The sequence below is a fragment of the Paenibacillus sp. FSL F4-0243 genome, from assembly GCF_037963295.1.
Lineage (GTDB): Bacteria > Bacillota > Bacilli > Paenibacillales > Paenibacillaceae > Paenibacillus_AQ.
In genome coordinates this window covers 4,840,272-5,070,957 of the sequence record NZ_CP150151.1, presented here as the reverse complement: position 1 = coordinate 5,070,957, position 230,686 = coordinate 4,840,272, and the positions used below count along the sequence as shown (strand labels likewise).

Sequence of the window (230,686 nt, the reverse complement as noted above, 5' to 3'; positions counted from 1 at the left end):
GCCTACAATTTGAAGAAGCGGAGAAGCTTGCGATGGCGGAGAAGAAGAATCGCCTATATGTAGAGTACATCTCTAAGCTTGAGGAGTCGGAACTGCTTCCTGGGGTCAAAGAATACTTAACAGGACTGAGAACGCGCGGGATTGGAATTGCGTTAGGTTCAGCTAGTAAGAATGCAGAGTTTATTTTGAATAAGCTGAACATTACGGATCTGTTCGATGCCGTAGTTGACGGTAACAAAGTGTCACTTGCCAAGCCGGACCCGGAGGTATTCTTGATCGCTGGTCAGGAGCTAGGCTTACAGCCGGACGAATGTGTCGTGTTTGAGGATGCGGAAGCGGGCGTTCAAGCAGGTAAGGCTGCAGGTATGAAGGTAGTAGGCATAGGTAAGCCGGAAGTGCTGAAGGAAGCCGATATGGTTGTAAAAGGATTGTATGAGTTGTTGAGTTAAATAAAAAGGGGACCGACTCCAAAGTAGCTGATGCTACTGTGGGGTCGGTCTTTTTTTGCTTTAAATTCCTGTGCTCACGCTGTGTATTCAGCTATCAAGTACAACTGCGCACACCAAGTAGTAATGTCGCTCATTGGGTAATCCAATCGCTCATCCAAAGGCTCAACAAATGTGAAGCCCACAACAGTGTAAAACAGAGGCGAATAATACCTCTCATAGCCCCACGCAGTGGCCTTCACTCTCCCGCCCTATTTTTCTATTTTTGTTTTTTAAGAATTCCGGTGATGGAGTTGCGGAGTGGAGGTTTGGAGCTGGAGAAACGAAGTGGTCGCCTTTATCCTCAGATTTCTACCGCCAAGCGGTATAAAATCAGGAAATCTGAGGATAACAGCGATCGTAAGCCCAAACGCTCCACGCAGTGACGTCTATATCACATGCTCTTATAATCCGTACAACAGAAAAAAACTACATACAAATGACCATAAAAAACTTTAAAATGAACATATGTAAGCGTTTATCCCTTTGATATAGTTATTTAACCCGGAGGTGTGACTATAGTGTTGTCTAGGCTTATTAGATTGATTCGAAAGCTGAACGTCAAGCAGCAGCTCATCCTGCTATTTCTGATTATGATTTCTCCGATCTTCTTTTTGAACATATATGGGAATTTGAAGGCAGAGCAAATACTGAAGCGCCATGTTACGAATGCATATGTGGAATTGAACAAGCAGAACTTTACGATCATTAATCGGGATATCGATACAGTTAATAAAATCACTACCACCGTGATTCAAAATCCTCTGATTCAGCAAATGAATATGACTGGCTCGGATACCATACTGGAGCGGGTCAAACGATATGAGACAATAGAGAAGCTGTTGGTCAGTTACTCTCAGGGGGCTGAACGTGGTGATGGCATCTATTACTCCCTTTATATATACGATCCGAATGATTATTACTTTTTTGCTCCCAATTTTCCACAGGTTAAGAAGGCGGGAGTTTATTTCTTTTCTAAAGCCGAAGAGCCTTACTGGTTTGAGGAGGTTGTTCAGAAGAAAGGACGCGGCTCGCTGAAGTTCACGGAGAGGCTAAGCGCTCAAGCGGAGAATTTAAAGACACTTACTTACATGAGAGCTGTAAACAACATTTCCAGAAAAGCGGAGACTATAGGGGTTTTGGTCATCACCAAAATGGACTCTAAAATTGGAGAATCTCTCAAATCCATCTCTTTGCCTGACGGCGAAATTTATTTAACAGATTTAAACAATCGTGTTCTCGCCTCCACTACGAATAATACTGGAGAAGTGATTGAGCTGCCGGAGACGGTTGTTGCCGAGGATCTGGAAGGTACAGTGGATGTGATTACCTCCGATTTTATCTATGTGGTTAACAATAACCATGCGCTTGGACAAAAACTGGTCTACAAAGTTCCAGTGAAGGCGCTACTGCAGCAACAGAACGAAATGAAAAGTGTTATTCAATATATCACCGTGGCTTATGCAGTATTTGGACTAATTATGATTACGTACTTCTGGCGTTCATTAATGACTCCTTTGCAAAAGCTGGCTTTTTTCGTGCGAAAATACGAGCCGGGTAATCGAGTTCCAGAGACACCACGGAGGGGGAGTAACGATGAGGTCAGTGTGCTGATTGCTTCTACTTATGATATGGCCCGAAGGCTGAACGGATTAATCACATACAAATATCAGATGGAGCTTAAACAGAAGGAATCCCAGCTTCAACTTCTATATCAACAAATCAACCCTCATTTGCTTTACAACACCCTAGAGAGCATTTATTGGAAAAGCTCTTTAGAAGGAAATGTCGAATCCGCCGAGATGATCAAGGAATTGTCCAAATTAATGAAGATCAGTCTTAGTCGGGGAAGGGAGCTGATCAGCCTTGAAGAAGAGCTGGAGCATGCAACGGCCTATATCAAGCTACAGCAGCACCGTTATGATTATGTATTTCAAGTTGTGATGAATATTCACCCGGATACGAAAAGCAACCTAATTCCAAAAATCACGCTGCAGCCATTAATAGAAAATGCTATTATTCATGGGGTTAAAAATATGGGCGAGGATGGTGAGATCACCATCACAGCAGTGTGTGAGGATGAAACCGTTAGGATCTCTATTGAAGATAACGGCTATAAGTCTGTTGACTATGAAGCCATAGAAGCTGTATTGAATGATGAAAGCCCCAATCCCACTAGCGGTTATGGTATCCGCAATATTAACCAGCGTATTCATTTACATTTTGGCTCTGATTATGGCATCAGCTATACCCCTCGTACAGAAGGCGGAACGCTAGTAACAGTTAAGCTTCCGAAATCGGAGAATCAGGACTAAGGAAGGGGAGCATGCAGATATGTTCAATATATTGGTTGTGGATGACGAACCATTGATTTGTAAAGGATTGAGCAATTTATTAGCTTCATCCGGGCTGGATATTTCTAATATCTATACAGCTAATAGCGGATTTGAAGCACTAGACTGTATACGTATGGAGGAAATTGATCTGCTCGTTACGGACATACAGATGGGTGCGATGAGTGGAATTGATTTGATGCAGCATGCCAAACTAGCCAAACCATGGGTACAGACCATCGTGATTTCTGCTCATGAGACGTTTCAATATGCTCAAATGGCTGTTAGGCTCGGGGCAAAGGATTATTTAATCAAGCCTTTGAATAGTGAGCAGTTTTTGGATTCGGTCCGAAATGTACTCCTTAAGATGGGGAAGCCCTCACCAGAACTAGATGTCTTCATGTCTGGAATTAACGAAAGCTTTCGACTGGAAGAGCCGCTGCCGGAATATAGCAAGCTCTTGAACGAATTGCTCATTGACCCTGGAGTTGTACTAGCTGAAGGAGATAACCTGCTGAAGCTGGATAACCTGAAGCTACAAGGGCCGTATTTTTCCGTCTTAAAACTTAAGGTACCACTGACTGGAGTAAACCAGGAGAAGCAGTATACTATTCGGGACAGACGGCTTCTTTGTTATGCTGCGCTGAACATTGCCAAAGAATTAATGGATCAGGAATGGAACTCGATAGCCTTTTATGCGCCAGATGGAGAAATTACGATCATTATTCAATGGGATGAAAAAAGCTATGAGGATTCTTCTGCCGGCCAAATCAACAGGCTAGACATACTTGGTCGTAGTCTTCATTTTAATATCCATAAGTATTTACATCTGAATGTGGTCATTGGCATTAGCCAGATTTTAAAGGGGCTTTCGTTTATGGCCGTGTTGAACCGTCAGGCCTCTAATGCAATTCTCTGGAATAATGAGCATAGTGACCATTACGTGTTCTATTATGGGGATTTCAACTGGAACAGTTACACGAGTGATCCTTCTGTAGAAGAACTTCATACGCATAGCAATCTGATCGTACAAAAAGCAAAAGAATATATTGACGAGAACTATGCGCAAAAAGGACTGACGATTCACGATGTGGCTAAGAAAAATCATGTTAGCCCCAATTATTTGAGCTACCTATTTAAGAAAAATACAGGTTATAACCTGTGGGAATATGTAATTAAGCTCCGGATGGAAGAAAGTCGGGAGATGATTTTGAATACCGATCTTCGCAGATACGAAATTGCGGAACGTGTGGGTTATGAATCGCCCGAGCATTTTAGTAAAATTTTCAAAAAATATTATGGGATTAGCCCCAGTGAATTGAAGAAGTAAAAACACTCATGACTTCGGTAGATATAGACATGTTCAGTACAACCCTCATTTCCTACAATTTAAGGTAGGAAGCATTTTGCGAAAAATGCTGATAGAACAATGGAATGAGGGAGCCTGATGAATCAAACCGCAGTAGTAACCGAAAACCCGGCGACGCTGAAGGGGACACCGTACAAGCAAAACCGCTGGAAGAAAAACTTTTGGGGATATATGTTCCTCGTACCTGCCGTAATTGTTTTTATTATGTTCTTGTGGGTTCCAATTTTTAAAGGCTTACTGTACAGCTTCTACCATGTTGATTTTGTGAAAGGTAATAGCTTTGTAGGCTTTGAGAACTACAGTAGAGCACTTAGTGATCCAGATGTTTTGACCGCATTAAAGAACACTGGGTATTACATGTTTCTATGTCTTATTATCGGTTTTTGGGTTCCGATTGCTTTTGCCATCATGATCTCGGAGCTGAGAAAGTTTGGGGGCTTTGTACGTGTAGCGGCTTACCTTCCTTTCGTAATGCCTGGTGTGGTTCTCTATGGACTGTGGAGATGGCTTTATGATCCGGTGGGCCCGATTAATGCGTTACTAGGCACAATGGGTGTGGATCAGGTTGCCTTCTTAACAGATACAAGATGGTCGATGATTTCCCTTGTGTTTATGGAAACATGGCAGCAGTTCGGATCAGGGATGCTAATTTACTTAGCTGCTGTACTCAGCATTCCAAGAGATTGGTATGAAGCCGCTGAGATTGATGGAGCAGGTATATGGGCACGTATAAAGTACATCACATTGCCTTCACTGCGTAATTTAATCTTTTTGATGCTGATCCTGCAAATTATTGGTACTTCACAAGGATATCAGTCACAGATGGCGCTGCTTGATGGCGGTCCAAATAATACTACGCTTACCTATGCGCTGTTGATCGTGAAATATGCATTTACAAGACTCGATTATGGAACAGCTACTGCGCTTGGCATGTTAATGTTCATTGTCCTAGGTGGTTTGGGCATTTTACAGTTCAAGCTTAACAAGGAGGACTACTAAGATGAAGAGCGCAGATAGAGGAATTCTTTCAGAACACGATTTGAAAAAAACAAGTAATAAGATCGTTTATGGTTTGATGTGCGTCGTTATTTTGGTTATGGTTTTTAGCATGCTATACCCGATTTGTATGACGTTATTCAACGGGTTGAAGTCGAATCAAGAGGTGAATTCATTCCCGCCGCATTTTTTCCCTCAGGAATGGCACTTCAGTAATCTTAAAGATGCGATGAATTACATTGATCTACCCATGTTCCTTAGAAACACCATTTATATCTTTTTAGGGAATATGGTCGTGACGCTTGTCGTATTGGGAATGTCAGCTTTTAGTATTTCTCGTATGAATGTTCCTTACAAAAGAGCTATTTATTTCTTCTTCCTGATGACATTGTTTATTCCGGCGACCAGTTACATGATCCCGAACTTTGTCAATTTGAAAGAGCTCGGATTGCTGAATCAGTATGCGGCTTTCTGGTTGCCAGCGGGAGCGAACACGTTCTACTTTCTATTGTTAAAGAACTTTTTTGACGGGATTCATCCAGAAATCTTTGAAGCAGCACGAATTGATGGGGCCTCTGAGCCGAGAAGCTTTTTCTCCATTGCCGTGCCATTATCCATTCCGATTTTTGCTACATTAGCGATCTTTATCTTTTCTACTGCATGGAATGACTGGTTCTGGCCATCTCTGGTTATGCACAGTGAAGAGAAATATACGCTTGCGACAGCCATTTATAAATACGTTATTAATGTGAAGGCACTCAATACTAATATTAAATTTGCAATCCTGTTTATAGTATCCTTGCCTCCAATCATTGTCTTCTTAATTTTCCAGAAATTCATTATGCGTGGGGTTGCTTTGTCGGCAGTGAAAGGATAAGCAATTATCGACGAATTTATCCACGGATCGTAAACATGCACATGAAAGGAATATAAATGCACCTCGTTTGTAAACGGTTTCTAATTTATGATCGATATGTAAGATAATTATGAATTGAAAAGGGGAGTTTCAATGCGTAAGTACTCTAGCGTTCTACTAAGCGTACTTGTAGCCGGATCGTTGCTATCTGCTTGCAGCGGCAACAATAACGGAAACACAGCGGGGAACAAAGGCGGGGAAGCATCTGCTGCGCCAACAAATGCGGTAACGGATAATACAGCAACCGCTACGGATGCACCAGTGGATGACATTACTCAAAGAAAAGTGACGATCAAGATTCACTATCCAACACCTGACCTGACTGAAATAAGAGCACAGGAAGACGACAAAATCAAACGTTTCCAAGAGGTATATCCGAACGTAGAAATCGTTAAAGACGACTGGCAGTACAATGTAAGTGAAATAGGAATCAAAATGGCTGCGAATGAAGCACCAACCTTCTTTAATACTTTTGCTACAGAAGCTAAATTCCTGGTTGAAAAGGGCTGGGTTGCTGACATCACAGATCTGTGGAACAAATATGAATTTAAAGATCAAATTAACACCGTGCTTCAAAATCAATTTATTATCGACGGCAAAGTTTTCGGAGTAACACAAAAAGGTTATGTAACAACCACTATGATCAACAAAAAAATGCTGGATGAAAAAGGCGTAGCCATTCCACCTATGGATTGGACTTGGGATGATATGCTGAATACGGCTAAAGGTGTAGCCGATGCCAAAAAAGGGATTTCCGGTATTGCTCCAATGGGTAAGGGGAACGAATCAGGTTGGAACTGGACCAACTTCCTGTTTGAAGCTGGCGGAGAGATTCAAAAAATTGAAGACGGTAAGGTTATAGCTACATTTAATTCCGATGCTGGCGTTAAAGCACTGGATTTCTACAAGAAACTTAGATGGGAAGCTAACGCGATTCCACAGGACTGGGCACTTGGTTGGGGCGATGCTGTAGGTGCGTTCCAACAAAGTCGTACAGCAATGGTAATGGCCGGATCTGATGGCGTTATCGAGCAAGCGTTGAACCAAGGTGGACTGAAACCTGAGGATGTGCTTACGTATCCTATGCCAGCTATGGAAAAAGGCGGAAAACACACAGGGGTACTTGGTGGTGACTATCTAGTAATTAATCCAAATGCTACGCCAGATGAACAAGAAATGGCATTCCGCTACATTACTTTTGATTATTTCTCTGACAAAGGTTTGGAAGCACTGGATGCAATTCTTCAACAACGTACAACCGATGGCAAATACTTTATCCCGCCGCTCTTAGACTACTACTCAGCTGATTCTGAGTTTGGTAAGAAGACCAAAGCGGTTTATGACAAGTACACAAATGTATACCAATATAGCCCTGACATTATGGGACTTTTGGATGGTAAACCTGAAGCTCAATACAACACACAGGACTATTACGCAACCATGTCCAATGTTATTCAAGAGCTGTTTTCCAAAAAAGGAACGGATTCCAAGAGCCAGCTAGAAGCAGCAGCTAAAACAGTGCAAGAGAAATTCTTTGATACGATTAAAGCGGAATAGTCTAATGCAAAAACCGGCCCCTTTGGGGTCGGTTTTTTGTTGTGAAGATTTATAAATTTATAAATCTTCAGAAATAGTGATAATCAATTGGAAATTATTACAGTGTAGGGAAATCGTAATTGACTGTGATGAAGAGAATACGTTTTTGTGTACTGATTATAGATATATGGAATAAAAAGGAGCTGAAACTTTGCTTATTAAAGTATAATTCTAAGATTTAAAGGGTTTTATAGCACATAATATGGTAAAAAGACTATAATATGATCGAATGAAAGCGCTTTGAAAACAAATCAAAAAAACTTTATACTTTGTGAAAGATTTCACTATACAAGGTGGAAATCATGTGATAAGATAAATGTGTAGAGAAAAACAACTAAAAATTGACAGGAGGACGAGGGAGATGGCAGTTAAGAACGAAGTCGCCGCCCAAGTTAAACAAGTTACCGCTGAAGAGTATATTCAGAATTTAGTGGATAAAGCAAAAAAAGCGCATGAGGCGTTCATGGCGCTAGACCAAGAGCAAGTTGACACAATCGTTCATGCAATGGCGTTGGCTGGACTCGACAAACATATGTACCTCGCAAAATTAGCCGTAGAAGAAACTGGACGCGGCGTATACGAAGACAAAATTACGAAGAACATCTTCTCAACTGAATATATCTGGCACGGAATTAAATACGATAAAACAGTAGGCGTTATTGAAGACAACGCTTATGATAGCTTCCAAAAAATTGCTGAACCCGTCGGAATTGTTATGGGTATCACACCGGTAACCAACCCTACATCCACCACGATGTTTAAAGCGTTGATTTCGATTAAGACACGGAACCCTATTATATTCGGTTTCCACCCATCTGCGCAAGAGTGTAGTGCAGCTGCTGCAAAAATTCTTCATGATGCTGCCGTGAAAGCTGGCGCTCCTGAGAACTGTATCCAATGGATTGAAATGCCAACAATGGACAAGACAAACGCATTGATGAACAACCCAGACGTTGCTCTTATCTTGGCAACTGGTGGTTCTGCAATGGTAAAAGCAGCTTACAGCTGTGGTAAACCAGCACTTGGCGTAGGCCCTGGTAACGTACCTGCTTTCATTGAAAAGAGCGCGGATATTGATCAAGCCGTAACGGACATTATTCTTTCTAAAACATTTGATAATGGTATGATCTGTGCTTCCGAGCAAGCTGTTATTATCGAAGAACCAATCTTCGATCAAGTGAAGAAAAAGATGATTGCTAATGGCTGCTACTTTGTGAATAAAGAAGAAGCTGCCAAACTGACTAGTGGAGCAATGAATGTAGATAAATGTGCGGTTAACCCAGCAATCGTAGGTCAATCCGCAGTGAAGATTGCTGAAATGTGTGGCATTCAAGTCCCTGCCGGCACAAAGATTCTGGTAGCAGAACTTGAAGGTGTAGGCACTAAATATCCACTTTCCGCTGAAAAATTAAGCCCGGTTCTTGCTTGCTACAAAGTTAAGAATGCAGATCAAGGTATCGAACGCGCAGCTCAAATTGTTGAATTTGGTGGTATGGGACATAGCTCGGCTATCCACTCCAACAATGAAGAAGTAATCATGAAGTTCTCTAACCGTCTGCAAACAGGACGTATTCTCGTTAACTCGCCTTCCACACATGGTGCGATCGGCGATATCTACAACACTAATATCCCTTCGTTGACTCTGGGCTGCGGATCTTATGGTCGTAACTCCGTGTCGCAAAACGTTACAGCAATCAATTTGATCAACGTGAAAAGGGTGAATCGTCGTACCGTGAATATGCAATGGTTTAAAGTACCTGACAAGATATATTTCGAAAAAGGCGCTACTCAGTACCTGACCAAAATGCCTGATATCACACGTGTCGCAATTATCACTGACCCAATGATGGTTAAGCTTGGATATGTTGAAAGAGTTGAACATTACCTGCGTCAACGTCAAACTCCTGTAGCTATCGAAGTGTTCTCTGAAGTTGAACCAGATCCATCGACAACTACAGTTGAAAAAGGTACTGCAATGATGAACAGATTCCAACCGGACTGCATTATCGCACTTGGCGGCGGCTCCCCAATGGATGCTGCAAAAGGAATGTGGTTATTCTATGAACATCCAGACGCAGACTTTAATGGTCTGAAACAAAAATTCATGGATATCCGTAAACGGGTATACAAATTCCCTAAACTTGGTAACAAAGCTAAGTTTGTAGCGATTCCAACAACTTCGGGTACAGGTTCGGAAGTAACATCTTTCGCAGTTATTACCGATAAAACAACTGAACAGCACACTAAATATCCTTTGGCTGACTACGAGTTAACTCCAGATGTGGCTATCATTGATCCAGAGTTCGTATACAGCTTGCCAAAAACTGCTGTTGCTGATACAGGTATGGACGTATTGACACATGCTATCGAAGCTTATGTATCGGTTATGGCGAGTGACTATACTGATGGTCTAGCTATTAAAGCGATCCAACTGGTATTCCAATACCTTGAAAAATCGGCGCTGGAAGGCGACAGAGTAGCACGTGAGAAAATGCATAACGCATCAACACTTGCTGGTATGGCCTTTGCCAATGCATTCTTGGGTATTAACCACAGTTTGGCACATAAATGGGGCGGACAGTACCACACTGCTCACGGTCGTACTAACGCGATCCTTATGCCACACGTTATCCGCTACAATGCTAAAAAACCTACGAAGTTCGCTTCGTTCCCTAAATATTCGCACTTCGTAGCTGATGAGCGTTATGCTGAAATTGCCCGTATTCTGGGATTGCCAGCTCGCACAACTGAAGAAGGTGTAACTAGCCTGATCAATGCTATTCGCGATATGAATAAAAAATTGGGCATCGAAGAATCGTTCCAACAACTGGGCTTTGATCCTAAGGACTTCGAATCCCGCGTAGATTATTTGGCTGACCGTGCGTTTGAAGATCAATGTACAACTGCCAATCCTAAGCTGCCACTGGTTTCTGAGCTTGCTGATGTATACCGTAATGCGTTCTACGGAAGATTTGATAATTAATAAATGGTTAAATAGAGAATAGGATAGTTGTGGACTTAGATAAAGGTGACAAATATCACTCGAAAGGTGATATTTGTCACAGTGTTTTTATAGAAAATAAACTAGAATGTTTATATAAACAACGGTCCCACATATGAAATGTTGATTGTGAAATTTGGAACAACCACATCTTTTGGGGATCACGAGACACGGGATCAACCTTCAAGCCCGCGATCTCTACAAATATAATAAATATAGATGGAGGGATTTAGCATGTCGGTGATTGAAAAAGAAGTAAATGAAGTGAAATCCGGTTGGAGAAGCTTTACAAAAGGTAAATGGTCCAAGAAAGTTGACGTTAACAACTTTATCGCTAGTAACATTAAGCCTTATGAAGGTAACGAAGAGTTCCTCGTAGGTCCTACTAGTAACACAACTGAACTGTGGAAGATTATTTCCCAACTGAGCAAGGAAGAAAGAGAAAGAGGCGGCGTATGGGATGTTTCCCTAGATACTGTCTCCACAATCACTTCACATGCTCCAGGCTACATTGACAAGGACAAGGAACAAATTGTAGGCGTGCAGACTGATGCTCCTTTCAGACGTTCCATCCAGCCATTCGGCGGGATCAAGATGATGGTTGATGCTACGAAGGCTTATGGCTTCGAGCTTCCACAAAACATCGTTGACATGTTCACGAACATTCGCAAAACGCATAACCAAGGCGTATTTGATGCATATACACCAGACATGAGAGCAGTACGTAAATCCGGCGTTATCACAGGTCTTCCTGATGCTTACGGCCGTGGACGTATTATCGGCGACTACCGCCGCATAGCTCTGTACGGTATTGATTTCTTGATTAAAGACAAAAAGCAACAACTAGCTGAGCTTGAAGTTGATTCCATGACAGAAGAAGTAATTCGTTTACGTGAAGAACTGTCCGAGCAAATTCGTGCACTGGGCGAATTGAAAGAAATGGCAGCTGCTCACGGCATGGATATTTCCAAACCGGCGACGAACTTCAAAGAAGCTACTCAATGGGTATACTTTGGATATCTGGCAGCAGTTAAAGAACAAAATGGTGCAGCGATGTCCCTGGGACGTGTTTCTTCCTTCTTAGACATCTATGCAGAACGCGATATTGAAGAAGGTACTTTGACTGAAGAACAAGTACAAGAAATTGTCGATCATTTCGTAATGAAACTGCGTATCGTAAAATTCTTGCGTACACCTGACTATAATGACCTGTTCTCTGGAGACCCTACTTGGGTAACTGAATCCATCGGTGGTATGGCTGAAGATGGAACCACTCGTGTTACCAAGAACAGCTTCCGTTTCCTGAACACCCTGTACAACTTGGGTCCAGCTCCAGAACCAAACTTAACTGTACTTTGGTCCGAAAGATTGCCTGAAGGCTTCAAAAAATATTGTGCTAAGGTTTCTATCGAAACTAGTGCAATTCAGTATGAAAATGACGATCTAATGCGTCCATACTGGGGTGAAGATTATGCGATTGCATGCTGCGTATCTCCAATGCGTATCGGTAAACAAATGCAGTTCTTCGGCGCTCGTGCCAACCTGGCAAAAGCTTTGCTGTATGCTATTAATGGTGGTAAAGACGAAAAATCCGGAGCACAAGTTGGACCGGAATTCCCAGCTATCACTTCTGAATATCTAGATTATGACGAAGTAATGAAACGCTTCAAACCGATGATGGAGTGGTTGGCTAAGACTTATGTTAACACTTTGAACATCATTCACTATATGCATGACAAATATTCTTACGAACGTATCGAAATGGCACTGCATGATCGCGACATTCTGCGTACAATGGCTTGCGGTATCGCTGGTCTGTCCGTTGCAGCAGACTCACTGAGTGCGATTAAATACGCGAAGGTTAAACCAATCCGTAACGAACAAGGTATTGCAATTGACTTCGAAACTGAAGGCGAATTCCCTTGCTACGGTAACAATGACGATGCTGTAGACAACATCGCAGTAGAATTGGTTGAAACCTTCATGTCTATGATCCGTAAACACAAAACATATCGTGATGCTGTACCGACTCAATCGGTATTGACCATTACTTCGAATGTAGTGTACGGTAAGAAGACAGGTACAACACCTGACGGACGTAAAAAAGGCGAACCATTCGCACCAGGTGCTAACCCAATGCACGGACGCGACAAGAAAGGTGCTCTGGCTTCACTGAACTCTGTAGCCAAACTGCCTTACTCCGATGCACAAGATGGTATCTCCAATACGTTCTCTATCGTACCTAAGGCACTAGGTAAAGACGATGAATCCTGTAAGTCTAACCTGGTACACATGATGGACGGATACTTCCATAATAACGCTCAGCATTTGAACGTTAACGTATTTAACCGTGAACAGCTGATGGACGCTATGGATCACCCAGAGAACTATCCACAATTGACTATCCGCGTATCCGGTTATGCAGTTAACTTCATCAAGTTGACTCGCGAACAACAAATGGACGTAATTAACCGTACTTTCCACGGTTCAATGTAATTTGTTTATATTTATAAAGATCTTTCATTGAGATATGCACTAAAATATTTGCAAGGAATTACCGCTCTTGTTTCAAGGGCGGTAATATCTTGTTCAAGAATCATTAAAATTTTAAATTTTACGGTCGCGATTAAGGAGAACACAGTCTTAAGGGCAGGGATTCTTCTTCGTGAAAGATGGACTGTTAGTCAGTCCTGGAGAAAGGATGACATCCTATGATTAAAGGTCGCATACACTCCTTGGAAACCTTTGGAACCGTTGACGGACCTGGTATTCGATTTGTCTTATTTATGCAAGGGTGCTTGCTGAAATGCCAGTATTGCCATAACCCTGATACTTGGGCTTTAGATGAAGGTAAGGAAATGACTCTAGAAGAAGTGCTTTCGGAGATCGAGCCATATTTAAACTACTATCGTTCATCCGGTGGTGGGTTAACTGTATCCGGCGGAGAACCAACTTTGCAGGCACAATTTGTAAAACAGTTATTTACGGAAGTTAAGAAGCGTTGGAATCTGCACACCACATTAGATAGTAATGGTTATAACGAAGGTGACAAGATTAATGACTTATTGGATGTTACGGACTTGGTGATGCTCGATTTGAAGCATATTGATGAAGAAGCACACATTAAGTTAACTGGTAAATCTAATGATCGGACCTTGAAGCTTGCACGTTGGCTGTCAGATCATAACCGTAAAATGTGGATTAGACATGTATATGTTCCAGGTATTCATGACCGTGAAGAGGACCTTATCAATCTAGGTCGTTATATTGGAACCTTAAATGGCGTTGAGAAATTTGAAATCTTACCTTATCATCAAATGGGTATCTATAAATGGGAAATGCTCGGTAAGGCTTATGAATTGGATGGAGTGCCATCCCCTACGGATGAAGAAGTTCAGCGGGCGTACCGCTTAGTCGAAGAAGGTCGTAAGCAGACAGCATTGGTATAATTTATACCTACATTAAGTGGAGCCGTTCCTTCAGTGATTTACTGCTGAAGGAACGGCTTTTTTTGTTATGAGGGACGTCTGATGTCATTTAAAGGGGTAATTTTGTATTTTCGCTTTAAAAAAATGATATATTTACAGTTGTTAATTAACGAGTTGGAAATACGTTATGATATATATTGTATCATTACATTGAGTTTTTATGATTATTTTCAAAGTATATGTATGGTTAAATCACGCTATAAAGCTTTTAATCGTAATTATTACTGAAATTAAGTTATATTATATTACATATCGTGTAGTTGATTCCGCTTTCATTAGAGATTTTTATCCCTATAGTGGATGAATCTTAACCTTACGAGAATGGAATCTGTTTTCTATAATAAGAAGTGTAAAGCACAACATTATATGGGGGGTCACAAGAAATGAAAAAAGGTATGACTTTGCTATTGTCCCTGATTTTTGTATCATCAGCTTTACTGGCAGGTTGCGGAGGCAACAACAATGCATCTTCTAACAAAGGAGATGGAAACGCTACCGCGACGAATTCAGCGGATGCTACAAATGCTCCAGCAACTGAAGAACCGGTTAGTAGCGAGCCGTTCGAAATGACGATTCGTCACACTCAAATCGGTGCCGACAAACAGAAACGTTTAGCTATTCTGCAAGAAGTAGTGAAAAAGGTAGAAGGCGATGTACCGGGTCTGACCTTTAAGCTTGATGGAGTAGATTCAGATGTAAACCGTAAAGAAAAATTACGTGGTGAAATGGCTGCGGGTAATCCACCAGAGATCTTCGATCTTTTCGGAAGCCCTGACTCTAAGATCTATGCTAAAGAAGGTAAATTACTCGATCTGACTCCAATCCTAGAGGAACTTGGAATTAAGGATAAATTCTCAAATCTTGATCCTTTCACTTATGAAGGAAAAATTTACGGATTGCCTATCGGTGGATCTGGTGAAGGCTTCTTCTACAACAAAGAATACTACAATAGCAAGGGTTGGAAAGCTCCAACAACATTTGCTGAATTGGAACAACAATTGGCTGACATCAAGGCTGACGGCAAAGTACCTTTGGCTGGTGCATCTAAGGCTGGTTGGGTACCACTTATGCTAGCTAACCACTTGTGGTCACGTTATGCAGGTCCAGATGTAACTGCTAAGTTTGCAACAGGCGAAGCTAAATGGACTGATCCAAACGTTGTAAAAGGTTTTGCGAAGTACAAAGAATGGGTTGACAAAGGATACTTCAAAAAAGGCGAACTTGGTTTCGAGTATGCTGAATATACAACACAATTCACTAGTAGCGAAGCAATCCTCTTGTATGATGGTACTTGGAAATCTTCCGTATTTAAAGAAGGACAATCTGGCGAAGGGTTGATCGGTAAAGTTGGATTCTTCAATATTCCTCCAGTTGATGGTGGCGTAGGTGACCAAACTGCATTGATGCGTGATGTAAACAATGGCTACGGTTTCTCTGCTTCTGCTGAGAAAGATCCACGTCAATTGGCTGCTGTGAAATCTTTCATCAAAAACTTGTTTAACGAAGAAATGCAATTACGTGGTCTTGTTGAAGATGGCGTACTGCCAGCAATGAAAATTGATCAAAACGTGCTGAATGAAAATATTACGGATGATCTGATGAGCGAAATCGTAGGTGTACTTAATAACTCACAATCTTCGTTCCCAGCATTTGACTCACTTGTTCAAGCTGATGTAACTACAGAAATCAGTAACATTCAAATTCAAAAGCTAATTGGTGGTCAGACAACTCCAGAGAAAATGGGCGAAGCTTTACAGAAGGTACAAGAAGAAGCAAACGCAGCAGTTGAATAAGTAGCTGCAAATTGAATGTACCCTGGTGCCAGAACCAGGGTACATTTTTAAACTCAAAGAATTTATGTGTTTGCAAAGATCTAAAACATTCATTGTTCGCCAGATGTCAAAGCAACCGGAGGTAGTCATGAATAAAGCACTAAGAAATCCATTGGTATTTTTCCTTTTTATTCTTCCAGCACTGATCTTGTTCACGATGTTCTTCATCTATCCCATCTTTAGTTCAATCTATTACAGCTTTACTAGCTGGAATGGGGTATCTGACACAGTCAAGTCTGCCGGAATCAGTAATTTTGAGAAGGCATTAGGAGACGAACGATTCTGGATATCTGTCAAAAATAACGGTTTCTTCATTCTTTTCTCCTGTTTTGTACAGGTACCGTTAATCATATTCTTCTCGTTATTGATATCGAATGTAAAGAAGCTAAAAGGCTTGTATAAGACAGCGGTCTTCATGCCTTCTATTATGTCTACAGCAGTTATCGGTATTCTATGGGGCTTCATTTATGAGCCCAACATTGGACTTTTAAATAAGGTTCTAGGCTTAGTTGGTATTGATCCACTTTACTGGCTGTCGGATGAAAGATTCGCAATGTTATCCATCCTGATCACGAATGCTTGGCAATGGACCGGATTCTACATTGTAATGGTACTTGCAGCTATTCTGTCGATACCAGGTGAATTGGATGAAGCAGCTGCCATTGATGGCGCAACTGGATTCCAGCGTGCTACACGTATCACGCTTCCTTTAATCGTTCCGATCATTTCTGTTGTAATCATGTTGTCCATTGCTGGAGCAATGAAAGCGGCGGATATCGTCATTGTAATGACTAAGGGTGGACCTGCTGGTTCAACCGATGTAATGGCAACTTACATGATTAAATATGCTATCACTAACTTTAAGTACGGGTACGGTAATGCCATTGCAGTCCTGATCTTTGTATTTACATTGGTGGTTACAGCTATTTATCAGCTGCTGATAGCCCGACGCACAGAAAGGATTGAATACTGATGCCACGCGCCCTGAAAAAAAGTCTGCCACACGTCGCACTATTGTCCTATCTACTAGTTATTCTATTTCCTTTCCTGTTCGTGTTATTCTCCTCTGTGAAAAAGGATAACAATGCAATAGCACTTAACCCTTTTGGGATTCCAAAGGAGTTCGTCTTCAATAACTACGTTGAAGCTTGGGTAAATGCCAAGATCAGCACCTACTTTTTTAACAGTTTGTACATTTCCATATTGGCTTCTGTAGTATCTATCATTCTAGCGTCTATGTTTGCTTTTGCAGTTACTCGGATGCGCCAAGGCAAATGGAATACGATTTTGTTCACCTTAGTTATGGTGGGAATGCTCATTCCAAACAACGCATTGATGCTTCCTATTTATACGATTGTACGTAAGATGGGAATTCTGAATACGCACTGGGCATTGATTATCCCTTATATCGCGAATGCAATTCCGTTTACGATAATTATATTGGCTGCATTTATGCGCTCGTTGCCTAGAGAAATTGAAGAGGCAGCGGTCATGGATGGGTTGAAGGCACCAGGTATCTTTGCTAAAATTATTGTACCTCTAACCGTACCTGCCATGGTTACTGTATTCATTGTTAATTTCCTGGGCAATTGGAACGAATTCTTGCTGGCAAACTACTTCCTATCAAATGATGAACTACGTACGCTCCCAGTGGGTATGGTTCAATTCCGTGATCAATATCAGATGAACTATGCACAAATGTCAGCGGGTATCGTCTTCAGCGTTCTGCCAGTAATTGTGATTTATGCGATTTTACAGGAAAAAATTATTGAAGGCGTAACTGCGGGTGGCGTAAAAGGATAACTTTTTTTCTCAGTCAGGAGCACTAGCCGATGAATTTGCGCTATAAATTATTTACGGCATTTTTGGGCCTGATAATCATTCCCTTATTTATTCTAGGCATGCTTATGTTTTTCGTGACTTATAACTCTATTGAGAAGAAGTACAGTCAACAGTCGGAATACTCACTCAAAGCAATTAGTTACAGTATTTCAAATGTGTTAAAAGATATGGATAACGTTACAGACAACGGAATTGCTACCTCGGTTTTTCATATGGCACTTAGCGCAGAAGATCCTTCTAATCAAGATTTGACTGATGCTGAGCAACTCAATTTGAATGCAAGCCAGCGCAATTTCCGTAGTCTGTTGTTTAACCATCCATCGATTAGCTATGCTTTTTTATACAATTTTAACGGTAGAGGTAACTCTGAAATCGTGTCGCTTTTTAATAAGGAAAATTTCCGAACGCTACCCTATGATACTTTCAAAAAAAGTGATTTGTACCAGGAAGTAATGGATTTGAATGGCGTGCCAAAATGGCTGGCTCCTCATGAGTATCCCGAACTTACAGGAACTGAACCTGTGTTTACACAAATTCGACTCGTGAAGGAACTGAGCTTCTTTCAGAACATAGGTATCCTTGTTGTACAGATCAAAAATTGGGAGCTCGAATCGATATTTCGCAATTTAAAAATTGGGGATAGTAATCAGGATGTTTCGTTTATGCTAGTAAATGATGACGGAATGATTCTATTTGACCCAGATCAAAAGCTGGATGGGCAGGATATTCAGTCATTCGCGAATAAAGAGATTACCTTCAAAAAAGGGTTTCAGAGTTTTAAAACAGAGTATAACGGGGAGAAAAGTATTCTCTCCATGTATCATTTAAAAGATTATCCTTGGAGTCTAGTATCTGTAACCTCATGGGACTCTTTATCTCGAGAAGTTACAGTATTTGCACGCTGGTTTGTTGGGGTTATCTTCCTTTGCTTTTTGGCAGCAGTGATCTTCAATCTATTCTTTATGAATCGCATTACTGGTGCAATCGCCGTAATTGTTCGTTTTATGCGACGTGTTGAGGATGGAGATCTAACTTCGCGGGTAGAAGTGAAGGGGAATGATGAGTTAACGCTTCTTGGTAAGGGCTTTAATGATCTTATGGATAAAATTAACCGATTGTTTAACAGAATCCATTTGGAACAGCGTCGCAAGAATCAAGCTGAGATGCGTGTTCTACAGGCTCAGATTAAACCGCATTTTTTATTCAATACGTTAGAGTCGATTAATGTTCTGGCTATACAGAATGAAGGCAAGAAAGTCAGTGAGATGGTCTACCGACTGGCAAGTATTTTACGTATTAGCATTCAGGATCGAGAAGAAATTACACTGGATGAAGAGATTAAACATCTTCGCAATTATTTGGATATTCAAAAATTTAGATTTGAGGATTTATTTGAATACGATATTGATATCCCACAAGAATTGATGAGTTGCGGCATTTTAAAGCTTACTTTGCAACCGCTTGTAGAGAATAGCATTCAGCATGGATTTGAGGGTATTGATTACAAAGGTCAAGTTTCTGTGAAAGTTTGGGAGAAGCAAGGGGACTTAATTTTACGAATTGAAGATAACGGTATTGGAATTACACCATCTCAGTTGTCTATTTTCCAATATATTGTGAATGATCCTGTGGAGCAAGAGGTTGAAGTTGAACGGGAAAACCGGATGAATCTTGAACGTAGAGGCCTTGGCATTCGCAGTGTAGCGGATCGCATCCGCATTGAATACGGTGACAGATATGGAATATTTATTTGTTCCAGTCCAGGATATGGTACTATTATTCAATGTGTCATACCTAAATACGAGCAGGGGGAAGATCATTATGCTAAAAGTATTATTGGTAGATGACGAAGCCCCAATTCTGAATAATCTGAAGAGAGTGTTGCCATGGCAGGAGATGGGGATGGAGGTCGTCGGTATGGCGCGAAGCGGTATGGACGCCTTGCGCATTGCTGAAGAGGAGCAACCCGATCTTGTGTTGAGTGACATTCGTATGCCAGTGATGGACGGGTTAACTTTTGTAGGAAAGCTGCGGGAATTGGGATTGGATAGTGAGGTACTGCTTCTTACCGGGTATCAGGAATTTGACTATGCACGGGAAGCGATCCGGCTTGGGGTAAAAGAATACATTTGTAAGCCGATACATTATGAGGAGCTTGGCAATAAGGTACGTGAGATCGGAGCTAATATCCGTAGTAAACAGTTTAAGAATAAACTGTATAATAGTATCCCTTTGTTTCAGGAGATTCCTGAAGTTGACAATGGCAAAAAAACGCCGGATCAGCTAATGAACTTGGCCGCTCAATACATCACTGAACATCTTCATTCAGATATCGGGATTGAGGAAGTGGCGAATAAGATCGGCATTAGTGGCAGTTACTTCTGCCTCTTGTTTAAGAACCGTTTTGCAATGACTTTCGTGGAATACGTAACACAACAGCGAATTGAAGCTGCCAAGTTTATGCTTACTAACAGCGATAAGAGCATTACGGTGATTGGTTCCGGAGTCGGTTATCAGGAACGACGTTATTTCACGAAGGTATTTCAGAAGCAGACGGGGATGTCTCCTAAGGAGTATCGTGACCGGTGCCGGGCCGAAGTGTTATGAGGTCGGCGGCGTATGGTGATGTTTAGCGTCACTGCAAGGAATGTCTGTTACTCAGCATGGTGAGGTAAGCGTCACTACGGAGGAATGTTTGGACTTTCGGTCGCTGTTATCCTCGGATTTCTTGATTGGAAACCGCTGCTCGCGGTTGAAATCCGAGGATAGCATATGCTTCCGAGGTAGCTTTCCAAGGAAAGCTTTTAGGCGAACGCTCCGCTCCTACAGTTCCAAACTTCCTCTCCGCTCCTTCTCCCTCACCACACTTCGTTGTGGGTATGGGGTCGTCCCACTCCTGCGGTTGTGGGGACTCCTTAGGGGAAAGAAGAGATTATCGACCAGCCTGCGGCTGTGATAAAGGTACATAAGTTATAACCAATTTAATGATTTTAAACAGTAGAGATGATTATCCTTAGTTATTAAGGATAATCATCTCTTTTTTTATAGAAATATAATATGCTCCCTATACTCCCAAAATTTATCATATGTTTTAATTAGAGTGTAAGAAGGAAGTGCAAGGCGATAGCCAAGCAAGCGTGAAAAAGGCTCTAGATTAGGATGATGGGGAAATGGGGGAACAGAACATGAGTGTGACGAATCCTTCCGTCAGCTTATCAGAAGTAAAAAAACGCGGCAGGGGGAGAGTGCCGAATTTTCTGAGAGTGATGAAGAAATATTGGGTGTTCTATTTGATGATGCTCCCAGCCATTATTATTCTGATCATCAATAACTACATACCGATGTTAGGGACGGTAATTGCTTTTAAGGATATCAATTACCAGAAGGGCATTCTAGGCAGTGATTGGGTCGGGTTCTCGAACTTCAAATATTTATTCTCGACAGAGACGGCGTGGATCATTACAAGAAATACCCTATTGTACAACACTGCGTTTATTGTACTTACACTATTTTTTTCACTGGCTTTTGCGATTATGTTTAACGAAATGCGCAGCAGATGGCTATCAAAATTCCATCAGAGTGCGATGTTTCTCCCATATTTTCTCTCATGGGTCGTCGTCAGTTATTTAGTATACGGCTTTCTAAGTGCTGAGCACGGGTTCATGAACAAGACACTGCTTCCGTTCTTTGGGGTTGATCCAATTGAATGGTATTCGCAGTCGCAATATTGGCCGGGGATTCTAGTGATAGTAAAGCTGTGGAAAGAGATTGGCTATACGACGGTCATTTATATGGCTGCGATCATCGGCATAGATCACGAATATTATGAGGCTGCGCTGATTGACGGTGCTTCTAAATGGAAGCAGATTCGCAAAATCACGCTGCCGCTGATCAGTCCGGTTATCATCGTAATGACGCTACTGCAGATTGGTAGGATTTTTAACGCAGACTTCGGATTGTTCTTTCAGGTGACTAGAAACGCAGGAGCATTATACTCCACTACGCAAGTTATCGACACCTATGTATATCAGACCTTCCTGGCGATTGGTGATATTGGGATGTCCTCTGCCGCGGGTCTCGTTCAATCTATTGTAGGATTTCTACTGATATTCTTAGCAAATCTAGCAGTACGACGAATAAGTAAAGATGATGCGTTATTTTAGAGGGAGGTGGGCGTGTTGAGCCAGACAGAAACTGCAATCGGGCCGTCGGGTCGTACAGGAAAGAGAGCTAAACGGCAAAGACAACCCAATGAAATTTCTAATATCTCCAATTTGTTAATTAATATATTCTTCTGGATCTATACGGCGATTTGTGTGGTCCCACTGATCCTCGTGATTATCGTATCGTTCTCAGATGAACAATCGGTTGTACAGCACGGCTACAGCTTTTTCCCGAACAAGTGGGATATCTCGTCATATGAATTTCTGTTAAAAGATTATTGGCAAATCATAGATGCGGCTGCCGTTTCCTTATTTGTGACGGTGGTTGGAACGATTCTGAGTCTCGTAATTATGGCAATGTATGCCTATCCTATCTCGCGTGGGGATTTTCCACATCGTAATTTCTTTTCGTTCTTTATGTTTTTTACACTTTTGTTTAATGGAGGCTTAGTGCCCTGGTATCTAGTTTATACTCAAATGATGCATTTGAAAGATACGCTATGGATTCTGATTATGCCACTGCTGGTTTCAGCATTCTTTGTCATCATTTTACGAACCTTTTTTGCAAACACAATCCCGCCGGCACTGGTTGAGTCTGCTAAAATCGACGGGGCACCGGAGTTTCGGATCTTCGTTCAAATCATTCTGCCTTTATCGTTACCGGTGCTAGCTACAGTGGGATTATTTCAAACCTTGGCGTATTGGAATGACTGGTATCTAAGCTTGATCTTTATTTCACCCGAAGGGCATGTCAATCTGCAGTATCTAATGTATAAGACGATGTTGAACGTTCAGTTCCTGACTGCAAGCCCTCAAGCGATGGCTGCCTTAGCTGCACAAGGTGTAGAAATCAATCTGCCGACAGAGACAGTAAGAATGGCAATGGCTGTTATTGGGATCGGTCCTATCGTATTCGTTTACTCCTTCTTCCAAAAGTATTTTATCAAAGGACTTACCGTTGGTGCTGTTAAAGGCTAATGAGGATTGGAATGGCTTAATTCGGCGTTCCATGCAAGTGTGTGAACGTCCGATTCAGCATATATAAATATTTTGAGGGAGGTTATGGTGTACATGAAGGCTATTCGAACAAGCACACTTTTAACGCTGATGCTTATCGTAGTACTCAGTCTTAGCTTAGCTGGATGCGGAGGGAATAACGGGAATAATGAAGGATCCTCACCAGCGCCAAGTGAAAATGCAACCGCTACCAATGCTGCGGCAACAGATGAGCCCGCTGCAGATCCTACAGCTGAACCGGAGAAGATATTAGATCCTTATACTGTTAAGTTAATCTATGTCGGTGCCGTTCAAAAGGATGAGCAGGTTGTAGAAGACGCTATCAATAAGCTTCTGGAACCTAAAATTAACGCCAAATTGGATATTGCACCGATCGACTGGGGTCCATGGGACAATGATGTTAATCTGAAGATTGCCAGTCAGGAGAAATTCGATATTATTTTTACAGCCCAATGGAAAAATTATGTAACCAATTCAGCTAAAGGCGCTTACCTCCCACTTAATGATGATAACGGCAAGTATGGTAATCTATTGAACGAATATGGCCAAGGGATTCTTAAAAATCTCGACCCGCAATTCTTAAAAGGTTCTGCGATCAATGGTGTGAATTATGCCGTTCCTACGAATAAGGAGCTAGCAGCACAAGGCGGGATCGTTTATCGCTCCGATATTGCTGATGAACTGGGTATTGATATGACGAATGTAAAGACCATTCAAGATTTGGATGCCGTGCTCAAAGTCGTAAAGGAGAAGAGACCAGACCTAACCCCACTGTACTTCAAACAAGGAGAGACTTTTAACTCTCAGTACATGGCGCAGTACGATACGCTTGGTGATGCTTCAATTCCGGGCGTTCTGCTTAAGGATTCATCGGACACTAAAATTCAATCCATGATTGAACTGGATCGTTATAAAGAAATCATTAAACTTACTCGTGAATATATGAAGAAAGGTTATATTAACAAAGATGCGGCCGTGGCTACAAATTCTACGCAAGATGCAATGAAGGCCGGTAATGTCTTTATGACAGTACAATCACTTAAACCTGGTAAAGATAGTGAATTGGCTAATGCTACAGGTTTGGTCGGAAAACTGAAACAAATTGCTTTTAACGAACCGACGATTTCTACTAGTGATGCAGCAGGATCAATGTTAGCAATCTCCGCTTCCTCGGGTGATCCAGCTCGTGCCATGATGGTATTAGATCTTTTGCACACGGATAAAGAAATCAATAATCTGCTCGTATTTGGTGTAAAAGGTGTCCATTATGATGTCGTTAGCGGTGATACGATTAAAGCTACTGACAAAACGGGTGACTATAATACCGCTGCTGCCTGGATGCTTGGAAGCCAATTCCTGAATCCTGTATGGGAAAGTGAAGCTCCAGACAAATGGGAGCAATTCAAGGCCTTCAACTCCAAAGGTAAAGCTTCTGTTGCGCTCGGTTTTAACTTCGACGCATCCTCTATGAAGACTGAAATGGCAGCTTGTAAAGCTGTAATGGATGAATACGACATCAGTTTGGATACGGGTTCGGTTGATCCCGATACCGTATTGACTAAGTACGCCGACAAGCTGAAGAAAGCCGGACTTGATAAGATTATTGCGGAGAAACAAAAACAACTAGATGCTTTCTTGGCTGCTCAAAAATAAATACTTTAAATGAAACTAAAAGGCTATCTCTGGCATGATTAATGCGCTGGGGATAGCCTTTATTGTACGCTTGGTGAATAGGTTAGCGGAAAGAAGTATCTATTTTTTGCGCTACCTGAATGGCAAGTGACCAAGCCTGCTCGGGATCTAGCTTACCTTGCTCGGCTTTGGTTAAATACTCGAGCATATTTGTTTCTACATCGGCGTGGTGCGGACCGTAGTAGGTGGGAACTACTTCTTGTGCTGCTGTAGAGAGGACACGTCCAACCTCAGAATTAGGAAAATAGGGATCAGACAGGTTATGGATCTCGGGATCGTCATAAATTTCGGGCGTGGAGGGAAATGCCCCTTCTAACTTAAATGAAATTAGCTGTTGTGCGGGCTCGGTTAACCATTTGATAAGCGCGTATGACTCCTCTGGATGACTACCTGTTCTAGGCAAGGTAAGGACAGAACCTCCTCGATTAGCGCTATTTCCTGGGATGGTCGTTACATTCCATAATCCGCTGGCTGTTGGAGCACTACTCTTGATATGATCAATCATCCAAGCCGGACAGAGCATCACTGCAAAGTCGCCGTTTAGCAGACCTGCGCCCCAGCGCTGTGTATCTACAGCAATACCTGCGGATAAATTCAGCTTCAGAGCTTGAATTGCAAAGTCCCAAGCCCCTTTTACTGCTGGATTATTTCCTATGATCAGCTCTTGGGAAGTGGGGCTGTAATATTGAAGCTTGGACTGACGCAGAAGGGTTAGATAAAGATTCTCTAAGTCATTGACAAAGGCTTTGCCTGTTGCCTCATGGACTCTAGTGCCGGCCTTGAGGAATTGCTCCCAAGTTTGGATTCGCTTTGCTACTTCTTCAGGTTTGGTAGGGAGTCCAGATAACGCGAAGATGTCAGTCCGATACAACATAGCATAGGGACCAATATCAGTCGGTAATCCGAAGATAAAATCATTACCGAGCACCTCCTGCCATTTCCAACTCAGAAATTGATTCTTTAGATCATTCGCTCCAAATGTTGTTAGATTATGAAAATAATCGGGGAACTGCTTGAAACGATCCAAATAGCTAATATCAATGGCCGCCACATCAGGGGAACTATATCCTGCTGCGAATGAAGTTTGCAGCTTGGCGGGAAGCTGCGTGGAGGTTGAGGTCTGAATATGGATTTCTAGCTCGGGATGCTGCAATTGATACTCTGCTATAAGCGGCTCAAGACCTGATCCAGCCGTAAGCCAGATGTTCAGCTGGATCGGGTCTTGAAGGTCGATATCTTCCTTAGAAGGAGAGATCTGGCAACCGCTTGTATGAAGCAGCAATCCAAAGCTTAACAGGATAGTCAACAACTTAGCATTCACATGCAAGAGAACACACCTCGTCTTTATTTGTTGTGCTTCTGAAATTCCTGAGGAGTCATACCCATGTATTTCTTGAATATGAGGCTGAAGTACGCAGGATCTTTAAAGCCAACTAATTCGCTAACTTCGTAAACTTTGAGCGTAACATTATTTAGCAGTTCTATCGCTTTTTGAATACGAAGCTTGGTAAGAAAACTAGAGAAGCATTCTCCTACATCGTCTTTGAACAGACGGCCCAGATAGGTTGGATTCATGTATAATTCATCTGCAATCATTTTGAGAGAGAGGTTCTCTTGGAGTCGCGAATTCATAGCCTCAATCATCATAGAGATTACCCTGCGTGTAGCCTTCACCTGTAGTTGTTCCGTAAGCTGAGGAGAAGCTGAGCACATGGATACATCACTATAATAGATAACGGGTCGGGTACTATCCTTTTTGAGCTGTTGGCATGCCTGCAGGCTCTCATGATAAGCTGTTGCGAGGGCTCCAAGATCATAGTGAGGGTTGGAGACACCCGCGCTGAAAGGCGATTTCAAGAGGCTAGACAGCTTAATCATCATTTCCTGAGTTAGCGCCTCATCGATTCTTTCGGATTGTTCATAGGGATAAAACAACATGATTATCGCTTCTTGCTCCTCTTGAATGCCGACAACATTAGCGTAAAGCGAAAAACACTCTTCTAATATATTGATTACGGCTGCATACATCGCTTGTTCAGACCAGTACTGTGGCATAACATCACCTAGGTGATTTACAGTAATGATGACAAAAGAATGAAAGGGAGGTATGAGCTGTTCTTCAAAGTAGGGTAATGGAATGCCATAAAGTAGATCAGAAAGGCGTTTCTCCCGAAGATTCTTTTCTCGCAGCTGCGAGACTTGCCTGTGTTGCTTCTTCAATTCCAGACGTTCATACACACTTGTTACGACTTCGAGGATATTTTCAACTGAATTTGGCTTGACCAGATATTCTCGTACACCGTACCTTATGGCTTGGCTGGCATAGGAGAAATCCTGATAACCAGTGAGCAGTATCGTCTCGGTGTCAGGGTAACATTCATGGATATGCTTAGAAAGCTCGAGTCCATCCATGCCAGGCATACGTATGTCTGATATTACAAGGTCAATTGTCTGCTCCTTTAACAGTTGTATCGCTTCTAGTCCGTTCTCTACTGAACCAATGATGCTAAAATTATGGTTCGCACTTCCCAGCATTTCTGACAGGGATCGTCGGACAAAACTTTCGTCGTCAACAATTAACACTTTCATCACTTCGCCCCCTACCCTTGATCGAACTGTAATGGAACAGTGACTTTTACGAGTAAGCCTCCGAGCTCGCTGGTTGATAAATGAAGGCCAAATCCATGTCCATAGATTAGTTCTATACGATGATTCAGATTGGAGAGACCGATACCCGTGTGGAGCAGCTTCTCCGGATTAACCTCGCCGCTGATTAAGGCCTCTTCCATTCTTGCCTCGCTCATGCCTTCTCCGTTATCTTCTACTGTTAGCACAAGTGAGTTGCCTTCACTATAGGCCCGAATACGTATAAGCCATACTTCGCGTAGTGTAGGTTCAAGTCCATGCGTGATAGCATTCTCTACAAGGGGCTGAAGGGTTAGCTTCATAAGCTGCCTATTCATGACCTCAGGATTCACGTGCAGATCAACCTGTAGTTTGTCCTCGTAGCGTAGTTTTTGCAGGTAAATGAACCTTTCTAGTTGTTGTAAATCTTCCTCAACCGTAACAAATTCCGATCCACGATCAATGCTGTATCGAAGCAAATCGCTTAGTGCAATAACCATTTGTGACTCTTCTCGCATATGTTTATTAGCTAGTGACCAATAGATGGTGTTCAAAGTATTGTAGAGAAAATGAGGACGAAACTGTGCTTTAAGAGCTACGATCTGAGCTTGTTTTTCACTGATTTGTTTGCTTGAGAGGTCAGCAATCGTATGGTCTAGGTTTTGAAGCATGGAGTTATAGCTTGAGTATAGGATAGCCATTTCTTTATTCATGGTTGTTTTTACAAACGGTAGCGTGGTTCCGCGTTCAACGTTGCTTAGCTTGGTTGCGAGATTACGAAGCGGCTTAGACAGTGTCCACGAGAAAAAGAAGGTAAACAATAACGCTGCGGCCATCCCGAGCAGGCCAATTAAAATAATATTTCTGCGAATGCCATTTAAATCTTTAACAGCTTCTTTAGAATCAATGTAAGCAAAAATGCTCCACTCGCTGTAGGGGGAATAAGCGTAGGATACGAACATATTGCGGGAGTTTATGGTATTTGGGATGATTCGTGCTTTATGATTACTGAATTGACTTAGAATTCTATCATCCATATACAGACCTATCTCATCTGGATCGGTGGAATAAACAATGGTGTTGAAGGAATCAACAATTTGAATTTTCTCATTCTTACCAAGATGAAATTGACTGACAGCGTTATGGATAACCTCCACAGGAAGGACCAGAAATAGGGTTCCTAGCCGATTTAAATCATTCCAATCATTAATTTGCCTAGCTCCCATGACCACAGGGATCGTGCCGTTCTGCCATACATCTACACCAAACCAGAGCATACGGCCGTTATTCTGGGCTATAGCTGGAAACCAATAGGCGCCGCGGATTTCTCTCTCGCTGTCCCAGATTACTTTTAAGGAGCTGCTATTGGTATATACCTGATTATCTGAAAGTCCGAGCAGCTTGAACTGGATGTCATAATTGATGGAACGTGTCTGTTGATCGATGTAGCGGGTGATATCCATAGCGTCAGTAGGAGGTGTGCGGGATTCTGCTAAGTCTCCTAGTGTTTCTTGAATCAAGGGACTGAACATGATCGTAGAAGAGAGTTTGTCGTTATCTTGAAGAATAGCGTCCATTTTACCTTGAAGCTGTTTGACGGACTCCAGAATATATTGGTTCGACCGGTTAAGAACGGCTTGGGATGACGAACGGTAGGACAAAAAAATCGTAAAGGCTACGATAGTGAAAATGATCAGTGAGAAACCCATGATTAATTGAACGAGGATGGAGATTTTCTTGGACATGTCATCACCCGCATGAAAAGATATTCTTCCATACATTGTAACAAAAGCAAATGAAAGCGAATATACCTTGCCGTAAAATACACATATTTATATGGATAATCTCATATTTTTCGGGTAGCGGATGAAGGGTTGTTTTTGCTTGTTTTAATACTGGGTTAATCTTTCTTTACTTTAAAATGAAACTTTTTGCGGTCGGATGCGTCTAATACTATGTTTTGTTATAACGAACGTGGCAAAAAGCAATTCTTCCGCTCCGCTGAGAGCGGTTGCGTTTTTGCGGGGAATATAAGAGGAGTATGAAAAAGACAGAGACCTACTTATATTTACAAATAGGAGCAGAGGAGTCATATCATGGATTTGAAGAAATTAACGTTAGTTGCTGTTTTGGCCATATCTCAGGCCGCCTCGGCAGTGCCGGCTTTTGCTGAATCTGTCAATAGTACCTCAGGTAATACCAATGCAGTAGGAGCAGCTGCCACATCTGCGACGGATGTAATGCCAGAAGCTACTGACCCATTACCGCCAATGCCAACTGAGGTACCAGGGGGAGTCGTATCACCTACACCAACTCCAACTCCAATCCCTGGGGCAACAGCTGAACCGACGACAACAACTGAACCGACAACAACATCCGAACCTACAGCAACAACTGCACCAACTGCTACATCACTCCCAAGTGCAACACCTGAAACCACTACACAACCTACACCAACGGATGGTGTTCGTGCTGCAGCTAGTAATCAGCTTGTACTTATGATGAACAGCAACAAAATGTACCAAAACGGCGTTGAGTATTTGGCTAATCAGCCAATGGCCGTGAAGAATGGCGTCTCATACGTTTCGATCCGAGCTATGGTAGAACGCGTAGGTGTGAAATACATTTACGATTATAAAACGAAAGAGACCATTGTTACCAAAGGAAGCGACGTAATGCGCTTTAAAACGGACAGTAAGATCTATTCCGTTAATGGTAAAAATGTGACGATGAAAGGTCCAGCTTACCAAACTAATGGTACATTCATGGTTCCTTTGACGTCCATCACCGGGGCATTAGGCATTCCTTATACCGTTGATAATGTGCAAAAACGAGTAATTCTTACGTTGAACACGAAGCCAAAAGCTTCTTTTACAGTGCCAACTGAAATTTATGCTGGTGATCCTGTGAATTTTGTAACTTCCAGCTCTTCACCGAATGGTACGGCCATTGTCGATGAACGCTGGGAAGGAAATAAGCAAGATATCTATGATACACCAGGATTTTATGTAGTATCCTATTCCGTTATGGATGCGAATGGACAGTGGAGTGATCCTTACTCTGTGACCATCAACGTACTAAAACCAAATACACCGCCAGTCGCTAATTTCACGACAGACAAAGATTCTTACAAGATGGGTGAAATGATCACTTATTCGGATCTAAGCAGCGACCCAGACGGTGATCCAATTGAAGTGACTTGGACGAACAAAGCAGAAGCTTTCTTTACACCAGGTCCAGCAACAGTCGCTATTCAAGTCAAAGATTCACATGGCGCAATCAGCACTTTTGAGAAAACCATTAATATTTCAGATGAAATCTTGTACAGTAAAGAAGATTTCTATAGATTATTCGGTGCTCCGGGTAGCGTATTTAACATCGACGGATCGATGGTTCCAACTTGGCAGAAGGTAGCCTATAATCTTTCTTCTGAGCCATATAACCTTATTCGCAGTAATAGTCCAGAAACAGTGAATACGGAAGGAATCACATATAAAGAAACATCATTCGGCGGAACTCGCTTCTTGGTCCACCATAAGAATAATATGAATATTAAAACGAAGGTGTATGTGATTGCTAAGAATAACAATCTGTACCCTACGACAATTACAACAGAGTATGTAGGCTTTGGCGGTCCAAGTTCATTTCCAGAAGGCACTGGTAAAATGTCTGTGGAACGTTACTGGAAGTCTATGATTACTAGGGAACATTATAAGACAACGGTCCTTCAACCAGGAGAAAGCGTCTCGATTCTTACGGATCTAAACAAAATTGCAATGAAACCAGGCGAGATTGTATCCCTCCAAGCGGATTTGTTTAGCGATTATCCTATTGAATATAATGTCATGATGATCGAAGCGAATAAAGATCCTCTAACTACACTTCCTACACTTCCAATATTGGATCGTGATGGGGTGCATAACCGAGGAACTTATGCTGATTCTACACGCATCATCACGGTTACCGACGAAGTAGGAACAACTCCTGCGAGACTTCTTCTCGGTGACAATTCGAGTGATTTGAATTTGACCGGTGTAGACCCAATGAATGGTACTGAAGCATCCAATGCAGGTAACTTTGGTGTGTTATACAAAATCAAATTCGACCGTGTTGCACCTAATTCATTGATTACGTTTAATCCACGTGGCGGTAATTACATGGGACCAGTTATGGTTAATGGTCAAATCGTACAAATGCCGAATTCAGGAAGTCTCTCTAGTGCTGACATGAACAGTGTGATTTATCGTACTGGCGATTATGGCGGCTCCGTGGAGATTTTGTTCACAGCAGCTTCTGGTAGTAACTTGCCGGTGAATTTCCTGGTTACACCGCTGCCAGCGAAGAAATAACAAAATAGGTCCATCCTTTAAGTTATTTGGGATTCACCTGAAATAAAAGTCCGGCTGAATATTCCGCAAAGGAATACTCAGCTGGACTTTTTGTATTTAAATGTATGATTTTACTCTGATGAACGCTCATACACTTGGTTGTTTCATTGACGGGGCATTTATTTTGGGGCATTATTAAGAGAGTGAAGCATAAATGAAATGAACTGAAATGTAATGGGAGATGAGCGTATGCTGTCGACAGAACAAATATTAGAGGTCATGTCGGGGCAAGGTCTGCGAATCACCGACCAACGCAAAACGCTTGCCAAGTTATTCGGCGAGAATAAGGGTTATTTGTCAGCGAAGGATGTCTATGAGCATATGGGCCGCAAGTATAGCGGACTTAGCTTTGATACCGTGTACCGCAATCTGCGTGTAATGGAAGAGCTTGGTGTACTTGAACAAATCGTCTTTGAAGACGGCGTGAAATTCAAGGGAAGCTGCAATCATCAGGATCACCATCATCATATGATCTGCCTTCAATGCGAGAAAACCTACCCGATTAATTTCTGCCCGATGAATTTAACGGATACACCTGATCAATTCCGGGTAGTCAAGCATAAATTTGAGGTGTTCGGTTATTGCAAGGAATGTGAAGAGAACCGGGAAGAAGAACTAGTCGCAGCAGCTAATCGCAAAAAAGGGGTCTAAGGATGGCTACCCTTCGTAGAACGATTCAGGCTCCCATTCGGGTGTACCGCAAGTACATTTCCCCGATTAAGCCTGCCACTTGTCGCTTCTATCCAACCTGCTCTGCCTATGCACTAGAAGCTATTGAAGTCCATGGTCCACTTAAAGGTTCATGGCTTGCTGCCAAGCGGATTGCTAGATGCCATCCCTTCAATCCAGGGGGACTTGATCCGGTTCCGCCTCTTGAGGAACACCCTACGAAGAAGGATTCTGCTCGCGCGACTTGACACGAGCCCTTGCCATTGGGTATATTCACAGGTAATAGTATGAATTCCGAGGAACGGATGAGTAAATCGGTACGCCCATTACAGAGAGCCGGAACGAGCTGAAAGCCGGTATGGAGCGTTTGATTGAATATGGTCCGGGAGGAACTGTGTTCGAGCGGGAACTGCAATTGAGGTTCACGTAAGATAACGGCGTGTTCCAGCGTTAATGGACAGTTCCCGAGAGGGAACTGGCGAAGCCTGATCTCTGTGAAGAGACAGGAAATTTGGGTGGTATCGCGTGAGTTATACTCTCGCCCCATTAAAGGGGCGGGAGTTTTTTGTCTTTTTATGAAAGAAAGGATGATTAATCAATGAGCGAAAAGAAAACTTTTTACTTAACTACACCTATCTACTATCCGAGTGATAAGCTGCATATCGGACATGCTTATTCTACCGTAGCTGGAGATGCAATGGCCCGCTACAAACGTCTACGCGGCTATGATGTAAGGTATCTTACAGGTACAGACGAGCATGGTCAAAAGATTGAACGGAAGGCAGAGGAAGCAGGCAAAACCCCTCAGCAGTTCGTTGATGACATCGTTGTTGGCATTAAGGAATTATGGCGCAAGCTAGACATCTCCAATGATGACTTTATCCGCACAACGGAAGAACGTCATAAGAAGGTAGTTCAGGATATTTTTGATCGACTGCTCAAGCAAGGTGACATCTATAAAGGCGAATATGAAGGCTGGTACAGTATTCCGGATGAAACCTTCTATACAGAAACACAATTGGTCGATATCGTTCGAGATGACAATGGCGTAATCATTGGTGCAAAAAGCCCTGATAGCGGTCATCCGGTTGAACTTGTGAAGGAAGCGAGTTATTTCTTCCGGATGAGTAAATATGCAGATCGATTGCTGCAATTTTATGAGGAGAATCCGGAGTTTATTTTGCCGGAATCCCGTAAAAACGAAATGATTAACAACTTTATTAAGCCTGGTCTGGAGGATCTTGCGGTTTCCCGTACGACTTTCGATTGGGGTGTTAAGGTTAAAGGCGATGAAAAGCATGTAGTGTACGTATGGATCGATGCATTGACAAATTACATTACTGCTTTGGGTTACGGTTCCGAGGATCGCAGTCTGTATGATAATTTCTGGCCTGCTGATGTGCATATTGTCGGCAAAGAAATCGTCCGTTTCCATACGATTTACTGGCCGATCATTCTAATGGCGCTGGGTGAGCCTCTTCCGAAAAAGGTATTTGCTCATGGCTGGCTGCTCATGAAGGATGGCAAAATGTCAAAATCCAAAGGGAACGTTGTAGATCCAGTTACATTAATCGATCGTTACGGCCTGGATGCACTTCGTTATTATCTGCTACGAGAAGTACCATTTGGTTCGGATGGTACATTCACACCGGAAAGCTTTGTAGATCGGGTTAACTATGATCTTGCTAATGACCTTGGTAACCTGTTGAACCGGACAGGTGCGATGGTAGAGAAGTATTTCGGTGGAGAGCTTCCAGCGTATGAAGGAAATGTAACAGCATTTGATGGTGAGCTTCAAGCTGCGGCAGAGAATACTTATGCCAAAGTAGAAGAAGCGATGGAAAAAATGGAGTTCTCCGTAGCGCTAACAGCGATCGGGATCTTTATCAGCCGCACCAATAAATATATTGATGAGACACAGCCTTGGGTGCTTGCTAAGGATGAGAGCAGAACAGCTGAGTTGGCTTCCGTAATGAGACATCTTGTGGAAGGTCTTCGCACCGCTTCCATTCTACTGCAGCCGTTCTTGACGCAAACCCCAGCGAAGATTTGGGAACAGCTTGGCATCGAAGTTGGTGAATTAACGACATGGGACAGCGGCAAGACCTTTGGTCTGATTCCGGCAGGAACAAAGCTGGTGAAAGGCAATCCGATCTTCCCACGCCTGGATGTGGAGCAAGAGGTAGCTTATATCGCCGAAGCCATGGGCGCTGGTAAACCGGCTGCTGAAGCGACCGAAGCAGCACCTGCGGCTCCTGCGTTATCCGAGCCTGAGGAAGAGCATAAAGAAGAGATCGGCATCGACGATTTCGCCAAGGCTGAGCTTCGGGTAGCTCAGGTCATTGCAGCTGAGCCTGTGAAGAAAGCCGACAAGCTGCTGAAGCTGCAGCTGGATCTAGGTTATGAGCAGCGTCAAGTCGTTTCTGGTATCGCAAAGTTTTACACACCGGAAGAGCTGGTAGGCCAAAAAGTGATTTGTATTGTGAACCTGAAGCCAGTGAAACTGCGCGGAGAATTATCCCAAGGGATGATTTTAGCGGCTTCTAAAGGTGATCAGTTAACCATCGCTACAGTTCCAGACAGCATGCCAAATGGAGCTATTGTGAAGTGAGATTCGTTATGTAGAATCTATATATGTAATTGTTATATAAGAAAGGGAATGCTCCTTCAGCCAGCTAGGCTGTGGGAACATTCCTTTTTTCAACGTATAAGCAGGGATAAAATTCAGAATCATCTTAATAGGATTTATTGTTGACTTATCGTAATGATTACTATTATACTTCTAATAGTAAAGATTACGATTTGAGAGGGAGATCAATTTAATGGTTGCTATGAAGTCACGAATAAGTCTGCTTATACTTGCATTGGTGCTTGTATTTACACTCACTGCATGTGGACCTAAGAGCAGTGGAAGTATAGTTGAAGGGAAAGTAAATGTTGTAACTACTTTTTATCCTATTTATGAGTTTACTCGGGAAATTGGTGGAGATGATATAAATGCCATTAATCTTCTTCCGGTTGGTGTAGAGCCGCATGATTGGACACCACGCAGTCAGGATATTGTCAATACCTCCAAAGCGCAACTATTCTTGTACAATGGAGCAGGGCTTGAGGGATGGGTTCCTAATTTTCTAAAAGGACTTGATAGCAGCAGTAAAGTGGAAGCTGTTGAAGTAAGTAAAGGTGTTGATTTAATAATGACCGATGAAGATGACGGACATGATCATGGGGGAAGCGGCGAAGAGGATCATCACGAAGATGATGCTGATCATAATAGCCATTCTTCTGAGGATAGCCTTCATACGGACCCACATACCTGGGTAAGTCCGAAATCAGCGATCATCATGGCGCGCAATATAAAAGAAAGCCTTCAATCTGTGGACCCTGAGCATAAAGATGGTTATGAAGAGCGTTACAATAAGCTTGCTGAACGTTTACAGGCTTTGGATAGTAAATTTGAACAGGAGCTTACCAAGCTGCCTAACCACAAAATTGTAGTTTCACACCAAGCTTTTGCCTACCTTGCCCGTGACTATAAGCTTGAGCAGCATGCGATTATGGGATTATCCCCAGACGCTGAGCCGCGTGGACAGGATTTAGTAAACCTGGCGAAGATGGTTAAAGAGGAAAAAATTAAATACATCTTTTTTGAAGAGCTTGTCTCCGATAAACTGGCTAAGACGTTAGCGGCTGAAGCTGGTGTGTCTACTATGGTTCTTAATCCTGTAGAGGGTCTTACTGCGGAGCAAGAAAAGAACGGGGATAACTACTTCACCTTGATGGAGAAAAATTTGCAAAATCTGATTATGGCTTTACAATAAAAAGGAAAGTATAAGGAAAAGGCGGTGCTAAAGCATGCAATCGGTATCCTTGGACTGCCATCAGCATATCATCGATATACAGGATCTTTCTTTTTCATATGGTGAACAGAAGGTGATCTCAAATCTTAACTATAGTGTAAGAGAACGAGACTTCCTTGGTATCATTGGTTCTAATGGCGCTGGTAAAACAACACTGATGAAGATGATCGTCGGTTTGCTTCCGGCAAGCAGTGGTGAAATCAAATTATTTGGAACGCCTGTCCGCAAGTTTAAAGACTGGGAACGGATAGGTTATGTTCCACAAAAGAACGCCTTCAACCCGCTGTTTCCAGCAACGGTGCGTGAAGTAGTGCTATCTGGTTTGTACAACAACAAGAATCTTATTCGAAGAGTATCTAAGGCTCAGCATCGTCAGTGCGAAGATGCACTTGAAGTGATGCGGATACAGGATATTGCGGAGAAAAGAGTAGGCCAGCTGTCAGGCGGTCAGCAGCAACGTGTATTTCTAGCACGTGCGTTGATCAACCATCCGGATCTGCTGATTTTGGATGAGCCTACAGTCGGTATTGATGCTGAATCACAAGCAGGATTCTTTGAATTAATTACACATATGCATGCCCATCATCATATGACATTCCTAATGGTGTCGCATGATATTGACATGATTAAGAATTACTTAGGGAATGAACCTGTGCAAACGAACGGTAAGATTAACTTTTTCTCCCGTCATTCTCATGATTTGCAGAATTGTACAGAGGAGAACCTGCAGCACACGCTCTCTTAGGTCATAGTTAAACTCTGGTAGTAAAAGGGAACCCTCGATTATTGGGGGCGTACATAGAGCGTGGGAGCAGGGTTTCCCTCATCTTTAATCCTTTCCGTATCTAAATACCGCGACGCTGTAAGCGTGCCCCGTTAGGGGCGAAAGCGATCCTTCTTCGTCCTGACTATGTTCAGTAACCCCACCTCCTACGCCAGTTGCACTTGACGGGTGTACAGAGGGCAGAGCCCTTGGGGCCCTCCCTTAGGAGGGAGGGTTTGGGAGGAATCGAAAAAAGATTTTAATAAAAGCTTTTAAAAATGTTTCAATTGTTCTACGGAGGAGAGTTAAAGTTGGAAATTCTATTTAGCGATTTTTTTCAGCGAGCGCTTGCGGGCGGTCTTCTGATAGGCATTACAGCGCCGCTTATAGGCGTTTTTCTTGTGCTCAGACGTTTATCTATGATTGGGGATACGCTGGCTCATGTTACGATTGCCGGTGTGGCACTTGGTTTTTTGACAGGATTTTACCCGCTGGGAGCAGGTCTTATTTTTGCAGTGGTGGCTTCCTTCGCGATAGAGAAGCTGCGCAAGGCTTATAAGAGTTATGCAGAGCTCTCGATAGCCATAATTATGTCGGGCGGAGTGGCTTTAGCCTCACTCTTTTTCACTTTAGGAAAAGGTTATAATGCAGATGTTATGAGTTACTTGTTCGGTAGCATTTATACGTTAGACAATACCGATTTAATCGTAGTAGGGATCGTAACGATAGCAGTTGTAGTAGTAGTATCTCTGTTTTTTAAGGAGTTCTTCTTACTTAGCTTTGAAGAGGATGCTGCGAGTGTCAGCGGACTCCCAGTGAAGCTGCTTAACATGTTGATTACCATTCTGACGGCGCTTGTAATCAGTACTGCGATTAAAATTGTTGGATCTTTGCTAGTATCAGCTCTACTGACCATTCCGGTGGCCATCAGCTTATTGTTATCCCGAAGCTTTAAATCCTCAGTCATTCTATCCGTCATCATTTCGGAAATTGCTGTTGTAGGCGGATTAGTGGTTGCAGGAGTTTGGAATCTGGCCCCTGGTGCAACCATTGTGCTTTTACTCATATCACTATTAGTGTTGACTTTGATCGGTAAAAAGGGTTTGCCAGCATAAACAGCGAATAAAATATAGGGTATGCCCTGAAGTGATTCGAATGCTGGAAGGAGAGCCGCTACCTTGTCTAATATCAATGCAGGAATAGCCTTAGCAGCAGGGGTAGCATCATTTATATCACCCTGCTGCTTACCGCTTTATCCCTCTTATTTATCGTATATTACCGGATTATCCGTTCAGCAATTGAAGTCAGGTAGCAATACCAAAGAGGTCCGTATACGCACAATAACCCATACATTGGCATTTATTTTAGGTTTTTCAGCGGTTTTTTACACCTTAGGATTTGGTGCAGGACTATTTGGACAATTTTTTAATGGACAGCGTGATCTGATCCGGCAATTATCGGCGATTTTGATTATTGTGATGGGATTATTTTTGCTTGGGATCTTTCAGCCGCAATTTCTACTTCGCGAACGTAAGCTTGATTTAAAATGGAAGCCGGCGGGTTATGTGGGATCCTTTATTTTTGGTATCGGTTTTTCAGCGGGCTGGTCTCCATGTATTGGACCGATTCTGACTGCGATTATCGCACTTTCTGCAAGTGAGCCTGGCACGTGGTTTACGTTAATTACGGCTTATAGCATAGGGTTCGCATTGCCATTCTTTGTCTTAGCCTTCTTTCTTGGAGGAGCCAGACGCATCCTTAAATATTCAAATGTGCTGATGAAGATTGGTGGCGTTCTCATGGTATTTATGGGCGTTCTGCTCTTTACAGATCAAATGTTTCGGATCACAGTTTGGCTACAGGGAATCACACCAGATTGGCTCATTTTTTAAGTGAAATAATCAATTCCTGCTTCTGGAAAATGTTCGAATATCCGCTCTGTGATAAACTCTCGCAGGGCGGTTTGCTGTTCATCTGGATAGACATATTTATTTTGTCCCCAGCGTCCCCATTTCTTCTTACGCTTCTCCATGTCCATTTCTAGCTTGGATTTGGGGTAGCGCTTCTCTATAACCGTCTTAGCCGTTTTGGTGAATCGATGCTGAATCATTTCGAAGGTTAATCCTTTTCCGACTTCAGGGGGGAGGGTCTGGGCTAACTTGGCCAGTAGCTCAGCATAACCTTCTTGCCAGCCGTCATACCAAATAATTGGAGCAATGATAAAGCCAAGAGGATAACCCGCCCGTGCTACCTTTCCAGCGGCTTCAATACGCTCCTCAAAGCGGGAGGTAGCAGGCTCGAAATTTTTGATTACATAATCTGCGTTGACGCTGAAGCGAACTCGGGTATGTCCGTTATGCTCCAAAGCAAGCAGTGGTTCAACATGTTGGTATTTGGTCACAAAGCGCAGACGGCCAAGGGGTTCTTTTGCCATAAATGTAATCAGTTCTGCCAGAGAGCCGGTAATATGCTCAAGTCCTAAAGGATCAGATGTGCAGGCAGCTTCAAAAGTGGTGATTTCTGGATTGCGCTCCTCAATATATTTTTTGGCAGCATCTATAATGTCACCTGTGTTTACATATACGCGAATGTAGGGCTTTGCTCCTAAGGTAGTCTGCAAATAGCAATAATGGCAGTGCCCCATACAGCCGGTGGCAATGGGAATAGCATAATCAGCCGATGGCTTGGATTGGTCAAATTTCAAAGTTTTGCGTAGGCCGACAACAAGCGTTCTTTTGGCAATTTTATATTGCTCGACCTCAGTTTCACCAGGGAAATTCATAATACGATTATGTGATGTGGTCATACGATAAGGGATATTGTTAGCCTTTACCCATTCCATTATTTTTTCACCTTTAGGGTAATTTAAAGCATTCGGTTCGAAGAAAACAAGCTCTGGAAGAAAAAGTGCAGTAGGTTTTCTGGGTCTTTTTACAGTAGAGGGCTCTGGCGTCACTATAGTCATAAATTCACGCTCCTTTTGAATGACGAGTATGTTTATTATGTCTAACTCAGCCCAAATAGAAGCATGGCAAACATGTGCAACTCATCTGTAAGTTCCTTTGAAGGACTTGCCAAGGTGCGTTAGAAACATGTATCATTGTTAGAGCAAGGTTTGGCCCGGCGCCATGCTCATTATAGAAAAGAGGTAAAGTTTAATGCCAACACCCAGCATGGAGGATTATTTGGAGCGCATATACAAGCTCATAGATGAGAAAGGTTATGCGCGGGTCTCGGATATTGCCGAGGGACTGGAAGTACACCCCTCCTCTGTGACCAAGATGATCCAAAAACTGGATAAGGACGAATATCTCATCTATGAGAAATATCGTGGGCTTGTCCTAACCAACAAAGGGAAAAAAGTAGGAAAACGTCTGGTTGATCGCCATCAACTATTGGAGGAATTCCTCGGATTGATCGGAGTACAGCAGGAATACATTTATAATGATGTTGAAGGAATCGAGCATCACTTAAGTTGGGATTCGATTACGCGTATTGAAACATTGGTAGAATATTTCCGCCGCGACGAAGAACGTGTACAGACTTTATATGCGATTCACAACGAACTGACAAGCGATTCTTGAAATGTTTTTCCCGAAACGGATACTGTCCTAAAAGTTATGCGCAGCAAGGCTTTCGTGAGCATAATCAGTGGATAGTATAGCCGTTTCTATTTTGTTTAGTGCAACCTTTCCCAGTTTTTAGCGTCAAAACGGATACAGTCCTTTTAAAAATATAAGAGAGTATGAGTTTTATTCGGTACTTCTTATATTTTTTGCAGAGACAGATACCCCCTTTTTAGAAGGAGGCATTCTCTCATCTGCTTGAAGGATTTATCCGTTTTTTCTTATTTTTTGGATACATATTTTTTAGATTTGGGGAGGAATTATGAATTATCGTAAATGGATGTTGAGTTTGTTAGTACTTATGTTGTTTCTGCCTTTATGGTCTCCTGGTGCACGCGCGGCAGCGGTGCAAATTACGATTGAACTGGATGGAGAGGCGCTGGTTAGTGATGTGCCTCCGTATATCACAACTTCCAATGTAACGATGGTGCCAATAAGTGTGATCAGTAAAGGATTAAATGCCGGCGTAGTATGGAATCAAAATAGTAAGACTGTAACGATCACTCAAGGAGATACGGTTCTCAAGCTGACCAGTGGCCTGAAAAACGCATGGGTAAACGATACTTCGGTAGCGCTGGATACATCCGTGCAGATTAAGCAGGGACGGGTAATGGTACCCATTCGTTTTGTAAGTGAGCAATTGGGACTGCAGGTGTTATGGGATCAGGTTAATAAGCATATTTCCTTGATCTCCAACACTGAACCACCACAATCTGTCGATCCAGAAAAACCAACGACACCAACGACACCAACAGTGCCGACGTTACCGACTATCCCTGGTGGATCGACTGGTAAGGAGATGAAGGGGGCTTGGATCTCTACCGTATTCAACCTGGACTGGCCTTCAACGTCTTCGGCAGGAAATGAAGCGAAACAAAAGCAGGAGTTTGATAATTTGTTAGACAAGCTAAAGGCTGTTGGCTTTAATGCTGTATTTGTTCAGGTTAGACCTTCAGCAGATAGTCTGTATCCATCGACTTTAGTTCCTTGGTCTAAGGTATTGACGGGTACACAAGGAAAGAATCCGGGATATGATCCTCTAAGCTATATGGTCAGTGCTGCGCATTCCCGCGGTATGCAGTTTCATGCTTGGTTCAACCCATTCCGTGCAACGACGGATGCTTCCACCTCAGCGTTAGCAAGTAACCATGTGGCAAAAGCACATCCAGAATGGATTGTGAATGCCGATGGTAAGAAATACATTAATCCAGGTATTCCGGAGGCTCGCCAACATATCATCGACACGGTGATGGAAGTGGTTAAAGGTTACGATATCGATGGTGTCCATTTGGATGATTACTTTTATCCTTCAAATGTTACTTTTGCCGATGATGCTGCTTATTCTACCTATAATACGAAAAAGCTTTCTAAAGCTGATTGGCGCCGAGATAATATTAATGAATTTGTCCGTCAGTTGGGAGAACAGATTCATAAGGTGAAGCCAAAGGCTTCTTATGGAATCAGTCCTTTTGGAGTATGGCGAAATATTAAAAATGATAGTACAGGTTCGGACACGACTGCAGGGGTATCTGCTTATGACAGCATGTATGCGGATGTTCGGACATGGATTAAGCAGGGCTGGATTGATTATGTCGCTCCGCAAATTTATTGGAGTTTGTCCTTTAGCACAGCTCGTTATGACAAGTTAGTAGATTGGTGGGTAAAAGAAGTCGAGAATACGAATGTTAAACTCTACATCGGGTTAGCTGGTTATAAGGTCGGAGCCAGTGATCAAAAGGCTGAATGGCAAAGTGGAGATCAAATTATTAATCAGCTCAAATATAATGAGAAGTACGAAGAGGTTGCAGGTAGTATTATGTTTAGAGCGAATGACGTCGTAGTCCGCAATCCGTTCGGATTGTCGAGCTTACTGACCTTTTATTTTAAATCCTAATAGTTTAGCTGTTATTCATAAGGAGTCATGAATGTTCCCCTGTGCTCATAGATAAGCAATAGAATCTATGGGAAACGGGGGATTTTTGTGTATGGAGATTAACGCAGTATTTGAAGGAGGAGGCGTAAAGGGGATTTCTCTTGCAGGAGCAGTTGAAGCTACAGAAAGGGCAGGCTGGACTTTTAAAAGGGTAGCAGGAACCTCCTCGGGTTCGATTGTAGCCACTTTACTAGCAGCGGGCTATGAAGGGGAGGAAATGTGTCGGATAATCCAAGGAACATCCTTTTCATCGTTTCTGAAGCGAGGTCCCGTTTATAATACGGCTATCGTTGGTCCTGCGCTGCGAGTGTTATTGAAGAAAGGATTATATTCTGGAGAAGCCTTGGAATCCTGGATAAGAGCATTATTACTGAAAAAGGGGATCATCACCTTCCGTGATCTGCCTGCCGGTAAATTATCTATCATCGCATCCGATATCACAAATGGAAGGATATTGGTCTTGCCAGATGGCTTGGAGCAGTATGGGATCTCTCCGGAGCATTTTGAAGTGGCCAAGGCAGTGCGAATGAGCTGCAGCATTCCTTATTTTTTTGATCCTGTGATGTTAAGACTAAACGGGCAGGCAGCAAGAGGGAAATCCTTTGCCGAGCAGTTTGTGTATGTTGTAGATGGTGGGCTCTTGAGTAATTTTCCTTTGTGGCTATTTGACAGCAAGAATAATGGGAGCAAACAACTTGGGAGCAGAATTCCTACGGTAGGTTATCAAACGGTAGGTAAGACCGATCCACAGCCGCATAAAATTAGAGGGCCATTCAGTATGCTCCAAGCTATGGTAACCACCATGCTCTCTGCTCATGATGAGAAGTTTATTGAAGGGGATAAATTTGTTCGTACGGTAAAAATTCCTACGCTTGGGATTGGGACGACTCAATTTGAAATTACAAAAGCGCAAAGCGATGAAATGTATGCTGCTGGACTTAAAGCAGGAGAAGATTTCTTTAAGGAGTGGCGACCAAGATAACGAGCGGGGTATCCATATGAGAAAAAAGCATCCCGCACGTTACTTAAAACGTGGAGATGCTTTTTGGAGTTCTTATGAAGTTAGTGATACTTCGGAAGCTGATCGTCATTTTTCCCTTTACTTCCTTCGATCACTTGGAAAGGATAGCTTTTGCGTTTGCCTGGTGCATCTTGGGTCTTGCGAATTCCTGCTACCTTTGACATGGTCTTCTGGGAAGGCTTCACTTTAACCTTAGACCCACTGCTGCTACGAGCATATTTGCCTGGCCCCATTTTTTTGTAAGCATAATAAATGATTGCTAACAGTACTAAGGGGAGAATCAGCTTCGACAGTGTAAAGAAAGGCTCAGTTAAGACTCCAATCACAAAACCGAATATCGCAAGCGTAACCGTAATCCAAAAAATTAAAGCATGCCTGATCATAGATCACTCATCCTTTCGCAGGATCCAATATGCCGCCTGACACACTTGCCTCCGAATATCCTCTTGCTTCAATCTCCGCATCAAGCTCACGCATACGGTTGAAAGAGGCAATAGATACTTCTACCTGATCGTCTTTTGGCTCCTTGGTTGTAAGGAGTTGCAGCCACAATCCAGGGTAACCCAGATATTTAAGGCCTGGTACTTCTCTTACCGCATTGGTTCCCTTTAGAACTTCGAACGATACACCAATTACGACTGGCAACAAGATAATCCGCTGGATCACTCGTTCCCAAAGATTATCCCATGGGACTACGGAGTATATGATCACTCCAAGGATAATCGTCAGCATCATAAAGCTACTTCCACAGCGGTAATGCAGACGGCTGTATTTCTGAACGTTCTGAACAGTCAGTTCTTCGCCTGCTTCAAAAGCGCTGATGACTTTATGTTCGGCACCGTGATACTGGAATAGGCGCTTGATCACAGGTGTTTGAGAAATCGCCCATAAATAGACCAGCAAGAGAATCATTTTGATGCCGCCTTCTATGAGGTTGTGCAATACGTAGTTATCAAATACATTTTTAAATAAAAAATCCTCTACAAATACCGGAACAAGCGTAAAAATGAGCTTTCCGAACAAGAAGGAGAGAATACCCATTACAGCAACGCCAAAAATCATTCCAAGGCTCCAGCCCTCATCCTTTTTCTTCGGCTTCGCTTTTTCCTTCTCGAGATCTTCCGGTTCCAATTCATCTTCAGCGTAGGACTCGGCTGAATAGTTCAAGTGCTTAGAGCCTTTAGCGCTGGCATCTATAATACTGACAAGGCCGCGAAGCAGCGGAATCTTGCGCAGTTTCGTGACCCAGCTCTTATCGCTTTTTGGTACTTCTAAAAATGTGATTTCCTGATTCTTGCGTCGCACGGCTGTTACATTGATATGCTTACCGCCGAACATGACACCTTCAATGACGGCTTGGCCGCCGTAACTGGGAGTTTCCTGGGACAACCAATTCACCTTCTCGTATTTAATATGATTTATATAATACATTGTAACTAATTTTTGTAGACATTACTAGTTGGATCGCCTTTTGCTGTACATACTATCTTCAAGAGAGAGCGAGAGATAAATCGGCATTGAAAATAAAGAAAGCGAGGCAATTTCATGAGTAAATCTCATCAACAAAAATCGGGGCATACAAATATTTGGCTTTTTGCGCTTGAGTTAGGTTTTTTTTCAGGATTGATTTGGGGAGGGCTTCATTGGCTTGCCTATTGGTTCAGTTTTACCAAAGTCAGTCCTGGCTTTATCGCAGAGCCTTTTTTCAGACATGAGTTTTTATCAACTGCGTTAGGACATTTCGTGGGCTATATGATGTTTATTGTATTTTCGGTGATCGCCTCCATGCTGTATGTATTGCTTCTGCGCAAGCTGAAGGGACCTTGGCCAGGGCTAGTCTACGGCATTTTATGGTGGTCGGTAATATTTATTCCTGGTTCTCAGATGTTTCTTATGCAGCCCCCATTCAAGCTGCCGTGGAACACGGTCATTAGTGAGTTCTGTATTTTTTTACTATGGGGAATGTTCATTGGATATACAGCAGCGATCGAGTATACGGACGAACGGAAGCGTGAGCAAAGTACAGCGCTTGCCTAACGGCGCGAAAAAACTTCTCAAGGGGATATCCCTATGTTAAAATACAATGTGGCTATTTCGAGAGGAGAATGAAAATGGGTAACAAGCGTGTCTCCAAGCTGCGTAAGGTTTTGCAGGATCAAGGATTGGATGCAATGTTGATAACTAGCGGTTATAACCGCCGCTATTTAAGTGGATTTACCGGATCGTCCGGTTATGTACTGGTGACAAGTGATGATTGTTATCTGCTGACTGACTTCAGGTATATGACACAGGCCGCGGACCAAGCAATGGAGGTTAAAGTTGTAGAACATGCAACTAAGTTCATTGATACCGTTCGCGAGCTTTTGCCTTCTGGTAAAGAGGTGCGTATCGGTTTCGAACAGGATGATGTTTCATTCAGTGCGTACACCTCATATGCAGAAGCACTTAAGCCGGCAGTGTTAGTTCCAATTTCCAAAGCTGTGGAAGACCTTCGTATGTTCAAGGATGAGGAAGAGCTTGCCGTTATGCAACGTGCAGCAGATCTGGCCGATGCTACATTCAGTCATATTCTGAACGTGATCAAGCCGGGCATGACTGAGCGCGATGTTGATTTGGAAATGGAATTTTATATGCGTACCCATGGTGCAACTTCTTCATCGTTTGATACGATTGTTGCTTCAGGCGAACGTTCGTCCATGCCACACGGCGTAGCAAGCAGCCGTGTAATTCAAGGCAATGAATTCATTACCCTTGATTTCGGTGCATTACTTGATGGCTATTGCTCAGATGTGACAAGAACCATCGCACTCGGAGCACCGGATCCGAAGCTGAAAGAGATCTATGATATTGTGCTGGAAGCTCAGCTACATACTTTAGCACATATCAAGCCGGGTATGACTGGACGGGAATGTGATGCCTTGGCGCGTGATATCATTGCTAGTTACGGATATGGCGAACATTTTGGACACAGCACAGGTCATGGACTTGGAATGGAAGTTCATGAGTGGCCGCGTTTGTCCAAACTTAGTGACGATATTATGCAGCCGGGGATGGTCGTAACTGTGGAGCCGGGTATCTATTTGCCGGGAATTGGCGGAGTACGTATTGAAGACGACATTGTGATCACGGAGAGCGGAATATCGTTGCTGACCCATTCGTCTAAAGAATATACAGTACTGTAAGTAAGCGGGATTATTAGATTAATTATAAATTTTGGAGGGATTTTTAGTGATTTCAGTAAATGATTTTAAAACAGGTTTGACCGTAGAGGTAGAGGGAGATATTTTTACCGTTATTGATTTCCAACACGTTAAGCCAGGTAAAGGCGCAGCTTTTGTTCGTTCCAAGCTTAAGAACTTGCGTAACGGTAATACAGTAGAGCGTACATTCCGTGCAGGTGAAACGATTGGCCGTGCTATTATCGAAAACCGTGGTGTACAATATCTGTATGCAAGCGGATCGGACCATGTATTTATGGATAACGAAACTTATGACCAATTCGAATTGTCCGAAAAGCAATTGGAATGGGAATTGAATTTCCTTAAAGAGAACATGACTGTAAACATCGTTAGTTACAAAGGTGAGATTCTTGGGATCAACCTTCCTACCAGCGTAGAGTTGAAGGTTGTTGAAACTGAGCCTGGCGTTAAAGGTAACACGGCTCAAGGTGCTACGAAATCGGCCAAGCTTGAAACCGGACATAGTGTTCAGGTTCCATTGTTCATCAACGAGGAAGACATCTTGCTGGTTGATACTCGTGAAGGTAAATATATCTCCCGCGCGTAGGAAACAGAACAATAACCTGGATATTACCAGAAGAGCCTCCCCGTTTATACGGTGGAGGTTTTTTTATGAACAGTAACGGATAAAGATGCTATGGAAACCTACATTAAAATACTGGAAGTTGAGTAAAATAAGCACAGCTGAAGGGCAGATGCTGACCTTATCTTTTTTTTTCACAGCGGGGAAATTTAATAAATTTTTTATGAAACCATTAACGCAAGGCACTGTTTTCGTATTATACTGATTTAAAGCGGGAAACCGATTAGAAGCAACTACATAGACCGATATGGGGAGTGAATGGGACTTTGTCACTTTATGTTATGAAATTCGGAGGCAGCTCCGTCGGCGACACTGAACGAATGAAACGCGTCGCCAAGCGCATCGCAGACAAGCAAGATGAGGGACATCGCTGCGTTGTGGTTGTATCTGCAATGGGGGATACAACAGATGATTTGATCGATACGGCGAAGCAACTAAACGGGCAGCCGCCCGCACGTGAAATGGATATGTTGATGACGACAGGTGAACAAATCTCCGTCGCTCTATTGTCCATTGCCCTGCATGGGATCGGGCGGAATGCAGTTTCTTATACAGGATGGCAGGCTGGATTCCGAACAGACGAAACTCACGGCAGAGCTCGTATCAATGAAATTGACCCGCGTCGTGTATTAGCGTCTTTGGAGCGTGAACAGATCGTGATCGTTGCAGGCTTTCAGGGAATGACTGTGGACGGTGAGATCACCACATTAGGCCGCGGTGGTTCGGACACAACAGCCGTAGCATTGGCTGCTGCTATTCAAGCAGATGTATGCGAGATCTATACCGATGTAGATGGTATTTACTCCACAGACCCACGTATTGTGAAGACGGCACGTAAGCTGAAGGAAATCTCTTACGATGAAATGCTGGAGCTTGCCAATCTGGGAGCAGCTGTATTACATCCACGTGCAGTGGAGTACGCTAAGCGTCATCAAGTTAAGCTGGTCGTTAGATCGAGCTTTAATCATAATGAAGGTACTGTTGTGAAGGAGGAAACAAGCATGGAGCAGGGAATCGTAGTTAGTGGTATTGCATTTGATAAGAATGTAGCACGTGTCAGTATTCTTGGAGTTCCTGATGTACCAGGTGTACTCGCTCAGGTCTTCGGCAAGCTTGCTGAAGAGGGCGTTAACGTAGATATCATCGTACAAAGTGGTGTACAGAATGAGCAGGCTGACTTCTCATTTACAGTTTCTCTTGATGAGCTGGATCGGGCGAAGGAAGTAATTAAAGAAATTCATAAAACTTTGCCTTATCGTGAAGTTACCTCCGAGGATAACCTGGTGAAGGTATCCATCGTTGGTGCTGGTATGGTCAGCCATCCAGGGGTAGCGGCTCAAATGTTTGATGTACTCTCCCAAGAGGGTGTAAGCATCAAGATGGTCAGCACATCTGAGATCAAAGTATCTTGCGTCATTGAATCAGGCAATTTGCCATCAATCATACAGGCGCTTCATACCGCCTACAATCTCGATACAACAGAGCAGGCTTTTGTCGGAGGTCCTAAAGATCGCCGATAAGAGCTGCTGGGGAAATAAAAAGGGATGCTCTACAGCCATGTGGCTGCGGGGCATCCCTTTTTATTTATATAACAGCAAGGGAGGTAGGTCCCTGAATTTATCCTAATCGTTTGAACCGGCCCTGAATCTCTACAGTCTCCACAACGTTGACGAAGGAGCTTGGGTCTGCCTCAAGAATAGTTCTCCGCAGATTTGCAAGTTCATACCGAGTCGTTACAGTCATTAGCATGGTATTTCCCTCATGACTGTATCCACCCTCTGCATTGACGACAGTGATGCCATGAGGTAACTCTCTTAGACGGGTTAACATCATCTCCCGTTCTTTGGTAACGATAAAGCAGGTCAGCTTCACATGGCGAATATGGATCATATCGACTACTCTACTCTTTACAAAAATACAGAGCATAGCGTATAAGGCGGAATCCCAGCTTTTAAAGAAGCCTAAACTCAGAATAACTAATCCATCCATTAAGAACATGATATTCCCCATGGGAATATCCCGTTTACGTGAAATAATCGAGCCTAATATATCAAATCCCCCAGAAGAGCCCCCAGTACGGAGAGAAAAACCAACGCCCCCAGCAATAATTACTCCGCCGAAAATACTTGCAAGAATGGGGTCCTTGGTCATTTGCACCTCAGGAATAATGGTAATGAACCAGGTGGTGGCCACGACGGAAAGCAAGCTTAGTAAGATGTACTTTTTCCCCACTGCAATAAATCCCCAGACAATTAAAGGAAGGTTTATTACAAAATAAAGCTTAGAAATGTACTTCGGATCCGTTAAATAACCGACGACCGAAGCCACCCCTGCTACCCCACCGCTCAGAAGCTGATGAGGAATTAGAAACAATCGCATCCCGCTTGCAATTAAAAAGGCTGAAAAAATAATGATAGCTACTTCCTTGAGTGGTCTGACTACGGTCCGCATGTTTTGCGGTAACCCGTAACTTCGAACTTGCATGACACAAATCCCCTCTTTTTCTTATGTCTTTATAGTCTGCTCTTTTTGAAAATATAAACCCACTATATTTCCAATTAACAAGGATACCACAGATGGAAGTGTTCGTAAAAAATAATTTTATCGTACTGATTATATTTATTTATATAGGTGTGTACTATGAACTCTTTCACAGTTGGACTTGCAATTCTGTCATTTCTCCTTGTCTAAAGTGAGTAATTATCGCATATCCATGAATAAGAGAAGGACAAACAAGCCCTGAATATCATTCTGTATGAAATAGTAAAAGTTAGGAGTGGAGCGGATTGGACAAGTATGTAAGCTGGATGGCGACTCTTCGGCTGTTCTCGGGTAGTGCGGAGATTATAGCTGCACTGATTATGCTGCGGTTGAATCAGGTAGACAAGGCGCTTGCAGTCAATTCTGGACTAGCTTTGGTAGGCCCAACGATCTTGATATTGACGACAGCGATCGGACTTACAGGGATGGCTCAGCAGTTGTCCTGGAGCAAACTGGGCTGTGTCGGTTGCGGTGTAGCCTTTCTCTTAATCGGGATTCTAAAAAAATGATAGATGATAGGCATATTGAGCGCGTACAAGCATAAATATGGAATAAAGCAATTAGATAGAGGACAACTTGGGGGTACTTTGTATGGCAGATGATTGGTTGCAATTGTTTCCTGAAAAAGTAAGAGCACTATTAAAGTGCCTTCCCCTTCCGCTACTTGGAATGGTGGAAGAGATTCGGGTCCGTGAAGGTCGTCCGCTGGAGATTAACTATTCAGGTAAATATCACTTTCTTAGAGCAAATGGCAGCGTAACGCAAAGGCCGGAAGAAGCCTATAGGCCGGATCGGGAGGACACTCATAGACTGCTAGATCTGATCAGCAACCATTCACTATATACGATGGAAGAAGAGCTGAGAAAGGGATTTATTACGATTCCTGGCGGCCATCGAATAGGACTTGCTGGTCGGACGGTGCTGAGTGGTGGTGGTGTGGAGCATCTACGCGACATTACAAGCTTCAATGTCCGCATAGCCCGTGAGGTTCCCGGAGTCGCGGATAAAGTGCTACCTTATCTGCTGGACAAGGGGAGGCAGCGAATGATGCACACCTTGATCCTCTCGCCTCCACAGCACGGGAAGACAACTCTTCTTCGCGATATCGCAAGACAAATCTCCTTAGGAGATTTGGGGAAACGTGAAGGCGGAAGACCCGGTTTGAAGGTGGGGATTGTCGATGAACGTTCTGAGATTGCCGGAAGCAGACGCGGGATTCCCGCCTTTGATGTTGGTCCGCGCACAGATATCCTCGACGGCTGTCCCAAAGCTGAAGGCATGATGATGATGATTCGTTCCTTGTCACCGGATGTATTGATCGCTGATGAGATTGGTCGTCCTGAAGACGCTGAAGCAGTCACTGAAGCGCTGCATGCTGGAATATCAGTCGTTGCTTCGGCTCACGGTAAAGAAGTAATAGAACTGGCTCGTAGACCCGGGCTTGGCGGGCTATTGGAACAAAAGATGTTCGAAAGATACGTCATTCTGCATCGCTCAGAAGCAGGACTCTCCTTTCGTGTTCTGGATGGACAGAAACGCGGATTACTTCTTATCTCACCCGGGGATCGATTAGGTGGTGATTTACATGCTTAAGCTATTCGGTGCCGTTCTGATTGTGCTGGCTGGTACGTTAGCAGGGCTCCAATTTGCAAAACAATATGCAGACAGGCCAAGACATATCAGAGGCTTGATAGCAGCGCTACAGCGGCTGGAAACAGAAATTATGTACGGCTTTACCCCATTGCCTGAAGCTATGCGGCGCATTGGGATTCAGTCTAAGGAACCGCTCAAAACGTTGTTTATTAAAACAGCTGAGGAGATGAGCCCACCCCATGATCGAAGTGCCCAGGATGCCATTCAGAGGGCTATGGACTCGCATTGGAAGTCTACCGCATTGAAGGGGACAGAAAAAGAGATTCTCCGCCAGCTCAGTTGTACTCTCGGTACAAGCGATAGGTCCAATCAGAGCACTCATATCGCGTTAGCATTGCAGCAATTGAAGCAGGAGGAGTCGGTGGCCAGAGAGGATCAAGGCAAATATGAAAAATTGAGTAAAAGCCTGGGTCTGCTGCTTGGAGCATTGATCGTCATTTTGATCTTTTAGCGAGGTGCCAGGAATGAATATTGAAGTCAATGCGATTTTTCAAATTGCCGGCATTGGCATAATTATCGCCATGATACACACGGTGCTTAAACAGATGGGAAAAGAAGATTTCGCACATTGGGTTACCGTAATCGGGTTCGTCGTTGTGCTATTTATGGTTATTCGAATGCTGGACGGACTGTTGCAGGAAATAAAAACGATCTTTCTTTTTCAATAGGCGTGCTATGGAGATCATTCAAGTTGTTGGAATAGGGCTGATATCGACCATATTGATTCTCGTGCTGAAGGAACAAAAACCGATGTTTGCCTTTCTCCTCGCTACTGCCACAGGGATTCTGATCTTCCTGTTTCTAATCGGCAAGATTGGAATGATACTTTCCACACTGGAGCGGGTGGCAGAGTCATCGGGGATGGAAATGATCTATTTGAAGACCGTGTTCAAAATCATCGGAATTTCATATATCGCTGAATTTGGAGCACAGATTGTGCGTGATGCAGGGCAGGAATCGATTGCTTCCAAAATAGAGCTCGCTGGAAAAGTCCTCATTATGGTACTAGCTGTACCCATTATCAGCATCATTATTGAAACGGTCATGAAGCTGCTACCTGCTTAAAGCAATTGAAGGAAGCTAAGCAACGATTAGGGAGGAGAAGTTATGCAAAAGTGCAGTGTTTTTCGTCCTCCAAAATTAAAAATAATACTGCTGCTGCTCCCATGCTTCTTCATTCTATGGTTTGCAGGTACAGCTCAGGTGGCCATAGCTTCTCCAGCAACTCCAGCACCTGGATCGGGGAACTCCTCCCCAGTAGACCAGTGGGTCAAGGGTCAGGTGAACAATCTGCCAACAGATAAGGTGGAGTCGTACTGGGATCAACTGATGAAGGATTACGGAGGTTTTTTTCCAGACGGGGCAACACCATCACTTATGGACATGCTGCTTCCAGGGGATAAGGGACTCAGCTTACAAGGTGTATTATCCGGGCTTCTTGGATTTATGTGGCATGAGGTGCTGTACAACGGAAGGCTGCTGGTCACGATTGTCATGGTCAGTGTGCTCAGCATGATACTGGAGACGCTACAAACCGCTTTTGAGCGAAAAACGGTCAGCAAGGTGGCTTATACGCTCTGTTATATGGTAGTGCTCGTTATTGCCGTGAACAGCTTCAATATCGCTATAGGTTATGCGAAGGATGCTATCGACCGGATGATTGATTTTATGATGGCCATGATTCCGCTACTGTTCGCGTTACTAGCTTCCATGGGGAACATTGTTACCGTCTCGGTCACACATCCACTAATTGTTTTTATGATTCATACCGTTGGCACACTGATCCACACCATTGTCTTTCCACTATTATTCTTCTCGGCGGTGCTGCATCTCGTAAGTGCATTGTCGGAGAAATACAAGCTGACCCAGTTGGCGAATCTGCTAAGAAATATCGGAGCCGGATTACTAGGAGTACTGCTCACTGTGTTCCTCGGTGTGATTTCAGTCAGGGGAATTACGAGTTCAGTGACAGATGGTGTTACGATCCGGGCCGCTAAATATATTACAGGCAACTTTGTTCCGGTCATCGGAAAAATGTTCGCAGATGCAACAGACACAGTGATCTCAGCTTCACTCCTGGTGAAGAACGCTATTGGGCTATCCGGAGTGATCATCATTTTGTTCCTTTGCGCTTTTCCGGCGATCAAAATTCTGGTGCTTGCTCTGATCTACAATGTAGCTGCTGCTGTAATGCAGCCATTAGGAGAGACGCCGATTGTGGTCTGCCTCCAGACCATCGGAAAAAGCATGGTGTACGTATTCGCTGCTTTGGCAGCTGTATCGTTAATGTTTTTTATGGCCGTCACGATCATGCTAACCGCTGGCAATTTAACCGTCATGATGAGGTGAGCTTGAAGGCTATGCTAACAAAACTTAGCGGGTACTTACGAAGCTAGTTTTGTACGAAGAAATTCTCTGAAGGCTATGCTAACAAAACTTTTAGGAGGGAAACGATGAGCTGGTTGGGCGATTGGCTACGAGAGATCATACTTGTCGTGCTGCTAGCATCATTCGTTGAATTACTGCTCCCAAGCAAATCCATGGAGCGTTATGCAAGGCTGGTGCTGAGCCTCCTGATCTTGCTTACCATGCTTAGCCCGATCGTTTCTCTCCTTAAAGGTGACGCAATAGCCGAGCTGAGTATAGCCATGGGGCGTCAGGAGAAAGAGGGAGGCTTATTCACAGGAGGGGAAAGTGGAGATCCCTCTTTGGAAAAGATTCTGGCAGATGGTCAAAAGCTTGCACAAGGGCGACAGGATCAAAGCCTAAAGCTGGCCGCAGAAGAGGTTGCTGAGCAAATGAGGGAGCAGATCATCAGCGAGACCGGCAAACGCGGGGTTAATGTCACTGTAACGCTCGGTATGGGGAAATCCGGCGGCTCCGGTAATGAAGATATTCCTGTCATCTCTGCAGTGAAAGTCTCAATGTCCCAAGCAACAGCTAATTCCATAGGGGCTTCCGGTACTTCCAGCGCAGCTGCTGCTCCGCCGATTGCAATCGCTCCTGTAGAGCCTGTAGAAGTAAAGATCGGTACGAATCCAGAGAATGGATCAGCTTCTGCAGATGAGCCCAAAGCAGTGAACGGAAATGTAACAGAAAATAACACGCCTTCAAGTGAAACGGAGTCCATCGTAAAGCTATTGGAACAAAAATGGGATTTAGATCCCAAAGTAATCCAAGTAGATGGCGGCGTTGTGAATAACGTCAAGTTATGAGTCTGTAGCTTCTAAACTATCAATGTTAGGAGGGATAGGAGTGGGCAATTGGCTGAAAAAGCTGGAGCAATGGGCTGGGGGTGGGGCTGGCAGTCCGAAGAGAAGTCATACTTTCCGCTGGCTAATCATTCTGGGTCTGCTGGGCGCAGCGATTATGCTGTTTAATTCCTTCGTCAATGTGAAGAAGATTGATAACGAGAATACGGGGCGTGAGCCACCGCTGAATCAGTCCTCCCAAACGGCGCTGGTGCAGAGTGATCCTGGAGCGACTAACTCGTTCGAGAGTATTGAACAGACACTGGAGAACCGGACGAAGGAGATTTTGGAGAAAATCGTTGGTGTCGGTACCGTTGATATCATGGTCACTGTGGAATCCACGGAAGAAATTGTCGTGGTGCGAAATATGAACGACTCCCAGCAGCTTAGTGAGGAGACGGATGCCAGTGGTGGAAAACGTCACACGACACAATATACGAGGGATGGCGAAATCGTAACCTACTCGCAATCGGGTGATGAAACACCTATTGTGACGAAGCGGATTAAGCCTCAGGTACGCGGCGTACTGGTAGTTGCCAAAGGTGCAGAGAACAAAGTCGTTCGTGGACTTATCGAGCAGGCTATCGAAAAAGGCTTGAATGTCCCAATTCAGCGCATTTCAGTAGTACCACGCAAACAAGAGTAGCAGGAGAAAGTCAAGAAGTGAGTGCTTCCGAAGCAGCCACTAGATTAAATTTTAGGAGGAATTAAGAATGAACGGCAAAAGACAAACAATATGGTTGGTTTCTATGCTCAGTTTGATGGTTGTACTCTCGGCATACTATTTATTTACTGAAGATTCAGGTGCATCGGTTCCAAAAGACACAGCAGGAACTATGCAGGTAGACTCCTTGAAAAAAGATACAGCAAACGCAGCATTACCAACGGTTGGCGACAAAGGCATCGTTGTGAACGAAGTTGTCAATCAAGGAGATGTTGTTGCTGATGGAGGCGTTGTAGATAACGCTAGCGGCACTACAGCCACTGACGATAGTGCAGCCACTGCAACTACTGATGACAGTGCAACTACAGCGGTTAAGGATGATAGCAGTAAAGCAGCAGATAGCGGTAACTCTGAGAAAGCTTCTACGGACACTGCTGCAAAAGACTCCAGTAAAACTTCTGACACAGCAACTAAGGACACAGCAGCTAAGGATACAGTAACTAAGGATACGGCAGCTAAGGATACAGCGGCTACTACAACATCCAAAACCCCTGCTAAGAATGATAAAGAAATCCTGGATGAAGTAGCTTCACAAAGTGTATCGGCGAGCAGCATGTTCACTAACTACCTGTATGAACGTGAGCAAAAGAATCTAAAGAGCCAACAAGACTTACTGGCTTTGATTAACGATATGGAGAAGACGCCTGCTGATAACGCAGTTGCTCAAGAACAGCTCCTTAACCTTGAAGAAAAAGAATCTAAAATTACGGGCATCGAAGAACAGCTTCAACAAAAATATGGGGAAGCCATCGTGAAGGAAGAAGCTGGGGACAGCTATAAAGTAGTCGTCCTGAGTGACAAGCTGGATGTAAAACAAGCGGTTAGCATCGTTGATCTCGTAATGAAGGAACTGAGTGTGTCTCAGGATAAAGTTAGTGTTCAATACGTTTCCGAGAAATAATAAGACGTGAAATTATAGGAAAAATGACGAAAGAGCTCGGGTTCTCCCGGGCTCTTTCCATTTCTAGCGTTTATGATATAATACATAAAGTTATCTTGTCCGCTTAAGAAGTGGCTTCGAGAGAAAGCTGAAGGAGTGAACTAATGTATGTTCAAGTTGAGCGAAATTAAGGAATTAATTAAATTGCTGGACCAGACCTCCTCTGTACATGAGTTGGAGATCGAAAGCGAAGGAATGAAGCTTGCAATTCGCAAACCGGATCGCCCTGAAGCTGATGGAACAGCAGTACAGGCGACTCCTTATAATGCCTATCCCTTTACGCCTGCCCCGCAGCCGCAGAGCGTGCAGCAAGTGTCCTATCCAGTAATCAGTGAGGTTCCTCCAGCGCAGCAGCCACAAGCCGTCGCAGAAGGCAAACTACATAAAATTGTATCTCCAATGGTGGGAACATTTTATAGTGCCGCTTCTCCGGAAATGCCATCGTTTGTTAATGTTGGAGACCGTGTTGGTGAGAAAACAACGGTATGCATTATCGAAGCGATGAAGCTGATGAATGAGCTGGAAGCGGAGATTAAAGGTGAAATCGTGTCCGTACTGGCCGAGAATGGTCAGCTTGTAGAATACGGTCAACCACTATTCTTGGTTAAACCGGAATAAATACCGCAGATTACTTATGGAGCGGAAGCTTCGCAAAACTTTGGGAGGAAACGCATGAACATTCAAAAAGTGTTGATTGCCAACCGCGGCGAAATCGCGGTCCGCATTATTAGGGCCTGCCGAGAACTGGGCATTTCCACCGTCGCGGTCTATTCGGAACCCGACCGGGATTCACTGCATGTCCGGTTGGCTGATGAAGCTTACTGCATCGGTCCGATGCCGTCCAAGGACAGCTATCTGAACTTTACAAATATTATGAGTGTAGCCACCTTAACAGAATGTGATGCCATCCATCCTGGTTATGGATTTTTAGCTGAGAATGCAGATTTTGCAGAGATTTGTGAATCTTGCAATATTATCTTCATTGGGCCATCTCCAGATGCAATCAACCGTATGGGTGATAAAGCTGTGGCGAAGGAAACCATGAAGCTGGCTGGAGTTCCGATCATCCCGGGCTCAGATGGCCTTGTAGGTGATGTTGAGGAAGCCGTCATGCTGGGTCGTGATATCGGATACCCGATTATCATTAAGGCTACCGCAGGTGGCGGGGGTAAGGGCATTCGGATTGCTGAGGACGAGGAATCATTGGTGAAGCAGATTACTGCTGCACAACAGGAAGCGCAGAAGGCGTTCGGCAACGCTGGTGTATATTTGGAAAAGTACCTTACAGGTATGAAGCACGTAGAAATTCAAATTATTGCAGATAAGCATGGTAATGTAGTGCATTTAGGTGAACGCGACTGTTCCGTACAGCGTCGTCGCCAAAAGCTGATTGAAGAGGCACCTTGTTCTGTACTTACACCGGATATCCGTGAAGCGATGGGGAATGCAGCAGTTCGTGCAGCACTCGCTGTGAATTATTCGGGAGCGGGAACGCTTGAATTCTTGCTTGGACCGGATGGACAGTTCTACTTCATGGAGATGAATACTCGTATTCAGGTAGAGCATCCGGTAACGGAAATGGTTACGGGTGTGGATTTGATCAAGGAAATGATTTCGGTTGCAGAAGGAAATCCTTTGTCATTTACACAGGAAGATATCGTGATTAATGGCTGGTCGATTGAATGCCGTATCAATGCGGAAGATCCAGAACGTAATTTTATGCCTTCACCAGGTAAAATCGGCTTTTATTTGCCGCCTGGAGGTCTCGGTGTTCGTGTAGACAGCGCGGCGTACCCTGGGTATACGATTTCCCCTTTCTATGATTCTATGATTGCAAAGCTGATTGTATGGGCACCCACACGTCAGGAAGCGATTGCAAAGATGAAGCGTGCCTTGGCTGAATTTGCCGTGGAGGGAATCCATACTACGATCCCTTTCCATCAGAAACTGTTGGAGCATCCTGTATTTCTGGATGGTAATTTTGACATCAAGTTTCTGGAAGAGTATGAAATTTAGGACGACTTCGCTTTGTTTGTCATAAAGTTCGTCAAATGATATAGTATGTTTAATAAGAGACGTGCTTTACGCTTGAATTTATGAGAATCTTTGTTGAAAGGTGTGAAGTCTAAAATGAGTACATTGCCGACAGAATACGAACGGACAGAAATCGGTGAGATCCAGATTGCTCCTGAAGTGATCGAGGTGATCGCAGGTTTAGCGACCGTTGAGGTTAAAGGTGTAGCTGGCATGAGCGGTGGTTTCGCCGGTGGTATTGTTGAGCTTCTCGGACGTAAGAACTTGTCTAAAGGAGTTAAAGTAGAGGTTGGACAACGCGAAGCTGCAGTGGATGTTTCTGTAATCATTGAATATGGTAACCGTCTTCCTGAAGTGGCTGCTGAAATTCAGCGTAATGTTAAGCGTTCCATCGAGACTATGACTGGTCTGACTGTTGTGGAAGTGAATGTGCATATTCATGATGTACAATTCAAGAACAACAACACTGTAGACAAGAGCGAGGAAGCTGAAACGGTTCTTCGCGTGAAATAACAGTCGTCGTTCTTCCATAAACCCCCGACAGTAAAGTCGAGGGTTTACTCTAATTTAAGGAGGTTATGAGACTCGTGGCAAAAATTTTGGACAGACTTTTGCTGTTTGTCTACAGCTTAAGTATCGGAATATTATCTGTTATTGCCATCCTCCTCTTGAGCGGTGCTATTCCTAAAACTTTGGAGATTGAGAATGGACCAGCAGCTTATATTACTGCAATTGTAGTAGCAGTTGTCTTGTTCCTTCTGAGCATCCGATTTTTCTACATCTCTTTGCGTCGTGATCGCGCTTCTTTACCTTCTGTTGATCAGCGTACAGAGTATGGGGATATTCAGATTTCAGTGGAGACCATTGAGAATCTGAGTCTGAAGGCTGCCGGTAAAGTGAAGGGAATCAGAGATCTCAAATCGCGTATTCGCGTTTCTCAGGCGGGCCTTGAAATTACAATTCGCGCAGTAGTGGATGGTGAACATTCATTGCCGCTACTAACCACAGAAGTGCAACGTCAGGTGCATGATTTTGTGCAGGAGACAACCGGTATTCCGGTTGCTGATGTGTCTGTATACATTGCTAACCTCACGCAGTCTCCAAGCTTCAAAAGTCGAGTGGAATAGAGGTGAATTTCCCTTATGTCTTGGAAAGAAGTATGGGAAAGTCACGGGGGTAGAATCGCCGGAGTGACTTTCGGCATTGGTCTAGGTTTGATATATTTAATTTGCGGTTTTTGGGATATGTTGTTCTTTGCACTGGTAGTGTTCATCGGATATACGTTCGGCAAAAGAAAGGATAACGCAGAGGCTCCCCTGTTTCAGTGGCAGGAGCTGATTACGCGTCTATCCGGACGCTGGCGTCCCTTCAAGTGAACCGCGATAGTCTTTTTCCCGGAGCAGGAAGCCGTAAGTTTGTGTTGTCCAATGCCCCTGGAAGAAAGACTTTGCGGTTTTTTTAATTGTGAAAGATATCTTTAATGGACATCGGACAATAATCCTCTAAGGATTAGGGATAGAATTCGAAGGATTTGGGCTTAAAATAATTATAGGCGATGTCATTAAAGTCTGAATTATTATCACACTTGAGGTGTGAAGTTATATTTATGGTTGCCCGACGTTATAGAAGTTTGAGTAAAGATGTTAATGCGATATAAGATTTTAGGAGGAACACATGAAAAGACGTATAGCGAGAGAGATTATTGTCCAAAGCCTGTATCAGATGGAAATGAACGATGTAGAGAGCGCGGAAGCTGTGGAAATGCTGCTGGAGGAAGCTTCAGAGGAGAATGAAACAGAGCGTGTAATTACGGACGAAATTCAGCTTAAGCACTATGTGGTGGAGCATGTAAACGGTGTGTGGGAGCACAAGGTTGCAATTGACGATATGCTTGAGCATTACTTGAAAGGCTGGCAAATGAGCCGTCTGTCACGTGTGGATCGTCAAATTTTACGTCTTGCGGCGTATGAAATGGTGTTCGCGAATGATGTTCCTGCTAAGGTTGCTGTGAATGAGGCTATAGATTTGGCCAAGCATTTTGGAACGGATGATTCCGGTAAGTTTGTAAACGGTGTGCTTGGTAAGATGATCCAGGAGATAGATACAATTAAAGCTGACCATTCTTAATTTTTAAAAAATATAAGCAAGTATAAGTTATTCACCTATTCTTTATGTTTTATATTTCTCGCATAAACGCTTACCGTCCACATAAGGACGCCGAAGGCGTTTATGCTTGTACAATAGTAAAGTATATAAAAGGGGAGAGACTATCATGACAGCAGCAATCATCAGTGGTAAACAAGTATCTGAGGAAATTCGTATTGGTATTGCCCAGGAGGTTGCTGAACTGGCGAAACGTGGCGTGAAGCCCGGTCTGGCAGTAATTCTAGTAGGTGAAGATCCAGGATCACAAGTTTATGTTCGCAACAAGGAAAAATCTTGTATCAGCCTTGGTTTCCATTCGGAAGTGCATAAACTGGATGAGTCTACTACTCAAGAAGAATTGCTGGCTCTCGTAGCGCAGCTTAATGGACGCGATGATATTGATGGGATTCTAGTTCAACTTCCATTGCCTAAGCATATTGAGGAAAAAGCTGTTATTGATGCGATCTCCGTGGAGAAAGACGTTGACGGCTTCCACCCTGTAAATGTAGGTAATCTAGTGATTGGTGCTGACAGTCTGCTTCCTTGTACACCTGCAGGTGTAATTGAACTAATCAAACGTACAGGAACAGGAATGGCTGGTAAACATGCTGTGGTCATTGGCCGCAGTAATATTGTAGGTAAGCCAGTGTCTTTGTTATTGCAACGTGAGAATGCTACTGTGACGATGTGCCATTCCCGTACAGCTAATATGCAAGAGATTAGCCGTCAAGCAGATATTCTGGTTGTTGCGATCGGACGCGCGAATTTCATTGACGCTTCTTACGTGAAACCGGGTGCTGTTGTCATTGATGTGGGTATGAACCGTTTGGATAACGGTAAGCTTGCGGGTGACGTTGATTATGATAGTGCAAAAGAAGTTGCCGGATACATCACACCTGTTCCGGGTGGGGTTGGACCGATGACGATTACAATGCTGATGAGCAATACGCTGATTGCGGCTAAACGCCGTCACGGCTTGGAATAGGGGTAGGAATTCATGGCGGCAGAGCGGCAGGTCTATTCGATAAAAGAACTCAACCGTTACATCCGCATGAAGCTAGACTCGGATAATTTACTTTCGGATGTATGGATTCGCGGAGAGATTTCCAACTTTACGCATCATGGTAGCGGTCATATGTATTTCACGCTAAAGGATGAGAGCAGTCGGATCAAGGCGATTATGTTTGCTTCTCATAACCAGCGCCTGCCCTTTATTCCGAAGGAAGGTGCTCGGGTAATTGCTAGAGGTAATGTGACCGTATATGAACGGGACGGGCAGTATCAGTTCTATGCCACTCACATGCAGCCTGATGGAATTGGTAGTCTATATTTAGCCTATGAGCAGCTGAAGAGCAAGCTTGAGCAAGAGGGGCTGTTTGCAGAAGCGCGTAAACGCCCTTTGCCTCGCTTTCCAAAGTGCATTGGCGTGATTACTTCGCCAACGGGGGCAGCTGTGCGGGATATCGTGATTACTCTCCAGCGGCGGTTCCCGCAGGTGGCTATTGTAATCTATCCCGTACTGGTGCAAGGCAAAGGCGCCGCGCCTTCGATCGTGAAGGCGATTGGAGCGCTGAACCGCATGGGTGAGGCCGACGTGCTTATCGTCGGCCGCGGCGGCGGTTCGCTCGAGGAGCTGTGGGCGTTTAACGAGGAGGAAGTCGCGCGAGCGATATCGGCATCAAGGATTCCGGTCATCTCGGCCGTTGGCCACGAGACCGATTTCACGATTGCCGATTTCGCCGCCGATCTCCGCGCGGCTACGCCCACAGCGGCCGCGGAGCTGGCCGTGCCACACGCCGGCGAGCTAGCTGCGCAGCTTCGCCAGCAGCAACAGCGGCTCCGCCAAGCGCTGCAAAGACGCGCCCAGCGCGGACGCGAGCGTCACGCGGGGCTGGAACGCTCGCTGGCGCTGGCAGGCCCGCGCCGCTCGCTGATGCAGCACACGCAGCGGCTGGATCAGCTGCGTGAGCGGCTCCAGCGCTCAGCGGATGCACGGCTCAGCCGTTCCCGCGAGCGCAAAGCTGTGCTGCATCATAGTCTGCAGCGGTTCCATCCGCACGGCAGTGTTGCCGCTGCGCGTCAGCGCACCGAAAGCATGCGCCGTGAGCTGATGGGTGCTATGCAGGCCCGCCTGCAGGAGAAGCGAGCTCGCTATGTAGCGGAGATTCGTCATCTGGATGCACTGAGCCCTCTTAAAGTTATGTCGAGAGGCTACAGCTTAGTCTATGACGAAGCAGAAGAACATTTAATCAAATCGCTGACCGAAGTACAGCTTGGCGATCTTGTAGTGATAAAGATGAATGACGGACAGCTGAACTGCCAGGTATGGGGAATGAAGGAGGATGGCAAAGACGATGACGAAGGAAGCGGAACTTGATTTTGAAGGCGCCATGGACCGGCTGGAGGAAATCGTACGTGAGCTTGAACACGGCGACGTTCCCCTGGAGAAGGCCATCGATTTATTTCAGCAAGGTATGAAGTTATCTCAGCTTTGCGGCAGCAAGCTTGAGCAGGTAGAGCGTAAGATCGAAATGATTACCCTAGAGGACGGAGAACTGCGTAAGAAGCCGTTTGGTGCACGTCTGGAAGGGGACGCCGATGACTCGCTTTGAGCATGAGCTTGAGAGAAGCTCTGAAGGAGAAACAGTGCGTCAGCCACTGGAGGATTACATCGCGTCCTTAAGCGATCTAGTCTCACATGAACTAGAGGTTATTCTCCCCACACAATGGATGGTTCCAGAGAATTTGCAGCAAGCCATGAAGTATTCACTTATGGCTGGGGGCAAACGCCTCCGGCCACTGCTGGTGATTATCGCATGTGAAGCACTAGGAGGAAATCGAGAGGCTGCCCTGCCTGTCGCTGCTGCTATAGAGATGGTACATACCTACTCGTTAGTTCATGATGATTTGCCTGCCATGGATAATGATGATTATCGGCGCGGGAAGCTGACGAATCATAAAGTCTTTGGCGAAGCGACCGCTATTCTTGCGGGTGATGCCCTTCTGACCCATGCTTTCTACAGTGTGGTACAAGCCTCACGTAAATTTGGCGTCCCTGCGGAAAGTGTACTATCCATCGTGGAGGATTTGGCGGAAATGGCAGGCCCTCGTGGTATGGTTGGCGGTCAGATTGCAGATATGGAAGGCGAGCAGGGTCTAACCGATCTTGCACAGCTAAAGTACATTCATCTGCATAAGACAGGAGATTTGATTATCTTTTCGCTACTAGCTGGCGGTCGTATTGCAGGTGCTAACGAGCAGCAGCTTGAGGCTTTGCATAAATTTGGAACAGCCATTGGACTCGCTTTTCAAATCCAAGATGACATTCTAGATTTGGTTGGAGACGAAGGTAAACTTGGCAAAAAAACAGGCAGTGATGTTAAGCAGCATAAAGTAACCTATCCTTATTTTATCGGTCTCGAAGCATCGCGAGAAGAAGTGAAGCAGCTTACAGAAACAGCCCGAAATGCTGTTCTGAACGGTGGTTTTCATGACAGCCAGCGCCTGCTGGAAATTGCAGATTACTTAATGGCACGTGATCACTAATTATGAACTTTCGAAACGGCTGTATTTCGACAGCCGTTTCGTTTGTGTTATAATGGGTTTTATATAATTTACAACATCTAGGAAAGCGGGGAACTATACGTGCTGCTTCCACAAATAAATGATCCTAAGCAACTAAAATCATTGTCAGTCGATGAATTAACTACCTTAGCGGAGGAAATTCGTCGATTTCTGATTGAGAAGCTTACAGCAACTGGGGGGCACCTCGGATCCAATCTGGGAGTCGTGGAGCTCACTTTGGCTTTGCATTATTGTTATAACAGCCCTCGTGACAAAATGATTTACGACGTAGGGCACCAAGCTTACGTCCACAAGATTCTGACTGGTCGTCAAGATCGCTTCGATACCCTGCGTAAATATCAGGGCTTGTGCGGCTTCGTTAAGCGCTCCGAAAGTGAGCATGATGTGTGGGAAGCTGGACATAGCAGTACCTCATTATCGGCAGCAATGGGGATGGCGATGGCTCGCGATCTCAAGGGTGAAGACAATAAGGTTATTGCTGTGATTGGTGACGGTGCTCTTACTGGTGGAATGGCGTTTGAAGCACTTAACCATATTGGCCATGAGAAGCGTAAGCTGATGGTTATTTTGAACGATAATGAAATGTCAATTGCTCCTAATGTAGGGGCGATGCATAATTATCTAAGTAAAATACGTTCAGATCGCCACTATTTGCGTGCCAAAGACGAGGTCGAAGGGCTGCTTAAGAAGATTCCGGCCATCGGAGGACGATTAGCGAAGACTGCTGAACAGTTAAAGAATAGTCTCAAATATATGATGGTACCTGGAGTATTGTTTGAAGAGCTCGGGTTTACGTATCTCGGTCCTGTAGACGGACATGATCTGGAGAAGATGATTGATACCTTCCACCAAGCAGATAACGTGGCTGGACCTGTGTTGGTACATGTACTAACAACTAAAGGTAAGGGCTACAAACCGGCTGAGACCGATTTCTATAAATCACATGCCATTTCACCATACAAAATTGAGTCGGGTCAGGCGCTTAAAGCTGTGGGTCCTCCAATGTACACGGAAGTATTTGGCGAGACTCTGATCGAACTGGGTCGGGAAGATTCCCGTCTGATTGCTGTTACACCTGCGATGCCAGGAGGCTCGGGTTTATTTCCTTTTGCTAAGGAATTTCCCGATCGTATGATTGATGTCGGGATTGCCGAGCAACATGCGGCTACGCTTTGTGCAGCTTTGGCTATGGAAGGGATGAAGCCGGTATATGCGGTGTATTCTACCTTCATGCAGCGTGCCTATGATCAGATCGTCCATGATATTTGCCGACATAACGCGAATGTTATGTTCGCCATTGACCGCGCGGGGTTTGTAGGTGCGGATGGTGAGACTCATCAGGGTGTGTACGATGTTGCTTTTATGCGCCATATTCCGAATATGGTGATGATGATGCCAAAAGACGAAAATGAGCTGCGTCATATGATGAAGACGGCGCTTGAATATAATGACGGTCCGATTGCTTATCGCTATCCGCGTATTAACGGTACAGGTGTAGCAATGGATCCTGAGCTGCGTACTATTCCAATCGGATCATGGGAACGACTGCGTACAGGCGAAGGTTATGCTGTTGTAGCCTGTGGACCTATGGTTCAAGTGGCTGAAGAAGCCGCTGATTTACTGAAGCGGGAAGGGATTCAGGTAGGCGTCGTGAATGCGCGGTTCCTGAAGCCACTCGACAACTCCATGCTGCTTGATTTGGCTCACGCTGGAACCAACATGGTTGTTATTGAAGAGGCTTGCCAAGCGGGAAGCCTCGGCAGCTCGGTATTAGAATTCTACGCAGAGAATGAAATTTATGATGCTCGTGTACATCTGATGGGTGTACCTGACATCTTTGTGGAGCACGGCTCTATTAAAGAACAGCGCCAGGAAACAGGTCTTACTGTAGAAGCGCTATGTGCACGTATCAAGTCCATGATGGCTTTGAGTGCTTATAACTACAAAACAACTTCGTCTTCCTAAATGGAAGCCGGAAATTAGCAACCCTTTGAACGATCGGGAGATGACCATGGAACACCGTAAAGAACGGATAGATGTACTACTTGTTGAGCAAGGTTTTTATGAAAGCCGTGAGAAGGCTAAAGCAGCCATTATGGCAGGACTGGTGCTCGCGGATGAAGAACGCATTGAAAAGGCTGGTATGAAGGTGTCACGGGAGGCTACCCTTAAGGTTAAAGGCTCTGTGCATCCTTATGTCAGTCGTGGGGGCCTAAAGCTGGAGAAGGCTCTACGCCAATTTAATATTGATCTTACGGGACGGACCATGCTGGACATCGGTGCTTCTACTGGAGGCTTTACGGATTGTGCACTTCAGAATGGGGTAAGCCATGTGTACGCGATTGATGTTGGCTATAATCAGCTGGATTGGTCGCTGCGTAATGATGAACGCGTTAGTGTGATGGAACGAACGAATTTCCGATATATGACGCCTCAAGATTTGGTGGGTCCGAGTCCAGATTTTGCGAGTATTGATGTTTCATTTATCTCCTTAAAAATAATTCTTCCACCGCTCAAAGCTTTGCTTAAGCGCCCGGCGGATATTGCTGCGCTGATCAAGCCACAGTTTGAGGCAGGACGGGAGAAGGTTGGTAAATCAGGTGTAATTCGTGATTCTGCTGTTCATAAAGAGGTATTAATTAATGTACTGACCATGGCGGCAGAGCTGGGTTACCAGCTGCAGGGATTAACCTTTTCACCGATTACAGGTGGGGAGGGCAATATTGAGTTTCTTGCTCACTGGAGACTAACGCCTGAATTGGCGGAAGCTGAAGAAGGTACATTACAGCCTTCAGATGCTGTATCATCAGTCATTCCAGTGGAGGATTTTCCATCCCTAGCGGATGAAGTGATTAAGCAGGCTACGGGTACTTTTAATGTAAATTCGACTCATGGAAACTCATCGCGCCGGTGAGTTTCTTTTTCCATATTGAAAATAACAATTATTCGGAAAGCTTCTAAAAAGGCAGCTTAGAAGAAGGAATTGGCATGGCTTCACGCGAATAAATCACCGAGGTGATTGATAGTGGCGGGTAGCTCTGACAAGGTCGTCATGGCGTTTATTGGAGTAGCATTATCGATTTTTATAATTTATCGGATATATATGTGGCTGCAAAGTTCTCCGCGTTCTTTCATGAAGGATCAGATCCCGTTTAATAAAGTGATTATTCCTCACCCATCTATAGACATACTAGAGGATGAAGGGTACGAGGTCGTTGGAGGGAAGCTCAAAATCCCGTTGTCCTTCAACGTAAACGGGGCGCAGATGTATAGCCGGTTATTTATAGATTATGTGGCGACTAAAGAGGAAGGATCAATATATTTGGTTATCCTTTCTAGACCACGCAAACCTTTGGATTTCACAGGCAGTGGCTTACGAGATACCTTGCTTCCGTACTTGCTGATTTATCCGGAATGTAGCGGAGTTTTGTATGTTAATACTGCAGCAGGATCTATTCAAGTGATTAAGCTTGGCAGAGATGACGGAGAATCAAACTGAGTCCATATTTAACTAGGTGTATGCTTCCGAAGTAGTTTTGTCGAAGCAATTCGGGGAGCATCGCTTACAAAACTAAGTCCATGCTTCCGATGTAGTTTTGTCGCTGCTAATCTGGAAGTGTCGCTTACAAAACTTTTAGGAGGCAACAATGAAGGGTCAACGACATATTAAGATACGTGAGATTATTACGCAAAAGGATATCGAGACACAGGACGAGCTGGTAGAAGCCTTGCGTGAATCTGGTTTTCAGGTTACTCAAGCTACAGTATCTCGAGATATTAAAGAGCTATTGCTCATCAAGGTGCCTATGGATGATGGAAGATACAAATATTCGCTTCCAACTGACCAACGGTACAATCCAATACAGAAGCTGAAGCGCGTTTTGGTGGATAATTTTGTGCAGATCGATTCATCGGCTAATCTTGTGGTGATGAAATGCTTACCGGGGACGGCTAACTCAGTCGCTGCTTTGATTGATAATATTGACTGGCCACAAATTATGGGGACCATCTCTGGTGATGATACCATTCTAATTATTTGCCGCCAGCCTGAGGACAGTAAGACTGTAATTTCACAAATCATGGGTTACATTTCTTAAATTATAAGAAGGTATAAATTTCATTATATTCTTATCATCTTCTCGGAGGTGCTCTATTAGTGTTAGAAACCTTGTCTATCCGCAATCTAGCCGTCGTTGAGGCGGTAGATGTGCATTTTTATCCTGGCTTCCATGTGCTCACAGGGGAGACTGGGGCAGGTAAATCCATTATTATTGATGCGCTTGGACTGATTGCCGGAGGGCGCGGCTCCGCGGATTCTATTCGTTACGGTTGTGAAAAAGCAGAGATGGAAGCGCTCTTCAGCCTCCCAAGCGGTCATCCCGTCTGGGATACTTTAGAGCGTCTTGGCATTGAGGCTCAGCGTGAGGAGCATCTTATAATACGCCGTGAACTCACCTCTCAGGGTAAAAGTACATCACGTGTAAACGGACAGATGGTCAATCTTACTATGCTACGTGAAATTGGTGAGCAGCTGGTTAATATTCATGGACAGCATGAACACCAAAACTTATTGAAGGCAGAACGACATTTGGGACTGTTAGATACATACGGAGAACCCATTATCGGGCCGCTAAAAGCGGTATATCAGGAAAAGTATTCAGCCTTTGCGAAAGTGGAGAAAGAGCTCCGAGAGCTGCAGGAATCCAGCCAAAAGGCTTATCAAATGCTTGATTTGTACCGTTTTCAGTTAGAAGAAATTTCATCTGCAGCATTAAAACCGGGAGAAGATGAATTACTTGCCGAAGAACGGGTCAAACTATCCCACAGTGAGAAAATGATGGATTCCGTATCCGGTGCATATGAGCTTCTCTACGATAGACAAGGCTTAGAATCCATAGGTAATGTCATTTCCAGACTCGAGGATGCGGTTCGTTATGATGAAAAGGGTCTTAAATCCGTGCTTGAGCAGCTGCAATCTTCTTATTATCAACTAGAGGATGCTGCATTTCAGCTTCGTGATTACCGAGAAGAGATCGAATTCAATCCACAGCGACTCGAAGAAATCGAGAATCGTCTCGATTTAATTACCGGACTCCGCCGTAAATACGGAGATAGTGTAGAACAGATTTTGGCTTATTATGAACAAATCCATCGGGAAACCGATCTGCTTGAGAATAAAGATGAATATCTGGAGAAACTTACGACCAAACGCGATGCACTGCTTTCTGTACTGATGGATGCAGCTACTGAATTAAGTGAAGCACGGAAGCTGTGTGCGTCTGATTTAGCCACGCAAGTGGAGAGTGAGCTTAAAGATCTTCAGATGGAAAGAACCTCGCTACAGGTTAAATTAGACACGTTGGAGGACCCACGTGGAGTTGATTATAAGGGTCGGCGTATTCGTCTTACAAGACAAGGGATCGACAGTGCGGAATTTATGATTTCCCCTAACCCTGGCGAGCCGTTAAGACCTCTTGGCAAAATTGCCTCGGGTGGTGAGTTGTCGCGAATTATGTTGGCAATGAAGAGTATTTTTGCGCGTCATGATGCGATTCCAGTTCTGATTTTTGATGAGGTAGATACCGGTGTGAGTGGTCGGGCTGCTCAATCCATTGCAGATAAACTGTATAAGCTGTCCTCCACTTGTCAGGTGTTCTCCATTACGCACTTACCGCAGGTGGCTTGTATGGCTGATCATCAGTACTTAATCCGCAAAAAGGTTGAGGACGGAAGAACCATGACGGAAGTGGAATCACTCTCGAATGATGGACGTGTAATGGAGCTGGCCCGAATGCTGGGTGGGGTGGAAATTACCGAAAAAACATTGCACCATTCGCAGGAAATGCTTAATTTGGCCGAGGCAAGTAAGGCTGCAACAAGCTAAGCGGAACAATGATTGACAGTAATAAAAGCCTGGGGGCAAGGTTATCTTATAGGTACGCAATTGGCGACCACCTTTTTCGTCAAGCGAAAGAAGCAAAAGGGAGCGTGACAGCCATTGAAGCCTAACCTCAGGAAGTTAATGCCAGGCCTTTTATTTGCCTTCTTTCTTAGTTTATCGGGCATAACGGGAACCCACCAAAGTTTTGCCGCACCACTGAACAGTGAACCTGCCAAGGTGACTGCGCATGGAATGAAACCGGAACTGAAGGTGATCCCGGGAGGTCAAACGATCGGAGTAAAGGTGAAATCAGCAGGTGTTCTGGTTGTTGGACATCATCTGATTGAAGTATCCGAGAAATCCAAGCTTTCCCCAGGTGAGGTCAGCGGTTTGGTGCCAGGTGATTTGATGATCTCCATTGATGGAGAGAAGTTGGACGAGTTATCTAAGGTGGCCAAGCTTGTGGATCGTGCTGGAAAAGCGAATAATTCTCTGACGATTGTCTTTAAACGCGCTGGGAAAGAGCATACAGCCAAGCTGAAACCTGCGTATGATATTAATGACAAAGTCTGGAGGTTAGGCCTGTACATTCGAGATTCTGCAGCGGGTGTCGGCACGTTAACTTTTTATGCCCCGAAACAGGGGGTTTATGGAGCTTTAGGACATGTGATTACGGACATGAATACAGGAACACCAATTGTTGTTGGCAGCGGTCATATTGTTCAGTCCAGTGTAACTTCGATTTCTAAAAGCCAGGATGGCGATCCGGGTGAGAAACGAGCCCATTTCTTAAAAGAAAGCCAAGTGCTTGGTAATGTGGAGAGTAACACGGATTTTGGCATCTTCGGTAAAATGAGTCGTAATCCCGAGCATAGTCTTTATAAAGAACCTATTCCTGTGGCAATGAGCAATCAAGTCAAGGAAGGTCCAGCTGAAATTCTTACCGTTGTAGATGGGCAGCAGGTAGAACGATTTAAGGTTGAGATCATTCATGTGGCACATCAGCAGACGCCGGCGACAAAGGGTATGGTCATTCGTATCACAGATCCGCGACTGATCGATAAGACAGGTGGTATCGTTCAGGGGATGAGCGGAAGTCCAATCGTTCAAAATGGACGGCTCATCGGCGCTGTAACTCATGTGTTTGTAAATGATCCTAAGTCCGGTTACGGTTGCTTCATCGAATGGATGCTTAAGGATTCTGGTGTAACCCTACAGGAGAATAGGTATCCATTAAATCTTAAGGCGGTTTAGCCTTAAGATTTTTTTGTCGAAGGAATACGAAGATCATCGAACTTTGAAATAAAATATTTAATTATAATCCATGCCAGAAAAAAAATAAAGAAAAATAATTTTCGACAGAAGGGAATTCAATCTCCATGTCGAAAATGTTAAGAGACAAGAAAAAAATGTTATTTTCGAATAGCAGATATAATTAAGGAGGAAGCAGCCAGTGCAGAATATTGAAGTGTTGTTGGCCGATGATAACAGGGAGTTTACGAATTTGCTTTCCGAATACATTTCTGAACAAGAAGATATGACGGTAACGGGTATCGCCTACAATGGTGAAGAAGTGCTTCAAATGCTAAGCGAAGCACGCAAAGTTCCCGATGTCCTTATTCTTGATATCATCATGCCACATTTAGACGGTCTGGGTGTCTTGGAACGTCTGCGTGATATGGATCTGAATCCTCAACCGAAGATCATCATGCTGACCGCTTTTGGTCAGGAGAACATCACTCAAAGAGCTGTACAGCTTGGTGCATCCTATTATATTTTGAAACCGTTCGATATGGAGGTCCTGGCAAATCGTGTACGTCAGCTTGTAGGGGTCCAAGGCAGCATGAGCTCATCCTCTAACATGTACAACTATTCGTCGACGTCCAGATCGAATGTAGTGCCGCTTACGAAGGGCAAGAATCTTGATGCTAACATTACCTCGATCATCCATGAAATCGGTGTTCCAGCACATATCAAGGGCTATCAGTACCTGCGCGAAGCGATCACCATGGTATATAACAATATCGAGATCCTTGGTGCGATTACAAAAACACTCTATCCAGCCATAGCAGAGAAATTTAAGACCACGCCTTCACGCGTTGAACGTGCCATTCGCCATGCGATTGAAGTGGCTTGGACCCGTGGCAACATCGACTCCATCAGCCATTTATTCGGCTACACGATTAATATCTCCAAATCTAAGCCTACTAACTCGGAATTTATTGCCATGGTAGCAGACAAGCTGCGGATTGAGCATAAGGTTAGTTGAAAGGGTTAGGGGCAGTGCGTGGTAAGGGATTAAGGGTTGTTGGTAGGTGTTTAGGCTAAAACGATTTTGCCTATAAACTTCTTTTTGGGTAATTTAAAGCCAATCAATTTCTTATTTGTATATGTATAAATTTCACTCCTTTATTGGGTTGGTAAATCCAATGGAGGAGTGTTTGTTTATGACTGATTTTTAATTTCAGATTGATAATTTTATGTTGTACTGTACTTCGCAGGGAATATCTTATAACACATCTTGTGTAAAATGAATTAGAAGCAGATGAACAGTTAACTTTCTTCAATAGAGTTGATTATAGAGATTATCTAATGGAACAATTTAGCATCTGATAAAACAAATATTTTATCTAAAAGGAGACATATGAACTTGAAAAAATAGTGGGAGTGTGAAATATGAAAAAAATATTATTGGTTTGTATTATGATAATGTTGATGCTAACATCGGCTTGTGGAAATGTTGAAATGACATCAAATCCAAATACTTCTAGTGAGCCTAAACCTGAAACAGATGAGTCGATTATTCCAAAAAACACATCCGTATATTGTGCTCAAGAAAGTATAAATTTGAATAGTGAAACTGAAAAATATTTCTATGGAACTTGGAAAGTTGAGAAGCTTTTAGGATTTGCAAATTCATATAATGATGCTTCTGAATATCCAACAGGGCAAAAATTTATTGGAGATGAAATTATCATCAAAAAAGACTTTTTTTCATCAAAAGGACTTAAAAACTATAGTGTTTATCAATATGAACTAAAAAAACCATTATATGAGATTACAGCGACATGTTATAACTCTGACTCTTTTTATAGATTATATAAAATAGATATCCCAGACTTAAATATAAATGATGTAGTAAAAGTAATAAATATAAGTGACCCTTCTACAAACCTTGGAATACCTTTAAGTTTTTTTGTTGTTAATAACGATAGGCTTATCTTGTTATCAGAGGCAACTATTTTTGAGCTTAAAAAAATTACTGATTAAATGAATACGATTCTGAAAATGCCTGTTGATATAGAATGGCGTTTATTATTTGCGTTGTATTATAAATAGAGATCCCCAATAAATTTTTATGGAAAAAAATGTGTTGGGTAAGATTTTGATAAGTGAACCACTGTCCGCTTCAAGAGCTATCAACAAATCAATGCAGTAAAAAGACACTGAGATCTTATTCATCAGTGTCTTTTTTATAGACATTTTTCCACCAGAGGGTTGTAGTTTAAAGCAGCTTAATCAGCTCTTCTAGCTCGTCAACCATACCTTTTGCAAGTTCAAAATTATTGTCTTTTAAAGCTAATTCTATTTTCATTTCAACTGCTTTTTTATTTTGTTCATTTTCTAAATAATCTTTATCAAAATGACTGGCATAAATCATCTTTCTGAATTTTCGCATACTCATTTTTCTAATCGTCTTATCGTCAATGATTAATACATAATCCATACCATTTACTACAGAATAGAAATCATGAGAAATCATGAGAATCGCACCTTTATAGTCTTCAATGGCTTTCTCCAGTGCGATTTGTGTATAGGTGTCTAAATGGCTTGTCGGTTCATCAAGAAGCAATAAGTTTGCTTTGCTAGCAGAAACTTTTGCCAATTGCAGTATATTTTTTTCGCCACCAGATAAAGATTCTATCTTTTGATTAAGAATTTCTCCTTCAAAGCCATAGTTTGAAAGATGTGCTCTAATCTCGTCATAAGTTGCAAACCCAGCATCGATGAAGTCTTCTAGTATGGTATTAGAATCCTTTAGCACTTCGTCTTGAAGCTGAGAAAGATATGCCACTTTAATATCAGCATTTATTTCAATTGAATCATGATTATTTTTAAAGATATCTCGGAGTAAAGTCGTTTTCCCGGTACCGTTTGGACCGATAAGGGCTACTTTATCTGTAGGTTTCATCTCAAAGTTAACATTTTCTAAAATCAACTCATCAAAGGAAACACTATAATTATTCACATTTAAAACAGTGATATCTTCTTCAATTTCATTGTCCACACCAAAACTGATTTTCGGTTGCTTAATATCAACGAATGGCGCTTTAATTTTTCGCGCTTCCAATCTTTCTTGAAACTTAACCCTAGCTTTTAACGCTCTCCCTCTAGATGCTTCTGAATTATAGGTTGCGATCGCTCTAAGATTATCAATAATGTTATCGTATCTCTCTATTTCTTCTTGTTCAGCGACTGCGATTTCTTGTAACTCAATTTTCGTCTGAAGTAATGAGAAGTTATACTCAATATATCGCCCATCGAACTCTTGGATCTCCATGTTTTCAAGGTGTATAATTTTGTTAAAACAATGATTCAATAGATAACGGTTATGCGTAACAACTAGCAATATTCCTTTGTGAGCATTAATAAGATTTTTAAGTGCATTTAGGTTTTCAAAATCTAAAAATACATCGGGCTCATCCATAATCATTAAGTCTGGATTAGTCAGCATTTCCTTCATCACTTGAATAAGCTTGAATTCCCCACCACTTAGATCGGATACCCTAGCATCTTTTAGCTTCAAAAGGTTGGCTAAATTTAGTTTCTTATTAATATTGCTTTCAAAATCATTTCCATCCATTAAATCAAAGGCATCTAGAGCTAATTGATACTTTTCGAGTAATGAATCAATATCTGATGATGTTTCCATTTCAGTGAGAATAGCTGTTATTTCATTTTGTATCTTAATAAATTCTTCTCCTATATATTCAAAAACGGTTGTTTCTTTAGTTCTGTCTACTTGTGAGAACTGACTTACATATCCAATTTTGCAGGTTGGGTCAATTTCTAACTTGCCTTCGAACAAATATTTTTCTGGATCCATCAGTATATCGATCAGTGTACTTTTACCACTGCCACTTGTTCCTATAAAAGCGCAATGTTGTGCCTCTTCAAGCGTAAATGAAATGTTTTTATATAGCTCTTTTTGCGGGAATGCGAAGGATAAGTTATCAACTTTTATCATAGTGTTACCTTTCTTTATAACTAAAATAGTGACTACTAATAGAGGTATTGAGGAGCATAAGATTTTGAGTTTACCGTTGATAGAGTAACATTGTTTACAACTAACATCAATCATTTCGAAATAAAGTTGTTCGTGAAATCGAAAAACACAACTTAGAACAATAGGATCAAGCTTACTCAGATGGCTTCTTATAGCTAGATTACATATGGTCAGTAGTTGAGTTGGCTGTGGCAGAGTCTCTTAGTATATCTTTCATGTTATGAATTGATTGGTTATAATTGGAAGAATAATAAGCTCAGGAGGTTCGTAGATATGAAGAAGAAAATAGTAGGGATTGTAGCAGCGGCGTTGTTACTTGGTGGTTCAATAGGATTCGCAGCGAGCTCGTCTTTAATTGGCGCTAAAGTTTCCGGAATGTATACGATAAAACAAGACGGAAAGAAGATTGCAGATGCGATTGTAGTAAATAACTCGGCCTACGTACCTGTGCGCACGATGTCCGAAGCGACCGGAGCAGGGTTGACGGTTGAAGGAAAAACGATAATATTGGAGAGTAAGGAGACTGAGAAGGCAGCGCTAAAAGCAAGTATTGCAGCGGCTAAACTCCGGGAAAGATTAGCAGGAGCAGAATCAAGCGTTCAAGTTCTCAAAGAAGCCATCCAACTGGTGGAAACTACTGCGGCCGACCGAACAAGCGCAGCGGACCAAGAGGCTCGAAGAAACTATATCGCGGAGTTGAATAAACGTGTGGATTTCATGGAAACAGAAATTGCGCAGCTCAAGGAGCAACTCGGCGAATAATAAATGAATAATGATGAAGAGTCTCGCCATTACTGGTGCGGCACGTTCGACGATGAAATTGGCCGTGCACTTGCGGATTAACGCGCAGTGAAATGTCCGACATAGGCGTAGATAGTGGCTGAAACAGCAACAAGTAAATAAATTTTCTTAGCGATTCTTCAATGATCTGAAGAATCGTTTTTTTGTAATGACGGGAGAGTTTGTTTTCTTCGAACAAATGGATGATAATAAAGGAATAAGCTAGGCTAATCGCATGACATCGTTTTTATAAACTACATAACTTTATACCCTAAAAGCGAGGCGTAACGAAATGAATACATCTGAGTTTCAACAGTATGTGAAGAAGTTCAGTGAAACCAAAGGTTTTGACACGAGCTCCATTGAGCAGAGAATGCTGTACTTAATGACTGAAGTAGGGGAATTGTCCAAAGAGGTGCTATCCGTATCCTTCGACCCCGGTGCAGAGAAGAAAGAAAACTTGGGATTTGAGATGTACGACGTGGTGTGGAATATTTTTGATCTGGCCAATAAACTGGATATTGATCTAGAGCAGGCATTTAAACGTAAGCTGGAAATCAATGAACAGAGATCATGGGAGTAATACAAAAAAATCCAAGGACATCCCGCTCGGGAAGCCTTGGATTTTTTGATTTAAATTTTTTATTTAAATGAAGCATAACCTTCATCAGCCATTACAACACTACCGTTAATTGCACTAGCTTCTGGCAAGGAGAGTAAGTATACAGTGTCTGCAACTTGTTCAGGCAATGTTAATTTGTTACCCATTACTTTGCTCTTCATCTGGTCGACCATTCCTTGATCTTTATATCCTTGGATAATTGGCGTATCTACAGCGCCTGGAGCAACGGCAAGCACGCGGATGCCATGAACGGACATTTCAAGTGCTGCGGATTTAGTCATCATAATGACCGCACCTTTGGAAGCGTGATATGCGAATGTACCTGGGGAAGCTAGGAATCCAAATACAGAAGCTGTATTAATGATGACCCCTTTGATGCCGAGCTCACGCATTTTTTTACCTGCTGCGATAATACCGTGGGCAACACCATGCTGATTGACATTAATAACACTATGATAATCCTTAAGGTCTTGATCTAGTACAGGAGTGACGCGGCCGATCCCGGCATTGTTGAACATAACGTCAATTCTGCCATATGTGGCAACGGTTTTCTCAACCAGTGCTTCTACCTCTTCGTATTTTGAAACATCCGTTTTGACGAAAATAGCTTCGCCACCATCCTTGATAATCTGTGCGACCGTTTCTTCACCTAATTGTTGATTGAAATCGGCAACGACCACTTGATCACCTTTACTAGCAAATTTAATTGCGGTTTGTTTCCCGATTCCACTGGCTCCACCTGTAATTACGGCTACTCTTTTGTCTGTCATTTGGGACTCCTCCTCGAGAAATATAGTTATACTAGAAATATAGGTTCATAAGGTGAAAAGGTTATTTACTAACTTATTTACATTGTAGCACTTGTCTAAATTAATTAAAATTTAAGTAAATTTAATAGGTGTTAAGTAAATATTAACTTAGGGAGTGATTCAAATGAATTTAGAGCAATGCGAGAATATCGTAGAAGTCGCAAAGATTGGTTCACTAACCAAAGCTGCTCAGAATCGTCATATCACCCTGTCTGCCATAAGCCAGTCCATAACACTGCTGGAAGCGGAGCTTGGAGTTACTTTGTTCATTCGTTCGCGAGGCCAACGAGCAGTTCCCACAGCAGAGGGACAAGCCATTATCGGCAAAGCAAATGAAGTCTTGATGAAAGTAAATGAATTAAAAGCTGAAGCACAGATCTACAGCGATGCGCTTAGTGGTCATTTGAAGATTGCTACGATTCCGGGACCCATGCATCTAATCGTGAAGGTCATATCCGGTTTTAAAGCGGATTTTCCAAATGTGAAAATAGAGATTTTTGAAAAGGGACCTAAAGAAATTCTGGATAATGTGCTTCAGGATGAAATGGATATCGGACTGATGGTCTCGCCAGAGGGCTTATCAGAGAAACATAAAGGAGTCGTATTCGAGGAATTAATGGAAGGTAAGATTGTTGTAGGCGTACATCCTCAATCACCACTAGCTCTAAATACAATAATTACACCCGAACAGTTAGTAGGCCAGACGTTGGTTTTATACGATGATCATTACATACAGGACTTTGTGGAGCGTTTTTTACTGAAAGTTGGGCCGATGAATATTCTTTTTACAAGCAATAACACCCGTGCCATTGATAATGCAGTTGCGTCAGGACTCGCGATCACGATTGGGATGGATTATTCTTTTCTAAAAACATTTGAGGGTTCTCAGAAGATCATGAAGACGATCGAGCTACGATCACCAGATCGTAATACTCCGGGGTCCATTGTTTCAGCTTCTAAACAAGGATCGAAAACGGTCAGAAGATTCATCAACAGGTTGAAACATGAATTTGAGGAGGGGATTAGAAGAAGTTAACAGTATGCCTTGGTAAATTTTATCTAACCTTTACGCTTCCTAGTTATTATAACCCTATGATGTTGTCCAAGCTCAGATCGTTATTAGGACAGCCAAGTGGGGAGGATGTCAACACAGTGAGAAGGTATCTAAGGCAAATTAATGTGGCAGTTATTTTTATTTTGTTGATTTCGTTGTTGCAGCCGGGAGTATTTGTTCACGCTTCCATTTCTGATTTACCAGCAACAAACTACGGAACCGTTATTGATGTACGTCAAACAGAGCTCGCACCTGGGGCGATGTACACCTGGATGGATCTTCAGAATGAACGTGGTTTACAAAAGATTCATGCAGTGGAGTTCAACCCAGGGCAAGGCCATTTAGAACTGCAGGCAGGTACGAAGGATGGAAAGGTATACGGTATGAAGGGTGTTACAGAAATGGCCGCTTATGCGGATTCGCCTGGAAACCGGGTGATCGCAGGGATTAACGGTGATTTTTATGAAATCTCCGGTTTTGCTACGGGTGTTCCTAATGGATTATTTATGGATGATGGTGTAATCCTGAATAGTTCGATTTCTGCGTTTACTTTCGGTTTAAAAGAAGATGGCAGCTCGATTTATGGGGTGCCGAAGCTGACCAAGAACGTAACGATTAATGGAAAAACAACTAATTTAACCAGCATCAACCGTTATCGAAATACGAATGAGCTGGTTCTTTATACGGAAGATTATAATACAACTACAAAGTCGACCAATGAGGGTGACGAGGTTGTTCTAGATATTGTCGAGGGAGAAGTGAAGAGCGGTCAGACCTTGAAGCTGAAGGTATCTGAGATTCGCAACAATCAAGGCAATACGCCGCTTACCAAAGGAAAAGTAGTTTTGTCTGCTAACGGAACGTCTCGTGCTGTTCTGCAGGGGTTATCGGTTGGCGATAACGTTACTGCGACCTTTGCGCTTAGTGGAGAATGGAATGATGTGAAGGTAGCTATTGGCGGCGAAGGGCCGCTGGTAAAAGACGGAGTAGTTCAACAAGGTGTAGGGCCTTTAGGAATTCATCCACGTACAGCCATTGGGACAAAAGCGGACGGAAGTCTCGTTCTATTCGAAGTGGATGGAAGATCTCCAGGTTTTAGCGAAGGTGTAGATACGGATGAGCTTGGCTACATTCTGAAGGATATGGGCGTTGTGAACGCCATGAATCTGGATGGTGGCGGCTCTTCTACTTTTGTGGCCAGAATGCCGGGTGCATCTGGTGTCAAAATGATGAATCAGGGCTCTGATGGCTATGAACGTAAAACCGGCAACTGTTTGCTGGTCGTCAACACAGCCCCAGAGCAATCATCAGCTTCTAAGCTAGTTGTGCAACCGAATGCGGAACGTATTTTGCAAGGCTCCAGCTTTATGTTCAAAGCAGCAGGAATGGACGAGAACGGCCATCCGGCACCTTATTCGGGTACTTTGAATTGGCAGGTGGACGCTGACCTTGGTACTGTCGATGCGAACGGAGTCTTCACCGCAGGAACCACTGCCGGCACAGGAACGGTAAATGTAGAGGTGGGGGCAGTCAAAGGCAGTGGGGAAATCGAAGTCGTGGATAAGCTCACAGACCTTAGGTTTCCTGATGAGATCAAAACTTATTCTTCAGGTGCTGCTGCGCAATTAACTGTGAAGGCGCTACGTAATGGACAGGTAATTCAAGCCGACAACCATAGTTTTGAATGGCGGGTAGAGGGCGAGATCGGAACTGTAGATGAGAAAGGTCTGTTTCAAGCGACGAGTGAAAATGGGAAGAACGGGAAGATTTATGCTAAGTACGGGGACGCCCAGACCTCTTTTGAAGTAAATGTAGGGTTACCGCCTGTAATGCTGGAGGATTTTGAGAATGGCATTGATAAATATATTGCCTCCAGTGCAGCAGCTAACAGTGTGGCGATTCAGGAAGTGACTGATCAGGATTTTGTCCGTAATGGGGATAAAGCCTTAAAGCTGGAATATGATTTTGTTAATAAAACAGGCACATCGGGTGCTTATTTAGCCGCAAGCTCAACTGCCAATCGGATTCAGATTCCGGGGTATCCTGAGAAAATCAGTATGTGGATCTACGGAGATGGCAAAAAGCACTGGCTGCGGGGACAGATTCGTGATGGCAATAATGCGGCAGTGCCTGTGGATTTTACAGATCAGGTGAATGGAGTGAACTGGACGGGGTGGAAATACGTCGAAGTATCCGTTCCTAAGGGAAAAACCACCCCGTTAACGATGGATATGCCTGTCCGCTATATGGAGACAAGCAATCTTAACAAGAGCGCAGGTGCAATTTACGTTGATGATATTCGTGCCATTTATGGTCCGATAGAGGAGGATAGAACACCTCCTGTGCTTAAAGATGCCTATCCTGGCGTGAACGAGATTGTCAAAACAGCTACACCGACCCTTTCCGTCAATGGTGAGGATGATGGTTATGATCCAGTGGTGCATCCGGGAACGACCTTAATCGATCCGGACAAAACACGAGTATATGTGGACGATCAAATAGTGGAGCATGGCTTTTATCCTCCAAAAGGTCAGATCACTTATAAACCAAAGGTTCCACTTACAGAAGGCCGTCATAAAGTAAAAGTTGCCATTCGCGATTTGAGCGGTAACCAGACGATAAAAGAATGGTATTTTACAGTGAATTTGGGCTCTCCGTTCTATGTATACAAAACACCAGAAGTAGTATACGCCGGCAACACCTACACATTGGACGTAACGGCAGAGAAAGCGAGCAAGCTGAAGCAAGGAAATCTTACGTTTGCTTTTAATCCGGCTGCAGTTAAAGATTTGCAGGTAATTCGTGGGGATAAGGTATCAGAAACGCAAATGGAGTCAATCATTGATCCAGCCTTGGGCACTGTGTGTCTTAACCTAACGAATATCAATTCCTCCAATCTACGAGATACGGATTTCATCGGACAAATTCAATATACGGTTCGAAATGATTATGTGGGTCCCTTTACTCAGGAGCAGCTCGCTGGGGATACAAGCAAACCTTTTGTAATTGAAAATACATCCGGATCTGTAACTTCGACAGAAGGTACCGGGGTTCCTATTTCTTTTATTGGAGCGGCTGTTGAATCTGTTGTAAAGACACAGTTGATGCTCACTTGGAACCATTATGATCTTGCGAAGGGCTTTGATGCGTCTTTTGCGGTAAAAGATCTGAATGGAAGTGTTGTTGAAGGTGCGAAACTACTTTTCGACGGATTGGAGGTACAAGGCGCAACTTCAGAGGGAAGTGGGACACTTACTACTGGCCTTGTCACTTCAGCAGAAGGAACTTTTAAATTGCAGGCAGTAAAAGGAAATACCTATAGTCCTGTAATGACGTTCAAGGTTGCTCCATATGACGGTACTGCTGCCCCGCGTAATGTTAATGTTACGATGGGCCAGGATGCAGCGACTTCTCGCCAGTTTACTTGGCAGACAGAACCGCTAACCGTGAATACTGTAGTAGAACTTGTGGAAAAAGCAGAGTTCACAAGCTTTCAAGCCCTGAATGTAACAAAAATTACCGGCAACAGTTCAATTTACAATACCAACAATGATGGAACGATGCGAGTTCATAAAGCGGAAGCAGTAGGGCTTATCCCTGGAACCGAATATGTATATCGTGTGGGGGATGGGGAGTCAAATGTAAGTGAGCAAGGAACCTTCGTTACAAGCGGAGGGGAGAGCGCTTCTACAAAATTCCTATTTATCGGAGATTCTCAAGCAGATTCTAAAGCGGGATTTGGTCTTTGGGGCAATACGATAGAGGCTGCTTTTGCCTATATGCCGGATGCTGAAATGCTGGTCCACGCTGGAGATATGGTGGATAAAGGCTTTGAACAAGAGCAGTGGAACTGGTGGTTTGATGCAGCCCAAAAGCAGCTGATGAATACCACGCTTGTTCCGATTATTGGGAACCATGAAGTGATGGGAACCAATGGCGATGGGGATTACCTGGCGCAATTCAATAACCCGCAAAACGGTGCGGCGAGCGTAAAAGGTACGAATTATTCTTTTGACATTCAGGATACACATTTTGTGGTTATGAATACAGAGCATTCAGGTGCTCCGTTCACTGAACAGGCAGAGTGGCTGGATCAGGATCTATCCGCTACAGATAAAAAGTGGAAGGTGATTTTTTTCCATCAAGGGCCCTATGGCAGCATCTATTCGAATGAACAGGTGCAAGCAAAGTGGGTGCCGGTGTTTGATAAGCATAATGTGGATTTAGTGATGAACGGTCATGATCATATCTATTTGCGAACTTTTCCGATGAAGGATGGTAAACAGGTTGCAGAAGGCGAAGGCACACGATATGTTATCGGCGGTTCCTCCGGTCCTAAGTTCTATGCGCTGACGCCACGTTTTTGGCAGGAAAAAATATATGACGAAGATGAGCAAATCTATACGGCTGTTGAAATTGGGAAGAACGAGATTACGGTTACGGCAAGAACGGTAGACGGTGTAGAAATTGACCGTTTAGTGATCGGAAATTTTGTTCCAAAATCCATCACGCTGGATCAAACAGCTGTTGAGCTTGAGCCTGGTGCTAGTCTGCAATTGCAAGCTAAGGTAGTGCCGGATGAGGCTAATCATCTGACAAAACTTTGGTCCATCGTTCCTGAAAGGGCAGAATCAGTAGTTACCGTAGATGGAAATGGCTTGGTTACTGCGCTAAAACCAGGGACAGCTAAGGTGAGAGTCACAGTGGCAGGTTACCCGAATATTTTTGCGGAAAGTAAGATAACTGTAGATGCGCTGCAAGCGATTAAGCTTCAGGGCAAAGGACAACTTAAACCAGCAGAGGTCGACCAGACAGTCACCGAAGCAGTCTATGCATCCGGTAAACGAATCCCAATATTGGATGGACTTCATTATTCCAGCTCGAATGAGCATATTGCTACAATCAATGAACAGGGCTTGGTCGAGGCTCATCAGGAAGGCTCTACTGTGATCTCAGTAACCTACAGGGAGTTCGCCTCGGAGTATAGTCTCGTGGTAACAAATGATGAGGCTCCTATTCTTACAGAAATAACGATAAAAGGGCCGGATTCGCTGGAACAAGGAAATAAAGGCTCCGTTGTTGTTCAGGCGGTATATAGTGACGGAAGCAAGCAAGAATTGGTCGAGGGCGTAAGGTATGATACATCTGATCATTCCATTGCAATGATTAGTGAGAATGGGGAGCTTCACGCATTGAGTGCTGGTATAACAAAAGTCAGCGCTGTTTATAAGGGGTTCAGCACTGAATATATTTTGACAGTGACTGAGAGCACGCCAGGTACGACTCCGACACCAAGCCCAGAGCCAACACCGGAACCAACACCAAGCCCAGAGCCAACACCAACACCAGGAGGCTGGGTGCCGGGACCTGCGGTGACAGCAACGCCGACTGCTACACCGACTCCGTCGGCATCTGCACAAGCGGGTGTAGTAACCATAACAGCCTCTCAACTGTCAGAGAACAAGAATGCTCAAGGTGAAGTTGTGGTTTCTGTTGACGGAGCGGTTACGGAGTTGCTTTTACCAGGCAATGCTGCAGAGCTGCTTGGACGCGCACCGCTTAGAGTGGTTATGCAGGATTTATCCGTTACGCTTCCTGCTACAGTACTGGCTGAACTAAGTAAGCTAATCTCAGCTGAGGCTCTTGCCAAGAGTACGATTTCACTACGGTTGAACACGTTAGCTAGTAATACAGCCGTGGATCTGTTAGATCGTGCAGGTACACTAGCTGGAGCACAATTGAGAGCGAAAAGTGATCTGCGAGATTGGTCGCTCAGCATCCTCATAGAAAATGGCCAGTCCTTCTCATTAAGACAGTTTGCAGAGCCGATCACGATTTCATATAAGGTCGGTGCGACTGTAGAGCAAAGTTTATTGGGTATTTATTTTATGGATGATGCCGGTAAGTTGGAGTATATGAGCAGTACATGGATGAATGGTTATCTATCTGCTGCTGTCAGTCATTTTAGTAAATATGTTGTATTAGAATATGACAAAACATTCAATGATCTGAAGCCGGATCACTGGGCTTACCTTGCTGTGAAGCAGCTTGCGGCAAAACAGCTTGTACAGGGGGTAGCTGTGGATCGTTTTGATCCAAACCGTGCGGTTACACGTGCCGAGTTTACAGCGATGTTAGTCCGTGCGCTTGGCTTAAAAGGTCAAGCAGTAGCTGGTTTCACTGATGTACCTGCTGATAAATGGTATGCAGAAGCAGTAGGGTTAGCAAAACAAGCTGGAATTGTTAACGGTCAGACCGCTTTACTGTTTGAACCGGATGCCAAGATCTCTCGTCAAGAGATGGCAGCGATGCTGGCTCGTGCATATGCATACGCCAATAACAGCGTATCTGTAGCTAGTCTTAACGTTTCAGCATTTAATGATATTGGCACTGCACCACAATGGGCTCAAGAGGCTATCAGCGAGGTGTACAGACTTGGATTGATGCAGGGACGTGCTGTAGCGCAATTTGCTCCGAAGCAAAACGGCACACGTGCCGAAAGTGCACAGATGATCCTCAATCTGTTGAGTGTTTTGGAGTAACGATTATTGCCAGTTCCAGGTTGTTGGGACTGGCTTTTTTTTTAACAAATTGGATTAGCTGGAAGCACACAATGGTTTGCATACAGTAGATGGTTTGGGATCATTATGGACTGTATTGCAACGATTTCAACTTTTTGGTCACTTTTTCCAAGTTTTCGGACATCACAACTCTTATTGTCATATTTTTGCACCGAACCGTAGTATATTTTAATGAACAGTTGCATCTGAGTCCGATTGCTGAGCGAAATGGCATAAATCAGCTTAATAAGATCTCCTCGGTCCGATACGCTGTAATTCCCAACCAACGATTACAATCCAGAGCCTGGCAGATAAGTATCAAATCTTCTCCGATCTTTTGGAAATGTAGTATTATATTGGGTTTTTAGTACTGAGAATCACCCTTCAGAGGCAAGTAATTACTAGTATTAATTGTTATAAGCCAACACAAATTGTTATGTTGTGTTATGATAGTAGGGAGGTGACTCCCATGAATGATTTTGAGAACTATCCCGATGAGCTGGGTAATTTCATTCGGCACATCAGAAAGACGAGAGGGTTAACCTTAAGAGGACTGGAAGAAAAGAGCGGCATAAGTTACTCACAGCTTAGCAAGATCGAGCGTGGAGAGAGTATTCCGCTAAAAGACAATCTGGACAAGATCATCGAAGCACTTGGAACAGATCTGAAGAATCGGATGTATCATTTGGCAGACTATATGCCAGATATTGAATATATCAAGACCTTAAAGCATGGTTATGAGCTGCCACAGCTTAAACAGTCTCAGGACTACATTTATGAGACGGCATTTAACAAGCTTAAGGAATTCAGGGCAAAGGAAGGTAAAGAAACATCTTACGTTTCCTTTGATTCTAATGAAGTCATAGTTTATGAAACGGAATATGGGGCAGGAATGGTAATAGAGAAGATTGAGAAATACAATCTTACCGACGTCCTGAACGATAAGTTTGAGGGTTGCCTCGACTCCTTAAGAAAGAGCCCTCGGAAAGGGCGTCAAGCCTTTCTATTTGGCGAGTGGTTACGGGAGTGCGTTTATGAGCTGAAGGAAGAAGAACAGGATCAGGTCATACAAGCGCTCAAAGAATTTACGCAGTTTAAAGTACAACAGATAAAGGGTGCTTATAAATAATGTGTGTTTCATAAATGATCTCAAAAATGAATAATGTTGCCCTTTCTTGCAGCCATCTATTCATCTTGATCCATAAACTAACAACTAAAAATGGTTTGACAGAAAAGGGGATATTAATAATGAAAATTAACATGAAGTTTACCAGCAAGGGAAAAGTCGCTATAGAGAATTTTAATAACGAGGAATTGCTGGAGATCTTCGCACGATACATCAAGACATTATCCAAAAAGTATGATATCGAAGTTGATGTTCCTCTTGAAGAGAATCAAAATATTGTTGGTGATGGCGCTGTAATTGCGACTGCACAAAATGTGAAATGCGATGTAGAAACATTTTTCAAAGAGCTGGGTAGAGATATTAAAGTTCCTTTGAAGAAAAGACTTGGCGGAAAATTGGAAAATGTATTTAAAACGGAAATTACGGAGTAGAAGATTACTCTATTTCAGGGAGTAGTCCTTACTGAACATAAAGAAGGTAGGGCCTTCAGGAGGCTCTACCTTCTTTATGTTGATGATGTTAACATGAAGACAATCTAGAGAACACTCGCAGTGAAGCCATAGGAAGTTATGTAATTATGTCATAATTTGCGAATTAATTTGTGTATGGGGATGTTATGATTTTTCAGTTTGTATGAGATCTCTACTGTCTAAGATCTCTCTAACAATCTCTATGAAATCTGGTAAAGCTTGTGCCTCAAGCGCTAATTTATAGATGTTAAGTAATTCTTCATCAGATATTGATTCAAGAGATGAGGGGCGTGGTGAGGGATGAAAATAGTAATTCATTTGGTTCCTCCATCATATATTTGTTTTTATTACACATTTATATATATGGTATCATTTGGAATACAATCCGTCTCCTGTCATTCATCCTATGAATTTTTCTTTACATCTTAGGGGAATTATGGCATAATAGCTATTTTGTGTGATAATGGATTGGTTTACTTTGAATTTTAATAAACAAAAACAATCCCGACATGTACAGTACATGTCGGGATTGTTTTAATCAGAATCTTTCTTATGAGTAGATAAGTACTTCTTTAGGCGAGGTTCATTGGATTCCGAAACGGTAGTGAACTGCTTACCTTGATTAAAGCATACAATCTTGCGTCCGGGATCATAGCCTTCTATGTTGTTGATATTAACGACGTTGCTGCGGTCAAGGCGTTCGAATCCCTTACCCTCATACGCTACGGAAAGATCGGAAAGCGTGGTGGGGAGAATAAATTCGCCTTCTTTCGTATGGACGAATATTGTATTCTTATAATTGGAGAAATACAATATATCTTCCTCTAGAATATCACTAGAGGAACCGTCTTTCTGTAAGACACGCATCTTTTCCCCATCCTTGTTTGATTACTTGCGCAGTTCTTTTGGAATCTCAGGGCTGTTAGCAAGTGGTTTCAGAATTGTTGCAAAAACAACAGCAGAAATACCTAATAGGTTAGAAGCATAACGAGCTAAATTTTTCTTCATTTGATTGGCCTCCTTTGTAATGGAATTATAACTGTAAAGGATTGAACTAAAAATGCCAATCCAATGACAGACGAATGGATCCAAAAATTCAAAGAAACCAGAATTATGGAAATGATCTTTAAACCCAAATACCATTCTTTGGGGATTTGCGCATTAGCATCAGGATTTGGAGCACATAAGATCATTACAAGCAAAGAAAAAAGATTAATCCAAAGGATATGGTTATGTATTAGATAAGTGATATGAGGGATCAGTGAACAGATAAAGATAGATACAATATTGCAGGACCTTGCGGATTTTAAATGCACTCCACCAGAAGACATTCTTAGGAGCATGCAGCTAAATAAGGCTAAGAATGTTTCCTTTAGCTGTCCAGTGAGCCCGCCGATGCATAACGAAGTTATAATAATGAATAAAGTATTTAAAATAATGCTAAGGGCATAATGCATGATTTCAATGGAATGCGTTTGCTCTGGATTACTTTTCTTAATGAGCTCAACAATTTTAAAAGTTAAATGACTCATAGTTATTTCTATCCTTTTTGTGTGAGAAATATAGATATCCCCATAATAGTACTCCATAAAAAATTGGGATGAAGAAAGAGAAAAAAGATTCAAAAAAGTAGGTGAGTAAAGTAACGACAATTACTGTAGGAAGATTAAGAGCAAATAATAATTTTTCGCTAGTCGTTGGTTTAATTCTTACATCGGGTTTGTCAGGTACAAAGTCAAATCCAATACGTTTATGACCCACATACATACCAATGAGAACCGCGGCTAATGCTGATAATATCTGCATTGTCATTATGTTTTTTGTAATCGGTTCCGAAGTATTTAGAGGCATGTTGATTACAGAGTCTAATAGATACATAATTATGGTTTGAATCACCGAGTAAGCTTGATAAGCCATTCCGGTTAATATGGAAGCGTAGAAGGGATGAATCCGGAATAACATCCACATAAAACAAAACATTAGTGCATATTGTGAGAAAGTATCTAATGAAGCTATCCCATAGTTGATTCTAAGGGTATAAGAAAAAAAGCCCATAATAAAACTAGCAAACAACATCTCTTTATGATATAAGTCAATTTTGAAAATTTTGAAAGCCAGAAAGAACATTGCATAGGTCTCTAGTATTGAAAATATCATAAAAAGCATAAAATCTATCATGCCGACACTCCCGATGACTTCTAGTTTAACTAACCCTATTATTGCAAGTATCGTATAAAATGGACTAAAATACAACAACTACAGTATAATTTTCCTCCTATTTTTTCAAAAAAATTCAAAATGAGAGGGGTTTAGACATGGATCGACGTCCAGAAAGCAGTGAGTATCTTGAAGAATTATCAAAGTATGTCGATTTAGTGCCAGTTGAAGGGGACATTTGTACTGTTTTTAGAGCGCAGACGGATGAGATTTGTAGCTTTATTTCGAACCTTACGGAAGAACAAGGAGAGCATCGTTACGCTCCTGATAAATGGAGTATTAAGCAAATGGTTGGCCATCTAGCGGATACTGGAAGAATTATGTCTTATCGTTTGTTGCGCGTTGCAAGAGGAGATAAGATCCCGCTGGCGGGCTTTGATGAAAAGGACTATGTGCCTACCGCAAATTTTGAAGCACACACTCTAGAAAAACTACTGGCTCATTACAAGCTTGTCCGAGAGTCAACGCAAGCTCTGTTGGACACTTTGCCGGAAGATGCATGGACTCGTAAGGGAACGGTTAACAATGCAACCATCTCCGCGAGAGCAGTGGCGTGCGTATTGATTGGGCATGATCATCATCATTTGAATATCCTTAAAGAAAGATATCTGGTTTAATCGAGTTTTATTTTAAAAAAAGCATTCCTGAGGCCATTGCGGCTTCGGAATGCTTTTTTAGCTAAAGGTATATATTTTGGGCTCCCCCGCAATGTACCTGAGTAAGTATCGAAGCAAAGCCTCACTTTGTGGGTATATTTTATAGTGGAGGATTCTTGTGACATTTACGGCACACTGGATAGTAGGCTTCATTGCCGCCAATTTGGATTTGCTTGCCGCTGTATACAGGCTTACCATTTTCTACTCTTAGAGCCATTGTTGCTTTACGCTCGCAGAACCAGCAAATGGTCTTCATTTCCTCGATTTTATCAGCGTAAATCAGCATGTATTTGCTGCCTTCAAATAGCTGGTTCTGGAAATCATTTTTAAGTCCAAATGCCATAACGGGAATGCCTAGTTCATCCACAATCCGTACTAGCTGAAGAATGCAGTCCTTGCTTAGAAATTGACATTCATCAATTAGTACACAGTGGGGTTTGGGCTGGTTACTGCTGACGATATTATAAATATCGGTATTCTCGTCGACGGGTATGGCCTGTTTCCGCAGCCCAATACGGGAGGAGATAAAACCAACTTCGTCCCGATCGTCTATGGATGGAGTGAAAATGAGCACCGATTTCCCTTGCTCTTCATAATTATGCGCAACCTTGAGTATCTCAATAGATTTACCGCTGTTCATTGCTCCGTATTTGAAAAACAATTGTGCCACTTCCATCTATCCTTTCGTATAAGCCAATTATCTAATCTTAAAAATGCGACCTTATTAGAGTATCATATTCGTGTCAGCTGTATCCAGTGAAAACATTGCGATAGAATTGAATGTGGTATGATAAAAGGAATCATGTGATTGGAAAGGAAGTAATATGTGTGACTGAAAAAATAGACGAATACAAGGAACGGTTAGCTCTGATTCAGCAGAATGGAAATCTTTCTATCGAGGCTGAGGCTTTGCTGGAAGAGATGATGGCAGATTTGGTGGAATTGAATCGAAGCAATAAAGCGCTGCGGCGGGCAATAATGAAAACTGGGCAGGCTTCCACAATGTCGACTCGTTTAAGGGATGCACTGTACGAATAGAAAAAGAGGGTATGCGAATGGGTTTGATTTTCTCTTTTCTTAAAAAATATATAGTCGCTGCAATAGCTGCCCTAGTGATGATGCTTATTGAACTAGCGGTGGAATTGTCACAGCCTTTACTCATTTCCAAAATTATTGACCAGGGCATTAAAGAACAAAATTCCTCTGTAGTATGGCTCTGGGGCGGTGTATTGATCGGCAGCGCGGTAGTTGCGTTTATAGCTGGGGTATTAAGTTCTTTTTTTGCTGCCCATGCGAGTCAGAGCTTTGCGTTTGATCTTAGGGACAAGTTATATGAAAAGGTACAATCGTTTACATATGAAGTATTCAATCGGTTTGCCACCTCGTCGCTGATCACGCGTCTGACCGGCGATGTATCGCAGCTGCAGGACACTATATTTATGAGCCTCCGCTTTATGACACGGGTGCCACTGGTTGTGGTGGGCAGTGTGATTATGGCATTGGTTGTTCATGTGAAGCTGGGGTTATTTCTCACTGTAGCTCTACCTTTGTTGCTTCTCTTCCTTTACTTCATCATGAGAAAAGCTTCTTTGTTATTTCGCAACGTACAAAATCGGCTAGACGGTGTGAATGGTGTAATCCAGGAGAATTTAACGGGAATTCGCTTAATCCGTGTGTTCGTGCGCATGGGACATGAGATTGGACGTTTCACGGTCTTTAGCGGGAATTTGATGAAATCCACGGTATCTGCGCTACGTTTGACAGAGACAACGATGCCATTTGTTATGCTTATTGTGAATGCAGCGATTATGTCGATCCTATGGTTTGGACGGATTGAGATTGCAAATGGGGATGCTACTTTAGGAGAAACTGTTGCAGTTATTAACTACTCTTTACGAACCATAGGAGCGTTGTCAGCTATATCTGGACTTGTCGTTACAATTTCCCGAGCACGTGCCTCCTCACAGCGTATTACAGAAGTGATGTCAGCAGGCGCTGGAGTTAAGGAAGGCGGAGCCGCAAAGGGCGAACCAATACAGGGTCACGTCCGATTTGAAGGCATCAGCTTCAAGTATCCTGAGAGTGATATTTCGGTGCTAGAGGATATTACTTTTGAAGTTGCTGCTGGTGAGCGTGTAGCGATTATGGGAGCCACCGGATCAGGAAAGTCTTCTCTTGTCGGTCTAATCCCACGTTTATATGGAGAGACAGAAGGTACCATTCGTATTGATGGGCAAAAGAGCACCGATATCGATATTTCAAGATTGCGGCGATCGATCGGTTACGTTCCTCAAGAACTGCAGCTCTTCAGCGGATCGATTCGCGATAATATCGCTTGGGGCAATGAACATGCCACACAGGAACAAATCGAACACGCAGCAGCTGCCGCACAAATTCACGCAACAGTGATGGATCTGCCCAATGGCTATGATACAATGCTTGGTCAGCGAGGGGTAAATCTGTCTGGTGGACAAAAGCAACGCTTGACCATTGCTCGGGCGCTTGTGAGGAAACCTGCTATTTTGATCCTCGATGACAGTACGAGTGCGCTTGATGCTGTGACAGAAGGACTTTTGCTGGAGGCACTGAAAGAGATTTCATGTACAACCTTCCTGATTACTCAGAAGATCAGTTCTACTGCATCTGCAGATTTGATTCTGCTGTTGGATGAAGGACGCTTAATCGGTAAGGGAACACATGAGGAGCTTATGATAAGCTCTGCGCTGTACCGCAAGATTTATGAATCACAGGTAGAGGAGGCGAAGCAGCATGTTCAAAGCAATTCTTGAACCCTTTCGTCACCCAAAACCTGTCATTGAGCTTGGAGCAGGAAGAAGCCTTGGTTCAGCTGCTGGAGGGAAGCCAAAAGCAAAGGCGAAGGATTGGGGCGGCACGCTCATGCGGATTTGGAGCTACCTTGCCGAGCGTAAAGCTAAGCTTTTTCTCGTTCTCTTAATGGTAGTCTTCAGCTCGGCTTTAGCACTGCTCGGGCCTTATATGATTGGTAAAGCTGTGGATGATTATCTGGAAGGTACTGGCGGACGATCGTGGACGATTTTTCTGATCAGCTTAGCTAGTGTTTATATCTTCTATTCATTAACTTCTTGGCTGCAAAATATATGGATGATTGAAATTGCCCAGGAGACCGTATTTCGGATGCGCACGGAGTTGTTTTCCCATCTTCATCGGTTGCCCATCTCTTTTTTTAATCGGAGACAGCAGGGCGAAATTATGAGTCGCCTCACCAACGATATTGAGAATGTCAGCTCTACGCTGAATAGCTCAGCTATTCAGATCTTTTCTAGTGTTTTGACATTGCTCGGCACGGTGGGGGTAATGCTCTGGCTCAGTCCTCTATTGACGCTGCTCACGTTCCTGGTTGTGCCGTTAATGTTATTAGGCATGCGCTGGATTACTCGGCGTACGGGTCCGCTTTTTAAGGAACGTCAGCGCAATGTGGGTGAGTTAAACGGTTATATAGAAGAGACGTTATCCGGTCAACGGATTATCAAAGCTTTTTCACAAGAGGAACGGGTCATCGCTGGTTTTCATGAACGCAATGAGCGAATTATGCTCTCTGGATACTGGGCACAGTCGATTTCTGGCTTCATTCCTAAGCTGATGAATGGACTTAATAATTTGAGCTTCGCTATTGTGGCTGGAGTCGGTGGTTTGTTAGCGATTCGCGGAGCGATTACGGTCGGTGTGATTATTGTGTTTGTAGAATATACGCGTCAATTTACTCGCCCTCTTAATGACTTAGCGAATCAGTGGAATACACTACTGTCAGCGGTTGCGGGAGCGGAAAGAGTGTTTGAAGTGCTGGACGAAGAGACGGAAGCTAAAGATGAAGGTGCAGCCACTTCGCTGGTTAAAGTTGAAGGTGCAGTGAAGTTCGAAAAGGTATCTTTTTCATATGACGGAAGTTCTAACACACTGCATGATATTAGCTTTGAAGCGAAGCCTGGTGAGATGATTGCCTTAGTAGGACCTACCGGTGCCGGCAAAACAACACTTATCGGGCTGTTATCTCGTTTCTATGATCCTAATCAGGGTAAGATTACGCTGGATGGCTTAGATGTCACTTCGATTCGGCGTGAAAGCCTGAGGAGCCATATGGCGTTTGTATTGCAGGACTCCTTTTTATTCAAGGGCAGCATCCGCGATAATATTCGTTACGGTAGACTGGATGCTTCCGATGAAGAGGTCGAGGCGGCGGCCAAGCTGGCTAACGCTCATTCTTTTATTATCCGAATGCCGGAAGGTTATGATCGAATGCTCTCTGCAGATGGTAGCGGCATAAGCCAAGGACAGAAGCAATTGCTATCCATTGCAAGAGCCATTCTTGCCAATCCTTCGATGCTTGTTCTTGATGAAGCCACTAGCAGTATCGATACGGTGACCGAGATCAAGATTCAGGAAGGACTTCAGGCGCTAATGAAGGGACGGACTAGCTTCGTTATTGCCCATAGACTGGGCACCATCCGTGCAGCTGATCGAATTCTTGTTCTTCAAGGGGGCAGATTGCTGCAGCAGGGCTCCCATGAGGAGTTGTTGAAGCAAGGTGGCTTGTACAGCGAGTTGGTGCAAGGCGGTCGTAGAGAAGTACTTGATAAGGCTAGGCTTTAAGCTGTGCATAAAAAGGCGGGAGTTTTCAAGGAAGCGCAGGTCGCGTCCATGAAAACTCTCGCCTTTATGTAATGTGTGGATATTTATTATACATTGAAGTGAGTTGTCGGATGGTTTAATTGCAGAATGTGCAATAGATTTCGATTGTACAATGAGGGGATGATTATGCTGCTTATGAGATCGTTTCTTGCGCGGCAGCTTGTTTCGCTTTTTGTTTCTCCTTGAACCGAGGGCCAACATAATTACGTTTGCGGTCTCTTGCCAGAATCCAGCCGCCAAGGAAAGTCATACCTGCTGCAAAGAGCAGAAACCCTCCGCCGAAATGCAGCCAAGCGAAATCTGGAACAACGGAGTCATCGCCATGCATAGAGATATAATCAAAAATATCGTCCTTCATCATTAAGAAGCCCTTCATTGCGATTAAACCAGGAAACACAAGAATAAGGATGGCAATGAAGCGTGAAATTAATAGTTTCATAAGTGTCTCCTACCCCTCTTAGCCCATTAGATTCAACCATATGATAACGCTTTAGTAAGAAAAAGTCCATTTGGATATGACGTTTATAAGTTTTGTAATACGCTAAAAAGAGAGTACAATATACAATGTAAAATGAACTTACGTGTAATGACTGGAGGATACATATCATGACAATTTCATGTGACGTGGCCATACTTGGCGGAGGAACCGGGGGATATGTGGCAGCCATTCGCGCTGCACAGCTTGGAAAGTCCGTCGTCGTCATCGAAATGGACAAACTGGGAGGAACCTGCCTTCACCGTGGCTGCATCCCTAGCAAATCGCTGCTCAGAAGTGCAGAAGTATATGCTGAAATCAATGAGAGCGAGAGCTATGGCATTGAGACAAGCGGTGTACAGCTTGTATTCCCAAAAGTACAAAAGCGCAAGGAAGCGGTAGTTGAACAACTTCATCAGGGCGTACAATATTTGATGCGCAAAAATAAAATACAAGTTATTAAAGGCAAGGGGCGCGTGACGGGTCCCTCTATTTTTTCACCGCGTAGTGGTGCTGTTGCTGTGGAACTAGAAGATGGTGAAATGGAAACAGTGGTCTCTAACCATCTTATTATTGCTACAGGATCTCGTCCGCGTGTATTACCTGGTCTGGAACCAGACGGGAAAGTTATTCTTAGCAGTGATGAAGCGCTCACCCTCGACGAGTTACCCTCTTCCATCATTATTGTTGGAGGCGGAGTAATTGGGGTGGAATGGGCCTCTATGCTGATTGATTTCGGAGTACAGGTTACGGTAGTTGAAGCTGCTAGTCAGTTACTCCCTCAAGAGGATGAAGAAGTAGCTAAAGAACTGCAACGTTTACTTAAAAAACGTGGTGTTAAAGTACTGACTGAAACTACAGTGGATGCTGCAACCTGCAAGGTAACGGACGATGGAATTTCGATCGATGCCCGTAAGGGAGAGCAAACTCAAAGTCTATCTGCAGAAAAGTTGCTTGTATCCGTAGGTAGAGTAGCGAATGTAGAGAATATTGGTCTGGAAAATACAGATATTCGCTTTGATAAAGGAATTATCGCTGTAAATGCTAGTATGCAAACGGCTGAGCCGCATATTTATGCGATTGGCGACTGTATCGGTGGGCTACAATTAGCTCATGCCGCTAGCCATGAAGGTATCATGGCGGTAAATCATCTCTCCGGTGAGAAACTTCATCCTTATCAAACACATCTTGTACCGCGTTGTGTCTACACACGTCCTGAAGTTGCGAGTGTGGGTCACACTGAGAAGGAAGCTAAAGCATTGGGACATGATGTAGTAACTGGTAAATTCCCCTTCTCGGCCATTGGCAAGGCGATTGTGTACGGTCAGAAGGACGGGTTTGTTAAAGTTGTAGCGGACCGAAGCAGCGGAGATATTCTCGGTGTGCAGATGATAGGCCCGCATGTTACGGATCTAATCGGGGAAGCTGCATTGGCTCAACTGCTGGATGCAACACCTTGGGAGGTTGGGGAGGCTATTCATGCTCACCCTACACTTTCGGAGATCGTTGGAGAAGCGATGTTAGCTGTAGATGGAAGATCTATCGGGATTTAGCTTTTCTTTTTGGGTAGAAAGGGATTATAATAAACTCAAGCCAAGTCTTAGTACCAGGTTTTAAGATCAGGATACAATTGGTCTTAAATCCTGTAAGGCTCAGGCTTTATGAATAAGGAGGTATCTCTTTATGGAATCCCAAGATACTGTAGAAACGATTAACAGACATAAGCAGCTTGGACTAAGTGACGGCCAGGTCATCGATATGTACAGATATATGCTGCTCGCACGTAAATACGACGAGCGCAGTCTGCTGCTTCAGCGCGCTGGCAAGATTAACTTTCATGTCTCCGGCATTGGCCAGGAGGCGGGTCAGGTAGCAGCAGCATTTGCGCTGGACCGGCAGAATGATTATTTTTTACCTTATTACCGTGATTATGCTTTCGTACTCTCCGTGGGTATGACTACTCGTGAATTGATGCTGTCTGTGTTCGCAAAGGCAGAAGATCCAAACAGTGGTGGGCGGCAAATGCCAGGTCACTTTGGTAGTAAGCGTCTGCGTATTGTGACAGGCTCAAGTCCTGTAACCACGCAGGTCCCTCATGCGGTTGGTTTTGCTTTGGCAGCCAAAATGCAAAAGAAAAAATTCGTCTCATTTGTAACCTTCGGGGAAGGCTCTAGCAACCAAGGCGATTTTCATGAAGCTTGTAACTTTGCCGGAGTGAATAAGCTACCGGTTATTATCATGTGTCAGAATAATCAGTACGCGATCTCTATTCCTGCTCACAAACAGCTTGGCGGTAAGGTCAGCGACCGAGCTCTGGGTTATGGGTTTCCAGGTGTGCGTGTAGACGGCAATGATCCACTGGAAGTATATCGTGTCGTTAAGGAAGCTCGGGAAAGAGCACTTGCGGGTGAAGGTCCTACGTTGATCGAAGCCATGATGTACCGTTTATCTCCACACTCCACCTCGGATAATGATTTGGCTTATCGGACCAAAGAAGAGGTTGATGAGAATTGGAAGAAGGACGGCGTAGCAGGATTCCGAAATTACCTAATTGGTCTAGGACTTTGGAGTGACGAGCAAGAACAAGATCTTATAGCTGAATGCAATCTTGAGCTTAAAGCAGCTATCGAATATGCTGACAACGCTCCGTTTCCGAAACCGGAAGATACACTGCTGCATGTTTACAGTGATTCCGACCTGAAAGGAGGAGCATAAACCATGGCTATAATGGAATATATCGATGCCATTCGGCTCGCGATGAAGGAAGAAATGGAACGCGATGAATCCGTGTTTGTGCTTGGTGAGGACGTGGGTCTCAAAGGTGGCGTATTTACCACAACAAAAGGCCTGCAAGAACAGTTCGGTGAAGAGCGTGTACTAGATACACCGTTAGCGGAATCAGCTATAGCTGGTGTGGCGATTGGTGCAGCTATGTATGGTATGAAGCCGATTGCTGAAATGCAGTACTCTGACTTCATGCTTCCAGCAACGAATCAAATCATTAGCGAAGCGGCCAAAATCCGCTATCGTTCAAATAACGATTGGAATTGCCCGGTTGTCATACGTGCGCCTATCGGCGGCGGTGTATTCGGCGGTCTATACCATTCTCAGTGCCCGGAATCGATTTTCTTCGGTACACCAGGATTGAAGATTGTCGCACCTTACTCAGCTTACGATGCAAAGGGACTACTGAAGGCAGCCGTACGTGATCCTGATCCGGTTTTATTCTTCGAGAACAAAAAGTGCTATAAGCTGATCAAGGAAGAAGTGCCAGAAGGTGATTACACTGTTCCAATTGGCGAAGCTAATCTGCTGCGTAAGGGAACAGATATTACGGTTATTGGTTATAGTTTGCCATTGCATTTTGCGATGCAAGCAGCAGAAGAATTGGAGCGCGAAGAAGGTATTACAGCGCATATTTTGGATCTGCGGACCTTGCAGCCTCTTGACCGTGAGGCGATCATAGCTGCTGCTCGTGAGACAGGAAAGGTTCTTATTGTGCACGAGGACAATAAAACGGGCGGTATTGGTGGCGAAGTGGCGGCGATTATCGCTGAGCATTGTCTATTTGAACTAGACGCGCCGATCTTCCGTCTTTGTGGTCCCGATGTTCCAGCGATGCCAATCAGCCCGCCAATGGAGAAGTTTTTCATGCTTAGCAAAGAAAAAGTGAAGGCGGAAATGCTTCGACTGGCGCAATATTAAAATAGTTGAGTGGACGCGAAGCTTCGTACAACTTAAAGATTATGCTTACGATGCAAGTTTTACTGCGAAGTATTTCTAAGAAGCGAAGCTTCGTAAAACTTTTAAGATTATGCTTACGAAGTGAGTTTTACTTCGTAAAACATTTGAGGAGTGAAAAGATGTCTGACAACCAAAAGTTGACTGACGTGATCATGCCGCAGCTGGCGGAATCGCTAGTATCGGCGACGATCGGCAAATGGCTGAAGAAACCGGGCGATCCGGTAGAGCAATACGAACCAATATGTGAGCTTATTACAGATAAAGTAAATGCTGAATTGCCTTCAACAATAGATGGAGTTATGGGTGAACTATTGGCGGAAGAAGGTCAGGTTGTCAATGTCGGCGAAGTCATTTGTCGTATTGCCGTGCCTGTGACTGCATCTGCTGCTGCTGCTGCAAACGTGACTAACACTAACACAGTTGCAGCTAATTCCTCTAATAATGTTGCAGGACAAAGTGCGACTTCAACTGCTAACGATACGATGCGTGCACGCTATTCTCCTGCGGTACAGACTTTGGCGGGTGAGCATAACATCGACCTGACTTTAGTTATGGGTACTGGTATGGGTGGCCGAATTACCCGTAAGGATGTGCTGGCCTTCATCGAAAGTGGCGGAGCTACATCTCCAACTTCGATTTCTGCTAGTCAACCAACCCCAGTGGTGTCACAACCGCCTGCTCCACAGTTCGTTCAAGCCCAAGAGAAGAAGACGGAAGAGCCTCTTCGCCATTCGGGTCTACATTTGAGCGAATCTCCTCGTATTCCAACAATTGAAGTCGAGGGTGGCCGAGGCAGCAGTTCGGAATACCTGATTGATGTAACACCAATCCGGAATACAATCGCTACAAGAATGCGCCAAAGTGTCTCGGAGATTCCGCATGCTTGGACAATGATTGAGGTAGATGTGACTAATCTGGTCGCACTGCGCAATAAACATAAGGATGAGTTCAAGCGTAAGGAAGGTATCAATCTAACCTATCTGGCTTTCATGATGAAGGCTGTTGTGAGTGCGATTAAGGATTACCCGATTATGAACTCTGTCTGGGCTGTAGACAAAATTATTGTCAAACGTGATATCAATATCTCGTTAGCGGTAGGTACTGAAGATTCGGTTATCACTCCTGTAATTAAGAAGGCCGATCAGAAAAACGTTGCCGGGCTGGCACGTGAGATTGATGAATTGGCACAAAAAACCCGCGAAGGCAAACTGAGTCTGGAAGATTTGCAGGGAGGGACTTTCACTGTAAATAATACCGGCTCATTTGGCTCCATTCTTTCTTATCCAATCATTAACTATCCACAGGCAGCGATTTTAACGTTTGAATCGATTGTAAAAAGACCTGTGGTCATTAACGATATGATAGGTGTACGGTCAATGGCTAATATTTGTCTATCGCTGGATCATCGGATTCTGGACGGAGTGATTTGCGGTCGTTTCTTGCAACGCGTCAAGGATAACATTGAAGGGTATACCCCAGATACGAAACTTTACTAAAAAATAATAACGAGCCAAACTGTGCAGGCATGAGACTGAAAAAGGGGACCTGACGGTATGAATAATTCGGATATTCGTAAGCTGCAGATTTCATATGACCCTATTATGGAGTATGGGGAGGCTTGGGATCTGCAAAAGGAAAGTGTGCACGCCATTGATGCTGGTGAGCAGCCGGAACGATTGATTCTTTTGCAGCATCCGCCTACCTATACTATTGGTTCACAGAATCATCCCGAACATCTTCTTCTAGATGAAGAGCAGCTCAAAGAAAAAGGAATTGCGCTGTTTGAAATCGACCGGGGAGGAGATATTACATATCACGGACCGGGTCAGCTTGTAGGTTATCCGATCCTTATGCTCGGTGAAGAAGGTAAGGTAGATTTACGCGGGTACTTGCGCAGTCTGGAAGCAGTGATTATTGATTATTTGGCATCCTACGGAATTGTAGGGGAACGGAAGCCGGAGTATACAGGGGTATGGGTTGGCGACGAGAAGATCTGTGCCATTGGTGTCAAGTTTAACAAAAGCAAATTCCGAAGAGGGTTTGTTACTAGCCATGGTTTTGCTTTTAACATTTCCGAAGGAATATCTGGATACGGCTTTCAAGGAATTATTCCATGTGGTATCACTGAATTTGGAGTAACTTCCTTAGAAGAGTGTGCAGGTCGTCGTTTTGAACTTCAAGATGTGGCCAAAGAATTGGTCCCGTACTTTCTAAGACACTTTCCTTACGAAGAGCAGGATGAGTTCTTTGACACTATGGCTTAAGGTTAATTAACGAACTAACAGGCAAGCCAAATAGCGGCAAGGGAATCCTTAGCCGCTATTATCAATGTTCCTTGTGTAGATATTAACCTGCAAGGAAAGGCTCGATAACCATAAAGAGCGTAGAGGCAATCATGGCGAACAACATGACGTAGATGAAGATTTTGAACCACTTATTACGTTGCATGAGTAACTCCTTTAGATTTAGTTTAAGTTAATAGCATAAAGATGGTCTTTCTGTACAACCATTGTAACGTATTCACGAAAGAGAGGGAAGTCCAGTGATTTCACAAGACAGATTGATTCAAGAATTTATGGAGCTTGTCCAAGTTGATAGTGAAACAAGAAATGAACGGCAGATTGCCGATGTGCTCAAGAGCAAATTTAACGCTCTTGGCTTAGAAGTTACCGAAGATGATTCCCAGGAAAGAACTGGACATGGAGCGGGTAATCTGTTCATTACCTGGCCGGCTGAGAACGGTGGAACTGCACCAAAGCTTCTGTTCACTTGCCACATGGATACAGTTGTTCCTGGACAAAATATCAAGCCTACGCTCGGCGCAGATGGATGGATTACAAGTGACGGCACTACGATCCTTGGAGCAGATGACAAAGCTGGACTAGCTGCACTATTCGAAGCAATCAGAGTGATTCAAGAGCAAAAATTGCCACATGGTCAGATTCAGTTCGTAATTACTGCGGGTGAAGAATCTGGATTGCTAGGTGCACGTTCGATGGATCCGAGTAATTTGGATGCAGACTTCGGTTTCGCACTCGATTCCAATGGTGAAGTCGGTGCGATTGCAGTTGCAGCACCTACACAAGCAAAGATTACGATGCAAATCTTCGGGAAATCAGCTCATGCAGGTGTTAATCCAGAAGACGGCATCAGTGCGATTCAAGTAGCCAGCAAAGCGATTGCTGCCATGAAGCTTGGTCGGATCGACAACGAAACGACTGCGAATATCGGTAAATTCGCTGGCGGCGGACCTACGAATGTGGTGTGCGATCACGTTCAATTGGACGCAGAAGCACGTAGTATCGTGCAGGAAAAAGTTGGCGATCAAATCGCTTCGATGCGTGAGGCACTGGAGACCACTGTCCGCGAATACGGTGCAGAATGCGAATTCCGCAGTGAAATTATTTATCCAGCGTTCAGCTTTAATGAAAATGATCCAGTGGTACAGCTTGCACAGCGGGCTATCACTTCTATGGGTCTTACGCCGCGTCTGTTCCACTCTGGTGGAGGAAGTGACGCTAACGTATTCAATGGCTTAGATGTTCCGACCATTAATCTCGCAGTAGGATACGAGCATATCCATACCACTAAGGAACGGATTAAAGCCAAAGATATCGTTAAAGTGGCTGAGCTTGTAGTAAATATTGTTAAAGAGAGTGTGAAGGGCTAACCTAAAGTTCTTTTAATTAAATGAAGGAGCTGCCTCCAAGTTATTAAGCTTGGGAGCAGCTCCTTATATTTATAAAAGCATGTTTGATTAAGAATTCACCCTGCTTTGGTTGGAATGATCTTGGATTGATCCTTTAGGGAGAGAATGTATGAGAGAGGCATATCGGGCCCATACCGCTCTATCCACCTAGCTAAAATGGCCTTAATTTCTTCCGGTTTACCTACCATTGTAACTGCGGATGAGCTTGTACGGCTGAAGATTTCGTTCATCTGAAATTCCTTCTTTCCCTTTAAGTTTGCTATAATACACCGTATGCACAATAGAGAAAAAGGAGACCAAAAACTTTATGGGAGAACAACATTTGCACAGCAAACCCGAGCTTGATGAAGTGACATTATCTACACAGCCTGTTTTTGATGGGAAGATTATATCTTTACAGGTGGACACAGTGAGACTGCCTGATGGAAATACTGCGACACGTGAAGTTGTGAAGCATCCCGGCGCCGTAGCGGTGCTTGCTTTAAACAACAACAAAATGCTTGTTGTAGAGCAATACCGTCAGCCCATGCAACGCACTGAAGTAGAAATTCCGGCTGGGAAGCTGGATAAAGGTGAAGATCCATTAGTTGCGGCTGGTCGTGAACTTCAGGAAGAGACTGGATTTCACAGTGGAGATCTGAAATTGCTTAAATCCTTCTATACTTCTCCCGGCTTCGCCGATGAGATTATTCATTTGTATGTGACTACTAATGCAAAGCCAGGGGATATGTCCCTGGACGAGGACGAATTTCTAGAAGTTTCGGAGCTTACCCTGGAGGAAGCGTATCAATATATGGCTGATGGGCGCATCGCGGACGCGAAGACGATGATGGCAGTGTATGCTTGGCATCTATATACGCTGACAGGCCAATGGAATTAACAACTGAATTGAAGAGTTTCTATTGCGATCTGCATGTTCATATTGGACGAACGTCGGAAGGACAAGCGGTCAAAATCAGCGGCAGCCGCGAGCTTACCTTTGCGGGCATTGCCAAAGAGGCTGCAGAGCGCAAGGGACTAGAAATGATCGGTATTATTGATAGTCATTCACCAGGCGTTCTACGTGATATTCAGCGTTCCTTGGAATCTGGAGAGATGACGTTAGCTGAAGGTGGAGGGATTGCTTACCGAGGGACTACGATCATTCTGGGAACAGAGATTGAAATCCGCGAGCCTGGGCGAAAAGAGTGCCATGTGCTCGCCTACATGCCGGACGTGGAGCGCATGACCGATTTTAGTGCGTGGATGAGCCGCTATATGCGGAATGTGAATCTAAGTTCCCAGCGCCTGTATGCTCCGGCTAGAGAGCTTCAGGATGAGATTTATGGGCGGGGAGGCATTCTTATCCCTGCACATATATTCACACCTCACAAGGGCTTGTACGGCTGTGCAGCGGAGCGTATGGCAGACATCTTTGATCTGGATCGCATAGCAGCAGTTGAGCTAGGGCTGAGTGCAGATTCGGAAATGGCGGGTTATCTTTCTGAGCTGGATAACTTCACATTCCTAACGAACTCTGATGCGCATTCACTGGGCAAACTAGGTCGCGAGTATAATGTAATGGCGTTGGCACGACCTTCTTTTGCTGAACTACGACTCGCACTAGAACGTAAGGAAGGGCGGAAGGTAACAGCCAATTTCGGACTTAACCCCCGGCTGGGTAAATACCACCGAACCTACTGCGGAGGTTGTGGCAGTATTATTGACGAAGCTTATGTCACATCGGAACGCTGCCAGTATTGTGGCAGTCTTAAATTGGTGAGAGGTGTATTCGACCGGATCCTAGATATCGCAGACCGCAAGACGCCTCTAGTACCCGCAAACCGTCCGCCTTATCACTATCAGGTTCCACTTGAATTTATTCCAGGCCTCGGGAAAGCTAAGATGAACGCGTTACTGCAAGCTTTTGGCACGGAGATGAACATTTTACATGGTTGTGGTGAAGCGGAAATTGCTAGCGTAGTAGGAGTGGATTTGGCGGCTATGATCGTTCGGGCCCGCTCAGGCATATTGGAATTATCAGCAGGCGGTGGGGGAACATACGGTAAAGTCGTACAACCTGGAAAGTAGAGTTATTGTCCTAAGGACAAGTCATATCGCGGGACGTTTTCTCATATGGTGTAACATGTAACCGGAAAGGGGAACGTCTCGATGCGTAATTTAAGGCTGATGATGAAGGAACAGACGCCTCTGTATATTTTTGTCGGCGTATTATTTCTGGTAGGTGTTGTATTTGGAGCTCTTATCGTTAGTGCGCTTACGATGGATCAGCAACAGGAGCTGGGGGATTATCTAGGAAATTTCTTTGTAACGGTTGATCAGCAGGGTCTATCCGCAGCACCTGATTCGTACTGGAGTATAGCGGCCTTAAATCTGAAATGGATTGGGCTGATCTGGATCCTTGGATTATCAGTCATTGGGCTTCCGGGAATCTTGATTCTTGATTTTCTTAAAGGGGTATTGATCGGCTTTACGGTCGGTTGTCTAGTAAGTCAATATTCATGGCATGGAATGCTGTTCGCATTAGTCTCCGTGGCTCCGCACAATCTGGTACTGATTCCTGTGTTGTTAGTAAGTAGTGCAGCGGCGATCGCCTTTTCCTTACAGATGATTCGTAGCCGAGTGCTAGGACAACGTCGGACGCCAGTGACTCGACCTTTTACTATGTACACCATATTGTCACTTGTAATGGCACTGTTGATTCTGGGCATTTCTAGTTTTGAGACCTATGTTACGCCGATCATGATGCGCTGGGTTACGCCTTCACTTGTACAAGCAGTGACTACCTTGGGCTTGCAGTAAAAGCGTTTGACTTCTCAAAGCGACACCCCCTATAATGGAAGAAGTGGTTTGAAGACCGGTGAGGTTATTTTCCAAGGGGGAGGGAGACAATGGAAGCTCGGATAGACAAAATTAAGCAACAGTTACAATCCCAAGGATACAAGCTTACACCCCAACGGGAAGCGACCTTAAGAGTGCTGCTGGAGAATGAGGAAGACCATCTTAGCGCAGAAGATGTTTTTATGCTCGTGAAAGAGAAAGCTCCCGAGATCGGTCTTGCGACTGTATATCGTACCCTGGAACTTCTTAGCGAGCTTCACGTCGTAGAAAAGATTAACTTCGGTGACGGTGTCGCCCGTTATGATCTGCGAACAGATACTGCGAAGCACCATCATCATCATTTAATTTGTGTGCAATGCGGTAGTATGGATGAGATTCGCGAGGATTGGCTAGGTCCGCTAGAAGAGCGACTGGAGAAAGAATTTAATTTCACAGTGCTTGATCATAGACTTGATTTTCATGGGATATGCTATCGGTGTAGCGATAAGAATAATTCAAACGGAAATCCGTCCTAAGTCATCTTATAATGAAATTCACTTCATAAGCTCTCCCCGGTTTTTTTACCGGAGAGAGCTTTTTAAATGATTGGTCTATTGGAGGTATACATATCAGTCCGTTTTGGTGCATAAGGTGAAGGACGAGCAGATCTTAACTGTATGTTAGAGGGAGGCGTCCATATGATCGTTTCTGTGCCCAAAACAGTTCGAAAGCTGTATTTTATGATCATGTTTGTGGCTCTAAGCTATTTGCTCTACAGTGCTATGAGCTGGCTTGGTGAATGGATCAGTCCGATAGAGAATTATGGAATTCCTGAAGGCTCCGCTGTTCGGGCTTTTGATCATGCCGATCGTAGTGATGATGGTCTGGATACAAGACAGCGTTTGCGCTTCTATTACTGGTATGGAGAATGAAAGCTTCGCAGGAAGCAGGAACAAGCGAGAAGAATGTCGAAGAAAACAAGGTGGATTCATGCAGCGTATACTAAATGTACACATCTGCAGAACCCTCATGCTGAATGTGCTGCAGGAAGTCACTATGAGTAGCTGCGCCAGGACAGGAGCGTGAAATAATGAAGTCACACTTGCAGCCGTTTTTACATTATTTGTCCGGAGATAAAGGCTTGTCCCCGAATACACTGGAATCTTACGGTAGGGATGTATCGCAGTTTCTGGAGTTCGCTGAAGAGCGGGGGGCTAGTCAGCCTAATGAGATCCGAAGATCGCATGTGATATTATATCTCGGCTCATTACGCGGAGCTGGTCGAGCAACAGCAACGTTGAACAGGAGCGCAGTGTCCCTCCGTGCTTTTTTTCATTATTTGCTGAAGGAACGTTTGATTGAGCAGGATCCAACACTGGACATGGAGACCATGAAGCCTGATAAGAAACCTCCGATGGTGCTTACCATTTCGGAAATAGAGCAGTTATTGGCTGCGCCGGATGTAAGTACGCCACAAGGGATGCGCGATAAGGCTATGCTGGAATTACTCTATGCAACTGGCATTAAGGTCTCTGAATTAATCTCACTTAACGTGGATGATGTGCACACGGATATGAAATTTGCGCGTTGTACAGGAACTTCTGGCAAGGAGCGGGTAGTTCCCATTGGAACCCTTGCAGCTGAGAGTGTAGCGGCTTACACTTCACTTATGCGGGACAAGCTGCTTCGTGATCACCAGGAGGAACCAGCCATGTTCCTGAATAGTCTAGGCGGAAGATTAACCCGGCAAGGCTTTTGGAAAATCATAAAAAAATATGCACGGGAAGCAAACATTGAGCAGGATATTACCCCGCATACACTTAGGCATTCCTTCGCAGCCCATTTACTGGAAGGCGGAGCAGATTTGCGTTCCGTACAACAAATGCTGGGTCATGCCGATATTTCGACGACTCAGATTTATAACGGTATAGCCCGTAAGAATATGAAGGAAGTATATGAGAGCCACCATCCTAGAGCTCGATAATTCTGCTTTAAAGATGCTTTTTGTGAGTAAGATGGTTATGATGGAATCATACTGAAAGGATAGACTGGGGAATGATCCGCAGGTTATCTTTTAGCAGAAACGGATACCTGATAAGCGGTACATTGTATCGCTAGCTTCGGAAGCGTATGTCTTCTGGAAGACGGTACAGCCGTTTCTTCTTGTTGGTACGAAAGAATATCTACATTAAAAAAGGAGTGAAGACAACAATGTCCTCATTTAAACGAATTGGTTTTATTGTTCTAGATAGTGTTGGTATCGGTGAAGCGCCAGATGCTGCGAATTTCGGTGATGCTGGGTCTCACACGCTTGGTCATATATTGGATCGTGTTCCTGGTTTGAAGCTTCCTAATCTCCAGAAGCTCGGGTTAGCTAATATTGCTCCGCTGCCACCGCTAGAGCCTGTAGCTTCACCAACAGGTTACTACGGAAAAATGCAGGAAGTATCTGTAGGCAAGGATACGATGACCGGACACTGGGAGCTAATGGGGCTGAAGATTGAGGTTCCTTTCAATACGTATCCTGACGGTTTTCCAGCAGAATTGATTGAGAAGTTCGAAGCGGCAACTGGTCGTAAGGTAATCGGGAATAAACCGGCTTCCGGAACGGAGATTCTTGTTGAATACGGCGAAGAGCAAATGAAAACCGGTGCTTGGATTGTCTATACCTCTGCGGACAGCGTATTCCAGCTTGCTGCACATGAAGATATCATTCCACTCGAAGAGCTGTACAGCGCTTGTAAAATAGCCCGTGAGCTGACGATGGCTCCAGAATTCTCGGTTGGTCGCGTGATTGCTCGTCCATATGTTGGCGAACCAGGGAAATTCGTTCGGACGCCAAACCGGCATGACTATGCTGTGAAGCCGCCAGAACCAACGGTAATGAACGCGCTGACTGATATCGGTAAGGATGTTATCGCGGTTGGTAAGATCAACGATATCTTTACAGGAGAAGGAGTTACGGCTTCTTATCCAACGAAGAGCAATGAACATGGAATCGAAGTTACTATTGAGCAGCTTCGTCAACCGTTTGACGGTTTCCTGTTTACGAATCTGGTGGATTTTGATTCTTTGTATGGACATCGTCGTGACCCAGAAGGATACGGTCGTGCACTGGAAGTGTTCGATCAGGCCCTGCCTGAAATTCTATCTAAGCTCGGTGAAGATGATCTATTGATTATTTCTGCAGACCATGGTAACGATCCGATCCATAGTGGAACTGACCATACCCGTGAATATGTACCGCTCTTAATCTATAGCCCGCGGTTTAAACATCCAGAAAGTTTGGGCATTCGTGAAACCTTCTCTGATGTAGCTGCAACCATTGCTGATAACTTTGGTGCGAAGGCGCCGCAGTATGGGACAAGCTTTTTAGCGAAACTGCAATAAAAGGGTTGTGGGTTGCTCCACAACATCAATGAAGGAGGATCATCCATGAGCGCATTAACTCAAAAAGAAATTCAAGAAGCAGCCATTTATATAAAAGACAAATGTCCGGTGGCTCCGGAAATTGGATTGATCCTTGGTTCAGGCCTCGGTGTGCTTGCAGACCTTATTACTGATGGAGTAAGCATTCCATATGATGAGATTCCTCACTTTCCTGTTTCTACTGTAGAAGGACATGAGGGCGAGCTATTAATTGGTATGATCGAAGGCCGCCGAGTCGTGATGATGAAGGGCCGCTTTCATATGTATGAGGGTTATGGACCGGAGGTAACGGCATTCCCTGTACGAGTTATGAAAGAGCTTGGTATAGCCAGTTTACTAGTAACGAATGCAGCTGGTGGAGTGAACACTGATTTCACGCCGGGTGATCTTATGCTTCTTACGGATCATCTTAATATGACTGGAAGGAATCCTTTAATAGGACCTAATGATCCTGCACTTGGTGTGCGCTTCCCGGATATGTCGACCGCCTACAGTCGCCGCCTGATCCAGGTAGCGAAGGAAACGGCAGCTCAGCAGAATTTCGAGTTCAAAGAAGGCGTATATGCAGGTCTATTGGGACCTTGCTACGAAACGCCTGCTGAAATCGTAATGCTTCGTACGCTAGGTGCCGATGCTGTGGGCATGTCTACTGTATCGGAGACCATTGTTGCTCGTCATGCAGGTATCGAGGTATTGGGCATCTCCTGTATTACTAACATGGCCGCGGGAATCCTGGATCAACCTCTCAATCATGAAGAGGTGATGGAAACTGCAGAACGTGTGCGTGAACGTTTCTTGAAACTGGTCTTAGGCTTTATTCCGAAAATGTAATTTCGGGCACTGCATTTTGAATTACTGGGAGGTCATCTTTATGACACAAGTGATTAAATTTAAGCCATTGACGCATGAACAGGTAGTTAATGTAACTAAACCAAAATATATCGGATTTGCTCGCGCAAATGTCCGTGAAATGCAGGTGTAAAATGAGAGCTGTCGACATTATTCAGAAAAAAAGAGACGGTGGAGAGCTGAGCCGTGAGGAAATATCCTTTCTAATTCAAGGCTATAGTAAAGGTGAAGTTCCTGATTATCAACTTTCCGCTTGGGCTATGGCGGTTTATTTTCAAGGTATGAACGCACGGGAGACCGGCGATCTAACGATGGAAATGGCGATGTCTGGTGATCAAGTGGATCTGAGCCCAATCGCAGGCATTAAGGTTGATAAGCACTCCACAGGTGGAGTGGGAGATAAAACCACCGTGGTGCTTGCACCGTTGGTAGCCTCTGCTGGAGTACCGGTAGCGAAGATGTCCGGCCGCGGACTTGGGCATACAGGAGGTACACTTGATAAGCTGGAGTCGATCACTGGCTTTTCTATAGAGATGGATCGCGAGCGTTTCTTTGATCAAGTAGGGGAGATCGGAGCTGCCGTGATCGGCCAGTCGGGCAACATTACACCCGCTGACAAAAAGTTGTATGCCCTTCGGGATGTAACAGCAACTGTTGAATCCATCCCTCTTATTGCAAGCTCAGTGATGAGTAAGAAGATTGCAGCGGGTGCAGACGCCATTGTACTGGATGTCAAAACCGGCAGCGGCGCTTTTATGAAGACGCTTGATGATTCTATTGCGCTTGCCCAGGCTATGGTGGATATCGGCACCCATTTGGGTCGTAATACCGTTGCGATCATCAGTGATATGGATCAGCCACTGGGTTACGGGATCGGAAATGCGCTGGAAATTAAGGAAGGAATCGAGACCTTGAAGGGTCACGGTCCTAAAGATTTGCAGGAAGTCTGCCTTATTCTGGGCAGTCAGATGCTTGTTCTTGGCGGTAAAGCCAAGGATGAAGCGGAGGCTCGTTCGATTCTGATGACACATATTGAAGATGGCACAGCGCTGGAGAAATTCAAACAGATCGTGAGTGCGCAAGGCGGAGATGTTTCGCAAATCGATGATCCGGAGAAACTCCCTGCTGCTAAACGATTCATTGAAGTGAAAGCGAAGACTAAGGGTTACATTGAGGGGATTCAAGCAGAAGAAATCGGCATTGCTGCTATGCTGCTTGGTGCAGGACGTGAAACCAAGGAATCTGTAATAGATTTGGCTGTAGGTATTCAACTCTCTAAAAAAGTTGGAGATGCTGTAGAGATTGGGGATACACTTGCAGTATTGCATATCAATGATGCAAGTGATAAGAAAGTAGAGGAAGCTGAGGGCAAGGTGCTGGAAGCTTACCGTATTACTTCTGAATCGGTTCCACCATTGCCACTGGTATTCGCGCTTGTTACGAAGGATGGAGTAACACGGTACTAGCCAAGGAAATGTAATTATTTTCATGACAAAGACCTGAAATAGAGAGTAAAATAGCGAGCCTCCGTTAATAGGAGGCTCGCTGTTTTACGTTTTTGACGGAGCAGCTACAAATGCTTATCGATAAGATTGAAAATCTGAGAAGCCCCGCTGCTTGTATTACATAATACGACCACAGTCTCTCCACTAGCCGGATAGAAAGCCGATCGGAAGGAAACACCGGGATCGTAGCCCATAATGTGAAACTTGAACACTTTTTCTTCTCGGAGGGTGATCCATACACCATAACCATAATAGCCTTCACCATCCACATGTATGTGGGGAGTAAGCAACAATGAAGTGAGTACTGGACTCAAAAGGGTATGGTTCATTAGCCCGCTCCAGAATAACTGCATGTCGGGAGCGGTTACGAAAGCTCCACCGTCAGCGCCTCCTTTTACCGGGATTGAATAGATATTGCTTCTCCAGCGACCGTTCTCTTCCTCTATGTATCCTAGTGCACAGTTGGCTGGTAAGGCATCTAACGTAAAATAACCGGATTGCTCCATTCCGCAAGGCTTAAAGATGTGAAGCTCCACATAATCGGAAAAGGACATTCCACTCAATTCCTCCACCAGAAGACCTAGCACAATATATCCGGCATTGTTGTAGTGGAAACGTTCACCAGGGGTCCACATCATGGGGAGGTTTCGAAACATCGGTACAAATTCTTCCAGCTGCCGTAAAGTGTACATAGGTTGTGTCTTCCACAGATCTTCGAAGTCATCCATGATTGTTTCATCAAAATAATCAGGAATCCCAGAGCTATGCGTAAGCAACTGATGTATGGTGATTTCAGAACTAAAGAGAGGGAACTCTACCTTCTTCAGATAGTCTGATAATCTGCTTTCGAAAGAAATCAATCCCCTTTCGACCAGTTGACAGACGGCAATTGCTGTGAATATTTTACACCCGGAAGCGATCCCGAACCGAGTATGAATATTGTTTTCGCGCTTATCCGACTTATTGGCATAACCGTGACAGCTGCTGGCGATTTCTTTATCATATTGTTTTGCTAGTACTATGCCTGAGAAATCGTTCTGTTTTGCTTCTGTCTCAATATAAGTTTCAAGTGGGTTCATTCGTATATTCACTCCTCTGTAAGACAGTATAGGTTCTTAGTTAGCATTCGTGATAGTCTACGATTTACCTTTAAAATTCCTAAAATGAGAGCTAAAAAAATGGAAATACTTTAAATTTGAAATATTATTTAATCTCCCCTATAATAAAAATGCTCTGCAACTGCTGCTGGGCTTTTTTTAATTGATGACATCCTTAATTCTTGAGATAAATAATTGTTGTTATTTCCTTAAAAATGGAATAATTTTCACCCTTTCTGACGAAACTGGAACACAGTACCTGTGATATGAAGGTTAACGTTCAGGAGGGGAACCATTGTGAGAAAAATGCGTTTTGCTGTGCTTGTGCTCTGTATCGCTGTATCGGTTCTAGGACCTATGTCAGGCGCTTATGCAGAAGAAAAAACCAAGGACTCTGGCAGTAATGCTGCCGCTGTAGACCTCGCACCGGGAGCACGTTCTGCTATTTTGATGGACGCTGGTACCGGAACTGTTATTTATGAGAAGAACAGCCATGATAAGCTGCCTCCCGCAAGTATTACGAAGATTATGACAATGTTACTAACGGTGGAAGCGCTGGATGAAGGAAGGCTGCAGCTGACTGATAAGGTGCGAACAAGTGAATATGCGGCTTCTATGGGCGGATCGCAGATTTTTCTGGAGCCTGGTGAAGAAATGTCGGTAGACGATATGCTCAAAGGTATCGCTATGGCTTCTGGTAATGATGCTTCTGTGGCGATGGCGGAGAAAATTGCTGGTTCAGAGAGTGCGTTTGTCGATCTGATGAATAAACGTGCAGAGGAACTGGGTCTAAAAGATACCCATTTTGCCAACTGCAACGGTCTTCCAGCCGCCAATCACTATTCCTCAGCTTACGATATTGCGGTCATCAGTCGTGAGCTTTTGAAGCATGATCAAATTATCAAATATACCGGTTCCTATCAGGATTACTTACGTAAGGATTCAACCAAACCGTTCTGGTTGGTGAACACGAACAAGCTAGTGCGTTTCTACACTGGTGCTGATGGTTTGAAGACTGGTTATACTGCTGAGGCAAAATTCTGTCTGTCCGCTACTGCAGCAAGAGATGGTCTACGTGCTGTCGCTGTTGTGCTAGGCGAGCCGAACACAAAGACACGCAATAGCGAAGTGTCAGGCATGTTCGATTACCTGTTCTCGCAATATAAAGTACACACGATCCACAAAGAAGGGGATGCCATCGGCACCCTAAAGATTGAAAAGGGCGTAAAATCCGAGCTGCCGATAACGGCCAAAGAGACGTACAGTGTTCTTTTGAAAAAAGGTGTGACTCAAGAAGGCATCCGCCACGAACTAGTATTGCCGGAAAGCGTGAAGGCTCCAGTAGCTGAAGGTCAATCTGTGGGCAAGCTAGTGGTCTACCAAGGAACCCAAGTGATTAAGGAATATGAATTAAAAGCAGGGGAAGCTGTGCCGAAAGCAGGCTGGTGGAAGCTCTTTAAGCGCACAACAGGCTCGATGTTCGGCGTAGATTAAAAACAGTTTTTTTGTAGATTACCCCCATGTACTCTGTAGATTCATAGGGGTTTTCTTCTAGTTTTGTCGTGAGGCAGGATTCCTGATTTGCCGCGTAGAAAACCTTGTCCTTGAAGGGAATAGGTACTGTCTTTCAAGGTCAGTTTTCAAAGCAACGAAGAGGAGAGTGGCAAGCATGAATTCTCATGTGGAGATGGAGCATCACAGGGGTGTGTTGATTGTCCGTTTATCAGGGGAGTTGGATCATCACGCAGCCGATTTTGTAAGAATGGATATGGATGAAGCGATTATGCGTGGTCAGGTATCGCATTTGGTTCTTAGTCTTAAGCATCTGCAGTTTATGGACAGTTCAGGCCTAGGCGTGATTCTGGGAAGGTATAAACTGATCCACAGTAAAGGTGGAAAAATGGTTGTGTGTGATGCTACGGCACCTGTGAAGCGGCTGCTGGAAATGTCAGGCCTGTTCAAAATCATGCCCCTATATGACGACGAGAGTACTGCACTCTCGGATTTGGAGGTTGCGTTATGACAAATAGTAAGGCTGGTAACTTCATGAACGTGCAGTTCGCTGCACGCTCGGAGAACGAATCGTTCGCGCGTGTAGTCGTAGCAGCGTTCGTTTCCCGGCTTGATCCTACGATGGACGAGCTGAATGATCTGAAGACAGTCGTGTCGGAAGCGGTCACCAACTGTATTATTCATGGGTATGATAGTGATCCGGAAGGTATTGTGACCATTTCGGCATCGCTGGACAACGAAACGGTACATCTAACCATTGAGGATCAAGGACGGGGCATTGAGGATTTGGAGCTGGCGCAACAGCCGCTGTATACCTCTAAGCCAGAGCTGGAGCGGTCGGGCATGGGCTTTACTATTATGGAGAATTTCATGGATGAATTTGAAGTCACTAGTGAACCGGGACACGGTACTTCTATCTCAATGAAGAAAACCATCGTCTCGAAAAAAGCTTTATACAATTAGGGGTTGGAGCCATGGATGCAGAGTCAAAAAAAGCTCCGCCGACCTATTTGGACGATGCGGAGGTCAAACGTCTTATCGCGCTCAGTCAGGCCGGAGATAGTCTTGCCCGCGACACGCTTGTAAGCTGTAATATCCGACTGGTCTGGTCGGTAGTACAGCGGTTTATGAACCGCGGGTATGAGCCTGACGATTTGTTCCAGATCGGTTGCATTGGACTCCTGAAGTCCGTTGATAAATTTGACCTCAGCTATGAGGTCAAGTTCTCCACTTATGCGGTGCCGATGATTATCGGTGAAATTCAGCGTTTCCTTCGTGACGATGGCACCTTGAAGGTCAGTCGTTCCCTTAAGGAAATGGCTAATAAAGTTCGTAAGATGAAGGACGAAATGTCTAAAACGCTTGATCGTCTGCCTACGATTGGTGAAGTTGCGGAAGCGCTAGGGGTTACACCCGAAGAAGTGGTATTCGCTCAAGAAGCCAATAAACCACCGACCTCTATCCATGAGACGGTGTTTGAGAATGATGGAGATCCGATCACGCTGATTGATCAAATCGCTGACGAATCACAGGAGCGTTGGTTCGATAAGCTGGCATTAAATGAAGCTATTGGAGGCCTTAGTGAACGTGAACGTCTGATTGTCTATCTTCGCTACTATCGTGATCAAACGCAGTCGGAGGTCGCCAGTCGTCTAGGGATCTCTCAAGTGCAGGTATCCCGGCTGGAGAAGAAAATATTGCAGAATATCCGTGAGCAGATTGCTCAGTAGGATAAAGTTATTCATGTAATGACGCTTGTAAAATAGCGAATTAGAACAAAAAGCCGCCCCGAAAAGGGGGGGCTTTTTATGTGGAGGTGATCTCAATATGCATTCACTCGGCGACGAGAATGTGATCACATGGTCTATGGATATGGAAGGAAATCTACTGACGATGTCGAGAATTTTAGAGGAATGGGTTGGTTGTACAAGTAAGACTAAACAGCACAGCTCTAGTTTTTTACGGGAACTTGTGAATGTAGTGGATCGTGATCGATATGATGCCTACATGGAAAGATTAAATGCTGGTCATATCAGTAGTCTTGAGTATCGGATGCAACTACCTACTGAAGGACTGAAGTGGGTTCAAAATATCGGCACGCCTATCCTAAATAAGGAGAACAAGGTCTGCCGAATTGATGGGGTTATGCTGGACATTACTGAACAAAAAATGGCACAAATTCAATTAGAAAGCACATTTTCTTTGTATCAACAGATGTTCTCTAATCTAGATGTGGCGGTTTGGTCTTACGATTACGTATCTAAGAAAGTGTTATTTATATCGGATGCCATTATCAATATCACCGGTTATTCCGTTGAGCAGGCAAAAGAGGATGATTTTTGGCTTCGTATTGCTTATAAGGAAGAAAACCCCTTGATTCAAGAGATCATATCATCAGTTGGTCAAGGGATTCCACAACTTAGTGAATATCGAATCATCCACGCAAGTGGTGAGCCTCGATGGTTACAGGTCAGAATCATACCCAGTCTGGATGAATCCCAAGCGGTAGTTCGGCTTGATGGGATCTTGGCAGATATTACTGAAAGAAAGTTAATGAAGGAGGCTTTACTCAAAAGTGAACAGCGCTATAAATCCTTATTTGACTATAACTCAGACGTCGTATGTGAGGTGAATCTGCAAGGTAATATTTTGGCAATCAATTCTACGGCACAGCAAATTACTGGAGAAGCTTTAAGTATGGTCGGAGAGAATTTGTCCATCATGAATCTATTTGGAGCAGAGAATATGCCGAGGATGTTGGATTATTTCGGAAGAACAGTACGGGGATCTGCTCAGCACTATGTTGTGGCCTCTTCCCGTAAGGATGGATCAGTGAGCCATTGGTCTATGAAAAATATCCCGGTTTATGTGAATAGTCGTATAGTTGGGGCTTTTGTAGTTGCTAGAGATATAACATCAGCAGTAGAAGTAGAACTCAAGTTAGCACAGCGTGAAGCAGAGTATAGACTTATTATTAATAACATGAAGGATATGATGGGGGTTTTGGATCAAAAAGGTAATTTCATTGTAGCCTCGCCTTCCTGCGAAACCCTAATCGGTATTCCTGTAGGTTTAATCAAGGACACTACCATCCTAGAGTATATCGATCCAGATGAGCAAGAAAGCTTGCGTGAACAGATATCAAATATTTTTCGGACAAAAGCAAGCAAGATGTTTTACAATCGTTTTATTCACACAAAAGGTTATATCTTAAATTTAGAATGTCTTGCTACTCCTGTTCTAGGTGAGGATGGAGAAGTAATGAGTATCGTAATTGTAGCAAGAGACATTACTAAGAGAGTCCAGATGGAAAATGAATTAAGGGAAAGCGAGGAGTTCAATCAGCAGCTGATCAAGATGTCGCCTGAAGCGGTTGTTCTGCATAGCGATTATAAGTTTGTTTATGTAAATTTCTCTTGTCTTGGATTATTTGGAGTTAGCGATGAGAGTCAATTGATCGGTAAAAATATTTTCATTTGGGCGCACCCGGAGTATCTGCGGCTGTCGAAAGAACGCATGCGAGAGATCTATAAAGAACCCTATAAGATCTTAGCTCCTATTGAACAAAAGGTCGTACGTTCAGATGGAACGATTATCGATGTAGAGGTAACAGCTAGCTCCATTTTGTACAAAGGAAAAGTCGCATGTATCTCTATATTTAGGGATATTAGTGATCGAAAAAAAGCAGATGAGGACAGAGAACATACAGAGCAGATTATTCGAGAGAGTGAGGAACGGTATTTTCGCCTGCAAATGAGTCTCGATCAGTTCTCCCAAGATCTTTTTGGTGTGATGAAGATTAGTCATATGGAGCAGCGGTTACTTAGAGAAGTCAGAGAAACTCTGCAGATATCAAATATAAAATTTATCGCAGTTGAATCTAACCATGATAAATTATGTGAAATTATCGAGACTGAGCAAGGGTATTCACTCAAGATCGGGGAGTCCCGAGGAAAAAGCTACTTGCTATCGATTAACGAGAAGACGCTTTTACTAGAAATCGGCTCTATTCGAGTGTGGCTTGAGACGATTACCCGTTATGTCAGTGTTCTCTTTGATCATTTTTTGCTTATCGAAGATTTAACGAAGGATCTTGAGCTAGCAGCTTCCAAGCAAGTGGCTCCTACATGGCTTCTCCGATTTATGTTTAATTTGTCCGAGAATGAGCGAAAAAGACTTGCTCAGGACTTACACGACTCAGCGCTTCAAGAACAGATTATCTGGTATCGTAAGCTGGATTTTCTTTTAGGTGAAAGGTCCATTAATGGGGAACTTAGAGAACAACTAGAACAGATCTCAGAAGGTTTACTTGATGTTATTTATCAACTGCGGATTATTTGTAACGAGCTCCGACCTCCTGCATTAATCAATGAAGGTCTTATCTCCTCGCTGGAGACGTTGTTTGAATTTACGCAGCTACGTACCAACTATCAGATTTATTTCGAGTCTGAAGGGTTCACGCATAAGTTAGATGATGAAGTGCTTATAGGTCTGTACCGTATTGTGCAAGAGCTTTTAGCTAATGCAGCAAAGCACTCTTTTGCGACGGAAGTCCACATCACCTTAGCTAGTGAAGACAATCATATTCATTTGGATTATAAAGATAACGGAATCGGAATGAATTTATTTGGTGAGGATTCACTTACAAGTATGGGGATTTATGGGATGAAGGAAAGGGTTCGAAGTATGGATGGGTCAATAGTATTCCGATCGCCAGATAAAAAGGGATTAGCGGTCAATATATCTATACCTGCAGATTAATCATGCGGCATAACAATTGGATAGAGGGGTAGTCATAGGCATGATTCAAATATTGTTAGTGGATGATCATCCATCTGTGATGGAAGGGACTAAAATGATATTAGAGCAAGAGGGAGACATGAAGGTTACTCTAGCTAATTCAGCGAATGAAGTGCTTGAAATGGTGAGTAGTCATTCCTTTGACGTAATGTTATTTGATCTTCATATCGCGGATGTGAATGGGATTGATTTGGCGAAGCAAGTATTAACAATGAACGCGGATGCGATTATCTTAATCTACACCGGATATGAATTTACTAACAAATTTAACCTGATGATCGAATCGGGGATCTTTGGGTTTATCTCAAAAACAACCAATAGAGAGCAGTTGATTACAGCGGTACGATGTGCATTAAGAGGGGAAGTTATTCTGCCGCGGACCTTAGTCAAGCAGTTAAGAAAAGTACCACCTAAAGGATTAGAAATCAATGATGAACAAGCAACCTCCATGATTAGCAAAAGGGAACATGAAATGCTGACGGAAATCGCAAAAGGAAAAAGTAATAAGGAAATAGCGGAGATTGTGCTTATGAGTCAGCGGTCACTAGAATATAGTTTAACGAATTTGTTCCAAAAGCTAAATGTGAAATCTAGAATTGAAGCGGCTATAAAAGCTAAACGGCTCGGAATATTGAAGGAATCAGATTTTACTAATTCATTGTGAAAATAAGTAACAACCCTATAGATTGAAATCCCGATCACTAGATAGTGAGGCGGGATTTTTTGTTTTGCGCGTCATTGCGGAGGTACGCAATAATTTTGCGTGATCACGCCGTTTTTTTTCGGTTACCATATTCTGCTTACCGTTTATGATGAAATAGTTCCTAAGAATTACTAAAAATTGACTAACGTAATGAGGTGCAGAAGGATGAAATGGTTTTATAATTTGAGAACAGCAGTGAAGCTAATCTCAGCATTTGTGTTGGTATCAGTCATTTTATGCTTTGTAGGATTCTATGGAATAAGTAATTTGAGTAAGATGGATGAGTCCATCGAGGATATGTATAAAAATCGCTTAACACCGATTGCCTATCTCGGTGAAGCGAATGAACTTTTTTTAACGAATAGAATAAACATCCGGGATATAAATACGATGGCCCAAACCGAGGTGAAGAAAAAAGAATATCGGGATAAATTACATAAGAATGTCCAAAGCATTGAAGACATCATGAGTAAATATAGTAAGACAAGATTGAGAGAAGAAGAATTAGAGAAAATGAAGGATTATCCTGAGATCTGGCAACGCTATACCACCAGCGTGGATCATGCAATTGAATTGGATAAGAAGATCATTAGTAATGAAGAATATACGAATTATTTACTAACAGGAGATTTACAGCTGGCCACTACGGAGATGACGGATTTCTTGCAAGGTTTAATCGACATCAATATGAAGCAGGCACAGGAATCCAGTGATAACGCCAATGAATTATATCAATCCTCTCGGTTGATTACCTTTAGTGTTACTATCATTGCACTTTTAATCAGCGTGGGTTTTGGCTATCTAATCTCGCAAATTATAGCACGGCCTCTTAATCAAGTGATGCGCCTGCTAGGTAAAGTAGCCAATGGAGACTTAAGCGAAACTTCGAATCTAAATTCTAAGGATGAGATCGGAAAACTTGCGAATTCTGTGAATGAAATGGTTCTGAACTTAAGACATACTGTGGGGGGGATTTTATCCTCTGCGGAAAGTGTCTCGGCGGCAGCACAGCAAATATCAGCAAGTACTGAGGAAGTAGCTAGCGGCAGTATGAGTCAAGCCACTGCAGCGCAAACGATGAATGAGTTGTTCCGAGAATTGTCTGAAGCGATTAATTCAGTAGCTCAGAGTGCAGAGCAAGCCTCAGAACTGTCAGATCATACGATGCGTATTGCTCAGGATGGAGGTGCGGTGGTTACTGACTCCATTCAAGGGATGACGTTACTTAACAACCAAATGTCTAGACTAGAAGAAGGCTCAGATAAAATTGGCGAGATCATTGCGGTCATTGATGATATTGCAAAACAGACAAATCTGCTGGCTCTTAACGCAGCTATTGAAGCGGCTCGTGCAGGTGAACAGGGCCGAGGTTTTGCTGTTGTAGCGAATGAAGTAAGAAAGCTAGCAGAGCGGAGCAGTGAGGCTACTAAGCAAGTCACGGACATAATTAAAGAAATGCAAAAAAATACACACCAAAGTGTGAATGCGGTAGTCGAAGGCGTAGCTTTTTCACAAAAAAATGGGGAAGCCTTTGATCATATTCTCTCTATGGTGAACGATACCGCTCATAAAGTAACAGAAATCGCTGCTGCCAGTGAAGAACAGGCCGCCCAGTCATCAGAGGTGTTGTACTCGATCGAGAGCATATCGGCAGCAACGGAAGAAATGGCGGCAAGCAGTAGTGAAACGGCAACGACGGCTAATGCATTAGCACAGCTTGCGGAGGAACTAAATGCACTCGTATCTATTTTTAAAGTTAAATAAACAGTGTCATGGGGATCATCATTGATAGGAGAGGAGAAGTAGTGCAAAAGTTAAAGGTGCTCGTTGTAGCTACTTCAGTAATGATGCGTAAACAGATCTCGAACCTTATTGCGGAGGATTCAATTATCGAGGTCATTGGAGCAGCTCGAAATGCATCCGAAGCGGTTAACATGGTTCAAGAACTCAGGCCTGATGTCGTGACGATTGATATAGAAGTGCCGGAATTGAATAGTTTAGTAGCGCTCTCTAGTATTATGTCACAACGTCCAACCCCTATCCTTATCCTAAGCTCGGGGTCAAAGGATGGAATAACAGCAACCATCACAGGTCTACAGAACGGAGCAGTGGACTTTATATCCAAGCCCACTCAAATCCATGGACCTGATTTATCCCAAATAAAAGACGAGCTAATATTCAAAATTAAACAAGCTGCTCAAATTCCTTTGAGAACCCTTATCCTTAACAATATTACTGTTTCGAAAGTGATGACAGGACTACAGGCAGAAGACAATTCTAAGAACGGATATACGGATGAATTCGATCAAATCGTAGCCATAGGATGTGGAGTTGGTGGTCCGAAGGCGCTTGAAATCGTAATTAGCTCGCTCCCGGCAAACTTCCCATATCCTTTATTAATCGTTCAGCATATGCCACCCAAGTATACGAAAGTATTAGCAGAACGATTGAATCGATTCTCAAGTGTACGGGTGGTTGAGGCGAAAGATGATCAATTGGTACTTGGAGGAACGGCATATATAGCACCTGGTAATTGTCATATGACTGTAGTTCAGCAAGGGCAAGTATGTAGAATCAAACTTCACAAGAAAGCTCCATTGAACGGATACCGTCCATCCATTGATGTATTGTTCGAATCGATTTCTGGACTGAAAAGCTTGAAGCAGCATTTGATTCTAATGACGGGAAGGGGAAACGATGGCGCAAGAGGCATGCTGAATGCCAAACAAGCTGGCGCCCAATCTACCCTTGTAGAGTCGCAAGAGACTTCGATTGTAAATGAAATGCCTGAAGCGGCGGTTGAGCTCAAGTGCGTGGATTATGAAGTTCCTTCATTTTTGTTAGCCTCAAAGATTATGGAGGTTACGGGGATGTTGGACGAACAAATTTGATGAATAAATTATTACCATAGGCGTTGGTAGGAGGAAAATCCACCAACGCTTTTTTATGTAAACCTAGGGTTTCATCCCAAGTGGGGATAAAAATCCTATAGATTTATTCCATGTTGACACCTGCAAATGATAACGATTATCATTTGAGTTGTGAATGGCTTTATTTGTATTGGCGAAGAAGGAGAGGCTTTCGATGGCTTTAAAAATATTGAATTTGGAGATTCATGATCTTTTTGAACAATTTACAGAGCGGATAGAAGGGCATGTTGAGCACAACCAGTGGGAACAACGTCTTACCATACCCTCGCATATCGGTCAGGGAAGCATTACTCGTACGCGAATTCGTCCAGGTATGGAGATCATGTATACGGATATAACTTACGAACAAGATATGAAGCTCTACATTCAGGAAGCTTGTCCGTTGTTCGAACTAAGTTATAACGTGAGTGGAGAAATCTATTGCGAATGGAACGGCAAGGAAAGTCATACGGAGAAACAAACAGGCAATGTTCTTTTTTTAGAGGATGTTCAGGTGTATGAAGAGAAAAAAGCTGGGGTCTCCAATCAATTGTTAGAAATACGGCTAGCTCCTAGCGAACTGCTGTATTATGCCGGAGATCTAGCGGAGAAACAACAGATGGAGACCTGGCTTAAACATCATCGTGGAAATATTGACCGTTATCCTGACACTGCGGCGATTCGAAAATGTGTCTTTGAAATGATCCATTGTACATATCATGGAACATTGAGACGATTATATATGGAGAGCAAAGCGCTTGAATTTATCGCTTTATTTGGGGAGTCCGATGGTTACGGCTCTATGAGCGGGAGTATGACGTTCCGGCCTGATGATATTATAAATCTAAAGCGGGTACATGAGTTGGTGCAAATCCATTTCGAACAACCGCTGTCCATACGTGAGTTAGCCAAGCGGGTAGGCATCAATGAATTCAAGCTAAAAAAGGGTTTCCGTGAGTTATTTGGCATGACGATCTTCGAGCTTGTTCGTATAAAGCGGATGGAGAAGGCGCTTTGGTACATGGAGGTAGAAGGTTTGAATATAGGAAAAACAGCCGTTTCGGTCGGATATAGTAATGTCAGCAATTTCACGACAACCTTCCGTAAGCACTATGGCTGCAATCCAAGCGAGTACTTAAAACGTATCGAACAACAGACTTTGGAGCGAAATAGGATCTAGAAGGATTTGTACTTATAGATGGCTTCAAGCAGTAGAACATAGGGTTCGGAATCGAACACTATATTCTGCCTGCTTGAGTTTTTTTTGTGTTTGCTCCCTTATCAAGGAGTAAACCTCCCTTAACAGGTAGAGAAAAAGACTATTCTAATTGATAATCATTATCATAGATTTCATAAAGAGGTGGTAATACAATGCAAGGAGTTGATTCGCGACGTTGGTATGCGCTATGGGTTATTCTACTTCCAACTTTACTCATTTCATTGAATACTTATATGATTCAAGTCGCCCTTCCATTAATGCAAAATCGCTTGAATGCGAGCTTCTCTGAAGCACAGCTTATCGTCACCGGATTTTCGCTAGGATTAGCTGTGGCGTTGATCATTAGTGGGAAGCTTGGGGATATATACGGCAGAAAACGAATGCTGATTATCGGAGTGAGTGGATTTACGATTATGGCAGTGTTGGGTGGTTTGACCTCAGATCCGACACTTCTGATTGTTATTCGCATCGTACAAGGTATGGCAGCTGCGCTTGTCCAGCCTCAGGTTTTGTCTATACTTCAGGTCAGCTTTCTGCAAAAGGAAAAGGGGCTTGTTTTCGGTATTTATGGTGCAATGATTGGCATTGGATTCGCTTTCGGATTTATTCTCGGAGGCACTATTGTGAATTGGAATCCGTTCGATCTCGGTTGGCGAACGGTATTTTTTTTCAATGTGCCTTTCGGACTTCTCGTCTTGCTGTTAATGCCGATTGTTCCTGAAACACGGGCCGAGCAGACGCACAGTATTAATTGGACGGGAAGTATCCTTTTGCTGATGGGTTTGTTCCTGCTAATCTATCCGTTATCAGAGGGACAAAAACAAGGGTGGCCATTGTGGATCTCAGGCTGTCTAATTATAGCTTTATTCGTGTTGTTTACTTTTGTCTGGGTTGAAAATCGGAAAGGAAAGCAGGGGAATGGTCCATTAGTCGACCTATCTATTTTCAGACATAGAACATTTAGTATAGGTCTGGCGACCGTGCTTGTCCTTTATCTAGGCATGTTCTCCTTCTTTTTTGTTTTAAGCTACTATATGCAATTTGGCTTGCACTATAATGTTCAAGATACAAGTTTGGTTTTTTTGGCTATAGGTATAGGCTTTTTTCTGACTTCCCTGATATCGTCTCGAATGGTCAGAAGATGGGGGATGAGTGTACTTAAAATAGGAGCGTTGATGATGGGATGCTCTAGTTTATTGCTTATATGGGAGCTAAATGTGGATGCGACGCATCTACTGGGGGCACGAAATATTTTAATATTATTGATATATGGCTTCGGTCTCGGAATGGCTACTACACCATTAGTCAACGTCACGCTCAGTTCAGTACCAGCAAGGATTACGGGCACAGGATCAGGTCTGATCACTACATTTATGTATTTAGCAAACTCGTTAGGGGTGGCTCTAATCGGTATTTTGTTCTCCACTTCGTTGAAACATTCTCTTTTGGAAGCAGATTTATCGGATTATGTAAGGGCGTTTTCCTTCTCACTGGCAGCTATCGGAGGACTTGCTTTTACTGGTTTTGTTTGTCTTTGTTTCTTGCGAGAGCGGAAATGATAGAGGAGGAATCAAGTTTTCTTGTTCTGTGAGCAATCTAACAACCGTTCTCTTCACTTAGTTTTATAGTATTTACAGGAATAACATAATTCCATTTAATGTTAATCCGCCAAGCTATGAAGGGGACGGTGCGAGCATGCCTATTCTAGAGGTAGAGAATCTCTCAAAAGAATATAAAGGCAAGGGCAAAATGAATGTGTTTCGGGCGCTAAACGGCATAAGCCTGAGTGTGGATAGCGGAGAGCTTGTTGCGATTATGGGGCCTTCGGGGAGTGGTAAAACGACGCTGCTAAACATCCTTAGCGGGATCGACACGGAATATAGTGGGGTAGTCCGGATTGCAGAGACTAGTATAAGCGAGATGTCTAAGAATGAGCTTGCACTGTTTCGCCGGCAGCGAATGGGGTTCGTTTTTCAAGATTACAATCTGCTGGATAGCCTGACCCTACGGGAAAATATAATGGTGCCCATGGTTTTGGATGACCAAGAGGTAGACGACATCAATACCAAGACAGATGAGACGATATTGCTATTTGATCTGGGCGAGGTGAAGGATAAATATCCGTATATGGTTTCAGGAGGACAGCAACAACGAGCGGCGATTAGCAGAGCGATTATTAATGATCCGGAGGTGATCTTTGCGGATGAGCCGACGGGGAATTTGGATTCCAAATCCTCAAGTATAGTAATGAAGACCTTCGCCAAACTGAATGCTCTGAAAGGAGCAACAATTGTGATGGTCACGCATGATCCTTTTGCGGCCAGCTATTGTAATCGCGTGCTCTTTATCAAGGATGGGAAGGCTCTATTAGAGATTACTAGGGACAATAAAGAACGGAGAGCATTTTTTGATAGGATTCTGGAGAGTCTGGCCTTCATTGGAGGGGGAGAAGATGACCTTTAGGAGAATGGCTATTCAGATGTTTAAGGCGAACCTTAGAAGGTACTTGTTATTTTTCCTATGCAGCAGCTTTACGATTATGGTCTTTTTCGCCTTTTACTCCCTGTATATAAACCCTGATTTTAATGACCCCTATCAAGTGAATGGAATGGTGTCCGGTAATTTATATGCTCCTTTTTTGGTGATGAGAGTATTTGCTGTTCTATTTATTGTATATGCGCAAATGGCCTTTTTGAAATTTAGAAAAAGCGACTTTGGGCTGTTAATGGTTCTTGGAATGACGAGCCACAATATCCGTAAAATTATTTTGTTAGAAAATAGCTTGATTGCGTTAGCTTCGATTCTCACGGGTTTAGGTGCAGGGACGGTCTTCTCCGTTCTTTTCTTCTTCATCATCTCGTTGTTTGTTAATATAGGGGGCAGTTCTTTTTCACTTACGCTGGAAAGTTATCTGTATACCATTAAATTCTTCGGGATTATTTACATAGCTGTGATTGGAATCCAATTAATATTAACGCTGAGATACAACATTGTACGCCTTTTAAAAGAATCCAGAACCGCAGAACGTAGCCTTCTTCATGGTAAAATCACAGGGATCATCGGAGTCGTACTACTTGGGATCTCCGTTTATGATATGATTACTCATTACAGTCCTGATGATGCCCGTATGATGTTAATCAATCTGGGAGTAAGTATGGTGGGTGTCTATTTGCTGCTGTCAGGACTTGGGGACTGGATGAAACTTTTTATATCGCGATCAAGCAGAGCCTATCACAAGCATTTAATGTTTAGCTCCGATTTGAACTATACCCTTGGTCGCTCCAAAATAGTGCTTTCTCTTATCACCTTCCTCGTCTTCATAACAATTTCTCTAAGCGGTATTATCTTTTATATTACCTGGGATGCTGAGAATATTCCTGTGAAAAACAACCCTTATGATATTGCCTATGCAGAAGTATTCGGGAAAAATAGCCTTCCATCTGAGACACTCAGCGAAATCACGGATCATGGTGCTACACCGCTGATTTCACACCAAACGCTTGAATACATTGATTTGTTCAATTTCAAGGTATTTTTGGATCAAAACATCAACACATTAATCGGCAGTGATTATCATGTGGAGAAAGATCACTTTCTTAATCTTGCCTTAGTTGCTCGAGGAGAAGAATGGAAGAATCAAAGACCAGAGATGCTCACCTTCGAAATGAAGCTTTCTTCCGGGAATCATACGTTGTACTCACAAGGACTTATTTTTAAAATGCTATTTAACCCTGTGCCGAATCTTATGAATGGTCTTCATGTTATTGTAAACGAAGAGGACTATATGGCGCTGAAAGCGGAAAATAAAAAAGCGATCGGTAACCTTCAGCTCCTGAATTTTAAGGATTGGAAAAAAACTGTGGATATAGATGCTAAGTTAAATGCCGCTTTAGCCAAATATAACAAAGACAATACAGAGTCCTGGTATGGCAATGAACGGCACGAAGCTCTCGTATTTTCTACGAAGTCTAGAATAAGTGACTATCTACAGTTACAGGAGTCTGGCCGATTTGGAATCTTCGTAATTTCATTTGTTGGTTTAATATTTTTCGGCGCCTCCGGGATAGTGCTGCATTTCAGTATTCAGACCGATTTAGAGCGTGAGAGGATCAAATTCAGGAAGCTGAACAAGATTGGAATTACTTCTAAGGACGTGGCTCGCATTATAGGCGGCCCCTTAAAGGTGCTGTTTTTTCTCCCGTATGCATTAGGTATTGCATTGTCTTCTTTTTATGTTGTTAGTTCTTCCAGGGTTGAAATGTCTACAGCTCTGGAGCCGATGTGGTTTTGTTTGTTGGTAGGTGGAGCGTATCTTTTATTACAAGTCCTCATTTATCGTATATACACCAAAATATACACACGCAATATGCTAGCACATATCGAACTGCTTGATGTTCCCACAACGAATAATACAAGATGTAAATTTAATTCCAATTATGATAATATTAACAAATAAAACGTAGGGGGATTCCATTTGAAAAAGATTTTTTCCAGAATTGCAGTCGCATTAATGATCTTGACCCTTGTTGCGATAGTCACTTGCTTTTATATTGGTGAATTCACCTATGCGTATGGATTAATTTTGGTGCTGTTTTTCGTATTTGCTGGGATGGGGCAGCTCTATAAGCTTAAAAATGATGAGTATATGTACAAAAAATTAAATAACACCGATGAGTATAATGAATATACTAGATGATATAAAATTAACAGAAACTTCTTATGTATAACCAAAACACCCCACTTTAGGCGATGCCTAATAAGTGGGGTGTTTCTTTATGTGTCTATTCTTATTTCTTACCGTTGCGCTCAAGAATCATATCAACGAACAGATCGATTTGTGCGGTAATGGCAATAGGATCATAGCGATAGAAGGTATCAAAATCGTTGTAGAACAGATGGTCGTTCTTCGCAGCAGCAAGTCCGTTCCAAACGGGTGATTCCTTCAGCTCTTTCAGCTTATCACCTTTTTTATCAGGATCATAAGTAGTTAGGAACATGTAATCCGCTGCATATTCTGGCAATAGCTCCATGGATAGCTGAAGTGTTTGGTTGTCATTGCTGTTCTTAGTAGGCATTTTCAGCTTAAGTGCATTATATAGGGCTTGTCCACCACGGCCTGCATTGTTACCGAAGGTCCATAGCTCACCTTTGTCAGTCAGCTCATAAATTCCGAATGTATCATTTTCATTCACGACACCTTTAAGCTTTTCGCGGCCTTCAGCAGCCTTTTTCTCAAAGTCAGCAATGAATTGCTCAGCTTTATCAGGTGCTCCTACAATATCTCCAAACAGTTTTACGGTTTCATAGATGTTCGTAGCAGTTCCGTATGGTATATGAATGGTTGGAGCGATTTTGGATAAAGCATCATAGTTGTCGTCGTACATAACTACAATTAGATCAGGTGCAAGTTCTAATGCTTTCTCAGCGTTGACTGGAGCACCAACATCTTGTGTGTTTTTGAGCAGGTCTTTCAAGAAGGGGTTATCAAAAGTACTAGGTTCAACGCCTATGACGTTAGCTCCAACGGAGAGTAATTCCCCACCATAATAATCTGTAACGATCCGCTGAGGTCTAACTGGGATTTGAACAGTACCTTTAGTAGTTTCATAGCTGCGCATTTCGGCAGCGGAAGCATCAGGAACAGCTGTTGCCTCTGCACTCGGGGCTGTTGTTGTTTCAGTTGTCGCGCTTGGTGTATTAGATGAAGCATTGTTGTTTCCCCCGCAAGCCGTCACAAATACAGACAATAACATTACGAGTGCCAGGATGGGGAAAAGGGTCTTTCTTTTTAGCATGGTAAACCTCCCTAAGTATATGTACCAAATAATAATAATGAGAATCATTATCAATATTATTTTCAATTTGAACTGTATCAAAGCTTAGAATTTCTGTCAATGCAATAAATTAAATGGTTCCAATTAAATCTATCTATTGCCAAACCTAGGAAATGTAATTTACAATAGTCTAATGATAATGAGAATCAATTTCACAGAAATAGGGTGGCATTCATGAATCAACAGATAACTACCAGGATAGGAGCCGATAAAGGAGTAGTTAAACGAGAATTTCGTTCACGTCCTTGGGCGGCAACATTAATCTTGGTCGGCGGTCTGGCGCTATTATTATTAGGAATTGCTGTTTCCGTCTCCTTCGGTGCAGCAGATATTAAGCTGTCTGTGGTATGGTCAGCTGTGTTTCACTTTGATCCGGAGATCATGGATCATCAGATTATTAGAGAATTAAGATTACCTCGTGTACTTGGCGGGGCAATGATAGGGGCTAGCTTTGCAGTTGCTGGCGCCATTATGCAAGGGATGACGCGAAATCCATTGGCTGATTCAGGTCTGATGGGTATCAACTCAGGCGCAGGATTTGCGCTTGCACTATGTTTTGCTTTTTTTCCAAATTTATCGTTTATGTATTTGATTCTATATTCTTTCGTGGGTGCCGGCGTAGGCGCGGGCGTCGTATACGGAATTGGATCACTTGCTAAGGGAGGATTAACTCCTGCTCGTTTGGTGCTGGCCGGTGCTGCTTTTAGTGCGCTTTTGTCGGCACTGAGTGAAGGGGTAGCTTTATATTTTCACATCGGTCAAGATTTAGCTTTCTGGTATGCGGGAGGTGTGGCTGGAACGAAATGGATCCAACTCAAAATCATGTTCCCTTGGATAGGGGCCGCTTTAATTGGTGCAATGGTAATCTCTCGATCGATCACGATGCTCAGTTTAGGTGACGATGTTGCGAAAGGTCTAGGTCAGCGTACAGGGCTTGTGAAGTTAGCAGGTGCATTAATCGTATTGATTTTGGCTGGATCATCGGTTGCCGTAGTTGGTGCAGTTGGTTTCATTGGACTAATTATTCCGCATTTGACACGATTTTTTGTGGGTGTCGATTACAGATGGATTATTCCGTGTTCAGCGATCCTCGGCAGTTTACTTGCTGTATTTGCAGATTTAACTGCGCGGATGATTAATCCACCTAATGAAACGCCACTTGGCGCTATTATTGCACTGATTGGTGTACCTTTCTTCCTTTATCTTGCACGTAAAGAAAGGAGGGAGCTGTAATGATGGAAAAAACGACATTCGGTTCCTTCGAAGCCGCCAAAAACAAACGGGGCTTAATTATCATGATTTCGTTGGCTGTACTAATTGTGATTGCTTTTATTATTAGTATGAATACAGGTTACATACGTTTGACTCCTATGGAGTTGATTAATACATTGTTCGGTAAAGGAACCGACAAGCAGGAGTTAATCTTGTTTCAGTTTCGGCTGCCACGTATTGTGATTTCCGTTCTAATTGGGGCAGGTCTGGCTGTATCCGGTGCTGTGATGCAGGGCGTCTTTCGTAATGCGTTAGCGGACCCTGGTATCTTAGGGATTAATGCTGGTGCAGGAATTATGGTTATGCTGTTAATCTCTTTTTACCCTACGGCAACCGCGGCTCCGGTGTATCTGTTGCCAATGGTAGCGTTCGTCGGTGCGGGGCTTACAGCTGCCTTAATCTATGCTCTAGCTTATAAACGGCACCAAGGAATATCGCCTATGCGTCTACTGTTGACTGGTGTAGCTGTCGCAGCTGGGATGAGTGCAGCTATGATCGTGCTTACGCTAAGGCTTGATCCAGAAAAATACCAATTCGTCGCTACTTGGCTAGCAGGCAGCATTTGGGGAACAAGCTGGAAGTTTGTACTTTCACTCCTACCGTGGATTCTTATTCTGGTGCCTTATGTCATCTATAAGGCAAGGGTGATGAACGTACTGAATCTAGGGGAGCAGACCGCTGTGGGACTTGGTGCTGCAGTAACGAAGGAACAATTTCGGCTTCTTGCGGCTGCGGTAGGATTAGCAGCGGCGAGTGTCGCTGTCAGCGGTGGAATTGGCTTTGTGGGATTGGTCGGACCCCATTTGGCGAGACGGTTAGTTGGGCCGAAGCATCAACTCATGCTTCCGACTTCGGCACTGCTTGGGTCACTACTCGTTATTACAGCGGATACCATTGGACGCTGGATCCTCCAGCCGTCTGAGATTCCTACGGGTATCGTTGTAGCTGTAATTGGAGCACCATACTTTTTGTATTTGTTAGCCCGTACGAAATCTTGATGAAAGTAGGCTGATCTCTCACCAGAAGGAGCGAATTATTAACATGTTGCGTCGTTTTTTTGCTTACTATAGGCCCTATAAGGGATTGTTTATTCTTGATTTTTCTTGTGCTATTGCTGCTGCACTACTTGAACTGGTCTTTCCGTTAGCCGTTAACCGGGTAGTAGATGATCTGCTGCCAAGCGGCAATTGGAGATGGATACTCTATTCATGCCTCGGCTTGCTGGGGATATATATTGTCAGTGCCTTTATGCATTTTGTCGTCACTTACTGGGGGCATAAGCTGGGGATTAATATCGAATCGGATATGAGAAAAAAGCTTTTTGACCGAGTTCAGAAGTTATCTTTCAATTTCTTTGACAACAACAAGACCGGCCATCTAGTATCCCGGATGACAAATGATTTGATGGACATCGGTGAGATTGCCCACCACGGGCCAGAGGATCTCTTTATAGCAGTAATGACGCTGCTCGGTGTGTTTGGCATTATGCTCAGTATCAATTGGCAATTAGCTATTCTGACGTTTGTAATCGTTCCGCTTATGATTTATTTATCCATGTACTTCAGCCGGAAAATGTCTAAAGCCTTCCACATCATGTTCGCGGACATTGCTGACTATAACGCACGCGTGGAGAACAATGTAAGCGGGATCCGCGTTGTGCAAGCTTTTGCTAATGAGAATCATGAAATTTCCCGTTTTGCGGTCAATAACGAACGCTTCCGTATAACAAAGCTGATGACCTATCGAATTATGGCTTGGAATTCATCCTTTAGCTTTGTTCTCATGAAACTGGTCTCGTTATTTGTTCTCGTATGCGGAACATATTTTGTAATCCAGAAGCAAATGACCTACGGTGAATTTATTGCTTTTGTGATGTTGTCCAATGTATTTTTAGGACCATTACAACAGATTAACTCGGTCATTGAGACCTATCCCAAAGGCATTGCAGGTTTCAAACGTTATCTCGAACTGCTGGAGACGGAGCCGGATGTTGATGATGCGATTGACGCTAAGACAGTTCATGATCTTAAGGGGAATATAACCTTCCATGATGTGGCTTTCGCCTACAGCGATAAAGAGAACGTACTCCAAAATGTGAATCTGTCGATTCAAGCAGGAGAGACCGTTGCTCTGGTCGGTCCATCTGGTGCGGGTAAGACAACGCTTTGCAGTCTACTACCTCGCTTCTATGATGTAAGTGAGGGTAACATTAGCATTGATGGAATTGATATTCGTTCCATGAAGCTTGAATCTCTTCGTTCACACATCGGGATTGTACAGCAAGATGTATTTCTGTTTGACGGAACCATCCGTGAGAATATCGCTTACGGGCGGTTGGGTGCCTCCGATGAAGAAATCTGGGAGGCAGCACGGCGCGCCCAATTGGAAGAGCTGATCAAATCCCAGCCTGCTGGACTGGATACTATGATCGGGGAGCGGGGCGTTAAGCTCTCTGGAGGTCAGAAGCAGCGGCTGTCCATTGCCCGGATGTTCCTGAAGAATCCAACGATTCTCATTCTAGACGAAGCCACATCGGCGTTGGATACCGAGACGGAGTCCGCAATTCAGGAAGCACTTGCAGAGTTGTCACAAGGTCGTACGACGCTTGTTATTGCTCATCGATTGGCAACGATCAAGAATGCCGACCGTATTGTTGTTGTTGCGGAAGGTGGTATCGCTGAACAAGGCAGACATGAAGAACTGTTACAGACTACCGGAATTTACAGTCGACTACATGAGGCACAATTTGGAGCGTAAGAAGCTAAGGGCATCAATAGAATATACTTTTGGAGGGACATAATGAACAATCAACTGGAATTATACGATGTAACGATTATTGGCGGCGGACCTGCTGGGATGTATACAGCTTTTTATAGTGGAATGAGAGACCTCAAGACGAAGTTGATTGAAGCGAAGGATGAGCTCGGAGGAAGAATGCTTATTTATCCTGAAAAAATGATCTGGGACGTAGGTGGAGTAACGCCGACTCTCTGTCATCAGCTGATTGGGCAGCTCAAGGAGCAGGCGCAGACCTTTGAACCCACCATTGTGCTGGGACAGCAAATTATGAATCAAGAGAGACAAGAAGACGGGACATATATCTTAACCTCGTCTACCGGGGAACAACACTGGACACGAACCGTTATTCTGGCAATTGGTTACGGAATCCTACAAATGGCTAAGCTCGAAATCGAAGGTGCGGATCGCTATGAGGTGACGAATCTTCATTATACCGTTCAGGAGCTAGAGCCATTCCGTGGTAAAAGGGTGCTGATCTCCGGCGGAGGAGACTCTGCAGTAGACTGGGCAAATGAACTGGAGTCGATTGCAGCAAGTGTAACGATTGTGCACCGTCGTGAACAGTTTGGGGGTCATGAGAAAAATATTGTGCGGATGAAGGAATCTTCGGTCAATGTCCGCGTGCCCTATGCAGTAAGCCAATTACACAGCAGTAATGGGGAAACGATAGATCAGGTGACGATCAACCACATAGAGACAGGTGAATCAGAGCAATTTGAAGTGGATGCAGTGATCGTAAACCATGGTCTTAAGAGCGATTTTGGTCCGTTAAAAGAGTGGGGCCTTGATATGGGCGAATGGTGTGCGAACGTATCTGATAAGCTGGAGACCAATCTCCCTGGCATATTTGCAGCTGGTGACTTTGTGGATTATACAAGTAAGGTACGTTTAATTGCCGGTGCCTTCACCGATGCAGTTCTGGCGCTTAATAGTGCCAAGCTGTTCATAGATCCAACTGCGGCTAAAGTTGCTTATGTGTCTTCTCACAATGAGCGGTTCAAAGAGAAGAATAAGGCGCTTGGTGTCGTTGACGACCATTAATAGCGGTAAATTCTTAAGGAATAGGTTTGATTTTAATGTTGTGCGTATAGGGCTTCTTATCCATTTCGAGCGGAGAGAAGCCTTATGCGCCTTCTTTATATTTCAAGGTTTAATAGCCTGATGATCTGGAAGGGAGCAGGAATGAAGCTATCTAATAATAACCTGGTACACAGAATTTATATGTTAAAAGAGGCTGGGAAACGCCAATGCGGCGGTGGTCACATCAGTAATCTCCAGATGGCCCAGTCCCCACTCTTCCTGACACCAAAAGAAGCTACCGTTCTAATAACCATTGAAGGAGAGACAGTAGCTCTTAAAATAGGTGAAATTCTTTTTTTAAGTGCAGGTACGATTTATCATATTAATGCTCCATTAGAGACCGTTATCTCTGTTCTAGCAATCTCCTATGAGGTATATGGGCTAAGCAATAGCACTGAGCAAGAATTGGTTTATGGACTTTGCCGTGAATTTTTTCCGGTCAATGGGATTTTACCAGTACGTACGACGAATAAAATAACCCGCTTATTCAGCGGATTGGAAGATGTTGCTGCCAATAATTTAGAAGTACAGGCAGATAGAATTCAATCCTTGCTGTATCAGCTGCATCAACTGGTCGTAGAGGCTGACACTGAAGCAGACATTACGGATAGTTCATATTTCAGAATGCTCTCTTATATTCACCAGAACATCCAAAAGGAGATTACGCGAGAGATGATGTCTAGAATGATGGGATTTAATCCTCGCTATTTCTCAGTATGGTTCCGCAAGCAGACGGGGTGGAGCTTCACAGAATATGTAGCTCATTTAAGAGTGAATAAAGCGAAAAAATATTTGATGTCCAGCCAAGCAACAATCCAGCAAATTTCTCAAAAAGTAGGCTATTCAGATGGACTATATCTGAGCCGGAAATTCAAGCAAGTCACCGGGATGACTCCAACAGATTTCCGTTTGCGTCCCAAACCGAAGCGGATTGTAGCGTTGCAATTTTTAGGGGATTTACTTGCGCTGGGTGTGAAGCCTGTCGCGGTTGAAAAAGATGTGATGAACTACTCATTGCTTTTGCAGCCGGAACTGGCGGATGTACGATCGTTTGAATTACAGGGATGTCCGGCGGAAGCGGACTTGTCTGGACTGGAAGCTGATATAGTCATTGCACCGACCTATCTGAGCCCCCGTCAGCTTAAATGCATGGAAAAGTTGGGTCCACTAGTTACGGTGGAATGTGATGAGATGGACCGCTTAGAACAGATTCGTTTATTCGGCAGACTGCTGGGAGAAGAGGAGAAGGCAGAGGCATGGATAAGGCACTATCATTTGAAAATAGATTTGGCCAAGCAGCGCTTGTCCTCACTAATTGAATCTGGTGAAACGGTAGCGGTGTATGAGATTAGGCAAGATAACAGTATTTATATCTGGAATCATACAGCCCGAGGTGTGTACAATCTGTATCCAATGCTAGGGTTAGCTCCGCCGGACAAGGTAAGGTCAGATGTTCTGGAGCGGAATGATCATCTATGCATCTCACTGTCGGAATTGCCAATATACGCGGCTGACCATATGTTTGTGGTTGTATCAGGACGAGAGGACTGGATGTCGAGAACACGTAAACGCATTAGCAAGAGTGTGGTTTGGCGCAATCTTCCAGCATTCAGGAATGAACGCATATATTACCTCAAGCTTGAGGAATTTTGGGGCAGCGAAGGGCTTGCACTCGAACGTCAGTTGGAGATACAGACAGATTTGTTAATCGGCCATAAGTTAAGCTGACAATCGTCCATAGCCAAATTGATGTATTAGCGTGTATATATGTTTTCCCACGGAGACGTTATATTAAACATGGATCTAAATGATATTGATTATCAATATCACAATAATATAAAGTCTCAAGGGGGATTTACATTGTACAGAGTAATATCGTTAGGAAAAACAAGTATGATAGCCGTTGTACTTACGCTGGTGCTAATGTTGAGCGCATGCGGACAAGCTGCTAATCAGGGGAATGCTCCAGCTAGCACGTCTGCTGAAGTGGCTAAAAGCACTAATGATTCTGTAGTTGCCAGCACGGAGCCGGCTGCTGATGCAGAGTACTGGACATATGAAAGCGACAAAGGTCCGGTGCAGATCCCACGCAATCCACAAAGAATTGTAATTCCGGTACAAGACTTTATCGGTGATCTTCTGACGCTGGGGGTGACGCCCATTGCCGTAGCTGGGAATGACATCTTGAATCATCCATATTTCAAAGAGGCGCTTACAGGTGTAGAAGTAGTGGGTGATGACATGACGGTGTCCCTGGAGAAAATAACGAGCCTGGAACCGGATTTGATTATCACTTATCAGGAAGATACCTATGAGCAAATCTCCAAGATTGCTCCGACTGTCTTTATTCCTTGGGGTAAATACGACTATAAGGAACGATTGATTGAGATCGGGAAAATCTTGAACAAGGAGCAGCAGGCTGTAAAATGGGTGACGGATTTCAATCAGAAGCTGGAAGCGAAGAAAGCGGAATTGGCCGATCTGATCGCAGCTGACAAAAAGGTGGCAATCTTTGAAATTGCCGGTAAAGAGCTGTTTCTATACGGTTCGTCATATGGGCGTGGTGGAGAGATTATATACAACGGATTGGGGCTGCATGCACCTGATCTTGTCGAAGAGGTAGCCTTTAAGGAAGGCTGGGCTTCCCTTTCTCTCGAAACGCTGCCCGAGTATCTAGGAGAAGCTGATTATATATTCCAAGGCTTCAGTCGTGGTGTGGAGCAGGATAAGCTGGACATTCTGGACAGTGTCTTCTGGCAAAGTCTACCTGCTGTTAAGGCGGGTCATGTGTTCACCTACGATCTCAAAACTTATTATCTCTCTGATGCTTATGCGCTGGACAAGCAGCTGGATGAGATAGTCACGTTGTTGAAGTCCCTACAATAAGTTAAATTTGAAGCGTGAGATAACAACACTCACAGATAAAACGCCTTTAGATGCTTATAAGTTATCTTAGTAGGAATTTTGTACAACAATAAAGGGATGTCCGCTTAGCCGCTATGGCTTCGGACATCCCTTTTCCTCATGCATTATTTATTATTTATTAGCCAATCGGCCAGCTCTTCGGTCTGGGTTAATACCGCGATAGGGTCATAATACCAGGAACGTTCTTCTTTCCAAACATAGAGGTGTCCATTTTTGACTGCAGGAAGGTTGCCCCAAAATGAATCAGCCTTGTAATCAGCTTCTGTAAGGTTATTTGAGGTTAAGATAATATAATCTCCGGCATATTTAGTTAACGCTTCTTTAGAAATTTCCGCCCATTGCTTCTCCATAATCTCCGCTGCTACTTCTGTAGGCGGCTTGCGACCAAGCGCTTGATAGATGGGCTGTCCGCCTCGGCCAAAGTTATCGCCATAGACCCAGATGGATTTTCCACCGTCTTCCATGATGGAGAAGGTTGCATCTGCCGGGAGGGCCTTGTCCACTTTTGCTTTAGCTTCGGCTATCCGTTTGTCATAATCTGCAAGCCAATTCTTTGCTTCTTGTTCCTTTCCAAGGAGTTCTCCGAAATAGGTTAATTCTGCATGAGCATCTTTTAAATCCCCGTAAGGCACAATGATGGTAGGAGCAATTTTGCTAAGCGTTTCATAGCTTTCTGCTTGTCCCGAAATAATCAAGTCAGGATTTAGTGCGATGATTTTTTCAGGTGACATTTTACCGTACGCCCCTGTGTCTGTAACACCGGTAAGAGCCTCCTTATAATACATATTCTCTAAGGTCAAGCCTGGAGCTCCGATAGGAATGGTATCAAGAGCTATTAGACTTCCCAAGTATTCCTCAGCGACAATTCGTTTAGGATGAACAGGGATTTCAACATCACCTTTTACGGTACTTACTGTTTTGACAGTAGGAGTTTCAGCACTTTCTGCTTCTTGATTAGTTTCGGTTGGTGCTTGTGTTGCTGCTGTTGTATTACTGATACCACCTGTATTCTCCACCGTAGTATTGGAATTTCCACAAGCTGATAGGACTAGAATTAACGTCAGCATGAAGGGAAATAGAAGCCAATGATTCTGTTTCGAAGTATTCTTTTGTAGATTATGCAATTTGTTGTTCCTCCTATGGTAATTGATTATCATTCTCAATAAGAACTTTACAATCTTCTCTGGTTATTTACTATGGACGAATATGATCTTCGTTTGTGCATATTTATGATGTCATCACATGCAGCAATTCTTTAAGCTGTGCTTGAGAAGACAGCGGATCAAATCCATAGAACATGTCACCCTGGTTCAGGATGTATACCCGATTGTTACGGACTGCATCTAACTGCTTCCAATCACGAGAACGCAGAAGGCGAGAGAGGCGTTTTCTTCCCTCAGAAGATGATGGGATGCTAGTGATAATAATATAGTCTGCAGGATAGGTTCCGATTTCCTCAATAGATGACACTAGATACCCTGAATCCATTATTCCGTTCTCCATAATGATGGATGGTGGCTTGAATCCAAGATCTCCGTACAAAATCTGACACCCCCTACCGTAACTGCTACTGAAACAATAAGCTGCTCGGGAACTAAGCTCCCAAACGATAGCTGTCCCTCTTTCCGATCCTATCGAATGATTCAGTTTCTTATTGGCAGTATGGCAGAGCCCATCGTAATGACCTAACCATTCTTCTGCTCGCTGTCGCCGGTTGACTACATCAGCGATCAAGCCAAATTGCTCTCGCCAGCTCATTTGCATAAAGGGTAATTCAATGACCGGAGCAACTGGAGTCAGCATCTTATTCTCAGGAATATTGTAGCTGATAATGATATCTGGCTCTGCTAAAGCTATCGAATCAAATAGAAGGGAAGAGTTACCTTCGTTCATCGTAAGTTGTTTGGAGGCTGGCACTTGCTCTAAGCTCCGATGCCAATCCGAATAAACACCGAGTTGAGGCATAATTTCCAGTACCCGTAGGATAGCTGTGTGATTGTAGTTTAAAGCAACAATTTTTTTGTTCTTATTCTGATAGGCTGTAGGTGAAAGACCCACAAGCTGCTTGAATTTACGGCTCAGATAAGTTCCTTCTTCATAACCAACCTCATGCGCCAGTGTTGTTAGATTTGGGGAACTGGTGAGGATTCGCTGCTGTGCTCTGCGGATTCTTAACAGTGTAATATAAGCGCTGAAAGTTTGACCCATAATTTTACGAAAGGTACGTGAGAAGTGTTCAGGGCTTACCCCAGCTAACGTAGCCATCTGCTCCCGAGTAATATCTTCGTTGTAATGAGCTTCTATGTATTCAAACACATTTTCAATCCATCCTCCTGAAGTCTCCTTTTTTGCAGTCAGTTCATGATGAAGATCCACGATGAATTGGGTGAATAATTGCTGGACCTTAAACGGTTTCCGATCATCGGGTTCTATCCAAGCACTGTAAAGCTCACCAGACAATGCGATCAATTGTGTGGAGGCGTGGTGTAAGGCTGGGCTGCCATTTAGAAAATAATGCTCTTGCCTACGGTTGGGCATACTGGTGTACTCTATCCACATCCCCTGTAACTGTTGCTCATTCTCTAGCTTCAATTTTGAAGTTGCAGCAAAGATCATGATGCTTCCGGATTCGAGGCTATGAAGTTCGCCATCTATCTCAAGCTGACCTTTACCTTCCCAGACAAACATAATACAGGAATTCGTAGCTGGGATGTTATCGGTTGCGTAGTGGGAAAGACTTGTTAGGCTACTAATCTTAACAGGCATATAAAAAGGATGGGAATGATGTGGCATCCCGCCGGATTGGATGGGCATGGTAGAAATCGCTCCCTTTTCAATGATAATCGTTCTCAATTATAGTATACCAGTCTTTCTTTCTATTGACTATAATGGCTCTTATGATAGTGTTTAGAATAATCCGCTAACGAATATTTTTAGGTATGAAAGGAATGGGGATTTCATGACAACTTGGAATTTACAAGGAACCGTAAGTCACTTGTTGATATGTAATGGTAGCAGCTGCAAGAAACATAAAGGTGAAGAGGTAGCTGAAGCGATAGAAGATGAGATTGAAAAGCAAGGTGCACAGAGTCTTATACATACGACGGTAACCCGTTGTAATGGTAGATGTTCAGATTCCTGCGTCGTGATCGCATACCCTGAAGGCGTGTGGTATAAAGAGATCACACCTAAATCAGCGAAATTGCTAGTACGGAAGCATTTACAAGGCGAGAGACTTGAGGATCATCTGCTGTATACATATGATGGTCAGCTGATGGCTGCAAATGACAAGGGAGCTAAAGGGAAGAAGAAAAAATAGCTGTTCACTGATCGAAGGTTCGCAGCTAAGTGAAATCTAAGTAGAAATGATTGAAGTACCGTCAATGCGCTGGCGGTATTTTTTTGTCTTTTCAGGAAAGCAACTTCGTTTCTTTTTGTTTAGTAGAGGATTATGATTGAATGAAAGGAAGATCTAGGGGGAATAGACATGTTTAAGAGGTTTACAGTGGATGATCATGCAGAAACGGCGCAGTTGTTTACGGAATCTTTTTGTGAATTACATGAAGAAACTTTTCATACATATATGATGCTTGCGACTGAAAAATACAGTACTACGATTGCAGAATTCATGGCGTAGCAGATGCCAAAAACCCGGATTCTAAAAAAGTATATCAATCGATTGGTTTTGTGAAGGCGGGCAGAATTGCAGATATCAAATTTGACTTGCGCCCCTAACGTTGACTATGCTATTAAAAAGTGAATAAAATAACACTTCATATAAGGTGGCGCATGGGGGAGAGGGTTCGATGGAGAGGCTGCAGGTGTGGCCGGGGAAGTTTAAGAAGTTTTTTCTGAACAATAAATTTGTGGTAGCCTTACTTATTTTATTGTTAACTGGGGTAACTATCCTGGTGTTCTCAAAGATACCGTTTATTTTTACGCCTATATCTGTATTGCTGCACACGGTGGCTGCACCATTGTTACTATCCGGTATCGCTTATTATTTGCTGAATCCGTTAGTAGACCTGATGGGAAAAAGATTCAGGATGAAACGTGTGTATGCAATCATCATTCTTTATCTGTTAATTGCGGGTATTATTACGTTGATTCTGGTGATGGTGATTCCGATTCTTCGAACGCAATTATCTGGTTTGATTGACGATTTTCCAAGGTATAGTGACTTGATCCAGGAACGATTTATGAATCTGACGGGAAGCGAATTCTTTGGTCAAGTTCAAGATAGTATAGGAACCAACCTAAGTGAAATCACCAGTAAAATTACGGCTTGGGGCACTTCTTTTCTGAATAATGCGCTAACAGGTGTAGGGAGCTTCGTCGGAGCCGTTACGGAGATTGTGCTGGCGGTGGTGACGACACCGTTTATTCTATTCTACTTGCTTCGTGATGGAAAAAGATTGCCAGATTACATTTTGAAATTTGTACCTACCGCGCTGCAGCCGCAGACTCGGATGGTAATGTCGGAGATGAACGCCCAGGTATCTTCCTATATTCGAGGGCAAATTATAGTAAGCTGCTGCATTGGTGCGCTGCTCTATATTGGCTACTTGATTATTGGTCTGGAGTATTCACTTGTCCTTGCCATTGCCGCTGCTTGTACAGCAGTTGTTCCCTATTTGGGTCCGGCAATTGCTATTACACCAGCCTTAATTGTGGCCATGGTCACTTCACCATTTATGCTGCTGAAGATGATCATCGTTTGGACGGCTGTACAGCTGATTGAAGGAAAGTTTATCTCTCCGCAGATTATGGGCAAGACACTGAAGATTCATCCGATCACGATCATTTTTGTGATTATTTTTGCCGGCAAAATGTTTGGCGTTCTTGGCATTATCCTTGCAGTTCCTGGTTACGCGGTGCTCAAGGTTGTATTTACACATATTTTTCAATGGTTCCGGTTCCAGTCCGGATTGTATAAGCAGATTGAAGAGAATAAGGAATAATGTGGAAGGGTGAAATGTAATGGTAGGACCGATAGCAGTAACCTCTTACGGTAAGCTTCAAGGACGAGAGGAGGATGGCGTGAACGTTTGGCGTGGAATCCCTTTTGCCGCTCCACCAGTTGGAGAGCTTCGATTTCGTGCGCCGCAGCCACCAGAAGCTTGGAGCGGAATTAGAGATGCTTCTGAATTTGGTCCAGTTAGCCATCAGCCAGCGGATACGAGAGGTACGCGTTTCGGTGGCTTAACACCTCGTCATTCTGAAGATTGTTTGTATTTAAATGTATGGTCACCTGCATCCCCAGGCGAGGCACTCCCTGTTATGTTTTGGATCCACGGGGGTACATTTGTGACTGGCGCTGGAAGTCAGCCACAGTTTGATGGCACTAGTTTCGCGAAGAATGGTAATGTTGTCTTGGTGACGATTAATTATCGACTGGGACCATTTGGTTTTATGCATCTGTCTTCGCTTGGTGATGGATTTGCGTCTAATCAAGGCTTGCTGGATCAAATTGCCGCGCTGGAATGGGTAAAGCTTAATATTGCCGCCTTTGGAGGCGACCCTCAGCGAGTTACGGTATTTGGAGAATCAGCTGGCAGCATGAGTATCGCTGCCCTTCTGGCTATGCCTGCTGCAAAGGGATTATTTGCTGGAGCGATCATGCAAAGTGGGGCTGCTCAAACCTTGCCAAATCAACAAGGAAAAGATATTGCTGTAGCATTACTTACTGAACTAGGCATTTCTCCTGATGGAGATACTAGCCTACTTAATACGTTCTCAGCGGAACAAATTATAGAAGCAGCCACAAGAATGACTATTAAATTAACGGGTGGTTCAATAGGCATGTTATTTCAGCCTGTCATTGATGGGGATACGCTTCCTGTAGATCCTGCACAGGCTGTGGCAGAAGGATCAGCCCAGGGGATTCCGTTGTTGATTGGAACCAATCGAGATGAGGGGAATTTATTTTTCAGGGGAGAAACACCAGGTGCAGACTTTGATGAATCGCTCAAGGCGCTGGAGCAGATGATGGGAACTGGAAGTCTGGCGGAGGTTGCCAGCCACTATTCTTCTACATGGGAAGGACAGGCGGAGATTCTAACGGATCTATATTTCTGGGGAACCTCTATATCCTTAGCTGAGAATCAATTGGCCTATGCGCCTGTTTGGATGTATCGTTTTGATGGGACGGTCCCTGGCCATCCATTGTTAAACAAAGCTGTACATGGTGCGGAAATTGTCTATGCTTTTAACAATTTGTCTCATGTAACTCGCTTGGGTGCGGAAATTACACCGGCGATGCAAAAATTGGCTGAAAGTATGCATACGGCATGGATTGCCTTTGCTCATCGAGGAAACCCAGCTACATCCGAGCTATCATGGCCTGAGTATAATCTGGAAGAACGTCCTACACTGATCTTTGATGAAGAGATGCGAGTAACTCAAGATCCCGATTCAGAGAAACGCAAGAGAATTGTCTCTATTCTGGTTTGAGAAGTCTGAGGAGATGAACGGGGATGAAGGTCCAAGGATTTAATCATGTGACGGTAAATGTGAGTGATTTATCACGTTCATTGAATTTTTATACTGGTATTTTGGGTCTTCAGCTAATACACAAAGGCAATACAGATGCCTATCTGGAATGGGGAAGCGCATGGATTTGCCTCATTGAAAAGCCAGAATACACTGAATTAATGGGCAGTGTAATTGGGATAGACCACATTGCCTTTAGTATAGCGGAAGAACATTTCGAGGAGGCTGTACAGGTACTCCGTACCCACGAAGTACGAATCATTAGAGGACCTGTTAAAAGGGGAGTAGGCTGGACCGTCAACTTTCTCGATCCAGATGGGATTCAGTTAGAGCTACACACTTCTAATCTAAGAGAACGAATGAGTGTTTGGAATAACAAACAAGAATAAAAATAGAAAGGGGAGCTTCTTAGCCAATTGGCTAAGAAGCTCCCCTTTTTTCTATCGACCTAAATATTCCTTAATCCCTAGAACTACTGCTTCGGCTATCCTATTCTGAACATCTACTGTGAAGAGTAATGCTTCGTCCTTGGTATTACTTAAGTAACCACATTCTAATAAAATGGCTGGCATTTTAGTTTCTCTTGTTACATGATAATTTGCTTGACGAACCCCTCGATCCTGAAGACCTGTAGCAACAGTAAGATATTTATGAACGGTTTGCGCGAATAATAAACTATCTTTACGTGTGTAATAGGTCTCTGTACCACTAGGATTGCTCTTACTGCCCACTGGGATACTATTGGCATGAACAGAGATAAACAAATCTGCTTTTACCTTATTGGCGAGGTTGGATCTGTCCTGCAGGGTCGGGTATGTATCATCACTTCGAGTGAGCACAACCTCAATATTTGGCTCTTTCTTTAGTAATTCTGCAATTTTCAGTGCTGTTGGCAAGGTGAAATCCTTCTCTTTGCGGTTACTTCCAGTGCCAGGATCTTTCCCACCATGTCCTGCATCAATAACAATTATCTTCTTGTCTGTGTTGCCAGAAGAAGGTGGAGGCGTTGTGACCGGTACTTCAGGTACAGTGGTTGCAGGAGGCGTTGTGCTTGTCCCATTTAGATCCACTATAATAAGTCCGTCGTTAGCATTCGTTACACTGTAGTTATTCGCACTGTTCAGATCAATCACGATCCGGATCGTAGAGGGAGAACTACTGAATAATGAATAACGAATGGTTGAGACGTTAGGATATTCGGTAATCGTCAACTGCCCACTTTGGTTTTTTCCGACAGAAAGGTTCTGATGAAAGCTGTCGCCAAAGCTGGTATACGGTAAATCTACGACAATTCGGTCTTTATCTGTCATTGTGAATACATTTGGTGTTACACTGCCGTTCATCGCGATGATGAGCTTGTTATCGATGAAGCTAAGATTTGTGACTGCTGCCGTCGAGGTGTTTCCATCAGTTGTTGTGTTACCATTCGATCCATTATCAGAGGGTGCGGTTACAGATGTGTCTGGAACTGTAATTTCTGGTTCGCTTCCGCCAATCTCTGGTACTGGAGAAGTTAAGTATACCGTTTTGGTCACATTATCCCAACCGACAGTAGTTCCTGTCTGTTCACCAACAAATCTTAAAGGAACGAGGGTCGTGTTGCCACTGAGAAAAGGAGGGTTGTCCAGTTTTACCTGTTTCCCCGAAGCCTCTGCCATCGCATTATTCACGATAAGCTTTAATGTCGTTCCCTTTTGCTCAATGGTTGCAGTCTTGGTCACATTATCCCATTTCACGGTATAACCAAGCTGCTCCGTAACGAGGCGAAGTGGAACCATCACGCTTCCATTTACAATTTGAACTTGTGCTTCTTTTGAAATCTTAAGATCATTGCCGTCTAGATTGATGTGTGTCTCTGCAGAGCCGGCATAACCAGTTCCTGGATGAACCAGCACCAACAAAAGCAGCAGTAACGCCAAAAAACCAAACTTCTTCATCTGCAATCCCTACCATCCCCGTTTCTTGGTTTCTAGCAATTCTTACTTTTTCTTCCTATGATGCAGTTTCGGCTTATATAAATCTTAAACGACAATAGTTTCCAAAAGTTGCGCTCTTTTAGAGTGAAAAAGGAAAAATTTCGGTATAAAAAGCGAAAAGAGAGCTTTCCCAAACATTTGGGTTAGCTCTCTTTTCGTAACAATATTTTATTGCAAAGAAGTATAACCCGTTTTTTCTACCAATTCCTGACCTTGAGCAGATTGCATCCAATCTAGAAAGGGCTGAATATTGGGGTTGTCACTTCCAGCAGTCACAGCATAAAATTCTGTAGCCAAAGGGTACTGTCCACTGCGAATACTTTCTTTGTCGGGCTTAACACCATCAATGGCGAGTAGTGCAATTTCCCCACTTTGATTCATTTCTGAGGCGTAAAATAAGAAGCTGTACCCGAGTGCATTTTTATAATTGCGATAACTGGAGGTTTGTTTAATAATTCCACTCATAATATCCGCCACGTCTTCCTTAGGAGGTGTCATGAGTGTAGTGTCTCCCATAAACTTTTGCAGCATCGTCTGGCTCCCACTATCCTCTGGGCGTTGAAAAGCGCGAATACGGTTATTAGCTCCGCCTACATCTTTCCAATTGGTGATCTTGCCTGCGTAGATATCTTTAAGCTGGGCGGTGGAAAGTCCAGTTACTTCGTTTCGTTTATTCACAAAAAATACGAAAGCCTCGCGGCCGATGGGTGTGAGCTTCAGCTCAACGCCTTTTCGCTTCGCATGTTTCTGTTGGGCAAGAGAAGGAGCAGCGACAAAGATAATATCAGTGTCACCTTCGATTAGTCTTTTGTAAGCTTCCGGTGTGCTACTGCAAATCACTTGACTTGTTTGGAAATCATATGGATTATAACTGGCCGCAGGATAAGCAGATTGTACGAAAGCTGAATACAGTGGGTATAGTGCGGTTGCGCCATCCAATTTTGGTAAGTTGTTATCGATATGATATGAAGAAGGTTTATCCAAATTCACTGCTTTGGTATTCTCAGCAAAAGGTTCGTATAGTACCAAATTAACTTCCCGATCATCGACCGTGGCAATGCTGTTGATATATGCTTGTTTGATCTCATATCCTGCGGTTACGAGCACACTAAGTCCGAGGATGGATAGCAATATAATATTGCTTGTTTTTCGGGACAACACATTAAATATAAGGAGTACAACATAAATAGCTATCACAACAGATAAAATCGCCACAAGTGGAGTATAAAACATTAGTCCCCCGAAAAGCGCGGTAATTATCGAACCTATGAATCCTAAAAAAGCTATGACTCCGACAGCAAAAAAGGAGAACAATAACTTCGTCCAGAATGACTCCTTCGTCCAAAATGATTCCTTCATAACAACCTCCTTAGAAAAATTCCTAAACTATGGAAAAATAAACATAATTTCATTATACAGATTTTTTGGGATGGGACAGTAGAACAATAACGAAAAAAATATGTAAGAAAAGCTGTGATACATGAAAATTTTATGTATATTTTCACAAAGTACTGGACGAATGGCAAGAAGAGGTTTATTCTGAGATTGTGAAAAAAACAACGGAATACAAGATTCTCGGGGTAGGGTGAAATTCCCAACCGGCGGTAATGTTCAAAGCGAACTGAGCCCGCGACTCACTTGTTCTGCTTGCAGAGAAGTGACTGATCTGGTGTGAATCCAGAGCCGACGGTAAAGTCCGGATGGGAGAGGATCATAAGATAAAGGCGCTAGGAGTCTATCCTGTACGTCTTTATTGATAATGCCCCCGAGTCGACCTTTTATGGTGATTCGGGGGTTTTTGGTCTCTTATCGAGGGTTTGTATCGACAAGGAGAATGGAATTATGAGTAATGTAACAGCTTCATCATCAGCTAGTAAGGTAAGCAGCACGTCGCCGTTACGCAGTGGGTTTTGGCTCGTTGTGTTCGGTGCAGCACTATGGGGCGTTGATCCGCTCTTTCGTATTATCCTCTTAAAATCTTTGACCTCATCGCAAATTGTTCTTTTGGAGCATGTGGTGCTTTTCTTGGCTGCTTCCCCTGTTCTTTGGCGTCACCGGGAGGAGCTAAAAGGTATTGGATTTCGCCAGATTGGAGCTTTGCTAATTGTTTCCTGGGGAGGTTCTGCCGGGGCGACAATTCTATTTACGATGGCACTCTCCAGTGGGGATTTGAATGCTGTGCTGTTGCTGCAAAAGCTTCAGCCGATATTCGCTATCGGGCTTGCAGCCTTAATTCTTAAAGAACGTCTGCCTAAAAATTTCGGAATCCTCATTATTGTGGCACTGGTAGGAACCTATCTGCTGACCTTTGGCTGGAGTATTCCATTCGGACATGTGAACAACTTTATCGGTGTTAGCAGTCTGATGGCCTTAGGAGCGGCCGCATTGTGGGGTGGCTCAACAGTAATGGGACGTTATCTGCTTGGGTCTATGAAATATGAGACAGTGACTTCCCTAAGATTTATATTGGCGCTGCCGTTGCTTTTCGTTATCACCACATTAGAAGGTGCTCCTTGGCAGATTAATGGTGGGTTTGGTGCATCTGCTGCCATAGCCATTAATTTGTTGCTGCAGGCTCTGCTGCCAGGACTACTCAGTATGCTGATGTATTACAAAGGACTAAGCACTACTAAAGCTTCCTTCGCTACATTGGCTGAACTAAGCTTTCCTATGACGGGAGTAATCATTAACTGGATCGTATTCCAGCAGCTCGTCACGCTACCGCAAATTATCGGGTTCGCGTTGATCTGGACCGCTTTATTCTTCATATCGAGTCAACAATCTAAAGCACAAACGCTCTGAACAGACTCTGATTGTATAGATTGAACTAAATAAAGTATAAAGGGATGATTGGAATGCCTAGCGGCTTTCGGATCATCCCTTTTTGTATGTCTCTACAATACATTAGACTGCAAAAACTGCAGAAATGTTTCGTACGTAGCATATAGCGTAATAATTTAAGCCTTTACAATAGAGAGGACGATAACAGTGCTTGAACAAGCTATCACCTGTCTACCTCATTTTGCAGGGAGAAATTATCTATGCGTTAATGAAGATTATTTGTACAATAGAGGCTATGACATTTGAGTCGGAGTGTGAAGGTAAGTGTATAGATATAATTTATTTACCAAAATCGTAAGTATCATGGTCATCATGCTGATTCCTATTACGATCCTCTATTTCTATTCCAATAAGACGACCACGGATGTGCTACGTACGGAGTTAAATACTTCGAACAGCAATCAGCTCAGTTTTTTTCAGAATCAAGTAGAGAGCAATATGGAGCTGTTGTCCTCCTGGCCGATCCTGCTCATTCATGATCCTGATATTTTGAGCTTAAAGGATACTTATTTGAAGGGAACACATTTGAACCTGGATGCGATAAACACGATTAAGCGGATCCAGACCAAAATCAGTATTCAGGAAAGCTCCTCCAACTGGAAGAGTAAGTTGTATCTATATTCACCGTCCATCCACCGAATGGTGTCAGAGAATGATGCTATACCGTATTCGGATGAGGATTTGAAGCGGGAAGTAAAGTCAGGCTGGCATGTAGAAAAGATCATTGAGCAAGATGGCGACCATTTTGTGTTCTCTTGGTTTTCTTTTACCCCCTTCATGTCAGAGTTCACTCCTGAAAAGGCCAATACGATTATGAAAGTGGAGTTTGACAGCCGAAACATTGAAGATATGCTGGATAAATTCAAAAGTGATGGCAGGAGAGATCCTTTTTATTATAAACAGGGCACTGGACTTATCTTTAACCGTAGTGCTGACAAGCTACTAGCTAATGAATTGGTAAAAAGGCTGGAGCAAGAGCAGCTGAAGCAAAGTGAAAATCGTACCGTGAACATTAATGGTGAGTCCTACAGTGTAAACATAGTCTATTCGGATAAAATGGGCTGGTATTTGATCGACTATATGCCGCTGTCAGAAATACTGCATCCGATCCAAACCTCCAATCGCTTATTTTATTTTGCTATTGGTGCATTGTTATTAATGAGCTGTCTCGTAGCCTATCTACTGTATGTTCAGGTGCAGGTGCCCGTTAGATTATTGGTAGGAGGCTTCCAGAGGTTGAAGCAAGGAGACTACTCTGCGCGGGTGGAGATCAAAGGTAAGAATGAGTTCAGCTTTCTGTCCGGAAGGTTTAATAGCATGGTGGAACAGATTCAGAAGCTGATTGAGAATGTGTTAATGGAAAAGATCCATGTTCGAGAAGCTAGATTAAAGCAGCTTCAATCCCAGATTAATCCGCATTTCTTCTATAATTGCTTCTCATTTATTACGAGTATGGCGAAGCTCGATAATATGGGTGCTGTTGTCGGTATGTCGCATAATTTATCCCGGTATTACAGATATACGACCCGCCAAGAACGCGATCTTGTCGCTTTATCTGAAGAAACGGAATTTGTGACTCACTATCTGGAGATCCAAAAAATGAGGATGAGCAGACTTCAATATGAAGTTCATATCCCGCCGCAAATGCGGAAAAGAGATCTTCCTCCGTTGGTTCTTCAGCCTTTGGTCGAAAATGCGGTTATCCATGGGATTGAACCTGTCTCTAAAGAGGGGCTGGTGCGAATTACGGGCACATGCAACGGAAGAGTTATGACATTAACGGTTGAGGATGACGGAAAAGGCATGACCCCGGAGGAAATTATCGTATTGGAAAATAAGCTAGGCAAAGCGATGGATGAAGAAATGGGCTGCGGGCTTTGGAATGTGCATCAGAGAATGCGGCTGCGTTTTGGTGAGGATGCAGGATTGACGATTGCACCATCATCACTCGGAGGATTGCAGGTTAAACTTCAGTGGTTGTTACCGCTAACTGACAATAATATGGATGACATCTAGGAGGGAATATGATGATAGAGATATTGTTAGTCGATGATGAGCCTTATGTAACAGAAAGTCTGGCCCGCACGATTCCGTGGGACGAGATTGGCGTAAAGCAAGTGCATCAGGCGGCATCGGGTGCCGAGGCTCTGGAAATATTGGAACAGCAGGACATAGATATCATGGTTACTGATATTTCGATGCCTGGAATGTCCGGTTTGCAATTAATTGAAACGGTGAGCGAGAGATGGCCGGATATCCGGTCGATTCTGCTGACAGGTTTTTCTGATTTTCAGTACGCTAAGAAGGCGATTCAGCTACAGGCTTTTGATTATATTTTGAAGCCAGTAAGTGATGAGGAATTTATCAATAGTATCTCCGGAGCGATTGAGTCTCTAAAAGACGAATGGGAAGCACATGATAAATATCATTTGCTACTCTATAATCGCAAAGCCGATTACAGTGTTTTGCGGGCCAACTTGATGCATGAATTACTACTTGGAAGAGTGCTCTCTGAGCGGACACTTGCATTAAAGCTTAAGGAATATGAAATCTCTTTCGAATCAGATGTTGAAGCGGCGATGTTATTGATTCAGTTGGGTAAACATTACGCCGCAATGGATCATCATTCGGTTTCCCTAATGGAATATGCCATCGGCAATATTGCCGAGGAGCTCTTTAAGGAGCAATTCCATGTCTGGTTTTGCAAAGCACCCCATGATTGTTTAATTTTGCTTGTGGAACTGAAGCCAGTCATCCAGCGAGAGTTAGAGAAGTCGAATAATTACGATGCTGCGAGACAACAGATCCTTAAGTCAGCGATTGCTAACTTCAGAATTAGTGTGAGTAACTATCTGAAGGGTGAGATATCGCTTATCGTAACGGAGTGGTTTGCTTTTCCCGAAGGGATGACGGCTGCCTATCGAAGTGGCTTAAGTTCAATGTATTTGACAACACATAATGAAACAGGCTCGGTACTTTATCTGGGGGATCGTCATCTTCAGGAGATGATGAGCATCAAATCACTCGAAAGTCTTTATCGTCCGCCAACGCTCATTCATTTGCTGGAATCTAAGCAATGGGATACAGCCCGTCAGAAGATAGCTGATGTGTTCCGAGATATGGAGAATGCACGCTTTTCAAGTGAGCATCTGTATGAAGTCTTTCTGTCCATTACTAATGCATTCATGTACATTGCCCACAAAGGGGGGCAGTTCATCTCGCAAATCGATCAATATGCGTTCGATCCGATGCTGACACAGAGCATTATTGTTTCTTTTGACAAGCTGAAGGACTGGGCTTTTGATATGTTAAACAAGCTGCAGAAGGAACTCTCAGAAAGTGATCAGAACACGAAAAGTTACATTATAAAGCAGGTACATGAGCTGGTAGGAAACCATTCTGGGCATGATCTGTCGGTCAAGACGATAGCGGATCATGTGTATCTGCACCCTGTGTACTTATCTAAAATATATAAGGCAGAGACAGGAGAAGGGCTCGGAGACTATATTATCCGCATGCGGATGGAACGTGCACTTTATCTACTTAAGAATACGAATAAAAAAATCTATGAAATCACGACCGAACTTGGATATCAGAATCCGCAATATTTCAGCAAAATGTTCAAGAAGCATTACAATATGACACCAAATGAGTTTCGTGACGGATAGAGAGGTTGAGAAAGGTGCAGAAACCTTGTTTAAATGACGTATTCGACATCATCTTCGTTCCCTATAATTAAGTCATAACCAACACTTAAGGAATCTAAGGGGGAACAAAATGAGCGCGATGAAGAGAAAGAGATGGCTGCCGCTCCTGTGTATGAGTATGCTTTTGGTAGGTAGTCTCGCAGGTTGTTCGGGCAATAATGCTGCTGATGGAAAGAATACAGCCGGTGATACGACTACCAATACAACATCTAATTCTGAAAACGCCTACAAGGATAAATATGATCCTGAGGTAACCATTACAACGGTATGGGGTGTTGACCCTGAGCTTAAATTCAAGAACGGGGAAAGCATTGAGAATAACGTAGCTACGAAGTGGACAAAAGAAAAGTTCGGCATCAATATTAAATCACTTTGGTCCATTACAGATACGAATGGTGCTTTTGGAACCAAACTGCGCCTGTCGATGTCATCTGGTCAGGAAATGCCCGATGTTGTAACGATCGGTACGGGTGATAGCACGATTGCTCAGGATTTGATCGATTCCGGTATGTATGCTGAAGTGGGAACACTGTTTGATAAATACGCTTCAGCTACTTGGAAAGAAGCCATGGCACAGGATCCGAACGTATGGAACCAATACAGCCGTGATGGCAAAAGAATGGGTCTGCCTGTTCTCGATTACGCGTACAACCATGATTACATTCTTTGGATCCGCCAAGATTGGCTGGACAAGCTAAATATGCAAGCACCTAAAACGATAGATGAGCTAGAAAAAGTTATGGATGCATTCAAGAATCAGAACCCTGATGGCTTGGCACCAGACAAGGTAACTCCGCTTAGTATCGGCTTTAAGACATCGATGAACACTTGGATGGGCGATCCTTCCTGGATCTTCGGTGCTTATGGAACGCTTCCGCAGCAATGGAATCTTGATGCTGATGGTAAATTGGAATACGGCTCTGTAAATGCAGGTATGAAGCAAGGGCTGGAAAAAATGAAGGAATGGCTCGCAAAAGGTTACATTCCTCAAGAAGCAGCGCTTTGGGATGAGAACAAAACAGCTGAGCCGGCAGTGGCGGGTACAGCAGGTATTCTCCCAGGACCTTACTGGATGAGCGGTTGGCCGCTTCAAGATACTGTGAAGAATGCTCCGGATGCTGTATGGGCTCCAATTGAAATTCCAGCGGGACCAGATGGTAAAGTTATGCGTCATGGAACACAGTTCACCAACGGTGTAACTCTGATTAGCACTAAGATGAAAAATCCAGAGGCATTCTTCACCTATCAAAACTATCTGTTCGATAACTTCGCTGATCCTAAGCCTGGTAGCGAGCTGGATAATGGCCTCTTCGCAGGATATGACTATGAACTAGATGCAAACGGTAAGATGATTGAAAATGATAAAATTGCTGGTGGTTATGTGAACAGCGTTCGTTATATGCTGGTTCGTGACGGTGCCCGGATTCCGGATGCCCAAATGAAAGCCCTTCTTAATCTTGCAGATGGTGCTGAACCAACCACTCGTTTGGAGAAGGATGTAGCTGTGAACTATGGTAAGGATACCCCTGCAGCTGCAAAGGTTCTGCTGGCACAAGAAGATAAATCCTTCAAAAATATGTTCACCGGTCCTACTACTGAAACTATGAAATCGAAGATGGATTATCTGAACAAAATTGAGAACCAAACGTTTAATGAGATCATCTATGGCAACAAGCCACTAGAAGCTTTCGATACCTTCGTAGCGACCTGGAAATCAGGCGGCGGTGACCAAATCACTAAAGAAGTAAATGAATGGTATGACAGCGTAAAATAATGCTCTGTTAAGGGTATAAGTAGCACAATTAGGGACTGTTTCCTCAGCTGTTTATTTAGCTGTGGGAACGGTCTCCTTTTGAGTTAGCGGTTATCCGAATTCGTATAAATTTGCTTCTGTTTCTATACGGTAAAGAGATTGGTTTTGTACCATATATATTGGTTTTGCTCGCTATTTGGGGAATCCTGTCGTTGCTATAATTTGAGTATGGTTACAGAAGAACTTGACACGATATGGGGGACCAAGGATGAGAACACTTAAAAAAACATGGCCATTTCACTTAATGTTGCTGCCGGCGATGATATTCCTGATCATCTTCAGCTTTATCCCGATGGGCGGAATTGTGATGGCGTTTCAGGATTATAAGCCATGGCTAAAAATTTCGGGATCAGCGTGGGTTGGATTAGATAATTTCCGCTATCTATTTGAACGTAATGACAGCATGCAGGTCATTTGGAACACATTGATTATTGCCGTTCTGAAGATGATCTTCAATCTGGCTGTGCCATTTGTTTTCGCCATTCTTTTGAATGAGATTCGCAAGGTTTATATACAGCGTACAATTCAGACATTGGTTTATTTACCTCACTTCTTGTCTTGGGTCATCCTTGGCGGGATCTTGCTAGATTTGCTTGCTACAGATGGCTTCGTCAATCAGATCCTCGGGAGTATGGGGATTAAACCCATCTTTTTCTTAGGAGATAATAACTGGTTCAGGTTCACCGTCATTCTCACGGATGTATGGAAGGAATTTGGTTATAACACGATCGTCTTCCTGGCTGCTCTAGCAGGAATTAACCCTTCATTATATGAAGCTGCTGAAATAGATGGTGCAACCCGCTGGAAACAGACACGTTTTATCACAATGCCTTCTCTACTGCCAATGGTTGTTGTGGTAGGTACTCTGGCTCTCGGAAATGTATTGAATGCAGGGTTTGACCAGATCTTTAACCTCTACAATCCGCTGGTCTATCAGAAAGGCGATATTATCGACACCTTCGTATACCGGACAGCTATTCTGAATGGTGAGATGGGCTTTGGTACAGCAATCGGACTGTTCAAGTCAGCCATTAGTATGGTCCTAATCCTTGTATCATACAGTCTGGCTAAAAAATGGGCAGGATATCGCATTTTCTAAACTACCAATGGAAGAGGGAGACCTATGTATTACAAAACTAGAGGTTATCGTATTTTCAACATATTCAATACTTGTTTTCTGATCATACTCGCACTCATGTGTATTGTTCCTCTGATTCACGTATTAGCTGTATCTTTCAGTGCCAAGTCTGCGGCTGATGCCAATCTGGTGGGCTTGTGGCCAAAGCAGTTCTCTCTGGAAGCTTATAAAAAGACAATGAATAATCCGATATTCCTACACTCCATATGGGTATCTGTACAAAGAACTGTACTCGGAACCGGACTTACGCTTCTGATTACTTTTCTGGCAGCTTATCCGCTATCTAAGGAAAACTCAGCCTTCAAAGGCCGGAATGTTTATTCCTGGTTGTTCGTGTTCAGCATGGTGTTTAATGGTGGTCTGATTCCATTCTATATTGTTATTCAAAAGATTGGCTTAATGGATTCCTTCTGGGTACTCGTTCTGCCAGGTGCGGTGAATACATTCTTGGTAATTCTGATGCTGAACTTCTTCCGCGGTATTCCTAAAGATTTGGAGGAAGCTTCGCTAATTGACGGCGCAGGACATTTCCGTACCTTGTTCAGCATTTACTTACCGATTTCATTACCATCGATTGCGACGATTGCACTGTTTAGTATGGTGTTCCACTGGAACTCCTGGTTCGATGGACTATTGTACTTGAACAATTCCAAGCAGTTTCCGCTGGCGACCTTTCTGCAGACCGTTATCATTCAACGGGATATGAGCTCCATGAGCATTAATCCGAAGGAGATGGAATTAATCTCGCAGACAACGGTTAGAGCCGCGCAAATCTTTATCGGGGCTGCTCCTATTCTAATCGTATATCCATTTTTGCAGAAGTATTTTGTTAAAGGAATGACACTTGGTTCTGTAAAGGAGTAGGGATGATGATAACGACATTTATTAATGGAATGGACATCTCGTTTTTGGATGAAATAGAGCAGGGTGGAGGAAAATTCCATAGTCGCTCTGTTCGGAACGCTGAGGAAGGTGAGGATTTACTCCACATCCTTAAGGACAATGGAGTAAATGCCATACGGCTGCGGATTTGGAATGACCCTCCAGGCGTCTTTTGCAATTTGGAACGGACGCTGGTTATGGCAAAGCGGATCAAAGAAGCAGGGCTGGATTTTCTACTGGATTTTCATTATTCAGATAAATGGGCGGATCCAGCTAACCAATGGAAGCCAAAAGCTTGGGAGGCACTTGACTTCAGTGGTTTGACATCCGCCGTGTATGATTATACACGCGAGACCCTTAAAGCTTTACAGTCCCAAGGCACACTGCCCGATATGGTGCAGATCGGTAATGAAATTACGCCAGGCATGTTATGGGGAGAAGGCAAGGTGGATGGAGATTGTGATACTCCGGAGCAGTGGGAGCAGTTCACTACGCTAGTTAAAGCAGGTATAGCGGGTGCGAAATCCGTCGATTCTGACTTGTCCATCATGATCCATATTGACCGGGGTGCTGATCATCCGGCGAGCCGTAACTTTTTTGATCGTTTCTTAGAACATGGTGTAAATTATGATGTTATCGGATTATCATTCTACTCTTGGTGGCATGGTACTTTGGAAGACTTGCAGCTTAACCTGAACGAATTAGCGCTGCGTTATAACAAGGATATCATTGTGGTGGAAACAGCCTATCCATGGACACTGAATGCACCTGAAGGATTTCCAGTAATTGTAAATGAGGAAGCCCAGCTCCATGAAGGTTATCCAGCCACAGTAGAAGGTCAAGCTAAGTATATGAAGGATTTCATAAACGTAATTGAGAATACACCTAACGGAAAAGGAATCGGCTTTTATTACTGGGAGCCTGCTTGGATTCCTTCGCAAAAGGAATGGTCTGTTGGGCATGAGAATGGGTGGTCCAATTTAGCTCTGTTTGATTTTGAAGGTAAGAAACTGGATTCGCTCCATTTCTAAAGATTATTAGAAAAGAAGACAGCCAATGGTTAAGCACCGTGGCTGTCTTCTTTTTTAATTCAAAAAGGCATCTAAAGCCACCGTAGGCTTACCAGAAGAATCAAAGGCACCTTTTGTGTAAGCGTACCATGTACCATAACTCTCCGGCTCCCAATAGAACACGCCAAGCCCTTTGCCGCCACTTACCGATTTTGTTTTGCTAATGATGTCGGTAAGAAAAGCTTTAGCCGTTGTTGGAGCACTAACGTCCATCCCGACCTCAGAAATGATCACTTCTTTACCATACCGGGCAACCATATCATTCATATTCGTTAATGTCTGAGCATTCAGTGTAGACCAGTTGCTTGTAGTAGGATAGAGTGACATGCCGATCACATCATAGTTGGCACCGTTAGACTTCAGACCGTCAAACATCCAGCGGAATAAGGAATTGTCGTAGCCGTTAGAGAGGTGGACGATGACTTTTGAACTACTACTGACCGCTTTTACTGCACTATATCCTGAATTGATCAACGCAGCAAAATTGCTCATACTTACAGAAGCCTTTCCATCCTCCCAAAGCATTCCATTATTCGTCTCGTTCCCTACCTGTACCCATTCCGGCGTAACACCGCTAGCTTTGAGTGTATTCATAACATCATACGTGTGGTCATATACCGCTGTCTTTAGAGCTGTAAAGTTCTTGCTGGTCCAGGCAGCAGGTTTCTTCTGATTGCCGGGATCTGCCCATGTATCACTGTAATGAAAGTCAATCATGATTCGGAAACCCATGTTCTTGGCCCGAACGGCCTGTTTCACAACATCGGCTTTGTTAGAGAAATTAATGGAAGGGTTAACCCAGACCCGTAGTCTAATGGAGTTCATTCCGTGATCTTTGAGAATTTGCAGTAGGTCTTGTTTCACACCGTTATCATTGTAAAAAGACCAATTATAGTACTCCATCTCCGATAGCCAGCCTACATCAGCCCCTTTTGCAAAAGTCGTAGCAGCTTCCGCTGGTTTGTTATTCCCAAAGTTGAAACACATACTAAACACGAGAGACAGGCAAACGAACAATTTGAACGTTGTTTTTGAGTTCTGTTTGTTCATGATCATAACCTCCGGATTAGGATTTTAACAACAGGCGCCCTTAGTTTAGCGATGGTTGTATCCGTTTACATAAAACTCCTCCCTTTCTCTTTTATAACAAGATTGTAAGGTGGGGTAAGCATTCCCGATACCAATAAAAATTCAACATTTCAGCATCTTTGGAAATTGATTCAGAGCTTCAAGAGTAAAAATAAGGCTTTACTCCCATACTACCGTTATCTTGCACCGGAGCTACTTGACCACAACCTTTAGGAGGAATGCGGATGAAACAACATTCTGCTCCCGCCATCTATATACAGCTTAAGAACCGGGTGACGGTGCCCAAAGGTAAAGGTGTCACATTGGGTGATATTGCATTTTTGATCGCGGAGCCAGAGCTGAAAGAGTCGCTGGAATCTATTCTGCTAATGAAGCCAGAGCAAAGTGACGGCAATCTAATTTTGATTGATCTTCTGATGGTTATTCCCCGCATTTATGAGCTTTTGCCGGAAGCGGACATTGAGCCGATCGGCGAAGGGAGAACGATTGTTCAGATTGAAGGTCCAGTGGAGAGGCGGAAGCCTTCAGTAGCGATGTTTGTCTTAGTGTGGCTGCTGCTGTTCTTTGGGTCTGCGCTGACCATCATGAATTTCCATGCAGATGTAAACATGCAGGAGGTTCAAATCCGAATCGTGGAGATGATAACCGGTCATCGGGATGAGCATCCGGTTGTATTTCAGATTGCGTATTCGCTGGGAATCGGCTTTGGGATGGTCATTTTTTTCAACCATTTATTTAAGAAAAAGTGGAATGAAGAGCCTACACCGCTAGAAGTGGAAATGTACCTGTATCAGAAAAATATCGACCAATACGTCATCAATGAGGAGTATAGCAAAATGAGGCGCCGTGGAGAAAATCAACCAGAGAACGTGGAGGACGGAAGATGACGGCACCTATAACACTAGGGTTGAATTTGCTGCTGGGTATTGCAGGGGGGATCGCAGTAGGTGGTGGTGTGATCGCTTTATTTGTGGTTCTCGACATGGTGCCCCGTCTGGCTCAATTAACTTCTTCTTACGATAAAGTACATTGGTACGAGGGTGCGATGGTAGCTGGATCATTGCTAGGAACCGTAAGTGATTTTTGGAATTGGAAAATATCCTCAGGTCCTTTAGTTGAACTTGGTATAGGACTTTTTGACGGGATTTTTGTCGGGATGCTTGCTGCAGCATTGACCGAGGTATTAAATGTGCTGCCGATACTCGCTAAACGCTTGAACATGACACATTATCTGTTCGGCCTGTTAATGGCGATGGTAAGCGGGAAGGTCGCGGGTTCTTTGTTCGACTGGTTTGTATACCGACAGTAAACGGGGGTTATGGAATGAGCAAATTTATTCACAGCGGTGATTCTGTGCCAGAAGAGGATCATCAGGAAGAAAACGCTGCGGCTGCCGCAGCAATGAAGAATACCGCAGAGGATCTAGTTGATGATCATACCGAGGTTAACGGAGCTTCTATGACCAGTGAAGACGCAGATCCGGCGGAAAATACTACTGCAGCTGATCCGAGTCAAGAACAGCAGGATGCACAAGCAGCTGCGGAGCTAGGGGCAGAAGAGCAAAGCGCTGAAGCATCAGCTCAGCCGGATTCAGGGCAGCAGGATGCAGAAGCAGCTGCGGAGCTGGGGGCAGAAGAGCAGAGTACCGAAGCGTCAGCACAGCCCGATTCCGGGCAACAGGATACAGAAGCAGCTGCGGAGCTAGGGGCAGAAGAGCAAAGCGCTGAAGCATCAGCTCAGCCGGATTCCGGGCAACAGGATACAGAAGCAGCTGCGGAGCTAGGGGCAGAAGAGCAAAGCGCTGAAGCATCAGCTCAGCCCGATTCCGGGCAGCAGGATGCAGAGGCGTCAGATGAGCTCGGGAATCAGGAGCAGAATGAGCCTGGTAAAGGATTTTTTGCCAGGTTATTCGGCTTAGATTCAGACTCGGAATCCGAAGATGAGGTACAAGATCAGAATACCCAACAAGCAGGCGGATCAGGGTCCGCAACAGAGTCCGGGGAAGAATCTCAAGCCAAAGTGACGCCAAAGTCCAAACTATCTAAGAAGCAAGCGCAACAAGAGTCACAAGACAGCAATCAAAAGGGGAGCGGCAAGCTACAAAAGAAACGGGATCACGAGCACTCCAACTCGTTAAAAGAATCCGTCATTTACTGGCAAGGTAATGATGAAATCCCAATGTCCCTGCAAGATACGAAACAAACACTTACTGAGGTAATGGGACTGGGCACAAGCTTTGATGTAACGTTCAGACAGATGTCCTTTGGCGGACATAAGACAGCTCTACTCTGTTTAAGTGGATTTACCAACACAGATGTGACCGATGATATTCTAAAACGTCTGACCTATCTCACCTCTGAGAATCTGTCTACGGGTGTGCTGTCTAGCTTTATGAATGAATATGTCCCTCACATCCAGGTGGAAGAGGGGAATTCTTTAAGCGAAAGTATCGAGAAGGTACTAGAAGGCTTGAGCGTGCTATTCGTCGAAGGTGAGAACAAAGTTATCATCATGGATACTCGTTCTTACCCTAGTCGCAGTCCAGCCGAGCCTTCGATTGATCGGGTGGTGCGCGGTGCGCGCGACGGTTTTACAGAGACTTTACTGAGCAATATCTCGCTTGTCAGAAGACGGGTTCGAGATCCAGGGTTAAAATATGAGCTATTTCGGGTTGGGCGACGGACACAAACAGATGTATGCGTGGCTTACATTGATGATATCGTTGATAAAACACAGGTCAAGTCTGTTATCGACAAAATCAAAAGCATTGATATTGATGGTATTCCTCTGGCAGATAAACAATTAGAGGAGGCGATTATCGGCGGTGGATGGAATCCATATCCTATGGTGCGTTATTCTGAACGCCCTGACGTCGTAGCTTCCAATTTATTGGAGGGACGGGTAATAATATTTGTAGATACCTCACCAATTGTTATTGTTCTTCCGACTACCTTTTTTGATCTTTGTCAACATGCAGAGGAGAATCGTCAGACTCCTTTTATGGGAACGTACTTACGGTGGGTCCGTTTCATCGGTATATTTGCGTCCATGTTCCTGCTGCCGCTATGGATGTTGCTTGTCATTCATCCTGAACTAAAGCCGGCTATGCTGGACTTCATTGGACCTCAAAAGACCGCCAGAATTCCAATACTCGCCCAGTTTCTTATTGTGGAGCTTGGGGTTGATTTACTGCGGATGGCCGCAGTACACACTCCAACCCCTTTAGGCTCAGCGATGGGTCTGATTGCAGCGATATTGATTGGCGATATAGCGGTGAAGAGCGGCCTTTTTGTAAACGAGGTTGTTCTATATATGGCTGTAGCTTCCATAGGCATGTTTGCGACCCCGAGTTATGAGCTGGGTCTTGCGAATCGAATAGTCAGGCTTGTATTATTACTAGCCGTAGCGGCATTCCAGGTGCCTGGATTTATGATTGGCACGACGCTACTGACTATTTTCCTAACTACCCATCGGTCCTATAACTCCTCTTATATGTGGCCGTTCATACCTTTTAATGCAAAGGCAATGAGCGAAATTCTAGTGCGCAAGCCAGTCTTAAGCTCGAAGACAAGGCCGTCTTTCAACAAAACTAGAGACAATACAAGGGTGCCGCCTACTCAAAAGAATGATTAACAATCGTAGGAAAATACAAAACTACTGCAAATTAGTCCATTCAATGGAGTTCCCACTGTCTGTTATACTGAATACACTAAAGACAGGGTGGAACCTTGATATTCCACAGAAATTGGAGGACTAAAGAATGTTTCTACACGGTACTAGCCGAATTAACGATGCTGGGCATTTGGAGATCGGCGGATGTGATGTAACTGAATTGAAGGCGGAATATGGAACCCCGCTATATATATTGGACGAGCAATTGGTGAGACAACGTTGCCGGGAATATATGGATGCTTTTAAATCCTCTGGACTTGGGTTCCAAGTAGCTTACGCAAGTAAGGCGTTCTCAGTAATGGCTATGGTTCGTTTGGCTGATGAAGAAGGCTTGTCGCTTGATGTTGTATCTGATGGCGAACTTTATACTGCTTTGCAAGCTGGCTTTCCTGCAGAACGCATTCATTTTCATGGCAACAATAAGACGTCTGAAGAGATCGAAATGGCGATTGATGCCGGGATTGGCTGCTTTGTAGTCGATAATCTGGTAGAGCTTAATCTTTTGCAGTCGATTGCATCACGTAAAGAAGTTAAAGTTAACATCTTGTTACGTGTGACACCAGGTGTCGAAGCTCATACGCATGAGTATATTACAACAGGCCAGACCGATTCCAAATTTGGATTTGATATCGGTAATGGATCGGCTTATGAAGCAGTTAAAGCGGCAGTCAGCAAAAAGAATTTAGTGCTGCTTGGCGTACATTCCCATATTGGTTCTCAAATTTTTGAAACGGATGGATTCCAGCTTGCTGTTGAACGTGTAGCGAGTTTTGCTCGTAGTGTTAAAGAAGGTTTGGAAGTGGACTTCCGTGTAGTAAACCTAGGTGGAGGTTTCGGTATTCGTTACGTTGAGGGTGATACCCCGTTACATGTTTCTGAATATGTAACTGCAATTACGGATGCCGTGAAGACTCATTTTGCTGGAATCTATAATGCTTTGCCTGAAATTTGGGTGGAGCCGGGCCGTAGTATTGTTGGAGATGCAGGTACTACACTTTATACAGTAGGTACGAACAAGGATATCCCAGGCGTGCGTAAGTACGTTGCCGTTGACGGTGGGATGACTGATAATCCACGTCCTGCATTGTACCAATCTAAATATGAGGCATTACTTGCTAATCGTGCGAATGAAGAGGCTACAGAAACTGTATCCATCGCTGGTAAATGCTGCGAGAGCGGAGATATGCTGATCTGGGATGTAGAGCTGCCTGAGGCTGAAAGCGGCGATCTGTTGGCTGTAGCCTGCACAGGCGCTTACAATTACTCCATGGCGAGCAACTACAACCGGCTTCGTCGTCCGGCTTTAGTGTTCGTTCAGAACGGACACAGCGATCTTGTAGTGCGTCGCGAAAGCTATAATGATCTTATTGCCAACGATATTGTTCCTGAGCGTATCGCTAAACAAGCTGCTGTTGCTAAGTAACAGCCGTTAATGTTAGGTAGGGAAAACTGGTAAGGCATAAAGAGCAAGCAGGAATTACTCCTGCTTGCTTTGCTTTGTGCGTAGTTTCATAGTAATATAATTGAGGTATTCTAAATTTGTTAATTTTGAAAGGGGTCATTTACATATGGCAAAGCAAGCGAAAATTACTCTTGAAAATGGCGGCGTAGTGCTGATTGACTTGTTCGATCAAGATGCACCAAACACTGTAGCTAACTTTGAAAAGCTAGCAAAAGATGGTTTCTACAATGGATTGACATTCCACCGTGTTATCCCTGGTTTCGTAGCTCAAGGCGGATGTCCTAACGGAACTGGATCTGGTGGTCCAGGATACACAATCAACTGCGAAATCAACCCAAACAAGCACGAGCGCGGAACACTTGCTATGGCACATGCGGGTAAGAACACAGGCGGAAGCCAGTTCTACATCTGCTATGCACCGCAACCACACTTGGATGGAGTTCACACTGTATTCGGTAAAGTAGTTGAAGGTATGGATCTTGTTGATACTTTCAAAGGACGCGACAAAATGACTTCGGTAGAAATCATCGAAGCTTAAGAATTCTTAATTTAAAAAGGCTAGTCTCCGGATTATCGGAGGCTGGCCTTTTCTTATTTAATAAGGAATCCGGCTTATTCGTTTACGTCTCGATTTACGTTGCTCTGGCACCCAGAAGAATACCAAATACATGAGCAGAAACACAATGAAGGCAAACAACTCTTCCACAAGCAGGTAATAAGGATAAGGCCCGAAATAATCCAATACAGAATAAGTGCTGGGCTTATGAGATAAGAACATGTAGTTAGATCCTAGGATGTAATTGGCGATCCACACACAAGCGGCCACAAGGTTTAGTCCAAGCATGGTGAACAGGAGGGATTTCCAAGTGGGCTTATAGCCCTCAATCCAGGTCATATAAAGAGAAGCGAGAACAATACCACCATGTGCTATAAAGAACAGTAGAAATCGGAAATGAGGGAATGGATAGACCAGATTCGGTGTGAGTAAAGCAATGAATGCTCCACCAATCCCAGCAAAATACAGAAAGGAATATAGTGCTCGGCTGCGAGTGATCAGCATGATAACGGATAGTAGTAAAGTAATTCCGCATAGTTCGAGCGGGAGTGAGCTGCTGGATTGCCATACGCCTTGAGAGAGGTACCATATTTGAAGACCTGTTTCTGAGAACAAAAGAATAATAATCAGCAGCAAGCGCACACTTTGCCGAAGTCTCACATCAGTCCGAATCTCGAATCTTAAACTGTAAAACAGTATACAGACCAATGTAATGATAGACAGAGCAATCCAATGTGAAGGGGAGAACATAATGAAATCCTCCGTACGCTGTCGATCAAAATAAGATGAAAGATGCATGGAACCAACCTCCTTCGTACCTAAAAAGCACTTCAAAAAACATCATTGTAAATTTTTGATATTTTCTGTTTCGAAACATCCAAAAAATGGTTATATATGTATGCATTCTGTCAGCTACCCACAAAAGGATGGCTTTTCATTATTTTAACATAAGATGAGGTAGTGGGCGCGGAATTACATAAGAAGCATTCGAGCATGAGGAATGGCAGAGATTACGCTTCAAGAGGGGATACAAACATAGAAAAATCAAATTGGAAAAGGAATTGGAGGCTTTAGGATAATGTTAAAGAAAAGAATAAGTGTGATGATCGTTATTCTGATGCTTGTAGCGCAATATGCCTATGGCATCGGGTTCACTCCACAAGTACAAGCAGCGGCAATCGATCAAGAGCGGAATATCATCACCAGTGTCTCAATGGCTGTATATGGTGAAGACGGGCAGACGGTTACGGATAGCGTCTATGAGCAAGAAGCTAATGTAACATTAGATTATACGTGGTCTCTTCCTAAAGCTCATCCGTACAAGCAAGGTGACACCTTTACCTTTCAGCTTCCAGAGCAGTTTCAGCTTTTTAATGATATTAGCGGCTTGTTGGTCTCAGAGGATGGAGATGTAGGAACTTTTACAGTTGAGCAGTTATCACACCAAGTAACAATGACCTTTAACGACTACATAGAAACGCATGATGACGTGCAAGGAACGCTTCGGATCAATACTAAGTTTGATAAACAAACAATTTCAGGAAGTACTGTTCAGCAGATTTTATTTCCGGTGAGCGGTGGTGTTCAGACGGTTACTGTGAATTTCAAACCGAATGTAGGATCGACCATTGAGAAGAGGGGGATTCCTCAGGGTTTTAATGCAGACCATATTCTATGGTCTGTTGACGTAAATAAATCATTAAAAACTGTTGGAAATGCAGTCGTAACGGACCCTATACCAACAGGTTTGTCACTTAGCACTCCGGTTACTGTGAGTGTGTATCAACTGAGTATCCAGTTGGACGGTTCGGTAACACAAGGTGCACTACTCGATACCAGTAAATATTCTACAGAGTTCACTGGAGGATCGTTAAATGTTCGTTTCACTGATCCTGCGATTTCGAGTGCTTACCGTATTGAATACTCCACAGCTATTACTGATGAGCATCGGCTAAGCTTCACGAATACAGCGACTTTTACAGGAAATGGGCAAGTTCCTGCAAGTTCCTCTGCTACTGTTCAAGTAGAACGAGGAGGAAGCTTGAACAAGTACTCTAGCGGATATGACTGGAGCAATCAAATCATTTCCTGGGCAATCGAATATAACTATAATAAAAAAACGATTCCGCAAGGAAATGCTGTACTAAAGGATTTGTTTGATGATTCTCAAGCGTTAGTAGCCAATTCGATAAAAGTATACACAGTGCAACTGGATTCAGCGGGTACAGCAACGTTGAGTAATCTTTTGACCAAGGATATTGATTACACTGTAGTTGCAGCTTCAGACGTGAAGAAGTCAGGGTTCACCTTGCAATTTAAACAAGATGTAACATCTGCTTATCGAATCGAGTATAAGACCAAAGCTGTAAAACGTGTGTTTGAAGATACTATAATCACTAATACAGTTACGGACAGTACCTATACTGGAGAAGCTACACGCTTAATACGGCCAGCCATTTTGTATAAGAACTTATCAGGCGTAGATTATCAGAATAAAACGGTTGGATGGAAAGTCACATTAAACAGTGATAACTATCCAATGGGTCAGGTTGAAGTTACGGAGTCATTCCCGTTTGGCGGACTGAAGTTTATTCCGGAATCACTCGTAATTAGAAATTCTAATGGGAATGTATTGAATCCTTCCAAATATAGTTTGGTTTACAATGCTCCTGTTCAGGCTAATAAAGGATTCAAGGTTGTCTTTAATTCGCAGATTACTGGTCTTTATACGATTAGCTATACAACGGAATTTAATAAGGATTGGATTTGGTCTAATACTGAAAATTTCAATAACAAGGTTAGGATGGACTGGTTAGACACGTCCGAAATTCCTCGCACAACAGAAGCAGAAGGGCTATTTATTCCAAGAACCGAAGCGAAAAGCAATGGTTTGAAGTTTGGTTCTTATAATGCTTCAACTAAAGAATTAGCTTGGACATTAGGGGTCAACTATAATAGCAAAACAGTTGCAGAGCCAGAGGTCGTGGATATTTTGAAATCGGGTCAAACCCTGGTTCCTGGATCGCTGAAAGTGTACACCATGAATGTTGCTAAGAATGGAGACCCAACGAAAGGTGTCGAGGTAAATAGTAGCAAATACACTTACAGTGTTAATGGTAATAATGAGCTGAAGCTCTCCTTTACAGATGCTATTCAATCCGCTTATTATATAGAATTTCATACAAGTCTTGAAGGCAAAGTCATTGGCACTTCTATTGATAATAAAGCCAGTCTCTATGATGGGGCAAAAAAGGTATCCAAGGATTTGAACGCTACCGTAAAGATTCCTTATGGAGACGAATATCTCTTGAAAAATGGTGTTCAGAATGGCGAAAAAATCGATTGGGGCATTCAAATTAATCGTAGTCAGTCTACTGTGAAGAATGCGTTAATCAAAGATACTCCTAGCGCTAATCAGATTCTGCTGCAGGATTCATTCCATCTGTATCCTACAAGCGTAGCTGAAAACGGGGATGTAACAAAAAGCGGACCTGAATTGATTCAGGGTATCGATTACAGCTTAGAAATAAAAACGGATGTAGACGGCAAGCAGTCGTTTGCTTTAAGCTTCGCCAAGGAGATTAGTAAACCTTATATTCTCGACTATCAATCCCTGATTATGGCGAATACAGGAGACAAGGTTACTAATACTGTTCGTTTCAGTGGTTTTAATGTTATCGAAATAAGCAAAGATTCTTCTAAAGAAATTATCGTCGGTGTGTCGAGTGGATCAGGATCAGGCAGCGGGGTTAGAGGTTCCTTGATGATCAAGAAGCTGGATGCAGAGGACAACTTGAAGACGCTGGCAGATGCAACTTTTGCACTCTATCGCCTTAACGGCTCAGACAGGGTATTTATTAATAGCTTAACCACAGATTCCGCTGGTACAGCAACATTCAATAAATTATGGTTGGGTAACTACGTATTGATTGAGACGACAGCTCCTAGTGGCTATGTACTTGATCCTAAAGAGCATCCAGTGTCCATTCATTCTTCATCAACGAATCAACTCGTAATTACGAATCAAAAAGCAGTGGAGCCTACGCCTACTGCAACGCCAGAACCAACTATAGTCCCAACCGCAACACCAGCAGCTTCATCGGAACCGACGGCTACTCCGTCAACGGAGCCGACATCAGGACCTGCGTCTACACCAACCTCAGGAGCCCCAGGAGGTCCGTTAACACCTACACCTACGAGTTCGCTGGTGCCAGGAGTAATCATTAATGATCCGGCAGTACCTGCTGGGCCTGGGAATACGACCGATCTGGAATCCGCGACATCAGAAGAAGTAGGAGCTCCTGATTTAGTTATTACAGATGAAAATGTTCCTTTGGGTGAAGTCGACATTGTTGATGAGGAAGTTCCGAAAGGTACAGTCAACAACAGCACTTCAAGTGCCCCTCAGCTTCCAAAGACGGGAGAAAGTAGCCCTGCGCCGCTCTACATGACAGGTATCGGATTAATAGCCATAGGCTTTATTCTAAACCGTGTGTTTAGACGTGGAGGGAACTTAAAGTAAGTGAATAAGTATGATTTGAAATTGAACGGAAAGAAGCACCCGGCGTGATTATAGTCGGGTGCTTTGTTTGTGTTTAGAACCTATTCACTCGCAGGGAAGGAAGTCTCGAATTCGGTTTGTTTACGTGAGCTTTTGGCTAAAATTGTTCCACCGTGGAGCTCTGTGATGCTCTTGGCAATCGCGAGTCCTAAGCCGCTTCCGCCAGTCTCCCTAGAACGTGACTTATCTACACGATAAAATCGCTTGAATAAGTGGGGGAGGTCCGTGGCAGGGATCGGGTTACCATAATTCGTGCATGTAGCAATCACACTGTCATCTTTTCTATGAAACGGAAATATCTAGAATCTTACCTTCTTTACCGTATCTAACCGCATTGGTAAATAGATTCTCGTATAATCGTACTAACTCGTCCGCATCACCATGGATAATCAAAGGGCCCATATCCGTATGAATACGGTAGGTCATATCCGCTTGCTCCAATACGGGAGCGAATTCCTCGACAAGCTGTTCGAGCAGCTTGCCGAGATCTACAGGCTCCATATTAAGGGGAAGCCCGTTGCTGCTAACACGTGTATATTCAAATAAATCGTCGATTCGCTTTTTAAGAGTCAGGGACTTCTCATAGGCGATATTCACATAATAACGCAGCTCAACCTCGTTCTTATAACGATCCTTCTCCACATATTCCAGGAATCGCAGTACAGAAATTAGAGGGGTTCGAAGATCATGGGATACACCAGTGATTAGGTCGTTTTTTGCTTTCGCTGCTGCTCGTTCTTCATCTATAGCGGATTTTAGCTTGCCCGCCATGAGGTTCATATTTTAAAGCCAACTATTTTCCAAGATAAGGTATCGAATCTTTTAAAGTTCAACTATAAGAACCTCCTTTTTCCAGTTTGTAGCCAACGCCCTATATCGTCTTTAAATACAGTAGTTTTCTCGGCTTAGCTTCAATTTTTTCTCTGATTTTTCGAATGTGTACCATGAGTGTATTACTGAGTCCAGTAATTTTATCTAGTTCCTGACCCTTGGCAGATAACATAATAATCGGGAATTTTTGTGTTTCTCGAATTTTTATACAGGCCTCTATACCGTCCGTACTACAAGAAGTATACAATATTCTCGATTGAAATCCTTATTTCAAGGCCGGCGAGGATCGATGGGAAACAGTTTGTTTAGCTCTTTGAAAAACTTAAAGCTATCATAAAGCCTTCCACATACCAAAGATGAGACAGGCGAACTTCCCAATGGCGGCATGTAAAAGTAAAAAGTAAACTTAATAGTTTCTTAACAAGCCTTAAGATTTGGGAAGCGGCTATGCTATAATAATTTCAAATTCAATAGGTTGGAGGAGAATTGGAAGATGTGGAAAGAGTTTAAAGCTTTTGCCCTGAAAGGAAATGTACTAGATTTAGCCATTGCTGTCGTTATCGGAGCAGCTTTTGGTAAGATTGTGACTTCATTAGTATCTGACATCATTACGCCAATTGTCGGCTTGATAACAGGTGGTATAGATCTGAAGGATCGGGCTCTAAGTGTTATGGTTATGCATAATGAACTGATTATTCCTTATGGGCAATTTTTGCAGGCGGTAGTTGATTTCTTTATTATTTCCTTCTCAATCTTTATGGTGATTAAATTGGCTAATAAATTCCAGCGTAAAGAAGCCGTTAAAGTTGAAGTGGTGGAGACGCCAGCACCCGCAGAAGATATCGTGTTGCTAACGGAAATTCGTGATTTGTTGAAACAACAAGAACGCGGATTGTAATTGGAAAAAGAAAAAGCGCCTGGAGATACAGTCCAGGCGCTTTTTCTTTTGTTATGTAAATGTATGGAATGGGTTTTAACTGTACATTTGCAGGCTATATATTACCATGTCGTTTCTTCTAGTAATCACCATACCTCTCAGAATTAAGTTACAAATTTTAAGTAAATATATAAAACGCACTTGCATTTCGAAGGTGTAAGTGATAATTTTGTTAGTAAGGAAAACTTGAACCTCAATTAAATAAAGGATCAATCCTTCAGGGCAGGGTGCAATTCCCTACCGGCGGTGATGTTGTTGTAGAGTGCTTATTTATTAAGTTTATCTACCACACTTAGTCCGCTACCCGGCTCGCGTTGTTGACGCGAACGGTGGACCCGGTGAAATTCCGGGACCGACAGTATAGTCTGGATGGAAGAAGGAGAGGTTAACCGCTTGTCTGTAATAGACAGGTGGACTGCAGTATTTTCATTTATTATGTGCGATATTTCACAATTGCCGTCGTTTGACGGTTATTTACGCACACTTTTATTTGGACTGCCGATAAACTCTCGCATAACCCATCTTTACTCCTCCTGGAGAATGAGATGGGTTTTTCTGTTTTTACGCATCAGATAGACAGTAAGTGGATAGGAGGAACGAGATGGATAATATGAATGACGAGTTTTATATGTCGTTAGCGCTGGATATGGCAGAACGGGCCCAAGGACAGACAGGAATTAACCCTGTTGTTGGCTGTGTTGTTGTAAAGAATGGAGCGATGATTGGACTTGGAACTCATTTGCAGCGCGGAACAGGTCATGCTGAGGTTCATGCCTTGAATATGGCGGCCGGTCAAGCACAGGGCAGCACTGCCTACGTAACACTGGAACCTTGCAGTCACTATGGCAAGACTCCGCCCTGCAGCCAAAGGCTGATCGACGAGGGAGTAGCCAGAGTGGTAGTCGCTTGTGAAGACCCTAACCCTCAGGTTGCGGGTCGCGGCGTTCAAATGCTGCGTGAGCATGGCATTGAAGTAGAAGTAGGGTTGCTGCGTGAACGTGCGCTGCGGTTGAATGAGCGTTTTATCAAGTATATTTTGACAAAACAGCCTTTTGTTACGCTCAAGAGTGCCAGCACGCTGGATGGTAACCTAGCTACTAAATCTGGTGACAGTAAATGGATTTCAAATGGTGAAGCGCGGGAGATCGTACATACGCTGCGGCATCGGCATCAGGGAATAATGGTCGGTGTGAACACAGTGATTGCAGATAATCCTTCACTGACTACAAGAACGGAAGTGCCGGGTATTCATCCGATACGGATTGTGATTGATTCTGGACTACGTATTCCTTTGGATTCAGCAGTTGTAAGTGACGGTCTAGCGCCTACTATCATCGTGACAACTGAAGCCGCAGATGATGAAAAGAAAGCAGCACTTCTTCAAGCAGGTGTGCAAATCATTGTTAGCGGAGCAGGACCACGGGTGGATTTGAAGGCTGCTATGGTAACACTCGGTGAAATGGAAATCGGATCGATTTTACTTGAAGGCGGAGGCACGCTAAATGGTGCGATGCTGGAGAGTGGGCTAGTTGATCGAGTGATTCTCTTTTTCGCTCCAAAGATTGTTGGCGGTGGTGCTGAAGCGAAAGGGACGTTCGTATTTCCTGGTATAGAGCTAATGAAGGATGCGATTTCTCTGGAGGGATTGGAAGTAAAAGTGCTCGGAGATAATGTATGTATCAGCGGTACTCCGGTACGCTAAAGTGAATGGTTACAAAACTCAATCGTGTGCTTCCGGAGCAAGTTTTGTTCGGAGAGATAGCGGAGAAGTGTTACTCACACAAAACTCCTAGGAGGGAAAGCATGTTCACTGGATTAGTCGAAGAAGTTGGCACTCTGAGAAGTGTCTCCACCGGTGGAGAAATGATGGTGCTGAACATTGCCGCTTCCGTCATCATGGATGATTTGAAGATTGGTGATAGCGTATCGGTTAATGGCGTCTGTCTTACAGCGACAGCTTTAGGCGAGAACTATTTTACAGTGGATGTCATGCCTCAGACCTATCGAAACAGTAATCTGAAGGAGCTACGTCCTGGCAGTCGGATGAATCTGGAGCGAGCAATGGCAGCCGGTGGTCGATTTGGAGGTCATATTGTTCAGGGACATGTAGATGGCACTGCTGTCATCAAAAGTGTAAAGCGTGATCAAAATGCAGTAGTCTATGAGATTGCGCCGGATCGCAAATCGCTGTTTAAATATATCATCCCTAAAGGGTCGATCACGATTGATGGCATTAGCTTAACAGTAGTAAAGACGACGGCTTCATCGCTTACTGTATCCATTATTCCGCATACGTTAGGGGAAACTGTGCTAACTTATAAGCGGGCAGGAGATAGTGTGAATATTGAGTGTGATGTCCTGGGCAAATATGTAGATCATCTTCTTCATTATGGCTCAGCTGCACAGGATGAAGAAAGTGATAGCAGTTCCGGGATTAGTCGTGATTTCTTGGCGGCAAACGGATTTGTTTAAATAATGAGTAAGCTTACGAAGAAGGGAATAATCCTTCGTAAAGCTATTAGGAGGATAGGATCATGAGCGAACAATCGAAGAAGGATAGTGTCTTGGATCCGATTGAAGAAGCGATATATGATTTAATGCGCGGCAAAGTCATTATCGTGGTGGATGATGAAGATCGTGAGAATGAAGGGGATTTTATAGCTCTTGCTGAACGGGCGACACCAGAAGTCATCAATTTTATGATCACTGAGGGACGTGGTTTGGTCTGCATGCCAATTACCGCTGAGCGTGCGGAAGAGCTTGAACTACAGGCTATGGTCAGTCACAATACAGATAATCACGGCACAGCCTTTACTGTATCGGTTGACCATATAGATACAACTACTGGTATATCAGCAGGGGAAAGATCCTTGACTGTAAAGGCCATGATTGACCCTAAAGCGAAGCCGTCTGATTTCCGTAGACCTGGCCATATGTTCCCGCTGATTTCGAAAAAAGGTGGCGTACTACGCCGTTCCGGACATACAGAGGCTGCTGTTGATTTAGCCCGTATGTGTGGTGCATATCCAGCCAGTGTGATTTGTGAAATCATCAATGAAGATGGCTCGATGGCCCGGTTGCCTGATCTGGTTGAGATTGCTAAGAAGCATGATCTTAAGTTGATCAGCATCAAAGACCTCATTCACTATCGGAATGAGAAGGAACAGCTCGTCAATCGCGAGGTGTCTGTACGTCTGCCTACCGATTTCGGTGAGTTTCAGACCATTGCCTATACAAATGAAGTGGATGATAAAGAACATGTAGCATTGGTGAAGGGCGATATTTCCGCTGATGAGCCAGTGTTAGTACGAGTACATTCCGAATGCTTAACCGGTGACGTTTTCCACTCCCATCGCTGCGATTGTGGTCCCCAGTTTGAAGCAGCGCTTCGGCAGATCGAAGCTGCTGGTAGAGGCGTGTTGCTCTATATGCGTCAAGAAGGCAGGGGCATTGGTCTTATTAATAAGCTTAAAGCCTACAAGCTTCAAGAAGAAGGACTCGATACTGTAGATGCCAATCTAAAGCTTGGTTTTCCAGCAGATTTGCGTGATTACGGGATTGGAGCACAAATTCTGAAGGATCTAGGTATAAGTCAAATTCGTCTCTTAACGAACAATCCTCGAAAGATCAAAGGGTTGGAAGGTTATGGATTGGAAGTTGTTGAGCGAGTGCCAATTCAAATGCCGGAGAATAAGGATAATACCAATTATCTCCATACGAAGCAGGCGAAACTTGGGCATTTGCTGTCTTTTGACGACATTGAACAAAATGAGGATTCGAAAGTATAATCACACACAATAAAAAACGAAGGGTAGATGAATGATATGCCGAAATATTTAGAAGGACATTTAGTTTCCGAGGGGTTAAAATACGGAGTCGTAGTAGGACGTTTTAATGAATTTATTACCAGCAAGCTTTTGTCAGGTGCACTTGATGCATTTAAACGCCACGGTGCTAACGATGATGAAGTAGATGTTGCTTGGGTTCCAGGTGTGTTTGAAATTCCGTTAATCGCTCAAAAAATGGCGGAAAGCGGTAAATACGACGCTGTAATCACTTTAGGAACTGTTATCCGTGGCTCTACAACGCACTATGATTATGTATGTAATGAAGTTGCAAAAGGGGTAGCTGCGATCAATCTTAAAACCGGCGTACCGACGATTTTTGGCGTAGTAACTACTGAGAATATTGAACAGGCCATTGAGCGTTCAGGAACCAAAGCAGGGAATAAAGGCTGGGATGCTGCGACTGCTGCGATTGAAATGGCGAATCTTAACAAATTGTTTAAGTAAGACAGCTATTGACGAATCAGTCGAATTCGTGCTTATTTATAGTATAAGAAGAAAGCATGGATTATAGAGCCCTTTCTACTTGTGTAGCGTCCATTAGGGCGCTGCACTTTACTTTTTTAGGCGGGAGGATGCTTCGTGACTGTATTGTACAAGCTGGAAACGTTTGAAGGTCCGCTGGATCTGCTTTTGCATTTAATCGATAAGGCGGAAATCGACATCCAGGACATTCCGGTCGCCGAGATCACCGAACAGTATATGGAATACCTGCGAAGTATGCAGGAGCTTGAACTGGATATTACGAGTGAATTTCTCGTGATGGCCGCAACCCTATTATCTATAAAGAGCAAGCTATTGCTGCCCAAACCACCGGTCATTGAGATCGATGATTTTGAATATTACGAAGAAGATGAATTTGATCCACGAGCTGAACTCGTTCAGCGACTGATTGAGTATCGTAAATTCAAGAGTATTGCTGTTCATTTAATGGATATGGAGAGCGAGCGGAGCTTGATTTTTACGAAGGAGCCGGAGGATCTGGGTCCATACGTGCCTGAAGAGATTGACCATACGCTAAAAGGACTACATACTTCCGACCTTATAGCTGCTTTCCGTAAGGCACTTAGTAAGGCGGCAAGAAGGTCATCTTACCAGCGGATCACCCGGGACGAAATATCGGTAAAAGATCGTATACGTGATGTATCGGATGCGCTGCAGCGCAGAGGAAAAGGCGGAAGGCTCCATTTCTCAGCACTGCTTCACGATGAAATGGCGCGACACGAAATCGTAGTTACTTTTCTTGCGATTCTGGAACTGATGAAAATGAAGGCGATTTTTTGCTATCAAGAGAAATTGTTTGATGACATCGTAATGGAGTGGAGAGGAGGAGAACACTTCAATGGATTACAAAACGCTGAAATCGATTATTGAGGGCCTGTTGTTTCTATCAGGTGATGAAGGGATCTCCGTACGGCAAGTCGCCGAGATTACGGAGCAGCGGCCAGAGCTTGCGGCTGGAGCATTAGAAGAACTAAAAGAGGATTATGTAACACAGGAGCGGGGATTGCAGGTAGTCCAAATTGCCGGAAACTATCGGCTGGCTACATTACCTGAGCATGCCCATTATTTTGAACGCTTGGCTTATTCCCCATCCAGATCAACCTTGTCTCAGGCCGCATTAGAGACATTGGCGATCGTGGCCTATCGTCAGCCCATTACACGGGTGGAGATCGAAGAGATTCGAGGCGTGAAATCCGAACGTGCTATTCATACGCTGAATAACAAGGATTTGATCCATGAGGTAGGTCGTGCGGAGGCCGTAGGGCGTCCAATCTTATATGGGACGACTAAATCATTCTTGGAGAGCTTTGGCCTAGCAAGTCTGAATGAGCTGCCAGAACCATCTAACTTCGAATCCACTGATAATTTGGAAGAGGAGACACAGCTATTGTTCAATAAGCTGGATACTCAAATGACGTTCGAGGATATAGAGCAACCTTAGTTTATTTTGTTATTCCGCAATGATTTGTATTGCTGGGACTGCCCATAAACCATTCATAATGGTTTATGGGCAGTCCCTATTTTTTTGTAGAGTCACATTTTTTAGCCAAACCCCGAATTTTTTCCAGATTAAATTGCCATACTAAACCAAAGGTTCCCATTATTAAGGTTTCTTGGAGGTAAATACGTGACGTTATGGCTTGGAATACCCCTCGGATTGCTGGTACTGGCAATGATCCTGGTTCTGTCTTCATCTATCGATTTCCGCATCCGGTGCTATAAACATGACAAAAATGATCTGATCGAGTTAGATGTTAAGACACTTTTTGGTCTGATCAAACTGCACTATGAACTGCCTCGATTGGTCTTTAAGGGATTGGAGCTAGGCGTGCTTGGGAAGTTTAAAGAGACGGGTACCGCGACTACAGGTGTTGACACTGTAAAGGAAGAGCAATTCGATAAAGAAAGAATTGAGCGCTGGCGGGACAATGTACAGCTAGCAGTGAGATCCACACGTGGATTGAAGAAGTGGTTCAAGGAAACTGTATCACATGTCAAAATATCAAAGCTCGACTGGTCCACAGACTTCTCACTAGGTGATGCGGCAGACACTGCCATAGTATCAGGAGCCGTCTGGGGATTGAAATGGAGCATCGTTGGATTTATTTCGCAGAGGGTCAAATTGAAGCACAATCCACGAGTGTTTGTGAAGCCTATTTTTCAAGATGAGCATTCTTTTTCAATGGAGTTCGTATGTGAGGGTAAATTGTCCGTTTCCTATGCCGTATACGCATCATTGCAGCTTCTTCTTCGTGTCTTGAGGGAGGCGGGGGGAATCAGTAAGTGGAGAAAATTACTAAAACGGATGCGTAGGGAGTCTCATGGGCAAAGTTTAGAATGAAAGTTACATACAAATGCGTGGATGTGGGGAAGATAAGCGCTGTAGAAGCAAGAGAAATCGTACTCAATTAAAGGAGGAAACAATATGAGCGACCATCCTATTCAGGGCCTAATGCAAACAGCGATGGAAAATATCAAGGGTATGGTAGATGTTAATACGATTGTTGGAGATCCAGTACAAACACCTGACGGTAGTATTATTCTACCGATTAGTAAGGTGGCCTTTGGATTTGCTGCAGGGGGTAGTGATTATCGAGTAGAGGATTCTATAAGTGGATCAAGCTCCCAAGGCGGTGTCAAAATGCTTCCTTTTGGTGGCGGTAGTGGGGGCGGTGTCTCCATCAGACCGATCGCTTTTCTAGTGGTTGGTAAAGATGGGGTAAACATTGTTCCACTCGACAATCAAACGCATTTGTTCGAAAAAATTATCGATGCTACGCCTGGGCTCATCGACAAAATCCAGACCATGTTCCAAAGCAGCAGTACTTCAGGTCAAGCTGGGTCAACTGCTACACAAGCACCACAAGCACCTGCATCACAAGCACCTGCATCACAAGCACCTGCTAAACCCGATCCAAGTACATCCCAATCTTCAACACATTAGGTACACATAATTGTACAAATAGCCTCGGGGATATCGCCTTACATCAGGCGGTGTCCCTTTTTGTGTGGAGAGGACATACCCTAAGGCTGGTCCGCATACACTTGTACAACATAAGCATGAAATGAATGACTTTACTTAAGAACCGATAAGAATCCGGAGGATAAATATGAAGACAATAACCCGTAAATTTCCAATCGCCTTATTACTGAGCATTTTGCTGCTGTTTCTGACACCGCTAACTTTGATTCATGCGGAGAACAGCTCTATATCTACGCATGCACGGGCAGCGGCGCTGATTGATGTGGAATCCGGGCGTATTTTGTATAGCAGTCGAGGAGATGAGCCGATGCTTATTGCCAGTCTGACTAAAATAATGACCGCCCTCGTCGCTATTGAGAATGGTGATTTAGCATCCAAAGTCAAAGTTGGTAAAAATGCTTTCGCCAAAGAAGGCTCCTCTATTTATTTACAGCAAGGTGAAGAGATGACGCTGGAAAATATGCTGTATGGTCTAATGCTGCGCTCTGGGAATGATGCGGCAACAGCGATCGCTGAACATATCGGCGGTTCTGAAGAAGGGTTTGTATACCTGATGAACAATAAGGCTGAAGAGCTCGGATTAAAAAACACTCATTTTGCTAATCCGCATGGTCTAGATGCTGAAGGTCATTATTCGAGTGCTAACGACTTAGCCGTACTGACGGCGTATGCTCTTCATAATCCTGTATTTAAGCAAATTGTGAAGACACAGGAGAAAACTGCGGACAATCCAAATGAGAAATGGGATTACAAGTGGAGAAACAAAAATAAAATGCTGTACTTATATGAGGGCGCAGACGGTGTGAAGACAGGATATACCAAAAAAGCGCTACGCTGCCTTGTCAGCTCAGCCACCAGAAACGGCCAGCAGCTTGTCGCAGTGACCATAAATGATGGGGATGACTGGAATGATCATGCCTCACTGCTAAACTTTGGATTTAATCACTACCCACTAAAAACAATGATCGAACGCGGGGACCCCGTGAGCGGTTATGACTTCGTGACAGCCAAAAAATTCGCCTATCCGCTCGGACAAGGGGAGCAGGATAGAGTGACCACCAAACTTGTCTTAAATCAGATCCCTTCGGCGTCAGCCAAAGCTGCAAGATCAAACTTTGGATTACAAGGGGTTCTCGTTCTTGATCTAGGTGGCAAGGAGATAGGCCGGGTTCCAGTATATACACGAGAGTCCTTACCACCTGAGGAATCCGCTTATACTAAAAAATACAGTACAACGCAAGCACACACTTATCCTGCTGATAATTGGTTTCAGGCTATAGGGAGTGCACTGAAGGCGTTATTTAAATTGGGTGAAAGTTCCAAGTAAGCAGATAGCTGAATAATGAAGAGGGAGGCGTATCCATGATTAACGGGATCTGGCTAGGAATGATCATCATCGGTTTTCTGTTCGCCGCCGTTAACGGCAGAATGGATGAATTTACAGCCGCCGTATTCGACGGAGCCAAGAGTGGGGTTACAGTAAGTTTCGGTTTAATAAGTGTGCTTGTATTCTGGCTAGGAATCATGCGGATCGCAGAGGATGCTGGTTTGCTTAAAAAAATAGCCAAGATTCTTGGGCCAATCGTAGCCTTCCTCTTTCCAGATGTGCCGAAGGGCCATCCTGCAATCGGATATATTCTCTCCAACATGAGCGCTAATTTGCTTGGACTTGGCAATGCGGCTACACCTATGGGAATCAAGGCGATGCAGGAGCTGCAGAAGCTCAACCCGGATAAAGAAACGGCCACACCAGCCATGTGTACCTTACTGGCGCTTAACACAGCAAGCATTACGCTAATTCCCGCGACACTAATTGCGATCCGATTGAATTACAATTCGGCAGATCCTGCGGGAATAGTAGGCACAACCCTCGCCGCAACGGCTGTGGCGACTCTTGCGGCTATAGCGGCTGACCGGTTTTTCCGAAGGATGACATTGCTGCGCAAACCTCCAAAGCCGCCGTCAGCAAAGTCTGGTTCTGCTCCATTGGCCAAGACGTCGCTGCCTAATTCTTCATTGAAAGGGTGAGCATGACTTGTACCAGTTAATCAGTCTCCTATCGGCATGGGCGATTCCGGTCATGATTACGTTCATCCCGCTCTATGCTTTTACGCGTAAAGTCCCGGTGTATGAGTCATTTGTTGAAGGGGCGAAGGATGGATTTGGAACGGCAATCGCGATTATTCCTCATCTTGTGGGAATGCTTGTGGCGATCAGCGTCTTTCGCGCATCGGGCGCACTCGACTTCCTAATGGGATTCATATCTCCTGCTCTGCGGGGACTTGGCGTACCTCCAGAAGTACTGCCGCTCGGCCTTCTGCGGCCCCTCACTGGGACAGGCTCGCTTGCTTATACCACGGATCTGATTCGCGTTCATGGTCCAGATTCTCTAATCGGCATGATTGCCTCCACCATACAAGGCAGCACGGACACAACGCTCTATGTATTAACGGTTTATTTTGGAGCCGTTGGTGTGCGTAACGGACGTTATGCACTTAAGGTAGGTCTATTCTCCGATGTTGTTGGCTTCGTCGCCGCGATCGCGGTCTGCCTCCTGCTTTTTGGGTAGGAGGCGTCACCCCCTTTCCTTCCTCGACATATGCTATTGCAGCAATGTGGAGGGAGGCAATCCGCTATGAACTACAAAGGTTTTATTCTGCATCAGTCTCGCTGTACTTCCATTAATGGCAAAGGCTTTGATTTCTGGGTTGGTGTGGACGGAGCCATTTATGCAGCACCACTGCTGACCGATCCGGAGTATATTCACATTTGCTTGGAAGGTGATTTCAGCAGGGAAGATGGCATTCCTCCATTATCTGGAAGGAAGGAACAGCTATTTGCCACAGGTAAACTCATTTTAGAACTGGTAGAGCGCTACCAAATCTCCCCTTTAATCATCGAACCCCACAATAATTACTGCCCAGGCGCATTTTTTCCATGGAATGAACTTGTGATTTATCCCTCTGATGGTTATCATTAATCTGAGGTGACTAGTCGAAAATGGAAAGATTACAGAAAATTTTGGCGCAGGCAGGTGTGGCGTCCAGACGTAAGTGTGAAGAAATGATTTTGGCCGGTAAAGTGGAAGTCAACGGGGAACTCGTAACTACGCTTGGCACGAAGGTGGACCCCGCAACAGATATTATTAAAGTCTCCGGTAGACTGATCCGGGGCGAGAACAAAATCTATATTATGTTCAACAAACCTAAAGGAGTCATTACAAGTGCTTCCGATCCAAAGGGTCGCAAGGTTGTAACAGACTACCTTAAAGGAATTACAGAACGGGTTTACCCTGTAGGCCGTCTGGATTATGATACGGAAGGACTGCTGCTGTTAACGAATGATGGAGATTTCGCTAACTTGCTTACCCATCCTAAGCATCATGTACCTAAGACGTATCACGCTACGGTCAAGGGTATTCCGCACGGTACCGCACTGGACAAGCTAAAGGCTGGGATCAAGCTGGAAGATGGTATGACAGCGCCTGCCGAAGTAGAGTACAAAGATATTGATGAAGCGAATAAAGAAGCAGTAATCAGCATTACGATTCACGAGGGACGTAACCGTCAGGTACGACGCATGTTTGATGCGATTTCACACCCCGTTCTCCGTCTGAAGCGGATTTCATTCGGGGATATTATGCTGCAAAATCTTAAACGTGGATCTTACCGTCATTTGACTAAAGATGAAATTAACCATCTGCAGCAAATTGCCAAAGCAGGATTACTCAAAGAAAGAACTCCACGTAAAGAGTCATAAAGACACACAATATTCACAATTAAACCCCCTAATACTGTGACGAAATTCGCTATAATGTTCATAGGATGTTCACACCTTACAACATAAGTATGAGTTGCGTCACAGAAGGGGGCTTTACATGTGGGTAAAGCGAGAAAACCAATTCAAATCGTAATTCTGTTTCTAATCGTTCTAGTGGGTGGTTATGCAATTGGTTCCTCTGTATTTGGTGGAAGCGGAAAACCAGAGGAAGGTAGTAAAGCGCCTGCCATTGATTTGCTGGGTCTTGATGGACTTGGGCATACGTTAGACGAGTATAAGGGTAAGGCTATTGTGCTGAATTTCTGGGGCTCATGGTGCACGCCATGTGTAAAAGAAATGCCGGCTCTCCAAGCACAATGGGAAAAATGGAAGGACAAAGATGTAGTCGTTATTGGAATCAACGTAGGTGAAGATCAGATGACTGTCGAGAATTTTGTGAAGCAAGTCAATATTGATTTTCCGATTTTGATGGACACGGGACGAGACGCTGTACGAAGTTATGGTATTTCTCCGCTCCCCACTACTTTTTTTATTAATGCAAAGGGTAAAATTGACAGCATTCATATTGGCCAGCTTGATTTAGATTCACTAGATGATCAAATTGGGAAGCTGGTGGATTGATGAGTGAACGCGAAGCTTTTATAACCAATACCAAATGTGAATGCGGCCATCAGAACCCTGTAGGCACTGTTCTATGTGAAGCATGCGGAAAACCGCTTGGCAAAGAATCGGACTGGGGCGAGAATCTGGAAATGCGTTATGATGGTGTAGCCCGTCGTTCGCAGCGTGTTAATCCAAGCATTATTGATCGAGTTTGGAACTTTTTTTCATCTGTCAAAATAGCGATATATCTAATCGTTTTGACACTGTTAGGATCTATGCTGGGAACCATTTTCCCTCAGGAGAGTACTTTCCTTAATATTGATGCATCGAGTTATTATAAGCAGGAGTACGGAACAGCTGGGGACATCTACTATAAGCTTGGACTTTCACATACATACGAATCCTGGTGGTTTGTGACTCTACTCGTAATGATTGGTGCTTCATTAGTCATTTGTAGTTTGGACAGAGTACTTCCGCTATATAAGGCATTAACTAGGCAGAAGATTCGGAAACATCGTCAGTTCTTAACTCGGCAAAAGGCTGTGCTAGTTACTGAAGTGCAAGAAGAACCAGAAGCTTGGGTTGCTCGGGTGGTTCAGCCTATGCGTAAAAAGGGCTACCGAGTCAAGACGGATGGAGGAGCTCTGCTGGCAGAGAAACACCGCTTCAGCCGCTGGGGGCCTTACGTAATACATATTGGTTTGATTATTTTTTTACTTGCTGTACTGGCAAGAGGATTGCCGGGTCTCAACATGGATCAGCATCTTGCTTTCCCGCAAGGGGAGATTACACAGATTCCGGATACTACCTACTATTTAAAAAACGAGAAATTCACCGTAGAGTTCTACACAGATGAAGAGATGCCTGAGGAGTTTCGAGGCAAAAAGATCCTTCCAAAATTATTCCAAACTAAAGCAGTGCTTTATAAATGTACCGCGGATTGCGCAGATCCTACTAAGGAACCGCAGCTTACCGAGGTGACAACGCATAATATCCAAGTAAACTCACCTTTGGATTATAAAGGATTGAAAGCGTATCAGTTTGATTATGATCTAACACCTGTACTGCGTTCTGTACAGCCTGTGCTTAAGAATTCCACCACTGGGGAGTCGTACGGTAAATTCAAACTGGATATGAAGAATCCGCAGCGTACGATTACAGCGGGACCCTATACGATGACTTTAAAAGAGAAGTATATGGATTTTGGACTGAATGAGGATGGTCAGCCGATATCTAAGTCGCCTTATCCGAATGCACCAGCATTCTTATTCTTGATTCAAGGACCGAATTTGCCAGCGGAAGGGCAGCAGTACTTCTATTTTCCTAAGCAGGTAGATAAGTCTCAGTTTCAGCAGGTGGCTATTAACGATAAGCTTGGTGGCAGCAATAGATTTCTTGAGCTTGAAGTGGACAACATGAGCGATGTTGATTTTTCGGAATCGACTACATACTTGAATATACGTATTGATCGTGCAATGCCTTTTGTATGGTTAGGTGCAGCAATCGTGATGCTGGGTTTAATCCTTGGATTTTACTGGCAGCATAGACGCATCTGGCTTACCGTTGTAAACGGAGAGCTAATACTCGGAGGACATACGAACAAGAATTGGTTCGGTTTCCGTCGTGAGATCGTTTCTATTTTAGAAAAAGTAGATATGGTAGTCGATGAAAAATCAATAGATAATGGAGGAGGCCTTACATGAGCTTGCTCGATATCAGCAGTGCCGTCTTTATTGCCGCATTCTTATTATACAGCGGGTCGTTTATGTTATTCACTATCGCTATCATGGGTCGCAAGTGGTCGGGCCGCAAGCCAGAGGAACATACTGCTCGATGGGGTAAAATAGCTTTTATTGTTTCTTCTATAGGTCTTATCTTTCATCTTATTTATTTCTTTACACGTTGGTTTGGTGCAGGACATATTCCAGTCAGCAATATGTATGAGTTCATGACTTTCTTATCCATGATGGTTATGGTAGCCTTTACAGTGATGTACGCGATCTATCGCAAAGTTATTCTCGGTCTGTTTGCAGTTCCAATTAGCATTATTGTGATGGCGTACGCAGCTGTATTTCCACAGGAGGTTCAGCCGTTAATTCCATCCCTGCAATCGAACTATCTCAAGATTCACGTAACACTGGCAGCACTAGGTGAATCCTTTTTCGCGGTAGGTTTTGCGGCAGGGCTGATGTATCTGCTACGGACTGTTAATTTTTCCAGTAAAGAGAAGGCGGATCGTAAGCAACAGAGACTGATTGAATTTACTCTCTTTTCAATCATTGTTATAATTGGGTTTCTGGGTTCAGTTTTTGCTTTCCGCGGAGCAGGTTATGAGACTGTTTTTGTCCGTCCCAACGTTACGATTGACAGCGCAGGGCAGGAAAATAGTACAATAGAGAAAGTGAGTTATCGAATGCCGCCGATTGTGGCTCCTCACAATAGCGAAATAGAAAGCTTCCAGTCGTTTCTTGGCATGAAAGAACCTCTCTTTGAAGCTCCTTCATGGATGAATGGTGTGAATGCTGGCCGGAAGTTTAATACTGTAATCTGGTCGATTCTTTCCGGATTACTCCTTTACGGAATTCTTCGCTTGATCGTACGCAAGCCACTAGGCGCAGCGATTCACCCGGTTATGGAGGGGATTGATGAAGGCGATCTAGATGAGATAACGTATAGGGCAATAGCCATTGGCTTTCCTATTTTCACATTAGGCGCTTTGATTTTTGCAATGATATGGGCGCAAATAGCCTGGGGAAGATTCTGGGGATGGGACCCCAAAGAAGTCTGGGCACTCGTTACTTGGCTCTTCTATAGTGCTTATCTTCATTTACGATTGGCTCGTGGATGGCAAGGGCGAAAATCTGCCTGGCTTGCCGTTCTAGGTTTTTTGGTCGTAATGTTTACCTTAGTTGGCGTTAATCTAGTCATCGCCGGACTTCATTCTTATGCGGGGACGGACTGAGCATAGTTTACCTGCTAACACAGCACAATGGATTTAAGGTTACGTTCTACTGTATTTGATGAAGGGGTTGTTGTGAAATGGCAGATCATTTAAACAGAATTCTGGTAGTGGATGATGAGGAACGCATTCGCCGCCTGCTAAAGATGTATCTTGAAAAAGAAGGTTATGAAATCGACGAAGCTGAAGATGGCGAAATCGCTCTTCGCAAAGCAACAGCAAATGACTACGGTCTAATTTTGCTGGATGTTATGCTGCCTGGCATTGATGGAATGGAAGTGCTGACCCGACTCAGAGGGGTCAAATCGACACCTGTTTTAATGCTTACAGCTAAAGGCGAAGAGATTAATCGTGTACAGGGCTTTGAAATGGGCGCGGATGATTATGTCGTGAAGCCATTTAGTCCTCGCGAAGTGATTTATCGCGTGAAGGCCATTATGCGCCGTTCTTCAGCAACAGCATTTTTGTCCAAAGAGAGCAACTCCAGTAATAACATTGTATTCACTCATCTTATTATTGAGCATGACGCACACCGAGTAACTGCTGGCGGTGAAGAAGTGAGTCTGACACCGAAAGAATACGAACTGCTGCATTATTTGGCGATTTCACCGGATAAAGTGTTCTCTCGTGAAGAACTACTTAAAGATGTTTGGAATTATGAGTTTTTCGGAGATTTGCGTACAGTCGATACCCATGTTAAGCGTCTTCGTGAAAAACTGAATAAAGTATCACCGGAATCCGCGGCGATGATTACAACTGTATGGGGTGTAGGCTACAAACTTGAGGTACCTAAATAAGTGAACTTCTGGAGAAGTCTTGTCGGCAAGCTGTGGGTCACGATCATCTGCCTGGTCGCTGTCGTGCTTATTACACTCGGGTTGTTTCTACTTCCCTATATCGACAGCAACTTTGCTAATTCCGGCGATATCAAACGTTTATTTATGTATACGTGCATGATCGGATTTTCTTTGACGACATTCTTCGCGTTGTTCTTGTTTACCAAGATCACTCAGCCGATGCAACGTGTCATCGAGGCTGCAAACAACATTCGACGTGGTGAATACGGAACAAGGCTGACGCTGGTCACAAGTGACGAGATTGGCCAATTGGCGACTTCCTTCAACCATATGGCTGAGGAGTTGGAAGAGAATATTCGCAGTCTGCACCATGAGAAGGGCCATCTATCCAGTGTATTACGCAGCATGAGTGATGCTGTAATCACCTTTGACATCGAAGGCCAGATTATTCTGACCAACCCGCATGGTCAATCGCTACTTGAGAGCTGGAGCGATTTAGAGTGGGAACAAGAGAGTGACATTGAACCTCATACGGAAACGGCTGAGAGTAATGTTCCACCTCCCCTGCGTCCTTTATTTTTGAGCACGTTGAAACAAGGCGGCGATGAGCGTTCTAATGTACATGTCCGGCAGGGCGTGTGGTCCGTCCATATGGCACCTTTATATTCTGAGGGGAGCATTCGTGGAGTGGTTGCTGTTCTGCGTGATGTGACTGAAGAAGTACGACTCGAAAAAATGCGCCGTGACTTCGTGGCAAACGTCTCTCATGAGATTCGGACGCCATTATCGATGATGCAAGGTTATAGTGAGGCTTTACTTGACGGCATGGCATCTTCACCAGAGGAAAGCAGTGAACTGATTCAGGTCATTCATGATGAATCGCTCCGTATGGGACGTCTTGTAAAGGATCTGCTCGACCTTGCGCGAATGGAAGCTGGACATACGGATATGTTGAAGGCAGAAGTAGATGTGAACGAACTGCTGGAACGAGTGTATCGCAAATTTTCCGTACGTGCGAAAGAGCGTGATATTCATCTGCAGCTAAATAAAGAGAGCGATGTCCTTGTTCTTAAGGCAGCGGATGAAGATAAGCTTGAGCAAGTCTTAACCAATTTGCTCGATAATGCTTTTCGTCATACGCAGGGTGGCAAGAAGATCACAGTTCATACAGGAACTTGTGTCTTAGAAGGGCGTCGCTATTTTGAAATTAAAATTCAGGATGAAGGCGTCGGCATTCCGCAGGAAGATCTGCCTTATATATTTGATCGTTTCTACAAAGCCGATAAGGCACGTGTACGGGGAGAATCAGGTGGAACGGGACTCGGGCTTGCGATTGTTAAAAATATTGTTGAGTCGCATCACGGAACCATTTCAGCTTCCAGTAAGTTGGGCGAAAGTACAACCTTTACCCTAAGACTTCCTGTCGAAAAACAGTAATTCCAAACACAATGTGTGATAGCGCCTCTGACAGCAGAGGTGCTTTTTGTTGAAACAAACACATTAATCTTGTTCATCGTGGAACATATCTCATTGTTTATGCTTGGGAGGCCATCAAATGATTTTATCTTTAGACCAAGGGACTACCAGTTCACGAGCCATAGTGTTCGATGAGGACGCTAGAATCGTCTCACAAGGGCAATATGAGGTTGAACAATCTTTCCCACACCCTGGCTGGGTGGAGCATGACCCAGAGCAAATTTGGGCGTCACAGCTTGCAGCTGCAAGAGATGCGATTACTCAGGGCGGGATAACACCTCAGGAAGTATATTCCATTGGAATTACAAATCAGAGGGAAACGGCCCTGATCTGGGATAGAGCAACAGGCAAGCCGATTTATCCTGCGATTGTGTGGCAGGACAGACGTACTGCAGAGCTGTGTGAAGAGATCAAGAGTAAGGGGTTAGAGGGACTCATTGCTAGCAAGACGGGACTCGTTGTGGATGCTTATTTTTCTGCAACAAAATTCTCCTGGATTCTTGATCATGTAGAAGGCGCACGAGAGCGGGCGAATAATGGCGAGCTACTAGCTGGGACAGTAGACAGCTGGCTAATCTGGAAGCTTACTGGCGGGGCTGTACATGCTACTGATGTAACTAATGCATCGCGTACGATGCTATATAATCTACATGAGCGCTGCTGGGACGAAGAGCTAATGGAGGAGCTTCGTGTACCACGCTCCATCCTGCCAGAAGTGAGGATGTCCGGTAGTGAATTTGGAGCAGCAGACGCGCAGTGGTTCGGGACAGAAATACCTATTCACTCTGTATTGGGGGATCAACAAGCTGCTTTGTTTGGACATACTTGTCTTGAACCCGGCAGTGCCAAAAACACATATGGAACTGGATGCTTTATTCTGATGAATACAGGTACAGAAGCTGTAGTCTCCAGTCATGGGTTGTTGACCACTGTAGCTTGGGGAATGGGGGATGAGCTCTATTATGCACTCGAGGGCAGTGTGTTTGTAGCCGGAGCGGCTGTACAATGGCTTCAGGAGGGGTTAGGACTCATAACGGAGCCGGCAGGCTCGGAAGACAAAGCGCGGGAAGTAGAGGACAGTGAAGGGGTTGTCGTCGTACCTGCTTTTACTGGACTAGGTGCCCCTTATTGGGATATGTATGCACGTGGAGCAGTCTTCGGTCTAACTAGAGGAACCACCTCGGGGCATTTGGTAAGAGCAACGTTAGAGTCATTAGCATTTCAGTCTAGAGATGTAATTGGGGCGATGGAAAAAGATGCAGGCATGCCATTGACCGGACTTCGTGTAGATGGTGGAGCGGTTCGTAATGATTTGCTGATGCAGTTTCAGTCTGATATCCTCGGTAGTGAAGTTACTCGAACTACATATGCGGAGACGACTGCGCTGGGAGCAGCACTTCTGGCTGGATTAACCTCAGGAGTTTGGACAAGAGAGCAGCTAGAAAGCTTTAACAAAGCTGAGAGGGTCTTTTCACCTGTAATGGGTATAGATGAGCGTGAACGACGTTACAACGCCTGGAAAGACGCTGTAGCGCGTACCATGGGCTGGGAAAAACATGAAAGATATCAGTGATCAGGGAGATGCATATGTCTATGTTTAATGGAACAGAATCTGATCTACCGAGTGGACTATCTAAGCCTGCACTTCGAGCACTTCATGGTGCTGGGTATACACAGATTCACCAAATCAGTAAGCTCACTGAGTCAGAGCTTCTGCAGCTCCATGGGATGGGACCAAAAGGGATTGATGTACTACGGCGTGCGCTCACTGAAAAGGGGTTATCCTTTGCCAGCGAGTCCTAAAGAACAGATCAACCTAAAAAGCGGCAAGCTAAGGATAATCCTTGGCCTGCCGCTTTTTAGGTTGTAACGCTTAATATTCAATAACAAATGCAACGTTTTGCCATCCAGCGCCCACTGTCCAGAACAGAACTTTATCTCCGCGTTCGATCTTTCCTGTAGTAATAGCTTTGTGTAGAGCGATAAACGGGCTACTGGTTGAGGTGTACCCGAATTCATCACCTATGTAAACCGCAACCTCACGATCAATACCCACTTTTTCACAAACACCAACGATATTAGGCAGTGAAAGCTGTGAGAAACAGGCCGCTTTAATAGATTCAGGCGCTATGTTGTTATCAGATAGAAGCGTGCGAATCGATTCAGAAGCAGCATCTACGCAAATGGAATCATCAAATGGAATGAACTTCACATTGAATTCTCCAGCCGCTACGCCTTTTCTACCCAGATTAGCCAAGCCTTCAGCCGGGAACATGGAGTTGCCATAAACGCATGTGTCTGTTTGATAGACAGAATCAATGAAGCCTACCGCATTATCATCGCGCACAAGAAGGACTGCCGCAGCTGCATCACCGAAGTTAGCATAATAGACTGGATCATTCTTATCTGCATGAGGTGCTACATAATCGGATCCGATGACCAAAGCACGTTTAATTCTAGGATTGGCTTGCATTTGACGGCTCACCTGTTCTACGGAAGCAGTCATACCTGCACAGTTAGCGTTGCTATCTATACAAATTGTATGGGATGCGCCGTTAATTAAACGGTGAATCATTAAAGAGTTAGTAGGAAAGATATATTCAGGAGTTTGACTTGCATAGGCAATAAGATCGATATCAGCACCAGTGAGACCATTTTTATCCAACACATTACTGGCAGCCTCAAAAGCCATCGTAAGAGAATTTTCTTCCTCATTCTTAATGCTATAGCGCGTATCACGACCTAAAGTGGTCAGTAGACCTCGGATATCAATACCCTTTTCGTCAAAATGCTTAATAAAAAAGTCGTTACCAACTTTATTACTAGGATGATAGATATCAATGTCTTGAATACGAATTCCGGTCATATGAATGAATCCTCCTGAAAAACTCTATAGTTTTTTTAGTTATAAGAAGAATTAAGCTGTAACGGTGGAAATGATCTCGATGTTATCTAGTCCTGCTTTACGACCCAGACGAGCAAGCTGCATTTTAAGAATTGGGTTATTCTCAAGGGTTAGATTTACTTTTACAAATCCATCATTCTTAAACATTACGAAGCAACCTTCCAAAAGAGGTACAACATCAGGTGCAGTTACGTTTAGCTTTCTGCAGTCGATTTGTAATTCATAGTCTGCTGGAGTGATAGGATTAATAGTTTGTTGATAAGCTTGGATAGATTTCAGACCATCTTCTTCAGAAAATGTTCCTTCCAGCTCAATATTGATCACTTTTTTAGTAGTGTCTGTCTTTAAAATAAACTGTCCCACGTTAACATCTCTCCCGATATTTTAATTTACTGAAAATAGTTACTTTATTTCTTCAATCGTTTCGAGAAGAATATTAAAAGCGGTGATGATTCTAGGTGCCCCTATAGCGGGTACTAAGTGTAATAGAATACCTTTGAGTTGTTCTACAGTAACTCCCACACGAAGAGCCATGACATAATGAACACCCAATTGATCAAACTGACCCATCGAAATCAGGGCAGAGATAACTGCGATTTCCTTCCAGTCAGCTTCGATTGTGTTGCGTTGAAAAATATCGCCGTAGGCATTCCCCATAATAAATTCAGCCAAATCGGGGAAATGTTCTTTAATCGGAGCCAGTGCTTTAGCTCCGTAGTCTCCAGAGAGATTCGTGAAGTGGTTCAGACCACTGTTTACATTGTCTTTCATAAGTGACCTCCTAATTTAGGTTCAAAGTACGGTGAGCAGTCGGAGGGACCTCATCACGGTCTGTTAGCAGTTCAATGACGGCAACACGGTTGATGGCAACAGCGTCCTTGATGGCTGTTTCGAACTCCTCCGCTGTCTCACATTTGTAACCCTTAGCGCCTAGTGATTCTGCGAATTTCACAGCATCCATAGGGACTTCGTAGATAGTTCCGTCAATACGTCCTGTAGTTTTTTCCATACCTTTTAGAGCCATATCTAGCTGTTTATTATTCACAACAATGAATATGACAGGAATATCCTTGCAGACAGCAGCGTTAATCTCTGCGCCTAGCATCATAAAGCAGCCATCTCCTGTAATGCAGAAGATCGTTTCTTCTGGAGCAGCAACCTTTGCACCAATCGCCATTCCGATGGAATTACCCATACAAGCAAAGTAAGCATCGAAAACAAAACTGCCCGGTTTCTTAACCTTGTACCATTTCGCAGCATGGAAACCGTGACTTCCATCATCAACAAAGACTGTGCTGTTATAAGGAATCAAATCACTCATCATACTCAAGACCGATGCAAGTGAAAGGTTTGGTAAAATCGGAGGCTCCTCGGTATAATCGGAATTTGTCGGTGCTTCGCGTTTTGTGATGTTGTTCGTGTCAATATTATTGAGATAGTAAACTAGATTGTCCCGTAGATCTCCAGTCACTGGAATCGTTTTAGAGAACAATATTTTTCCGACAAAAGTCGGATCGCTATCAAACTGAATTAATGTTGCAGGATGATTTTCCCTTTTAAGATTACAAATAGTCATATCACTTAAACGTGACCCGAGAACGATAAATAGATCACTTTGATTCAGCAAGTCATCCCCATGGGTACAACCGCCTACTCCAATTGGACCGTGATAGAGTGGATGATCCCAAGCTATAGCCCCTTTACCACCTGGAGATGTAACTACAGGAATATTAAATGTTTCCGCTAATTGAATTAGCTCACTATGTGCTCCTGAGCGGTTAACGCCTTTACCCGCGATAATTATTGGATTCTTAGAGTTATTTATAGCATCAAGTACACGGTCGATATTAGCATGGCTAACCAGTGATTCGCGTTCAGGGATTACAATATTACATTCCTCTAGCAATTCCGTTTGTACATCAAAGGGAATACAAAGGTGAACTGGACCACGATTACCGCTCAAAGCAATGGATATGGCATGATTAAAGATTGTGTTAAAGTGATCTCCACGTTCAATAAGCTTGCTATATAAGGTGGCAGGTCTAAACATATCAGCTAAATCAGCTAGAAAAGAAGTAGAGTCCTGACATTGGGGAATTCCAAGCTCTTTAATAGATTGATGGCCAGTAATAAATAGGACAGGTAGGTTGTTAGCCTTAGCATGTGCTGCTGCGGTTAATAGGTTTGTTCCACCAGGACCTGAAGTACCAAAAGCTACACCTAGTTTTCCAGTTTTAAGCGCATACCCGGCTGCTTCGAAGCCGGAACTGGACTCGTGTCTCCCGGGAATAAATTCAATACCGTAATCTACCATTTTAAGAACAATAGGACAAATGGATTTCCCAATAATACCAAAGGAATGGGTAACACCTAGGTTCCGTAGTGCTTCCGACATGTAATCTGCGACTGTCTTCAAAAAATACACCTCACAAGTTGATTGTTATTTTAAAATCAAACATTAGAAAACCTGTGCTCTGAATTAGGGCACAGGTTGGTGGCATAAATCGCCATAGAGACTGAACAATTGTTCAGTCGTCTTGGTTTTCTGCAACCTGGCAGTCATGGCCTCTGATTAAAAATGAGGCTGTAGATCCATGGTTTTGCGTCATCCTCTTTCGAAGATTTTGCCAATATTAATTTTAAAATTTATAAGAAGAATTTTCCTTTACAATATATTCCTAGAGTACCTTTGTCAATATATTTTCGCAAATTAACTCGAATTTTGACGAAAGTCTTGTCCAACCTATGAAATAATAGATATAAAAAAACTCCCCCTAAGTCAAAACTTAGGAGGAGTTTTTGGACTTGTTTATATGATTTGCAAGTGACTTAAAACTTGAAAATATGGATAGTCTTCTGTAGATTAAACACAGCCTGTGTCATTTTCTCAGTTTCTTCAGCGACGGACTGCAGGGCATTAATTTGTTCATTCATAGCGGCGGATACTTCCTCGGTGCCGGCAGCGGTTTGCTGTGTGATTGCAGAGATATTCTCTATTGCACTTGAGATTTTCAAGGCGCTTTCCAACATCAGATCACTTTCAGCAGAGAAGGAAGAGATTTGCTCGGTAATATACTGCACACTTTGCACAATTTGAGCAAAGATATGAGCAGATTGAGTGATCATCTCATTCTGTACCTGTACGACTTCTTCGTTGATAGCGATATTGTCAATCGCTTGTTTGATATCAGTTTCGATGCTCCGAACTAAGCCAAAGACTTCCTTCGTTGAAGCCGTTGATTCTTCGGCAAGTTTACGAACCTCCTGTGCGACTACAGCAAATCCTCGACCATGCTCCCCGGCGCGTGCTGCTTCGATGGAGGCATTCAGCGATAAGAGGTTGGTCTGTTCAGCGATCTCAGTGATGGTTTTTGTAATCATCGTAATTCCGCGAGCATTATGAGACAGGGCTTCGATAGTATCAGCTACTTTTTGAGTAGCCTGGATGTTTTTGCGCATGCCTTCAGCTTGAGTATCAACGGACTGCCGTCCTTGTTCAACTAGTTCTAATGTATGTATTGAACGTCTGTTCATTTCTTTCGTTGAGTTCGTATAATTGGATACTTTATTCTCAATATCTTTAATGGATTCTGTCATTTCAGCGATATCCGTAGATATTTCATTTGCACCAAGAGCTAGCTCGTTAGACGAAGAGGCTACCTGTGCCATGACAATTTTCAAATTCTGATTCTTATCTTCGATTCCACGGCTTGCATCCATAACTTGACGAGTGATTTGTGATGCTTCTGTCAAAATCTTCTTGAGCTTGTCAATCATAGTATTAAAGGAACGACTTACGTCCCCCATAGACCCGTTCTCATCGGCTCTACTAGTAAAATCCCCTTTTGAAATACTATGAGATACATTCGCGATGTCATCAAAAGAAGATGTAAGCGCTCTCTCGATAAAGCGGGCCACGGGGAAAGTTAGAGCAGCAAGAACTACGATTAGAACAATACCCAAAATAATGTTGCCTAAGATCATAAAAGTAACTAAAACAGGAATGGCAAATAGTGCGGCAACGAGGTAACATCCGGCAACAATTCTTTGTTTTAACGGAAGTTTATGCATCCAGTTCATTGGTATAATGTCCTCCTTATTAATATTATGTATTGGTGTTATTATATGGGATTTAAAGGTGATTGGTCTATAGTAAGAACTGACATAAATCTTCTTTTCGAAGTAGTTCTTTAGATTTCGTGTCAAAAATCCTCATAAATAGCGGAAATTTTTGCGATAGCAGACTTTACCATCTCTAAAAGTTCTTGCGGTGAAAGTACAATAACCGAGGGACTAAAAGAAAGGATTATCCGGCAGGCCGACTCGATCGTATTAAATTCGGCATCTACGTTCCCCCACTCTGCATTGCTTGTTGGCTCTATCAATTGGACAGAGACGAATCTTTCTCGCTGTAATTCTTTTAAGACAGATGTTCTAACCCTTAGCTTTACTTGATACTTTGGCAGTGCTGCTTTAAAGGCCTTGGTGGACTCTTCCCAGTACTGTTTTAAATCAAAGGCATCAGGTCTTTTAAACCACTCATGAGTCTCCTCAACGTTAACTAATCTGGACACACGAAAGGTTCGTAGTTCATCTTTGCTTTTGGCTACGACATACCATACTCCGCGTTTTGCAACTAACCCAAGAGGTTCAATGAAACGGACCGTTGTCTCGTTGCTTCGGAGATAAGTGATTTTTACTTTGCGGTCCTCCCAAAGTGCTCTCTGCAGTACAGAAAGGAACGGATAAGTTTCATCCGAAGGATGCCAACTGGCGCCATCAATATGAATACGCTCGCTTAGGTAATTTGCTGGGTTACTAAGTCGATGTGAGGATGCAGCCTCTAGTTTGAGAAGAGCGGAAGAGTAGTCGTCTTGTATCCCCAGATCCTTCATTATAGATGCGTCAGCGGACAGAAGCAGTGAACCAATCTCTTGTGGCTTCATTCCCGTTAGGGAGGTTCGGTAGCCTTCAGTAAGCATCCAGCCTCCTTCACGACCACGTTCAGCTAAAATGGGTATTCCTGAAGCACTTAATGCTTCCATATCACGAAACACAGTTCGTTCTGATACCTCGAGTGTTTGGGCCAATTCTCTAGAAGTCATTTTTCCACGATTTTGCAACAGAAGTAATATTGATAACAAACGGTCGGCTCTCATTAGGCTATTGTACCTCCTCGAATTATTGATTAGACGATCACCATTAATCATTTCTTAATCATGATTATATTATATATGTCAGTTGATGTCATATATACGGGCTATACTTATAAAACGTAAGGAATGTTCACAGAATATTGAAATCCGAATTCATGTGGAAAGGGTTGAGGGCTATGACATTGAAAGGGAAAGTCGCATTGGTTACCGGGAGCAGCAGAGGTGCTGGGAGAGGGATCGCTCTAGAATTAGCAAGAAGAGGTGCTTTTGTCTATATAACAGGGAGGACCACAGATGTATCCGTCACAGAGCATATTAAGGGGAGCATAGATAGCGTACTTAGAGAAATAAAAGAGAGTGGAGGTTCTGGTGCGGTAATACAATGTGACCATACGAAGGATCAAGAAACAGAAGCAGTGATCCGTCAGATCGCTGAAGAGCAGGGGCGGCTCGATATCTTAGTTAACAACGTGTGGGGAGGCAATGATTTAGCTATCGAGCAAAAGCCTTTTTGGGAGCTACCTACAGCTCATTGGGACAATATGTTTAATGCCGGTGTGAGAGCACAGATGATCACAAATTATTACGCAATTCCCTTCATGCGCAAGGCAAAAACTGGTGGTCTAATTATCCATACAACCTTCTGGTATCATTATAAATATTTAGGCAACTTTTATTATGATCTTTCTAAAAATGCACTTTTACGTATGGCTTTCGGATTGTCGAAGGAATTAAAGGATGACGGCATTGCGGTTATTCCACTTTCACCTGGATGGATGAGAACAGAAGCGGTTCTAGAAGCCATGAATACAGATGAGGAACATTGGCAAGAAGTTGAGGAACTGAAAATGAGTGAATCGACGACATATATTGGTCGAGCAGTGACTGCACTAGCCGCTGATCCAGAGGTTATGTCTATGTCCGGTGAGCCGCAGCTGGTTGGAAAGCTTGCTGAAAAGTATGGTTTTACTGATATTGATGGAAGGATAATCCCTTCGTTCATAATATAGGAAGAAAGAGAATCGTAAAATATAAGAAAGGCCACTCCAGTACATTCTGGAATGGCCTTTCTATATTATAGATTAAAGAAGGATGATTTCTTCAGCAGTGTTAATTTCTGGTAAACCAGCGAGTTTCACAAGGACTTGCTTAGGAACGGCTTTGTCAACGGTCAGCAGCATGATTGCAGCGCCCCCAACAATTTTACGTCCCACTTGCATGGAAGCGATGTTTACATCGTTCTCACCAAGCAATGTACCCACGAGTCCGATAATCCCTACTTTGTCGTTATGGGATACAAAGATTTGATGACCTTCAGGAGCAATATCAACTGGGAACTTATTCACTTGAACAATACGTTCTCCATAACCTTGCAGCAGGGTGCCGGCCACAAGATACTCTTGGTCACGATCAGCTTTTAGAGTAACAGTAATCAGATTGGTAAAGCCTTTAGTTTTAGAAGCTTTAGTTATTACTACGTTCACGTCGCGTGTTTTCGCTAAATGCATGGAGTTTACGATATTAACGTCCTCTGCAAAGTGGCGGGAGAGCACACCTTTTACAATGTAGCGGGTTAGTGGTTGGGTATCTACATCCGAAAGATCACCAGCGTATTCAACATGGATCTCACGGATAGCAGCAGCTGCAATTTGGGTAACAAAACTGCCCAGTTTTTCCCCAAGCGTGAAGTAAGGTTGAAGCTTATTCATTACACTTGGAGCCACTGGAGGAATGTTGACCGCGTTAATGAACGGTTCATTACGCAGAATATGCAACACTTGCTCCGAAACATCGATCGCCACATTTTCTTGAGCTTCAATCGTAGAAGCGCCAAGGTGAGGAGTCACGATGATTTTTGGATGAGACAGGAAAGGATGATCTGCTTGCGGCGGCTCTTTCTCGAATACGTCGAACGCAGCGCCAGCAACAATACCGCTATCTATAGCTTCTACTAATGCCATTTCATCAATTACACCACCACGTGCACAGTTGATGATGCGCATTCCCTTTTTCATCACTTCGAATTGTGGGCGAGAAATCATATGGCGTGTTTCCGGAGTAAGTGGAGTGTGCACAGTAATGAAGTCTGCTCCGCGAACAACATCGTCTACGGAAGCCAATTTAACTTCCATCTTTTCAGCACGTTCAGCTGTTAGGAAAGGATCGAAAGCAAGAATTTCCATACCGAAAGCTTTAGCACGTTTAGCCACTTCGCTACCGATTCTGCCCATTCCGAGTACACCTAAAGTTTTGCCACGAAGCTCTACACCTACGAATGTTTTTCTATCCCAGGTTCCACCGATTGTTTTTGCATAAGCTTGTGGAATATGACGGGCCAGAGCCATCATCATTGCGAAAGCATGCTCACAAGTCGTAATTGTATTTCCATCAGGAGCATTGATTACAACAATACCACGCTTTGTTGCAGCATCCAGTTTGATATTATCTACACCAACACCTGCACGACCAATTACTTTTAGATTTTTTCCTGCTTCGATGATTTTGTCTGTTACAGTAGTTTGACTGCGGACAAGGAGACCATCGTATTCACCGATAATTGCAATGAGTTCGTCTTCGCTGAGTCCTGTTTTTTTGTCAACAACTACATCTTCTGCGTCCATCAATTGCTGAATGCCCAAATCACTGATTGGATCCGATACTAATACTTTAAACATGGTTTCTTATCCCCCTTAAAGTTGAAAAGCTTTATATGTCGAGGACGCCTTTTTGGGCAATCCACAATACCTGAAGATTCACGAACTAGTAGAGAAAAAACATGCGATAATAGTAGATCAACGCGGTGTCGCATAAAAGAAGCTGCGTGCAGAAGTACCGCGGAATCGGTAACTTTGGGCAAAAGGATAGTATAGATTAGGTATTTAGAAATTAAAAAAACTCCCGACCCCCATACTACTGCCGTAGTAAGGGACGAGAGTTATCTTCGTGGTACCACCCTAATTCACTGCAACTTGGAAGAAGCAGCCTCATTGGCCTGCAAAGGCCACACTGGTAACGGAGTTGATCCGATTGCACCTACTTTAAGGTTCGATACAATATCTCAGGAGCGCTAAAGACATCTGTTTGTCACCGGTTTGCACCAACCACCGGCTCTCTGAAGACTTCCAGAATCTTTGTTCCATCATCGTTTTTGATTGATTAATTTTTTCATAATGTAACACGGTAATGTAGATGTGTCAATAGGCTTTGAAAGTAGGCTTTCTTGAAGTGAACTTCATTTTTCGTTATGATTCAATGACTGGTTCTATTCATAAAAAAACGGGAGCTGTGGAATCGTCTCCTTGCTATAGTACTGCTCTCGCCACTTCATAAAATCCTCTACCTGTATAGCACCTGTGGAAATAAGCAGGGTTACTGAGGACTGAACATCCGTAAGATTCAATGAACTGGCTGTACCAGAATGTATCAAATCGTCTATTTTTGCAGTAATGTCCTGAGGATCGTAGGCTGCAAAAATTCCGCGATTTAACATCATATCAGCGATGGATGCGTTCTTTTGAAGAAGAGGCATTTTTTTCCACTGGATAAAGGACATGGTCTTTAGCTCACCAGCAACAGAAGGGATTTTCTGGTTTGTCTTAGAGCCCCACTTTAGCATAGAATCATAAAAGTTCTTTTGTGCGAGCAATCCGAATTTAACCGCACCGGCAGTATAAGGATCATTTTTCAGCAATTTTGCCGTCTCTGCACCAGATGCACTTGCACTTATTTCACCAGAAGCTTTTGAGAATAAAGTTAAGCTTTTGAGTATGTTTAGCTGTGATTGATGTAATAAGGGAGAGTCGGAAAAGATAGAGTCCTGGTTAACTCTTTCATATTGTTTATCTGCTAGAAGGCTAAGATTCTTCATAGCTGCTGCATTTACACGGGCATCTGTACTGCGTGCCAACTTGTCCACTTGTGTGTTCCAATTCTGCTTGAATTCCCGATAAGGCAAAAATACGTTATGATAGAAAGTAACAAGATCCTTCTGTTGGTAAGAGCCCGTGAATTCTTCTAATCCATATCCATTACTGCTCTTTTGTTGCTCATATTTAGCTTCCGTTTTGTCTGCGCCAACCTTGACGCCTGTGAAAAATGCGGCGAAGGCGCAAATAAGGAAAAACAAAAAAAATAGAGTGTACAACATTTGTGTACGGGAGTTACGTTGGCTCATAATAAGTGCTCCTTTTTCTGGGGGAATTATCCTATGTATTATGTATTGATAGCAACATTATGGACGGTTTCTCTTTCGGAGCTGCCCCAAAAAATTAAAGAACAGGCAGGTCACGATGAAAAAATTCAAATTTGGCGAGATTAAGATAAAAAAAGTAGAGCCAGGTCAGTTAACAGACCGTCTTCTGCTCCTCAATCTCTACATTACTCAGGGGCTTACATTAATTATCGGTTTGATATGGATATTATTTCAGAAAAGAAATCCTTTTCAGCTATTAATTTTTCCAGAAAACGTACAATTTGTGGCATGGGGTCTTGGACTTGCTGCTGTAATGCTGGTAGTTGATTATTTATTGACTCATATTGTACCTGAAGAAAGCATGGATGACGGGGGAATAAACGACCTTTTATTTCGAAATCGGCCCGTATGGCACATTGTTGTAATTGCAGCTATGGTATCGATCTGTGAAGAGCTTCTGTTCAGAGGAGCCATTCAGTATTCCATTGGTCCTTATTGGACGAGTATTTTGTTTGCTCTTATTCATGTTCGCTATTTGCGCCACTTTGTACCTACCGGATGGGTATTCTTAAGCAGCTATGGTCTTGGATATATATACATTCAATCAGGAAGCCTATGGGCACCTATACTATGTCATTTCTTCATCGACCTTTTCTCTGGTCTGGTGATCCGCTACAGGAGGGAATCATGAGTGAGGAATTGAGCCGGTTGAAGTCTCGTCAGAAAAAGCGCAGTGGCGAAGGCAAAACTTCTGGCAAAAGTAAAAAAACGAATCCGCGATCGGAGGGGGCTCCTAGAAAGAGCAATCATTCCCGGACAACAACGGCAACTTTGTCAAGGAAAGCGCGCCGTCCTGCGGCTTCTGCGAAGGGATCTAACGCTGGAAACAAAGAGCAGGAAGAATCTGTTCCATCACGTTCGAATACGTATTCATCAGAACGTGTTCGGCTTAGTAAAATGTTTGTTAACTCTCTGATTTTCATCTTTGTAATATTGCTGGTAGCGCTCCTCTGGTGGGGAATCGAAGGGGCGCCGCCTTTGAGTACTTTATGGTGATTTTTTGGATTTGGGGATTGGTTGTGTTTGTGCTTTTGATTGCACTAATCATTGCTGTGATTATGGTGAGTAACGCCTTTAGAAACAGAATTATTACCGAGGAAATAATTTTGAAGTCGCTCCCAGATGAGTTTGATGGGTTTCGTCTCTTATTTATAACTGATATCCATCGCCGCCGCCTTCCAACAGCACTGCTGACTCCGTTAAAGGGAACGGTGGGTGCTGTTTTATTAGGTGGTGATCTAACAGAAAAAAACAGTCCTCTGGATCGACTGACTGATAATATGACTTTAGTGACTTCTATTGCTCCTACCTATGTAGTACATGGAAATCATGATTATCGAGCTGATATTTCACTAGTTGATCAGATTATCCGGGGCAGTGGTGCAAAGCTGTTAATGGATGAGAATGTGCGTATTGAACGTCAGGGAGCTTCTCTTTGGTTAACGGGAGTGGATTTTCCGAAAAAGGGTGGTAACACTTCTTATCGTCCATTACCTGGATTAACGTCACGTGCTTCTTCACTAAATAACACTTGTCGTATCATCCTTGTTCACGATCCGCTCTGGTTGTCCAAACGTCAAAGTGTGCCAGCGGATCTGATATTAGCAGGCCACACGCATGGAGGGCAGGTCATTCTTCCTTTTTTGGGTCATAGGCATGTGGAAAATTTCTATCATAAATATGATGCAGGAATGTTTCAATGGCCCAGAAGAGATGGGACAGGAAGGGATGCGAAGCTGCTGATTAGCAGAGGGTTTGGAACCTCTCACTTGCCGATCCGCTGGGGAAGTCCTGCTGAGATGCACGTGCTAACACTCCGAAAAGAGAAACATTAGAAAGCTGTCTTTGTACCGCTTGAACGGGTGGACAAAAAAACAGGTAATCTCCTTTTCATCAAGGGGATTACCTGTTTTTATTTATCCTAATTAGGAATTAGCGCATCTTAAGCTCAATACTGCGAGGATCTACAAAGCTATAGCCCTTGCCTTCAAGAGTAGTAAGCAGTTTATCCAACGCTTCAACTGTCCATGGTAGCTCATGCATCAGAATATTACTGCCGGAATGCAATTGATCCGTCACATTTTTGATTAACTTATCTGTTTTTCCGGTTTCTTTCTCTTTCATTTCCCAGTCCAGTGATCCATTGGACCAGGTCATATACAACATCCCATTCTCAGCGGAAATCTTCTTCCCTACATCTCCACCAGCACCATGTGGGGGACGGAAAAACTGAGGTGCTTCACCAATAATCTCTTTGACCGCATTTTGAACGTCTTCGATTTGCTTTTTGACCTCAGTGTAAGACTTGTCCTTCAACACAATATGATCCCAGCTATGGTTGCCGATAATTCCTCCGCGGTTATGAATTAACTCTAGAAGCTCGGGATGCGCTTTAACGCGGTATCCATTCACGAAGAAGATCGCTTTGGCCTGATGTTTGTCCAGAACATCCATTAATGGATTAATCATTTCCGCATCTTTGGGACCGTCATCAAAAGTGAGCAACACGACTTTTTTATTTGTAGTTTCCTCATTTGGGACGATGTCGTAATTTTTGTTCATATGGTACAGCAGTGGAATTTCAGCGGAGTCTTCATCCTTACTGGCTTTATTATTACTACCTGTAGTTCCTCCATCTGCTGACGCTTCAGGGGTAGGGCTGGCTGTAACTTCAGGGGAAGGCGCTATAGTTTCTGCGCTCTGTGTAGCTGCCGCCGTAGGCGTATTGTTTGTGGTGTTTGTATCCTCGGTTGTCTTTCCATTCGCACCGCTGTTGCCACAGGCTGTCAGCAGTAAGGTAGCCAGTAGGAGCACTGATGTCATTTTACCCACTTTTTTCAACTCGCTTTCTTCTTATTAGGTTGCATGAGCGGCAATCTTTCCGCGAACACTAAACATGATTTTACCATACAAGGAGGCTGGAAATATGAATACTTCGTCATTTTTATGTGGGGTGCTGATGGGCGTCGCAGCCAGTATGATTATGTCCAAAAAGCGGAATTCTCTAATGTCTTCGCTGGGGCAATCGGGCGGTTCCATGAGTGGAGCAGCAGATAAAGCAAAAGAAAAAATAATTGGTATGGCTACGACAGGGTTTGGAAACACTGCTGCTTCAAGCAGCAATGCAAGCAGCAATGCAAGCAGTAATACAAGCAGCAATGCTCAAAGTAATGGTTCGAACAGCGGAACCTCTGAGCATAAAACGGAATCACCGGCAAAATCAAAAGAATCCAATCTCAAATTACTGAAGGATTTCATTCGCAACAATCCTGAAGTGAAGAGCGAAGTGGAGCAAATTCTTAAAGAAACGCATACTGCCATACCGGGATTGTAACCGTAAAGGACTCCTTCAGAATCATTTTGAGGATGAAATATTCCGCAGAATGATTCTTTTTTATATTCAAGGGCTTTAAAATGGTTTATGAATTAGAATAAGCTCTTCAGTAGTGGCAATGCTTTAAGAGGATTTTATATATTTATTTTCGTGCATTTATCTCTGCAAAATGATAACATACATACATAGTAACCATTTTTGGCTCATTACTCGGGACTCATCATACATTATAATAAATGAGCTTGCAAAAGGAGGATCCTGTCATGAGAATAGAGCGATTAAGTCAAGATAAGATACGGATTTTCCTCACTTTTGACGACCTGAGCGAGCGGGGCATCCAGAAGGAAGACATGTGGCAGGAAGTTCCCAAGGTACATGACCTGTTTACGGAGATGATGGACCAAGCATATAGTGAACTAGGTTTTGATGCTACCGGTCCGCTTGCCGTAGAAGTTTTCGCATTGCCCGCCCAAGGCATGGTCGTTATAGTGACCCGAGGAAAATATGATCACCATCAGTACGGTGCGTCCGGGGAAGAAGAATTGCCAGAAGAGATTTACGAAATGGAAGTTACTCTTGAACAAAGCGACTCCATTGTATATGCATTCCGCGATTTCGAGGTTCTTGTTGAAGCGGCCCATGTGCTCATTGGTAATATTACTTCCCAGGGGAAACTGTATTCTTATAACAATAAATGGTATCTGTACTTCGATCCTAAGGAATTTGAAGAAACAGCGTTGTCAGGTCTTGTTGGCGTACTAGCTGAGTTTGGAGATTCCTCACCGGTTACTGAAGCTGTCCTCGATGAATACGGGAAGACAGTAATGCCGGAGAATGCAGTCCAGTTATTGTGCACTCATTTTAAGCGTCAGGATTAAATAGCATGATAGGGCTGATAAGCATCGTTTTAGCTAATTAGCCCTATTCTTGTTCTTGATGGTATGGCGGTCATTCTTGAATTAAAGCTGTTATCTGCCTTGCTGTAATCAGCAGAATAAGGCGCTAGGGATATAGGGAGGTTATTCGGTGCTCGTGTTATCGGTTATTTCGTCGGCAGTAGCGCCGGGACTTGCTCTGCTGACCTTTTTTTATTTGAAAGATAAGTATGATCAAGAACCGCTTCATATCGTTATTAAGGTGTTCCTGCTAGGCCTTCTGATTGTATTCCCTGTTATGATCATTCAGAGAGGACTAATGCTGGGGCTGAATGGCGGTCCTTATGTGGAGTCGTTTCTCATATCCGCTGGCGTGGAAGAATGTCTAAAATGGTTTGTGCTTTACCATATGATTTACAATCACACCGAATTTGACGAGCCATATGATGGGATACTATACGCCGTAGCGATTTCGCTCGGCTTCGCAACAATAGAAAATATAATGTACGCTTGGTATAGCAATGCATCAATCGGTTCCATGTTCCTGAGAGCACTGCTTCCGGTTTCTGGACACGCTATGTTTGGTGTAATTATGGGCTATCATTTAGGGAGAGCCAAGTTCTCAAAAGGAGCTAAAACAAAAGGGATTCTGTTAATCTCTATCTTGCTGCCATGGTTGTGGCATGGGATTTATGACTTTATTTTGAGTACGACAGCTAACTACTGGATATGGTTTATTGTTCCTCTGATGGCTATTCTATGGTACGGAGGGATGGGGAAAGTGGATAGGGCAAATAGCCGGTCCCCTTTCCGCTTTCTGAAACGAGAAGAAGAGGTTAACCTATAATCGAGATGGACACACTTATATTCAAAGGATTGTTCCTTAGCGGGAGATTCCAGAGAGGAGAGAGGTGTCTTTTTTTGCGTATAAAAGTCCGTATACTTTGCAAACAATGCGGTGAGACCTACATATTAAGAGGGATAAAAGAGCAGGGTGTGATTCAAACCGGCTTTAAGCAATGCCTTTGCAGTAATAGTAGTGGCTTTGAAATTGAAGAGAGAGCATAAGCGCTATGCTATGCAAATTTGGAGTGAAATCCCTCTATTCAAACACTTTAGTCATATTGTGTTACAGAAGGGTGCATAAGACTCCTAGTTTATTGTCAAACTAACGCCAATAAGCTATCGAAAGGAGTCTTGTAGCCCTATGTACAAAAGATTAAGTGCTGTAATGTTCCCGCTGACTGCGCTGCTGTTAATTGGTGCGCTCGTGTGGGGTTATCAGGAGAATCAGGAGAAGAATGCGATCCTAATTAAGGCGGAGAACCAATATCAGCGTGCCTTTCATGATTTGTCTTACCATGTGGAGCGTCTTCATGGAGAGCTGGGAAACACACTAGCTGTTAACTCCGCTTCTAACGGGATGCACCGCAAAGGACTTGTTAATGTGTGGCGGATGACCAGTGAGGCACAAAATGAAATCAATCAGTTGCCACTCACATTACTGCCATTTAGCAAAACGGAGGAGTTTCTGTCCAAAATCTCAAACTTTTCTTATAAAGCTGGGATTCGTGATTTCGCTAAGAAGCCTTTGACAGATGGTGAATTGAGCAATTTGAAAGCATTGTATAAGAGCTCTGGAGAAATCTCAAAAGATTTGCAAGATGTTCAGAATAAAGTGATTGGTAGCCGTTTGCGCTGGATGGATGTTGAAACCGCATTGGCTACAGAGAATAAGGCAGAAGATAATTCGATTATTGACGGCTTCAAGTCGGTGGACAAACGTGTCGAAGGTTACCCTGACCTGGATTGGGGTCCTTCAGTTGCAAGCATTTACGATAAACGCTCTGTAAAAATGCTCGGAGGTACCCCTGTTTCAGTTGAAGATATCAAACGTAAAGCCATTAAGTTTGCTAATGCAGGCTCGAATGCTAAGGTAGACGTTAAAGAAAACGGCAAAAATACGAAGTGGCCTTCTTATACGGCTACAGTCAGTGGTTCGAATAATAAGCAGATTATCAGTATGGATTTCACCAAAAATGGTGGTTTACTGATCTCTTATTACGATAACCGTGAGATAGGACCTGCTAAGGTGACCCTAGAAGAAGCAGTTTCCAAGGCAGAGCAGTTTCTTAAGAAAAAAGGATATCCTCATATGACTGCGGTTAATGCTGACCGTTATGATAATATCGGGAATTTAACCTTTGTAACGAGCCAAAATGATGTTTTGATTTATCCTGAGAAAATGACGATCCGTATTGGACTTGATACTGGGACAGCGGTTGGATTTGAGGCTAGCGAATATGTCAATGAGCATAAGGACAATCGTAAAATTCCAAAGCCAAAGCTGACTCTGGCGGAAGCGAAGAAATTTCTGAATTCGGATTTCAATGAGAATTACCATCGCATGGCTTGGATTAAAAATGATGACTCCGTAGAAGTCTTGACTTACGAATTTGGCGGAGAGGTAAATGGTACTCAGTATCGTATTTATCTTAATGCGGACGACGGCATCGAAGAGTCCGTGGAAGAAATCAGGCCTTCTTCAGGGGCAGAACAAAAGTGAAAAAATAGGGCGCATCCATTATTTGGATGCGCCCTATTTTATTTTTAAAATTCAAATAATATTTATCTCATTGGGTGATATTCCCATGCTATAATCATTGTTAACTATACTGATTTGGCGGTGACATCTTTGTATCCTAAAATTAATGAATATCTATACATACAGGTTGCTTCCAGTGACGCTGCTGAAGCAGAAGTTGAATATAGATCGAGAATTGCAGAGACAGAGGACGACGCATTCCTGATTGAAATTCCTATGCAGGAGAGTGACGGTCGTCTGAAACGACTTTTTATGGGGGACGAGCTTTCGGTTTATTTTATTACTGAGGGTGGCATTAAAAATTACTTTAATACTCATGTTCTCGGGTTTAAAGAAGATGTAATTCGTATGGTCCGGATACAAAAACCAGAGGCGGATTCGATTTTCAAAATTCAGAGACGAAGCTTTTTTCGGGTGAATGCAGATCTTGAATTAGCTGTGAAGGATAGCTTTGGCAAAAGATTCCTTGTACGTACAGATGATATCGGTGGCGGAGGAACGTCTTTCTTGGTGGATCACCAAGTGAAGCTCGAGGTGGGAGCGAAATTATCCTGCTGGGTTCTAGTGCCTTATCGAAATGGTAGTATTGAGCATGTGGACTTTGAAGGTGAAGTGGTTCGGATTAAAAAGCTTGAAAACGGGCGCCAATTGGCCATGCTGAAATTTGTGGCTATTACGGATAATGAGCGTCAGAAAATAATACGTTACTGCTTTGAACGACAGTTTGATTTCCGCAACCGATAGGCATTTTTCTTAGCTCTATTAAGTGTTCTGATTTTGCACTGAAGTATAAACTGTGGTATAATTTTATAAGTCGCAGGCAATGCCTGCTTTTTTCTTGATAATATCATCAAGCATATCCATTTGTATGTGCTCCTTGATATTGCAGGAACGAACTTGACATCGCTAGATGCTTTTCTTATGAAAGAGTGTTTGAGGAGGAATGCCCCGTTGGATAGGCAGGGTACACATACTTACGACAGAATTAACGTCGCCATCGACGGACCTGCCGGGGCAGGCAAGAGTACTGTAGCCCGATTGGTAGCCCAGAAGTTGTCTTATATTTATGTCGATACAGGCGCAATGTACCGGGCAATCACCTGGTATATGATCCGAGAAGGCATAGAACCGGAAGATCAGAATCAAGTGAACCAGAAAGTTCACGATATGGTTATTGAGCTTATTCCGGAAAAAGACATCCAGAAGGTGCTGATTAATGGGGAAGACGTAACGCCGCATATTCGGAGTCTTCAGGTTAGCGGCCTTGTGTCGCAGTATTCGAAGATCGAAGGTGTAAGGTCCAGACTGAGTCATTTGCAGCGTCAGATGGCGCTTCGCAAAGGCGTTGTAATGGATGGCCGCGATATCGGTACGACCGTGCTGCCCGATGCCGAAGTAAAGATTTTTATGACGGCAAGTGTGGAAGAAAGAGCTCTCCGTCGTTATAAGGAATTGAGAGACGCGGAATCGGTGACGCTTCAGCAGCTTGAACATGATATTGCACAGCGGGATCGTCTGGATGAAGGACGGGAGATTTCACCGCTGCGACGTGCGGAAGATGCGATTCTTCTCGACACGACCTTTATGGATATCGATCAAGTCGTGGAGGCCATTGTATCCCATTGTAGATCTCATGTTGACGGGGAGAGAAATCATTTATGATTTATGTATTTTGCCGAGGATTGCTTCGCTTGATTTACGCAATTGTTTTCCCGCTTAAGATTGTGGGGGAAGAGAATGTGCCAAAGGAGGGCGGGGTGCTGCTCTGTGCCAACCATATTAGTTTGCTGGATCCGATGACTATCGGGATTAAGTTAGACCGTCAAGTAAAGTATATGGCTAAGGCAGAACTTTTTGAGGTTCCTGTGCTTGGCTGGCTCATTAACAAATTGGGTGCTTTTCCGGTCAAACGTGGTGGTGTAAGCAAAGAATCCATTAAAACGGCCCTTAACACACTTCGCGGTGGTAATGTCATGGGTATCTTCCCGGAGGGTACGCGTAACTCTGACGCCGGAGTTGCCAAGAAAGGTGCTGCAAGCTTTGCACTTCGAAGCGGTGCTGCAGTTGTTCCAGCCGCTATTGTCGGTGAGTACAAACCCTTTCGACGGATGGTTGTAGTCTATGGGGCTCCTATAGATCTCAGTCAATTTGCCGGTGCAGGAAGTGAATCTCTCGAGGCTGTTACCGATGTCATTATGGAACGCATCAATGAGATGAAGAAGTCGGGTATACCAACTGTTGGTTAAGGGATAAACGGAATCACAAATTTCGTCCTGTGCTATGATTAAATAACGGCATAGTCGCTATTTTTTGGAACATACTATCTTCAAGTGTAATTTGTAATACCAAGCAATGCTTGTTTTGAACTCTGCTATACGCAGGTTTAAATAAATGGGGTTTTGAATCGAGGAGGCTAATCACATGTCTGAAGAAATTAAAAATCAGGAAGCTACGGAGAGCAATGAAACCGTAGAAGCGGTGGAATCCGCTGTGACAGAAAATAACGGAGCTGTAGAAGTTGCTGCCGTTAACGAAGAAGAAGTGACTAACCAAGCTGACTTGGAAATCATTTCTCTGAAAAAAGGCGATACCGTGAAAGGAACAATCGTCAAAATTGAAGATAACCAAGCTTATGTAAGCATTGGATATAAATACGACGGTGTGATTCCGATTCGCGAATTGTCCGCAGTACAACTGGACAACGCTGCTGCAGCAGTAGAAGTTGGACAGGAAGTAGAATGTAAAGTTGTTAGCATCAACGACAACAAGGAAAGCCTTGTTCTTTCCAAACGTGCTGTTGATAGCGAAAAATCATGGGAAGATCTTGAGAAGTACTTTGCTTCCCAGGAAGCTTTCGAAGTTACTGTGGCTGACGTTGTTAAAGGCGGTCTAGTAGCTGATGTTGGAGCACGTGGATTTATCCCAGCTTCCATGGTTGAGCGTCACTTCGTTGAAGATTTCAGCGATTACAAAGGCCGTACCCTTCGCGTTAAAGTGAAAGAACTTGACCGTGAGAACAGCAAAGTAATCCTGTCCGCTAAAGAAGTTCTTGAAGAAGAGTTCGAAGCTAATAAGCTTAAAATTATGGCTGAACTGTCTGAAGGTCAAATCATTGAAGGTACTGTACAACGTCTGACCCAATTCGGCGCATTTGTTGATGTTGGCGGAGTTGACGGTCTTGTACACGTATCCGAAATCGCTTGGAATCACGTAGAGAAGCCTTCTGATGTAGTTTCTGAAGGTGATAAAGTACGTGTTAAAGTACTTAAGGTTGATCCTGAAAAAGGAAAAATCAGCCTGAGCATTAAAGCTGCTGCTCCAGGTCCTTGGGACTCTGCTGCTGGCGAAATCAACATCGGTGATGTTGTAACAGGCGTTGTAAAACGTCTTGTGAACTTCGGAGCATTCGTTGAATTGCTTCCAGGTGTGGAAGGTCTTGTGCACATTTCACAAATCTCCCACAAACACATTGCTACTCCACACGAAGTATTGAAAGAAGGACAAGAAGTACAAGTGAAAGTACTGGACTTCAATCCATCCGAGAAACGTGTTAGCCTGAGCATCAAAGAAACTGAAGAAGCTCCAGCACCTACTGCTAGACCTGAACGCAGCAACAGCAGAGACAGAGCTCCTAAAGAAGTTTTGAATAACCCTAACGTTTCTCTAAGCAACGAAGGCCTTAGCTTTACGCTTGCTGAACGTTTTGGTGACAAGTTGGACAAATTCAAAGGTAATAACTAATCCTGCTTTTTGAATATACGGGTAAAGTAATCGGCGAGCCCTCGATACGGGGGTTCGCCGATTCTCTTTTTCCAGTGACAGAAAGAATTTATTAAAGCTAACATGAGTGTTAGCCAATTTTAATGTTTTTTGCTATGATGAGTATCGTAAGGATGACAGGAGGAATGAATATGGCAAGACCCGTTGTGGCAATCGTTGGGAGGCCTAACGTCGGGAAATCGACGATTTTTAATCGGCTGATTGGCGATAGATTGGCCATTGTAGAAGATAAACCGGGGATTACACGTGACCGGATTTATGGTATTTCAGATTGGAACGGTAAGTCGTTCAGTGTGATTGATACCGGAGGTATTGAAATTGATGGAGATGACACGATTCTGAAATCAATCCGCGTTCAAGCGGAGCTGGCGATTGAAGAAGCGGATGTTATTGTATTTATGTGTGAGGCAAAGAGTGGTGTGACGAATTCAGATGAAGAGGTAGCTCAGATTCTGTTCCGTTCAGGTAAACCGATCGTTCTTGCCATCAATAAAGTGGATAATATGAAGCGTGCAGATGATATTTATGAGTTCTATAGCCTAGGTTTTGGAGATCCAATCGGAATTTCCGGTAGTCATGGTACAGGACTCGGTGACTTATTGGACGCTGTCGTAGAACGTCTGCCAGAGAAAATAGATGATGAATATGATGACGATGTCATTCGTGTAGCTTTGATTGGCCGTCCGAATGTAGGTAAATCCTCTTTGGTTAACGCAATTCTGGGTGAAGAACGCGTTATCGTTAGTGATATTGCGGGTACTACTCGCGATGCTATTGATACGCCTTTTGAACGTGATGGACAACGTTATGTGCTTATCGATACTGCAGGTATGCGCAAAAAAGGCAAGGTCTATGAGAACATTGAGAAATACAGTGTTATGCGTGCTATGCGTGCGATTGAACGGGCTGATGTGGTTCTCGTTGTAATTAACGGTGAAGAGGGCATCATCGACCAGGACAAGCATATCGCTGGTTATGCACATGAAGCTGGTAAAGCATCTATTTTTGTTGTGAACAAATGGGATGCCATTGAGAAAGACGACAAGACTATGCAGAACTTCGAGTCTAAGATTCGTGACCACTTCTTGTTTATGAGTTACGCACCGGTTGTCTTCTTGTCGGCTTTAACTAAACAGCGCCTGCAAAAATTGCTGCCAGTGGTGCAGCATGTATCTCAACAGCATGCACTACGCATTACTACGCATCTGGTGAACGATGTTGTATCGGATGCCATTGCGATTAACCCTCCTCCAACTGACAAAGGCCGTCGCTTACGTATTAACTACGTAACGCAGGTTGCGGTGAAGCCACCGACGATCGTGGTGTTCGTAAATGACCCATCGCTGATGCACTTCTCCTATGAACGTTACTTGGAGAATAAAATCCGCGCGGCGTTTAATTTCGAGGGAACGCCAATCCGTCTCTTTACACGGCGCAAATCCGAAAACGAAGGTTAGGGGAGAAGAAGTGTGGCGCTTGAACTTCTGGTTATCGTTGTAAGCTATTTGCTTGGTTCTGTCAGCTTTAGTGTGCTGTTCGCCAAGCTACTAAAGGGAATTGATATCCGTCAATATGGGAGCGGCAATGCGGGGGCTACCAATACACTGCGTGTACTGGGAAAAGGTCCTGCGATATCTGTGCTAGTACTGGATGTACTGAAGGGTGTTGCCGCAGTTTGGTTAGGAACTTGGGTAGGCGGCTGGGAAACCTGGGTTGCTGCTCTTTGCGGAATCGCTGCCATTGTAGGACATAACTGGCCGCTTTACTTTCGTTTCCGTGGGGGAAAGGGCATCGCTACTACGATCGGTGTTATGGCCACACTGTGTTTATGGCCTGCACTGCTCGCTGGTGTTATCGCCATAGGATCTATCTTTATCACTCGTTACGTGTCACTTGGCTCGTTGATTTTTGTCGCGCTGACACCGGTTTTTCTATTATTGACAGGATTTACACAGCCTGTGCTCTGGACCAGTATTATCATTGCGGTTTTTGCCTTCTGGCGGCACCGGACGAACATTGTTAAGATTGTAGAGGGCCGTGAGAACAAGATAGGCTCAAAAGTAAAAGGAGGGAATCGTGTTGTCTGATAAAGTAACCGTACTAGTAGCGGGGAGCTGGGGAACTGCGCTGGCAAGTGTGCTGGCTGCGAATCACTCGGAAGTTTATCTGTGGACACGTAACTCTGATCAAGCTGCCGAGATCAATGGTTCTCATATCAATAATAAGTATTTACCGGGGATTTCTCTGCCCGCAAACATCATTGCAACCACCGATCTGGAGACCGCAGTTTCCGGTTCTAAAGCGGTTGTTATTGTAGCCCCATCTTCAGGTATGCGACAGGTTGCTCGCAGTCTGAAGCCGTTCTGGAAGGATGAAATGCTATGCGTTCATGCTACGAAGGGCTTTGAGACTGAAAGCAAGAAACGGATGTCCATAGTTATTGCTGAAGAACTCGGCTGTGACGAAGGGCAGATTGTCGTTCTCTCCGGACCGAGTCATGCAGAGGAAGTAGTGCGCCTGTGTCCTACTACAGTTGTTGTGGCTTCACCTGATGATAAGCGTACTGCTGAAGCACAGGAATTGTTCATAAACAATGATTTTCGTGTATATACGAACCGTGATCAGGTAGGAGTAGAGCTTGCCGGCGCACTAAAGAATATTATTGCACTCGGTGCAGGTCTATCCGATGGTCTAGGATTTGGGGATAATGCTAAGGCGGCGCTTCTGACACGTGGACTGGCCGAGATTTCTCGGGTGGGCGTCGAGCTTGGAGCGAATCCTTTGACCTTTGCAGGGCTTGCAGGTGTTGGCGATCTTGTAGTGACTGCTACGAGCCAGCACAGCCGTAACTGGCGTGCTGGCTTTATGCTCGGGCAAGGAAAACCACTGGATGAGGTACTGGAGTCGATGGGAATGGTTGTCGAAGGTATTCGTACCACGGAGGCAGCTTATGCCATTTCCATCAAGCTAGGAGTCCAAATGCCCATTACAGATCAAATTTATCATGTCCTTTTTAAAGGTAGAAGTCCACGTAGTGCTGTTGAGGCTCTGATGGGCCGTGATCGTAAACCTGAGCTTGAGGCAATATCTCAGGAAACTTGGGAGCAGTGGCATTCCTGATCCTGTTCACCTTTTTCCGCAATTTCTCATATGTTGTATTGGGGATTGACGGAGGAGGGATGAAAAGTGAGCAGAGATTTTTCCAAGGATGCATTGAACGCCATTAACAAAAAGGCGGGCAAGAACATTACGGAAAGTGCCGTCAAAAAGCTAGCCAGTACGGTCAAACCAGGAACTACGCAGAATGAAGCCCAGCTCCGCCAGTTAATTAAGCAGGTGTCATCGATGGCGAAAGTGCCGGTCAGTGAAGCTACTGTGCAGGAAATTATTAATGCCGTCAAAAAAGGCGGCGCAGGTTCCGGCACAATGGAGTCTTTAATGAAAATGATGCTTAAAAAATAGCTTTAGGTTGGGTGAGCAAAAGATCCAGAATCCATGAGATTCTGTTATCTTTTGCTCTTTTTTTATTTATTGTAAAACTCTCTCAGCTAAAATATCTTAATAATAATATATAAAAAATGATGTTTTTTTACAGAATAGGATAAGGTCATGATATAATAATCCCTAATATATTACAGGCGAATGGGGGCTTTGACCTTGGATCCGATGACAAAAATGTGGTTGTCCCTGATTGCAATGCTGATTATGGGACTGTCTGTATTTCTAATAACTTTTGCTCGGAGCAAAACAAAGGGACTGCTTAAAGCACTGCTATCTATCCTTGCGTTTGTCATCATGTTAGTTGGCCTATTGGGCGGAGTTGTTTCGATTATGTAAGCAGTTACATAATGTTGAGGAAGGAAGTAACATCATGAAATCGCAAAATGGCGTCACCGTTATGTTTCAACCTGAAGGTCGTAAAGCTGTGGTGAATCGTGGTATCTCGGTACTGGAGGCAGCTCGTAAAGCCGGAGTGACGATTACCACTCGCTGTGGAGGCAAAGCAGGCTGTTTGATGTGCAAGGTTAAAATTGCGACTGAAGAGGCCACAGCGCTGAGACCGCCAGGGGATATTGAACGACGTAAGCTTGGAACTACGTTAGAAGAAGGAGTGCGTCTGGCTTGTCAGGCTGCCGTATGGAGCGATGTGACCGTTCAGGTGCCAGAAGATCCACTTAAGGCTGCTGTACGCCGTAAGCTTGAAGCTGCGCGGCGTGGGGAAGAAGATGAGCTGTGGTAGTGTTAGATTGTCACCGTGGGAGGGACTCGGTTGGAGTTTATACGAAGAAAGAAGAAGCTAAAGGCAGGAGCAAGACTTTTTCTGGTAGTGATGTCAATCGCTCTTACTCTTTCCGGATGTCTGTATCCTGGAGAAGAAAAGCGTGCTAGCGTTAATTATCGAGAAAGTGTTAAACGGATACAAGCAGCCGTTGATGATTTTCAACAAGAGGAAGGTGTGCTTCCGATCCTTAATGCGGATGAAGCTACTCCAAGATATGAGAAGTTCCGGATAGACCTAGGCAAGCTGAACAATAAGGGATATTTGGATGATATTCCGGCTACGGCTTTTGAACAGGGCGGAAGCGCTTATTTTCTTATTTTGAATGAGGAAAGTGATCCAGTAGTTAAGGTGATGGACCTTGTTACCGTTCAAAAGGTGAATGATGTGCAGCGTCAGATTAATCGTTATAAATCAGCTCATGACGGCTCTTTGCCCGTACTTGATGAGCTATATCCTGGACTTTACACCATTGATCATAAGAAGGCAGGAACAAGCTCCATATCATTAACTAGCGTCTATTCCGGGCAGGTTCTTGATTTCATCATGGATAAGGCTGGAATGGTCTATGTAGATTATGTCTTTGATATTATAGCTGCCATCGAAAAGAATGGTGGGGAACATGACGAGAAAAAAGATTTGCGACTAGATCTGGAGGAAGCTTCCTATTACGTGCCCGTGAAGTCTTTGCCGTATCTATGGATTAACAATCAGCCTGTCCCGCAGTCTCCTAGTTGAAGTGAAAGTTAAAGCTTAAGAGCGTCTAAGCTTCGGTTATATCCGAAGGATTAGGCGTTTTTGTGTTGTTCAGATATTGCCTTAACAGAAGCTTAATTGTCTTACATAAATCGTAGATGGAATTAAGGTTCTGTTTAATGGCGCGTAAGACTGGATTGCTAGAATGAAGGTAAGAAAGGAGATTCAGTTCAGGCTAGAGATGAATCGTGAATAATTCATAATTGTTCAAAATTAGAAACAAAAGGATGTTGATGACATGAAAAAAAATATCATATGGACGCTTGCAGCGGCCTTAGCCCTGACCCCACTTATTCCTACAAGCGCGATGGCTTCCAGCAGCGTAGCTACGGTTTCTTCTAAGACGCTAGAGAAGCTCGCTGCTGAGAAAGCAACGCTTCTAACTGAACAATATGGGATAACCAGCGTACAGTATGCCTTGATCGACAATGGAGTGATCAAAGTATCGGGACAAACAGGAATTAACGACAAAGCAGGAAAAATCCCTTTAACGAAGGAAACAATCTATGGTATTGGCTCTACGAGCAAAATGTTTACGGCGTCAGCGGTCATGAAATTAGTTGATGAAGGCAAGATCAATCTCGATACTCCTGTCGTACAATATATTATGGATTTTAAAATGGAAGATGAACGTTATAAAAAGATTACCCCACGCATGTTGTTGAATCACTCATCTGGTTTGCAGGGTTCGAGTTTAACTAGTGCATTTCTATTTGATGATCCAGATACGTACGTACACGATTCACTGCTGGAGAACTTGTCTACACAGAAATTAAAGGCAGAACCGGGAGCTTTTTCAGTGTATTGCAATGATGGATTCACGCTCGCAGAAATTCTTGTAGAAAGAGTCAGTAACATGACATTTACTACATTCATTCATGACAATTTTGCTGTACCTTTGGGTATGAACCATACCATGACGCCACAAGACATGGTAGATTCAAGCAAATTTGCCGGCCTTTACTCTCCTGCATATGAGGGGCAGCTTCCAACGGAGACGACCAATGCGATTGGTACAGGCGGAGTCTACTCTACTGCGGAGGATTTGGTCCGATTCTCGCAAATCTTTACTGGGAAGCGAGCAGATGTACTCTCAACCAAATCAGTACAGGCCATGGAGCAAGAAGAGTATAGAAAGGGATTTTGGCCCAAAGACGGGGATAATTCTGCTGACTACGGACTTGGTTGGGATAGTGTGCGATTATTCCCTTTTAACGATTATGGTATAAAAGCTCTTGTTAAAGGAGGAGATACACAGATGTATCAATCCTCCCTCGTCGTGCTTCCTGTACAGAATATGGCTGCAGCAGTCATTACCTCGGGCGGGAGCTCCTCAATTAATCAACTGCTGGCAAGTGAACTGCTCCTTCAGGCGATGAAAGAGAAGGGCGCAATTACAGAAATCAAGCCAGATAAATCATTTGGCAAGCCAGTTAAGGCTGACATGCCAAAAGATCTTGTGAAATACGCAGGTTATTACAGTACTCTAGGCGATCAGTGGAAGGCAGCTATCAAAGACGGGGAACTCTTGTTATCAGGAATGACTGCTCCGGAACAAAAATTTATTTACACCACGGATGGAACTTTTGTTGATGAGGAAGGCAGCACAAAGGTTAATTTTGTAAAGGAAAGCAACGGACGGACTTATTTGTGGATGAGCCAGTATATTTCGGTTCCTGAATTAGGCCAGCTTGCGTATTCTGAATATAAGGCGGAGAAATTGGAAGTTGCAGCACTGAATAAACAAACCGCAGATGCATGGGCAAAAAGAGAAGGTAAGTTATACTATCCAGTCAGCGAGAAATTCAGTTCCATCACCTATATGAACATGATTAGGCCAACAATACAGACAAGTGAGGGTTATTTCAAAGGTATGAAGATAACAGGTCCAAATACGGCTGGGAGCCAGCACCAAATTCCTGGCATCGCGGGCCGAGATACATTTGATATTCTTTTCTATGCCAAAGAGGGCATAGAGTACTTTAATGCGGCTGGAACCTTGTATATGAGTGAGGACGGAGTGAAGCCGCTCTATAAAGGCAAATCGTCGATAGCTACGATACAAGCTGATGGTTATGCTAGATGGTTCAGTGTTCCCGAAACAGCGGCTGGAAAGAAAATGGTAGTTAAGATGCCAGCAAAAGGTGCTTTTATGGTATACGATGAAACGGGAGCCCTAGTGAATAACACGGTCATTAGTAGTAACAATGAGGTTGTACTACCTATTAAGGGCAATATTGTATTTGCCGGGAATGCCGGAGCTTCATTTGGTATTACGCTACTGAAATAGAGAGTATATACGCATATATGGATTGGGCCAGCTATTATAGCTGGCTATTTTGTTAGTTCTATCAATGAACCCTACCTCATATGATGGATGAGAAAGCTTCCGGGCGTCAGACGCCTTGCGGCGCGCACAACTAATTTTTAGAAATTACATTGCAAAATGCGCGATTATGGGTCATAAATTCGTTCCGGATACATATGATGATACTAGTCCAAATGCATGTCCGAGCATTCGGAGTTTAGCGCGGGGCCAGTACGTCCCGGTCGAAAGCAGCTAGGCTTCGGGCGGGCATACGATAAGTCCGGTTGATGTCCTGCAAGGGTCAGATTACCGGCGGAACGCGAAGTCGATGCTCTTCAGGCATTTTTTCTTCGGAGTAATATGAGGAGGGGATCTCTTTTGGAAAAAGTGGATATTTTCAAGGACATTGCCGAGCGTACCGGCGGAGACATTTATCTTGGCGTCGTCGGCGCGGTTCGCACGGGGAAATCGACATTTATCAAGCGCTTCATGGAAACAATTGTCCTGCCTAACATCACGAATGAGGCAGATCGGGTAAGAGCTGTGGATGAGCTTCCGCAAAGCGCAGCAGGCAAAACAATTATGACCACTGAACCTAAGTTCGTGCCTAACAACGCAGTCCAAATCAAGGTTGCGGAAGGGCTTGAGGTTAACGTTCGACTGGTAGACTGTGTGGGTTACGCTGTAGAAGGCGCTAAAGGCTACGAGGATGAGAATGGACCACGAATGATCTCTACACCTTGGTTTGAGGAGCCAATTCCTTTTCAGGAAGCGGCAGAAATCGGGACCCGTAAGGTCATCCAGGAGCATTCAACGCTTGGTGTTGTAGTAACAACAGATGGTACGATTGCAGAAATTCCGCGGAACTCGTACGTGGACTCTGAAGAGCGCGTCATTGCAGAGCTGAAGGAAGTGGGTAAGCCATTTGTGCTTGTCATTAACTCCACTCGCCCACGCAGTGAGGAAGCACAGCAGCTCCGTAGCGAGCTAGCCATCAAATACGATATCCCTGTCATGACACTCAGCGCAGCAAACATGACCGAAGAGGATGTAACAGGTGTACTGCGTGAAGTATTGTACGAATTCCCTGTTCATGAAGTAAATGTGAACTTGCCAAGCTGGGTCATGGTGCTTGGAGAGAATCACTGGCTGCGTAGTAGCTATGAGAACTCCGTTCGCGATACGGTAAAAGACATTCGCCGCTTGCGGGATGTTGACCGGCTCGTATCTCAGTTCACAGAGTATGATTTTATCGATAAAGCAGGCCTAAGTGGTATGAACATGGGTCAGGGTGTAGCAGAGATCGATCTGTATGCCCCAGAAGAGCTGTATGATCAGGTTCTGATGGAGGTAGTAGGGGTTGAAATCCGCGGTAAAGATCACTTGCTCCAGCTGATGCAGGAATTCTCACACGCGAAAAGAGAGTACGACCGTTTCTCTGAAGCTTTAGAAATGGTCAAGACTACCGGTTATGGTATTGCTGCTCCTTCACTAGCTGAAATGGCGCTAGATGAACCAGAGCTGATTCGTCAAGGCTCTCGCTTTGGGGTTCGCTTAAAGGCCACCGCACCATCTATTCATATGATTCGTGTTGATGTTGAATCTGAGTTCTCACCAATCATTGGTACAGAGAAACAAAGTGAAGAGTTGGTCCGTTATTTGATGCAGGATTTCGAGAACGACCCAATTAAGATTTGGGAATCCGATATTTTTGGGCGCTCCTTGCATTCCATTGTGAGGGAAGGTATTCAAGGCAAGATCGCGATGATGCCGGATAATGCGCGCTACAAATTGCAAGAAACGCTTGGTCGGATCATCAATGAAGGCTCAGGCGGACTTATTGCAATTATTCTCTAACTTAAATTTAAGCAGATTGGAAGAGTGGGAGAGATCCCACTCTTTTTATGCGTAAAAATAACGAAACTTGATTCCTAGTTCCTATAATAACGGTGAATCTGACTCAATTTTTTTTCTGAAAAGAAGAATTAACCTGGTCTTATAGGTCTATAAAATTAGATGGGAATTAGATGTTTATGCAAGCATAGATGATAATTTCTACTCCTTTTTTGTCTAACTGCTTGAATTTATGGATGGGCTGTATTACTATAAGTTTGTTGCGCTTCAAGGTCTATGGGCGCCAGTGTTCAGTAATAAACGGGATTATCACGTATATTTTACGTTTAAACGGAAACAGTGTATGATACCGGAAATTTACTCAGGGAGGTGAGAAAACATGAATAAATCTGATTTGATCAATGTAGTTACAGAAGCAACTGAACTTCCCAAGAAGGATGCTACTAAAGCTGTAGATGCGGTTTTCGAAGCAATTACAGAAGCGCTGCAAAGCGGTGATAAAGTACAACTGGTTGGATTCGGAAACTTTGAAGTGCGCGAACGTTCCGCACGTAAAGGCCGTAACCCACAAACTGGTGAAGAAATCGAAATTCCTGCAAGCAAGGTACCGGCATTCAAACCTGGTAAAGCGCTGAAAGACGGAATCAAATAAAGATTTCTACATATCAATCCCATAGTCTTTTTAAGTACAACTATGCCGCCCTCCAAGGCGGCATTTGTTTTTTGGAATAGCATGGGCTGTACATTAGGTTTAGAGGAGGATCAGCGATGACGGATAAAAATACGAGCGAAAATCCGCTTCCGACAGGTAGCGACTATATTGTGGTTAAGGCCAAAGAAAATGGCGTTCAAGTCATTGGGCTAACTAGAGGTACGGATACACGCTTTCATCATACAGAGAAGCTAGACAAGGGTGAGGTGTTGATTGCCCAATTTACCGATCATACCTCAGCAATGAAAATCCGCGGAAAAGCTGAAATTTTAACGAAACACGGACAATTGGAAAGTGAAAGCTGAAAAGCAGGCATAGCCTGCTTTTTTTCAAAATATAGTAAGGGTGAATGATCATATCCACAAAAAAAGTGGGTACTATGGATAAGGGGGGCGTGTCCATGAACAAAGCCTGGTTGATTGGTGCCGTATTACTCTTGACTGCGACCTCTGCTGTTATTTTGCCGAAACTGGCAGACTTAGACTCATCCGTACAGCAGAGAAATGGGACAGTGGAGACTTTTACTGGCAGCCATAACACAGTGCTGGGCAATGACAATCTTGTTGATGTTCTGGGCGCTCTTCCGTTGACCTTATCCATAGATAGCGTTGGCTGGGAAGATCATGTTCTGTCACTGGATCTGAAAGTGAGCGGGAACGATCATGAACCTGAGGAACTCTATCAAAATATGGCTCTGGCCATTTCCTTTGCTATTCAGGAAACCTCGAATGTGGATCAACTTCTACTTCGCATTGTGGTAGAAGATAAATGGCTTGGTAGCCGCCGACTGCTGTTAGCTGGTGATATCAGACGTTCTGAGTGGTCTTATACGCTGCAAGATGAACTTCAGTCTGCGGGTAATCTTCCTATATCGGATCGTCTCAAAACGGGCTTCCGCATTAGTGAAACCGAGCTCTGGAAGAAACAGTTCATTTATCCTTAAATGGATTAAAAGAAACTCAGGCGTACCACAGTGCGTGACAAAAAAACATGTGATATAATAGACAAGATTGTGAACAAACGAATTATTATTATGTCAATGGCTTCGGAGGCTGAAATGAAACCGTACTGCATACCGCAACTGGCTAAACCCTACACCGACTACGACATGATTCAGAAGCATACGGATTTGCCGCCGTTTTCTGATGGCCGGGGTCATTTGTTATATATTTTTCTAAATCATGCTTCTTCTGCAAAAGGAAGTGCCGGAGAGTTGTACACGCTTGTGACAGCGCTTGTTCAACTAGGTCTGGACACGCATGAGGTCATTGACCGTTCGAATGATAGACGGGGGGGAGACCCTATGCGTTCCCGTCAATTGAAGGTACTAGCTGGCGATTACTTCAGCAGCTGGTTTTACCATTTGCTTGCAAAGAGTGATCAGATCGAGATGATTGGAATCTTGAGTAAGGCGATTGCAGATTTCAATGTCTTGAAAGCGAATCTCTACGTGAAGATGAGAGGCATACGCCTTTCGGCTGAACAATACTTGCGGCACATGGTACAGCTGAATATGCGGCTGTTCCTTTCTTTTACGCCTATGATTGAGAACTCCTTAGTGGAGCTGTGGGAAAAACTGCTGGCAGAATTCAGTCAGTGCGAGACCGTTGCTATTGAACTTCTTCGTAGTGATGATCCTGCGAATGCAGGGAATGGCTATTGCTACTGGAAGATGATGGAGACTGCAACAGAGGAAGAACGTAAGCAACTTCAAGACCTAAACCTTGATCAGAAGGAATGGAAGATGCTAAAAATGAAATATAAATGTGATTCGCAACTGACGGACAAGCTTCATCAATCGCTTCAGTCTATTCAGGGGCTATTGCAAAGCGTTAAAGACGAGAGTTTACTTAAAGAGCTAGAGATCGCGCTGGATCGTTTTCTCCTGCAGATGAAGGTCACAGGACAAGCAGCCGTGGAGGGTTAAGGGATGACTATGGAAAAAACGACAACTGCTGTGGGTGATAACAGCAAACCAAAAGAGCAGTTTGTACATTCCGTATTTGAGAGTATTGCTGGAAAATACGATTTGATGAATGACATCCTAAGCTTTCGCCGCCACAAGGCATGGCGTAAATTCACGATGAAGAAGATGGGGATGAAGCGCGGGGATTCGGCCGTTGACCTATGTTGCGGAACCTGTGATTGGAGCATCGCTTTGGCGGAAGCTTCGCAGACTGGCAATGTAATCGGACTGGATTTCAGCGCAGGTATGCTTGAAGTAGGTCGCCGAAAAGTGGAAGAGCGCAAGCTTCAGGACCGTATTTCGCTGGTGCAGGGCAATGCTATGGAGCTGCCTTTTGAAGACAATGCGTTTGATTATGCAACGATTGGATTCGGACTACGCAATGTGCCAGATCCTGTTCAAGTGCTTAACGAAATGAAGCGGGTAGTAAAACCTGGTGGAATGGTTGTATGTTTGGAGCTATCTAAGCCGATGAAACAGCCGTTTAAAGGCGTATATTTCTTTTATTTCCAGCGTGTACTTCCATTGCTTGGTAAGTTATTCGCGAAAAGGTACGAGCAATACAAATGGCTGCCAGAATCATTGGCAATGTTCCCAGACCGGGAGCAACTGGCCACTATTTTCCGTGAAACCGGACTTCAAAAAGTGGAATCCTTCCCCTTGACCGGAGGCATCGCGGCATTACATATTGGGCTCAAGGAGAACAGGAATGTTTAAGAAAATCGGTATCTTTTTACAAATGATTAAGTTTGAACATACGGTATTTGCTTTACCCTTTGCCTTTATGGGTGCTTTACTGGGATCTGTGGTCATGAATGATAGCCTCCCATCCTGGAGTCAAATTGGCTGGATTGTAATCGCTATGTTTGGAGCACGAAGTGCAGCTATGGGATTGAATCGATTGATAGACCGAATCAGTGATGCCAAGAATCCACGCACAGCGGGAAGAGCGATTCCTGCAGGGTTACTAAAGATCGGTGAAGTTGTCATTTTTATAGGCATTTCGTTTTTCTTGCTCTTTTGGGCAGCCTTTAAATTGAATCCTTTGTCAGCTAAGCTGTTACCTATCGCTGTATTCCTTCTTGTTATTTATTCATTCACTAAGCGCTTTACATGGGCATGCCATCTTATCCTCGGCCTTACCATTGCGCTTGCACCGCTGGGCGGCTGGGTAGCTGTGACCGGTAGTGTGAATTGGACTTCAATGGTATTTTACTTCACAATTGTGTTTTGGACGGCTGGTTTTGATGTTATATACTCTTGTCAGGATGTTGAATTTGATCTTAAAGAAGGCTTAAAATCCATTCCAGTGCGATTTGGGGTCCAAGGTGCACTCGTTATTGCCCGTGTGTTTCACATTCTTACGGCGATTGGATTCGTATCGCTGCTGTTTTTGACGGATTTAAGCTGGTGGTATGTGGCTGGTATGATCCTCGCATATATTATTCTCTTTTATGAGCATTATATTGTATCTCCGAGTGATCTCAGTCGTTTACAGACCGCTTTTTTCACTATGAACGGCGTGCTAAGCATCGTGGTGTTCTCTTTCACTTTGATTGACTTGGTGGTGCATTTCAAAAAATGACGCTTACTAAACCGAAAAACTTCGTGGTTGGAATTACTGGGGCAAGCGGTGCTATTTATGGTATTCGTCTGATCGAAACGTTGCTATCGCTAGGCTACTCCGTTCATTTGGTAGTAAGTAATGCGGGCTGGCGCGTTTTTAAAGAAGAACTAGGTTATATCGCATCAGACCGGGAAGGCTTTTTGAACGAAAAGTTCAAAGGCTATCCCGGTTCTCTACTTTATCATCCTGTCGCTGATATCGGTGCATCTATTGCAAGTGGTTCGTTTCGTGTGGAGGGAATGATTATTATGCCTTGTTCCATGGGAACATTGTCTGCGGTTGCTAATGGAACCTCCGACAATCTGATGACTCGTGCTGCTGATGTTATGCTTAAGGAAGGACGTCCACTGGTCCTTGTTCCTCGTGAGACACCTCTGCATGCTATTCATCTTGAGAATATGTTGAAGCTGTCCCGTCTGGGGGTTCGGATCATTCCGGCAATGCCGGCGTTTTACTTTGGGCCACAAAGTATGGATGATCTGATTAATTTCATGGTGGGTAAAGTGCTTGACAGCTTTAATATTGAACATCAATTATTTCGCAGATGGGGGGATTGAAAGGATGGAGAATAACAGCCACACCATCATAGGTAAAATCAGCTATACTAACTCATGGCCGGTATTTCACAATTTTCATCCCTCTGCACTGAAATATCCGGCAGAGATGGTGAGTGAGGTACCTGCCATTCTTAATCAGGGGATGAGTCGTGGAACGATTCATGTGGGTGCATTATCCTCTTTTGCGTATGCTGAAGCCAGTGATAAGTTATTGCTGTTACCTGATTTATCGGTAAGTGCGGACGGTCCTGTGAGGTCTATTTTTCTTTTTTCTCGAGTGCCTCTTGCACAGATAGGTACAGGTACGATTGCTGTTACGAACACTTCTGCAACATCGGTAAATTTGCTGAAAATTTTAATGGAAAAGGCTTTTGGCAATAAACCAGAATATATTAGCGCTAATCCTGATTTGGATGCTATGATGCATCAAGCAGATGCCTGCTTACTCATTGGTGATCATGCGATTAAAGCCTCTTGGCAGGATCAAGGGTATATCGTTACAGATCTGGCGGAGCTTTGGAAAGAATGGACGGGCTTAGGGATGACCTTTGCGGTCTGGGCAGTGAATCGAAAAGCTGCGAATGACAAACCGGAAGCCATTGCGGAGATTGCAGAAGCTTTTGCTGAGAGTAAACTGCGGGGATTAAGTGATTTAGATCCTATAGTACTTGCAGCCTGTTCGACAATTGGAGGAACTAAGTCTTATTGGGAAGGGTACTTTCGCAATTTAAGCTATGATTTTGGAGAAAGGCAGCAGAAAGGTCTGAACCTCTATTTCCGCTATGCCTATGAGATGGGTCTGCTGCCGCAGGCAGTGAAGATGGAGATTTGGAGTCATAAACTGTTGACACGGGTGAAGGAATGAAACGACTGCAAATATTCGGATTACTGAACAGAGACATGGATCAGATTGAAAAAGATTTGTACCGTAGCGTACAGGGTGATGACGACCTACTAACCGAGACTTCTCTGCATTTATTAAAAGCTGGCGGTAAAAGATTGCGTCCCGTATTTGTTTTGATGGGTGGGAAATTTGGAAAGTATGATCTTGAGAAGCTGAAGCGTGTGGCGATACCGCTAGAACTAATTCATAGCGCTTCACTAGTTCACGATGATGTCATTGACGATGCAGAACTGCGCCGAGGTGAACTTACTGTTAAGGCCAAATGGGGCGATAAAATTGCCATGTACACCGGTGACTACATATATGCGAAAGCACTGGTGATGACGACGGAGCTGAAGAATCCGCGAATCCATCAGATTTTATCCAAGGCCATGATTGAAATGTCGATCGGTGAGATGGAGCAGATTCGTGACTTCTTCAACAGTGAGCAAAGTGTGCGTCATTACCTGCGGCGGATTCGCCGTAAAACAGCACTGTTGATTGCAGTCAGTTGCCAATTAGGTGCACTTGCTGCTGATGCTGAACCAGAGGTGGCTCGTCTACTTTATAATTATGGATATAATGTAGGGATGGCTTTCCAGATTCGTGATGATTTACTTGACCTCTCAGGCACTGAAAAGCAAATCGGTAAACCTCCAGGAAGTGATATGCGGCAAGGGAACATCACCCTTCCTGTCATTTATAGCCTGGAGGATGAAAGATTGCGAGCTCCGCTTCTTGAAGAGTTGAAGTCTATTCGTGAAGGGCACAGCACAGTAGGGCGTGCTATTGATCTTATTCTTTCTGGAGACGGAATCACCCGTTCCGAGGAGCTGGCTTCGCGATATATCGCGAAGGCACTTGCTGCACTAGATCAGTTGCCTAACAACAAGACTAAGCGTAATCTGCGCGATATTGCCTTTTTTGTAACAGGTAGAGCTTATTAGTATTTTGGTGATCATGAAATTAAACGTTTCCAGAAAGCTCGGTTTCTGTTAAGATAGCGTCAAAACAACCCAACTAATGGGAAATTGGAGAGTGCCTCTATGGAAAAGACGTATCTGATGGTCAAACCGGATGGAGTACAACGTGGATTAATTGGGCGTATTGTCTCACGCTTTGAAGATAAGGGCTTTAAGCTGGTCGCTGCAAAGCTGATTACAGTTAGTGAAGACCAAGCAAAAAGACATTATGCGGAGCATGCTGGTAAGGACTTTTTTGGAGAGTTGGTTTCTTTTATAACTTCAGGTCCAGTGTTTGCAATGGTATGGGAAGGTGATGATGTTGTAGCATTATCCCGTACACTCATTGGTAAGACGAAAGTAGGAGAAGCCTTGCCGGGTACGATTCGAGGCGACTTTGCCAGCCATACACCGCTTAATTTAATTCATGGATCAGACTCGCCTGAAAGTGCAGAACGAGAAATTGCTAATTTCTTTACTCCAGATGAATTGAATCTTTATAACAAAGAGATCGCAGTCTGGATGTAGGAGCCAAGCGGGAGGCGGGGGATTAACATGTCTGATCGTAATGTTGCAGCATTAACAGCAGATTCAGATTACATCGGGTTTATTCATCATGTTAAGCAAAGCACCGGAATTGATCTGGCTCAGTATAAAGAAGCGCAGATGAAGCGGCGTTTAACGACTCTTCGTGTGAAGAATGGATATCAAACCTTTAGTGATTTTTTTGCCGCAATGATGAAGGACAAGGAATTATTTTATGAATTTTTGGACCGAATGACGATTAATGTCTCCGAGTTTTGGCGGAATCCGAATCGGTGGGAAGTACTGCGAGATATCATTCTTCCTGACATACAACAATCTGGTCGCAGATTGAAACTGTGGAGTGCTGCATGTTCCACTGGAGAAGAACCCTATACGCTGGCTATGATTTTATCGGATAAGAATTTATTGGGACAGACTGGCATTCTGGCTACGGATATTGACGACGGTGCGCTTTCCAAAGCAAAGCAAGGTTTGTATCTGGAACGTTCTTTAAAGGATGTGCCTAAGGATGTTGCTGCTCGTTATTTTAAACCCGAGGGTCATTTATTCAAAGTTAGCGACACGCTTAAGAAAAACATAGATTTCCGTAAACAGAACCTACTGCTGGACAAGTTCGATGAGGGTTTTGATCTTATCATTTGTCGCAATGTAATGATCTATTTTACTGAAGAGGCGAAGAATAAGCTCTACCATAAGTTCTCGGCTAGTTTACGTCCAGGCGGGTATTTGTTTGTAGGTAGTACAGAGCAGATCTTTACGCCAGCGCAATATGGCTTTGAATCGACGGAAACCTTTTTCTATCGTAAAAAATAAATACTTCTTGCTCCTTCGTCTGTGTACTTTTATAGGTATACTTTCGCTATCGTTCAGTGATACTGGGTAGTAGAATCTGTAAGCTAAGCGAAAGGATCGTTAAACCGATGGACAAAAGCAAGGTCATTGCCGCGTACAAACGAGGCTTTATTACCGTTCGTGAGTGCGGGCAAATTCTCGGTGTAGAAGAAATGCAATTGAAGCGCCTTCTGCAACTGGAAGAGCGTAAGTCTACATTTCCTTCAACAAGTCAGCGGATCGGAAGCTAACAAGTGCCGGACCGAGCCGAGGAGCGCCATTCATACTCTTTAGAGTATGAATGGCGCTTTTTCTTTACACAAAAACCAATTCATTTTGTCGTGAATGGAGTCGTTTTAGGGATATCCCTTTCTTGTCAAAGAGGATTGCCTATACTATAATGAGCAAAGATCATTAGGATTTTAGCGGTTTACAGTTTAAAAGTATAAAAGGGGGAACGCAGCATGAGTTTGCGCTATTTAACAGCGGGGGAAACGCACGGCCCCCAGCTTACGGCCATTATTGAGGGATTGCCAAGTAATTTGACATTGGATTTTGAAGAGCTTAATTTTCAATTGCAGCGTCGACAAAAGGGTTATGGACGTGGACGTCGCATGCAGATTGAGAAAGATACGGCACAAATTGTAGGTGGAGTGCGTCATGGCTATACTACAGGTGCTCCAGTAGCCTTGGTAGTAGAGAATAAAGACTGGACCCACTGGAAGAACATCATGAATATCGAGCCTATTCCTGGCAGTGACGAAGAAAAACGCCGCGTAAATCGGCCGCGTCCTGGCCATGCAGACCTGAACGGCGGATTGAAGTACAACCATACGGATCTTCGTAACGTACTGGAGCGCTCCAGTGCTCGCGAAACAGCAGCCAGAGTCGCATGTGGCGCTGTAGCCAGACAGCTGCTTGCAGCTTTTGGCGTGAAGGTAGCAGGGCAAGTTATTCGTATCGGTGAAATTGAAGCGCCTGCTAACGATCTGCCTATCGATGAGCTGATTGAGCGGACAGAACAGTCCTCTGTTAGAGTTGTCGACAAAGAAACGGAACAGAAGATGGAGGCTTACATAGATCAGATTAAGGAAGAGGGCGACTCCATCGGTGGAATCGTTGAATGTATCGTCGAAGGACTTCCTATCGGACTTGGCAGTTATGTACAGTCTGATCGGAAGCTTGACGGAGCAATCGCTGGGGCGGTAATGTCGATTAATGCATTCAAAGGCGTTGAAATTGGCATTGGGTTTGAAGCTGGAAAATTGCGTGGATCGCAAGTCCATGATGAAATTATGTATGAAGCTTCTAAAGGATACTACCGTGCAAGTAATCGCTTAGGTGGTTTTGAAGGTGGTATGACTAACGGCATGCCTGTTGTAGTTCGCGGTGTCATGAAGCCGATCCCTACCCTTTATAAACCGCTTCAAAGTGTGGATATTGACACGAAAGAACCATTTACAGCGCAAGTTGAACGCTCCGATGCTTGTGCAGTTCCAGCGGCGTGTGTTGTTCTGGAAAACGTAGTGGCTTGGGAAATCGCAAAAGCATTCCTTGATAAATTCGGTGGCGACTCACTGGAAGAAATTAAAGCGAACTATGAAAATTACCTATCACAGCTGGAGAGCTACTAATTATGCGTACTATTAATGTAGATTTGGGCGACCGCTCGTATCCTATTCTTATCGGTAGTGGTTTACTAAAGGACATCGCCCATTATTGTGCTGAGGCCGGATTTTCGGAGCGTAGTCCACTGTTAGTAGTGAGTGATACTGAAGTAGCGCCAAGGTACTTGCCGGCTCTTGAAGAAGGTTTACGTTCTCACGGCTATACTGTGGTTAGTCACATAATGACGGCAGGTGAAGCCTCTAAATCATTAGCCGTGTATGAAGAAGTCATGACAACCGCGATTCAAGCAGGATTAGACCGCAATTCAGCAGTTTTAGCTTTAGGCGGCGGCGTGGTTGGCGATTTAGCAGGATTTGTAGCAGCAACCTATATGCGTGGAATCGGCTTTCTGCAAATTCCGACGACGATCCTAGCTCATGATAGTAGTGTAGGTGGTAAAGTGGCGGTCAATCATCCATTAGCCAAAAATATGATAGGGGCTTTCTATCAACCGTCAATGGTACTCTACGATTTGGATACACTAAGTACTCTTCCAGCACGGCAAGTGTCATCAGGTCTGGCTGAAGTGGTAAAGCACGGTCTCCTCGTGGACAAAGAGTTCGCATATTGGTGTCGTGATCATGCCGAAGAGCTGCTAGAGCTGAATGTCGAAGCCTTAGGTTATGCTTTAGAGCGTGGCTGTGCAATTAAGGCAGATGTAGTGGCTAATGATGAGCGTGAGCATGGACTTCGAGCGATATTGAACCTCGGACATACGATCGGACATGCCATTGAAGCAGTTGGTGGGTATGGGGTGTTTCTGCACGGAGAAGCGATTGCGATTGGGATGGCGGGTTCAGCGCTATTGGCGGCGAAGCTTGGGCGGGATACTTCCATTTATGAGGACACTGTATCTATGCTGACCGCGCTGTCACTGCCTGTACGGCTTCCTTCCGAGTATGATGAAGATGAACTGATGGACGCTATGATGCATGATAAGAAATTCAAGGAAGGCAAGATGACCTTTATCGTGCCTGATTCCATAGGCTCTGTAAGCATTGTGAACGATGTGCAGGAGTCGCTTGTGCGAGAGGTTCTCGCAGAGCTTAAGAAGGAGGGAAGACCGTGGTAAACCGAGGAATTCGCGGAGCAACAACCGTGACTAAGAACGAAGAGGCAGAGATTTTACGTGAGACCGTTATATTGCTGCGGGAGATCGTAGAACGTAATGATGTTATAGCTGAGAATATAAGCAATGTATGGATTACGATGACCAATGATCTGGATGCTACTTTTCCTGCAAGAGCTATTCGTGAGATTGAAGGCTGGGAAATGGTTCCACTTATGTGTTCAACGGAAATCCCAGTTAAAGGAAGCTTGCCGATGTGTATCCGGTTGATGGTACAGATTAATACGGATAAATCGCAGCGTGAGATTCGCCACGTTTATCTGAATGAGGCTCAGAAGCTACGTCCGGATTTATCAGAGAGCAAGTCTTAAATTATAGTTGTGGGTTGTCAATGACCCTCGTCATCATGTATAGTGTAGTTAGCCGAGTATAGAAGAGTTTAGTTTAGTTGAGATGAGTATAGTTGAGCAGAGTGCGAGAAGTTTTTTAGATTAGCATTTATCGTGTAAGCAGAGTCTTTATTTTGATATGCACTGAAGTCATTTATCAGTGATATATCTTATTTAGGGATAAGTCTGTAAACACTACATAATTATGCTAATCAATGCTCAAAAACATATACTTACTTACACAAACCCTCTACTTCGGTAGAGGGTTTTTTTGTAT

At 43.7% G+C, this 230,686-nt stretch carries 214 protein-coding genes, 1 pseudogene, 3 riboswitches and 2 other annotated features (1 of these 220 running past the window's edge); of the genes and pseudogenes, 178 read left to right on the top strand and 37 right to left on the bottom strand.

All coding sequences use genetic code 11. The features are described from left to right. The 17 genes from pgmB to NSS87_RS22580 all read left to right on the top strand — a co-directional run. Positions 1-449: the 3' portion of a beta-phosphoglucomutase gene (gene pgmB, locus NSS87_RS22660; RefSeq protein WP_076300843.1), read on the top strand. It extends 187 nt beyond the left edge of the window; only the last 449 of its 636 coding nucleotides appear in the window; its start codon lies off the left edge, out of view; the stop codon is at positions 447-449. Positions 450-1,078: 629 nt separating this feature from the next. After that, positions 1,079-2,800 (top strand): sensor histidine kinase, encoded by a 1,722-nt coding sequence (locus NSS87_RS22655; RefSeq protein WP_081951305.1) that lies wholly within the window; start codon positions 1,079-1,081, stop codon positions 2,798-2,800. A gap of 19 nt (positions 2,801-2,819) precedes the next feature. Beyond that, the gene (locus tag NSS87_RS22650; RefSeq protein ID WP_042190532.1) at positions 2,820-4,148 is read left to right on the top strand and encodes a response regulator; all 1,329 of its coding nucleotides are present in this window, start codon (positions 2,820-2,822) and stop codon (positions 4,146-4,148) included. Between the two features lie 117 nt (positions 4,149-4,265). Further along, the gene (locus NSS87_RS22645; protein WP_339242900.1) at positions 4,266-5,186 is read left to right on the top strand and encodes a sugar ABC transporter permease; all 921 of its coding nucleotides are present in this window, start codon (positions 4,266-4,268) and stop codon (positions 5,184-5,186) included. 1 nt (position 5,187) lies between these two features. Continuing rightward, on the top strand, positions 5,188-6,060 hold the full coding sequence (locus tag NSS87_RS22640) for a carbohydrate ABC transporter permease (protein WP_042190530.1): 873 nt from the start codon (positions 5,188-5,190) through the stop codon (positions 6,058-6,060). Between the two features lie 132 nt (positions 6,061-6,192). After that, on the top strand, positions 6,193-7,656 hold the full coding sequence (locus NSS87_RS22635; RefSeq protein WP_042190528.1) for an ABC transporter substrate-binding protein: 1,464 nt from the start codon (positions 6,193-6,195) through the stop codon (positions 7,654-7,656). A gap of 400 nt (positions 7,657-8,056) precedes the next feature. Next, complete coding sequence (gene adhE, locus NSS87_RS22630; RefSeq protein ID WP_042129885.1) at positions 8,057-10,678, top strand: bifunctional acetaldehyde-CoA/alcohol dehydrogenase; 2,622 nt, start codon at positions 8,057-8,059, stop codon at positions 10,676-10,678. 252 nt (positions 10,679-10,930) lie between these two features. Further along, positions 10,931-13,192 (top strand): formate C-acetyltransferase, encoded by a 2,262-nt coding sequence (pflB, locus tag NSS87_RS22625; protein ID WP_339242896.1) that lies wholly within the window; start codon positions 10,931-10,933, stop codon positions 13,190-13,192. Positions 13,193-13,407: 215 nt separating this feature from the next. Beyond that, on the top strand, positions 13,408-14,145 hold the full coding sequence (gene pflA / locus NSS87_RS22620; RefSeq protein WP_042190523.1) for a pyruvate formate-lyase-activating protein: 738 nt from the start codon (positions 13,408-13,410) through the stop codon (positions 14,143-14,145). Positions 14,146-14,567: 422 nt separating this feature from the next. Next, a complete protein-coding gene (locus NSS87_RS22615; RefSeq protein WP_042190521.1) occupies positions 14,568-15,977 on the top strand; it encodes an extracellular solute-binding protein in 1,410 nt (469 codons plus the stop codon). A gap of 127 nt (positions 15,978-16,104) precedes the next feature. Beyond that, on the top strand, positions 16,105-16,989 hold the full coding sequence (locus NSS87_RS22610; RefSeq protein ID WP_042190519.1) for a sugar ABC transporter permease: 885 nt from the start codon (positions 16,105-16,107) through the stop codon (positions 16,987-16,989). Further along, the gene (locus tag NSS87_RS22605) at positions 16,989-17,819 is read left to right on the top strand and encodes a carbohydrate ABC transporter permease (protein WP_042129876.1); all 831 of its coding nucleotides are present in this window, start codon (positions 16,989-16,991) and stop codon (positions 17,817-17,819) included. The genes NSS87_RS22610 and NSS87_RS22605 overlap by 1 nt, the downstream gene beginning before the upstream one ends. A gap of 29 nt (positions 17,820-17,848) precedes the next feature. Beyond that, complete coding sequence (locus tag NSS87_RS22600; RefSeq protein ID WP_076284461.1) at positions 17,849-19,705, top strand: sensor histidine kinase; 1,857 nt, start codon at positions 17,849-17,851, stop codon at positions 19,703-19,705. Beyond that, positions 19,680-20,465 (top strand): response regulator, encoded by a 786-nt coding sequence (locus NSS87_RS22595; protein WP_076284462.1) that lies wholly within the window; start codon positions 19,680-19,682, stop codon positions 20,463-20,465. The genes NSS87_RS22600 and NSS87_RS22595 overlap by 26 nt, the downstream gene beginning before the upstream one ends. 578 nt (positions 20,466-21,043) lie before the next feature. Then, on the top strand, positions 21,044-22,021 hold the full coding sequence (locus NSS87_RS22590; protein ID WP_256716415.1) for an ABC transporter permease subunit: 978 nt from the start codon (positions 21,044-21,046) through the stop codon (positions 22,019-22,021). A 15-nt stretch (positions 22,022-22,036) separates the two neighbouring features. Then, a complete protein-coding gene (locus NSS87_RS22585) occupies positions 22,037-22,999 on the top strand; it encodes a carbohydrate ABC transporter permease (RefSeq protein WP_231573325.1) in 963 nt (320 codons plus the stop codon). Between the two features lie 93 nt (positions 23,000-23,092). After that, the gene (locus NSS87_RS22580; protein WP_339242890.1) at positions 23,093-24,691 is read left to right on the top strand and encodes an ABC transporter substrate-binding protein; all 1,599 of its coding nucleotides are present in this window, start codon (positions 23,093-23,095) and stop codon (positions 24,689-24,691) included. Between the two features lie 82 nt (positions 24,692-24,773). Here NSS87_RS22580 and NSS87_RS22575 read toward each other — a convergent pair whose 3' ends face one another. The 3 genes from NSS87_RS22575 to NSS87_RS22565 are packed head-to-tail and all read right to left on the bottom strand — an operon-like array spanning position 24,774 to position 29,100. Next, a complete protein-coding gene (locus NSS87_RS22575; RefSeq protein WP_339242888.1) occupies positions 24,774-26,051 on the bottom strand; it encodes an extracellular solute-binding protein in 1,278 nt (425 codons plus the stop codon). 23 nt (positions 26,052-26,074) lie between these two features. Next, positions 26,075-27,319: a response regulator gene (locus NSS87_RS22570; protein WP_339242886.1), complete on the bottom strand. Its 1,245-nt coding sequence runs from the start codon at positions 27,317-27,319 to the stop codon at positions 26,075-26,077. A gap of 11 nt (positions 27,320-27,330) precedes the next feature. Then, a complete protein-coding gene (locus tag NSS87_RS22565; protein WP_339242884.1) occupies positions 27,331-29,100 on the bottom strand; it encodes a sensor histidine kinase in 1,770 nt (589 codons plus the stop codon). A 351-nt stretch (positions 29,101-29,451) separates the two neighbouring features. Here NSS87_RS22565 and NSS87_RS22560 point away from each other — a divergent pair, with 351 nt between their 5' ends. The 8 genes from NSS87_RS22560 to NSS87_RS22525 all read left to right on the top strand — a co-directional run bounded on the left by NSS87_RS22560 (position 29,452) and on the right by NSS87_RS22525 (position 38,927). Next, positions 29,452-31,704: a stalk domain-containing protein gene (locus NSS87_RS22560; protein ID WP_339242882.1), complete on the top strand. Its 2,253-nt coding sequence runs from the start codon at positions 29,452-29,454 to the stop codon at positions 31,702-31,704. Between the two features lie 228 nt (positions 31,705-31,932). After that, entirely contained in the window at positions 31,933-32,394 is a 462-nt protein-coding gene (locus NSS87_RS22555; RefSeq protein ID WP_042190503.1) for a Fur family transcriptional regulator, read from the top strand. A 2-nt stretch (positions 32,395-32,396) separates the two neighbouring features. After that, positions 32,397-32,660 carry a membrane protein insertion efficiency factor YidD gene (gene yidD / locus NSS87_RS22550; protein WP_042190501.1) on the top strand — a complete coding sequence of 88 codons (264 nt, stop codon included), beginning with the start codon at positions 32,397-32,399 and terminating at the stop codon, positions 32,658-32,660. Positions 32,661-32,700: 40 nt separating this feature from the next. Next, positions 32,701-32,961: a binding site (T-box leader), on the top strand. A gap of 49 nt (positions 32,962-33,010) precedes the next feature. Then, entirely contained in the window at positions 33,011-35,023 is a 2,013-nt protein-coding gene (metG, locus tag NSS87_RS22545) for a methionine--tRNA ligase (RefSeq protein WP_339242880.1), read from the top strand. Positions 35,024-35,243: 220 nt separating this feature from the next. Further along, positions 35,244-36,233: a zinc ABC transporter substrate-binding protein gene (locus NSS87_RS22540; RefSeq protein WP_256716417.1), complete on the top strand. Its 990-nt coding sequence runs from the start codon at positions 35,244-35,246 to the stop codon at positions 36,231-36,233. Positions 36,234-36,267: 34 nt separating this feature from the next. Continuing rightward, on the top strand, positions 36,268-37,017 hold the full coding sequence (locus tag NSS87_RS22535; RefSeq protein WP_042190495.1) for a metal ABC transporter ATP-binding protein: 750 nt from the start codon (positions 36,268-36,270) through the stop codon (positions 37,015-37,017). Positions 37,018-37,346: 329 nt separating this feature from the next. Further along, on the top strand, positions 37,347-38,150 hold the full coding sequence (locus NSS87_RS22530; protein ID WP_042194307.1) for a metal ABC transporter permease: 804 nt from the start codon (positions 37,347-37,349) through the stop codon (positions 38,148-38,150). 63 nt (positions 38,151-38,213) lie between these two features. After that, on the top strand, positions 38,214-38,927 hold the full coding sequence (locus NSS87_RS22525) for a cytochrome c biogenesis protein CcdA (protein WP_042129852.1): 714 nt from the start codon (positions 38,214-38,216) through the stop codon (positions 38,925-38,927). Here NSS87_RS22525 and splB read toward each other — a convergent pair. Continuing rightward, complete coding sequence (gene splB, locus NSS87_RS22520) at positions 38,924-40,000, bottom strand: spore photoproduct lyase (protein ID WP_339242876.1); 1,077 nt, start codon at positions 39,998-40,000, stop codon at positions 38,924-38,926. The genes NSS87_RS22525 and splB overlap by 4 nt on opposite strands. Positions 40,001-40,193: 193 nt before the next feature. Between splB and mntR the strand changes: the two genes are divergently transcribed. The 3 genes from mntR (at position 40,194) to NSS87_RS22505 (ending at position 43,576) form a co-directional block, all read left to right on the top strand. Next, positions 40,194-40,619 (top strand): transcriptional regulator MntR, encoded by a 426-nt coding sequence (gene mntR, locus NSS87_RS22515; protein ID WP_042190488.1) that lies wholly within the window; start codon positions 40,194-40,196, stop codon positions 40,617-40,619. 304 nt (positions 40,620-40,923) lie between these two features. After that, complete coding sequence (locus NSS87_RS22510; RefSeq protein WP_339242873.1) at positions 40,924-42,555, top strand: family 10 glycosylhydrolase; 1,632 nt, start codon at positions 40,924-40,926, stop codon at positions 42,553-42,555. 91 nt (positions 42,556-42,646) lie between these two features. Next, positions 42,647-43,576, top strand: coding sequence for a patatin-like phospholipase family protein (locus NSS87_RS22505; RefSeq protein ID WP_339242871.1), 930 nt, complete (start codon positions 42,647-42,649; stop codon positions 43,574-43,576). A gap of 80 nt (positions 43,577-43,656) precedes the next feature. On the opposite strand, the gene NSS87_RS22500 is transcribed toward NSS87_RS22505, so the two are convergent. Together NSS87_RS22500 and NSS87_RS22495 are read right to left on the bottom strand one after the other, a co-directional pair. Beyond that, positions 43,657-43,998 carry a hypothetical protein gene (locus tag NSS87_RS22500; protein WP_339242869.1) on the bottom strand — a complete coding sequence of 114 codons (342 nt, stop codon included), beginning with the start codon at positions 43,996-43,998 and terminating at the stop codon, positions 43,657-43,659. 7 nt (positions 43,999-44,005) lie between these two features. Beyond that, entirely contained in the window at positions 44,006-45,004 is a 999-nt protein-coding gene (locus NSS87_RS22495; protein ID WP_042190479.1) for a DUF1385 domain-containing protein, read from the bottom strand. 156 nt (positions 45,005-45,160) lie between these two features. On the opposite strand from NSS87_RS22495, the gene NSS87_RS22490 reads away from it, so the two are divergent. The 4 genes from NSS87_RS22490 (at position 45,161) to NSS87_RS22475 (ending at position 48,957) form a co-directional block, all read left to right on the top strand. Beyond that, positions 45,161-45,652 carry a YqhR family membrane protein gene (locus NSS87_RS22490; RefSeq protein ID WP_042190477.1) on the top strand — a complete coding sequence of 164 codons (492 nt, stop codon included), beginning with the start codon at positions 45,161-45,163 and terminating at the stop codon, positions 45,650-45,652. Between the two features lie 74 nt (positions 45,653-45,726). Further along, positions 45,727-46,797 carry a Xaa-Pro peptidase family protein gene (locus NSS87_RS22485; protein ID WP_339242866.1) on the top strand — a complete coding sequence of 357 codons (1,071 nt, stop codon included), beginning with the start codon at positions 45,727-45,729 and terminating at the stop codon, positions 46,795-46,797. A gap of 46 nt (positions 46,798-46,843) precedes the next feature. Continuing rightward, positions 46,844-47,401 (top strand): elongation factor P, encoded by a 558-nt coding sequence (gene efp / locus NSS87_RS22480; RefSeq protein ID WP_042190473.1) that lies wholly within the window; start codon positions 46,844-46,846, stop codon positions 47,399-47,401. A 302-nt stretch (positions 47,402-47,703) separates the two neighbouring features. After that, a complete protein-coding gene (locus tag NSS87_RS22475) occupies positions 47,704-48,957 on the top strand; it encodes an aspartate kinase (protein WP_042190470.1) in 1,254 nt (417 codons plus the stop codon). A 97-nt stretch (positions 48,958-49,054) separates the two neighbouring features. Here the strand turns inward: NSS87_RS22475 and NSS87_RS22470 are convergent, their stop codons facing one another. Beyond that, a complete protein-coding gene (locus NSS87_RS22470; protein ID WP_081382878.1) occupies positions 49,055-49,921 on the bottom strand; it encodes a YitT family protein in 867 nt (288 codons plus the stop codon). Between the two features lie 323 nt (positions 49,922-50,244). Between NSS87_RS22470 and NSS87_RS22465 the strand changes: the two genes are divergently transcribed. From NSS87_RS22465 to NSS87_RS22335, 27 genes are all read left to right on the top strand, one after another. Then, positions 50,245-50,487 (top strand): YqhV family protein, encoded by a 243-nt coding sequence (locus NSS87_RS22465; RefSeq protein WP_339248635.1) that lies wholly within the window; start codon positions 50,245-50,247, stop codon positions 50,485-50,487. A gap of 82 nt (positions 50,488-50,569) precedes the next feature. Next, positions 50,570-51,571: a stage III sporulation protein AA gene (gene spoIIIAA / locus NSS87_RS22460; RefSeq protein ID WP_076284476.1), complete on the top strand. Its 1,002-nt coding sequence runs from the start codon at positions 50,570-50,572 to the stop codon at positions 51,569-51,571. Beyond that, positions 51,564-52,082, top strand: a complete 519-nt coding sequence (gene spoIIIAB, locus NSS87_RS22455) for a stage III sporulation protein SpoIIIAB (RefSeq protein ID WP_042190466.1) — start codon at positions 51,564-51,566, stop codon at positions 52,080-52,082. The genes spoIIIAA and spoIIIAB overlap by 8 nt, the downstream gene beginning before the upstream one ends. Before the next feature lie 13 nt (positions 52,083-52,095). Next, entirely contained in the window at positions 52,096-52,299 is a 204-nt protein-coding gene (gene spoIIIAC, locus NSS87_RS22450) for a stage III sporulation protein AC (RefSeq protein WP_036682849.1), read from the top strand. Between the two features lie 7 nt (positions 52,300-52,306). Next, entirely contained in the window at positions 52,307-52,696 is a 390-nt protein-coding gene (gene spoIIIAD, locus NSS87_RS22445; RefSeq protein WP_042129828.1) for a stage III sporulation protein AD, read from the top strand. 42 nt (positions 52,697-52,738) lie between these two features. After that, positions 52,739-53,980 (top strand): stage III sporulation protein AE, encoded by a 1,242-nt coding sequence (gene spoIIIAE, locus NSS87_RS22440; RefSeq protein ID WP_042190464.1) that lies wholly within the window; start codon positions 52,739-52,741, stop codon positions 53,978-53,980. Positions 53,981-54,084: 104 nt separating this feature from the next. Further along, positions 54,085-54,846 carry a stage III sporulation protein AF gene (spoIIIAF, locus tag NSS87_RS22435; protein WP_339242863.1) on the top strand — a complete coding sequence of 254 codons (762 nt, stop codon included), beginning with the start codon at positions 54,085-54,087 and terminating at the stop codon, positions 54,844-54,846. A gap of 40 nt (positions 54,847-54,886) precedes the next feature. Further along, positions 54,887-55,528, top strand: coding sequence for a stage III sporulation protein AG (gene spoIIIAG / locus NSS87_RS22430; RefSeq protein ID WP_042190462.1), 642 nt, complete (start codon positions 54,887-54,889; stop codon positions 55,526-55,528). Positions 55,529-55,595: 67 nt separating this feature from the next. After that, complete coding sequence (locus NSS87_RS22425) at positions 55,596-56,507, top strand: SpoIIIAH-like family protein (RefSeq protein WP_042190460.1); 912 nt, start codon at positions 55,596-55,598, stop codon at positions 56,505-56,507. A gap of 147 nt (positions 56,508-56,654) precedes the next feature. Next, the gene (gene accB / locus NSS87_RS22420) at positions 56,655-57,164 is read left to right on the top strand and encodes an acetyl-CoA carboxylase biotin carboxyl carrier protein (protein ID WP_042190457.1); all 510 of its coding nucleotides are present in this window, start codon (positions 56,655-56,657) and stop codon (positions 57,162-57,164) included. 54 nt (positions 57,165-57,218) lie between these two features. After that, positions 57,219-58,562 carry an acetyl-CoA carboxylase biotin carboxylase subunit gene (gene accC / locus NSS87_RS22415; RefSeq protein WP_042190455.1) on the top strand — a complete coding sequence of 448 codons (1,344 nt, stop codon included), beginning with the start codon at positions 57,219-57,221 and terminating at the stop codon, positions 58,560-58,562. Between the two features lie 114 nt (positions 58,563-58,676). Beyond that, positions 58,677-59,093, top strand: a complete 417-nt coding sequence (locus NSS87_RS22410) for an Asp23/Gls24 family envelope stress response protein (protein ID WP_339242859.1) — start codon at positions 58,677-58,679, stop codon at positions 59,091-59,093. Between the two features lie 74 nt (positions 59,094-59,167). Beyond that, positions 59,168-59,707, top strand: coding sequence for an alkaline shock response membrane anchor protein AmaP (amaP, locus tag NSS87_RS22405; protein WP_042129814.1), 540 nt, complete (start codon positions 59,168-59,170; stop codon positions 59,705-59,707). 15 nt (positions 59,708-59,722) lie between these two features. Next, the gene (locus tag NSS87_RS22400) at positions 59,723-59,956 is read left to right on the top strand and encodes a DUF2273 domain-containing protein (RefSeq protein WP_042190453.1); all 234 of its coding nucleotides are present in this window, start codon (positions 59,723-59,725) and stop codon (positions 59,954-59,956) included. Positions 59,957-60,254: 298 nt separating this feature from the next. After that, positions 60,255-60,707 carry a transcription antitermination factor NusB gene (nusB, locus tag NSS87_RS22395; RefSeq protein WP_042190451.1) on the top strand — a complete coding sequence of 151 codons (453 nt, stop codon included), beginning with the start codon at positions 60,255-60,257 and terminating at the stop codon, positions 60,705-60,707. Between the two features lie 145 nt (positions 60,708-60,852). Beyond that, positions 60,853-61,710 (top strand): bifunctional methylenetetrahydrofolate dehydrogenase/methenyltetrahydrofolate cyclohydrolase FolD, encoded by an 858-nt coding sequence (folD, locus tag NSS87_RS22390; protein ID WP_042129810.1) that lies wholly within the window; start codon positions 60,853-60,855, stop codon positions 61,708-61,710. A gap of 12 nt (positions 61,711-61,722) precedes the next feature. Then, on the top strand, positions 61,723-63,102 hold the full coding sequence (gene xseA / locus NSS87_RS22385) for an exodeoxyribonuclease VII large subunit (RefSeq protein ID WP_042190449.1): 1,380 nt from the start codon (positions 61,723-61,725) through the stop codon (positions 63,100-63,102). Next, positions 63,080-63,337 (top strand): exodeoxyribonuclease VII small subunit, encoded by a 258-nt coding sequence (gene xseB / locus NSS87_RS22380; RefSeq protein WP_042129807.1) that lies wholly within the window; start codon positions 63,080-63,082, stop codon positions 63,335-63,337. Before xseA ends, xseB begins: the two co-directional genes overlap by 23 nt. Next, positions 63,324-64,271 (top strand): polyprenyl synthetase family protein, encoded by a 948-nt coding sequence (locus NSS87_RS22375; protein WP_042190447.1) that lies wholly within the window; start codon positions 63,324-63,326, stop codon positions 64,269-64,271. The genes xseB and NSS87_RS22375 overlap by 14 nt, the downstream gene beginning before the upstream one ends. A 99-nt stretch (positions 64,272-64,370) precedes the next feature. Beyond that, positions 64,371-66,275: a 1-deoxy-D-xylulose-5-phosphate synthase gene (dxs, locus tag NSS87_RS22370; protein ID WP_076284485.1), complete on the top strand. Its 1,905-nt coding sequence runs from the start codon at positions 64,371-64,373 to the stop codon at positions 66,273-66,275. Between the two features lie 46 nt (positions 66,276-66,321). After that, positions 66,322-67,224: a TlyA family RNA methyltransferase gene (locus NSS87_RS22365; protein WP_339242854.1), complete on the top strand. Its 903-nt coding sequence runs from the start codon at positions 66,322-66,324 to the stop codon at positions 67,222-67,224. Positions 67,225-67,335: 111 nt separating this feature from the next. Further along, positions 67,336-67,809: a hypothetical protein gene (locus NSS87_RS22360; protein ID WP_339242852.1), complete on the top strand. Its 474-nt coding sequence runs from the start codon at positions 67,336-67,338 to the stop codon at positions 67,807-67,809. A 148-nt stretch (positions 67,810-67,957) separates the two neighbouring features. Further along, positions 67,958-68,407 carry a transcriptional regulator ArgR gene (argR, locus tag NSS87_RS22355; RefSeq protein WP_042190440.1) on the top strand — a complete coding sequence of 150 codons (450 nt, stop codon included), beginning with the start codon at positions 67,958-67,960 and terminating at the stop codon, positions 68,405-68,407. 59 nt (positions 68,408-68,466) lie between these two features. Next, positions 68,467-70,194 carry a DNA repair protein RecN gene (gene recN, locus NSS87_RS22350; protein WP_042190438.1) on the top strand — a complete coding sequence of 576 codons (1,728 nt, stop codon included), beginning with the start codon at positions 68,467-68,469 and terminating at the stop codon, positions 70,192-70,194. Positions 70,195-70,308: 114 nt separating this feature from the next. Next, positions 70,309-71,445, top strand: coding sequence for a SpoIVB peptidase (gene spoIVB, locus NSS87_RS22345; protein ID WP_076284487.1), 1,137 nt, complete (start codon positions 70,309-70,311; stop codon positions 71,443-71,445). 199 nt (positions 71,446-71,644) lie between these two features. Further along, a complete protein-coding gene (gene spo0A / locus NSS87_RS22340; protein ID WP_042129795.1) occupies positions 71,645-72,460 on the top strand; it encodes a sporulation transcription factor Spo0A in 816 nt (271 codons plus the stop codon). A gap of 407 nt (positions 72,461-72,867) precedes the next feature. Beyond that, positions 72,868-73,461 carry a hypothetical protein gene (locus NSS87_RS22335; RefSeq protein WP_339242848.1) on the top strand — a complete coding sequence of 198 codons (594 nt, stop codon included), beginning with the start codon at positions 72,868-72,870 and terminating at the stop codon, positions 73,459-73,461. 235 nt (positions 73,462-73,696) lie between these two features. Here the strand turns inward: NSS87_RS22335 and NSS87_RS22330 are convergent, their stop codons facing one another. Then, positions 73,697-75,439 carry an ATP-binding cassette domain-containing protein gene (locus NSS87_RS22330; RefSeq protein WP_339242846.1) on the bottom strand — a complete coding sequence of 581 codons (1,743 nt, stop codon included), beginning with the start codon at positions 75,437-75,439 and terminating at the stop codon, positions 73,697-73,699. A 312-nt stretch (positions 75,440-75,751) separates the two neighbouring features. On the opposite strand from NSS87_RS22330, the gene NSS87_RS22325 reads away from it, so the two are divergent. Both NSS87_RS22325 and NSS87_RS22320 read left to right on the top strand, forming a co-directional pair. Continuing rightward, the gene (locus tag NSS87_RS22325; protein WP_339242844.1) at positions 75,752-76,240 is read left to right on the top strand and encodes a hypothetical protein; all 489 of its coding nucleotides are present in this window, start codon (positions 75,752-75,754) and stop codon (positions 76,238-76,240) included. A gap of 310 nt (positions 76,241-76,550) precedes the next feature. Further along, positions 76,551-76,841, top strand: a complete 291-nt coding sequence (locus NSS87_RS22320; protein ID WP_042190426.1) for a MazG nucleotide pyrophosphohydrolase domain-containing protein — start codon at positions 76,551-76,553, stop codon at positions 76,839-76,841. 59 nt (positions 76,842-76,900) lie between these two features. Here NSS87_RS22320 and NSS87_RS22315 read toward each other — a convergent pair whose 3' ends face one another. Continuing rightward, on the bottom strand, positions 76,901-77,650 hold the full coding sequence (locus NSS87_RS22315; RefSeq protein ID WP_042190424.1) for an SDR family oxidoreductase: 750 nt from the start codon (positions 77,648-77,650) through the stop codon (positions 76,901-76,903). Positions 77,651-77,813: 163 nt separating this feature from the next. Between NSS87_RS22315 and NSS87_RS22310 the strand changes: the two genes are divergently transcribed. The 4 genes from NSS87_RS22310 to NSS87_RS22295 all read left to right on the top strand — a co-directional run bounded on the left by NSS87_RS22310 (position 77,814) and on the right by NSS87_RS22295 (position 86,860). Next, positions 77,814-78,725 carry a LysR family transcriptional regulator gene (locus NSS87_RS22310; RefSeq protein WP_339242841.1) on the top strand — a complete coding sequence of 304 codons (912 nt, stop codon included), beginning with the start codon at positions 77,814-77,816 and terminating at the stop codon, positions 78,723-78,725. Between the two features lie 116 nt (positions 78,726-78,841). Beyond that, positions 78,842-85,285 carry a phosphodiester glycosidase family protein gene (locus NSS87_RS22305; protein ID WP_339242839.1) on the top strand — a complete coding sequence of 2,148 codons (6,444 nt, stop codon included), beginning with the start codon at positions 78,842-78,844 and terminating at the stop codon, positions 85,283-85,285. A 487-nt stretch (positions 85,286-85,772) separates the two neighbouring features. Then, on the top strand, positions 85,773-86,432 hold the full coding sequence (locus tag NSS87_RS22300; RefSeq protein WP_042190416.1) for a helix-turn-helix transcriptional regulator: 660 nt from the start codon (positions 85,773-85,775) through the stop codon (positions 86,430-86,432). Between the two features lie 119 nt (positions 86,433-86,551). Further along, positions 86,552-86,860: a hypothetical protein gene (locus NSS87_RS22295; RefSeq protein ID WP_042190413.1), complete on the top strand. Its 309-nt coding sequence runs from the start codon at positions 86,552-86,554 to the stop codon at positions 86,858-86,860. A 183-nt stretch (positions 86,861-87,043) separates the two neighbouring features. Here the strand turns inward: NSS87_RS22295 and sda are convergent, their stop codons facing one another. The 4 genes from sda to NSS87_RS22275 form a co-directional block, all read right to left on the bottom strand. Continuing rightward, positions 87,044-87,217 carry a sporulation histidine kinase inhibitor Sda gene (sda, locus tag NSS87_RS22290; RefSeq protein ID WP_081382883.1) on the bottom strand — a complete coding sequence of 58 codons (174 nt, stop codon included), beginning with the start codon at positions 87,215-87,217 and terminating at the stop codon, positions 87,044-87,046. Between the two features lie 216 nt (positions 87,218-87,433). Next, positions 87,434-87,766 (bottom strand): LytTR family DNA-binding domain-containing protein, encoded by a 333-nt coding sequence (locus NSS87_RS22285; protein WP_042190411.1) that lies wholly within the window; start codon positions 87,764-87,766, stop codon positions 87,434-87,436. A gap of 21 nt (positions 87,767-87,787) precedes the next feature. Beyond that, a complete protein-coding gene (locus NSS87_RS22280; protein ID WP_143764066.1) occupies positions 87,788-87,907 on the bottom strand; it encodes a cyclic lactone autoinducer peptide in 120 nt (39 codons plus the stop codon). Between the two features lie 504 nt (positions 87,908-88,411). After that, positions 88,412-89,077 carry a hypothetical protein gene (locus NSS87_RS22275; RefSeq protein ID WP_143764067.1) on the bottom strand — a complete coding sequence of 222 codons (666 nt, stop codon included), beginning with the start codon at positions 89,075-89,077 and terminating at the stop codon, positions 88,412-88,414. A gap of 137 nt (positions 89,078-89,214) precedes the next feature. Between NSS87_RS22275 and NSS87_RS22270 the strand changes: the two genes are divergently transcribed. Next, entirely contained in the window at positions 89,215-89,733 is a 519-nt protein-coding gene (locus tag NSS87_RS22270; RefSeq protein WP_042190399.1) for a DinB family protein, read from the top strand. A gap of 139 nt (positions 89,734-89,872) precedes the next feature. Here the strand turns inward: NSS87_RS22270 and NSS87_RS22265 are convergent, their stop codons facing one another. Then, positions 89,873-90,442: a thymidine kinase gene (locus NSS87_RS22265; protein WP_042129772.1), complete on the bottom strand. Its 570-nt coding sequence runs from the start codon at positions 90,440-90,442 to the stop codon at positions 89,873-89,875. A 158-nt stretch (positions 90,443-90,600) separates the two neighbouring features. Here NSS87_RS22265 and NSS87_RS22260 point away from each other — a divergent pair, with 158 nt between their 5' ends. Genes NSS87_RS22260 through NSS87_RS22250 form a run of 3 tightly spaced genes read left to right on the top strand, consistent with a single transcriptional unit; the run spans position 90,601 to position 94,401 of the window. After that, positions 90,601-90,810, top strand: a complete 210-nt coding sequence (locus NSS87_RS22260; protein ID WP_042129770.1) for a hypothetical protein — start codon at positions 90,601-90,603, stop codon at positions 90,808-90,810. A 17-nt stretch (positions 90,811-90,827) separates the two neighbouring features. After that, entirely contained in the window at positions 90,828-92,561 is a 1,734-nt protein-coding gene (locus NSS87_RS22255) for an ABC transporter ATP-binding protein (RefSeq protein ID WP_339242835.1), read from the top strand. Then, complete coding sequence (locus tag NSS87_RS22250; RefSeq protein ID WP_042190395.1) at positions 92,542-94,401, top strand: ABC transporter ATP-binding protein; 1,860 nt, start codon at positions 92,542-92,544, stop codon at positions 94,399-94,401. The genes NSS87_RS22255 and NSS87_RS22250 overlap by 20 nt, the downstream gene beginning before the upstream one ends. Before the next feature lie 172 nt (positions 94,402-94,573). Here the strand turns inward: NSS87_RS22250 and NSS87_RS22245 are convergent, their stop codons facing one another. After that, positions 94,574-94,879 carry a DUF2627 domain-containing protein gene (locus NSS87_RS22245; protein WP_042190393.1) on the bottom strand — a complete coding sequence of 102 codons (306 nt, stop codon included), beginning with the start codon at positions 94,877-94,879 and terminating at the stop codon, positions 94,574-94,576. Between the two features lie 167 nt (positions 94,880-95,046). Here NSS87_RS22245 and lpdA point away from each other — a divergent pair, with 167 nt between their 5' ends. The 5 genes from lpdA to lipB all read left to right on the top strand — a co-directional run bounded on the left by lpdA (position 95,047) and on the right by lipB (position 100,923). Next, on the top strand, positions 95,047-96,468 hold the full coding sequence (gene lpdA / locus NSS87_RS22240) for a dihydrolipoyl dehydrogenase (RefSeq protein ID WP_339242832.1): 1,422 nt from the start codon (positions 95,047-95,049) through the stop codon (positions 96,466-96,468). 130 nt (positions 96,469-96,598) lie between these two features. Beyond that, positions 96,599-97,630 carry a thiamine pyrophosphate-dependent dehydrogenase E1 component subunit alpha gene (locus NSS87_RS22235; RefSeq protein WP_042190387.1) on the top strand — a complete coding sequence of 344 codons (1,032 nt, stop codon included), beginning with the start codon at positions 96,599-96,601 and terminating at the stop codon, positions 97,628-97,630. 3 nt (positions 97,631-97,633) lie between these two features. Beyond that, a complete protein-coding gene (locus NSS87_RS22230) occupies positions 97,634-98,620 on the top strand; it encodes an alpha-ketoacid dehydrogenase subunit beta (protein ID WP_042190385.1) in 987 nt (328 codons plus the stop codon). A 158-nt stretch (positions 98,621-98,778) separates the two neighbouring features. Further along, positions 98,779-100,155: a dihydrolipoamide acetyltransferase family protein gene (locus NSS87_RS22225; protein ID WP_339242828.1), complete on the top strand. Its 1,377-nt coding sequence runs from the start codon at positions 98,779-98,781 to the stop codon at positions 100,153-100,155. 57 nt (positions 100,156-100,212) lie between these two features. Next, complete coding sequence (gene lipB, locus NSS87_RS22220; protein ID WP_339242826.1) at positions 100,213-100,923, top strand: lipoyl(octanoyl) transferase LipB; 711 nt, start codon at positions 100,213-100,215, stop codon at positions 100,921-100,923. An 82-nt stretch (positions 100,924-101,005) separates the two neighbouring features. Here the strand turns inward: lipB and prli42 are convergent, their stop codons facing one another. Then, positions 101,006-101,107 carry a stressosome-associated protein Prli42 gene (gene prli42 / locus NSS87_RS22215; RefSeq protein ID WP_094872112.1) on the bottom strand — a complete coding sequence of 34 codons (102 nt, stop codon included), beginning with the start codon at positions 101,105-101,107 and terminating at the stop codon, positions 101,006-101,008. A 94-nt stretch (positions 101,108-101,201) separates the two neighbouring features. Here prli42 and NSS87_RS22210 point away from each other — a divergent pair, with 94 nt between their 5' ends. Continuing rightward, positions 101,202-102,329: a tripeptidase T gene (locus NSS87_RS22210; RefSeq protein WP_339242825.1), complete on the top strand. Its 1,128-nt coding sequence runs from the start codon at positions 101,202-101,204 to the stop codon at positions 102,327-102,329. Between the two features lie 95 nt (positions 102,330-102,424). Here the strand turns inward: NSS87_RS22210 and NSS87_RS22205 are convergent, their stop codons facing one another. Beyond that, positions 102,425-102,598 (bottom strand): hypothetical protein, encoded by a 174-nt coding sequence (locus NSS87_RS22205; RefSeq protein ID WP_179085764.1) that lies wholly within the window; start codon positions 102,596-102,598, stop codon positions 102,425-102,427. Positions 102,599-102,675: 77 nt separating this feature from the next. Here NSS87_RS22205 and NSS87_RS22200 point away from each other — a divergent pair, with 77 nt between their 5' ends. The 9 genes from NSS87_RS22200 to NSS87_RS22160 all read left to right on the top strand — a co-directional run bounded on the left by NSS87_RS22200 (position 102,676) and on the right by NSS87_RS22160 (position 110,932). Next, entirely contained in the window at positions 102,676-103,248 is a 573-nt protein-coding gene (locus NSS87_RS22200) for an NUDIX hydrolase (RefSeq protein WP_076299537.1), read from the top strand. Continuing rightward, positions 103,239-104,438 (top strand): endonuclease Q family protein, encoded by a 1,200-nt coding sequence (locus tag NSS87_RS22195; protein ID WP_339242823.1) that lies wholly within the window; start codon positions 103,239-103,241, stop codon positions 104,436-104,438. The genes NSS87_RS22200 and NSS87_RS22195 overlap by 10 nt, the downstream gene beginning before the upstream one ends. A gap of 81 nt (positions 104,439-104,519) precedes the next feature. Beyond that, complete coding sequence (gene spoIIM / locus NSS87_RS22190) at positions 104,520-105,170, top strand: stage II sporulation protein M (protein WP_339242821.1); 651 nt, start codon at positions 104,520-104,522, stop codon at positions 105,168-105,170. An 89-nt stretch (positions 105,171-105,259) separates the two neighbouring features. Continuing rightward, positions 105,260-105,724 (top strand): Fur family transcriptional regulator, encoded by a 465-nt coding sequence (locus NSS87_RS22185; protein WP_042129744.1) that lies wholly within the window; start codon positions 105,260-105,262, stop codon positions 105,722-105,724. A gap of 162 nt (positions 105,725-105,886) precedes the next feature. Further along, complete coding sequence (locus NSS87_RS22180; protein ID WP_076284510.1) at positions 105,887-106,120, top strand: DUF4227 family protein; 234 nt, start codon at positions 105,887-105,889, stop codon at positions 106,118-106,120. Between the two features lie 158 nt (positions 106,121-106,278). After that, the gene (gene xerD, locus NSS87_RS22175; RefSeq protein ID WP_339242818.1) at positions 106,279-107,172 is read left to right on the top strand and encodes a site-specific tyrosine recombinase XerD; all 894 of its coding nucleotides are present in this window, start codon (positions 106,279-106,281) and stop codon (positions 107,170-107,172) included. 227 nt (positions 107,173-107,399) lie between these two features. Next, positions 107,400-108,578: a phosphopentomutase gene (gene deoB, locus NSS87_RS22170; protein WP_339242815.1), complete on the top strand. Its 1,179-nt coding sequence runs from the start codon at positions 107,400-107,402 to the stop codon at positions 108,576-108,578. Between the two features lie 45 nt (positions 108,579-108,623). Beyond that, positions 108,624-109,448, top strand: coding sequence for a purine-nucleoside phosphorylase (locus tag NSS87_RS22165; RefSeq protein WP_076284512.1), 825 nt, complete (start codon positions 108,624-108,626; stop codon positions 109,446-109,448). Between the two features lie 152 nt (positions 109,449-109,600). Further along, complete coding sequence (locus NSS87_RS22160; RefSeq protein WP_042190358.1) at positions 109,601-110,932, top strand: pyrimidine-nucleoside phosphorylase; 1,332 nt, start codon at positions 109,601-109,603, stop codon at positions 110,930-110,932. 104 nt (positions 110,933-111,036) lie between these two features. On the opposite strand, the gene NSS87_RS22155 is transcribed toward NSS87_RS22160, so the two are convergent. Continuing rightward, complete coding sequence (locus tag NSS87_RS22155; protein WP_339242812.1) at positions 111,037-112,050, bottom strand: serine hydrolase; 1,014 nt, start codon at positions 112,048-112,050, stop codon at positions 111,037-111,039. A 375-nt stretch (positions 112,051-112,425) separates the two neighbouring features. Between NSS87_RS22155 and NSS87_RS22150 the strand changes: the two genes are divergently transcribed. The 13 genes from NSS87_RS22150 to NSS87_RS22090 all read left to right on the top strand — a co-directional run bounded on the left by NSS87_RS22150 (position 112,426) and on the right by NSS87_RS22090 (position 127,907). Continuing rightward, positions 112,426-113,562, top strand: a complete 1,137-nt coding sequence (locus tag NSS87_RS22150; RefSeq protein ID WP_231573502.1) for a D-alanyl-D-alanine carboxypeptidase family protein — start codon at positions 112,426-112,428, stop codon at positions 113,560-113,562. A gap of 175 nt (positions 113,563-113,737) precedes the next feature. Next, the gene (spoIIAA, locus tag NSS87_RS22145) at positions 113,738-114,091 is read left to right on the top strand and encodes an anti-sigma F factor antagonist (RefSeq protein WP_042129729.1); all 354 of its coding nucleotides are present in this window, start codon (positions 113,738-113,740) and stop codon (positions 114,089-114,091) included. Then, positions 114,088-114,543 (top strand): anti-sigma F factor, encoded by a 456-nt coding sequence (gene spoIIAB, locus NSS87_RS22140; RefSeq protein WP_042129726.1) that lies wholly within the window; start codon positions 114,088-114,090, stop codon positions 114,541-114,543. Before spoIIAA ends, spoIIAB begins: the two co-directional genes overlap by 4 nt. 11 nt (positions 114,544-114,554) lie before the next feature. Then, positions 114,555-115,310 (top strand): RNA polymerase sporulation sigma factor SigF, encoded by a 756-nt coding sequence (gene sigF, locus NSS87_RS22135; RefSeq protein ID WP_042129724.1) that lies wholly within the window; start codon positions 114,555-114,557, stop codon positions 115,308-115,310. A gap of 97 nt (positions 115,311-115,407) precedes the next feature. After that, positions 115,408-118,341, top strand: coding sequence for a PAS domain S-box protein (locus NSS87_RS22130; protein WP_339242809.1), 2,934 nt, complete (start codon positions 115,408-115,410; stop codon positions 118,339-118,341). A 40-nt stretch (positions 118,342-118,381) separates the two neighbouring features. Next, the gene (locus tag NSS87_RS22125) at positions 118,382-119,044 is read left to right on the top strand and encodes a response regulator transcription factor (protein ID WP_339242807.1); all 663 of its coding nucleotides are present in this window, start codon (positions 118,382-118,384) and stop codon (positions 119,042-119,044) included. Positions 119,045-119,248: 204 nt separating this feature from the next. Further along, positions 119,249-120,847: a methyl-accepting chemotaxis protein gene (locus tag NSS87_RS22120; RefSeq protein WP_042190353.1), complete on the top strand. Its 1,599-nt coding sequence runs from the start codon at positions 119,249-119,251 to the stop codon at positions 120,845-120,847. A 41-nt stretch (positions 120,848-120,888) separates the two neighbouring features. Then, positions 120,889-121,974 carry a chemotaxis-specific protein-glutamate methyltransferase CheB gene (gene cheB / locus NSS87_RS22115; RefSeq protein ID WP_042190349.1) on the top strand — a complete coding sequence of 362 codons (1,086 nt, stop codon included), beginning with the start codon at positions 120,889-120,891 and terminating at the stop codon, positions 121,972-121,974. Positions 121,975-122,167: 193 nt separating this feature from the next. Next, positions 122,168-123,172: an AraC family transcriptional regulator gene (locus NSS87_RS22110; protein ID WP_042190346.1), complete on the top strand. Its 1,005-nt coding sequence runs from the start codon at positions 122,168-122,170 to the stop codon at positions 123,170-123,172. A gap of 191 nt (positions 123,173-123,363) precedes the next feature. Further along, positions 123,364-124,770: an MFS transporter gene (locus NSS87_RS22105; RefSeq protein ID WP_042190344.1), complete on the top strand. Its 1,407-nt coding sequence runs from the start codon at positions 123,364-123,366 to the stop codon at positions 124,768-124,770. 136 nt (positions 124,771-124,906) lie between these two features. Beyond that, positions 124,907-125,674, top strand: a complete 768-nt coding sequence (locus NSS87_RS22100; RefSeq protein ID WP_042190343.1) for an ABC transporter ATP-binding protein — start codon at positions 124,907-124,909, stop codon at positions 125,672-125,674. Further along, positions 125,664-127,667 carry an ABC transporter permease gene (locus NSS87_RS22095; protein ID WP_042190341.1) on the top strand — a complete coding sequence of 668 codons (2,004 nt, stop codon included), beginning with the start codon at positions 125,664-125,666 and terminating at the stop codon, positions 127,665-127,667. Before NSS87_RS22100 ends, NSS87_RS22095 begins: the two co-directional genes overlap by 11 nt. 18 nt (positions 127,668-127,685) lie before the next feature. Continuing rightward, positions 127,686-127,907, top strand: coding sequence for a hypothetical protein (locus tag NSS87_RS22090; RefSeq protein WP_042190339.1), 222 nt, complete (start codon positions 127,686-127,688; stop codon positions 127,905-127,907). Positions 127,908-127,998: 91 nt separating this feature from the next. On the opposite strand, the gene NSS87_RS22085 is transcribed toward NSS87_RS22090, so the two are convergent. Further along, complete coding sequence (locus NSS87_RS22085) at positions 127,999-129,006, bottom strand: ABC transporter substrate-binding protein (RefSeq protein ID WP_042190337.1); 1,008 nt, start codon at positions 129,004-129,006, stop codon at positions 127,999-128,001. A gap of 213 nt (positions 129,007-129,219) precedes the next feature. Here NSS87_RS22085 and NSS87_RS22080 point away from each other — a divergent pair, with 213 nt between their 5' ends. The 6 genes from NSS87_RS22080 (at position 129,220) to NSS87_RS22055 (ending at position 137,082) form a co-directional block, all read left to right on the top strand. Then, entirely contained in the window at positions 129,220-130,278 is a 1,059-nt protein-coding gene (locus NSS87_RS22080) for an iron ABC transporter permease (protein ID WP_042190334.1), read from the top strand. After that, complete coding sequence (locus NSS87_RS22075) at positions 130,278-131,315, top strand: iron ABC transporter permease (protein ID WP_143759452.1); 1,038 nt, start codon at positions 130,278-130,280, stop codon at positions 131,313-131,315. The genes NSS87_RS22080 and NSS87_RS22075 overlap by 1 nt, the downstream gene beginning before the upstream one ends. Positions 131,316-131,358: 43 nt before the next feature. Further along, positions 131,359-133,074 carry an ABC transporter ATP-binding protein gene (locus tag NSS87_RS22070; RefSeq protein ID WP_042190332.1) on the top strand — a complete coding sequence of 572 codons (1,716 nt, stop codon included), beginning with the start codon at positions 131,359-131,361 and terminating at the stop codon, positions 133,072-133,074. Positions 133,075-133,116: 42 nt separating this feature from the next. After that, positions 133,117-134,157, top strand: a complete 1,041-nt coding sequence (locus NSS87_RS22065; protein ID WP_042190330.1) for an NAD(P)/FAD-dependent oxidoreductase — start codon at positions 133,117-133,119, stop codon at positions 134,155-134,157. Positions 134,158-134,298: 141 nt separating this feature from the next. Continuing rightward, positions 134,299-135,924 (top strand): AraC family transcriptional regulator, encoded by a 1,626-nt coding sequence (locus tag NSS87_RS22060; RefSeq protein WP_339242803.1) that lies wholly within the window; start codon positions 134,299-134,301, stop codon positions 135,922-135,924. 132 nt (positions 135,925-136,056) lie between these two features. Then, the gene (locus NSS87_RS22055) at positions 136,057-137,082 is read left to right on the top strand and encodes an iron-hydroxamate ABC transporter substrate-binding protein (protein WP_231573323.1); all 1,026 of its coding nucleotides are present in this window, start codon (positions 136,057-136,059) and stop codon (positions 137,080-137,082) included. A 143-nt stretch (positions 137,083-137,225) separates the two neighbouring features. Here NSS87_RS22055 and NSS87_RS22050 read toward each other — a convergent pair whose 3' ends face one another. Together NSS87_RS22050 and NSS87_RS22045 are read right to left on the bottom strand one after the other, a co-directional pair. Continuing rightward, on the bottom strand, positions 137,226-138,245 hold the full coding sequence (locus NSS87_RS22050) for an ABC transporter substrate-binding protein (RefSeq protein WP_339242801.1): 1,020 nt from the start codon (positions 138,243-138,245) through the stop codon (positions 137,226-137,228). A gap of 103 nt (positions 138,246-138,348) precedes the next feature. Then, positions 138,349-139,935 carry an AraC family transcriptional regulator gene (locus NSS87_RS22045; protein ID WP_339242799.1) on the bottom strand — a complete coding sequence of 529 codons (1,587 nt, stop codon included), beginning with the start codon at positions 139,933-139,935 and terminating at the stop codon, positions 138,349-138,351. A gap of 145 nt (positions 139,936-140,080) precedes the next feature. On the opposite strand from NSS87_RS22045, the gene NSS87_RS22040 reads away from it, so the two are divergent. The 5 genes from NSS87_RS22040 to NSS87_RS22020 all read left to right on the top strand — a co-directional run bounded on the left by NSS87_RS22040 (position 140,081) and on the right by NSS87_RS22020 (position 144,002). After that, positions 140,081-140,440, top strand: coding sequence for a (2Fe-2S) ferredoxin domain-containing protein (locus NSS87_RS22040; RefSeq protein WP_339242797.1), 360 nt, complete (start codon positions 140,081-140,083; stop codon positions 140,438-140,440). 168 nt (positions 140,441-140,608) lie between these two features. After that, positions 140,609-140,758, top strand: coding sequence for a hypothetical protein (locus NSS87_RS22035; protein ID WP_339242795.1), 150 nt, complete (start codon positions 140,609-140,611; stop codon positions 140,756-140,758). A gap of 169 nt (positions 140,759-140,927) precedes the next feature. Then, positions 140,928-142,082, top strand: coding sequence for an AI-2E family transporter (locus NSS87_RS22030; protein ID WP_339242793.1), 1,155 nt, complete (start codon positions 140,928-140,930; stop codon positions 142,080-142,082). 19 nt (positions 142,083-142,101) lie between these two features. Beyond that, entirely contained in the window at positions 142,102-143,574 is a 1,473-nt protein-coding gene (locus NSS87_RS22025; protein WP_339242791.1) for a carboxylesterase/lipase family protein, read from the top strand. Positions 143,575-143,597: 23 nt separating this feature from the next. Further along, positions 143,598-144,002 (top strand): VOC family protein, encoded by a 405-nt coding sequence (locus NSS87_RS22020; protein ID WP_339242789.1) that lies wholly within the window; start codon positions 143,598-143,600, stop codon positions 144,000-144,002. Between the two features lie 51 nt (positions 144,003-144,053). Here NSS87_RS22020 and NSS87_RS22015 read toward each other — a convergent pair whose 3' ends face one another. Together NSS87_RS22015 and NSS87_RS22010 are read right to left on the bottom strand one after the other, a co-directional pair. Next, positions 144,054-145,550, bottom strand: coding sequence for an N-acetylmuramoyl-L-alanine amidase family protein (locus NSS87_RS22015; RefSeq protein ID WP_339248634.1), 1,497 nt, complete (start codon positions 145,548-145,550; stop codon positions 144,054-144,056). A 207-nt stretch (positions 145,551-145,757) separates the two neighbouring features. Then, entirely contained in the window at positions 145,758-146,948 is a 1,191-nt protein-coding gene (locus NSS87_RS22010; protein ID WP_081951174.1) for a substrate-binding domain-containing protein, read from the bottom strand. Positions 146,949-147,156: 208 nt separating this feature from the next. Further along, positions 147,157-147,305, top strand: a riboswitch (FMN riboswitch). 126 nt (positions 147,306-147,431) lie between these two features. Between NSS87_RS22010 and NSS87_RS22005 the strand changes: the two genes are divergently transcribed. The 7 genes from NSS87_RS22005 to NSS87_RS21975 all read left to right on the top strand — a co-directional run bounded on the left by NSS87_RS22005 (position 147,432) and on the right by NSS87_RS21975 (position 157,001). Beyond that, on the top strand, positions 147,432-148,391 hold the full coding sequence (locus tag NSS87_RS22005; protein ID WP_339242787.1) for a DMT family transporter: 960 nt from the start codon (positions 147,432-147,434) through the stop codon (positions 148,389-148,391). 303 nt (positions 148,392-148,694) lie between these two features. After that, a complete protein-coding gene (locus tag NSS87_RS22000; protein ID WP_042190311.1) occupies positions 148,695-150,446 on the top strand; it encodes a histidine kinase in 1,752 nt (583 codons plus the stop codon). An 11-nt stretch (positions 150,447-150,457) separates the two neighbouring features. Then, complete coding sequence (locus NSS87_RS21995; protein ID WP_042190308.1) at positions 150,458-152,098, top strand: response regulator; 1,641 nt, start codon at positions 150,458-150,460, stop codon at positions 152,096-152,098. Positions 152,099-152,207: 109 nt separating this feature from the next. Then, a complete protein-coding gene (locus tag NSS87_RS21990; RefSeq protein ID WP_339242784.1) occupies positions 152,208-153,911 on the top strand; it encodes a sugar ABC transporter in 1,704 nt (567 codons plus the stop codon). Positions 153,912-154,158: 247 nt separating this feature from the next. After that, positions 154,159-155,049, top strand: a complete 891-nt coding sequence (locus NSS87_RS21985; protein WP_042129685.1) for an ABC transporter permease subunit — start codon at positions 154,159-154,161, stop codon at positions 155,047-155,049. A 24-nt stretch (positions 155,050-155,073) separates the two neighbouring features. Then, positions 155,074-155,952, top strand: coding sequence for a carbohydrate ABC transporter permease (locus NSS87_RS21980; protein ID WP_042190304.1), 879 nt, complete (start codon positions 155,074-155,076; stop codon positions 155,950-155,952). Between the two features lie 2 nt (positions 155,953-155,954). Continuing rightward, on the top strand, positions 155,955-157,001 hold the full coding sequence (locus NSS87_RS21975; RefSeq protein ID WP_339242780.1) for an arabinogalactan endo-1,4-beta-galactosidase: 1,047 nt from the start codon (positions 155,955-155,957) through the stop codon (positions 156,999-157,001). Positions 157,002-157,055: 54 nt separating this feature from the next. On the opposite strand, the gene NSS87_RS21970 is transcribed toward NSS87_RS21975, so the two are convergent. After that, on the bottom strand, positions 157,056-158,090 hold the full coding sequence (locus NSS87_RS21970) for a glycosyl hydrolase 53 family protein (protein WP_042190300.1): 1,035 nt from the start codon (positions 158,088-158,090) through the stop codon (positions 157,056-157,058). A 263-nt stretch (positions 158,091-158,353) separates the two neighbouring features. On the opposite strand from NSS87_RS21970, the gene NSS87_RS21965 reads away from it, so the two are divergent. From NSS87_RS21965 to NSS87_RS21945, 5 genes are all read left to right on the top strand, one after another. Next, positions 158,354-159,016, top strand: a complete 663-nt coding sequence (locus tag NSS87_RS21965; RefSeq protein ID WP_042190298.1) for a stage V sporulation protein AA — start codon at positions 158,354-158,356, stop codon at positions 159,014-159,016. Beyond that, on the top strand, positions 159,013-159,438 hold the full coding sequence (locus tag NSS87_RS21960) for a stage V sporulation protein AB (protein ID WP_339242777.1): 426 nt from the start codon (positions 159,013-159,015) through the stop codon (positions 159,436-159,438). Before NSS87_RS21965 ends, NSS87_RS21960 begins: the two co-directional genes overlap by 4 nt. Before the next feature lie 710 nt (positions 159,439-160,148). Then, entirely contained in the window at positions 160,149-161,762 is a 1,614-nt protein-coding gene (locus NSS87_RS21955; RefSeq protein WP_339248633.1) for a spore germination protein, read from the top strand. A 127-nt stretch (positions 161,763-161,889) separates the two neighbouring features. Then, positions 161,890-163,224: a diaminopimelate decarboxylase gene (gene lysA, locus NSS87_RS21950; RefSeq protein ID WP_076284538.1), complete on the top strand. Its 1,335-nt coding sequence runs from the start codon at positions 161,890-161,892 to the stop codon at positions 163,222-163,224. 145 nt (positions 163,225-163,369) lie between these two features. Beyond that, positions 163,370-163,801 carry a peptidylprolyl isomerase gene (locus NSS87_RS21945; RefSeq protein WP_042190291.1) on the top strand — a complete coding sequence of 144 codons (432 nt, stop codon included), beginning with the start codon at positions 163,370-163,372 and terminating at the stop codon, positions 163,799-163,801. A gap of 57 nt (positions 163,802-163,858) precedes the next feature. Here the strand turns inward: NSS87_RS21945 and NSS87_RS21940 are convergent, their stop codons facing one another. Then, complete coding sequence (locus tag NSS87_RS21940; RefSeq protein ID WP_042190289.1) at positions 163,859-164,617, bottom strand: TIGR02206 family membrane protein; 759 nt, start codon at positions 164,615-164,617, stop codon at positions 163,859-163,861. A gap of 280 nt (positions 164,618-164,897) precedes the next feature. Between NSS87_RS21940 and NSS87_RS21935 the strand changes: the two genes are divergently transcribed. Next, positions 164,898-168,341, top strand: a complete 3,444-nt coding sequence (locus tag NSS87_RS21935) for a collagen binding domain-containing protein (protein ID WP_339242774.1) — start codon at positions 164,898-164,900, stop codon at positions 168,339-168,341. A gap of 80 nt (positions 168,342-168,421) precedes the next feature. Here NSS87_RS21935 and NSS87_RS21930 read toward each other — a convergent pair whose 3' ends face one another. The 3 genes and pseudogenes from NSS87_RS21930 to NSS87_RS21920 all read right to left on the bottom strand — a co-directional run. Then, positions 168,422-168,649 (bottom strand): ATP-binding protein, encoded by a 228-nt coding sequence (locus tag NSS87_RS21930; RefSeq protein WP_339242772.1) that lies wholly within the window; start codon positions 168,647-168,649, stop codon positions 168,422-168,424. Between the two features lie 13 nt (positions 168,650-168,662). Then, a complete protein-coding gene (locus tag NSS87_RS21925) occupies positions 168,663-169,160 on the bottom strand; it encodes a HAMP domain-containing sensor histidine kinase (RefSeq protein WP_339242770.1) in 498 nt (165 codons plus the stop codon). Between the two features lie 91 nt (positions 169,161-169,251). Next, a pseudogene (locus tag NSS87_RS21920) lies at positions 169,252-169,437 on the bottom strand (DNA-binding response regulator); the annotation flags it as partial. A 267-nt stretch (positions 169,438-169,704) separates the two neighbouring features. Between NSS87_RS21920 and mscL the strand changes: the two are divergent. The 21 genes from mscL (at position 169,705) to NSS87_RS21815 (ending at position 188,898) form a co-directional block, all read left to right on the top strand. Beyond that, positions 169,705-170,109: a large-conductance mechanosensitive channel protein MscL gene (mscL, locus tag NSS87_RS21915; protein WP_076284542.1), complete on the top strand. Its 405-nt coding sequence runs from the start codon at positions 169,705-169,707 to the stop codon at positions 170,107-170,109. A gap of 248 nt (positions 170,110-170,357) precedes the next feature. Next, a riboswitch (FMN riboswitch) is annotated at positions 170,358-170,533 on the top strand. A gap of 216 nt (positions 170,534-170,749) precedes the next feature. After that, positions 170,750-171,850 (top strand): bifunctional diaminohydroxyphosphoribosylaminopyrimidine deaminase/5-amino-6-(5-phosphoribosylamino)uracil reductase RibD, encoded by a 1,101-nt coding sequence (gene ribD, locus NSS87_RS21910; RefSeq protein ID WP_042190282.1) that lies wholly within the window; start codon positions 170,750-170,752, stop codon positions 171,848-171,850. A 101-nt stretch (positions 171,851-171,951) separates the two neighbouring features. After that, the gene (gene ribE / locus NSS87_RS21905; RefSeq protein ID WP_042190280.1) at positions 171,952-172,620 is read left to right on the top strand and encodes a riboflavin synthase; all 669 of its coding nucleotides are present in this window, start codon (positions 171,952-171,954) and stop codon (positions 172,618-172,620) included. Between the two features lie 62 nt (positions 172,621-172,682). Further along, positions 172,683-173,936: a bifunctional 3,4-dihydroxy-2-butanone-4-phosphate synthase/GTP cyclohydrolase II gene (locus tag NSS87_RS21900; protein ID WP_339242767.1), complete on the top strand. Its 1,254-nt coding sequence runs from the start codon at positions 172,683-172,685 to the stop codon at positions 173,934-173,936. Positions 173,937-173,972: 36 nt separating this feature from the next. Further along, positions 173,973-174,440: a 6,7-dimethyl-8-ribityllumazine synthase gene (gene ribE / locus NSS87_RS21895; RefSeq protein ID WP_042194286.1), complete on the top strand. Its 468-nt coding sequence runs from the start codon at positions 173,973-173,975 to the stop codon at positions 174,438-174,440. 135 nt (positions 174,441-174,575) lie between these two features. Then, complete coding sequence (locus tag NSS87_RS21890; protein WP_149646795.1) at positions 174,576-175,367, top strand: segregation/condensation protein A; 792 nt, start codon at positions 174,576-174,578, stop codon at positions 175,365-175,367. Then, positions 175,336-175,938: an SMC-Scp complex subunit ScpB gene (scpB, locus tag NSS87_RS21885; protein ID WP_042190273.1), complete on the top strand. Its 603-nt coding sequence runs from the start codon at positions 175,336-175,338 to the stop codon at positions 175,936-175,938. The genes NSS87_RS21890 and scpB overlap by 32 nt, the downstream gene beginning before the upstream one ends. 186 nt (positions 175,939-176,124) lie before the next feature. Further along, positions 176,125-176,838, top strand: coding sequence for a DUF2953 domain-containing protein (locus NSS87_RS21880; protein WP_339242763.1), 714 nt, complete (start codon positions 176,125-176,127; stop codon positions 176,836-176,838). Between the two features lie 84 nt (positions 176,839-176,922). After that, positions 176,923-177,441, top strand: coding sequence for a GerW family sporulation protein (gene ytfJ, locus NSS87_RS21875; RefSeq protein ID WP_339242761.1), 519 nt, complete (start codon positions 176,923-176,925; stop codon positions 177,439-177,441). A gap of 166 nt (positions 177,442-177,607) precedes the next feature. Next, positions 177,608-178,807, top strand: coding sequence for a D-alanyl-D-alanine carboxypeptidase family protein (locus NSS87_RS21870; protein ID WP_042190269.1), 1,200 nt, complete (start codon positions 177,608-177,610; stop codon positions 178,805-178,807). A gap of 35 nt (positions 178,808-178,842) precedes the next feature. Continuing rightward, positions 178,843-179,508, top strand: coding sequence for a nucleoside recognition domain-containing protein (locus NSS87_RS21865; protein WP_042190267.1), 666 nt, complete (start codon positions 178,843-178,845; stop codon positions 179,506-179,508). Between the two features lie 7 nt (positions 179,509-179,515). Then, entirely contained in the window at positions 179,516-180,049 is a 534-nt protein-coding gene (locus NSS87_RS21860) for a spore maturation protein (RefSeq protein ID WP_143759457.1), read from the top strand. A 66-nt stretch (positions 180,050-180,115) separates the two neighbouring features. Next, positions 180,116-180,460 (top strand): hypothetical protein, encoded by a 345-nt coding sequence (locus NSS87_RS21855; RefSeq protein ID WP_042190263.1) that lies wholly within the window; start codon positions 180,116-180,118, stop codon positions 180,458-180,460. Positions 180,461-180,480: 20 nt separating this feature from the next. Beyond that, on the top strand, positions 180,481-181,239 hold the full coding sequence (locus tag NSS87_RS21850; protein WP_036676166.1) for a pseudouridine synthase: 759 nt from the start codon (positions 180,481-180,483) through the stop codon (positions 181,237-181,239). Positions 181,240-181,359: 120 nt separating this feature from the next. Continuing rightward, the gene (locus tag NSS87_RS21845; protein ID WP_042190261.1) at positions 181,360-181,881 is read left to right on the top strand and encodes a redoxin domain-containing protein; all 522 of its coding nucleotides are present in this window, start codon (positions 181,360-181,362) and stop codon (positions 181,879-181,881) included. After that, positions 181,881-183,566: a cytochrome c biogenesis protein ResB gene (locus NSS87_RS21840; RefSeq protein WP_076284548.1), complete on the top strand. Its 1,686-nt coding sequence runs from the start codon at positions 181,881-181,883 to the stop codon at positions 183,564-183,566. The genes NSS87_RS21845 and NSS87_RS21840 overlap by 1 nt, the downstream gene beginning before the upstream one ends. After that, the gene (gene ccsA, locus NSS87_RS21835; protein WP_042190256.1) at positions 183,563-184,825 is read left to right on the top strand and encodes a cytochrome c biogenesis protein CcsA; all 1,263 of its coding nucleotides are present in this window, start codon (positions 183,563-183,565) and stop codon (positions 184,823-184,825) included. Before NSS87_RS21840 ends, ccsA begins: the two co-directional genes overlap by 4 nt. A 77-nt stretch (positions 184,826-184,902) precedes the next feature. After that, a complete protein-coding gene (locus NSS87_RS21830; protein ID WP_036676174.1) occupies positions 184,903-185,619 on the top strand; it encodes a response regulator transcription factor in 717 nt (238 codons plus the stop codon). Further along, complete coding sequence (locus tag NSS87_RS21825; RefSeq protein ID WP_076284549.1) at positions 185,620-187,056, top strand: ATP-binding protein; 1,437 nt, start codon at positions 185,620-185,622, stop codon at positions 187,054-187,056. Between the two features lie 118 nt (positions 187,057-187,174). Beyond that, on the top strand, positions 187,175-188,668 hold the full coding sequence (gene glpK / locus NSS87_RS21820; protein ID WP_339242755.1) for a glycerol kinase GlpK: 1,494 nt from the start codon (positions 187,175-187,177) through the stop codon (positions 188,666-188,668). A 14-nt stretch (positions 188,669-188,682) separates the two neighbouring features. Further along, positions 188,683-188,898: a DNA-binding protein gene (locus NSS87_RS21815; protein WP_339242753.1), complete on the top strand. Its 216-nt coding sequence runs from the start codon at positions 188,683-188,685 to the stop codon at positions 188,896-188,898. A gap of 70 nt (positions 188,899-188,968) precedes the next feature. Here NSS87_RS21815 and NSS87_RS21810 read toward each other — a convergent pair whose 3' ends face one another. From NSS87_RS21810 to NSS87_RS21785, 6 genes are all read right to left on the bottom strand, one after another. Continuing rightward, positions 188,969-189,961: a 3-oxoacyl-[acyl-carrier-protein] synthase III C-terminal domain-containing protein gene (locus tag NSS87_RS21810; protein WP_042190247.1), complete on the bottom strand. Its 993-nt coding sequence runs from the start codon at positions 189,959-189,961 to the stop codon at positions 188,969-188,971. 51 nt (positions 189,962-190,012) lie between these two features. After that, a complete protein-coding gene (locus tag NSS87_RS21805) occupies positions 190,013-190,363 on the bottom strand; it encodes a hypothetical protein (protein WP_042190245.1) in 351 nt (116 codons plus the stop codon). Positions 190,364-190,402: 39 nt separating this feature from the next. Further along, positions 190,403-190,771, bottom strand: a complete 369-nt coding sequence (locus NSS87_RS21800) for a carboxymuconolactone decarboxylase family protein (RefSeq protein WP_042129622.1) — start codon at positions 190,769-190,771, stop codon at positions 190,403-190,405. A gap of 10 nt (positions 190,772-190,781) precedes the next feature. After that, positions 190,782-192,425 (bottom strand): thiamine pyrophosphate-binding protein, encoded by a 1,644-nt coding sequence (locus NSS87_RS21795; protein ID WP_339242750.1) that lies wholly within the window; start codon positions 192,423-192,425, stop codon positions 190,782-190,784. Between the two features lie 118 nt (positions 192,426-192,543). Then, a riboswitch (cyclic di-GMP riboswitch) is annotated at positions 192,544-192,639 on the bottom strand. 190 nt (positions 192,640-192,829) lie between these two features. Next, positions 192,830-194,080: a HAMP domain-containing methyl-accepting chemotaxis protein gene (locus NSS87_RS21790; RefSeq protein ID WP_339242748.1), complete on the bottom strand. Its 1,251-nt coding sequence runs from the start codon at positions 194,078-194,080 to the stop codon at positions 192,830-192,832. Positions 194,081-194,202: 122 nt separating this feature from the next. Next, positions 194,203-195,159 (bottom strand): YafY family protein, encoded by a 957-nt coding sequence (locus NSS87_RS21785; protein ID WP_339242746.1) that lies wholly within the window; start codon positions 195,157-195,159, stop codon positions 194,203-194,205. A 173-nt stretch (positions 195,160-195,332) separates the two neighbouring features. Between NSS87_RS21785 and NSS87_RS21780 the strand changes: the two genes are divergently transcribed. Then, positions 195,333-196,166 (top strand): SDR family NAD(P)-dependent oxidoreductase, encoded by an 834-nt coding sequence (locus NSS87_RS21780; RefSeq protein WP_339242744.1) that lies wholly within the window; start codon positions 195,333-195,335, stop codon positions 196,164-196,166. Positions 196,167-196,238: 72 nt separating this feature from the next. Here the strand turns inward: NSS87_RS21780 and serA are convergent, their stop codons facing one another. Beyond that, positions 196,239-197,831, bottom strand: a complete 1,593-nt coding sequence (gene serA / locus NSS87_RS21775; protein ID WP_076284555.1) for a phosphoglycerate dehydrogenase — start codon at positions 197,829-197,831, stop codon at positions 196,239-196,241. A gap of 246 nt (positions 197,832-198,077) precedes the next feature. Further along, positions 198,078-198,308 (bottom strand) — a binding site (T-box leader). 110 nt (positions 198,309-198,418) lie between these two features. Continuing rightward, positions 198,419-199,330, bottom strand: coding sequence for a hypothetical protein (locus tag NSS87_RS21770; protein ID WP_042190235.1), 912 nt, complete (start codon positions 199,328-199,330; stop codon positions 198,419-198,421). A 115-nt stretch (positions 199,331-199,445) separates the two neighbouring features. Between NSS87_RS21770 and NSS87_RS21765 the strand changes: the two genes are divergently transcribed. From NSS87_RS21765 to NSS87_RS21755, 3 genes are read left to right on the top strand one after another with little or no spacing between them, the layout of a single operon-like run. Further along, positions 199,446-200,039 carry a CPBP family intramembrane glutamic endopeptidase gene (locus tag NSS87_RS21765; RefSeq protein WP_339242740.1) on the top strand — a complete coding sequence of 198 codons (594 nt, stop codon included), beginning with the start codon at positions 199,446-199,448 and terminating at the stop codon, positions 200,037-200,039. Beyond that, positions 200,036-200,404 carry a hypothetical protein gene (locus tag NSS87_RS21760; protein WP_339242738.1) on the top strand — a complete coding sequence of 123 codons (369 nt, stop codon included), beginning with the start codon at positions 200,036-200,038 and terminating at the stop codon, positions 200,402-200,404. The genes NSS87_RS21765 and NSS87_RS21760 overlap by 4 nt, the downstream gene beginning before the upstream one ends. A 23-nt stretch (positions 200,405-200,427) precedes the next feature. After that, positions 200,428-201,243 (top strand): metallophosphoesterase, encoded by an 816-nt coding sequence (locus NSS87_RS21755; RefSeq protein WP_339242736.1) that lies wholly within the window; start codon positions 200,428-200,430, stop codon positions 201,241-201,243. A 97-nt stretch (positions 201,244-201,340) separates the two neighbouring features. Here NSS87_RS21755 and NSS87_RS21750 read toward each other — a convergent pair whose 3' ends face one another. Then, positions 201,341-202,240 (bottom strand): polysaccharide deacetylase family protein, encoded by a 900-nt coding sequence (locus NSS87_RS21750; protein ID WP_339248632.1) that lies wholly within the window; start codon positions 202,238-202,240, stop codon positions 201,341-201,343. 94 nt (positions 202,241-202,334) lie between these two features. Between NSS87_RS21750 and NSS87_RS21745 the strand changes: the two genes are divergently transcribed. The 32 genes from NSS87_RS21745 (at position 202,335) to aroH (ending at position 230,391) form a co-directional block, all read left to right on the top strand. Next, a complete protein-coding gene (locus NSS87_RS21745) occupies positions 202,335-202,742 on the top strand; it encodes a hypothetical protein (protein ID WP_339242734.1) in 408 nt (135 codons plus the stop codon). Positions 202,743-203,005: 263 nt separating this feature from the next. Beyond that, positions 203,006-203,620, top strand: coding sequence for a genetic competence negative regulator (locus NSS87_RS21740; protein ID WP_042190227.1), 615 nt, complete (start codon positions 203,006-203,008; stop codon positions 203,618-203,620). Between the two features lie 148 nt (positions 203,621-203,768). Further along, a complete protein-coding gene (prsW, locus tag NSS87_RS21735) occupies positions 203,769-204,464 on the top strand; it encodes a glutamic-type intramembrane protease PrsW (RefSeq protein ID WP_042129603.1) in 696 nt (231 codons plus the stop codon). Between the two features lie 360 nt (positions 204,465-204,824). Then, positions 204,825-206,183 carry a germination protein YpeB gene (gene ypeB, locus NSS87_RS21730; RefSeq protein ID WP_339242732.1) on the top strand — a complete coding sequence of 453 codons (1,359 nt, stop codon included), beginning with the start codon at positions 204,825-204,827 and terminating at the stop codon, positions 206,181-206,183. Positions 206,184-206,312: 129 nt separating this feature from the next. Beyond that, on the top strand, positions 206,313-206,966 hold the full coding sequence (locus NSS87_RS21725; protein WP_042190221.1) for a flagellar brake domain-containing protein: 654 nt from the start codon (positions 206,313-206,315) through the stop codon (positions 206,964-206,966). Positions 206,967-207,173: 207 nt separating this feature from the next. Continuing rightward, positions 207,174-207,884, top strand: coding sequence for a (d)CMP kinase (cmk, locus tag NSS87_RS21720; RefSeq protein WP_231573321.1), 711 nt, complete (start codon positions 207,174-207,176; stop codon positions 207,882-207,884). Further along, positions 207,881-208,468, top strand: a complete 588-nt coding sequence (locus NSS87_RS21715; RefSeq protein ID WP_042190219.1) for a lysophospholipid acyltransferase family protein — start codon at positions 207,881-207,883, stop codon at positions 208,466-208,468. The genes cmk and NSS87_RS21715 overlap by 4 nt, the downstream gene beginning before the upstream one ends. Positions 208,469-208,643: 175 nt before the next feature. Then, positions 208,644-209,963, top strand: a complete 1,320-nt coding sequence (rpsA, locus tag NSS87_RS21710; RefSeq protein ID WP_197071234.1) for a 30S ribosomal protein S1 — start codon at positions 208,644-208,646, stop codon at positions 209,961-209,963. A 170-nt stretch (positions 209,964-210,133) separates the two neighbouring features. Continuing rightward, on the top strand, positions 210,134-211,459 hold the full coding sequence (der, locus tag NSS87_RS21705; protein ID WP_042190218.1) for a ribosome biogenesis GTPase Der: 1,326 nt from the start codon (positions 210,134-210,136) through the stop codon (positions 211,457-211,459). 12 nt (positions 211,460-211,471) lie between these two features. Next, positions 211,472-212,089 carry a glycerol-3-phosphate 1-O-acyltransferase PlsY gene (gene plsY, locus NSS87_RS21700; RefSeq protein WP_339242727.1) on the top strand — a complete coding sequence of 206 codons (618 nt, stop codon included), beginning with the start codon at positions 211,472-211,474 and terminating at the stop codon, positions 212,087-212,089. Beyond that, positions 212,082-213,122, top strand: a complete 1,041-nt coding sequence (locus NSS87_RS21695) for an NAD(P)H-dependent glycerol-3-phosphate dehydrogenase (RefSeq protein ID WP_042190215.1) — start codon at positions 212,082-212,084, stop codon at positions 213,120-213,122. The genes plsY and NSS87_RS21695 overlap by 8 nt, the downstream gene beginning before the upstream one ends. A 66-nt stretch (positions 213,123-213,188) precedes the next feature. Next, a complete protein-coding gene (locus tag NSS87_RS21690) occupies positions 213,189-213,464 on the top strand; it encodes a stage VI sporulation protein F (RefSeq protein ID WP_042190213.1) in 276 nt (91 codons plus the stop codon). A 195-nt stretch (positions 213,465-213,659) separates the two neighbouring features. Next, a complete protein-coding gene (locus NSS87_RS21685) occupies positions 213,660-213,839 on the top strand; it encodes a DUF2768 family protein (RefSeq protein ID WP_042129589.1) in 180 nt (59 codons plus the stop codon). Between the two features lie 34 nt (positions 213,840-213,873). Beyond that, positions 213,874-214,242, top strand: a complete 369-nt coding sequence (locus NSS87_RS21680) for a 2Fe-2S iron-sulfur cluster-binding protein (protein WP_042190210.1) — start codon at positions 213,874-213,876, stop codon at positions 214,240-214,242. A 30-nt stretch (positions 214,243-214,272) separates the two neighbouring features. After that, positions 214,273-215,019 carry a hypothetical protein gene (locus tag NSS87_RS21675; protein ID WP_042190208.1) on the top strand — a complete coding sequence of 249 codons (747 nt, stop codon included), beginning with the start codon at positions 214,273-214,275 and terminating at the stop codon, positions 215,017-215,019. Positions 215,020-215,275: 256 nt separating this feature from the next. Continuing rightward, positions 215,276-217,327: a serine hydrolase domain-containing protein gene (locus NSS87_RS21670; protein ID WP_339242724.1), complete on the top strand. Its 2,052-nt coding sequence runs from the start codon at positions 215,276-215,278 to the stop codon at positions 217,325-217,327. Positions 217,328-217,723: 396 nt separating this feature from the next. Continuing rightward, positions 217,724-219,202, top strand: a complete 1,479-nt coding sequence (spoIVA, locus tag NSS87_RS21665) for a stage IV sporulation protein A (RefSeq protein ID WP_042129583.1) — start codon at positions 217,724-217,726, stop codon at positions 219,200-219,202. 376 nt (positions 219,203-219,578) lie between these two features. After that, a complete protein-coding gene (locus NSS87_RS21660; protein ID WP_036676223.1) occupies positions 219,579-219,851 on the top strand; it encodes an HU family DNA-binding protein in 273 nt (90 codons plus the stop codon). Positions 219,852-219,967: 116 nt separating this feature from the next. Next, positions 219,968-220,216: a trp RNA-binding attenuation protein MtrB gene (mtrB, locus tag NSS87_RS21655; protein ID WP_042190204.1), complete on the top strand. Its 249-nt coding sequence runs from the start codon at positions 219,968-219,970 to the stop codon at positions 220,214-220,216. A gap of 95 nt (positions 220,217-220,311) precedes the next feature. Continuing rightward, positions 220,312-220,854: a hypothetical protein gene (locus NSS87_RS21650; RefSeq protein ID WP_339242722.1), complete on the top strand. Its 543-nt coding sequence runs from the start codon at positions 220,312-220,314 to the stop codon at positions 220,852-220,854. Between the two features lie 30 nt (positions 220,855-220,884). Continuing rightward, positions 220,885-221,838, top strand: coding sequence for a heptaprenyl diphosphate synthase component 1 (locus NSS87_RS21645; RefSeq protein WP_339242720.1), 954 nt, complete (start codon positions 220,885-220,887; stop codon positions 221,836-221,838). 3 nt (positions 221,839-221,841) lie between these two features. Beyond that, the gene (locus NSS87_RS21640) at positions 221,842-222,594 is read left to right on the top strand and encodes a demethylmenaquinone methyltransferase (protein WP_143764070.1); all 753 of its coding nucleotides are present in this window, start codon (positions 221,842-221,844) and stop codon (positions 222,592-222,594) included. After that, positions 222,587-223,462 carry a UbiA-like polyprenyltransferase gene (locus NSS87_RS21635; protein WP_042190197.1) on the top strand — a complete coding sequence of 292 codons (876 nt, stop codon included), beginning with the start codon at positions 222,587-222,589 and terminating at the stop codon, positions 223,460-223,462. Before NSS87_RS21640 ends, NSS87_RS21635 begins: the two co-directional genes overlap by 8 nt. Beyond that, positions 223,459-224,061: a flavin prenyltransferase UbiX gene (locus tag NSS87_RS21630; protein ID WP_042190195.1), complete on the top strand. Its 603-nt coding sequence runs from the start codon at positions 223,459-223,461 to the stop codon at positions 224,059-224,061. The genes NSS87_RS21635 and NSS87_RS21630 overlap by 4 nt, the downstream gene beginning before the upstream one ends. Positions 224,062-224,065: 4 nt before the next feature. Next, positions 224,066-224,926, top strand: coding sequence for a menaquinone biosynthesis protein (locus NSS87_RS21625; RefSeq protein WP_076299575.1), 861 nt, complete (start codon positions 224,066-224,068; stop codon positions 224,924-224,926). After that, positions 224,923-225,891 (top strand): polyprenyl synthetase family protein, encoded by a 969-nt coding sequence (locus NSS87_RS21620; RefSeq protein WP_042190190.1) that lies wholly within the window; start codon positions 224,923-224,925, stop codon positions 225,889-225,891. The genes NSS87_RS21625 and NSS87_RS21620 overlap by 4 nt, the downstream gene beginning before the upstream one ends. Positions 225,892-225,990: 99 nt before the next feature. Then, positions 225,991-226,434 carry a nucleoside-diphosphate kinase gene (ndk, locus tag NSS87_RS21615; protein WP_339242717.1) on the top strand — a complete coding sequence of 148 codons (444 nt, stop codon included), beginning with the start codon at positions 225,991-225,993 and terminating at the stop codon, positions 226,432-226,434. 27 nt (positions 226,435-226,461) lie between these two features. Further along, entirely contained in the window at positions 226,462-227,265 is an 804-nt protein-coding gene (locus NSS87_RS21610; protein ID WP_076284563.1) for a protein-glutamate O-methyltransferase CheR, read from the top strand. Positions 227,266-227,372: 107 nt separating this feature from the next. Then, the gene (locus NSS87_RS21605; protein ID WP_170880309.1) at positions 227,373-227,534 is read left to right on the top strand and encodes a hypothetical protein; all 162 of its coding nucleotides are present in this window, start codon (positions 227,373-227,375) and stop codon (positions 227,532-227,534) included. A 213-nt stretch (positions 227,535-227,747) separates the two neighbouring features. Beyond that, on the top strand, positions 227,748-228,917 hold the full coding sequence (gene aroC, locus NSS87_RS21600) for a chorismate synthase (protein WP_042190184.1): 1,170 nt from the start codon (positions 227,748-227,750) through the stop codon (positions 228,915-228,917). A gap of 2 nt (positions 228,918-228,919) precedes the next feature. After that, a complete protein-coding gene (aroB, locus tag NSS87_RS21595) occupies positions 228,920-230,023 on the top strand; it encodes a 3-dehydroquinate synthase (protein ID WP_339242713.1) in 1,104 nt (367 codons plus the stop codon). Continuing rightward, positions 230,017-230,391, top strand: a complete 375-nt coding sequence (aroH, locus tag NSS87_RS21590; protein WP_042190180.1) for a chorismate mutase — start codon at positions 230,017-230,019, stop codon at positions 230,389-230,391. Before aroB ends, aroH begins: the two co-directional genes overlap by 7 nt. Positions 230,392-230,686: the final 295 nt, after the last annotated feature.

Excerpts from the sequence above, each read along its gene's own strand:
- NSS87_RS22655 (WP_081951305.1), top strand. The coding sequence starts at position 1,079 with ATGATTTCTCCGATCTTCTTTTTGAACATATATGGGAATTTGAAGGCA.
- NSS87_RS22650 (WP_042190532.1), top strand. The coding sequence starts at position 2,820 with ATGTTCAATATATTGGTTGTGGATGACGAACCATTGATTTGTAAAGGA.
- NSS87_RS22645 (WP_339242900.1), top strand. The coding sequence starts at position 4,266 with ATGAATCAAACCGCAGTAGTAACCGAAAACCCGGCGACGCTGAAGGGG.
- NSS87_RS22640 (WP_042190530.1), top strand. The coding sequence starts at position 5,188 with ATGAAGAGCGCAGATAGAGGAATTCTTTCAGAACACGATTTGAAAAAA.
- NSS87_RS22635 (WP_042190528.1), top strand. The coding sequence starts at position 6,193 with ATGCGTAAGTACTCTAGCGTTCTACTAAGCGTACTTGTAGCCGGATCG.
- adhE (WP_042129885.1), top strand. The coding sequence starts at position 8,057 with ATGGCAGTTAAGAACGAAGTCGCCGCCCAAGTTAAACAAGTTACCGCT.
- pflB (WP_339242896.1), top strand. The coding sequence starts at position 10,931 with ATGTCGGTGATTGAAAAAGAAGTAAATGAAGTGAAATCCGGTTGGAGA.
- pflA (WP_042190523.1), top strand. The coding sequence starts at position 13,408 with ATGATTAAAGGTCGCATACACTCCTTGGAAACCTTTGGAACCGTTGAC.
- NSS87_RS22615 (WP_042190521.1), top strand. The coding sequence starts at position 14,568 with ATGAAAAAAGGTATGACTTTGCTATTGTCCCTGATTTTTGTATCATCA.
- NSS87_RS22610 (WP_042190519.1), top strand. The coding sequence starts at position 16,105 with ATGAATAAAGCACTAAGAAATCCATTGGTATTTTTCCTTTTTATTCTT.
- NSS87_RS22605 (WP_042129876.1), top strand. The coding sequence starts at position 16,989 with ATGCCACGCGCCCTGAAAAAAAGTCTGCCACACGTCGCACTATTGTCC.
- NSS87_RS22600 (WP_076284461.1), top strand. The coding sequence starts at position 17,849 with ATGAATTTGCGCTATAAATTATTTACGGCATTTTTGGGCCTGATAATC.
- NSS87_RS22595 (WP_076284462.1), top strand. The coding sequence starts at position 19,680 with ATGCTAAAAGTATTATTGGTAGATGACGAAGCCCCAATTCTGAATAAT.
- NSS87_RS22590 (WP_256716415.1), top strand. The coding sequence starts at position 21,044 with ATGAGTGTGACGAATCCTTCCGTCAGCTTATCAGAAGTAAAAAAACGC.
- NSS87_RS22580 (WP_339242890.1), top strand. The coding sequence starts at position 23,093 with ATGAAGGCTATTCGAACAAGCACACTTTTAACGCTGATGCTTATCGTA.
- NSS87_RS22570 (WP_339242886.1), bottom strand. The coding sequence starts at position 27,319 with ATGAAAGTGTTAATTGTTGACGACGAAAGTTTTGTCCGACGATCCCTG.
- NSS87_RS22565 (WP_339242884.1), bottom strand. The coding sequence starts at position 29,100 with ATGTCCAAGAAAATCTCCATCCTCGTTCAATTAATCATGGGTTTCTCA.
- NSS87_RS22560 (WP_339242882.1), top strand. The coding sequence starts at position 29,452 with ATGGATTTGAAGAAATTAACGTTAGTTGCTGTTTTGGCCATATCTCAG.
- NSS87_RS22555 (WP_042190503.1), top strand. The coding sequence starts at position 31,933 with ATGCTGTCGACAGAACAAATATTAGAGGTCATGTCGGGGCAAGGTCTG.
- yidD (WP_042190501.1), top strand. The coding sequence starts at position 32,397 with ATGGCTACCCTTCGTAGAACGATTCAGGCTCCCATTCGGGTGTACCGC.
- metG (WP_339242880.1), top strand. The coding sequence starts at position 33,011 with ATGAGCGAAAAGAAAACTTTTTACTTAACTACACCTATCTACTATCCG.
- NSS87_RS22540 (WP_256716417.1), top strand. The coding sequence starts at position 35,244 with ATGAAGTCACGAATAAGTCTGCTTATACTTGCATTGGTGCTTGTATTT.
- NSS87_RS22535 (WP_042190495.1), top strand. The coding sequence starts at position 36,268 with ATGCAATCGGTATCCTTGGACTGCCATCAGCATATCATCGATATACAG.
- splB (WP_339242876.1), bottom strand. The coding sequence starts at position 40,000 with ATGACTATAGTGACGCCAGAGCCCTCTACTGTAAAAAGACCCAGAAAA.
- mntR (WP_042190488.1), top strand. The coding sequence starts at position 40,194 with ATGCCAACACCCAGCATGGAGGATTATTTGGAGCGCATATACAAGCTC.
- NSS87_RS22510 (WP_339242873.1), top strand. The coding sequence starts at position 40,924 with ATGAATTATCGTAAATGGATGTTGAGTTTGTTAGTACTTATGTTGTTT.
- NSS87_RS22505 (WP_339242871.1), top strand. The coding sequence starts at position 42,647 with ATGGAGATTAACGCAGTATTTGAAGGAGGAGGCGTAAAGGGGATTTCT.
- NSS87_RS22500 (WP_339242869.1), bottom strand. The coding sequence starts at position 43,998 with ATGATCAGGCATGCTTTAATTTTTTGGATTACGGTTACGCTTGCGATA.
- NSS87_RS22490 (WP_042190477.1), top strand. The coding sequence starts at position 45,161 with ATGAGTAAATCTCATCAACAAAAATCGGGGCATACAAATATTTGGCTT.
- NSS87_RS22485 (WP_339242866.1), top strand. The coding sequence starts at position 45,727 with ATGGGTAACAAGCGTGTCTCCAAGCTGCGTAAGGTTTTGCAGGATCAA.
- NSS87_RS22470 (WP_081382878.1), bottom strand. The coding sequence starts at position 49,921 with ATGCAAGTTCGAAGTTACGGGTTACCGCAAAACATGCGGACCGTAGTC.
- NSS87_RS22465 (WP_339248635.1), top strand. The coding sequence starts at position 50,245 with ATGGCGACTCTTCGGCTGTTCTCGGGTAGTGCGGAGATTATAGCTGCA.
- spoIIIAA (WP_076284476.1), top strand. The coding sequence starts at position 50,570 with ATGGCAGATGATTGGTTGCAATTGTTTCCTGAAAAAGTAAGAGCACTA.
- spoIIIAB (WP_042190466.1), top strand. The coding sequence starts at position 51,564 with ATGCTTAAGCTATTCGGTGCCGTTCTGATTGTGCTGGCTGGTACGTTA.
- spoIIIAC (WP_036682849.1), top strand. The coding sequence starts at position 52,096 with ATGAATATTGAAGTCAATGCGATTTTTCAAATTGCCGGCATTGGCATA.
- spoIIIAD (WP_042129828.1), top strand. The coding sequence starts at position 52,307 with ATGGAGATCATTCAAGTTGTTGGAATAGGGCTGATATCGACCATATTG.
- spoIIIAE (WP_042190464.1), top strand. The coding sequence starts at position 52,739 with ATGCAAAAGTGCAGTGTTTTTCGTCCTCCAAAATTAAAAATAATACTG.
- spoIIIAF (WP_339242863.1), top strand. The coding sequence starts at position 54,085 with ATGAGCTGGTTGGGCGATTGGCTACGAGAGATCATACTTGTCGTGCTG.
- NSS87_RS22425 (WP_042190460.1), top strand. The coding sequence starts at position 55,596 with ATGAACGGCAAAAGACAAACAATATGGTTGGTTTCTATGCTCAGTTTG.
- accB (WP_042190457.1), top strand. The coding sequence starts at position 56,655 with ATGTTCAAGTTGAGCGAAATTAAGGAATTAATTAAATTGCTGGACCAG.
- accC (WP_042190455.1), top strand. The coding sequence starts at position 57,219 with ATGAACATTCAAAAAGTGTTGATTGCCAACCGCGGCGAAATCGCGGTC.
- NSS87_RS22410 (WP_339242859.1), top strand. The coding sequence starts at position 58,677 with ATGAGTACATTGCCGACAGAATACGAACGGACAGAAATCGGTGAGATC.
- NSS87_RS22400 (WP_042190453.1), top strand. The coding sequence starts at position 59,723 with ATGTCTTGGAAAGAAGTATGGGAAAGTCACGGGGGTAGAATCGCCGGA.
- nusB (WP_042190451.1), top strand. The coding sequence starts at position 60,255 with ATGAAAAGACGTATAGCGAGAGAGATTATTGTCCAAAGCCTGTATCAG.
- folD (WP_042129810.1), top strand. The coding sequence starts at position 60,853 with ATGACAGCAGCAATCATCAGTGGTAAACAAGTATCTGAGGAAATTCGT.
- xseA (WP_042190449.1), top strand. The coding sequence starts at position 61,723 with ATGGCGGCAGAGCGGCAGGTCTATTCGATAAAAGAACTCAACCGTTAC.
- xseB (WP_042129807.1), top strand. The coding sequence starts at position 63,080 with ATGACGAAGGAAGCGGAACTTGATTTTGAAGGCGCCATGGACCGGCTG.
- NSS87_RS22375 (WP_042190447.1), top strand. The coding sequence starts at position 63,324 with ATGACTCGCTTTGAGCATGAGCTTGAGAGAAGCTCTGAAGGAGAAACA.
- NSS87_RS22365 (WP_339242854.1), top strand. The coding sequence starts at position 66,322 with ATGGAACACCGTAAAGAACGGATAGATGTACTACTTGTTGAGCAAGGT.
- argR (WP_042190440.1), top strand. The coding sequence starts at position 67,958 with ATGAAGGGTCAACGACATATTAAGATACGTGAGATTATTACGCAAAAG.
- NSS87_RS22335 (WP_339242848.1), top strand. The coding sequence starts at position 72,868 with ATGAAAAAAATATTATTGGTTTGTATTATGATAATGTTGATGCTAACA.
- NSS87_RS22330 (WP_339242846.1), bottom strand. The coding sequence starts at position 75,439 with ATGATAAAAGTTGATAACTTATCCTTCGCATTCCCGCAAAAAGAGCTA.
- NSS87_RS22325 (WP_339242844.1), top strand. The coding sequence starts at position 75,752 with ATGAAGAAGAAAATAGTAGGGATTGTAGCAGCGGCGTTGTTACTTGGT.
- NSS87_RS22320 (WP_042190426.1), top strand. The coding sequence starts at position 76,551 with ATGAATACATCTGAGTTTCAACAGTATGTGAAGAAGTTCAGTGAAACC.
- NSS87_RS22315 (WP_042190424.1), bottom strand. The coding sequence starts at position 77,650 with ATGACAGACAAAAGAGTAGCCGTAATTACAGGTGGAGCCAGTGGAATC.
- NSS87_RS22310 (WP_339242841.1), top strand. The coding sequence starts at position 77,814 with ATGAATTTAGAGCAATGCGAGAATATCGTAGAAGTCGCAAAGATTGGT.
- NSS87_RS22300 (WP_042190416.1), top strand. The coding sequence starts at position 85,773 with ATGAATGATTTTGAGAACTATCCCGATGAGCTGGGTAATTTCATTCGG.
- NSS87_RS22295 (WP_042190413.1), top strand. The coding sequence starts at position 86,552 with ATGAAAATTAACATGAAGTTTACCAGCAAGGGAAAAGTCGCTATAGAG.
- sda (WP_081382883.1), bottom strand. The coding sequence starts at position 87,217 with ATGAATTACTATTTTCATCCCTCACCACGCCCCTCATCTCTTGAATCA.
- NSS87_RS22285 (WP_042190411.1), bottom strand. The coding sequence starts at position 87,766 with ATGCGTGTCTTACAGAAAGACGGTTCCTCTAGTGATATTCTAGAGGAA.
- NSS87_RS22280 (WP_143764066.1), bottom strand. The coding sequence starts at position 87,907 with ATGAAGAAAAATTTAGCTCGTTATGCTTCTAACCTATTAGGTATTTCT.
- NSS87_RS22275 (WP_143764067.1), bottom strand. The coding sequence starts at position 89,077 with ATGATAGATTTTATGCTTTTTATGATATTTTCAATACTAGAGACCTAT.
- NSS87_RS22270 (WP_042190399.1), top strand. The coding sequence starts at position 89,215 with ATGGATCGACGTCCAGAAAGCAGTGAGTATCTTGAAGAATTATCAAAG.
- NSS87_RS22255 (WP_339242835.1), top strand. The coding sequence starts at position 90,828 with ATGGGTTTGATTTTCTCTTTTCTTAAAAAATATATAGTCGCTGCAATA.
- NSS87_RS22250 (WP_042190395.1), top strand. The coding sequence starts at position 92,542 with ATGTTCAAAGCAATTCTTGAACCCTTTCGTCACCCAAAACCTGTCATT.
- NSS87_RS22245 (WP_042190393.1), bottom strand. The coding sequence starts at position 94,879 with ATGAAACTATTAATTTCACGCTTCATTGCCATCCTTATTCTTGTGTTT.
- lpdA (WP_339242832.1), top strand. The coding sequence starts at position 95,047 with ATGACAATTTCATGTGACGTGGCCATACTTGGCGGAGGAACCGGGGGA.
- NSS87_RS22235 (WP_042190387.1), top strand. The coding sequence starts at position 96,599 with ATGGAATCCCAAGATACTGTAGAAACGATTAACAGACATAAGCAGCTT.
- NSS87_RS22230 (WP_042190385.1), top strand. The coding sequence starts at position 97,634 with ATGGCTATAATGGAATATATCGATGCCATTCGGCTCGCGATGAAGGAA.
- NSS87_RS22225 (WP_339242828.1), top strand. The coding sequence starts at position 98,779 with ATGTCTGACAACCAAAAGTTGACTGACGTGATCATGCCGCAGCTGGCG.
- lipB (WP_339242826.1), top strand. The coding sequence starts at position 100,213 with ATGAATAATTCGGATATTCGTAAGCTGCAGATTTCATATGACCCTATT.
- prli42 (WP_094872112.1), bottom strand. The coding sequence starts at position 101,107 with ATGCAACGTAATAAGTGGTTCAAAATCTTCATCTACGTCATGTTGTTC.
- NSS87_RS22205 (WP_179085764.1), bottom strand. The coding sequence starts at position 102,598 with ATGAACGAAATCTTCAGCCGTACAAGCTCATCCGCAGTTACAATGGTA.
- NSS87_RS22200 (WP_076299537.1), top strand. The coding sequence starts at position 102,676 with ATGGGAGAACAACATTTGCACAGCAAACCCGAGCTTGATGAAGTGACA.
- NSS87_RS22195 (WP_339242823.1), top strand. The coding sequence starts at position 103,239 with ATGGAATTAACAACTGAATTGAAGAGTTTCTATTGCGATCTGCATGTT.
- spoIIM (WP_339242821.1), top strand. The coding sequence starts at position 104,520 with ATGCGTAATTTAAGGCTGATGATGAAGGAACAGACGCCTCTGTATATT.
- NSS87_RS22185 (WP_042129744.1), top strand. The coding sequence starts at position 105,260 with ATGGAAGCTCGGATAGACAAAATTAAGCAACAGTTACAATCCCAAGGA.
- NSS87_RS22180 (WP_076284510.1), top strand. The coding sequence starts at position 105,887 with ATGATCGTTTCTGTGCCCAAAACAGTTCGAAAGCTGTATTTTATGATC.
- xerD (WP_339242818.1), top strand. The coding sequence starts at position 106,279 with ATGAAGTCACACTTGCAGCCGTTTTTACATTATTTGTCCGGAGATAAA.
- deoB (WP_339242815.1), top strand. The coding sequence starts at position 107,400 with ATGTCCTCATTTAAACGAATTGGTTTTATTGTTCTAGATAGTGTTGGT.
- NSS87_RS22165 (WP_076284512.1), top strand. The coding sequence starts at position 108,624 with ATGAGCGCATTAACTCAAAAAGAAATTCAAGAAGCAGCCATTTATATA.
- NSS87_RS22160 (WP_042190358.1), top strand. The coding sequence starts at position 109,601 with ATGAGAGCTGTCGACATTATTCAGAAAAAAAGAGACGGTGGAGAGCTG.
- NSS87_RS22155 (WP_339242812.1), bottom strand. The coding sequence starts at position 112,050 with ATGAACCCACTTGAAACTTATATTGAGACAGAAGCAAAACAGAACGAT.
- NSS87_RS22150 (WP_231573502.1), top strand. The coding sequence starts at position 112,426 with ATGTCAGGCGCTTATGCAGAAGAAAAAACCAAGGACTCTGGCAGTAAT.
- spoIIAA (WP_042129729.1), top strand. The coding sequence starts at position 113,738 with ATGAATTCTCATGTGGAGATGGAGCATCACAGGGGTGTGTTGATTGTC.
- spoIIAB (WP_042129726.1), top strand. The coding sequence starts at position 114,088 with ATGACAAATAGTAAGGCTGGTAACTTCATGAACGTGCAGTTCGCTGCA.
- sigF (WP_042129724.1), top strand. The coding sequence starts at position 114,555 with ATGGATGCAGAGTCAAAAAAAGCTCCGCCGACCTATTTGGACGATGCG.
- NSS87_RS22130 (WP_339242809.1), top strand. The coding sequence starts at position 115,408 with ATGCATTCACTCGGCGACGAGAATGTGATCACATGGTCTATGGATATG.
- NSS87_RS22125 (WP_339242807.1), top strand. The coding sequence starts at position 118,382 with ATGATTCAAATATTGTTAGTGGATGATCATCCATCTGTGATGGAAGGG.
- NSS87_RS22120 (WP_042190353.1), top strand. The coding sequence starts at position 119,249 with ATGAAATGGTTTTATAATTTGAGAACAGCAGTGAAGCTAATCTCAGCA.
- NSS87_RS22110 (WP_042190346.1), top strand. The coding sequence starts at position 122,168 with ATGGCTTTAAAAATATTGAATTTGGAGATTCATGATCTTTTTGAACAA.
- NSS87_RS22105 (WP_042190344.1), top strand. The coding sequence starts at position 123,364 with ATGCAAGGAGTTGATTCGCGACGTTGGTATGCGCTATGGGTTATTCTA.
- NSS87_RS22100 (WP_042190343.1), top strand. The coding sequence starts at position 124,907 with ATGCCTATTCTAGAGGTAGAGAATCTCTCAAAAGAATATAAAGGCAAG.
- NSS87_RS22095 (WP_042190341.1), top strand. The coding sequence starts at position 125,664 with ATGACCTTTAGGAGAATGGCTATTCAGATGTTTAAGGCGAACCTTAGA.
- NSS87_RS22085 (WP_042190337.1), bottom strand. The coding sequence starts at position 129,006 with ATGCTAAAAAGAAAGACCCTTTTCCCCATCCTGGCACTCGTAATGTTA.
- NSS87_RS22080 (WP_042190334.1), top strand. The coding sequence starts at position 129,220 with ATGAATCAACAGATAACTACCAGGATAGGAGCCGATAAAGGAGTAGTT.
- NSS87_RS22075 (WP_143759452.1), top strand. The coding sequence starts at position 130,278 with ATGATGGAAAAAACGACATTCGGTTCCTTCGAAGCCGCCAAAAACAAA.
- NSS87_RS22070 (WP_042190332.1), top strand. The coding sequence starts at position 131,359 with ATGTTGCGTCGTTTTTTTGCTTACTATAGGCCCTATAAGGGATTGTTT.
- NSS87_RS22065 (WP_042190330.1), top strand. The coding sequence starts at position 133,117 with ATGAACAATCAACTGGAATTATACGATGTAACGATTATTGGCGGCGGA.
- NSS87_RS22060 (WP_339242803.1), top strand. The coding sequence starts at position 134,299 with ATGAAGCTATCTAATAATAACCTGGTACACAGAATTTATATGTTAAAA.
- NSS87_RS22045 (WP_339242799.1), bottom strand. The coding sequence starts at position 139,935 with ATGCCCATCCAATCCGGCGGGATGCCACATCATTCCCATCCTTTTTAT.
- NSS87_RS22040 (WP_339242797.1), top strand. The coding sequence starts at position 140,081 with ATGACAACTTGGAATTTACAAGGAACCGTAAGTCACTTGTTGATATGT.
- NSS87_RS22035 (WP_339242795.1), top strand. The coding sequence starts at position 140,609 with ATGTTTAAGAGGTTTACAGTGGATGATCATGCAGAAACGGCGCAGTTG.
- NSS87_RS22030 (WP_339242793.1), top strand. The coding sequence starts at position 140,928 with ATGGAGAGGCTGCAGGTGTGGCCGGGGAAGTTTAAGAAGTTTTTTCTG.
- NSS87_RS22025 (WP_339242791.1), top strand. The coding sequence starts at position 142,102 with ATGGTAGGACCGATAGCAGTAACCTCTTACGGTAAGCTTCAAGGACGA.
- NSS87_RS22020 (WP_339242789.1), top strand. The coding sequence starts at position 143,598 with ATGAAGGTCCAAGGATTTAATCATGTGACGGTAAATGTGAGTGATTTA.
- NSS87_RS22015 (WP_339248634.1), bottom strand. The coding sequence starts at position 145,550 with ATGAAGAAGTTTGGTTTTTTGGCGTTACTGCTGCTTTTGTTGGTGCTG.
- NSS87_RS22010 (WP_081951174.1), bottom strand. The coding sequence starts at position 146,948 with ATGAAGGAATCATTTTGGACGAAGGAGTCATTCTGGACGAAGTTATTG.
- NSS87_RS22005 (WP_339242787.1), top strand. The coding sequence starts at position 147,432 with ATGAGTAATGTAACAGCTTCATCATCAGCTAGTAAGGTAAGCAGCACG.
- NSS87_RS21995 (WP_042190308.1), top strand. The coding sequence starts at position 150,458 with ATGATAGAGATATTGTTAGTCGATGATGAGCCTTATGTAACAGAAAGT.
- NSS87_RS21990 (WP_339242784.1), top strand. The coding sequence starts at position 152,208 with ATGAGCGCGATGAAGAGAAAGAGATGGCTGCCGCTCCTGTGTATGAGT.
- NSS87_RS21985 (WP_042129685.1), top strand. The coding sequence starts at position 154,159 with ATGAGAACACTTAAAAAAACATGGCCATTTCACTTAATGTTGCTGCCG.
- NSS87_RS21980 (WP_042190304.1), top strand. The coding sequence starts at position 155,074 with ATGTATTACAAAACTAGAGGTTATCGTATTTTCAACATATTCAATACT.
- NSS87_RS21975 (WP_339242780.1), top strand. The coding sequence starts at position 155,955 with ATGATGATAACGACATTTATTAATGGAATGGACATCTCGTTTTTGGAT.
- NSS87_RS21970 (WP_042190300.1), bottom strand. The coding sequence starts at position 158,090 with ATGAACAAACAGAACTCAAAAACAACGTTCAAATTGTTCGTTTGCCTG.
- NSS87_RS21965 (WP_042190298.1), top strand. The coding sequence starts at position 158,354 with ATGAAACAACATTCTGCTCCCGCCATCTATATACAGCTTAAGAACCGG.
- NSS87_RS21960 (WP_339242777.1), top strand. The coding sequence starts at position 159,013 with ATGACGGCACCTATAACACTAGGGTTGAATTTGCTGCTGGGTATTGCA.
- lysA (WP_076284538.1), top strand. The coding sequence starts at position 161,890 with ATGTTTCTACACGGTACTAGCCGAATTAACGATGCTGGGCATTTGGAG.
- NSS87_RS21945 (WP_042190291.1), top strand. The coding sequence starts at position 163,370 with ATGGCAAAGCAAGCGAAAATTACTCTTGAAAATGGCGGCGTAGTGCTG.
- NSS87_RS21940 (WP_042190289.1), bottom strand. The coding sequence starts at position 164,617 with ATGCATCTTTCATCTTATTTTGATCGACAGCGTACGGAGGATTTCATT.
- NSS87_RS21935 (WP_339242774.1), top strand. The coding sequence starts at position 164,898 with ATGTTAAAGAAAAGAATAAGTGTGATGATCGTTATTCTGATGCTTGTA.
- NSS87_RS21925 (WP_339242770.1), bottom strand. The coding sequence starts at position 169,160 with ATGAACCTCATGGCGGGCAAGCTAAAATCCGCTATAGATGAAGAACGA.
- mscL (WP_076284542.1), top strand. The coding sequence starts at position 169,705 with ATGTGGAAAGAGTTTAAAGCTTTTGCCCTGAAAGGAAATGTACTAGAT.
- ribD (WP_042190282.1), top strand. The coding sequence starts at position 170,750 with ATGGATAATATGAATGACGAGTTTTATATGTCGTTAGCGCTGGATATG.
- ribE (WP_042190280.1), top strand. The coding sequence starts at position 171,952 with ATGTTCACTGGATTAGTCGAAGAAGTTGGCACTCTGAGAAGTGTCTCC.
- NSS87_RS21900 (WP_339242767.1), top strand. The coding sequence starts at position 172,683 with ATGAGCGAACAATCGAAGAAGGATAGTGTCTTGGATCCGATTGAAGAA.
- ribE (WP_042194286.1), top strand. The coding sequence starts at position 173,973 with ATGCCGAAATATTTAGAAGGACATTTAGTTTCCGAGGGGTTAAAATAC.
- scpB (WP_042190273.1), top strand. The coding sequence starts at position 175,336 with ATGGATTACAAAACGCTGAAATCGATTATTGAGGGCCTGTTGTTTCTA.
- ytfJ (WP_339242761.1), top strand. The coding sequence starts at position 176,923 with ATGAGCGACCATCCTATTCAGGGCCTAATGCAAACAGCGATGGAAAAT.
- NSS87_RS21870 (WP_042190269.1), top strand. The coding sequence starts at position 177,608 with ATGAAGACAATAACCCGTAAATTTCCAATCGCCTTATTACTGAGCATT.
- NSS87_RS21865 (WP_042190267.1), top strand. The coding sequence starts at position 178,843 with ATGATTAACGGGATCTGGCTAGGAATGATCATCATCGGTTTTCTGTTC.
- NSS87_RS21855 (WP_042190263.1), top strand. The coding sequence starts at position 180,116 with ATGAACTACAAAGGTTTTATTCTGCATCAGTCTCGCTGTACTTCCATT.
- NSS87_RS21850 (WP_036676166.1), top strand. The coding sequence starts at position 180,481 with ATGGAAAGATTACAGAAAATTTTGGCGCAGGCAGGTGTGGCGTCCAGA.
- NSS87_RS21840 (WP_076284548.1), top strand. The coding sequence starts at position 181,881 with ATGAGTGAACGCGAAGCTTTTATAACCAATACCAAATGTGAATGCGGC.
- ccsA (WP_042190256.1), top strand. The coding sequence starts at position 183,563 with ATGAGCTTGCTCGATATCAGCAGTGCCGTCTTTATTGCCGCATTCTTA.
- NSS87_RS21830 (WP_036676174.1), top strand. The coding sequence starts at position 184,903 with ATGGCAGATCATTTAAACAGAATTCTGGTAGTGGATGATGAGGAACGC.
- glpK (WP_339242755.1), top strand. The coding sequence starts at position 187,175 with ATGATTTTATCTTTAGACCAAGGGACTACCAGTTCACGAGCCATAGTG.
- NSS87_RS21815 (WP_339242753.1), top strand. The coding sequence starts at position 188,683 with ATGTCTATGTTTAATGGAACAGAATCTGATCTACCGAGTGGACTATCT.
- NSS87_RS21810 (WP_042190247.1), bottom strand. The coding sequence starts at position 189,961 with ATGACCGGAATTCGTATTCAAGACATTGATATCTATCATCCTAGTAAT.
- NSS87_RS21800 (WP_042129622.1), bottom strand. The coding sequence starts at position 190,771 with ATGAAAGACAATGTAAACAGTGGTCTGAACCACTTCACGAATCTCTCT.
- NSS87_RS21790 (WP_339242748.1), bottom strand. The coding sequence starts at position 194,080 with ATGAACTGGATGCATAAACTTCCGTTAAAACAAAGAATTGTTGCCGGA.
- NSS87_RS21785 (WP_339242746.1), bottom strand. The coding sequence starts at position 195,159 with ATGAGAGCCGACCGTTTGTTATCAATATTACTTCTGTTGCAAAATCGT.
- NSS87_RS21780 (WP_339242744.1), top strand. The coding sequence starts at position 195,333 with ATGACATTGAAAGGGAAAGTCGCATTGGTTACCGGGAGCAGCAGAGGT.
- serA (WP_076284555.1), bottom strand. The coding sequence starts at position 197,831 with ATGTTTAAAGTATTAGTATCGGATCCAATCAGTGATTTGGGCATTCAG.
- NSS87_RS21770 (WP_042190235.1), bottom strand. The coding sequence starts at position 199,330 with ATGAGCCAACGTAACTCCCGTACACAAATGTTGTACACTCTATTTTTT.
- NSS87_RS21765 (WP_339242740.1), top strand. The coding sequence starts at position 199,446 with ATGAAAAAATTCAAATTTGGCGAGATTAAGATAAAAAAAGTAGAGCCA.
- NSS87_RS21760 (WP_339242738.1), top strand. The coding sequence starts at position 200,036 with ATGAGTGAGGAATTGAGCCGGTTGAAGTCTCGTCAGAAAAAGCGCAGT.
- NSS87_RS21745 (WP_339242734.1), top strand. The coding sequence starts at position 202,335 with ATGAATACTTCGTCATTTTTATGTGGGGTGCTGATGGGCGTCGCAGCC.
- NSS87_RS21740 (WP_042190227.1), top strand. The coding sequence starts at position 203,006 with ATGAGAATAGAGCGATTAAGTCAAGATAAGATACGGATTTTCCTCACT.
- ypeB (WP_339242732.1), top strand. The coding sequence starts at position 204,825 with ATGTACAAAAGATTAAGTGCTGTAATGTTCCCGCTGACTGCGCTGCTG.
- NSS87_RS21715 (WP_042190219.1), top strand. The coding sequence starts at position 207,881 with ATGATTTATGTATTTTGCCGAGGATTGCTTCGCTTGATTTACGCAATT.
- rpsA (WP_197071234.1), top strand. The coding sequence starts at position 208,644 with ATGTCTGAAGAAATTAAAAATCAGGAAGCTACGGAGAGCAATGAAACC.
- der (WP_042190218.1), top strand. The coding sequence starts at position 210,134 with ATGGCAAGACCCGTTGTGGCAATCGTTGGGAGGCCTAACGTCGGGAAA.
- NSS87_RS21680 (WP_042190210.1), top strand. The coding sequence starts at position 213,874 with ATGAAATCGCAAAATGGCGTCACCGTTATGTTTCAACCTGAAGGTCGT.
- NSS87_RS21670 (WP_339242724.1), top strand. The coding sequence starts at position 215,276 with ATGAAAAAAAATATCATATGGACGCTTGCAGCGGCCTTAGCCCTGACC.
- NSS87_RS21660 (WP_036676223.1), top strand. The coding sequence starts at position 219,579 with ATGAATAAATCTGATTTGATCAATGTAGTTACAGAAGCAACTGAACTT.
- mtrB (WP_042190204.1), top strand. The coding sequence starts at position 219,968 with ATGACGGATAAAAATACGAGCGAAAATCCGCTTCCGACAGGTAGCGAC.
- NSS87_RS21650 (WP_339242722.1), top strand. The coding sequence starts at position 220,312 with ATGAACAAAGCCTGGTTGATTGGTGCCGTATTACTCTTGACTGCGACC.
- NSS87_RS21640 (WP_143764070.1), top strand. The coding sequence starts at position 221,842 with ATGACTATGGAAAAAACGACAACTGCTGTGGGTGATAACAGCAAACCA.
- NSS87_RS21635 (WP_042190197.1), top strand. The coding sequence starts at position 222,587 with ATGTTTAAGAAAATCGGTATCTTTTTACAAATGATTAAGTTTGAACAT.
- NSS87_RS21630 (WP_042190195.1), top strand. The coding sequence starts at position 223,459 with ATGACGCTTACTAAACCGAAAAACTTCGTGGTTGGAATTACTGGGGCA.
- NSS87_RS21625 (WP_076299575.1), top strand. The coding sequence starts at position 224,066 with ATGGAGAATAACAGCCACACCATCATAGGTAAAATCAGCTATACTAAC.
- NSS87_RS21620 (WP_042190190.1), top strand. The coding sequence starts at position 224,923 with ATGAAACGACTGCAAATATTCGGATTACTGAACAGAGACATGGATCAG.
- ndk (WP_339242717.1), top strand. The coding sequence starts at position 225,991 with ATGGAAAAGACGTATCTGATGGTCAAACCGGATGGAGTACAACGTGGA.
- NSS87_RS21610 (WP_076284563.1), top strand. The coding sequence starts at position 226,462 with ATGTCTGATCGTAATGTTGCAGCATTAACAGCAGATTCAGATTACATC.
- NSS87_RS21605 (WP_170880309.1), top strand. The coding sequence starts at position 227,373 with ATGGACAAAAGCAAGGTCATTGCCGCGTACAAACGAGGCTTTATTACC.
- aroC (WP_042190184.1), top strand. The coding sequence starts at position 227,748 with ATGAGTTTGCGCTATTTAACAGCGGGGGAAACGCACGGCCCCCAGCTT.
- aroB (WP_339242713.1), top strand. The coding sequence starts at position 228,920 with ATGCGTACTATTAATGTAGATTTGGGCGACCGCTCGTATCCTATTCTT.